Raw genomic sequence first — 217918 nt, 5'->3', positions numbered from 1 at the left:
CTGCCCCCCTGTCGGGGGGGGGGGCGGGGGGGGGGGTGTGGGGGGGGGGGGGCCGGGGGGTGGGGGGGTGGTGCGGGGGGGGGGGGGGGGGGCCCCCCCCCCCCCCCCCCCCCCCACCCCCGCGCAGGTCACGGCCCCCGCACCCACCACCTCCCCCACCCACCGGGACCGGACGGACTCGTCCGGGATGCCAGGTCTGTACCGACATGTGACGCTGAGTTGAACGATTCGGCGGCACGGTACGGGAGGGGGTCACCCGGTGACTCCAGGACCAGGTCCTCGTGCGCGGGCGGTCGCGCTCCAGGTCGGAGCCGCGGCCCTCGGACTCGGCCTCGCGCTGACCGCACCGGTCACCGCGGCCCACGCGGCGGTAGCACCGCCCATCGCCACACCCCCAGCACCCGCCGCCTCCCCCACACTCGGCGGAACCCCCTCCCCCGCACCCACACCAAGCGCCTCCCCCGTACCGGCCGAACCATCGGCACCCACCGCCAGCACCGGCCCCGCCGGCCCTTCCGGCTCCCCCGCCACCCCCACCCCCGCACCACCCCCCTCCACCGGCCTCGCCGGCCGCCCCGCAGGCGAAGGCCGCACGCACCCAGGACGCCCCGCCGCCGCACCCGCCTCCCCCTCTCCGACCGTTCCGGCTCCCGCCGAGAACCCCGCCGAGAACCCGGCCCAGGACCCCGCTCGTACCAAAACGGCAACAGCCCGCACCCCCGTCGCCGAGCCGGACGAGCCCCACGAGGCCGACGGAGTGGTACCCGAGACGGACGGGACGACCGCGCCGCCGACGCCTCCGGAGGTGCCCGCCGCGGCGCCGGGGATCGGCGCGAGGGCGGCGGCGGACCTCTCCGACCGGCGGATTCCCGTGCTGACACTGGGGATCGGGCTCGCGCTCGTCGGCCTCGGCTTCGCGTTCCTCGGGGTCCGGATGCGGCGCCGCTGAGGCTGCCGTCAGCCCTGGTCGAGGGCCCGGGTCCTCCTTGAGACGGACCCGGCAGGTCCCTCTGAGGGCGCTTGTCCGGGCCGACTTACTCGGTATACATACTGAGTATGTCGATCCGCCACGGGCTTCTCGCCCTGCTCGAACGTGGCCCCCGCTACGGCTCGCAGCTCCGCTCGGAGTTCGAGTCGCGCACGGGCTCCACCTGGCCGCTGAACGTGGGCCAGGTGTACACGACCCTCAGTCGTCTCGAACGCGACGGAATGGTCGTCCAGGACGGCGAGGACACCGCCGGCCACGCGCTCTACGCGATCACCGACGACGGTCGCGCCGAGCTGCGCGCCTGGTTCGCGAACCCCGTGGACCGCACCAGCCCGGCCCGTGACGAGCTGGCCATCAAGCTCGCGATGGCCGTGGGCGCGTCCGGGGTCGACATCCGTGACGTCATCCAGTCCCAGCGCCGCCACACGGTGAAGGCCATGCAGGACTACACCCGGCTCAAGGCGCAGGCGATCACCGCCGTCGAGGCGAACGGGGCCAGGGAACGCGACGACGTGGCCTGGCTGCTCGTCCTGGAACAGCTGATCTTCCAGACCGAGGCGGAGGCCCGCTGGCTCGACCACTGCGAGGCCCGGCTGATCCGGCTCTCGGCGGTCTCGGCGGTCTCGGCCGCGGCGGACGCCCAGGACCGGGCGTCGGCACAGGTCACCGAGCCCGCCACCGACCAGCGGCTCCCGGCCCGCTGACACGCCCGCAGGGCCACCGCACCACACACGTCCCACAGACAACACCCAGACCGTACGTCCGGCGCCGCCAACGCGCGTACCGCACGACGCCGTTCGCCGGCGTACACCCGAGGGGGATTCCCATGACCACACAGCAGCAGCCCGTGCTGCGTCTGCAGAACCTGACCCGCGTCCACGGTTCGGGCGCGACGGAGGTGCACGCCCTGCGCGGCATCGACCTCGACGTCCACCCCGGTGAACTCGTCGCCGTCATGGGCCCGTCCGGCTCCGGCAAGTCGACCCTGCTCACCATCGCGGGCGGCCTCGACACCCCGACCTCCGGCCGGGTCATCGTCGAGGACACCGACATCACCACCGCGTCGCCGAAGCAGCTGGCCGCCCTGCGCCGCCGCAGCATCGGCTACGTCTTCCAGGACTACAACCTCATCCCGGCGCTCACCGCCGCGGAGAACGTGGCCCTGCCGCGCGAGCTCGACGGCGTCTCCGCCCGCAAGGGCCGCGTCGAGGCGCTCGCCGCCCTTGAGGAGATGGGCCTCGGGCACCTCGCGGACCGCTTCCCCGACGAGATGTCCGGCGGCCAGCAGCAGCGGGTGGCCATCGCCCGCGCCCTGGTCGGCGACCGCCGCCTGGTCCTCGCCGACGAGCCGACCGGCGCCCTCGACTCCGAGACCGGCGAGTCCGTGCTCGCCCTGCTGCGCACCCGCTGCGACGCGGGCGCCGCCGGTGTCCTGGTCACCCACGAGCCGCGGTTCGCCGCCTGGGCCGACCGGGTCGTGTTCCTCCGGGACGGCGCCGTCGTCGACCAGACCGTACGCAGCGACGCCGAATCGCTCCTGACCGGCCGGGCGGCGCAGCAGTGACGAACTGGCTCCACTCCTGGCGGGCCGCGGTCCGCATCGCCCGCCGCGACGCCTGGCGCGCCAAGGGCCGCAGCTTCCTGGTCCTCGCCATGATCGCGCTGCCGATCCTGGGCGTCAGCGCCCTCGATCTGACCGTCCGCAGCTCCGAGCTGACCGTCGAGCAGACGGTGGCGCGGAAGATCGGCGCCGCCGACGCCCGCCTCATCGACTCGAACGTCGCGGGCGTGCCGGTGCTCCAGGACCCGAAGGCCGAGCAGTCGACCCCGGTCGAGGACTACAGCAAGTCCAACAAGCCCTGGCCCAGCGGTACGACCGACGTCCCGAAGACCGTCCCGGCCGGATCGAAGATCCTCACCGACAGCACCGGCACCGCCAAGCTCACCACCACGCACGGTCTGCTGCAGACCGAGGTGCGCGAGCTGAAGGCCACCGATCCGCTGGCCGACGGCATCATGTGGCTCACCGAGGGCCGCTTCCCGCAGAAGAACGACGAGATCGCCGCCACCACCGGCTTCCTGAAGAGCAGCGGGCTCAAGGTCGGCTCCACCCTCTCGGCCCGTGGCTACGACCGCGAGTACCGCATCACCGGCGCCTACGAGCTGCCGAGCGACCTCAAGGTCGAGCAGGTCAACGCCCTGCCGGGGGCGTTCCTCGCCCCGTACGGCGCGGCCGTCGAGAAGGCCGGCAGCGCGAAGCCCGAGACCCTGACCACCTATCTGGTGGGCAAGTCCGGTGGTTTCACGTGGAACGACGTCCAGGAGATCAACAAGAAGGGCGTGACGGTCTACTCGCGCGCCGTGCAGCTGGACCCGCCGGCCGACTCCGCGGTGCCCCTGTTCCAGCGGGACGGCTGGGGCGCCTACCAGGAGACCACCCGCGCCTCCGAGCTCGCCATCCTGGTCACCGTGGTGGGCCTGGCGATGCTGGAGGTCTGCCTGCTCGCCGGTCCCGCGTTCGCGGTCGGCGCCCGCCGCTCGCGCCGCCAGCTCGGTCTGGTCGGCTCCAACGGCGGCACCCGCGGTCACATCCGGGCCATCGTGCTCAGCGGCGGACTCGTCATCGGCGCGGCCTCGGCCGTCGTCGGTGTCATCCTGGCGATGCTGCTCACCCTGGCGCTCCGCCCGGTCCTCGAGGACTACATGGGCCAGCGGTTCGGCGGCTTCAACGTCCGCCCCCTCGAGCTCCTCGCCATCGCCGCGGTCGCCGTCCTGACCGGTCTGCTCGCCGCGATCGTCCCGGCGATCACGGCCTCCCGGACCACCGTCCTGGCGTCCCTCACCGGCCGCCGCGGTGTCCGCCGCACCAGCCGGGTGCTGCCCGTGCTCGGCCTCGTCGCCCTGCTGCTCGGCGGCGCGATCGCCCTGTACGGCTCCGCGCTCTCCGACCGGGTCATCGTCGTCGCGGGCGGTTCCGCCCTCGCCGAGCTGGGCGTGGTCGCCATGACCCCGGCCCTGGTGGGTCTGTTCGGCCGCACCGGCCGCTGGCTGCCGCTCTCGCCGCGCCTGGCGCTGCGCGACGCGGTGCGCAACCGGGGGCGTACGGCTCCCGCGGTCGCCGCGGTGCTCGCCGCCGTCGCCGGTACGGTCGCCGTCTCCACGTACGCCGCGAGCAGTGAGGCGGAGTCGCGTGCCGGCTACGAGGCGAAGCTGCCGCACGGTGTCGTCGCCGCCTTCGTCACCGAGGAGGGCGGGCGGGACGTGCCCGCCGTCCGCGAGGCCGTGCAGCGCTTCTACCCGGTCGACCAGCGTGCCGACGTGTCCCGGATCAACGTCGGCAAGCCGGGCTGCGACGCCTGGGGCAACACGCCGGGCTGCGGCCGCTTCGAGATCGTGATCCCGCCCGCGAACGAGTGCCCGCTGTGGGTCTCCCTGCCGGACGGGTCGGCGGCGAGCGACAAGTACACCCCGCAGCAGCGGCGCGACCTCCAGCAGAAGGACTGGCGCTGCAAGCCGTCGCACGGCGGCGGGATCTCCGTCCCCAACAGCATGATCGTCGCCGACGCGGCGGTCCTGAAGATCCTCGGCATCACCGACCCCGGTGCCGCCAAGGCCCTGGCCGACGGCAAGATCCTCAGCTTCTCGAAGTCCCAGGTCGACAAGAAGGGCGCCGTCGGGATCCGCGTGATCACCGACACCGCCGCCTACGACCGGGCGGCCGAGCAGCGCAAGCCGCTCCCCGGCACGGTCAAGTCGTTCCCGGCGTACGAGGTGCCGGGCGACGCCCAGGCGTACGGCGTGCAGAGCATCCTCAGCCCCGCCGCCGCCAAGGCCGCCGGACTGAGCACGCTGCCGATGGGCGGCTACTACACGACGGACCGGCTGCCGGACACCGAGCAGCGGCAGAAGCTCGACGGTGAGATCGCCAAGCTGGGCAGCAATGTCGAGCTCACCCTGGAGGAGGGCTACGTCAGCAAGAACAACCTCGTGCAGCTGGCCCTCAGCATCTTCGCCGGTCTGGTCACCATCGGCGCCGCCGGCATCGCGACCGGTCTGGCCCAGGCCGACGCCGAGGCCGACCTGAAGACGCTGGCCGCGGTCGGTGCCCCGGGCAGGGTGCGCCGTACGCTCAGCGGCTTCCAGTGCGGGGTGGTGGCCGCGATGGGTGTGGTCCTCGGCTCGGCGGCGGGCCTGCTGCCCGCGATCGCGCTGCGGCTCACCCAGCAGCGCGAGTCGATGGGCTACTACGAGCAGTCCCTCGCCGAGGGCTGGGGCGCGCTCAAGCCGCCGGAGCTGACGATCGTCGTCCCCTGGGCCACGCTCGCCGGCCTGATCGTGGCCGTGCCGATCGGCGCCGCCGTGCTCGCGGCCCTGGTGACCCGCTCGCGCGGGGCCCTGGCCCGCCGCGCCGCGCACTGACGGAACCCCGGCCGGGTTCGCACGGGCTTTCGTTGCCGGGCTGTGCCCCCGGAGGAGGGTGGATCACCCTCCTCCGGGGGCACAGGTGTGTTGACGCGTGTGTGCGAGAGAATGGCGGCATGGAGATGCCGAGGAATGACAGGTCGCAGGAGAGCCCCCAGGTCCTCATCGTGGGCCAGGACGGGATGGCGCTCGGCGGCACTCAGGGTGGCGACGAGTCCCGCGAGGTTCCGTTGACGGAAATGGTCGAACAGCCTGCGAAGGTCATGCGGATCGGCAGCATGATCAAGCAGCTTCTGGAAGAGGTCAGGGCGGCGCCTCTGGACGAGGCCAGCCGCGTCCGGCTCAAGGAGATCCACGCCAGCTCGGTGAAGGAGCTGGAGGACGGGCTCGCCCCGGAGCTGGTGGAGGAACTGGAGCGGCTCTCGCTGCCGTTCACCGACGAGGCGATCCCCTCCGAGGCGGAACTGCGGATCGCGCAGGCCCAGTTGGTGGGCTGGCTGGAGGGCCTGTTCCACGGCATCCAGACGGCGCTGTTCGCCCAGCAGATGGCGGCCCGCGCCCAGTTGGAGCAGATGCGCCGCGCGCTGCCGCCCGGTGCCTCGCACGACGATGACGACGACCACGGCCCGCAGCACGGGCGCGCGGTCGGCTCGGGCCCGTACCTGTAGGCGGCCCGTCGTTCTCGACGAGAAGGCCCGGCCGGGGCGGTGAGGACCGCTCCGGCCGGGCCTTCTCGCGTGCCGGGTCCGACGCTGTGACCTGGCGGGTCAGGCGCCGGGCGCGACCAGGAGCACCTTGCCGACGTGGCCGCTCGCCTCGACGACCCGGTGGGCCTCGGCGGCGTCCGGCATCGGGACGGCGCGGTCGACGACCGGGGTGACGGTGCCCGCCTCGACCAGCGGCCAGACGTGCTCGCGCACGGCGGCGACGACCGCGGCCTTCTCGCCCAGCGGGCGCGAGCGCAGCGTCGTCGCGAGCACGGCGGCCCGCTTGCCCATCAGCGCGGCCAGGTTCAACTCGCCCTTGACGCCGCCCTGGAGGCCGATGACGACCAGGCGGCCGCTGACCGCGAGGGCCTGGACGTTGCGGTCGAGGTACTTCGCGCCGACGATGTCGAGGATGACGTCCGCCCCGGCCCCGTCGGTGGCCTTGTGCAGTTCGGCGACGAAGTCCTGCTCGCGGTAGTCGATGAGGATGTCCGCGCCGAGTTCGGCGCAGCGGGCCAGCTTCTCGGGGCCGCCGGCGGTCACGGCGACCCGGGCGCCGACCGCCTTGGCCAGCTGGATCGCCATGGTGCCGATGCCGCTGGCCCCGCCGTGCACGAGCAGCGTCTCGCCGGGCCGCAGATGGGCCAGCATGAAGATGTTCGACCAGACGGTGCAGGCGACCTCGGGCAGTGCGGCGGAGGTCACCAGGTCGATGCCCGCGGGCCGGGGCAGCAGCTGCCCGGCCGGGACGGCGACCTTCTGCGCGTAGCCGCCGCCGACGAGCAGGGCGCACACCTCGTCGCCGACGGACCAGCCCGAGACCCCGGGGCCGAGGGCGACGATCCGGCCCGCGCACTCCAGGCCGGGATAGCGGGAGCTGCCGGGCGGCGGGTCGTAGAAGCCCTGCCGCTGCAGCAGATCGGCACGGTTGACGGCGCTCGCCACCACCTCGACGAGCACTTCACCTTCGGCGGGTACGGGATCGGGCACCTCGGCCCAGACCAGCGCCTCGGGCCCACCGGGTTCCGGAATCGTGATCGCATGCATGTCCGCGAGGCTACTCCGGGCCCGGTGGCCCCACCCGGCGGTGCCGCCCGCCGGTCCCGTCCGGCGTGGCCGTCCGGCGTGGCCGCTGCCCGCCCGGCCGGGTCAGTCCTCGGCGGGCGTGGTCAGCGGGGTGACCGGGGCGGCCCGGACGATGGTGATCACCCGGTCGGTGAGCTGCAGCGGGCTGGCCGCGGGATCGTCGTACCCGAGCAGCCGGTGGCCGCGCAGCACGCTCACCACCAGGTCCTCGGTCTCCCGTACGCTGCGGCCCGCCTCGGCCTTGGTGACCGGCCGTTCGACCAGGTCGAGCCCGGAACCCTGCTGGATCAGGTCCTCCATCACGGTGCCCGCGCTGGGGCTGAGCACCGAGAGCCCGAGGAGGCGTCCGGCGGCGCTCGCGCTGGTGATCACGGCGTCGGCGCCGGACTGGCGCAGCAGCGGCGCGTTCTCCTCCTCGCGGACCGCGGCGACGATCTTCGCGCCCCGGTTCAGCTGCCGGGCCGTCAGGGTGACGAGGACCGCGGTGTCGTCGCGCTGGGTGGCGATGACGATCTGACGGGCCTTCTGCACCTCGGCGCGGAGCAGTACGTCGCTGCGGGTGGCGTCGCCGAGGACGCCGACGAAGCCGTCCGTGTTGGCGGCCTCGATGACCTTGGCCGAGGGGTCGACGACGACGATCTGCTCCTTGCGGAGTCCGGTCGCGCAGAGCGTCTGGATGGCGGAACGCCCCTTGGTGCCGAAACCGACGACGACGGTGTGCTCCCGCAAGGCGGACCTCCAGCGGTTCAGCCGGAACTCCTCGCGGGTCCGCTCCGTGAGGACCTCGAGGGTGGTACCGACCAGGATGATCAGAAACAGCACGCGCAGCGGCGTGACCAGCAGGATGTTCGCGAGCCGCGCCGAGTCGCTGTACGGGACGATGTCGCCGTATCCGGTGGTGGAGAGGGTGACGGTCGCGTAGTAGACGGCGTCGAGGAAGTCGACGGTGTCGTTGGCGTTGTCGTGATAGCCGTCGCGGTCGAAATAGACGATGAAGACGGTGATCACGAGCACGCCGAGCGCCATGAGCAGCCGCTTGCCGACCTGCCGCAGCGGCTTCTCGACCACCCGGCGGGGCAGCTTGATCCGGGGTCCCGCGATCCGCTCGTCGGCCTGACGCGCCATCGCGTCACGGCTGGGAAGTTTCACGTGAAACACACCCCTCGGTCGGCGAGCCCGGATCCGGTCCCGGTCCCGGTCCCGGTTCCCGTAGCGGTACCGGCTCCCGAGGGCGGCCAGGGGAGGTCGAGGACGTCGACCGGCGCTCCGGCGGCCGCGCCGCCGGGCGGGACCACGGCCATGCCGTCGGCGGCGGCGACGCCCCGGAGCATCGCGGGCCCGTGGTAGCGCAGCGGCTCGACCCGGCCGCCGCGCCGCAGCACGGGCACCAGCCGGGTGTCGTACGGGTGCCCCTGCACGTCCTCGCCCAGCTCGGTCCGGTACGGGCCGGGGCCCGGCCGTCCGGTCAGCGCGCGCAGCAGTGGCGCGGCGAGGGTGAGCAGCCCGGAGACGGCGGCGAGCGGGTTGCCGGGCAGGCCCACCAGGTGGCGGGCGCCGGGAAGTTCGGCGAGCAGCATGGGGTGTCCCGGGCGGACCTTCACGCCGTCGACGAGCAGGGTGGCCCCGGCCTTGGCGAGCACCGGGTGGACGTGGTCGACGGGACCGGCCGCGGTGCCGCCGGTGGTGACGACCACGTCGGCGGCGGAGCCGGTGACGGCCGCGTGCAGCGCCTCGGCGTCGTCGCCGACCCGGCGGGTGCCGAGCACGTCGGCGCCGAGCGCGGTGAGCCAGGGGCCGAGCAGCGGGCCGAGGGCGTCGCGGATCAGTCCGTCGTGGGGGAGTCCCGCGGTGAGCAGCTCGTCGCCGAGGACGAGCACCTCGACCCGGGGGAGCGGGTGCACGGTCAGTTCGTCGTACCCGGCGGCGGCGGCGAGGCCGAGGACGGCGGGGGTGACGGCGCTCCCGGCGGGCAGCAGCCGGTCGCCGGAGCGGCACTCCTGGCCGCGCGGGCGGATGTCCTGGCCGTGCACGACCTCGCGGCGGGCGTGCAGCTGGCCGGTGGCGTCGGCGCGGGCGTGCTCGCTGCGGACGACGGCGGTGGCCCCGGCCGGCACCCGGGCGCCGGTGGCGATGCGGACGGCGTCGCCGTCGGCGAGTTCGCCGGTCCCGGTGTGGCCCGCGAGCACGGCGCCCTCGGCGTCGATCCGCCAGGGCCCGGGTCCCGCGACGGCCCAGCCGTCCATGGCGGAGGTGTCGAACGAGGGCAGGTCGGTGAGTGCGGGCAGCGGCTCGGCGAGGACCCGCCCGAGTGCCCGGTCGAGCGGTACGGCCTGCGGATCCCGCCCGGCCGCGGCCCGTGCCCCGGCGCGCGCGGCGACCGCCCGGGCCTCGGGCCAGGGGGTGGCGTGGTGCGGTTCGGCGGCGGACGGCGCCCCGGGGCCCGCGCCCGCGTCCGGGGCGGTGGCTGTCGCGTGCCGCCCGACGAGGGCGAGGGCGTCGGCCACCCCGTCGTCGTCGGCGCCGTGGCCTTCGGTGTCGTGGCCTTCGGTGTCGGCCTCGGTGTGGGCACCCTCGGGCTCGGCCCGGTCGGGCGCCCGCTCCTTCATCGTCATCCGGCCTCGTCCTGGTCCTGGCCCTGTTCGGCGGCCCAGCGTTCGGCGAGCGCGGCGGCCTTGGCGGCGGCCTCGGTGACGGCCGCCGGGCCGCCCCCGCCCGCCCCGGCGGCGCTCGCCGCCGCGTAGCCGACCAGGAAGGTGGTCAGCGGCGCGGCGGGGCGTGCCACCCCGTGCGCGGCGTCACGGGCCAGGTCGAGCAGCACGCCCGTGTCGACGTCCAGGTCGATGCCCAGTTCGTCCTTGACTGCGGTGATCCATTCATCCAGCACGCTCCCATGCTCCCTGATCCGCGCCCGGGCCGTGGCGATGTCCTCCCAGGTGTCGCAGTCGAAGGACGCCGCGCCGGTCCCGGTGACCCGGATCAGCCGCAGTTCCCCGGTCACCCGGCGCAGCGGCAGCCCGTCGGGACCGCCGTGCGCGGCGGCGGCGCGGGCCACCGCCCGGCGCAGCGCGTCCGCCCGGTAGACGGCGACCAGCGGCTGCTCCCGCCCTTCGGGGTCCACGGTGACGGCGCCGTCGGCGGCGGGCTCGGCGTCGAGCGCGGCGACCAGACGGCGGGCGGTGTCGGGCGCGAAGAACGGCAGGTCGGCGGAGAGCAGCAGCACCAGGGGCCGGGTGGGGCTCGGTGTCCCGTCGGGCGCGGTGGCGAGCCGGTCGAGCCCGGCGGCGAGGGCGGCGACCGGGCCGCCGCCCGGCGGGTCCTCGCGGGCCCATTCGACGGGGCGGGCGGTGGCACGGGGCGCGGCGACGACGACCGTACGGGCGGCGCCCCGGCAGCCCGCGAGGACCCGGTCGAGCAGCGGTCTGCCGCCGACCCGCACCGCGGGCTTGTCGGCACCGCCGAGGCGGCGGGCGGCGCCTCCGGCGAGCACGAGGGCGTCGTACGCGGTCGTCGTCCAGGTCATGCCAGCAGTATGGTCCGGCGCCCTGGCCCGGCGTCGAGTACCGGCATCGGCCCGGCGGCGGGCTCCGCCGGGTCGCGCCCGCCGGCGACGGGCGCGGCCGGGCCGTGAACGCGTCCGGGACCCGGCGTGGGGTTGGGCCCCGGACGGAACCACCGGGCGCGGCCGGGACCCGGTGCCCCGGCCGCCGCGTGTCCCGGCGGGACTTTCCGGACACGCCCTGGGCGGCCGTGTCCGTGCTCTGTCGTGCGGCGGCGCCGTACGGCCCGCCGCGCGGGTGTCGCGGGTATCGCGGGTGTCAGAGGGTCCTGAGCAGCACCGCCGGGTTCTCGACGCAGTCGGCGACGTACCGCAGGAAGCCTCCGGCGGTCCCACCGTCGCACACCCGGTGGTCGAAGGTGAGCGAGAGCTGCACCACCTGACGTACCGCCAGCTCGCCCTGGTGCACCCATGGCTTGGGCACGATCCGGCCGACGCCGAGCATGGCCGCCTCGGGGTGGTTGATGATCGGCGTGGAGCCGTCGACCCCGAACACCCCGTAGTTGTTGAGGGTGAAGGTGCCGCCGGTGAGGTCGGCCGGGGTGAGCGCGCCCTGCCGGGCGGCCTCGGTGAGCCGGGCGAACTCGGCGGTGAGCGATTCGGCGGTGCGCCCGCCCGCGTTCCGTACCACCGGGACGACCAGGCCGCGCTCGGTCTGGGCGGCGAACCCGAGGTGGATCTCGGGCAGCCGGACGATCTCGCGGGCCGCGAGGTCGACGGTGGAGTTCAGCTCGGGGAAGCGGGTCAGGGCGTGGGCGCAGATCCGGGCGAGCAGCGCGAGCACGGAGATCTTCGGGCCTCCCGCCGCGTTCATGGCCGCCCGGGTGGCCATGAGTTCGGTCGCGTCGGCGTCGACCCAGCAGGTGGCGTCGGGGATCTCGGTACGGCTCCGGGACAGCTTGTCGGCGACGGCGCCGCGCACTCCGCGCAGCGGTACGCGCTCCCCCGTGCGGGCGGGACCGGCGGCCGGGGCCGCGGCTGTCGCGGGCGCGGTGGCGGCCGGGGCGGCGGGCCGGTCGCGGACCGTGTCCCGTACCGCGAGGGCGGTCTCGACGTCGGCCCGCAGGATCAGGCCCTCCGGTCCCGAGCCGGTGATCTCGCGCAGGTCCAGGTCCCGGTCCCGGGCGAGCTTGCGCACCAGCGGCGAGATGACCGGCAGCGGCCCGGCCGGTGCTGCCGGTGCTGCCGCGGGCGCCACCGGGGCGGCGGGCTTGGGCGGGGCGGCGGGCGCGGGCGGGGCGGCCGGGTTCCGGTGCTGGACCCGGCGGCGGCGGACGGCGGGTCCCGTGGTGCCGTAGCCGACGAGCACGTTGCCCGAGTACTCGGAGGAGACGGCCGCCGCGGCGGCCTCGGCGGTGCCGTTCGCCGTCGTGCCGTTCGCCGCCGGGGCGGCGTTCCCGGCGGAGCCCGGATCCGGGTCCGGGTCCGGGCTGCCGCCGACGGCGACCGTGATGAGCGGCGCCCCGACGGGGAGTTCGGTGCCCTCGTCGCCGAACCGGGCGGTGACCACGCCCCCGTACGGGCAGGGCACCTCGACCATGGCCTTGGCCGTCTCGACCTCGACGACCGGCTGGTCGATGGCGACGACGTCGCCGACGTCGACCAGCCAGCGGACGATCTCCGCCTCGGTGAGCCCCTCACCGAGGTCGGGCAGCTTGAATTCGAGCACCTGCGCCATCAGCGGCTCGCCTCCCACTGGAGCCGGGCGACCGCGTCCAGGATCCGGTCGACGCCGGGCAGGTGGTGCCGCTCCAGCATCGGCGGCGGGTAGGGGATGTCGAAGCCCGCGACCCGCAGCACCGGCGCCTCCAGGTGGTGGAAGCAGCGCTCGGTGACCCGGGCGGCGATCTCGCCGCCCGGGCCGCCGAAGCCGGTGGACTCGTGGACGACGACGGCACGGCCGGTGCGCCGCACCGAGGCGCAGACGGTCTCGTCGTCGAACGGCACGAGCGAGCGCAGGTCGACGACCTCCAGGTCCCAGCCCTCGGCCTGGGCGGCCTCGGCGGCCTCCAGGCAGACCGGCAGGGACGGGCCGTAGGTGAGGAGGGTGGCGCTGGTGCCGCGGCGGCGCACCACAGCCCGGCCGATCGGCTCGACGGCCGTCGGCGCCTCGGGCGACCAGTCGGCCTTCGACCAGTAGAGCCGCTTGGGCTCCAGGAACACCACGGGGTCGTCGGAGGCGATGGCGGCGCGCAGCAGGCCGTAGGCGTCGTCGACGGTGGCGGGGGTGACGACGTGGAGGCCGGGCGTCGCCATGTAGTACGCCTCGGAGGAGTCGCTGTGGTGCTCGACGCCGCCGATGCCGCCGCCGTACGGCACGCGGATCACCACGGGCATCGGCATGGCGCCCCTGGTGCGGTTGCGCATCCGGGAGACATGGCTGATGAGCTGCTCGAACGCCGGGTAGGCGAACGCGTCGAACTGCATCTCGACGACCGGGCGCAGCCCGTACATCGCCATGCCGACGGCGGTGCCGAGGATGCCGGCCTCGGCGAGCGGGGTGTCGGTGCAGCGGTCCTCGCCGAATTCCTTGGCGAGTCCGTCGGTGACCCGGAAGACGCCGCCGAGGGTGCCGACGTCCTCGCCCATGACGTGCACGGTGGGGTCCTCGGCCATGGCGTCGCGCATGGCGCGCTGGAGCGCCTGGGCCATGGTGGCGGGCTTGGCCGCGGCCTTGGCGGCGGGGCGGGCGGTGGCGTGCGTGGTCATCCCGCCTCGTTCTCTGCGTCGAGTTCGGCCCGGAGCTGTGCCGCCTGCTCGCGCAGTTGCGAGGTCTTCTCGGCGTACACGTGGGCGAAGAGGTCCATGGGGTCGAGCACCGGGTCGGCGTTCATGCGCTCGCGCAGCCGCGCCGCCATCGTCTCGGCCTCCTCGGCGGCCGCGCGGCGGGCGTCGTCGTCGAGCAGTCCGCGCGCGGTGAGCTCCCGCTCCAGGAGCAGGATCGGGTCGTGCGCCCGCCAGGTCTCGACCTCGCTGTCGCCGCGGTAGCGGGTGGCGTCGTCGGCGTTGGTGTGGGCGTCGATCCGGTAGGTGAGGGCCTCGACGAGGGTGGGGCCGCCGCCGCGGCGGGCGCGGGTCACGGCCTCGGTGAGGACCTGGTGGACGGCGACCGCGTCGTTGCCGTCGACGAGCCGGCCGGGCATCCCGTAGCCGACGGCCTTGTGGGCGAGCGACGGGGCGGCGGTCTGCTTGGCGAGCGGCACGGAGATCGCGAAGCCGTTGTTCTGCACGAGGAAGACGACCGGGGCCTGCCAGACGGCGGCGAAGTTCAGTGCCTCGTGGAAGTCGCCCTCGCTGGTGCCGCCGTCGCCGACCATGGCGAGGGCGACGACGTCGTCGCCCTTGAGCCGGGCGGCGTGGGCGAGGCCCACGGCGTGCGGGAGCTGGGTGGCGAGCGGGGTGCTGAGCGGCGCTATGCGGTGCTCGCGCGGGTCGTAGCCGGTGTGCCAGTCGCCGCGGAGCAGGGTGAGGGCCTGCACCGGGTCGAGGCCGCGGGCGACGGCGGCGAGGGTGTCGCGGTAGGAGGGGAAGAGCCAGTCCCGCTCCTCCAGGGCCAGCGCGGCGGCGACCTCGCTGGCCTCCTGGCCGGTGGTGGAGGGGTAGACGGCGAGCCTGCCCTGCTTGGTGAGGGCGGTCGCCTGCGCGTTGTAGCGGCGGCCGCGGACCAGCTCCCGGTAGAGCCTGCGGAGCAGCTCGGGGTCGGCGTCGGCGACCGCGTCGGTGCCGAGCACGCGCAGCGGCTCGGCGTCCGGCAGCAGCGGGGCGGGGTCGGTGCGGGGGCGCCAGGCCGGCGGCGGGGTGGGCCGGTAGGCGCTGGTGGCACCGCGGGGCTCTTGGACTGTCGAACTGCGCTGTCGCAACGAGTCCACCTCCTCGTGGGAGCGGGCATAACACCCGAAGGCGGGTGGCGCGGAATGTGGCGCGCCTCACCTACCGATTGTTCGGTCGTGGAGGCATTTTGGCTACAGGCACCTTCAGCCTGTGGACAAACGGTTCTCCACAGCTTGGGATGGGTGCAGGGCGTCCACGGGAGAGAGGCGGGGGGACATGGCGGATGAACAAATGGCCGGTGTCGACGTGCGCGCGGCCGGTGAGCCCCTGAATGCGCCCCCGGGCGCCGCCCCGGCGCCCGCACCAGCGCCCGGGCCGGTTCCCGCGCCCGGAGCGCCGCCAGGTCCTGCCATGGTGCCCCCGATGCCGCAGGCCCGCCCGCTGGACGCGGTCGACCGGGACATCCTGCGGCTGCTGCAGGCCGACGGCCGGGCCTCGGTCCGTTCGGTGGCCGAGCGGGTGCACGTGTCCCGGGCCAACGCGTACGCGCGGATCAACCGGCTGATCGACGACGGGGTGATCCGCGGCTTCGGCGCCCGGGTCAACCACGAGCGGGCGGGGCACGGCGCCTCCGCCTACATCACGCTCAAGATCGTCCAGAACTCCTGGCGCACCGTGCGCGAACAGCTCCAGGCGCTGCCGGGCGCCGCGCACATCGCGCTGGTCAGCGGAGATTTCGACGTGCTGCTCCTGGTGCACACGCCGGACAACAGGACGCTGCGGGAGCTGGTGCTGACCCGGCTCCAGTCGATCCCCGAGGTGCTGTCCACCCGCACCCTGCTGGTCTTCGAGGAGACCGACCTGGACCCGGGCACGTTTCCGGTGCCGGACCAGCGGGACCAACGCGACTAAGACGGTCCAGGCGGTCCAGGCGGGCCCCAGAAGGCGCCTGTCGGGGGTCAGGAGGCGGTGCGCAGCCCGTCGAAGGCGAGGTGGACCACGGTGTCCACCAGCTGCGCCCGCTCGGCCGGGGTGTCGTGGTGCGGCCGGTACCACTCCACCAGCGAGTTGATCATGCCGAAGAGCAGCCGGGTGGCGAGCCGGATGTCCAGGTCGGCCCGCAGGTCGCCGTCGGCGGCGGCCGCCTTCAGGAGGTCGGCGACCCGGTGGTCGAACTCGCGCCGCCGCTCCATCGCCCACCGCTCGGTGCCGGTGTTGCCGCGCACCCGCAGCAGCAGCGTCACGTACGGCAGTTCCGCGATCAGCACCTCGACGGTGCGCCGGACCACGTGCTCCACCCGCTCCACGGCCCGGCCGCGCCCGGCGGCCGGTTCGTCGAGGATGCCGAAGAGCCCGTCGAGGGCGCGGCTGACGGCCCGCCGCAGCAGCTCCTCCTTGCCCGCCACGTGGTGGTAGATCGACGACTTGGAGATCCCGGCCGCCTTGGACAGGTGCTCCATGGAGGTGCCGTCGTAGCCGCGCTCGTTGAAGACCCGTACGGCGACCGAGAGCAGCGTCTCGGGGGTGTACGTGTCACGTCGTGCGGTGGTCATCCGGTCTCCTCAGCGGCCTGTTCCCCGGCCTCTTCGTCGTATCCCCGGCGCGCCAGGGCCAGCGAGGGCGCGTAACGGCCGCCGGGGTGGCGTTCGTCCAGGTTCTTCAAAAGGTCCCGCACGCGCGCGTGCCCGATCCGCCCGGCCCACTCCAGGGGCCCCAGCGGGTAGTTGACGCCGAGCCGCATCGCGGTGTCGACGTCCTCGGCGGTCGCGACCCCGCGGTCGACGGCGTCGGCGGCGAGGTCGGCGAGCATCGCCACCGTGCGCGCCACGATCATGCCGGGCACGTCGTCGATCACCGACACCCGCTTGCCGAGCGCCTGGAACAGGCCGACGGCCTCGGCGACGGTCCCCTCGGCCACCCGCCGCCCGGCGGACAGCACGATCCGCTCGGCCGCCGCGTAGTCGAGGGCGAGGTCGAAGTGGAGGACCTCCTCGCCGGTGCACTCGGACGACGTCCAGCCGTCGGCGAGGTACAGCCGCCCGCCGCCGGGCAGCTCCACCAGGCCGTCGCCGGGCAGCCGCCGCACCTCGATCCCGGCCCGCCCGAACAGTTCCACCAGCGGCTCGGCGGGCCCCAGGTCACCGCGGACCAGGATCCGCGCGGGCGCCTCGGCGGCCGGGGCGGTGTGCGGCTCGGGGCGCTCGGCGCCGTCCGCGTACGGGAACCAGCCGTGGCCCGCCTTGCGGCCGAGGCGGCCCGACTCGACGAGCCGCCGCTGGGCGAGCGACGGGGTGAACTTGGGGTCCTGGTGGAAGGACTCCCACACCGAGCGGGTCACCGCCTCGTTGACGTCCTGGCCGATCAGGTCGGTGAGTTCGAAGGGCCCCATCCGGAAGCCGCCGCACTCGCGCAGCGCCGCGTCGATGGTGGCCGGGTCGGCGGCGCCCTGCTCGAAGATCCGCAGCGCCTCGGCGTAGAAGGGGCGGGCGACCCGGTTCACGATGAAGCCGGGGGTGTCGGCGCAGCGCACCGGCGTCTTGCCCCAGCCGAGCGCCGTCTCGTACGCGCGCGTGGCGACGGCCGGGTCGGTGGCGAAGCCGCTGACGACCTCGACCAGCGGCAGCAGCGGCGCCGGGTTGAAGAAGTGCAGCCCGACGAACCGGCCGGGCAGCCGCAGGCGGCCCGCGATCGCGGTGACGGACAGCGACGAGGTGTTGGTGGCGAGCACCGTGTCGTCGCCGACGACCTTCTCCAGGGCGGCGAACAGGCCCTGCTTGACGTCGAGCCGCTCGACGATCGCCTCGACGACCAGGGCGGCGTCGGCGAGCTCGTCGAGGGACTCCGCCGCGTGCAGCCGGGCGACCGCGGCGTCCCGCTCGACGGGCGTCTTCCGGCCCTTCTCGACCAGCCGGTCGAGCCGCCCCGCGACGGCGGCGACCGCCTCGGCGGCCCGGCCCGGCGCGGTGTCGTGGAGCCGCACCGGATGGCCCGCGAGCAGGGCGACCTGGGCGATCCCCTGGCCCATGGTGCCCGCGCCGACGACGGCGACGGAGCGGTCGTGGGCGATGCCGTGGCCGGACGTCTTGGCACTCATAGGAGTGATCCTCCCCGATGGGTTTTCCACAGGATCGTCGGACCCCCTTGTCCCGACCGATCGTTCGGTTACTCTAACTCCGTACGCGTCTTCCTGCCCAGCTCGACGAGGAGTTGGTCCATTCCATGGCCACCGCTCAGCTGACCACCGACCGTCTGGCCGAGAAGCACCGGTCCACGCTCGACCAGGCCCTCACCACCATCCGCACCCGCGCCTACTGGTCCCCCTATCCGGAGCACCCCAAGGCGTACGGGGAGAACGGCTCGCTGGACGCCGCCGCGGGCCTCGCCGCCTACCAGGAGCTGCTCGGCGGACGCTTCGAGCTCGACCAGCCCGGCACCGACGACTGGGCCCCGGGCGAGACCTCGCCGTACGGCCCCGACCTCGGCATCAGCTACCCGCACGCCGACATCGACGTCCTGCTCCCCGCGATGCGCGCGGGCATGGCCGACTGGCGCGCCGCGGGTCCCGAGACCCGCGCCCTGGTCTGCCTGGAGATCCTCGCCCGGATCTCCGCCCGCACCCACGAGTTCGCCCACGCCGTCATGCACACCAGCGGCCAGGCGTTCATGATGGCGTTCCAGGCCGGCGGCCCGCACGCCCAGGACCGCGGCCTCGAAGCCGTGGCCTACGCGTACGAGGAGCAGACCCGTACCCCCGCCGGCCGCGCCGCCTGGTCCAAGCCGCAGGGCAAGCGCGACCCGCTGGAGCTCGCCAAGGAGTTCACCCCGGTCGGCCGCGGCATCGCCCTGGTCATCGGCTGCAACACCTTCCCCACCTGGAACGGCTACCCGGGCCTGTTCGCCTCCCTCGCCACCGGCAACCCGGTCCTGGTCAAGCCGCACCCGCGCGCGGTGCTGCCGCTGGCCCTGACCGTCCGGATCGCCCGCGAGGTCCTCGCCGAGTCCGGCTTCGACCCCAACCTGGTCGCCCTCACCGCCGACCGCCCCGGCGAGGGCAGCGCCAAGACCCTGGCCGTCCGCCCCGAGATCCGGATCATCGACTACACCGGCTCGACCGCCTTCGGCGACTGGCTGGAGACCAACGCCCGCCAGGCGCAGGTCTACACGGAGAAGGCCGGGGTCAACACCGTCGTCGTCGACTCCACCGACGACTACAAGGGGATGCTCTCCAACCTGGCCTTCTCGCTCTCCCTCTACAGCGGCCAGATGTGCACCACCCCGCAGAACCTGCTGATCCCCCGCGATGGCATCACCACCGACCAGGGCCCCAAGACGTACGACGAGGTGGTCGCCGACCTGGCGGCCTCGATCGGCGGCCTGCTCGGCGACGACGCCCGGGCGAACGCGCTGCTCGGCGCCCTGGTCAACCCGGACGTGAAGGCACGGCTCGAAGCCGCGGCGGGCCTCGGCGAGGTCGCCCTCGCCTCCCGCGCCGTGGCGAACCCGGAGTTCCCGGACGCCGTGGTGCGCACCCCGGTGATCGTCAAGCTGGACGGCTCCAAGCCGGACGCGGAGGCGGCGTACTTCTCGGAGTGCTTCGGCCCGGTGTCCTTCGCCGTCTCGGTCGACTCGACCGCCGACGCCCTGGAGCTGCTGCGCCGCACGGTGCGGGAGAAGGGCGCCATGACGGTCGGCGCGTACACGACCTCGGCGGAGACCGAGCGGGCCGTGGAGGAGGTCTGTCTGGAGGAGTCGGCGCAGCTGTCGCTGAACCTGACGAGCGGCGTCTATGTGAACCAGACGGCCGCGTTCTCCGACTTCCACGGCTCCGGCGGCAACCCGGCGGCGAACGCGGCGCTGTGCGACGGCGCCTTCGTCTCCAACCGCTTCCGGGTGGTGGAGGTCCGCCGCCAGGCATGATCCGCCGTGGGCACGCGCGCCCGAGGGAGCGCGTGCCCACCCGGCGGGTCAGCCTTCGTCGATCTCCGCGTAGCGCTGCACCCACGCGTGCATCGCGACGGCCGCCGCGGCGCCCGCGTTGATCGACCGGGTCGAGCCGAACTGGGCGATGGAGCACACCATCGCCGCGTGGGCGCGGGCCTCCTCGGTGAGGCCCGGGCCCTCCTGCCCGAACAGCAGCACACAGCGGCGCGGCAGCACGGTCCGCTCCAGCGGCACCGCGCCCGGCAGGTTGTCGATGCCGATGATCGGCAGGTCCTCGGCCGCCGCCCACGCGGTCAGCGACTCGGTGTCCGGGTGGTGCCGGACATGCTGGTAGCGGTCGGTGACCATGGCCCCGCGCCGGTTCCAGCGCCGCCGCCCGACGATGTGGATCTCCTTCGCCAGGAAGGCGTTGGCCGTCCGCACCACCGAACCGATGTTGAAGTCGTGGCCCCAGTTCTCGACCGCCACATGGAAGTCGTGCCGCCGGGTGTCCAGATCCTCGACGATCGCCTCACGCGTCCAGTAGCGGTAGCGGTCGACGACATTGCGCCGGTCGCCCCCGGCGAGCAGCTCGGGGTCGTACCGCGGACCGCTCGGCCACGGCCGCGGATGCGGCCCGACGCCGATCTCGGGGCCGTACCCCTCGTCGTACTGGACCGGTTCCGTGTCCTGGCCGGACCCGAGGTCCGGAGCGGGCGCGGGCTGTTCTTCGGCGGTGCTCACCCGACGAGGGTACGGGGGCCCGCCTCGTCGTTCGAACGGCTCTGCTGCTCCGGCACCCGGTCCTCGCCCCCGGCTCCGTCCCCGGCCCCGTTCGCGTCCCCGTCGGCGCCCTTCGCGCGCCCGAGCAGCCGGTCCCGGCCGCGTACGGCCCGGGCGCCCAGCCACACCAGGAACGCGGTGGGCAGGAAGACGGCGTCGGCGGCGATCATCGCCAGCGAGAAGAACGGCAGTCCGAGCAGGACGGCGATGCCCGCGTGCTCGAGCATCATCGCCACCAGGAGCACGTTCTTGACCCGCCGGTTGAACAGCGTGAACGGGAACGCCACCTGGACGATCACGGTGCCGTAGGTGAGCAGCAGCACCATCAGGGCGCTCGATCCGAGCAGGTCGGACAGAGCGGGCCAGGGGGAGAAGTAGTCCAGCTTGAGCGGGAAGTAGAGCGCGGTGCCGTCCTGCCAGCGCGAGCCCTGGACCTTGTACCAGCCGGCGGTCGCGTAGATCAGGCACACCTCGACCATGATCACCACGAGGGTGGCGTTGTGGACGAGGTTGGCGACGACGTCGAGCAGGGTGCGCGGCTCGTCCGGCGCGTAGCGGCACACCAGCCACCACAGCCCCTGCCCCAGCCACAGCGCCCACAGGAGCACCACCAGCCACCATTCGCCGGTGACGTCGGAGAACCAGGTGGTGGCCAGGAGCAGACCGCCGAGGACCGTCCAGAGCAGCGGCCCGGCGATACCGCCGTCCCGGCCGCGGGCGGCGCGGCGGGCGTCGAGCGACCAGACCTGGGCGCAGCGGGTGAGGACCAGGTACATCGCCATCAGGTGGACGACGTTGTCGCCGCCGTCGCCCATGAAGATGGACCGGTTCTGCAGCGACAGCACCCCGGCCATGAAGACCACGGAGACGGCCCGGGTGTGCCAGCCGAGCAGCATCAGGACGGCGGAGAGCACGGCGAGCGCGTAGACGATCTCGAACCACAGCGTCCCGTCGGACCACATCAGCACGCTGAAGGAGCGGTTGTCGCCGATCAGCTGCCGCCCCATCTCCCAGGACCAGGGGCCGTCGGGGCCGTACAGCTCGCGCCGGTGGGGCCACTCGCGCAGCAGGAACAGCAGCCAGGTGGCGGAGAAGCCGATCCGGACGACCGCCGTCTGGTACGGGCCGAGGGCCTGCGCGGTGACCTTCTGGACGGCGGCGGCGAGCTTCCGGTCGAAGGGGACGCGGTCGGTGGAGCCACGGTCGGCGGAGTCACGGTCGGCGGGCGCGGGTGTCTGGAGCGGCGGCTGGGACTGCTGGGGCTGCTGGTTCTCGGGCGCCTGCTGGGGCTCGGCGGCCTGCTCGGGGGAGGCGGGGGAGTCGTTCATCGGGCCTGCTCCGTCCGGGCGGTCGGGACGTTCGGGGCAGCGGCCCTGGCCTTGCCGCCGGGCCGGTCGGGGTCGGTGACGCGCCACCACGGGTACTCGCGGTAGGCGGGCCGGGTGTCGGTCTTCTCGGTGCTCCACGGGGGCGCCTCGACGGCGGTGGTGGAGGACCGCAGCTGGATCTTCTGGACCGTGCCGCCGAGCGGGTGCCGGTCGAGCCGCAGCAGCACGATCCTGCGCATGTACTGCTCCGAGAGCTGCCCGCGCAGCCCGTTGGGCCGGTGGTCGTCGGTGTGGGTGTTCAGATAGAAGTCCCAGGCCCGGCGCAGCTCGTTCTGGTCGGTGTGGCTGGGCAGCGGGTTGCCGCGGATGGCGGCGGCGTCCTCGGCCGAGAGGTCGATCCAGTCGGTGGTGGACCGGGTGCCGTCGGTACGGGAGACCTCGGCGCGCGCCTGGACGGCGATGTTCTGCTGGAGCGGGTTGGGCGCGAACAGCTTCCAGTTCTGCTCGAACTCGGGGTAGACCCAGTCGTCGACGGCGGCGCCGTGCTGCTTGGTCAGCGTGTTCGACGGCGCGACGTGCAGGAACACCATCACGAGGTGGACGCAGGCGAAGACGCCGACGAGGGCGAGCGCGACGGCCGCGGCCACCTGGTACGGCATCGAGAGCCCCGCGATCCCGGCCGTGCCGCCGGGCTCCCGCGCCGCGGGTCCGGGGCCCTGCGGCACCTCGGTCACCCGTTCGGGCGAAGCCTCCGGACCGGGTGCGACCACGCCCCCGTCGACGTTCGAGTCCATCGCGCCCCGCTCCCGCTCGGCCTCAGCAGTTATCCACAGGGTTGACACCATACGGGCCACCGCACGACCATTGAAGTCATTCAACCGAACGATCGGTCGGTAGGGGGCCTGATGACCACAGGTACGGCAGAGGCGGCAGCGACGGACGAGGCGGCGACCCAGGCCGCACTCGAAGCGGTGTTCGACGCCGCCGTGGCGGCCGACGAGCGGATCGAGCCCCGCGACTGGATGCCCGACGCCTACCGGGCGGGTCTGGTCCGCCAGATCGCCCAGCACGCCCACTCCGAGATCATCGGCATGCAGCCCGAGGCCAACTGGATCACCCGGGCGCCGTCCCTGCGCCGCAAGGCGATCCTGATGGCCAAGGTGCAGGACGAGGCGGGCCACGGCCTCTATCTGTACAGCGCGGCCGAAACCCTCGGCACCAGCCGCGACGAGCTCCTCGACAAGCTCCACTCCGGCCGCCAGAAGTACTCGTCGATCTTCAACTACCCCACCCTGACCTGGGCCGACGTCGGCGCCATCGGCTGGCTCGTGGACGGCGCCGCGATCACCAACCAGGTCCCGCTCTGCCGCTGCTCCTACGGCCCCTACGCCCGCGCGATGGTCCGCGTCTGCAAGGAGGAGTCCTTCCACCAGCGCCAGGGGTACGAGGCACTGCTCGCGCTCTCCCGCGGCACCGAGGCCCAGCACGCCATGGCCCAGGACGCCGTCGACCGCTGGTGGTGGCCGTCGCTGATGATGTTCGGCCCGCCGGACGACGAGTCGGTGCACTCCGCCCAGGCGATGGCCTGGAAGATCAAGCGGCACTCCAACGACGAGCTGCGCCAGCGGTTCGTCGACATCGCCGCCCCGCAGGCCGAGAGCCTCGGCCTGACCCTCCCCGACCCCGACCTGAAGTGGAACGAAGAGCGCGGGCACCACGACTTCGGCGCCATCGACTGGGCCGAGTTCTGGGACGTCCTCAAGGGCAACGGCCCGTGCAACGAGGAGCGGATCACCAAGCGCCGCCAGGCCCACGAGGACGGCGCCTGGGTCCGGGACGCCGCCGCGGCCCACGCCGCCAAGCACCACCGCCCGGCCCCCACGGGCCCGGCCGCATCGCACACGAACGGGGAGGCAGGCGCATGACCACCGACGGATGGCCGCTGTGGGAGGTGTTCGTGCGCTCGCGCCGCGGACTGTCCCACACCCACGCCGGCAGCCTGCACGCGCCGGACGCCGAGATGGCCCTGCGCAACGCCCGGGACCTCTACACCCGCCGGATGGAAGGCGTGTCGCTCTGGGTGGTGCCGTCGGCCGCGATCACCGCGTCCTCGCCCGACGAGAAGGACCCGTTCTTCGAGCCCGCCGCGGACAAGCCCTACCGGCACCCCACCTTCTACGAGATCCCGGACGGGGTGAAGCACCTGTGAGCACCCTCGGCACCACCCCGACCGGCAGCCCGGCGGGCGCCCCCACGGGCCCTCTCACCGACGAGGTGGCAGCGGCCGCCCTCGCCCTCGGCGACGACGCCCTCGTCCTCGCCCAGCGCCTCGGCGAATGGGCGGGCGGCGCCCCCGTCCTCGAAGAAGAGGTCGCCCTCGCCAACATCGCGCTCGACCTCCTCGGCCAGGCCCGGATCCTGCTCTCCCTCGTCGGCGACGAGGACGAACTCGCCTACCTCCGCGAGGAGCGGGCCTTCCGCAACTGCCAGCTCGTCGAGCAGCCCAACGGCGACTTCGCCCACACCATCGCCCGCCAGCTCTACTTCGCCACCTACCAGCGCCTGCTGTACGGGCAGCTGGCCACCGGCGACAGCCCGCTCGCCGGACTCGCCGCCAAGGCCGTCAAGGAAGTCGCCTACCACCAGGACCACGCCGAGCAGTGGACCCTGCGCCTCGGCGACGGCACCGACGAGAGCCACCGCCGGATGCAGCACGCCTGCGACACCCTGTGGCGCTACACCGGCGAACTGTTCCAGCCGCTCGACGGACTCGCCCTCGACACCGAGGCCATGGAGCGCACCTGGCTCGACTCGGTGACCGCCGTCCTCGGCCGGGCCTGCCTCACCGTCCCCACCGGCCCGCGCACCGGCGCCTGGCGCGCGGGTGCCGGACGCCAGGGCCTGCACACCGAATCCTTCGGCCGGATGCTCGCCGAGATGCAGCACCTGCACCGCAGCCACCCGGGGGCGACATGGTGACCACCGCAGCCACCCCCCTGGAGGCGGAGCTGGCCCGGATCGCGGGCGCCGTCCCCGACCCCGAGCTGCCCGTCCTCACCCTCGCCGAACTCGGCGTGCTCCGCGGCGTCCACGTCCACGGACCCGGCCGCGTCGAGGTCTCCCTCACCCCCACCTACACCGGCTGCCCCGCCGTCGAGGCCATGTCCGCCGACATCGAGGACGCCCTCCACGCCCACGGCGTGCCCGACGTCTCCGTCGTCACCGTCCTCAGCCCCGCCTGGTCGACCGACGACATCACCGACGAAGGACGCCGCAAACTCGCCGAGTTCGGCATCGCCCCGCCCCGCCCCACCGGCCCGGCCGGCGGACCCGTACCGCTCACCCTGGCGATCCGCTGCCCGCACTGCGGCTCCACCGACACCGAACTCCTCAGCCGCTTCTCCTCCACCGCCTGCAAGGCGCTGCGCCGCTGCACCGCCTGCCGCGAACCGTTCGACCACTTCAAGGAGTTGTAGATGCCGTCCTCCGCCGCCGAACGGGCCGGCTTCCACCCGCTCCGCGTGAGCGAGGTCGAGCGGCTCACCGACGACTCCGTGGCCGTCACCTTCGCGGTCCCCGCCGACCTCCACACCGCCTACCGCCACACCCCCGGCCAGCACCTCACGCTGCGCCGCACCGGCCCGGACGGCGAGGAGATCCGCCGCACCTACTCGATCTGCGCCCCGGCCGCCCCCGAAGGGCGGACCCCGGTGCTGCGGGTCGGCATCCGGCTCGTCGACGGCGGCGAGTTCTCCACGTACGCCCTCAAGGAACTCGCGGTCGGCGACACCGTCGACGTCATGCCCCCCATGGGGCGCTTCGTCCTCGACCCGCGCCCGGGACAGTTCGCGGCCGTCGTCGGCGGCAGCGGCATCACCCCGGTGCTGTCCATCGCCGCCACCCTGCTCGCCCGCGAACCCCAGGCCCGGTTCTGCCTGGTCCGCAGCGACCGCACCGAAGCCTCCACGATGTTCCTCGACGAGGTCGCCGACCTCAAGGACCGCTACCCCGACCGCTTCCAGCTGGTCACCGTGCTGTCGCGGGAGGAACAACAGGCGGGCCTCCCCTCCGGACGCCTCGACCAGGACCGGCTCACCGGCCTGCTGCCCGCACTCCTCCCGGTCGGCGCGATCGACGGCTGGTTCCTGTGCGGCCCACTCGGCCTGGTGCAGAACGCCGAAGCCGCCCTGCGCGCCCTCGACGTGCCCCGCGGCCGGATCCACCAGGAGATCTTCCACGTCGACGACGGCTCCGCACCCGCCCCGGCCGCCGCCGCGGACACCCCCGCCCACGCCACGCTCACCGCCACCCTGCACGGACGCTCCGGCAACTGGCCCGTCCAGCGCGGCGAGACGCTGCTGGAGACCGTGCTGCGCGCCCGGGCGGACGCCCCGTACGCGTGCAAGGGCGGAGTGTGCGGCACCTGCCGCGCGTTCCTCGTCTCCGGCGAGGTCCGGATGGACCGCAACTTCGCCCTGGAGCCCGAGGAGACCGACGCCGGGTACGTCCTCGCCTGCCAGTCCCACCCGGCCACCCCGGAGGTCGAGCTCGACTTCGACCGCTGACCCGGCACCGCCGTACGCCCGCCCATTCCCTTCCGGTAGAACCTGTTCTATCTTTGCGCCCGTCTTGACGAAACGTCAGATCCCAGCGCGGGCAACGCCGGAAGGGACACGACCGTGGACTTCACCTTCACCGAAGAACAGCAAGCGGCCCTCGAAACCGCCAAAGCCGTCTTCGCCGACGTCACCCCCGACGCCGTGCCCAGCCCCGCCCTCACCCTGGGCGCCGTCGCCGACGACTACGACCGCCCCCTGTGGGCCCGGCTCGCCGACACCGACCTCCTCGGCCTCGTCCTCGACCCCGCCCACGGCGGCGCCGGACTCGACCCCATCGCGCTCTGCCTCGTCCTGCGCGAATCCGCCCGCGTCCTCGCCCGCGTCCCCCTGCTCGAAACCAGCGCCGTCGCCCTCACCCTGCAACGCCACGCACCCGCCGAGACCAGCACCGCGCTGCTCCCCCGCGTCGCCCGCGGCGAACTCGTCCTCACCGCCGCCGCCCACGGCCGCACCGGCCACGACCCGGCCCCGCTCGCCGTCACCGCCCGACGCGACGAGAACAGGTGGATCCTCGACGGCCACACCAGCGCCGTCCCCTGGGCCCGGCACGCCGACCACATCGCCGTGCCCGCCCACACCCCCGAAGGACACACCGTCCTCGCCCTGCTGCCCCGCGAGCAGCCCGGACTCACCCTCCACGACCAGTACGGCACCCACGGCGAACACCTCGCCGAACTCCACCTCGACGACGTCCGCCTCGACCCCGCCGACGTCATCGACACCGAAGGCGCCTGGGAAACCCTCCACCAGCTGCTCGCCACCGGAACCTGCGCCCTCGCCCTCGGCCTCGGCGAACAGGTCCTCACCATGACCAGCGAATACACCGGCAAGCGCGAACAGTTCGGCCACCCCGTGGCCACCTTCCAAGCGGTCGCCGTCCAGGCCGCCGACCGCTACATCGACCTACGGGCCATGGAAGTCACCCTCTGGCAGGCCGCCTGGCGCATCACCACCGACGCCGGCGGCCCCCTGCCCGCCGCCGGAGACATCGCCATCGCCAAGATCTGGGCCGCCGAAGGCGTCCGCCGCGTCGTCCAGACCGCCCAGCACCTCCACGGCGGCTTCGGCGCCGACACCGACTACCCGCTCCACCGCTACCACGCCTGGGCCAAACACCTCGAACTCGCCCTCGGCCCCGCCGCCCAGCACGAGGAAACCCTCGGCGACCTGCTCGCCACCCACTCCCTCACCTGACCGGCGAGCGCCCGGGGCCCCAGGCGCCCAGTGGCTAGAGAACGAACGCGGGGCTTCCGTCGTCCGTCACCAACGGACGCCCCGCGCCGTCCCACGCCAGCATCCCGCCGTCCACGTTCACCGCGTCCAGCCCCTGCTGCACCAGATACTGCGTGACCTGCGCCGAACGGCCACCCACCCGGCACATCACAAACGCCCGACGCCCGTCCGCCACCGCCTCGGTCACCTCACCGAAACGCGCCACGAAGTCGCTCATCGGCACATGCAGCGCACCCTCGACATGTCCGGCCGCCCACTCGTCCGCCTCACGGACGTCGAGCACCAGGGCATCAGCCGGCACGGAAGCCGCGTCCACCGACGGCAGCGAGGCGAAATTCATGACCCTGGCCTTCTCTCTGACTCCATCGCACGCACCGGACCTCCGGCACGCCTCGTCCGACGAACCTACTGCACAGGCCCCGCCGCGAACCGCTCAGCCCACGAGCGCCGCGAGCGCCGCCTCCCGCTCCGCGACCTGCGCCAGCAACTGCTCGGCGATCTCCTCAAGAAGCCGGTCCGGATCATCCGGCGCCATCCGCAGCATCGCGCCGATCGCGCTCTCCTCCAGATCCCGCGCCACCAGCGACAGCATCTCCTTGCGCTGCGCCAGCCACTCGAGCCGCGCGTACAGCTCCTCGCTCGGAGTCAGCCGCTGCTCCTGCACCGGACCCGCCGCCCACTCCGCCGACAGCTCCCGCAGCAGCGCCTCGTCACCGCGCGCGTAGGCCGCGTTCACCCGCGTGATGAACTCCTCGCGGCGCGCCCGCTCGGCGTCGTCGCGGGCCAGGTCGGGGTGCGCCTGCCGGGCCAGGTCCCGGTACAGCTTGCGCACCTCGTCCGACGGCCGCACCCGCTTCGGCGGCTGCACCGGCCGGTCCGTCAGCATCGCCGCCGCCTCCGCGGACAGCCCGTCGGAGTCGACCCACTCGTGGAACAGCTCGTCCACCCCGGGCATCGGCATGACCGCGGCACGCGCCTCCTGTGCCCGCCGCACATCCTCCGGATCCCCGGTCCGCGCCGCCCGCGCCTCCGCGATCTGCGCGTCGAGCTCGTCGAGCCGCGCGTACATCGGGCCGAGCTTCTGGTGGTGGAGCCGCGAGAAGTTCTCCACCTCGACCCGGAAGGTCTCGACGGCGATCTCGAACTCGATCAACGCCTGCTCGGCGACCCGCACCGCCTGATCCAGCCGCGCCTCGGGCCGCTCGTCGGACCCGCCACTCACGCCCTGGCCCACGTTCCCGTCCACGCCGTCCACGCCCGTCCACGTCCTCGTTCCGGCTCGTCCCACCCAGCCTACGGTCCCACTTCGATGGGTGGGGGGCTCCCCCTCCCTCCCCCCCACCCCCTCCTCCCCTCCCCCCTTGCTCCCCCGCCCCCGTGGTGACGCTCATGGCCGGTCCGGACCGGCCCTCGGGCGTGGTGCCCCGAGGACCTGGCCCGGTGGCCCGTCCGCCGCCCGGGCGGCCGGTCGGCCGCCCCGCGTCAGACTCCGGTCTCGGCCGCTATCCGGCCGCCGCGGATGGCCGTGAGCAGGTCGGCGTGGTCCGCGGTCGTGCGGTCGGCGTAGGTCACGGCGAAGGACGCCATGGCCTCGTCGAGTTCTTCGTTCTTGCCGCAGTAGCCGGCGATCAGGCGCGGGTCCGCGCTGTGGGCGTGGGCGCGGGCCAGCAGGGCGCCGGTCATGCGGCCGTAGTCGTCGAACTGGTCGGCGGTGAGCGCGGCCGGGTCGACGCTGCCCTTGCGGTTGCGGAACTGGCGCACCTGGAAGGGGCGCCCGTCGACGGTGGTCCAGCCGAGCAGGATGTCGCTGACGACTTGCATCCGCTTCTGTCCGAGGACCACGCGGCGTCCTTCGTGTCCGGTGTCGGGCACGGTGATGCCGACGCCGGGCAGGTAGGGCAGCAGGGCCGAGGGGCGGGCCTCCTTGACCTGGAGGACCAGGGGCTCGCCCCGGTGGTCGAGCAGCAGCACCACATAGGAGCGGGTGCCGACGCTGCCGGTGCCGACGACGCGGAAGGCCACGTCGTGCACGGCGTAGCGGGCGAGCAGCGGCAGCCGGTCCTCGGAGACGGTGGCCAGGTAGGGGCCGAGGGCGGCGGTGACGGCGGCGGCCTCGGTGTCTCCGACGCGGCGCAGCACGGGTGGGGCGTCGACGAAGCGTCGGCCGCCGCCTTCCGTTTCGGGCACGCTCTCGGTGGAGCGGGCGGCGAAGCGGGCGCTGGTGTTGTTGCGGGCCTTGGCGGAGACGCGTTCGAGGGTGCCTATGAGGTCGCGGGCGTCGGTGTGGGAGACGAGTTCCTCGTCGGCTATGGCGTTCCAGGCGTCGAGGGCGGGGAGCCGGGCGAGGAGGCGCATGGTGCGCCGGTAGGCGCCGACGGTGTCGAAGGCGGCGGCTCGGCAGGTGTCCTCGTCGGCTCCGGCTTCTCGTCCGGCGAGGACGAGGGAGGTGGCGAGGCGTTTGAGGTCCCATTCCCAGGGGCCGACGACGGTTTCGTCGAAGTCGTTGAGGTCGATGACGAGGCGGCCTCTGGCGTCGCCGTACAGGCCGAAGTTGGCGGCGTGGGCGTCGCCGCAGATCTGGGCGGCGATGCCGGTGACGGGGGAGCCCGCGAGGTCGTGGGCCATGAGTCCGGCGGCGCCGCGCAGGAAGGTGAAGGGGCTCGCCGCCATCCGGCCGACCCGGATCGGGGTCAGTTCGGGGACGCGTCCCCGGTTGGACTCCTCGACCGCGCGGACGGCGTCGGGCCGGTCCGGTGCTGGGGTGAGGGTGGCGTGCGCGGTGCGGGGGAGGTGGTCGCGGAGGTCGCGGCCGCGCTGTTTGGCGGCGGTGGGGGTGCCGTGGGCGGAGCGGCGGGCGAAGCCGGGGACGTGGGGCAGGCGGGGCGGTCCGGGGACGGCCGTGGGGACGGTCGCATCGGCACCGTCGACGACGGTGTCGATGACGGTGTCGGTCCGGTGGTGTGTGGCCGGGCCGGTGTCGGTCCGCTGGTCCGGTACGTCCGGTGTCGCTGTCCTGGTCTCGTCCATCGGACGCCCCCCGCTGTTCGTTCCGCTGGTTCCTCGCCAACATCAACTCTGTCGACTGGGACGACGGTACCGCCGCGTGCCCCACGCCGTCCTCCCCTGTGGACAACGCCCTGTGGATAACTCGGTACCGGCAGGAAACAGCAGGTCAGACGCCGACGGCTTCCTCCATTTCCTCCTCTGTTTCCTGCTTCGATTCCTGCTTCGATTCCTGCTCCGATTCCCGCTTCGGTTCCTGCTCCGTCGGCCGGGCCGGGGCGGCCTGGTGGAGGCGGCGGGCCTCGGTGCGGCCGGCGGCGAGGGTGAGGGCGAGGCCGGCGAGCAGCCAGAGAGTGAGGACGAGGAGGTTCCGGCCGAGGTCGTGGCCGTCGAGGTAGACGTGGCCGCGGACGCCTTCGACGAATCCGGCGCCGTTCCAGAAGCTGTGCAGGGCACCGAAGAAGCCGGGCTGGAGTTCGGGCCGGTAGATGCCGCCGGAGCTGGTGAAGTTCAGCATCACGAACAGCACCATGACGCCGAGGGTGGTCCAGCGCTTGAGGTACGTGTGGAGGCCGACGCCGATCAGCAGGATGCCCGCGCTGTAGAGCCAGGACAGGGCCCAGAGGCCGCCGAGGCCGTGGTCGACGAGGTGGAAGAGGGGTCCGGCGAAGGCGGCGCCGACGAGGCTGACGACGAGGGACATGCCCGCGGCGAGCAGGGCGCGGATCCGCATCGGGAGGACGGCTCCGGCGCCGCCGATGACGGCGACGGAGGCGTAGGAGCCGATGCTGAGGGCGACGAGCAGGAAGAAGACGCCCTGTCCGGTGGGGTCGCCGGCGGCGAGCGGGGCGACGTCGGTGACCTTGAGGGGTTGGCCGTGGGTGGCGGCGGCCTGGGTGAAGACCTTCTCGACGGCCATGGCGCTGGTGTCGGAGGTGGCGGAGGCGACGAGGAGTTCGGGGGTGTGGCCGGGGCCGCCGGGGAGGTAGGCGCCGAAACTGGACCGGTCGCGCAGGGCGGCGGTGGCGGTGTCGCGGTCGGGGACGGTGTGGACGGCGAGTGCTCCGGCGCCCTTGTCCTGGAGGGTCTGGGCGAGGACCTGGGCCTGGGGGCCCGAGCCGACGATGTCGACGCGCAGGTCGTGGGGTTCGGGGGCGTGGAAGGCGCCGAGGTAGGCGAGGCCCATTCCGACGCACATCAGCAGGGGGGTGAGGAGGTGGCCGAGGACGTGGCGCAGCGCTCCCTGGGTGGTGTGTCCTGCGGTCACCGCGAACCTCCACACTTTCATGGTTGGCTTTTACAACTACCTAACCGTTGTACTATACAACTGGAAAGAGGGTCCAATCCGAGGGGCCCACGACAGCAGGGGACGCACCATGGACGACGGCGCGCGGGAGACGTCCCTCGACACCATCCAGCGGGAGCTGACGGCATTCGCCCGTCGGGCGCGGGCGGCGGCGGCGCGGCTCCATCCGGAGCTGCCGCTGGTCTCGTACACGCTCCTCGCGCACATCGACGACCAGCACGGCTGCCGGGCGACCGACCTCGCGGCGCACTATCTGCTGGACAAGTCGACGGTCAGCCGTCAGGTCGCGGCCCTGGAGAAGATGGGCCTGATCGAGCGGCGGCCCGACCCGGACGACCACCGGGTGCAGGTGCTGCACCCCTCAGAGGCCGGGACCCGGCTGCTCTCCTCGACGCAGGCGAGCAGGCTCGCCGCGTACGAGGAGCGGCTCAAGGACTGGTCCGCCGAGGACCTGTCGGCCTTCGCGGGTTATTTGCTGCGCTACAACGCGGCGGGCGACGCCGGACTGCCCGGCACCGGGCTCTCCGACGCCTGAATCCCGGACGCCTCACTCCCGGACGACACCCGGAGCTGCCGGTCCCGGCCCGGCGCCCCCGGGCCGGGGCGCCGCTACAGGCCCGCGTCGCGGGCGAGCAGGGCCGCCTGGACCCGGTTCTCGCAGCCCAGTTTGGCCAGGATCCGGCTCACATAGGTCTTCACCGTGGCCTCGCTCATATGGAGCCGCCGCCCGGCGTCGGCGTTGGACAGGCCCTCGCCGAGCAGCGCGAGCACCTCGCGCTCCCGCTGGCTCAGCGCGGTCAGCCGGGACCGCGCCTCCTCCGCCCGGGCCGCCTCGCGGCCCGAGGCGAGACGCTCGACGACATGCCGGGTGGCCGCGGGCGACAGATAGGCGTCACCCGCCGCGGCGGCCCGCACCGCGCGGATCAGCTCGGCCGGGGCGGTGTCCTTCAGCAGGAAACCCGCGCCGCCGTGCTCCAGGGCCCGCAGCACGTTCTCCCGCTCGCCGAACGTCGTCAGGACGATCACCCGGGTCGACGGCACCGCACGGCGCAGCTCCGGCAGCGCCGACAGCCCGTCGAGCACCGGCATCTGGATGTCGAGGAGCACGACGTCCGCCGCGTGCGCCCGGGCCAGGTCGACGGCCTCGCGGCCGTTCGTCGCCTCGGCGACGACCTCGATCTCCGCGTCCGAGGTGAGGATCATTCTGATCCCCGCCCTGATCAGCGGTTCGTCGTCGGCGATGACGACCCTGATCCGCCGCCCCGCCCCCGCCGCGGCACCGGCCCCAGCGGCCGCTCCTGCCGTCCCTGCCCCACCCACAGCCAACCGCCACTTCCCCAACGGACACCGCGCACCCCGGCCGCTAGCGCACGACCTCGTACGACTTCTTCTCGATCAGCTTGCCGTCCTTGAAGCAGAACCGGTACACCGGCTCCTTGTCGATGTCCTCGCTGACCTCCGAGCTCATCAGGACCAGACAGCTCGAACCCGCGGGCTCCTTGGGGCCCTTGCCGTGCAGACCGGTGGTGGCGATGGTGTCACCCGAAGGAAGACGGTCGCGCACCTCCTTCTCACTGTCGCCGACCTTCACCCCGTCGTACTGCGACGGATTGATCATCCCGTCGGACACCGAGCCCATCAGGAACCAGACCCCGAAGCCCCCCGCGACGACCAGCAGCACCAGGGCGGCGACCGCGATCCCGCAGCCGATCGCTATCCCGCCACCCGTGCTGCCGCCCCTGCCCGCCTTCATCGCCATCGCCAGCTCCCGTTCGGCCACCGTCCAGCCGGCCGGTCCGGCTGCGACCTGACCACGGTGGCGGCGGAAGGGGTTCTTCGACTGCTGCCGGAAGTCGTCGGGCACATCGACGAAAGGTGCGGCGTACGGGTTGGCCTGCGCGCCGGGCACCGGACCAGGGTGGGGGGCGGTGCCCGGGGCGGGGTGGGCCGCGCTGTGCGGATCGGCGAAGGGATCCGCGTACGGGTCCACGTACGGGACCGCCTCCACCGCCCCGTACGGCAGCACCCCGGCGACCCGGAAGCCGCCGCCGTCCGCCGGTCCGGCGTGGACGATGCCGCCGACCAGGCGGGCCCGCTCGTGCAGCCCGGTCAGCCCCTGGCCGCCGCTGACGACGCCCGAAGGGACCTTCACCGCCTCCTCGTTGACGACCTCGACGACGAACGCGTCCGGCTCGTAACGCACTTCGACGTTGATGGTGGCACCCGGCGCGTGCTTGTAGGCGTTGGTCAGGCCCTCCTGCACGATCCGGTACGCGGCATGGTCGACGGCCGGCGCCAGTGCCCGCGTCTCCCCGCGCCGGCTCAGCCCGATCGCCGTCCCGGCGGCCCGCGCCGCGGCGACGAGGCCCTCGATGCCGGCGGTCCCCCGCGCCGCCCGCCCCGTCTCGTCGCCCGGCGGCGCGACCGCACCGCCGGGACCGGTGCCCGGGCCGCCGTCCGGGGCCTCCACGCCGTCCCGCAGGATGCCCACGACCTCCCGCAGCTCGCGCATGGCGTCCATGGAGGCCCCGCGCAGCACGGCCACGACCTCCCGCTGCCGCTCCGTCAGGTTCGGATCGACCTCCAGCGCCCCGGTGTGCACCGAGATCAGCGCCAGCTGATGGCCCAGGCTGTCGTGCATGTCCTGGGCGATCCGCTGCCGCTCCCGCATCCTGGCCTGCCCCACGAGCATCGCCCGCTCCCGCAGCAGCTGCACATTGCGCTCCTGCAGGGCGTGCAGGAGGGTGCGGCGCTGGGTCCAGTAACGGTGCGCGAGGCCGGGCGCGAGCGTCGTCCCCAGGAAGTACAGCGTCGATATGAAGGCGAGGGTCAGCGCCCGGTGCTGGTCCCAGGTCCCGATCAGCGTGCCCGCGATGTACAGCACGTACGACGCGGTGAACGCGGTCAGCGCCCGGCCGACGCCCGAGATGTACCGCCCGGCGGACCAGCCGAGCAGGATCAGCAGCGGGCCGATGCCGGACAGGAACGGGGCGAGCGCCGCGGTGGTGACCAGCACCGTCGCGGGCAGGGCGCGCCGCAGCAGGCTGAGCACGGCCGACACGGCGGCCACCCCGGCGAGTTGCCAGCCGCGCCCGCCCAGCACGTCCTCGGACCCGGCGGCGAGCATCGCCATCAGCGCGGCGAGCACCACCTCGCCCGCCGTCCGCCGCGGCGACCACAGCCCCGGCTCGGCGAACCGGCGCCACCCGGCGCCCGGCCAGGCCGCCGCGGTGCGCACGGCGGACCGGACAGCCGTCCGCACGGCCGGGCCCGCCCCCGCCGTCCGGGCGGTCCCGACGGTTCCGGTCGTCTCGGCGGTCCCGGGGGCCCGGGTCTTCGAAGGAGCTTCCACGCTCGCACGATAGGTGCCCAGGCCCTCCGCCCGCCGTCCTCTTTCGTCGCGCCCCCGACCGACGAACGTCGCACGCGTCGGCGGACGAAGAATCCGACGTGGGCTACCTCACACGCCCCATCAACCGCATCAACACACATCAGGAGACAAAAACAAGACGGTCGGCATCGTGATCACGATGCCGACCGTCTCTCGGTTTCCCGAGCTGTGCGCGAGGGGGGAGTTGAACCCCCACGCCCTTTCGGGCACTGGAACCTGAATCCAGCGCGTCTGCCTATTCCGCCACCCGCGCATTGGGTGGTCTCCCGGCTCCCTCACCTTTCGGTTTGTTTGCCCGGCGACATCTGAAGATTAGCACGTCGCAGGCCCCGGATTCACATCCGTTCTGCCGCCCCGGGGGAAGGAGGGGTGGCGGGGCGTCCGAAGGGACAGAAGGGAGGGGAGGGACGGAGCACGAAGCGGCGCTACGGCGCTACGGCGCTACGGGCGGGGAAGGAAGCGGAAGTGAAGCGTGGCGAATGACCGCACGGACGATGGCGAGGACCGCGACGACAGCTGCGACGACGGCGGCGACGACGGCAGTTCGGACGACAGCGAGGACGGGAGCGAGGACGGGAGCGAGGACGACAGCACGGACGGCAGCACGGCCGCCGGCCGGGGACGCCCGCGCGCCCGGCTCCGGCTCGTGGCCGCCGCCGGGCCGCCCCGCCACCGCCCCACCACCGCCCCGCCCGGGTCTCGCCGCGCGGTCCGCGGGCGGCCCGTGTCGGATAGGCCACTGCGGCTCCGCTCCCCGGTGCGGGACACTGTCCACAGGCCGCCTCTACGATCCCAGGGGGAAGGTCCGCGGAAGGGTCTGTGAGAGGTGACACTCGTCCACAGGGCAGAGAAGGGGAACCAGCCGATTTCCCGACGCGTGGATACGATCAGTAAGCAGTACGAGGGCGACAACGACGGAGGAGGTGCCCCATGGGAGTCATGAAGCGGTTCGAGCAGCGGCTCGAAGGTCTGGTCAACGGCACCTTCGCCAAGGTCTTCAAGTCCGAGGTCCAGCCCGTCGAGATCGCCGGCGCGCTCCAGCGCGAGTGCGACAACAACGCGACGATCTGGAACCGCGAGCGGACGGTCGTCCCCAACGACTTCATCGTGGAGCTCAGCGCGCCCGACTACGAGCGCCTCAGCCCCTACTCGGGCCAGCTCGGCGACGAGCTCGCGGGCCTGGTCCGGGACTACGCCAAGCAGCAGCGGTACACCTTCATGGGGCCGATCAAGGTCCACCTGGAGAAGGCCGAGGACCTCGACACCGGTCTGTACCGGGTGCGCAGCCGCACGCTCGCGTCGAGTACGTCACAGCCGCAGCCGCCCGCGGCCGGTCCCGGGGGCTACCCGCAGGGTGGTCCCGGCGGCCCCGCCGGCCAGAGCCAGGGCCAGGGTCAGCAGCAGGCCCGCGGCGGTGGCTACGGCTACCCGCCGGCCGGTGCTCCCCCGATGCCTCCGTCCCCGCCGCCGGGCGCCCCGCCCGCGCCGGGACACCGTCCCACCGCCGCCCCGGCCCGCCCCGGCGGCCCTTCGGCCACGGCCGGTCCGGGCGGCCAGCCGCGCCGTTGGATCGAGATCAACGGCACCCGGCACCAGATTTCCCGCCCCACCCTCGTTCTCGGCCGCTCCACCGACGCGGACGTGCGGATCGACGATCCCGGCGTCTCCCGCCGGCACTGCGAGATCCGAGTCGGAACGCCCTCGACGGTCGCGGATCTCGGGTCCACCAACGGCATCGTGGTGGACGGGCAGCACACCACCCGCGCTACGCTCCGCGACGGCTCGCGGATCGTCGTGGGCAGCACCACCATCGTTTACCGGCAAGCCGAAGGGTGAAGCGGGGGCAATGTCAGAGCTGACCCTGACGGTCATGCGGTTGGGTTTCCTGGCCGTTCTGTGGCTGTTCGTCATCGTGGCCGTCCAGGTCATCCGTAGTGACCTGTTCGGCACGCGGGTCACCCAGCGCGGTTCACGCCGCCAGGAGGCGCGTCCGCAGGCGAGCGGCGGGCGGCAGGCCGCCCCGCCGCAGCAGCGCGGCGGGCAGCAGCCCGCGCCCGCGGGCCGCCAGCGCCGCGGCGCCCCGACCAAGCTGGTCGTGTCCGAGGGCACCCTCACCGGCACGACGGTCGCCCTTCAGGGGCAGACCGTCACGCTGGGCCGGGCGCACGACTCGACGATCGTCCTGGACGACGACTACGCGTCCAGCCGCCACGCCCGGATCTATCCGGACCGCGACGGCCAGTGGATCGTCGAGGACCTGGGCTCCACCAACGGCACCTATCTCGACCGGACGCGTCTCACCACCGCGACGCCGATCCCGCTGGGCGCGCCGATCCGCATCGGCAAGACCGTCATCGAGCTTCGGAAGTAGTGCTACACCATGAATGAGCGCGAGCGGAGCGAGCACGGGCTCCCGACCGGAGGGTGGGCAGTGTGGCTCGAGACCGACGGCACCCCGAGGCGGCGCCGACAGGGCAGGTGGGCATGAGTCTGTCGCTGCGGTTCGCCGCGGGCTCGCACAAGGGCATGATCCGCGAGGGCAACGAGGACTCCGGCTACGCCGGTCCGCGGCTGCTCGCGATCGCCGACGGCATGGGCGGTCAGGCCGCCGGTGAGGTCGCCTCGTCCGAGGTGATCTCGACGCTGGTCACCCTCGACGACGACGTGCCCAGTTCCGACATCCTCACCTCGCTGGGCACCGCGGTGCAGCGCGCCAACGACCAGCTCCGGCTGATGGTCGAGGAGGACCCGCAGCTGGAGGGCATGGGCACCACGCTCACCGCCCTGCTGTGGACGGGCCAGCGGCTCGGTCTCGTGCACGTCGGCGACTCCCGCGCGTACCTGCTGCGCGACGGGGTGCTGTCGCAGATCACCCAGGACCACACCTGGGTGCAGCGGCTCGTCGACGAGGGCCGGATCACCGAGGAGGAGGCGACCACCCATCCGCAGCGTTCGCTGCTGATGCGGGCGCTGGGCAGCGGCGACCACGTCGAGCCGGACCTGTCGATCCGCGAGGTGCGGGCCGGCGACCGGTATCTGGTGTGTTCCGACGGCCTGTCGGGCGTGGTGTCGCACCAGACCCTCGAGGAGACCCTGGCCAGCTACCAGGGCCCGCAGGAGACCGTGCAGGAGCTGATCCAGCTCGCGCTGCGCGGCGGCGGCCCCGACAACATCACGGTGATCATCGCGGACGTCCTGGACGTCGACGGCGGTGACACCCTCGCCGGTCATCTCAGCGACACCCCGGTCATCGTGGGCGCGGTCGCCGAGAACCAGGTGCAGCCGCACGACGGCGGTGCCATGCACACGCCCGCCGGCCGTGCCTCCGGTCTCGGCCGTCCGGCGCCCCACCAGCAGCAGCCGTCGGGCGGGTTCGGCCCGCCCGGCAGCGGCGACGGGCACGGTTACGGCGGGATGCCGCCGCACGGCTCGTTCGACGCGTACACGGACGACGACTTCGTGAAGCCGCGTTCCGGCCGCCGTTGGCTGAAGCGCTCGTTCTTCCTGGTCCTGGCGCTCGCCGTGGTCGGCGGCGGTCTGTACGGCGGCTACCGCTGGACGCAGACGCAGTACTACGTGGGCGCCAAGGACGAGCACGTGGCGCTGTACCGGGGCATCAGCCAGGACCTGGCCTGGGTGAAGCTGTCGGAGGTCGAGAAGGACCATCCCGAGATCGAACTCAAGTACCTGCCCGCGTACCAGCGCAAGCAGGTCGAGGACACGATCACGGGCGGCAGCCTCGCCAAGGCCCAGACGAAGCTCGACGAGCTCGCGTTGCAGGTGTCGGCGTGCAGGAAGACCGAGGAGCGGCAGAAGGCCGCCGCCGCGGCCGCCGACAAGGCGAGCACTCCGCCGCCCACCGAGGGCGCCGCGTCCCCGAAGCCCAAGCCCGGTACAGCCACGCCGTCGCCCGGACCCACGCTGTCCGCGGAGGAGCAGAAGCTGGCCTCGAACTGCGGCAAGCAGTAAGCAGACCCGTAGGGGGCCTTTCACCACCATGAGCGTTGTCACCAACACGACCACCATCGGCGCCATCGAGGCGCCGAGCCGCCGGAACACCGAGCTCGCGCTGCTCGCGTTCGCCGTGGCCATCCCGGTGTTCGCGTACCTCAACGTCGGTCTCGCGATCGACGGCAAGGTGCCGCCGGGCATGCTCGGGTACGGGGCGGGCCTGGCGCTGCTCGCGGGTGTGGCGCACCTCGTGGTGCGCAAGTGGGCGCCGTACTCGGATCCGCTGCTGCTGCCGCTCGCGACGTTGCTGAACGGTCTGGGCCTGGTGCTGATCTGGCGGCTCGACCAGTCGCCGCGGATCATCGCGCGCTACAAGACGTTCACCCCTGACGCGCCGAACCAGATGATGTACTCGGCGATCGGCATCGCCATGTTCGTCGGTGTGCTGCTGCTCCTGAAGGACCACCGGGTGCTGCAGCGCTACACGTACATCTCGATGGTGGCGGCGCTCGTGCTGCTGCTGCTGCCGCTGGTGCCGGGGCTCGGCGCGGACGTGTTCGGCGCCAAGATCTGGATCAACGTCGGTGGTTTCTCGATCCAGCCCGGTGAGTTCGCCAAGCTGGTCCTGGCGGTGTTCTTCTCCGGCTATCTGATGGTGAAGAGGGACGCGCTGGCGCTGGCCAGCCGCCGCTTCATGGGGCTCTACCTGCCGCGTGGCCGTGACCTCGGGCCGATCCTGACGATCTGGGCGATCAGCCTGCTGATCCTGGTCTTCGAGAACGACCTCGGAACCTCGCTGCTGTTCTTCGGCATGTTCGTGATCATGCTGTACGTGGCGACGGAGCGGACCAGCTGGGTCGTCATGGGTCTGCTGATGTCGACGGCCGGTGCGGTGGTGGTCGGTTCGACCGCGTCCCACGTGCAGTCGCGTGTGGCGGCCTGGCTCGACCCGTTCGAGTGCCTGAAGACGGCCCCCGAGGGCACGAACATGGCGATGGCCTGCGACCAGATGACGCAGGTGCTGATGTCGTTCGGCTCCGGCGGCATCCTCGGCACCGGCCTCGGGCAGGGCAACTCGGACCTGGTCGGCTTCGCCGCGAACTCCGACTTCATCTTCGCCACGGTCGGCGAGGAGCTGGGTCTCGCCGGTGTGATGGTCTTCCTGCTGATCTACGGCCTGATCATCGAGCGCGGTGTGCGCACCGCCCTCGCCGCCCGCGACCCGTTCGGCAAGCTGCTCGCGATGGGCCTGTCCGGCGCCTTCGCGCTCCAGGTGTTCGTCGTCGCCGGTGGCGTGATGGGGCTCATCCCGCTGACCGGTATGACGATGCCGTTCCTCGCGTACGGTGGCTCGTCCGTGATCGCCAACTGGGCGCTGATCGGTGTGCTGATCCGGATCAGTGACACCGCGCGCCGCCCCGCGCCGTCCCCCGCCCCGAACCCCGATGCCGAGATGACGCAGGTGGTCCGTCCGTGAACAAGCCACTGCGCCGCGTCGCGATCTTCTGCGGCCTGCTGATCTTCGCCCTGCTCGTACGGGACAACTGGCTCCAGTACGTGCGTGCCGACGAGCTGAACGCGCACCCGAAGAACAAGCGGGTGACGATCGAGCGGTACTCCAACGAGCGCGGCAACATCATCGTCAGCGGCGGCAAGGAGATCACCGGCTCCGTCGACTCGGGCGACACGTTCTACAAGTACAAGCGGACCTATGTGGACGGCCCCATGTGGGCGCCGGTCACCGGGTACGCGTCGCAGGCGTTCGATGCCAGCCAGATCGAGAAGATCGAGGACGGCATCCTCACCGGCAACGACGACCGGCTGTTCTTCGACCGCACGATGTCGATGTTCACGGGCGACAAGAAGAAGGGTGGCGACGTCGTCACCACCCTGAACGAGGCCGCGCAGAAGGCCGCCTTCAAGGGGCTCGGTTCGAAGACGGGCGCGGTCGTCGCGATCGAGCCGTCGACGGGCAAGATCCTGGCGCTGGCGTCGACGCCGTCGTACGACCCGGCGTCCTTCGCGGGCTACCACAACGCCGACGCCAAGGCGTGGCAGGCGCTGGAGAAGGACAAGGAGAAGCCGAAGCTGAACCGCGCGCTGCGCGAGATCTACCCGCCGGGTTCGGTGTTCAAGGTGGTCACGGCCGCGGCGGCGCTGGAGAACGGCAAGGTCACCGACATCAACGCGGCGACCGACACCCCGGACGGGTGGAAGATTCCGCTCTCCACCAAGGAGATGGTCAACCACGCGACCGGCTGCGCCAACGCGAGCCTGAACCGCGCGCTTGAGATCTCCTGCAACTCGGTCTTCGCGAAGCTCGGTGACGACGTCGGCCGCGACAAGATGGTCGAGATGGCCGAGAAGTTCGGTTTCAACGCCGAGCAGTTCACCCCGGTGCGTGCCGTCGCCTCCGTCTACGACAAGAAGGCCGACCGCGGTGGCAACGCGCTGTCGTCGATCGGCCAGTTCAACACGGCGACGACTCCGCTGCAGATGGCGATGGTGACGGCGGCGATCGCCAATGACGGCAAGCTGATGAAGCCGTACATGGTGGACGAGCTGCGGGCGCCGAACCTCGACATCATCAAGAAGACGGAGCCCGAGGAGCTGAGCCGCCCGGTCTCGCAGGCGACCGCGCAGCAGCTCCAGAAGATGATGGAGAACGTCGTCCAGAACGGCACCGGCGGCAACGCCGACCTGAAGATGGACGGGGTGCGGGTCGGCGGCAAGACGGGTACGGCGCAGCACGGCGAGAAGAACGCGAAGCGCCCGTACGCCTGGTTCATCTCGTACGCGAAGAGCGCGGAGGGTTCGCCGGTCGCGGTCGCCGTGATCGTCGAGGACTCGGCGGGCACCGACCGTGAGGACATCACCGGTGGCGGTCTCGCGGCGCCGATCGCGAAGGCCGTGATGAAGGCGGTCGTGAAGGGCAAGAGCTGATCCTCCGGCCGGGGGACCGCGGTCGGCCGCGGCCGACCGCGACCCCCGTCCCGGCCGCATACCGGTCGGGTATCAGGTGGCGGTCGGCGGACGATCCGCCTCCTCGCGGCCGGTAGCGTATGCGCGAACAGCACACACCGCCGGACCACACACGGGTGCGGTCGGGACAGACGGAGAGGGCTGGAGAAGCTATGGAAGAGCCGCGTCGCCTCGGCGGCCGGTACGAGCTGGGCTCGGTGCTCGGCCGTGGTGGCATGGCCGAGGTGTACCTCGCGCATGACACCCGGCTCGGCCGCACCGTCGCCGTGAAGACGCTGCGGGCGGATCTCGCCCGTGACCCGTCCTTCCAGGCCCGGTTCCGCCGTGAGGCCCAGTCGGCCGCTTCGCTGAACCATCCGGCGATCGTCGCGGTCTACGACACCGGCGAGGACTACGTCGACGGGGTCTCCATCCCGTACATCGTGATGGAGTACGTCGACGGTTCGACCCTGCGTGAGCTGCTGCACTCCGGGCGCAAGCTGCTGCCCGAGCGCACGCTGGAGATGACCGTCGGGATCCTGCAGGCGCTGGAGTACTCGCACCGCGCCGGGATCGTGCACCGTGACATCAAGCCCGCGAACGTGATGCTGACCCGCACCGGTCAGGTCAAGGTCATGGACTTCGGCATCGCGCGCGCCATGGGCGACGCGGGCATGACCATGACGCAGACCTCGGCGGTCATCGGCACCGCGCAGTACCTCTCCCCGGAGCAGGCGAAGGGCGAGCAGGTCGACGCCCGCTCCGACCTGTACTCCACCGGCTGTCTGCTCTACGAGCTGCTGACCGTGCGGCCGCCGTTCATCGGTGACTCGCCGGTGGCCGTCGCGTACCAGCATGTGCGCGAGGAGCCGCAGCCGCCGAGCGTGTACGACCCCGAGATCACCCCCGAGATGGACGCGATCGTCCTCAAGGCGCTGGTCAAGGACCCCGACTACCGCTACCAGTCCGCCGACGAGATGCGCGCGGACATCGAGGCGTGCCTGGACGGGCAGCCGGTGGCGGCGACCGCCGCGATGGGCGCGGTCGGCTACGGCGGCGGTTACGGCGGCTATCCGCCGGACGACCAGCCGACGACGGCGCTGCGGCAGGCCGAGCACCCGGCGGGCCAGACCACGATGCTGCCGCCGGTGAACCCGGACGACGGCGGGTACGGCGGGTACGACGACCGTCCGGGCCGCCGTCGGCAGAAGAAGTCGAACACGTCGACGATCCTGCTGGTGCTGGCCGGTGTGCTGGTGCTGGTCGGCGCGATCCTGATCGGTACGTCGCTGCTCGACGGCAAGGACGAGACGCCGCAGGTGCCGGTGCCGTCGTTCGTCGGCAAGTCGCTGAAGGACGCGGAGGGCCTGGCGGCGAACGCTCAGGTCAAGGTGCAGCAGTCGGGCACCGAGCGCTGTGAGCAGCCGAAGGGCATGATCTGCAGCCAGACGCCCGAGGCGGCGCCGACCGCGAAGATGAACTCCGGTGACACGGTCTCCGTGGTGGTGTCCGAGGGCGCCCCGCAGGTCGAGGTGCCGGATGTCGTCGAGCAGTCGCAGGACCGCGCCGAGGAGACCCTGAAGGGCAAGGGCTTCAAGGTCGTCGTCGAGCAGGAGGAGTCCGACGAGGACCCCGGCAAGGTGCTGAAGCAGAGCCCTGAGGGCAGCACCAAGGCCGAGAAGAACTCGACGGTCACCATCACGGTGTCGAAGCAGGCACAGAAGACGGTGCCGCCGGTCGTCGGCAACCAGCTGTCGTCGGCGGAGCAGCAGCTCAAGCAGCTCGGCTTCTCCGTGGTCACCGAGTATGTGGACTCCGACCAGCCCAAGGACCAGGTCATCGGGCAGAGCCCGGACGGCAACCAGAAGGCGCCGGCGGGTTCGGAGGTGAAGCTGCGGGTCTCGAAGGGGCCTCAGCAGCAGCAGGTCCAGATCCCGACCGACATCCAGGGCAAGAAGTTCAACGAGGTCAAGGCGCAGCTGGAGGCGCTCGGTCTGAACGTGTCGCAGCAGGGCTCCGACAAGGGGAACGCGACGGTCATGGGCTCCAACCCGCCGGCCGGTTCGATGGTGAACGCCGGTGACACGGTCACCGTGTTCACGGTCGGCGGCAACGACGACGGCAACAACGGTGGCGACGGAGGCGGCGGGTTCTTCGGCTGACCCCCCCCCGGCCCTACGACTGGCCTACGACTGGCCTACGACCGAGCCCCCGGCATCCACGATGCCGGGGGCTCGGTCGTAGCGGGCCGGAGGGTCAGCGCAGCTCCGCCGGGGGCGTGCGCCGGGCGTCGACCTTCTCCGTACGGGTCAGCTCGCCCCACACGATGTAGCGGTAGTCCGAGGTGTACATCGGGGTGCAGGTGGTGAGCGTGATGTAGCGGCCGGGCTTGGTCTTCCCGGACTCCTTGGGGACCTGCTGGAGGACGTCCACGTTGTACTTGGTGGTCTCCGGGAGGGTCTTGTAGACCTTGTAGACGTACCAGGTGTCCTTGGACTCGAAGACGATGGCGTCGCCGGTCCTCAGCTTGTGGATGTTGTGGAACTTGGCGCCGTGGCCGTCGCGGTGCGCGGCGAGCGTGAAGTTGCCCTGCTTGTCCTGCGGCAGGGCGGACTTGATCGGGTCGGTGTAGTAGCCGGCGACACCGCCGTTGAGGGTGTCGGTGTCGGTGCCCTTCTTCACGAGCACCTCGCCGCGGCCCATGGCGGGCACGTGGAGGAAGCCGATGCCGTCCTTGGTGTCGAGCGCGCCGGGACCGGTGGCGGCCCAGTGGTCGCGGACCTGGTCGCCCTGCTTGTCGGCGGCCCGGTCGGCGAGCACGTTGGTCCACCACAGCGAGTAGACGACGAAGAGGCCGAGGATGAGGCCCGCGGTGATGAGGAGTTCACCGAAGACGCTGATCATCCCGGCGATCCGGTTGCGCGCTCGTGCCACTAGGTCGTCCCGTCCGAAAGGTGGGTGGTCTCGGTACTGGGGATCAGCCTACGAGCGCCTTGGGCTTCCCCTTGTCGCGCGGCCGTTCGTCGACCAGCTTTCCCCACACGATCATCCGATATGTACTGGTGAATTCGGGCGTGCAGGTGGTGAGCGTCAGATAGCGGCCGGGCCCGGTGAAGCCGGAGCCCTTCGGCACGGGGTCGATGACCGAGACGTTCGACGGCGCGGTCTGCGGCAGGATGCTCGCCATCTCGTACGTGTAGTAGGCGTCGCGGGTCTCGACGACGATCGGGTCGCCGGGCTTCAGCTGGTTGATGTACCGGAACGGCTCGCCGTGGGTGTTGCGGTGTCCGGCGACCGCGAAGTTGCCCTGCTTGTCGGCGGGCATGGCGGTCTTCAGCTTGCCCTCGCCGTAGTGGCCGACCATGCCCTTGTCGAGCACCTTGGTCTTGCTGATGCCCTCGGCGACGGGCACGACGACGTCGAGCTTGGGGATGTACATGATGGCGAAGCCCTTGCCGGGTTCGAACGCGCCCGGTCCCTCGGCCTGGCCGGGGTCCTGCTGCCAGGAGTTCTCGATCTCCTGCTTGGCCTTGTCGGTGGCCTGTCCGGCACGGACGTTGGTCCACCACAGCTGGTAGGTGACGAACAGGAGCATCACCACGCCGAAGCTGATGAAGAGTTCGCCGACGACCCGGCTGAGGACGACACCGAGGCTGTCCTTGGCGGCGCGGGCGGCCCGGCGGGCCTCGACCCGGGTGAGCGGGCGCCCCGGCGGCGTACCGGCGCCCACGCCCCCGCCCGCGCCCACGGCGGCCGTCCCGGCGACGCCTCCGCCGCCCCCGCCGCCCTTGCGCTTCGCGGCGCGGCGCCGCTCGGCCCGCCCGGGGCCGGACGGCGGTACGGGAGCGGGCGCGGGTCCGTCCTCGACGGCGCGCAGCGCCATGGTCGACGGATCGGGGCCGGCCGGCGGCTCGTACGGCGGGTACGACTCGTAGGTCCCGGTCCCGGTCCCGGTCCCTGTCTCGGTCTCGTGCACGGAGGGCTCGTACGGGGCCTGGTAGGGCTCCTGAGGCTGTTGTGGGGCCTCGGGGGCCCCGTACGCCGGTATCGCCTCGATCGCCTCGAAGACGGCCGTCTCGGCCTCGTACGGCGCGGGAGGCGTCACGTACTCCGGCATGGGTCCGGGCAGCGGCCCGGGCAACGGCCCCGGCCCGGGTCCGGGTATCGACCCGGCCGCCGGTCCGGCCATCGGCTCAGGCCCCTGCCCCGACGTGGCTCCCCGCTCCGATTCCCGCCCCGGCTCGTCCGGGGTGTTCGTCGCCCGGAACCACGGCGACCCGGTCGTCACGCGACGGCCTTGCCCACCACCGGCGCGAGGCCCGTCGACCGCGCGACCGCGCCCGTGTCGCCGCACTGCTCCAGCCAGTTGGCGAGCATCAGGTGGCCGTGCTCGGTGAGCACCGACTCGGGGTGGAACTGGACGCCTTCGACCGCGAGTTCCCGGTGGCGCAGGCCCATGATGATGCCGTCCTCGGTGCGCGCCGTGACCTCGAGCTCGTCCGGCAGGGCGGCGGGCTCGGCGGCCAGCGAGTGGTAGCGGGTGGCGGTGAACGGCGAGGGGAGGCCGGCGAAGACGCCCTTGCCGCCGTGGTGCACGGGCGAGGTCTTGCCGTGCAGCAGCTCGGGGGCGCGGTCGACGACGCCGCCGTACGCCACGGCCATCGACTGCATGCCGAGGCAGACGCCGAAGACGGGCACGCCGGTGGCGGCGCAGTGGCGGACCATGTCGATGCAGACACCGGCCTGCTCGGGCGCGCCGGGTCCCGGCGAGAGCAGCACGCCGTCGAAGCCGTCCTGGGCGTGGGCCAGCTCCACCTCGTCGTTGCGGAGCACCTCGCACTCGGCACCGAGCTGGTACAGGTACTGCACGAGGTTGAAGACGAAGCTGTCGTAGTTGTCGACGACGAGAATGCGCGCGCTCACTGCCCGTCCACCGTCACATCGTTGAACGGAAGCAGCGGCTCCGCCCAGGGGAACACGTACTGGAAAAGGGCGTAGACGACCGCGAGGACGAGCACGACCGAGATCAGCGCCTTCACCCAGGCGTTGCCCGGCAGATGCCGCCAGATCCATCCGTACATGACGTCCGCAGCCCCTCTCCGTTCGTTTACGGCACCAGAGTACGGGGCGCGGGGGCGCTCGGGGGTCAGCTGTCCAAAGCCTGTGGACGACCGGCCGAGACGGGCTGGGTGGCGTCGAGGTGCGCCCAGACGATCAGACGGTGGCTGCTGCCCCACTCGGGGTCGCAGGTGGTGAGGGTGAGATAGCGGCCCGGCCCCTTGAAGCCGGACTTGCGCGGCACCGGGTCGATGACGGCGACGTCGGTCGGCACGGTCCGGTAGGGGGCGCGGTCGATCCGGTACGTGTACCAGGTCGTCCCGTCGGTGAGGACGACGGCGTCACCCTTGCGCAGCCGGGGGAAGTCCTTGAACGGGTCTCCGTAGGTGCGGCGGTGACCGGCGACGGAGAAGTTGCCGGTCTGGCCGAGCCGGGCGGTGTTCGCGTAGTGGCCGAGGCCCTTCTTCAGGACGCCGGTCGCGGTCCCCTGAAGGACCGGCCATTCCCAGTCCCGGCCGAGCCGGGGCACGTACATGACGGCGAAGCCCTTGCCCGTCGTGTACGGCCTGGCGGCGGGGGCCGGCCTGCCAGCGGGGTCCGGTCTGCCGGCGGGCGGCGGCGCGGGGGCCTTGGTCACCGTCGCATCCGGTGCGGGTGCGGGCGGGGCCTCGACGGGGCCGTCCACCCACTCCCGCTGGAGCTGGTCGAGCTGGCTCGCGGTGGCGCCGTCGGCCTGGACCCCGGTCCAGTACATGACGTAGACGACGAAGAGGACGATCAGGGCGCCGACCGTGATGCAGAGCTCGCTGAGGCTCCGTACGACCAGCCGGACCGCCACCGCGCCTGTCCCCGCGCCTGTCCCCGTGCCCGTCACGCCACCCGGCTCCTCCCGCCGGTCAGCTCACCGGCTTCGCGTAGTGGAGGTCCACTGTGCCGGAGTAGCCGGGGAGAGTCACCGCCTTGTGCTCGTCGACTTTCCAGCCGAGGCCGTACGCCTTCACGTACAGCTGGTAGTTCTGGATCGCCGGGGAGTCGGAGAGCGCCTTGGTGAGGGTGTCGCGGTCACCGACGGCGGTGATCTTGTAGGGCGGCGAGTAGACGCGGCCCTGGAGGATCAGGGTGTTGCCGACGCAGCGCACGGCGCTGGTGGAGATGAGCCGCTGGTCCATGACCTTGATGCCCTGGGCGCCGCCCTGCCACAGCGCGTTGACGACGGCCTGGAGGTCCTGCTGGTGGATGACCAGGTCGTTGGCCTGCGGCTCGGGGTAGCCGGGGGCGGCCTGGGCGTTCGGCGGGGCGTCGTTGAGGGTGACGGTGACGCCGCTGCCCGAGGTCTCCGTGGTGCCCGCGGCGCCCGCCAGGGCGCGCAGCCGGTCGTCCTGGGCCTTGGTGGAGCCGTCGTCGCGGGCGGCGAGGGCGTCGACCTGCTGCCGGAGTCCGGCGGCGGACTCGTCGAGGGCGGCGTTCTTGTGGCTGCGCTCCTCGATCAGGTCGGAGAGCCTCAGGAGCGACGCGTCGGTGCGGATGTTGGTGCCCTTGGCGGTGTTGAAGCTGGTCACGAAAATCAGTCCGGCGAGGGCGAAAACGGCAGCCGTCAGCACCCGGACCGGGCGCCACCTGAGGCTTCGGCCCGGCCCTGCGGGAGTGTCGGCGGAATTGCTCAACGTACCCTGATCCCCTTCGGTGCCGCGGAAGCACTACGCTAACGGACGCCCGGGGGACGCAGCGGTCCGCTCCGTCGTCCATCGCATCCGTCCGGCCCGGCGCCAGCCACAGTTCCCTGCGCGGTCACGCAGCGCATCGACAGGAGAGTCCCTCGTGCCGAAGTCACGGATCCGCAAGAAGGCCGATTACACGCCTCCCACCGCCACCGGCAGCAAGCAGGCCGCGACCATCAAGCTGACGAATCGCAGCTGGGTGGCGCCGGTGATGCTGGCGCTGTTCGCCATCGGTCTGGTGTGGATCGTGGTCTTCTACGTCACCGACGGCACGCTGCCGCTCAAGTCCATCAACAACTGGAACATCGTGGTGGGCTTCGGCTTCATCGCCGCCGGGTTCGGCGTCTCCACGCAGTGGAAGTAGCGCCGCCACCACAAGCTCTGCCCTGAGTTATCCACAGTGTTGTGCACAGCACTGGATAACTTACGACGATCTGTGGATAACTCACACCGTGTTGACGCCGGTACGACCGGAAGAAGATCCCGGACGGAACGGTTCGCCCCCCAGCCTCGCCAGATAATGCCTGGTCAGAGGTGGGGGGCTTCGTCATGTCCCGATAAGCGTGGCGGACCGGCCACGCACTGTGGATAACTCTGGGGAAAGCTTTCCCCGAAGCTCGTCCACAACCGTCCCCGCTCAGGTGAGCGCGGCGGTCCTGCCCAGGATCAGCGCCAGGTCGAGCAGCACCATCAGCCCGCACACCCCGTACTGCACCAGGTCCCGCCGGGCCCGCGGCGCGTGCACCATCCCGTACGTGATCAGCGCGCCGGCCACCAGACCGCCGATGTGCGCCTCCCAGGAGACCCCGGGCCTGGCGAAGGTGAAGACCAGCGAGATCGCCACGAACAGCATCACCGGACGCATGTCGTAGCGCCGCCGCCTGGCGAGCACCACCCACGAGCCGATCAGGCCGAAGACGATGCCGGAGGCGCCGAGCGACGCCTGGTTCGGGGCGGCGACCAGATAGACCAGGACCGAGCCGGACAGACCGGAGAGCAGACACAGGACCGCGTAGCGGATCCGGCCGAGCTCGGGCTCGACGATCCCGCCGATCACCCACAGACCGATCATGTTGAAGACGAAGTGGGCCACCTCCTGGTGCAGGAAGGTGGAGGTGATCAGCCGGTACCACTCGCCGTCCGCGACCCCCACCACCTCGCCGAGCAGCGGGTTGTAGGCGTAGCCGATCATCACCAGCTCGTCCACGAACCGGTTCCCGCCCAGCTGGGCGGCGATGAACAGGAAGAGGTTGAGCGCGATCAGGACCTTGGTGACCAGCCGCCCGTCACCCGCGATCCGGCCGCCCGCGAGCGTCCGCGGCTGATGGGCGTCGGGCGCGTGCCCGGTGCCCGAGCCGCCGCGCACACAGTCCGGGCACTGGAAGCCGACCGACGCGGAGACCATGCACCGCGGGCAGATCGGCTTCTCGCAGCGGGTGCAGCGGATGCCGGTCTCGACGTCGGGATGGCGGTAGCAGCGCGGCAGACCGGACTGCGGGTCCATGGGAGTCCTTCCGTTGAGCAGGGGGCGGCCGGGGGCCGGGGGCGGGCCAGCAGATCGCCCCGCCCTCCTGACGGACGGGCGGGGCGCGAAGGTTCCCGGGGCGCGGGCGGGCCTGGACCCGCGGACGTACGGGCCTGCGGACGTGCGGACACCTGCGGACGTACGGGCCTGCGGACGTACGGGCCGACGGGCCTGGACCCACGGGCCCGCGACGTCGGCGGGCCTGGACCCACGGGCCCGAGACGTCGGCGGGCCTACGGCGTCGGCGGGCCTGCGGCGTCAGCGGCTCTCGATCACGACGGTCTCGATGACGACGTCCTCGACCGGGCGCTCGGTGCGCGGGTTGACCGGGGTGGTGGCGATCGCGTCGACGACCTTCTTGCCGGCCGCGCCGACGACCTCGCCGAAGATCGTGTGCTTGCGGTTCAGCCAGGTCGTCGCGCCGACCGTGATGAAGAACTGGGAGCCGTTGGTGCCGGGGCCCGCGTTGGCCATCGCCAGCAGGTACGGCTTGTCGAAGAAGAGCTCGGGGTGGAACTCGTCGGCGAACTCGTAGCCCGGGCCGCCGGTGCCGTTCCCCAGCGGGTCGCCGCCCTGGATCATGAAGCCCTCGATGACCCGGTGGAAGACCGTGCCGTCGTACAGCGGGGCGGTCGAACGCTCCCCGGTCGTCGGGTCGGTCCACTCCCGCTCGCCCTTGGCGAGCTCGACGAAGTTCCGCACCGTCTTGGGCGCGTGGAACGGCAGCAGCCGGATCTCGATGTCGCCCAGGCTGGTCTTCAGCGTCGCGTACAGCTGCTCTGCCACGTTCCGTCTTCCTCCGGCTCGTCCTGCTCGTACGGGCGCTCGTACCGCGCTCGTACGGCTCACCCTGCTGTCCTGCGAGTCGCATCCTCGCATGCCCGCATGCCCCGGATGCCCGCCCCGCATGCCGGACCGCGGTCGGACAGGCATGATTCCGAAAAGGATGGAAAGGTGAAAAACCGACATCGCCACCGAGGAGGAGGAATCCCGTGACCCGCATGGACAGCGTGCGCGCCGCCACAGGTTCGGCGAAGGAGAGCGTCCTGCACGCCGCGGAAGTGGTGGCGCCGTACGCAGGCACGGCCCGTGACCAGGCCGTTCATTACGCGCACGAAGCGCGCGTCAAATTCGCCCCGAAGGTATCCAGGGCCGCGTGTCAGGCACGCGATCAGGCACGGCTGCGGTACGCCAGCCATGTGGCGCCGCACGTGCCGCCCGGGGTCGACGAAGCCGCGCATCGAGCGGCGGCCGTGACCCGCAAGGCCGCCCGGCAGGCGACCGACTACACCGTCCCGCGGGTCGAGCACGCGGTCGCCGCGACCGGTCCGGTCCTCGACGAGGCCGGGTCGCGTTCCACCGCCGCCTGGGCCGCGCTGCGCGGTCAGGTGACACCGAGGGACGTACAGAAGATCATGAAGCGGCATGAGCGCCGAGCACGGGCCGGACGCGTCGCCAAGGGGGTCGTGCTCCTCGGCGTGCTGGCCGGCGGCGCGTTCGCCGCGTGGATGTGGTGGGACAAGCAGGCCAACCCCGACTGGCTGGTCGAGCCGCCCGCTCCCACCGAGGTGGACGAGGAGACCGGTCTGTCGTCCGTCGACGACGATACCGCGTCACTCGATCCCGAGGTGGTGGCCAAGGAGGCCGCCGCGGAGGCTGCGGAGGCTGCGGAGGCCACGGACCGCGACGACAGTCGCTAGTCACTGGTCCCCGGTCGCTGTTCGCTGGGGTTCGCTTCGTACTGCTGGTCGTACGGGTCGTGCGGGTCGTGCTTGGCAATGCGGATCGTGCGTTTCCTGCGTTTCCTGCGGGGTCGTACGTTTCCTGCGGTTCGTTCAGTGGTGCGATTCGCACTTCTCGTTCCGCTGGTACCGCTCGTACGGCGCATGGGGCCCGTACAGGTCGTTCATCGCCCGTCAGGGGCGAGCGTGAGGGCGTGGCGGAGGAAGGATCCCGCCGCGCCCTACGCGACGCGGTCGGCGCCGGTCAGCGCGGCGTCGGCGAGCTCACCCGCGCCCGCGAGGGCGTCGTCCGCGTCGAGGCCGTCCAGGGCGTCGTCGCGCAGGTGGCGGACCGACGGGGACGAGCCGTGCGCCTCGGCGCCGATGCGCTGCTTGATGGTGGGCGGCAGGGCCCGGCCGCGCGCGGTGTGCCAGGTGGGATGCGCTGTCCGCTGGGCGGGCAGCGACACCTCCGGGCGCTCGGCGCGGGCGGCGGCGCGCGGCTCGTCGCCCTGGGCGAGGGCGGGCTGAGCGGCGGCGGTGGCGGCCGGGGCGGCCAGGCCGAGGGCGGCGAACAGGGCGAAGAAGACGGAGACGAAGGCGGTCCAGAACTGCTTGACCTTGGCGGTTGCCATGATGACCCCTCACTTTCGTGGTGCCGGGTTGTGCCGGGATGTGCCGTGATCCGGGAAGGGCGACCGCGCCGGGTGCCCGTTCTCAGATGGTTCATTTCTGATTGCGCGCTTTTCGTACGGTCTTCATCATGGGGACGCGCCACCGGAAAATCCGCAGGCACGCAGCCGCCGTGCAGTTCTTCCGATGAACACCACTCGTACGGATCAATCCGGCTGGACAGGGGTCGGGGGGCCCGGCCGCCGGGGCGCAGTGGCCCACCCTGCCCGGCCCATTCCTCCCAGGCACCACTGGGCCACTGGGGATCCCCCGGGCCCGTCGAACGCGAAAAGCCCCTCCGGTCTGCGTTTCCGCAGCTCGGAGGGGCTTCTCTGTCCGGTGGAGCCTAGGGGAGTCGAACCCGAGATCGTTGTCTTCCCGACCTGTGGTTTCAAGGAAGAACAGGGCAACTGCCCCTGTTCTCATGCCTCTGAATCCTGTTTCGGCCCTTCTCCGCCGAGGACCCGTGCTGACACATCAGCACACGTACCTGAGCCGTTGCGAGAGTGACCCGGGTAGTTCACGAGCTTGCCTATCGGTTCACTGAGGTGACAGCGAACTTCGTCCCGGCAAGCAACTCACCGACCTGAGTCTCAGCCCACCCGACGAGGATTCCAGGCTCTGTCGCAAGCCGGGAGAGCAGATCAGCGACATCATCGGGACTCGGCGCGGTGGGGAGCATGCAGTGGAGGACAGATGCTCCGGTGGCGCTGCTGTACTCGTCTTCCCCCTCCTCGTCCGGGTTGTCAGGCTCCCAACGGCAGATCTCGACGTCCCATGCGCTGCCGTCCGCCTCACCGGGATCCGGAGTGCGGACAGTCAAAAAGAGGTGGTCCTCGTCGAACGGCTCAGCGAAGATCTCGGGGTACTCGACCGAGAAGATCCCGGAATCGGCCTCCACGGCCGAACTCCGCTCGAAGGCAGTGACCAGCAGCCGCAGGTTCGCCACAGCGGCCGCGCGCTGTTCATCGGTGAGACCTTCCTCCTGACGGTCCAACCGCCTTCGTGACCTGTTGGTCAGCAACAGAGAACCGCCGCCGTAGGGCACGAAGGGCTGCTCGTGATCCCAGCTACGACTGTTCCCTTCCGGTACGGGCACTGCCTCCGTGTAGTCGCCAAGTGCGTCGCGTAGCTCGCGTTCTTCCGTCTCGAGCTCCTTCTCGACGGCGAGCCGGACCGGCTGCGGGACGGCGGCAAGAGCGTCGTCCAAAGTGGTCAGCGCCTGATGGAGCTCCAGGCAGACCGACTCGTACCACAGGCTGTGCACGCCGGTGAGAAGATCGACACGCGCTGCTCGATCAGTGAGCGCTGCCAAGTGGTTCACGGGATAGCTGGCTACCTGGCCTTCGCGTTGATCGAAGATGCTGACCGGAACGGTGGCGAGAGCCGAGATGCGGTTGAGCGCATCGACGACCGGAGCTGCGAGATCCGGGCTCTCAAGGCTTGTCACGGTCGACGACACGACATCGTCCCCGCTCCGATGCACAGCCAGGATCTGCGTCTTACCACGGTTGGCATGCTGACAGTAGATGGTCACAGAGGCACCTTTCGGCTATCAGGACGCAAGTGCCCCGCAGCCAAGGACTTGGGCGTGGGAGGCGGTGGCGAAGGTCCGTTCCGACGCTCCGTGCCCCGAAGAGATCAGCGGTGGCTCAGGTCCCGTCCCGAGCTCCATGCCTGCTCTCACGCTAGCCAAGGTCCCTGGACATCGACAACCTGAAACATCGACGACGCACTACAACGTCGTCTCCCCGTAAGGGATTTCCCCCACGGAGCGACGGCCTTCACCGTCTCGCGCGAGCATCACACTGTGACGAGCCGGACCCGTTCGCCACAGAGTTTGGCCATGTCGTCGACATCAGACGTCAGCATGACCACTGGTCGCTGCTGTCGCAGTGCGGCCTCGGCCACGGCCGCGTCGATGGCGTACTTGTGTCCGTGTAAGCCCGCGTTCATCAACAACGCCGAGGCCGCCTTCGCCTCCTCATCGCCCACTGGAATCACGCGAAGTCCGGACAGCAGCCAGCCCAGCCGGTTCTTGTTCGTCCGGGCGTGCACGGCCTCGATGATGGTGAGCGCACAGATCACCACCTCCATGCCGCGCGAGCGCGCCTCCGCGACCAGAGCCACTACCCTCTCGTCATCGACGAGCAGCTTGGAGAGGCCCTCGCTGTCCAGGACCAGCGTTCCCTCGTGGCTCAGCTTGCGGCGGGCCACTGGTCTTCCTCGGCGAACACCTCGTCGAACACCTGCCGCGCCTGGTGCCGCGCTTGCTCGGACACCGGCCCTTTGCGGTTCTCGTAGTCGGCCAGGTACTCATCCAGCACCTGTCCCCTCAGCTCCCGCTCGACCGCTGCGGCGATGAACGCGGAGAACTCCCGCTTCCCCACCCGCGCGCGGATCGCCTCCGCAGTCCCCTCGGGCAGAGACAGGCTGACCCGGGTCGCCGGCCCCTCGCCGATGCTGTACGTCGCCTCAGACATGGACCCATTGTGTCAAACGAGTAGGAAACTGGAAAGCCGATGCGCCCTCCAGGGGATCAAACGGGGGAGCGAAAACCGGCTCAAGCCCCGCACCCAACTGGTCACCGCAGGCCTACGTCAGCGTCACAGTGCTGACACGTCAGCACGTCAAATAAGGACAAAAAGACCCCCCTGACTGCGTTTCCGCAGGTCAGAGGGGTCTGTTCACGTGGAGCCTAGGGGAGTCGAACCCCTGACATCTGCCATGCAAAGACAGCGCTCTACCAACTGAGCTAAGGCCCCGGAACGACAACAGAGTACCGGGTCACCCCCTGTATCCCGCAAAAGGATTGGGACTCCCCGTGGGCGACCACGCTCCGTAAGATGCTGATCGGGGTTCGCAGTGGTGAACCCAAGGGATGGGGAGAAGCAGTAATGGATACAGCGCAGCAGGAAGCCACGGCGAGAGCCCGCGAGCTTCAGCGGAGTTGGTACGGAGAGCCGTTGGGGGCGCTCTTCCGTCGTCTGATCGACGATCTCGGGCTGAATCAGGCCAGGCTGGCGGCCGTGCTCGGGCTCTCCGCGCCCATGCTGTCCCAGCTGATGAGCGGCCAGCGGGCCAAGATCGGCAACCCCGCGGTCGTCCAGCGCGTGCAGGCGCTCCAGGAGCTGGCCGGGCAGGTCGCCGACGGCAGCGTCAGCGCCGCCGAGGCCACCGACCGGATGGACGAGATCAAGAAGTCGCAGGGCGGCTCGGTGCTGACCGCGGGCAGCCAGACCACCACCAGCGGTGGCGCCCCGACCGTGCGCCGGGTGGTCCGCGAGATCCAGTCGCTGCTGCGGTCCGTGGCCGCCGCCGGCGACATCATCGAGGCCGCCGACTCCCTCGCGCCCGCCCACCCCGAGCTGGCAGAGTTCCTCCGGGTGTACGGCGCCGGGCGCACCGCCGACGCGGTCGCGCACTACGAGTCGCACCAGAACTGACGCCGGTCGCGGCGCCGTACGGGTGCCGCGACCGTCCGGAGCACCTCCAGGGCAACTCCGAAGCACGGCAGCCAGGGTCCGAGACGGTACGGGGAGCGGGCGCAGCGCGATGGGTGAGATCTTCGCTGGTCGGTACGAGCTGATCGATCCGATCGGCCGGGGCGGCATCGGCGCTGTCTGGCGCGCCTGGGACCACCGCCGCCGCCGTTATGTGGCGGCGAAGGTGCTCCAGCAGAGCGACGCCCACGCCCTGCTCCGTTTCGTCCGTGAGCAGGCGTTGCGGATCGACCACCCGCACGTCCTGGCCCCGGCGAGCTGGGCCGCCGACGACGACCAGGTCCTGTTCACCATGGACCTGGTGGCGGGCGGCTCGCTGGCCCATGTGATCGGGGACTACGGCGCGCTGCCGCCCCGGTTCGTGTGCGTCCTGCTCGACCAGCTGCTCGCCGGGCTCGCCGCGGTGCACGCGGAAGGCGTCGTGCACCGCGACATCAAGCCCGCGAACATCCTGCTCGAAGCGACCGGCACCGGGCGGCCGCATCTGCGGCTCTCCGACTTCGGCATCTCGATGCGCAAGGGCGAGCCCCGCCTGACCGAGACCAACTATGTGGTGGGGACGCCCGGTTACTTCGCGCCCGAACAGCTGATGGGTGCCGAGCCCGACTTCACGGCCGATCTGTTCGCGGTCGGCCTGGTCGCGCTCTACCTCCTCCAGGGCCGCAAGCCGGACTCCCAGGCCCTGGTGCGGTACTTCCGCGAGCACGGCACCCCGGGCGCGCCGCTGGGCATCCCCGAGCCGCTCTGGCAGGTCCTCGCCGGACTGCTCCAGCCCGACCCGGAGGCCCGGTTCAGGACGGCCACCGGGGCCCGGAAGGCGCTGCACACGGCCGTCGAGCTGCTCCCCGAGCCGGTGGCCGGTGAGGAGCCGGTCGAGGTCTTCGACCAGATCGGCCCGCTGCCGCCGGGCTTCGCCCCGGAGGGCCCCCGGGCGCCCCGGGCCCCCGAGTCCCCCGCGCCCGCCCCGCCGGTGGCCGCCCCGCCGCCCGCCGGGCCCGCCACCCCGGCCCCCGCGCCCGTACCGGCGCAGCCCGTACCGCAGGACGTACGACAGCCCGTACCGCATCCTGTCCCGCAGCCTGTCCCACAGCCCGGCCCGCATTCCGCCCCGCACGCGCACGCGCACGCGTACCCGTCCCCGCCGCTGCCCGGTGCCTCCGAGACGGGCAGCTTCCCTCTGCCGCCCCCGCCGCCCCCGGCCCACGCGCCGCCCGCCTACACGCCGACGGCCCACATCCCGGCCCCGGCCCCGGCCCCGGCGCCCGTCACGGCCGCCACGGTCCCCGCACCGGCGGCCGGACGGCCGGTCGCGCGCCGTCCCGGGCCGTCCGCGAAGATCGCCGTCCCGGTGCTGCTCACGGCGCTGCTCTGCTACGCCGTGGGCATCTGGGCCCTCATGCAGTCGTAGTTCCGGTCCTGGCCCCGGTCCCGGTCCCCGGGCCGGTGGCCGCGGCCGTCCGCCGGGCCAGCAGCCACCACACGGCGAGGCCGAGCAGCAGCACCGTGCCCGCGCCGATCCCGGCCAGGCCGACGACGCGATAGGTGGCGCCGCGCGCCTCCTGGGGCTCGCTGGTGCCGCTGGCCGCCGCGTCGCGGTCGTCGTCGGTGACCGTGAAGACCCCGGCAGCGCCGTCGTACGCCGGTCCCGGCGCGGCCTGTCCGGTGATGTTCACCCGCAGGGTCAGCGGCAGCGGCTGGTCGCCGTAGTGCTTGGCGACGGCGGGGCTGAGGGTCGCCGACAGGTAGTACCAGCCCGCGAACCGCATGGCGCCCGTGCTGTAGCTGCCGGAGAAGCGGTTCTCGAAGGCCACCGGGCGCTGCGCGTCGAGCGCCATCGTCGCCGGATCGCCGTCGTACGTCACGGTGTTCTGGTCGACGTGGCCGTACGCCGGGTTGTCCAGGGACAGCACGAAGGCGTTGCCGAGGTACTCGTCGGACGCCGGGTTGTTGCCCAGCTGGGCGGTGGCGAACAGCTGTTGGCCCCAGTCGACCGGCACCCGGTAGAAGAGCGTCTGGCCGGGGCGGATGTCGGTGCGCCACTCGCCCTGGGTGAGCGCGATGGCGTCGTGGAAGCCGCTGCCGCCGTCCCGCCGCCGGGGGCCGCCGGTGGGCGGCTGCGGGGTGCCGGAGGGCCACTCGGAGGGCAGCGCGGTGGGTCCGGCCTTCTTGACGCCCGGCTCCGTGACGAAACGGATCTCCAGCTCCCAGTCGCCCTGGTCCGACTCCTTCGCCGACTCCCGCTCCACGAGCACGTAGTAGGCGCCCGCCTGGCGGCAGGTGGTGGAACCCGGCTCCAGGGTGCGGTCGGCGTAGGCGGCGATCGGCCGGCCGAACTCGGCCGACCCGAACGAGCGTTCCTGGTACCCGCACTGGGAGTTGGCGCCGTCCTGGAGGCTCACCTTGATGCCGTCGCCGTATCCGGTACGGGCGCCCGGCCGGGGCACGGCGACGGCGGAGACGTACGCGTTCCGCTTGTCGTCGAGGTCGACCCGGTAGTAGAGCTTGCCGTCCTTCTTGAGGGTGTCGCGGTACGTGGTGTGCTCGGCGAGCCGCTCGGCGTCGAGGTTCGACACGGCGCCCTTCACCCGCCGCGCGCCCGCATCGAAGCCGTACGCGCCCCCGGTCCCGGGCGTGCTCCCGGCGGCGGTCCCCGCGGCGGTCCCGGCGGCCACGGCCGTTGCGCCGCCCGGCAGCAGCGCGAGGGTGCTCCCGAGCGCCACGCCCAGCACGCCCACCACGGCGGCCCGTACCCGACCCGTACCCCCGGCTCCCCGTCGCCTGTTCACGCCCGCATCCCCTCGCCGTGTCCTGCCGCCGCCGCGCCCGTACCCGCGCGGCCCGTGCCGCCGGCCCATCCTGCCCGGCCGCGCGCCCGACACCCTAGGAATTCGCGAGAGCAACCGATTTCCCGGGATTTCTTCACGACCGCGAACAGAGCGAGGCCCCGGCCGCTCACAGCGGCCGGGGCCTCACCCGGAGAACTTCAGACGATCTTGCGTCTCACACACCCGAACCTGCGGGCACGGAGTCGGTCGCCTCCGTCCACAGATCCTGCTCGGCGCGATCCGCCTGGATCTGGCGGTACACGAGGAGCCCGCCGATGGCGGCCAGTGCGACCAGGAGAAGCTTCTTCACCGCGCGACCTCGTCTTTCGTTGACGTAGGAGACATCTGACGCCCACTCTACACACCGGCCGATACCGATCAGTGACCTAGGCCGACAACGCGTCCACAAAACCAATCGGCCCGGACGGGTGAACCGTCCGGGCCGATCGTCGATGTGGGGCTAACAGGATTTGAACCTGTGGCCTCATCCTTATCAGGGATGCGCTCTAACCAACTGAGCTATAGCCCCGCCGCGCCTTGCGGTGTATGTCCCGCGCGCTGACTCCTGAAGATTAGCGCACGTGGGGGCCAGTCCCAAAATCCGTATCCGGCACCGGCCCCTCGGGCGTCACTCCTGAGCCATCCCCGGGTCACCCGCCCCCGGGGAGCCGGGTCACTCGTCCTCGGCGAGGGTCAGCTCGACGCCGCCCACGAAACCGGCCGACAGGTTGTAGATGAACGCGCCCAGGGTCGCCAGGGCGGTCATCAGGACCACGTCGATCACGGCGATGACCGAGGTGAACATCAGGACCCTCGGCAGCGACAGGAAGGACTGCAGATCGAAGCCGTTCGACTCGTTGGAGCCGGTGGCCTCGCTGATCGTGCCGCCGACGGTCGAGAAGACGCCCATGGCGTCCATGACCATCCACAGCACGGCCGCCGCCACGATGGTGCAGATGCCCAGCGCGATGGAGAGCAGGAAGCTCACCTTCATCACCGACCACGGGTCGGCCTTGGCCACCCGGAGCCGCGCCTTGCGGGTGCGCGGCGTGGTGCGGGCGCCCGTGCGGGGCTTGCGCGTCGCCGCGCTCTGCCCGCCGAGCGTGCCGCCCTGCGCCGGACCGCCGTGCGTGGGCGTGCCCTGCGCGGGAGTGCCGTACGCCTGCGGCGGCTGGTAGGGCCCCTGCTGCTGGGCGCCGGGGCGCTCACCGGGCAGCGGCCCGTTGTAGGTCTCGTACGGGGGACGCTGCCCCCGGGTGTCCGTCACCGTAATCCCCCTGCCTTCGGCGGGGGTGCCCCCACCTTGGGAGTCCGTGGCGGAGCCACGGGCACCGCTCGATCCTGCGGACCGGCCGTCGGCCGAACCGGCGCCCGTGGCTCCACTCACGCTCTACTCCTCGTGCTGTCCGGCCGCGGGCTCCGTGCCCTCGGCCGCCTCACCGGTCTCGGCCGTGTCGGCCGCTCCGTCCACACCCTCGACACCCTCGGCACCGTCGACGCCGTCCGCGCCCTCGATGCCGTCGATGCCGTCGATCCCCTCGACGTCCTCGTCGTCCTCGCCGCCCGCTTCCGCGTTGCGGGCGATGCCGACGACGGCGTCACGCTTGCCCAGGTTGATCAGCTGGACGCCCATGGTGTCACGGCCGGTCTCCCTGACTTCGTTGACTCGCGTGCGAATCACACCGCCGGACAGCGTGATGGCGAGGATCTCGTCGGTCTCCTCCACCACCAGCGCGCCCACGAGCGAACCGCGGTCCTCCACGATCTTGGCGGCCTTGATGCCGAGGCCGCCGCGGCCCTGGACGCGGTACTCGTCGACCGGGGTGCGCTTGGCGTAGCCACCGTCGGTCGCGGTGAAGACGAACGTACCGGGCCGGACGACATTCATCGAGAGCAGCTGGTCGTCCGCGCGGAAACTCATGCCCTTGACGCCGGAGGTGGCCCGGCCCATCGGGCGCAGCGCGTCGTCCGTCGCGGTGAACCGGATCGACTGCGCCTTCCTGCTGACGAGCAGCAGGTCGTCCTCGGCGGAGACCAGCTCGGCGCCGATCAGCTCGTCGTCGCTGCCGTCCTCGCGCTCGCGCAGGTTGATCGCGATGACACCGCCCGAACGGGGGGAGTCGTAGTCCTTCAGAGCGGTCTTCTTGACCAGGCCGGCCTTGGTGGCGAGCACCAGGTAGGGCGCGGCGTCGTAGTCGCGGATCGCGAGGATCTGGGCGATCTGCTCGTCCGGCTGGAAGGCGAGGAGGTTGGCCACGTGCTGGCCGCGGGCGTCGCGGCCGGCGTCGGGGAGCTCGTACGCCTTGGCGCGGTAGACCCGGCCCTTGTTGGTGAAGAACAGCAGCCAGTGGTGGGTGGTGGAGACGAAGAAGTGGTCGACGATGTCGTCCTGCTTCAGCTTCGTCCCGCGCACGCCCTTGCCGCCGCGCTTCTGCGACCGGTAGTCCTCGGTCTTGGTGCGCTTCACATAGCCGCCACGCGTGATGGTGACGACGATGTCCTCCTCGGCGATGAGGTCCTCGATGGACATGTCACCGTCGAACGGCACCAGCTTGGAGCGGCGGTCGTCGCCGAACTTCTCGACGAGGGCCGCGAGCTCCTCGCTGACGATCGTGCGCTGGCGCTCGGGGGAGGCCAGGATCGCGTTGTACTCGTCGATCTTGGCCTGGAGCTCGTCGTGCTCGGCGAGGATCTTCTGGCGCTCCAGGGCGGCGAGGCGGCGGAGCTGCATCTCCAGGATGGCATTGGCCTGGATCTCGTCGATCGAGAGCAGCCCCATGAGGCCCGTACGTGCCACCTCGACGGTGTCGCTGCGCCGGATGAGGGCGATGACCTCGTCGATGGCGTCGAGGGCCTTGAGCAGGCCGCGCAGGATGTGGGCGCGCTCCTCGGCCTTGCGCAGGCGGAACTTCGTCCGGCGGACGATGACCTCGATCTGGTGCGTCACCCAGTGGCGGATGAACGCGTCGAGGGAGAGCGTGCGCGGCACACCGTCGACGAGCGCCAGCATGTTGGCGCCGAAGTTCGACTGGAGGTCGGTGTGCTTGTAGAGGTTGTTCAGGACGACCTTGGCGACGGCGTCGCGCTTGAGCACGATGACGAGGCGCTGGCCGGTGCGGGACGAGGTCTCGTCGCGGACATCGGCGATGCCGCCGATCTTGCCGTCCTTGACGAGGTCGGCGATCTTCTGCGCGAGGTTGTCCGGGTTGGTCTGGTACGGAAGCTCCGTGACCACCAGGCACTGGCGGTTCTGGATCTCCTCGACCTCGACGACCGCGCGCATGGTGATGGAGCCGCGCCCGGTGCGGTACGCCTCCTCGATGCCCTTGCGGCCGACGACGAGGGCGCCGGTCGGGAAGTCGGGGCCCTTGATGCGCTCGATGAGCGCGTCGAGCAGCTCCTCGTGGCTGGCCTCGGGGTGGGCGAGGTACCACTGCGCGCCCTCCGCGACCTCGCGGAGGTTGTGCGGCGGGATGTTGGTGGCCATGCCGACGGCGATGCCGGCGGAGCCGTTGATCAGCAGGTTCGGGAACCGGGCCGGAAGGACCGTCGGCTCCTGGTTGCGGCCGTCGTAGTTGTCCTGGAAGTCGACGGTCTCCTCGTCGATGTCCCGGAGCATCTCCATCGACAGCGTCATGAGCTTGCACTCGGTGTACCGCATGGCGGCGGCCGGGTCGTTGCCCGGGGAGCCGAAGTTGCCGTTGGAGTCGACGAGGGGCATGCGCATCGACCAGGGCTGGGCGAGCCGGACGAGCGCGTCGTAGATCGAGGAGTCGCCGTGCGGGTGGTACGTACCCATGACGTCGCCGACGACGCGGGCGCACTTGTAGAAACCCTTCTCGGGCCGGTACCCGCCGTCGTACATCGCGTAGAGCACGCGGCGGTGGACCGGCTTGAGACCGTCACGGACGTCGGGCAGCGCACGGGACACGATGACGGACATCGCGTAGTCGAGGTACGAGCGCTGCATCTCGGTCTCGAGCCCGACCGGCTCGATCCGCAGCTGCGGCTCCTCGTCGTCGGTGGTCACAGGAGTGTTTTCGTCGGCCATTGCTGGTCGTCAGTCCTTTCGTACGGTCAGCTGAGACCGACTCAGATGTCGAGGAAGCGAACGTCCTTGGCGTTGCGCTGGATGAACGAGCGCCGAGCCTCGACGTCCTCGCCCATCAGCACCGAGAACAGGTCGTCGGCCTGGGCGGCGTCGTCCAGGGTGACCTGGCCGAGCACGCGGTGCTCGACGTCCATGGTGGTGACGCGCAGCTCCTCGGCGTTCATCTCGCCGAGACCCTTGAAGCGCTGGATCGAGTCTTCCTTGATCCGCTTGCCGTTCTGCTTGCCCAGCTCGACCAGGGCGTCGCGCTCGCGGTCCGAGTACGCGTACTCGAAGTCGTCGCGGCCCCACTTGATCTTGTAGAGCGGCGGGCGGGACAGGTACACGTGTCCGGCCTCGACCAGCGGGCGCATGAAGCGGAAGAGGAAGGTCAGCAGCAGGGTGTTGATGTGCTGACCGTCGACGTCGGCGTCCGCCATCAGGATGATCTTGTGATAGCGGAGCTTCTCGATGTCGAAGTCCTCGTGCACACCGGTGCCGAAGGCGGAGATCAGCGCCTGGACCTCGGTGTTCTGCAGGATCTTGTCGATCCGGGCCTTCTCGACGTTCAGGATCTTGCCGCGGATCGGCAGGATGGCCTGGTACATCGGGTTGCGGCCGGACTTCGCCGAACCACCGGCGGAGTCACCCTCGACGATGAAGATCTCGCACTTGGTGGGGTCGTTCGACTGGCAGTCGGACAGCTTGCCCGGCAGCGACGCCGACTCCAGGAGACCCTTGCGGCGGGTGAGGTCGCGGGCCTTGCGGGCGGCCACGCGCGCGGTGGCGGCGGTGATGCCCTTGCGGATGATGTCCGCGGCCTCGTTGGGGTTGCGGTCGAACCAGTCGGTGAGGTGCTCGTGGACCACCTTCTGGACGAAGGTCTTGGCCTCCGTGTTGCCCAGCTTGGTCTTGGTCTGGCCCTCGAACTGGGGCTCGCCCAGCTTGACCGAGATGATCGCGGTGAGACCCTCGCGGATGTCGTCGCCCGTGAGGTTGTCGTCCTTCTCGCGGAGCAGCTTCTTGTCGCGCGCGTACTTGTTGACGAGCGTCGTCAGCGCGGCGCGGAAGCCCTCCTCGTGGGTGCCGCCCTCGTGGGTGTGGATGGTGTTGGCGAAGGAGTACACCCCCTCGCTGTACGAGGAGTTCCACTGCATCGCGAGCTCGACCGAGAGCAGGCGCTCCTTGTCCTCGGCCTCGACGTCGATGACGGTGGGGTGGACCAGCTCGCCCTTGCGCGAGTTGAGGTACTTCACGAAGTCGACGATGCCGCCCTCGTAGTGGTACTTCACGGTGCGCGCGGTGGGCTCGGCGGCGGCCTCGGCGTCCGGGTCGTCGGCGCCGACGGTGGCCTTCGCGGACTCGCGCTCGTCGGTCAGGGCGATGGTGAGGCCCTTGTTGAGGAACGCCATCTCCTGGAAGCGGCGCGAGAGCGTCTCGAAGGAGTACTCGGTCGTCTCGAAGATGTCCGGGTCGGACCAGAACGTGACCGAGGTGCCGGTCTCGTCGGTCGCCTCGTGCTGGGCGAGGGGCGCGGTCGGCACGCCCATCTTGTAGTCCTGCGTCCAGCGGTGGCCGTCGGTCTTGATCTCCACCGAGACCTTGGTGGAGAGGGCGTTGACGACCGAGACGCCGACGCCGTGCAGACCGCCGGAGACCGCGTAGCCGCCGCCGCCGAACTTTCCGCCCGCGTGGAGGACGGTCAGGACGACCTCGACGGCCGGCTTGCCCTCGGACTCGACGATGCCGACGGGGATGCCGCGGCCGTTGTCGACGACGCGGACGCCGCCGTCGGGCAGGATCGTCACGTCGATGGTGTCCGCGTGGCCGGCCAGGGCCTCGTCGACCGAGTTGTCGACGACCTCCTGCACCATGTGGTGCAGGCCGCGCTCACCGGTCGAGCCGATGTACATGCCAGGGCGCTTGCGCACGGCATCCAGGCCCTCGAGGACCTGGATGTTGCTGGCGGTGTACTGGTTGTTCTCGTTGGGGTTGCCGGAATCGGCCACGAAGCGCCCTTTCTGGCACAGCACAGGCCGTTCTCCGGGCATACGGGAGCGGCTGCGTCGTTCGACTTGTTCCGCAGGGTGGCGGGATTGTCTTCCAGTCTACCGGTACCACTGACACTCATGGGGGTTTGCCGGTACCTGAAAGCTCATGTGCCGCCCTCGGCGGGCGCAAGACGACTCCCCATATCTGGAGAGGCCCCTCAGGGGCCTCTGACCGCCACCCAGCGCTTCGGGCGGTGACCCCTAGTGGGGACCGGGGTCCCGGGGGGTGCGGGCGGACTCGTCCGGCCCTTGGTCCGGGGGCTCTTGGGCCCGCCTCCCGCCCGGTGCCCGGCCCGCTCAGGGGCCGCTCAGGGCCGGTTCGGGGGCTGTTCTCCGGCCGCTGACCGGGGCGTTCTCCGCCCGGACGCCGGGTCCCCTCGTTCCGTACGGGACGGGCCCGCGACCCTTGGATCTCCCGGGTGGCTACCCGTAGGTGTCCCCGGGACCGGTGGACCCGGGGGCGCGCAGCGGCCCGTAGCCGCGCCGGGGCCCGCCAGGACCCAGAACCTTGATCATCCGTACGGTGCCGTGGCCCAGGTCCTCGTTCAGCCGGGCCACCAGCCGGGGCGCGAGGAGCCTCAGCTGGGTCGCCCAGGCCGTCGAGTCGCACTGCACGGTGAGCACCCGCTCCTCGGGGTCCTCGTCGTACTTGAGCGGCACGCAGTGCTTCGCCAGGTCCTCGCCCACGATCTGCGGCCAGCGGCCCATCACGCCGCCCACCGCCGCCGGGGTCTCCCAGCCGCGCTCGGTGATCAGCCGGTTGATCGCGGAGCCGAGCGCCATCGGGTCGCGCCCGTCGGCGCGCGCGCCGGAGCGCAGCCCGCCGCCGCGCTTCGCCTGCTTCTTCTGCGCCGCCGCCGCGCCCCGCGCCCGCGCCTGCTCCTTGGCGGCGCGCAGCGCGACCCGCGCGAGGTCGACGCCGGACGGCTCGGGGGCCGCCGGGGCCGCCGCCTTGTCCACAGGCTGTGGGGAAGATCCGCCGACCGGACCGCCGCTGTTGTCTTCGCTCATCCCTGCACCACCTTGTCGACCGCGCCCCCGGCCACCGCGTACCGCACCCCCGCGAGCACCCCGGGCACGTCGTCGTCGACGGCCGCCGTGACAAGGACCTGCTCACCGGGCGCCACCAGCTCCGCGAGCCGTTCACGGCGGCGCGCGTCCAGCTCGGCGAAGACGTCGTCGAGGACCAGGACCGGCTCGTTGCCCTCGGCGCGCAGCAGGTCGTACGAGGCGAGGCGCAGCGCCAGCGCGTACGACCAGGACTCGCCGTGGCTCGCGTACCCCTTCGCGGGCAGGTCGCCGAGCTTGAGCAGCAGGTCGTCGCGGTGCGGGCCGACCAGCGTGACCCCGCGCTCGATCTCCTGCTTGCGCACGTCGGCGAGGGCGGCGATCAGCTGCCCGTACAGCTCCTCGCGGGTGTGTCCCGCGCCGGGCGCGGACGGCTTGTACTCCAGCTGCACCGGTCCGCCGCCGGGCGCCAGCTGCTCGTACGCCTTGTCGGCCAGCGGCCGCAGGATCCCGATCAGGTCGAGCCGCTGCGCGAGCAGCTCGGCCCCGGCGCGGGCCAGGTGCTGGTCCCAGACGTCGAGGGTGGACATGTCCATGGAGCGCCCGCCGTGCCGCCGGGCCATCGCGGCGGACTTCAGGAGCGTGTTGCGCTGCTTGAGCACCCGCTCGTAGTCGGAGCGCACGCCCGCCATGCGCGGCGCGCGCGCCGTGATCAGCTCGTCGAGGAAGCGCCGGCGCTCGCCGGGGTCGCCCTTGATCAGCGCCAGGTCCTCGGGCGCGAACAGCACGGTCCTGACGATCCCCAGCACGTCACGCGGGCGGACCTGCGAGGACCTGTTGATCCGGGCCCGGTTGGCCCGGCCCGGGTTGAGTTCGAGCTCGACCAGCTGGGAGCGCTCGCCCTGGGTGACGGCGGCCCTGATCACCGCCCGCTCGGCACCCATCCGCACCAGGGGGGCGTCGGAGGCGACGCGGTGGCTGCCGAGGGTGGCGAGATAGCCGACGGCCTCGACGAGATTGGTCTTGCCCTGGCCGTTCGCCCCCACGAAAGCGGTGACGCCCGGATCGAGCGGAACCTCGACCCGGGCGTACGAGCGGAAGTCGGCCAGCGACAGATGCGTGACATGCATGGTGGGCGCCGACCTTCCCCCGGCTGCTGTGCACCGCGGGGTGCACAGCCTGTGGACTACTTCTTGGTCTCGACCGCGTGGCCGCCGAACTGGTTGCGCAGCGCGGCGATCATCTTCATCTGCGGCGAGTCGTCCTGACGTGACGCGAACCGGGCGAACAGCGACGCGGTGATCGCGGGCAGCGGCACGGCGTTGTCGATGGCGGCCTCGACCGTCCAGCGGCCCTCGCCGGAGTCCGACGCGTAGCCGCGCAGCTGGTCGAGGTGCTCGTCCTCGTCGAGGGCGTTGACCGCGAGGTCGAGCAGCCACGAGCGGATGACGGTGCCCTCCTGCCAGGAGCGGAAGACCTCGCGGACGTCGGTGACGGAGTCGACCTTCTCCAGGAGCTCCCAGCCCTCGGCGTACGCCTGCATCATGGCGTACTCGATGCCGTTGTGGACCATCTTCGCGAAGTGACCCGCGCCGACCTTGCCGGCGTGCACGGAGCCGTAGGGGCCTTCCGGCTTCAGCGCGTCGAAGACCGGCTGGACCCGGGCCACGTGCTCGGCGTCGCCGCCGTACATCAGCGCGTAGCCGTTCTCCAGGCCCCAGACGCCGCCGGAGACGCCGCAGTCGACGAAGCCGATGCCCTTGGCCGCCAGCTCCTCGGCGTGCTTCTCGTCGTCCGTCCAGCGGGAGTTGCCGCCGTCGACGACGATGTCACCGGGGGACAGCAGCTCGGCCAGCTCGTCGATGGTCGACTGGGTCGCGGCGCCCGCGGGGACCATGACCCACACGACGCGCGGACCCTTGAGCTTGCCCACAAGTTCTTCGAGGCTGTGGACATCGGCGAGGTCCGGGTTGCGGTCGTATCCGATGACGGTGTGGCCGGCGCGGCGAATGCGCTCGCGCATGTTGCCGCCCATCTTGCCGAGACCGACGAGACCGAGCTCCATCAGATGATTCCTTAAGCGTCGTGTGCGGTTCGTACCCGCGTCCGAGCCTACGCCCGGACGCGGGTGCACACCTGTGGGGTCAGCCGCTCAGGCGTACCGGCATGATCAGGTACTTGTAGGCGTCGTCCGCCTCCGCGTCCAGACCGGGCTTGCCGCTCAGCAGGGCGGGCTTGGTGGACGTCGTGAAGGACAGCTGGGCGACCGGCGAGTCGATCGCGCTGAGGCCGTCCAGGAGGAAGGTCGGGTTGAAGGCGATCGAGATGTCGTCGCCGTCGAGCTTCGCGTCGACCCGCTCCACAGCCTGTGCGTCGTCGCTGGAACCGGCTTCCAGGATGAGCACGCCCTGCTCGAAGCTGAGCCGCACCGGGGTGTTGCGCTCGGCCACCAGGGCCACGCGCTTGACGGCCTCGACGAAGGGCGCGGTCTCGATCACGGCGACCGAGTTGAACTCGGTGGGGAAGAGCGTCCGGTACTTCGGCAGGTCGCCCTCGAGCAGCCGGGTGGTGGTGCGGCGGCCCGCGCCCTCGAAGCCGATCAGGCCCTCGCCCTTGCCGGAGCCGGAGAGCGCCAGGATGACCGAGTCGCCGCTGGTGAGCGCCTTGGCGGTGTCAAGGAGGGTCTTCGCGGGCACCAGGGCGACCGCGGAGGTGTCCGGGGCTTCCGGCTTCCACAGGAACTCGCGGACCGCGAAGCGGTAGCGGTCGGTGGAGGCGAGGGTGACGGTGTCGCCCTCGATCTCGATGCGCACACCGGTGAGGACGGGCAGCGTGTCGTCACGGCCCGCGGCGATGGCGACCTGGGCGGCGGCGGCCGCGAAGACCTCGCCAGGGACGGTGCCGGTCGCGGTGGGCATCTCCGGCAGCGCCGGGTACTCCTCCACGGGCAGGGTGTGGAGGGTGAAGCGGGAGGAGCCGCAGACCACGGTGGCCCGGACGCCGTCGGTGGAGATCTCCACCGGGCGGTTGGGCAGGGCGCGGCAGATGTCGGCGAGCAGCCGGCCGGAGACCAGGACGGTGCCGTCCTCCTCGACCTCGGCCTCGACGGAGACCCGGGCCGAGACCTCGTAGTCGAAGCTGGAGAAGCTCAGCGCGCCGTCCTCGGCCTTCAGCAGAAGGCCCGCGAGCACCGGCGCCGGCGGACGGGCCGGAAGGCTGCGGGCCACCCACGCCACCGCCTCGGCAAGTACGTCGCGCTCCACCCGGATCTTCACCGGAACCGCCTCCTGCTTGTTGCTGGCTCTTCGTCGACTGCGGGAACCAGTCTGACGTACGCCACCGACACTCGGTGCGGCTCGGGGTCAAGTCGCGACAACGGGTCGCCGGAGCTCCGGTCCCGAGTTGTGCACAGGCCCCGCTTCAAAGCGGATTCCGAGCTAACTATGAGTGGGAGTAGTAGTAGGGCCTGTGGAAACCGTGGATAACGTCGTATGCGCAGGTCAACGCCGGTTTTTTGTCCACTGACCCTGTGGGTGGAGCCGGTGGACAACCCACTGTTTCTGTGGACACCGGAAAGTTCTGCACACCCGATACACAGGCCATGGGGAGTTCTCCCCAGTGCTGTCCCCAGCTTTCCCCAGGTTCCCCACAGCCCAAACGTCTCCCTTGGTGTGACGCCTTTCACTCGGCCCGGTGATGTCGGGCGTTTCGTTGCCGAACAGTGGACAGCGGTGTGGAGAAGCGGGGGGAAGCTGTGGGCAACCGGGCCCGGCCTGTGGGTTGCCGGTGGACAACTTCGCGGGCCCCCTGTGGACGGATTTTTTGTCCACAGGCTGTGGAGATCGTTTGCGCACAAATCCACACCCCCGTGACCAGGCATGATGGTCTGTCACCAGGCGGGCCTGTGGATGCGATCCGGATAACTTCGCAGTCCCCACCCTGTGGACGGGAGATCATCCCGCAATCTGTGGAGAACCCGCCACCATCAGGCATTAATCGAACAGAGACGACGCCCGGGCGACGCCCAGGGGACGGGGCGACGACGCTTCGCGGACGTTCCGACGACCCTCCGAGGGGTCTTCAGGACCCTTTCCGGCGCCTTCGGGGACCTTCCCGGGCGCCGTGGGGACGGCGCGGGACGGGCCGGAGAACGCCCGGAGAACGCCGAAGGGCGCCCCGGGGATCTCCCCAGGGCGCCCTCAGCCTGTGGACACGGCGGCGCTGCCGCCGGGCCCTCCTCAGCCGTTCTTGATGCGGTTGGTCAGCTCCGTGACCTGGTTGTAGATCGAGCGCCGCTCCGCCATCAGGGCGCGGATCTTGCGGTCCGCGTGCATCACGGTGGTGTGGTCGCGCCCGCCGAACTGCGCGCCGATCTTCGGCAGCGACAGATCGGTGAGCTCCCGGCACAGGTACATGGCGATCTGACGGGCCGTGACGAGCACCCGGCTGCGGGAGGATCCGCAGAGGTCCTCCACGGTCAGCCCGAAGTAGTCCGCCGTCGCCGCCATGATGGCGCTCGCGGTGATCTCCGGCGCCGAGTCCTCGCCGCCCGGGATCAGGTCCTTGAGGACGATCTCGGTGAGCCCGAGGTCCACCGGCTGCCGGTTGAGGCTCGCGAACGCCGTGACGCGGATCAGCGCGCCCTCCAGCTCACGGATGTTCCGCGAGATCCGGGAGGCGATGAACTCCAGCACCTCCGGCGGGGCGTTCAGCTGCTCCTGGACCGCCTTCTTGCGCAGGATCGCGATCCTGGTCTCCAGCTCCGGCGGCTGCACATCGGTGGTGAGGCCCCACTCGAAGCGGTTGCGCAGCCGGTCCTCCAGGGTCATCAGCTGCTTCGGCGGCCGGTCCGAGGAGAGCACGATCTGCTTGTTGGCGTTGTGCAGGGTGTTGAAGGTGTGGAAGAACTCCTCCTGCGTCGACTCCTTGCTCGCGAGGAACTGGATGTCGTCGACCAGCAGGATGTCCACATCGCGGTAGCGCTTGCGGAACGCGTCGCCCTTGCCGTCCCGGATCGAGTTGATGAACTCGTTGGTGAACTCCTCGGAGCTCACGTACCGCACCCGGGTGCCCGGGTAGAGGCTGCGCGCGTAGTGCCCGATGGCGTGCAGCAGGTGGGTCTTGCCGAGGCCCGACTCGCCGTAGATGAAGAGCGGGTTGTACGCCTTCGCGGGCGCCTCGGCGACGGCGACCGCGGCCGCGTGCGCGAAGCGGTTCGACGAACCGATGACGAAGGTGTCGAAGAGGTACTTGGGGTTCAGGCGCGCGTGCTGCTCGCCGGGCGCGCCGGAGCCGCCGCCCTGGCCGGACGACGAGCCGCCCATGCCGCCGCCGCCCATGCCGGTGGGCCCGGGGCGCGGACCCTGCCCGTGGCCGCCGGGACCGGGACCGGGACCGGGACCGGGACCGGGACCGGGACCGGGACCGCGCCCGCCGGGGCCCTCGGCGCCGTCGGAGGCGCGCGGCTCGCCGCGGTCGGGCCGCTGCGGACCCTGCTCGTACGGGGACCGCTCGTCGTACCGCGACGGCCGGTCCTGCTGCGGGCGCGGGTTCGCGTACGGGTCGCGCTCCTGGAAACCGCCGAGCCGCTGCTGCTGCCAGCCGACGTCCTCGGAGGAACGCGGCCAGACTCCCGGGTCGGGGCGGTGCTGCTGGTACTCGGGGTAGGCGGGCCGGGCCGTCGGCAGACCGTCGTCCGGCATCGGGCGGTGCTGCCCGTAGTCGTCGTACTTCTCGTAGGCGTCGTACGAGTCGAAGCCGCCGCCGTACGGGGAGGGCGCCGGCCGGGCGGGCGGCGCGGGCGGCGGCGGCTCGCCCACCGAGTCGTCGACGGTGATCGCGATCCGGATCGGCCGGCCGCAGGCGCGGCTCAGGGCCTCGCTGATGAGCGGCGCGAGCCGGCCCTCCAGGACCTGCTTGCCGTACTCGTTGGGCACGGCGAGCAGCGCGGTGTCGGCGACCAGCGCGAGCGGCTGGCACCGCTCGATCCACTGCTTGTCCTTGGACTCGATGCCCTGGCCTTCGCCGAGAAGTTGCTCGAGCACGCGCGGCCACACTGCGGCAAGATCGGCAGGTACGTCAGCCACAGGGCACGCTTCCTCATTGGTCCCACGGGTCCCACGGACGTGTGGTTCTCGGGACGGTCGGTCGAAGTCCTCAAGGACAGGTAAGGACAGATCGGAAAAGATTGCGGAGTCCAACCACGGTAGTCGGGGCGGCTGACGTGGTTCAAGTTGTTGTCCACAGGCTGTGCACAGAGCACCCCGCTGACCGGCCGGTTTGACCGGATGGCGTAGCCGCGCGTACCGTAACCAGGTCGAGTTGTCGATGGCTGCTGCCGCCTGCCTCCGATGGGCGAAGATCACCCTATGTGATCGCGAAGCGGTGCACTCGAGCGAATACGAGCTTCTCGTGGGCGCACGGTGACAGCCAGGCGATGTCCCGCCACCACACGAATTACTGGAGCCCCCGAGTGAGCAAGCGCACCTTCCAGCCGAACAACCGTCGTCGTGCGAAGACCCACGGTTTCCGCCTGCGCATGCGTACCCGTGCCGGCCGCGCCATCCTGGCGACCCGCCGCAGCAAGGGTCGCGCCCGCCTGTCCGCCTGATCCGCGCACAGGTCATGACGTGCTGCCTACCGAGAATCGGCTGAGGCGGCGCGAGGACTTCGCGACCGCGGTACGACGAGGACGTCGAGCAGGACGTCCGCTACTCGTCATCCATCTACGCAGCGGTGCAACGGACCCGCACGCGCCTGGGGAGAGCGCTCCCCCGACGCGTGCGGGTTTCGTCGTGAGCAAGGCAGTAGGCGGCGCGGTCGTCCGCAACCAGGTGAAGCGTCGTCTCCGCCACCTCGTCCGGGATCGGCTCTCCGAGCTTCCCCCCGGTAGCCTGGTGGTCGTACGGGCGTTGCCCGGAGCCGGTGACGCCGACCACGCGCAACTGGCCCGAGACCTGGACGCCGCTCTCCAGCGACTGCTGGGAGGGGGCACGCGATGAAGTACCCGCTGCTGGCTCTCATCAAGCTGTACCAGTGGACGATCAGCCCGCTCCTGGGCCCCGTCTGCCGGTACTACCCGTCGTGTTCCCGCTATGGGTTCGCGGCGATCGACCGGCATGGTGCGATCAAGGGCACTGCCCTGACCGCCTGGCGCATCCTGCGGTGCAATCCGTGGTCGCCCGGCGGCGTGGACCATGTTCCCCCGCGGAAGCGTCCGCGCTGGCACGAGATGCTGCGCAACGCGCTGCGCGGAGACAAGGGCGGGTTCTCCGCCGAGACGAGCCCGGCCGCAGAGACCTCGCCCAATGCTCAAGGAGCTTGATTAGTGGACACGATTGCCAGTCTGTTCAGCTTCATCACCACACCTGTCTCATGGGTGATCGTCCAGTTCCACAAGATGTACGGGGCGATCTTCGGTCCTGACACGGGTTGGGCCTGGGGCCTGTCCATCGTGTCCCTGGTGGTGCTGATCCGTATCTGCCTGATCCCGCTCTTCGTGAAGCAGATCAAGTCGACGCGGAACATGCAGGCGCTCCAGCCGAAGATGAAGGCGATCCAGGAGCGCTACAAGAGCGACAAGCAGCGTCAGTCCGAAGAGATGATGAAGCTGTACAAGGAGACGGGCACCAACCCGCTCTCCTCGTGCCTTCCCATCCTTGCGCAGTCGCCGTTCTTCTTCGCGCTCTACCACGTGCTCGCGGCCATCGCCAACGGCAAGACCATCGGCGTCATCGACCAGCCGCTCCTCGAGAGCGCCCGGCAGGCCCACATCTTCGGTGCCCCGCTGGCCGCCAAGTTCACGGACAGCGCCGAGAAGGTCGCGGCCCTCAACGCCTCGCTGACCGATGTGCGCGTCGTCACCGCGATCATGATCGTGATGATGTCGGCCTCGCAGTTCTTCACCCAGCGCCAGCTGATGATGAAGAACGTCGACCTGTCCGTGAAGACCCCGTACATGCAGCAGCAGAAGATGCTCATGTACATCTTCCCGGTCATCTTCGCCGTCATGGGCATCAACTTCCCCGTCGGTGTCCTCGTCTACTGGCTCACCACCAACGTGTGGACCATGGGTCAGCAGATGTACGTGATCAGCCAGAACCCGACCCCGGGCAGCAAGGCCCAGGACGCCTACCTGCAGCGCCTGCTCAAGAGCGTCGGTGCCCACGGTGAGGTCCGCGGCCGCCGCCGCAAGAACATCGTCAAGGCCATCGTCGCCAAGGGCTCGGACCGCAACGAGAACGAGCGCCGCTTCTTCGCGGGCCTCGCCAAGGCCGGCTTCGCCGCCCAGGCCGACGGCACGGTCCTCAAGGGCGACACCGTGACGGCCGAGGCCGAGGGCGCCGCCGCCACCCGGCGTCAGCAGCCCAAGCGCCAGACCAAGGCCCAGCGCGCCGCCCAGCAGGGCGCGAAGGAGGCGGAGGAGTCGAAGGAGTCGGAGTCGACCGAGGCCGCCGACGAGGCCGAGGTCAAGACCACCGGTGACGCTCCCTCGCTCGAGAAGAAGCCGCAGGCATCGGCCAAGGGCGCCAAGGCCGGCACCCAGGGCTCGGGCGACACTCCGGCCAGGCCGAGCCGCGCCAACTCCGGCGGCTCCCGCCAGGGCCAGGGCAAGTCCGGCCAGCGCAAGGGCCAGCAGCGGCCCAAGCACCCGTCCTCCAACAAGAAGTAAGCCTCCACGAAGCAAGAAGGAGTCCATCCGTGACGGAAGGCACCACCTCCGCCGCCGAGGGTGTCGACACCCTGACCCGCCTGGAGCAGGAGGGTGAGATCGCGGCCGACTACCTCGAGGGCCTGCTCGACATCGCCGATCTCGACGGCGACATCGACATGGACGTCGAGGCGGACCGGGCTTCGGTCTCCATCGTCAGCGACTCCAGCCGCGATCTGCAGAAGCTGGTCGGCCGCGACGGAGAGGTGCTGGAGGCCCTTCAGGAGCTCACCCGGCTCGCCGTGCACCGGGAGACCGGTGACCGCAGCCGTCTGATGCTGGACATCGGCGGCTTCCGGGCCAAGAAGCGGTCCGAGCTCGCCGAGCTGGGCGCCAAGGCCGCCGCCGACGTCAAGGCGTCCGGCGAGCCCGTGAAGCTGGACCCGATGACCCCGTTCGAGCGCAAGGTCGTGCACGACGCGGTCGCCGCCGCCGGTCTGCGCAGCGAGTCCGAGGGCGAGGAGCCGCAGCGCTTCGTCGTCGTGCTCCCTGCCTGAACCGTCCCGTAGTGTCGGCCCCGTCTGTTCGCAGGCGGGGCCGAATTTTGTCAGCCTGATAGTCAGCCACACAGCGTTCGCGCGGCAGGCGCGGTACGGAAGGACGGTTCCCCGTGACGGAGGCAGCGGAGCTTCCCCAGGCGCCGGAGCAGGCGCGGACGGTCTTCGGCGAGTACTTCCCGGAGGCGGTCCGGTACGCGGAGCTCCTCGCGGACGCCGGTGTGAAGCGGGGCCTGATCGGCCCCCGCGAGGTGCCCCGGCTGTGGGAGCGCCATCTGCTCAACTGCGCCGTGCTCTCCGAGGTCGTCCCCGAGGGCGTCACGGTGTGCGACGTCGGCTCGGGCGCCGGTCTGCCGGGCATCCCGCTGGCCCTGGTCCGGCCCGACCTGAAGATCACGCTCCTGGAGCCGCTGCTGCGCCGCACCACCTTCCTCCAGGAGGTCGTCGAGCTGCTGGGCCTCGACCATGTGACCGTGGTGCGCGGCCGTGCCGAGGAGATGCTGGGCAAGGTGCAGCCCGTGCACGTGGTGACCGCCCGTGCCGTGGCCCCGCTCGACCGGCTGGCCGGCTGGGGCGTTCCGCTGCTGCGCCCCTACGGCGAGATGCTCGCGCTGAAGGGCGACACGGCGGAGGAGGAGATCGACGGCGCCCGTGCCGCGCTGTCGAGGCTCGGCGCGGTCGAGGCATCCGTGCTGCATGTCGGTGAGGGCATCGTGGACCCCCTGACGACGGTGGTCCGGGTCGAGGTGGGCGAGAGCCCGGGCGGTGTGCGGTTCGCCGCGAAGCGGGCCAAGGCGGCCCGTCCCTCGCGGACACGCCGCCGCCGCTGATCCGTACAAGCTCCGATACGTACAGATTTCGGAGTGTCGAGCCGTCCCGGCCCGGCGACGCGTGCATCGTGTTTCACGTGAAACGTCGCTCACTGCTGCAGGGGATCATCAGCCGCGGTCGCGCGGCCGGCACGCCCTGGGACCGCAAGACTCCGGTGAAACCCCCCGTGAGGGTCAAAGGGTTGTCCACAGAGGTGGATTCATCCACAGAACCACGGGCCTCGCTGGTTCACGACCCCGAAAGCATGACAGGCTCTGCTCATCGCGAGTCTGAAGCCGAGGAGAGTGAATCCTTGCGGTCCGACGCCAACATCGCGGGACCGATGACCGATCCGGTCCCCGGTCCCCGTACCGAATCGGTGATGGATGTTTCACGTGAAACACCGCCTCCGATGGACGACACCCCGATCGGTCGTGCCGCCCAGCTTGCCGTAGAGGCGCTGGGACGGGCCGGTGAGGGGCTGCCTCGCCCTGCCCAGACCCGCGTGATGGTGGTGGCCAACCAGAAGGGCGGCGTGGGCAAGACGACCACGACGGTCAACCTCGCCGCCTCGCTCGCCCTGCACGGCGCCCGTGTGCTGGTCATCGACCTCGATCCGCAGGGCAACGCCTCCACGGCGCTTGGCATCGACCATCACGCCGAGGTCCCCTCGATCTACGACGTCCTCGTGGAGAGCAGGCCGCTCTCCGAGGTCGTCCAGCCCGTGCGGGATGTCGAGGGCCTGTTCTGCGCCCCCGCCACCATCGATCTGGCCGGTGCCGAGATCGAGCTGGTGTCGCTGGTGGCCCGCGAGAGCCGGCTCCAGCGGGCGATCCAGGCGTACGAGCAGCCGCTCGACTACATCCTGATCGACTGCCCGCCCTCGCTCGGCCTGCTCACGGTGAACGCCATGGTCGCCGGTGCCGAGGTGCTGATCCCGATCCAGTGCGAGTACTACGCGCTGGAGGGTCTGGGGCAGCTGCTGCGGAACGTCGACCTGGTGCGGGGCCATCTGAACCCGAACCTGCACGTCTCGACCATCCTCCTCACCATGTACGACGGCCGTACGAGGCTCGCCTCGCAGGTCGCCGACGAGGTGCGCAGCCACTTCGGCGAGGAGGTGCTGCGGACCAGCATTCCGCGGTCCGTACGTATCTCGGAGGCTCCGAGCTACGGGCAGACCGTGCTCACCTACGACCCGGGCTCCAGCGGTGCCCTGTCGTATCTCGAAGCGGCGCGGGAGATCGCGCTGCGGGGTGTCGACGTCGGTTACGACGCCACCCAGGCCCACGGCGGGGGACCGTCCCCGATGGGTCACCAGAACAGCCAGCGAATGTCGGAGGGGATGCAGTGAGCGAGCGACGTAGGGGGTTGGGGCGTGGGCTCGGTGCACTGATCCCCGCTGCTCCCCAGGAACGACAGGCGACGCCCGTCGGGGTGGGTTCGGTTTCGGCCGCCACCTCTCCCGGTGCCATTCCGGCGCTCGGTTCGGAGCGTGGGGTGGCCGCGGCGAAGCTGGCGACGCTGCCGGCCAGCCCGCAGTCGCCGGACTCCGTGGTGCCGGTGGCCGAGCCCGAGCCGCTGCCGGAGTCCCCCGCCGGGGCGCACTTCGCGGAGCTGCCGCTGGACGCCATCACCCCGAACCCGCGCCAGCCGCGTGAGGTCTTCGACGAGGACGCGCTGGCCGAGCTGGTCACCTCCATCAAGGAGGTCGGTCTGCTCCAGCCGGTCGTGGTGCGTCAGCTCGCCCCCGAGCGCTATGAGCTCATCATGGGTGAGCGCCGCTGGCGGGCCTGCCGGGAGGCCGGTCTGGAGCGGATCCCCGCGATCGTCCGGGCCACCGACGACGAGAAGCTGCTCCTGGACGCCCTCCTGGAGAACCTGCACCGGGCTCAGCTGAACCCGCTGGAGGAGGCGGCCGCCTACGACCAGCTCCTCAAGGACTTCAACTGCACCCATGACCAGCTGGCGGACCGGATCGGGCGCTCGCGCCCGCAGGTCTCCAACACGCTGCGGCTGCTGCGGCTCTCGCCGCCGGTGCAGCGGCGCGTCGCCGCCGGGGTGCTGTCCGCCGGGCACGCCCGGGCCCTGCTGTCGGTGGACGATCCGGAGGCCCAGGACAAGCTGGCGTACCGGATCGTGGCCGAGGGTCTTTCGGTGCGGGCCGTCGAGGAGATCGTCACGCTGATGGGCTCGGAGCCCTCCTCTCCGGTCAAGCCCAAGAGCCCGCGGGCGGGCAGCCGGGTCTCCCCGGCGCTGCACGAGCTGGCGTCCCGGCTCTCCGACCGCTTCGAGACCCGGGTGAAGGTCGACCTGGGTCAGAAGAAGGGCAAGATCGTCGTCGAGTTCGCCTCGGTGGAGGATCTGGACCGCATTCTGGCGACGCTCGCTCCGGGCGAGGGGCGTGTGATGGACCAGAGCGCGGCGCAGGACGCCGAGGACGAGCAGGACGAGAACGAGTAGGGCTCGTCCGGCAGGCCCTGAGGGCGGAGCGGTGTCCGGCATTCGCCGAACCCGCTCCGCCCTTTGCCTGTCCGCGGTACCGCCGTGATCGACGCCTCGTTACGATTCCGAGAGGCGTTATTCGTACAGCGAAGGCTGAGGGAAGCGAGGAGCAGCCGTGGGGCGTCGGCTCGTACCGCTCACGCTGGACAACCTTCCGGATCTTCCCCAGCGTTGCCGTTCCTGTGTGTTCTGGGAGCTGGACCCGGTGCGCGGCGAGGCCGCGGTGAAGGCCGGGCGCTCGGAGCAGGAGAAGGAGTCCTGGATCTCGGCGGTGCTCCTGGAGTGGGGCTCCTGCGGCCGGGTCGTCTATGTCGACGATGTGCCGGTCGGGTTCGTGCTCTACGCGCCGCCGGCGTATGTGCCCCGCTCGACGGCCTTTCCCACCAGCCCGGTCGCCGCGGACGCGGTCCAGTTGATGACGTCCTGGATCATGCCCGGCTATCAGGGGCAGGGGCTTGGCCGGACCATGGTGCAGACGGTGGCCAAGGACCTGCTGCGGCGGGGCTTCCGGGCGATCGAGGCGTTCGGGGACGCCCGCTGGCGCGAGCCGGCCTGTGTGCTGCCGGCCGATCATCTGCTGGCCGTGGGCTTCAAGACGGTGCGGCCGCATCCGAGCTATCCCCGGCTGCGGCTGGAGCTGAGGACGACGCTCTCCTGGAAGGAGGACGTCGAGCTGGCCCTCGACCGTCTTCTCGGAGCCGTACAGAAGGAACCCGTGCTGCGACCGCTGTGAACGACATCGGCCCGCCCCCTCGGAAGGGGGCGGGCCGATGTTTCACGTGAAACGGCGGCTGCGGCTGCCGTTCGGGCGAGGTGTCACTTCGCCTCGACGAACTCCTCCAGGTCGCGCAGGAGCGCGGCCTTCGGCTTGGCGCCGACGATGGTCTTCACGACCTCGCCGCCCTGGTAGACGTTCAGGGTCGGGATCGACATGACGCCGTACTTGGCGGCCGTGCCCGGGTTCTCGTCGATGTTGAGCTTCACGATGGTGATCTCGGGGTGCTCGGAGGCGATGGCCTCGAGCGACGGGGCGATCTGGCGGCACGGGCCGCACCACTCGGCCCAGAAGTCCACCAGAACGGGCTTCTCGCTCTTGAGGACCTTCTCCTCGAAGTCAGCGTCGGTAGCAGTAACAGTGGCGCCGGCCACGGCGGCCTCCTTCATACGTGGGGTGTGAGGTGGAGAGAGTTCGGGTCAGACCGCGGGGGTCTCGGCCAGCTTCTCGCTGTCGGCGAGGGCGGCCAGGAAGCGCTCGGCGTCGAGGGCGGAGGAGCAGCCCGTACCGGCGGCGGTGATCGCCTGGCGGTAGGTGTGGTCGACGACGTCACCGGCGCCGAAGACGCCCGCGAGGTTGGTGCGGGTCGACGGGGCGTCGACCTTCAGGTAGCCCTCGGCGTCCAGGTCGAGCTGGCCCTTGAAGAGCTCGGTGCGCGGGTCGTGGCCGACGGCGATGAAGAGGCCGGTGACCGGGAGCTCGCTGGTCTCGCCCGTCTTGGTGTTGCGCAGGGTGAGGCCGGTCAGCTTCTGCTCGCCGTGGATCTCGGCAACCTCGCTGTCCCAGGCGAACTTGATCTTCGGGTCGGCGAAGGCACGCTCCTGCATCGCCTTGGAGGCGCGCAGCGAGTCACGGCGGTGGACGATCGTGACCGACTTGGCGAAGCGCGAGAGGAAGGTGGCCTCCTCCATCGCGGTGTCGCCGCCGCCGACCACGGCGATGTCCTGGTCGCGGAAGAAGAACCCGTCGCAGGTGGCGCACCAGGAGACACCGCGGCCGGAGAGAGCGTCCTCGTTGGGCAGGCCGAGCTTGCGGTGCTGCGAGCCGGTGGTGACGATGACGGCCTTGGCGCGGTGCACGGTGCCGGCGGTGTCCGTGACGGTCTTGATCTCACCGGTGAGGTCCACGGCGACGACGTCGTCCGGCACCAGCTCGGCGCCGAAGCGCTCCGCCTGGGCGCGCATGTTGTCCATCAGGTCAGGACCCATGATGCCGTCGCGGAAGCCGGGGAAGTTCTCCACATCGGTCGTGTTCATCAGGGCGCCACCGGCGGTGACGGCTCCCTCGAAGACGAGCGGCTTCAGCGACGCACGGGCGGTGTAGAGCGCAGCGGTGTAACCCGCGGGCCCGGAGCCAATGATGATCACGTTACGGACGTCGCTCACGGGGTGTCTTCCTCGTCTCTGCAGACTGCCTACTGCCTACGGGGGCGGCCGGTTCGGTCTCTCTCACCCCACCCAACCGATCCTACGGGCCAACCATTCCCGACACGGCCCCCTGGCACGGCGCAGAGATTACGAACGCGGGACGGTCTCCCTGAGCAGCACGTCGCCGGGGTTCTTCCCGCCGTCGGAGGCGCACGAGGCGTCCACCACATAGGCGTCGACGCGGGTGGCGTCGGCGGGGGCGGGGAGGACGACGAGATAGGCGCTGCGGCCCTGGTAGTCGCCCTGCCGGAAGGCGAGGACGGGCTCGGTGCGCTGGGTGGCGGCCGTGACGCAGGCGGGCGGCGCGGCGGTCAGGGACCGCTTTCCCGGGGCGGTGCCACCCTCGGCCGAGAGCGACTCGGGGGCGCGGGTGTCCTTGGGGGCCCGGAAGGTGGAGTTCTGCTGGAGGAGCGTCCGCACGCTGTTCGCGACGGGAGCGCCGTCGAACTCGCCCCCTGTACCGGCCGCCGTCACCCCGGAGTCCGCGAGCCTGTCGGCGTGGGACTCGGCGGCGCCCGTGGTCAGCGGGCTGGCGGGGAGCAGCAGCAGGGTCAGTCCGAGGGCGGCTGCGCCGAGGACGGCGCCGAGGGCCGCGACCCGGCGCCGCCGGGTACGGCGGGGGCGCCCGGGGCCGGTGGCCGCGGTGGACCCGCCGAGGGGCCGGTCGCCAGGCCGGTCGGTGGGGCGCCCGGCACCGGAAGTGCGGGCGGTGACGGTGGCGGGGCGGACGCGCGGTGTTTCACGTGAAACATGGGCGTCCGTGGCGGGCGCGCTGGGCGCGGTGGCGCTCAGCAGCGCCTCGGCGGCGAGGGCGGCGTCGATGCGTCCGGCGATCTCAGCGGGCATCCGGGGCGGCCCGGGCAGGGTGCCGAGGAGCCCGCGGATCTCTTCCAGGGAGGTCCGTACATCCGCGCACAGCGGGCAGCCGTCGAGATGCCGCCGTACGGCCGCGCTCCGAGAAGGCGCGAGCAGCCCCTCGGTGAGGTCGGAGATCTCCGAGACGTCCGGATGCTGGGTCGTGTCGGCCGTGGAAGTCACGCGCGCCCACCTCCGCCCTTCACAGCAGCTGGATTGCTCGGTCCGGTGTCCGTCGGTCCCGGCACCGGTGGGACGGATGCCCCCGGCGTCCGGTTCCTTCCCCGGTCCGGCCCTTCGTTACCCACCGTGTCCCCGCGCAGATGAGTGAGCAGGGGGAGCAGTCTGGCCCGCCCCCGTGCGCAGCGGCTCTTCACGGTTCCGGTGGGGACATCGAGGATACGAGCGGCTTCGGCCACCGGGTATCCCTGCATGTCGACGAGGACGAGCGCGGCGCGCTGTTCCGCCGGGAGGGTCGCGAGCGCGGCGAGGAGCTCCCGGTGGAGGTCCTGGCGCTCGGCGGGGGCTTCCGCGGACTCCTGGGGCTCCAGGAGCTGCTCGAAGCGCTCGGTGTCGTCCATCGGCGAGGTACGCCGGGAGGCGGCCTTGCGGGCCCGGTCCAGACAGGCGTTCACGGTGATCCGGTGCAGCCAGGTCGTGACGGCCGACCGGCCCGCGAACGTGTGGGCGGCCCGGAAGGCCGACACCAGGGCGTCCTGGACGGCGTCGGCGGCCTCCTCGCGGTCGCCCAGGGTCCGCAGGGCGACCGCCCAGAGCCGGTCCCGGTGGCGCCGCACGAGCTCACCGAAGGCGTCCGGGTCCCCGGCCACATGGCAGTCCAGGAGTTCCTGGTCGCTGCGTGTGTCGCGGTCGGCTTCGTCCAACGGTGAGCCCCTCCCCCCGGTGCGGTCAGCTGGTGATCTTGATCTCTGAGATCTCGCCCCGGTAGCCGCCGTCGCCGGCGGCCGGCAGATCGGTGAGCCAGACCAGAACGTAGCGCGTCTTCACCGGCTTGGTGGGCGTCAGCGCGACCTGGCTCCCGGTGCCGTTCGCCCGCGTGGTGAAGGCGTTCAGCTGGGTCGGCCGGGACGAGGTGTTCTCGGCGGCCGTGCGCAGCTCGACGGAGGTGCTGCCCGCGAAGGTCACCTCGACCTTGGCGATCTGCTGCTCCTTGCCGAGGTCCAGGATGATGCCGACGCCGTCCTTCAGGTTCCCGAACTTCGAGTAGCCCTGGTAGGTGCTGGTCTTCCAGGAGGTGCCGGGGTTGCCGTCGAAGGCGTTCTTTATGTCCCGGGCGTTCTCCTGGCCGTCGCCCTGCGGGTCGAAGTCCTGGCCGCCGACGATCGGGACCGGCTTGCCGTCGGCCGCCGGTTCCTTCTCGTCGCCGCCGTTCTGCGGCTGGCTGTTCCGCGGGGTCTCCGCGGTCTTGTCCCGGTCGAGCAGCCGGTCCGCGATCTGCCAGCTGCCCAGGCCGAGGGCGGCGATCAGCAGCGCGGAGACGGTCCACTTCAGTACCCGCCCGGTACGGCTCTGCAGCGGCGGAGGCGGGGTCGGGAGGGGCTGGGTGACCACCGGACGCGGCTGGGGGCGCCCGTAGGTGCCCTGCTGGTACGTGGTGCGCTGGTACTCCGGCGGGGCGGGCAGCGGGAACTCCGGCTCCGGCGGGCGGATCCGGGGCATCGCCGCGACGGCCTTGGCGAGTTCGTCCGGGGTGGTGCAGGGCGGCTCCTGGCGCGAGGCGGTCGCCCCGTCGTTCGCCAGGGCCCGCATGGCGATCTCCGAGAGGCCCCGGTGGACGCCCGCGCGGACCTGGTCGGGCGGGAGCAGCCCGACGGCCTTGGGCAGGCCGGAGAGGCCGTACGCGTCGTTCTCGTACGGCCAGCGCTGGGTGAGCGCCGCGTACAGCAGGGCGCCGATCGCCTCGGTGTCGGTGCGCTGCGGGCGTTCGGCGCTGATGCCGCGCAGGGCGGCGTTCACGGCGAGGCCGCGGATCCGGTACTGGCCGGTGGAGCTGCGCAGCACGGCGCTCGGGGTGAGCCGGAGGTGGGAGAGCCCCTCGCGGTGGGCGGCGGCCATGGCCTGGGAGACCTGGCTGACGAGCTGGTAGGCGTCGTGCGGCTCCATCGGCCCGGCCGCGAGCAGCGCGGTCAGTTCGGTGGAGTCGGGCAGCCATTCGTGGACCACGTAGACGAGGTCGTTCTCCTCGACGGCGTCGAGGACCTGCACGAAACGGGGGTCGCCGAGCAGCGCGGCGGAACGCGCCGCCGCGAGCACGGAACGGGCCCGTGCGTGGTCGGCGGGCAGGATGTGCACGCCGACGGCCCGGCGCAGTTTCTCGTCCACCGCACGCCAGCTGCTGAAGCCGTCCAGTCGGGTGACGCACTCCTCCAGCCGGTACCGTCTCGCCAGCTTGTGGCCGCTGTGCAGTTCCGGTGCCGTGATGGACGGCTGTTCGCCGTTCTTTCGATCGCCCGCCTTGCTCTCCGTCGCTTCGGCGGGCGTGCCCGCCTTCTTCTGCGCTTCCGCCACCCCGTCGGTCGCGGCCTTCTCCGCCTTGGCGGCCAGCGGGTCGTCACCGCTGTTGTCGGCCACGTCGACGGCAGCCGTGCTACGTTCCGCCACCGTCGTTCCTGCCTCCCCATCCGTTGCGCCACATCCAACAGCCATGCCAATTGTGCCCACAGTCCGGCGCTATGCACGACACGCGTCGGCTGCCGATGGTTGTGCGAACCCCGCGCGCGGTGTTCCGGTCAGCGTCCGAGACGCCCGCGGACCATGCCGACCATGGAGTTGAGCTCCGCGATCCGCAGCCGCTTGGCGGCGACGAAGAAGACGCCGAGCAGGACCAGACCGCCCACGACGAGGGCGACGAGGGAGCCGAGGGCGCCCTCACCGAGCACCTTCAGCAGGCCGAACCCGGCCGCACCGGCGACGATCGCCGCGGGGAGCGAGGCCAGGCAGAGCCGGGCGTAGGTGCGCAGGACGTGGGTGCCGTCCAGATCGCCGCCGAGGCGCTTGCTGAGGCGGCGCCAGGCGACCCCGACGCCGACCGCGTAGGCCAGGCCGTAGGAGGCGGCCATGCCGACGACGGCCCACTGGGCGGGCAGCACCACGTAACAGGCCGCCGAGGCCGCCGCGTTGACCGCGGCGACGATGACGGTGTTGTAGAACGGCGTGCGGGTGTCCTCGTAGGCGTAGAAGCCGCGGAGCACGACGTACTGGACGGAGTAGGGGATCAGGCCGAGGCCGAAGGCCATCAGGATGAAGCCCATGCCCTGGGCGGCCTGGATGCCGCTGGAGGCGTAGAGCAGGGTGCACATCGGGACGCCGAGGGCCAGGAAGGCGAAGGACACCGGGACGATCGCGACGGCCGAGTTGCGCAGGCCCTGCGAGATGTCGTCGCGGACGGCGCCGGGGTCGTTGTCGGAGGCGGCGCGGGAGATCCGCGGCAGCAGCGCGGCCATCACCGAGACGGTGATGATGGCTTGCGGCATGCCCCAGATCAGCTGGGCGTTGGAGTAGGCGAGGAAGCCGGCGCCGTTCTTGCCGGACTCCTCACCGGCGGCGGTGGCGAGCTGGGTGACCACCAGGACACCGGCCTGGTTGGCGAGGACGAACAGCACGGTCCACTTGGCGAGCTTGACCGTCTTGCCGAGGCCGTGGCCCTTCCAGTCGAAACGGGGCCGGAAGCGGAAGCCGGTCTCGCGCAGGTACGGGATCATCGCCAGGGCCTGCACGACCAGGCCGAGCAGGGTGCCGATGCCGAGCAGCCGGATGCCGTCGTCGGGGATGGTCTGGACGCCCATGTGGGACTCGGCGGAGGTGCCGTACACCCAGATGAACAGGCCGAACGTGGCGATCATGACGATGTTGTTGAGGACCGGGGTCCACATCATCGCGCCGAACTTGCCGCGGGCGTTGAGGATCTGACCCATCACCACGTGCACACCCATGAAGAAGATGGTGGGCAGGCAGTAGCGGGCGAAGGTGACGGCGACGCTGTTGGCCGCGGCGTCGTCGGCGATGGTGCTCGACATCAGCCGGATCAGCACCGGGGCGGCGAACACGGCGAGCGCCACGATCGCGCCGAGCGCCACCATCACGAGGGTGAGCAGGCGGTTGGCGTACGCCTCGCCGCCGTCCTCGTCGTTCTTCATCGAGCGGACCAGCTGCGGCACGAAGACCGAGTTGAGGCCGCCGCCGACGGTGAGGATGTAGATCATCGTCGGCAGGGTGTAGGCGACGGTGAACGTGTCACCGAGCAGTGCGGCGCCGAGGGCGCCGGTGATGACGAGGCTGCGGACGAAACCGGTGAGCCGGGAGACCAGGGTGCCGGCCGCCATCACGGCGCTCGACTTCAGCAGCCCGGAGGCGCGACCGGCCTTCTTCGGGGCGGGCGCGGGCATGGGGTTCGGCTCCGGGGCGGGCGGCGGCACCTGGCCGGGGGCCTGCTGGTCCCGGTAGAGGTGGGCGAACGCGTCGGGCTCGGGCCGGTCCTCCCCCGCCCGGGTCACCAGGTCGTCGACGCCGGTGAACTGGACGGTGCGGGCGTCGTCGCCGTACGGCAGGTGCCGGGACGGGCCGTCGGGCTCGGGGGCCGGGGTCTGCGCCCACACCCGGGGGTCGGGGGCGTGCTGGGGCGAGGCCGGCTGCTGGTAGAGCGGCTGCGGCTCGGCGTAGGTGCCCGGCGGGGGCGGCGGGTGCGCGGCGCGGTCGTACAGCGCCTCGGTCACCGGGTCCTGGGCGGACAGGTCCCGCGCCTGGTAGGGGTCGTGGGCGTAGGCGTCCTGGACGTACGGATCCTGGGTGTACGGATTCTGGTCCGGCGGATACGGGTGCGGGGCGCCCTGCGGCGGCGGCACCGGCGCGGTGCCGGGGGCCGGGTTCGGGGGCGTGCCACCGGACGGCGCGGTGCCACCCGCGCCCTGCCCGCGGTCACCGTCGTACGGCGCGTTCATGGTTACCCCACCTCATCGTCCCCGGCCGACCGGCCACGACATCGCTCAACGGTCCACTTTCTCACTCGGGCCCGACGGGTCGCCGCTTTCCGGCCCGGTGTCCGGTGTCGGGTCACTCGGCTGCCCGGGATCGGCCGGGTCCTGGGGCTCCTGGGTGCCCTCGGGGGCGTCCGCGTCGGCCTCGGCGGCCTCCGGGGCGTCCTCGGCGTCGGCCTCGGCCGCCTCGGCTTCCGCCTCGGCCGCGGCCTCCGCGGTGCGGGCGGCGGCGCGCTTGCGCTGGGAGTACATCCGGACCCCGGCGAGGACGAGCAGCAGCACTCCGCCCGCGATCACGAGCATGACCGTGGGCGTGACCTCGGAGACCTTCACCGTGAACTCCATGGGGGCGCCGTAAGGCGTGCCGTCCGCGGTGTAGAGCTGGGCCGTCATGGTCACGGGGCCGTTGGCGTTGGCGGAGGCGTCGAACTTCACCGCCCGGCTGTGCCCGCCGTCGATCTTCACCGGACGGTCGGCCTCGCCCTCGCCGTCCAGCTTCAGACGGGCCTTGTTGCTGGACTTCAGCCGCAGGACGAGGTCGTCGACGCCCTGGAGGAGCCGGTTCTGCACGGTCACCGGGATGGTGGCACTGCGACCCGAGAGAGTGAGGTCCGACTTCTCGATCAGCTGCACCTCCTGGGTGAGGCTGCGCAGATAGTCCTGGACCTCCTTGCGGTAGAGCGCCGCGGACGGCGCCTCACCGCGCCACGAGGTGGACATCTCGCGGCTGATGGCGTTGGTGAAGGTCGGCACCACGCGTTCCGGTGAGGTCAGGATCACCTGGAAGTCGTCGAGCCGGTCGCGGGTGTCCTTCATCTCGCGGAACGCCTCGACGGGCAGCTCCTGCTTGCGCAGCGCCTTGGAGTAGGAGCCGCTGCCGGGCACGCGCTTCGAGGCGTCGGGGTCGGAGTGGGTGGCGGCGGCGATCAGGTCGAGCGGCTCGGTCCAGCGCTTCGCCTGGAGGGCCTGCAGCGCCTTCGCCATGGTCTGCGCCTGCGCGGTGCTGGGCATGCGCTGCGGGGCGACGACCACGCTGCGCTGGTCCTCGGGCCGCTCCAGGGTGACGGCGAGCGACTGGGCGAGGAAGTCCTGGATCGCGAGGGTGGCGTTCTCGGCCCGGATCATGTCGCCCTGGAAGGCGGTCGACAGGGTGGCGTCGGAGACGACCGCGGTGGTCCCGCCGCCGATCGGCCGGGCCGAGGTCGGCGTGTAGGAGAGGTCGTCACGGAAGCTGTCGCTGCGGGCGATCACGTTGTGCGCGCCCGCCGAGGTGGCGACCGACATGATCGACGGATCCACGGCGCCGTCCACGGGCCAGCTGAAGTCGGTGGACGGCTTCACATGGAGGATCGTCTCGACGGTGGACGAGGCGAGCGCGGTGGACTGCTGGAGGTGGCTGAGGGAGCCGGGCACGTCCTTGCCGTGGTGGGCGAGGGAGGCCAGGTCGGGGTCGGCGAACGGCAGCGCCACGACCTTGTGGGCCTGGACGGCCTTCTCCAGGTCGTTCAGCCAGCGCTCGGCGACCGCCTGGTTCTTGCCGACGGTCTCGGTCGCCCCGTTCTTCACCATGTACGGGCCGGTCATCGCGTCCACGCTGGCCAGCAGGTCCGGATCGATCATCCAGGTGACGGGGAGGTCCTTGCCGAGCGAGACCAGTTCGTGGAGCCGCCCGCCGGGCGCGATCTCGGCGGCGAGGTCGTCGTTCTCGAAGACCGGGGTCTGCTGCTGGTCGGCGCCGGTCTCGGCGGAGACGTGCGCCGAGGAGATCAGCGGCCAGAGGTAGGTCAGCTGGGTCTTCTTCTCGGTGGCTTCGGGCTGGTACGGCAGCAGGGTCCGCTCGATGCCGAGCACCCGCCGGTAGGACTGGCCCGAGGTCTGGCCGGTGAGGGAGACGCCGAGCTGGTAGACGCCGGCGTCGTCGAGTTCCAGCTTGGACACCGGCACGGAGAGCGTGAAGTCCTTGCTCAGCCCGGCACCGAGCGTGGGGATCTTGAACGTGTACGGGGTGCCGAGCGGGTACGGGTCCCGTCCGTCCCGGTAGGCGCGGCTGCCGGAGACCTCGTCGATCTCGCTGCGGCTGGTCATCTGGGGGCCCACGCGCAGATCGACGGTGGCGTCCGTCACCGCCGACTTGCTCTCGTTGGTGACGGTGCCCGTGATCGTGAGGGTGTCGTTCTCCGTCGGGGCGCTGGGCGTCAGCGTGTCGACGGACACATCGACCGTGCCGGAGCCGTTCCCGCTCTCGGCGGCGTGGGCGGCGGGCTGCTGGGCGCCCTGGAGCAGACCGGCGAGCAGCGGGGCCGCCACGGCGAGCGAGGCCGTGCGCCGCAGCCAGCGGCGGGCAGGTGTCGGAGCGGTCCCCTGGATAGCTGCCGCCTCGGCCACGCGTCGCCCGTCCTCGTCGTTGTCTGTGGTTTCAGTGGTGCGGGTGGTTCCCGGTTGCTCTGTCCAGGCATGGTAACGAGGCACGCGGTGGCCAAGTGCCGGGGACTGCTCCAGCCGATGCGGCCGGAGGGTAGCGGGGCCCGGTGTCCGCCAGGAAAACGGGGACGATCCGGTGAGCCGGGGCACGTACCCTTTTCTGTTGTGCCGAACGCCAACGAAGACACCCCGACCGCACTGAGCCAGGTGCAACGCCGCGCAGTCAGTGAACTACTGCGCGTGTCCCCGGTCGCCGACGACCTCGCCCGCCGCTTCCAGGAGGCCGGCTTCAGCCTCGCGCTGGTCGGCGGCTCGGTGCGGGACGCCCTCCTCGGCCGGCTCGGCAACGACCTGGACTTCACCACGGACGCGCGCCCGGAGGACGTTCTGAAGATCGTCCGGCCGTGGGCCGACGCGGTCTGGGAGGTCGGGATCGCCTTCGGCACCGTCGGCTGCCAGAAGGCCGGGTACCTGGTGGAGATCACCACGTACCGCTCCGAGGCGTACGACCGGACCTCCCGCAAGCCGGAGGTGTCCTACGGCGACTCCATCGAGGAGGACCTGGTCCGGCGTGACTTCACGGTCAACGCGATGGCCGTCGCATTGCCCGAGAAGGAGTTCATCGACCCGCACGGCGGCCTCGAGGATCTGGCCGAGCGGGTGCTGCGCACCCCCGGCACGCCCGAGGAGTCGTTCTCGGACGACCCGCTGCGGATGATGCGCGCCGCGCGGTTCGCCGCGCAGCTGGACTTCGAGGTGGCCCCCGAGGTCGTCACGGCGATGACCGAGATGGCCGACCGGCTGGAGATCGTCTCGGCCGAGCGGGTCCGGGAGGAGTTCAACAAGCTCCTTCTCTCGGCCCACCCGCGCAAGGGCCTCGGCCTGCTCGTCGACACCGGTCTGGCCGTCCATGTGCTGCCGGAGCTTCCGTCGCTGCGTCTGGAGAGCGACGAGCACCACCGGCACAAGGACGTCTACGAGCACTCCCTGACCGTCCTCGACCAGGCGATCGACCTGGAGGAGGACGGGCCCGACCTGGTGCTGCGGCTCGCGGCGCTGCTGCACGACATCGGCAAGCCGCGTACCCGCCGCTTCGAGAGCGACGGCCGGGTCTCGTTCCACCACCACGAGGTGGTCGGCGCGAAGATGACGAAGAAGCGCATGACCGCGCTGAAGTACTCCAACGAGATGATCAAGGACGTCTCGCGTCTGGTGGAGCTGCACCTGCGGTTCCACGGCTACGGCACCGGCGAGTGGACCGACTCCGCCGTCCGTCGCTATGTGCGCGACGCGGGCCCGCTGCTCTCCCGGCTGCACAAGCTCACCCGCTCCGACTGCACCACGCGCAACAAGCGCAAGGCGATGGCGCTCTCGCGCGCCTACGACGGTCTGGAGGACCGGATCGCCCAGCTCCAGGAGCAGGAGGAGCTGGACGCGATCCGCCCGGATCTGGACGGGAACCAGATCCAGGAGATCCTCGGCATCCGCCCGGGTCCGGCGGTCGGCAACGCCTACAAGTTCCTGCTGGAGCTTCGCCTGGAGAACGGCCCGATGAGTCATGACGACGCCGTCGCCGCGCTCAAGGAGTGGTGGGCGACTCAGGAGGGCTGAGCCGGGGCCGCTGTTTCACGTGAAACATCGCGTGGGGCGGCCGATGGAACGGTGACGCGGCGCGTCGGGCAGGGGTGATGTTTCACGTGAAACATCACCCCTCGCTGTTGGCGGGGTCGGTCCGGCCGCTCCGGTCGGCCCGGACGATCCGGGCGAGGCCGATCGTCACCGCGGCGTAGATCAAGGTCACCAGCACGACGATGGCGGTGGACCGGCCGTCCGGCGGCAGCATCGCGGCGGCGACGGCGGCCGCGCCGACGAAGGCGACGTTGAACAGCACGTCGTACAGCGAGAAGACCCGCCCGCGGTAGGCGTCGTCCACCGAGGTCTGGACGACGGTGTCGGTGGCGATCTTGGCGCCCTGGGTGACCATGCCGAGGACGAAGGCCGCCACCAGGAAGGGCGTCCGGGCGAAGGTCAGCCCGAGGGCGGGGGTCAGCACGGCGGCGGCAGCGGTGCAGCAGGCCATCCAGCCGAAGGGGCCGAGCCGCCCGACGGCCCAGGGCGAGAGCACCGCGGCGGCGAAGAAGCCCGCGCCGGAGGTGGCGACCGCCAGTCCCAGCACGGCGAGCCCTGCGGACTCCGTGGTGCTCCAGGCGTACCGGGACAGCATGAGCACGGTCACGAAGAGCGCGCCGTAGCAGAACCGCATCAGGGTGACCGCGGCGAGCGCCCGGGCGGCGGGGCGCCGCTCGGCGAGGTGCCGCAGGCCGCCCATGAGGCCCCGGGCCGTGGAGCCGAGCGCGGCGCCGAGCCGGGGCTGGACCCGGTCCGGGTCGGGTCCGAGGAGTGCGCGGGAGATCCGCAGCGAGGCGAGCGCGGAGCAGAGGTAGAGCGCGGCGCCGAGCAGCACGACGGCGGCGTCGGAGTCGTCCGCGACCAGCCGCATCCCGAAGGCGAGTCCGCCGCCCAGGGTCGCCGCGAGGGTGCCCGCGGTCGGTGACAGCGAGTTGGCGATCACCAGCCGCTCCTCATCGACCACCCGGGGCAGCGCGGCGGAGAGGCCCGCGAGCACGAACCGGTTGACGGCCGTGACGGAGAGGGCGGAGGCGTAGAAGAGCCAGTCGGGCACGGCGGCCACCATCAGCACGGCGGTACCGGCGGCGAGGAGCGCCCGCAGCAGGTTCCCGTAGAGGAAGACCTGGCGGCGCGGCCAGCGGTCGAGCAGCACCCCGGCGAAGGGGCCCACGAGGGAGTACGGGAGCAGCAGCACGGCCATGGCGGAGGCGATGGCGGCGGCGCTGGTCTCCTTCTCGGGGGAGAAGACGACGTACGTGGCCAGGGCGACCTGGTAGACGCCGTCGGCGCACTGCGAGAGCAGCCGGACGGTGAGCAGGCGGCGGAAGTCGCGCAGGGTGAGGAGGACGCGCAGATCACGCACGACGGACATGGGAGCAAGACTCACATACGACGAGGGCCCCCGGGCAGTGCCACGGGGACCCTCGTCAGCGAGCCGCGGGACGGTCGTGGACCGTCCGGGGACCGTCAGGTCAGCGCTCGACCTCGCCCTTGATGAACTTCTCGACGTTGGCCAGGGCCTCGTCGTCGAAGTACTGCACCGGCGGGGACTTCATGAAGTACGACGACGCCGAGAGGATGGGGCCACCGATGCCCCGGTCCTTGGCGATCTTCGCGGCGCGCAGGGCGTCGATGATGACACCCGCGGAGTTCGGGGAGTCCCAGACCTCGAGCTTGTACTCCAGGTTCAGCGGGACGTCGCCGAAGGCGCGGCCCTCAAGGCGGACATAGGCCCACTTGCGGTCGTCCAGCCAGGCCACGTAGTCCGACGGGCCGATGTGGACGTTCTTCTCGCCGAGCTCCCGGTCGGGGATCTGCGAGGTGACGGCCTGCGTCTTGGAGATCTTCTTGGACTCGAGGCGGTCGCGCTCGAGCATGTTCTTGAAGTCCATGTTGCCGCCGACGTTGAGCTGCATCGTGCGCTCGAGGCGGACACCGCGGTCCTCGAAGAGCTTCGCCATCACGCGGTGCGTGATGGTGGCGCCCACCTGGGACTTGATGTCGTCACCGACGATCGGGACACCGGCCTCGGTGAACTTGTCCGCCCACTCCTTGGTGCCGGCGATGAAGACCGGGAGGGCGTTGACGAAGGCGACCTTGGCGTCGATGGCGCACTGGGCGTAGAACTTCGCCGCGTCCTCGGAGCCGACCGGCAGGTAGCAGACGAGGACGTCGACCTGACGGTCCTTGAGGATCTGGACCACGTCGACCGGGGCCTCGGCGGACTCCTCGATGGTCATGCGGTAGTACTTGCCGAGCCCGTCGAGGGTGTGACCACGCTGGACCGTGACACCCGCGTTGGGGACGTCGCAGATCTTGATGGTGTTGTTCTCGCTGGCGCCGATGGCGTCGGAGAGGTCGAGGCCGACCTTCTTCGCGTCCACGTCGAACGCGGCCACGAACTCCACGTCACCGACGTGGTAGTCGCCGAACTGGACGTGCATGAGGCCGGGGACCTTGGTCGCCGGGTCGGCGTCCTTGTAGTACTCGACGCCCTGCACCAGCGAGGCGGCGCAGTTGCCCACGCCGACGATGGCTACGCGAACCGAACCCATTCCGGTTGCTCCCTGTGTGATCGTGGAAGCCCTGCTGACGCAGGGTTTCACTTGGCGGTGTCGTCGGACGGATCCGGCCGGGTACTGCCCCCGTGCCGGGGCAGGCCGCCCGTTTCTCCAGAATCTGTGTCCTGCTGAGCGGCGCCCTCGGGGGCGTCGGGTCCGGATCGCTGATCCCGGCCCGCCCGCTCGCTCTCGATGAGCTCGTTCAGCCAGCGCACTTCGCGCTCCACGGACTCCATTCCGTGGCGCTGCAGCTCAAGCGTGTAGTCGTCGAGGCGCTCGCGCGTCCGGGACAGCGAGGCGCGCATCTTCTCCAGGCGCTCCTCCAGCCGGCTGCGACGGCCCTCGAGCACCCGCATCCGCACCTCGCGTTCGGTCTGACCGAAGAAGGCGAAGCGGGCGGCGAAGTGTTCGTCCTCCCAGGCGTCCGGGCCGGTGTGCGAGAGCAGCTCCTCGAAGTGCTCTTTCCCCTCGGCCGTCAACCGGTAGACGATCTTGGCGCGGCGTCCTGCGAGTGAAGCCGCGAGGGCCTCCTCGGGGGCGCTGCCCGGTTCCTCGATCAACCAGCCGTTGGCGACCAGCGTCTTGAGGCAGGGGTAGAGGGTCCCGTAGCTGAAGGCCCGGAAGATACCCAGCGAGGTGTTGAGCCGCTTGCGCAGCTCGTACCCGTGCATGGGGGCCTCGCGGAGCAGACCGAGAACGGCGAACTCGAGAATCCCTGAGCGCCTGCTCATCCGTCGCCTCCTCCGCTTGCCGGGTGTCGTCCCTCGGACCGTGCTGAAAACCTCGTATGCCGAGTCGATGTGCCGCACTGATGTATCGACTCGATACATCCCGACGATAGAACGAGCCCTTGCCCTCGACAAGTGGGGCTCGGGTGACCGGCGTCACATCGTCAATTCACAGCGAGCGACTTGCCTGATTTGGGGTGAACTCTGCCGCTAGGAAGGTTTTGGCCGTGCGTAGTCTGTGCGGCATGCAGACCACCGGGAACCAGGCGACGCCGCGAGGCGTCAGTGAAGCGGGTGACCGGCTGCGGCACGGTGGGGTCTTTTCCGAGGTCCCGCCGTGTGCATCGCGGGGGGACCGGAACTCAACTGCCGCTTCCAGGCGCACCGCGCCTGCCCGAGGAGTAGTCGTTCGATGAGCGAGCACCGTCGCAAACAGCCGCAGCAGCAGCCGCCGCAAGGCGGCCGTGCCGCGGCCCGACGCGCCGCCCAGCAGCCGACGGGCCGCCGGGCGGCCCAGAGCCGTGACACCGACACAGGGTCACCATCGGCCTCGTACGGGCCGCCCTCCTCCTACGGTGAGGAGCAGCGGCCCTACGGAGGCCGCGCCGAGGCACGCCGCGCCGCCCAGCGGGGCGGCCGCAGGCGCGCGCCCGAAGGCGGCGGCGGCCCCGGTGGTCCCGGTGGCCGGCGCGGCGGCGGGGGCGGTGGCCGTGGGGACGGTCCCGGGCGCGGTCGTGGCAACGGGCGGCCGCCCGGCAAGAAGCGGATCATCGACTACCCGCGCTACGGCAAGTACGGCTGGCGGCGCTGGGTGCCCTCGTGGAAGCTCACGACGGGCCTGTTCCTGACGTTCGTCGGCTGCATGATGGGCGCGGTCACCGCCGCGTACAGCATGGTGGAGATCCCCAACGAGGCGCTCAGCGCCAAGCAGCAGAACAACGTCTTCTACTGGTCGGACAAGACGGTGATGGCCGCCACCGGCGGCGAGGTCAACCGGCAGATCATCAATTACGAGCAGATCCCGAAGGCCATGCAGGACGCGGTGGTCTCCGCCGAGAACAAGACCTTCTGGAAAGACTCCGGTGTCGACCCCATGGGCATCGGCCGCGCCGTGTGGAACATGGCGAAGGGCGGTCAGACCCAGGGCGGCTCGACCATCACCCAGCAGTACGTGAAGAACAACATCCTCGACGACCAGTCGCAGACGCTGACCCGTAAGGTCAAGGAACTCTTCATCTCGGTTCGCGTCGGCAACGACCTCGAGAAGTCCGACATCATGGCGGGCTACCTCAACACCGCGTACTACGGCCGCGGCGCCTACGGTCTCCAGGCCGCGGCCCGTACGTACTTCGGCAAGGACGCGAGCAAGCTCAACCCCAGCGAGTGCGCCTTCCTGGCCTCGCTGCTCAAGGGCGCGACCTACTACGACCCGGCCGGCAGCACGGACGTCGACCCGCAGGCCACGGCCGTGGCGAACACCAAGCGCGCCCAGGAACGCTGGAACTGGATCCTCGGCGAGATGGTCAAGGACGGCAGCCTTCCCGCCACCGAGCGCGCGAAGTACCCGGCCTTCCCGAAGGTCAAGGAGCGCAAGCAGGGCGCTCAGCTCGGCGGCCAGGTCGGCTACCTGGTGCGCACCGCCCAGTCCAGCGTCATCAACAACCCCGAGCTGGGCATCAGCGAGAAGGACCTGGCGCGCGGCGGCTACGAGATCTACACGACCTTCGACAAGAAGAAGGTCAAGTCGCTCGAGACGGCCATCAAGAACGTCTACAAAGAGCACATCGACCCGGAGAAGCGCCCGAAGACGGACACCCACGTCCAGTTCGGCGGCGCCTCGGTCAACCCGGAGACGGGCGCGATCGTCGCCCTCTACGGCGGCACCGACGCGACGAAGCACTTCACGAACAACGCCGATGAGACCGGTGCCCAGGTCGGTTCGACGTTCAAGCCCTTCGTGCTCGCCGCCGCGATGCGGGACGGCGTCCGCGACCCCAAGGGGAGCAAGTCGCAGGACGCCTCCACGCGCCGGATCGTCGACCCGGACAAGAGCTTCTACAACGGCCAGAACAAGCTGAAGATCAAGAACTACGACGGTTCGGTCTGGCACGACGAGGGCGGCAACGAGTGGCTCCAGGTCAACGACGACGACGCCAGCTACAAGAAGCTGTCGCTGCGTGAGGCCATGGAGAAGTCCGCGAACTCGCCGTACGTGCAGCTCGGCATGGACGTCGGCATCGACAAGGTGCGGCAGGCGGCCATAGACGCGGGTCTGCGCGAGGGTTCGCTGGTCAAGGCCGACGTGCCGTCGTTCTCGCTGGGCATCTCCGACCCGAGCGCGATCCGGATGGCCGGTGCCTACTCCACCTTCGCCAACAACGGTGAGCGCAACGACGTCTACTCGGTCGAGAAGGTCCTCAAGCAGGGCCAGGTGAAGTACCAGCACGAGAACAAGCCCAAGCGGGTGTTCTCCACGGCGGTCGCCAGCAACGTCACCGACGTCCTGAAGGACGTCGTGAAGAAGGGCACCGGCCGCAAGGCCGCGCTCGACGACCGGGAGAGCGCCGGCAAGACCGGTACCACCGACGGCAACAACTCGGCCTGGTTCGTGGGCTACACCCCGCAGCTGTCGACGGCGATCGACATGTACCGGTTCTCCGACGACGAGACGCAGAAGGGCCGCAAGTTCGAGTCGATGTTCGGCACGGGTGCGCAGCCGAAGATCCACGGTTCGTCGTTCCCGTCGCAGATCTGGCACGACTACATGACCGACGCGCTCACCGGCACCGACCCGAAGGACTTCCCGAACCCCGAGGAGCTCGACGGCGAGGCGGTGTTCGGCGGTGGCGCGGTCAGCCCGACGCCGACGCCGACGGCGACCACGGAGTCCCCGACGCCCACGCCGACGGCGACCACCAAGGAGCCGAGCCGCGAGCCGTCCCACACCCCCGACCCGGGCAACACGTGCAGCGTCTGGGACTGGCCGTGCAAGGACCCCAACGGCGGCACCAGCAACGGCAACGACAACGGCGGCACCGACGGCGGGCCCACCGGCACCCCGACGACACCGACCGGGACGCCCACGACCGACGATCCCACCGGCAGTCCGGGCGGGGGTGCCGGCGGTGGCGGAGGCAAGCCGGGCGGCCTCACCAGAGGCGCCCAGGGCGAATGACCCGCGGCCGGTGAGCCAAGGGCGCTGAGACCCCGAGGGCCGCCGTGTCCGGTCCGTACTCGCGTACGGCACCGGGCGCGGCGGCCCTCACCGTTTTCCCAGGGGCGTACGGCAGGATGTGCACCATGCCGAGCCTCCAGAAGACGAGCCCCGCACAGGACCCCCCGGTGGTCCGCCCGACCCGACGGGACGAGGTCGCCGCCGCGGGCAGCGAGCTGATCGGCGGTCCGGTCGGACGCCGGGCGCTGCTCGGGGCCGGACAGCTCACCCCGGTGCGGGTGGTGGCGCTGGTGACGATCGGGATGTTCGCCCTCGGCATGGTGCAGAAACTGCCCTGCTACAACTGGGCCTGGTTCCGCGGTTCCACCTCGCAGTACACCCACGCCTGCTACTCCGACATCCCGCACCTGTTCTCCGGGCGCGGCTTCGCCGACGGCCTGGTCCCGTACTTCGACCGGCTGACCGGCGACATACCGTTCCTGGAGTACCCGGTCCTGACCGGGCTGTTCATGCAGCTCGCGGCCTGGCTGACGCCCGGCGGGAACGATCTGACCGGGCGCGAGCAGGCGTACTGGATGGTCAACGCGGGCCTGCTGATGATCTGCGCGGCCGTGCTCGCCGTCTGCGTCGCCAGGACCCACCGCAACCGGCCCTGGGACGCCCTCCTGGTGGCCCTGGCGCCCGCGCTCGCGCTGACCGCCACCATCAACTGGGACCTGCTGGCGGTGGCCCTGACCGCCGCCGCGATGCTGATGTGGTCGCGCCGGCACCCGCTCGCGTCCGGTGTGCTCCTCGGCCTGGCGACGGCGGCCAAGTTCTACCCGGCGCTGCTGCTGCTTCCCGTGCTGCTGCTGTGCTGGCGGGCCGGGAAGTGGCGCGAGTTCGGCACGGCGGTGTCGGGCGCGGTCGGTGCCTGGCTGGTGGTGAACCTGCCGGTGCTGGTCCTCGCGCCCGAGGGCTGGAAGCAGTTCTACGTGTTCAGCACCGAGCGGAACGTCGACTTCGGCTCCGTGTGGCTGCTGATCAGCCAGATCACCGGGGACCAGATCCGCCCCGAGACCGCGAACTACTGGGCGCTGTTCCTGATGCTGCTGGCGGCCGCGGGCCTCGCCCATCTGGCGTTCACCGCCCCGCGCAGGCCGCGCCTCGCGCAGCTGGCGTTCCTCGTGGTGGCGGCGTTCGTGCTGACCAACAAGGTCTACTCGCCGCAGTACGTGCTCTGGCTGATCCCGCTCGCCGCGCTCGCCCGGCCGCGCTGGCGGGACTTCCTGGTCTGGCAGGCGTGCGAGGTCATGTACTTCCTCGGCATCTGGTTCTACCTGGCCTACACGTCCAGCGGGAACAAGCAGGGCCTGCCGACCGACGGCTACCAGTTCGCGATCGTGCTGCACCTCCTCGGCACGCTCTACCTGTGCGCCCTGGTCGTCCGGGACATCCTGGCGCCCGACCGGGACCCGGTGCGGCGCGAGGGCGCGGACGACCCCTCGGGCGGCGTCCTGGACGGCGCCGACGACGTCTTCGTGCTGGGCAGGGCCGCGCACCCCGCGCGGCACGCGGCACCCGCTCAGGAGGGGCCCAGGGTGGAGTGGGGCGCGCCCCACGACCCGCGGTCCTGACCCACGGACGCGGAAACGGACACGGGAACGGCCCCCGGGGGATTCCCCGGGGGCCGTTCCCGTGCTTGCGTGCTCCGTGTGCGCGGTGGGCCGCTCAGCGCTCGACGAGGCGGTCGTACTGCGTCGTGGTGTGCCGCAGGTGCGCCACCAGCTCGTCACCGACCTTCGGCTCCTCGGCGTCGGCCGGCACGAACAGGATCGACACCTGCATGTGCGGCGGCTCGGCGAACCAGCGCTGCTTGCCCGCCCACACGAACGGCGACAGATTGCGGTTCACGGTGGCGAGCCCGGCACGGGCGACGCCCTTGGCGCGCGGCATCACACCGTGCATCGCCTTCGGGGCCTCCAGGCCCACTCCGTGCGAGGTGCCGCCCGCGACCACCACGAGCCAGCCGTCCGACGCGGCCTTCTGCTGGCGGTAGCCGAAGCGGTCGCCCTTGGCGACCCGGGTGACGTCCAGGACCGAGCCCCGGTACGAGGTGGCCTCGTGGTCGCCCAGCCACAGCCGGGTGCCGATACGGGCGCGGAACCGGGTCTGCGGGAACTGCTGCTGGAGCCGGGCCTGCTCCTCGGCGCGCAGATGGCTGACGAACATGGTGTGCAGCGGCAGCCGGGCGGCCCGCAGCCGGTCCATCCAGCCGATGACCTCCTCGACGGCGTCCGTGCCGTCGGTGCGGTCCAGCGGCAGGTGCAGGGCGAAGCCCTCAAGCCGGACGTCCTCGATGGCCGCGTGCAGCCTCGGCAGGTCCTCCTCGTGGATGCCGTGGCGCTTCATCGAGCTCATGCACTCGATGACCACCCGGGCGCCCACCAGCGCGTGCACACCGTCCACCGAGGACACCGAGCGGATCACCCGGTCCGGCAGCGGCACCGGCTCCTCGCCGCGCCGGAACGGCGTCAGGACGAGCAGGTCACCGCCGAACCAGTCCTTGATCTTCGCGGCCTCGTACGTGGTGCCCACGGCGAGCATGTCGGCACCGAACCGGGCCGCCTCGTCGGAGAGGCGCTCGTGCCCGAAGCCGTAGCCGTTCCCCTTGCAGACCGGGATGATGCCGGGGAACTGGTCGATGACGGTCTTCTGGTGCGCCCGCCAGCGCGCGGTGTCGACGTAGAGGGAGAGCGCCATGGGCCGGCCCCGAACCTTTCTGGTGGCTGCGGTGTCTGCGATGTGTCAGATGTGTGTGCGAGGACGGGTACGAGAGTACGCAAGCCCTCGCCGTGCCGTCAGCGACGCGACATGTAGATGTCCAGGGCCTTGTGCAGCAGCTTGTTGAGCGGGAAGTCCCACTCGCCCACGTACTCCACGGCCTCGCCGCCGGTACCGACCTTGAACTGGATGAGGCCGAAGAGGTGGTCGGTCTCGTCCAGCGAGTCGGAGATGCCCCGCAGGTCGTAGACGGTGGCGCCCATCGCGTACGCGTCGCGCAGCATCCGCCACTGCATCGCGTTCGAGGGCCGGACCTCACGGCCGATGTTGTCGGAGGCGCCGTACGAGTACCAGACGTGGCCGCCGACGACGAGCATCGTCGCGGCGGACAGGTTCACCCCGTTGTGGCGGGCGAAGTAGAGCCGCATCCGGTTGGGGTCCTCGTTGTTGAGGACGGTCCACATGCGCTGGAAGTACGAGAGCGGGCGCGGCCGGAACTTGTCGCGGACGGCCGTGATCTCGTACAGCCGCTGCCACTCGGCCAGGTCCTCGTAACCGCCCTGGACGACCTCGACACCGGCCTTCTCGGCCTTCTTGATGTTGCGGCGCCACAGCTGGTTGAAGCCCTTGAGGACGTCGTCGAGCGAACGCCCGGCGAGCGGCACCTGGAAGACGTAGCGCGGCTGCACGTCGCCGAAGCCGGCGCCGCCGTCCTCGCCCTGCTGCCAGCCCATCTTCCGCAGCCGGTCGGCGACCTCGAAGGCGCGCGGCTCGACCTCGGTGGCCTGCACGTCCCGCAGCCGCTTGACGTCCGGGTCCTGGATGCCGGACTTGATCGCGGCGGAGTCCCAGCGGCGGATGACCACCGGCGGGCCCATCTTCACCGAGAAGGCGCCCTGCTGCTTCAGGTGCGCGAGCATCGGCTGCAGCCAGTCGTCGAGGTTCGGCGCGTACCAGTTGATGACCGGGCCCTCGGGCAGGTAGGCCAGGTAGCGCTTGATCTTCGGCAGCTGGCGGTAGAGCACCAGGCCGACGCCGACGAGCTCCTCGGACCTGTCGAACCAGCCGAGGCTCTCGGAGCGCCACTCGGTCTTCACGTCCGCCCACGCCGGGACCTGGCAGTGGCTCGCCGCGGGCTGGCTCTGGATGAATGCCAGATGCTGCTCACGGCTGATGGTCCTCAGGGTCAGGCTCATGCGGGGCGCTCCTCGGCAGGTGTGTCCCCAACGGTCGCGGGGCTCCGGCTCTCGCGCCGAAGCCTACTGCGAGCGGGGGGCGCCCCGAATGGGCGTGTGGGCCGGGCCCGCCGCCAGGAGCCCTGGTGGCGGGCGTGCGGGCGCGTCCGGGGCCTGCCGGGAGCCGGGTCAGCCGATCACGCCGCCGAAGAGGCCGCCGTGGGCCATGCCCAGGAAGAACCCGACCGCGGACAGGCCGAGACCGACGATCAGCGCGAAGCGCTCACGGGTCGTGGCGGAGATGAACTGTCCGTAGGCCCCGGTGAGGATCCCGATCAGCCCGGACCAGGAACTCAGCAGGTGCAGGTTGTGGAACTGGGCGGTGACGAAGGACAGGACACCGAGCACCAGCGTGACGGCGACCAGGGTGTCCTGGACGGGGTGGGGCTTGCCGTCGGTGGCGAAGAGGGAGTGTCCGGGGTCGGGTCGCATTGCCTGTGCCATGAGGCACCTCCTGGCGTGCCAGCCGGACGGCGGCGCCGGTGACGCCGCCGACATCCGTTGTGTACAGATTGCGTCCCCTCACCACCGGATTTCAACCGCAGGGGGATGAACAGGTACTCTGTACGGTCTGCACCGGTGTCTGCCCTGGCCCTGCCAGTGAGTCGGCACCGATGCGTACGCATCACGACCCTCCTGCCACGGAACGACCGTGGCCGCTGAGTCCAAAGGAGGTGGGTTCCACATGCGTCACTACGAGGTGATGGTCATCCTCGACCCCGATCTCGAGGAGCGCGCTGTCTCCCCGCTGATCGAGAACTTCCTTTCCGTCGTCCGTGAGGGCAACGGAAAGGTCGAGAAGGTCGACACCTGGGGCCGTCGTCGTCTCGCCTACGAGATCAAGAAGAAGCCCGAGGGCATCTACTCGGTCATCGACCTGCAGGCCGAGCCTGCGGTCGTCAAGGAGCTCGACCGCCAGATGAACCTGAACGAGTCGGTCCTCCGGACCAAGGTCCTCCGTCCCGAGACCCACTGAGCTCTTAGCTCACAGGTACTCGGGTCCGAGTAGCAGTCAGCAGCCAGAAGCAATCCCGCCGAGAGGTTCACCCATGGCAGGCGAGACCGTCATCACGGTCGTCGGCAATCTTGTCGAAGACCCCGAGCTGCGCTTCACCCCCTCCGGTGCGGCGGTCGCGAAGTTCCGTGTCGCGTCCACTCCCCGCACCTTCGACCGCCAGACGAACGAGTGGAAGGACGGCGAGAGCCTGTTCCTGACCTGCTCGGTCTGGCGTCAGGCGGCGGAGAACGTCGCGGAGTCGCTGCAGAAGGGCATGCGCGTCGTCGTGCAGGGCCGTCTGAAGCAGCGGTCCTACGAGGACCGCGAGGGCGTCAAGCGCACGGTCTACGAGCTGGACGTCGAGGAAGTCGGCCCCAGCCTGAAGAACGCCACGGCCAAGGTCACCCGTACCACCGGTCGCGGTGGTCAGGGCGGCTACGGCGGCGGTGGCGGCCAGCAGGGTGGCGGCGGCGGCGGCTGGGGCGGCGGCCAGCAGGGCGGCGGCGGAGCTCCCTCCGACGACCCCTGGGCCTCCAGCGCCCCGGCCGGCGGCCAGCCGGCCGGCGGTAATGGCGGCGGCGGTGGCGGCTGGGGTGGCAACTCCGGCGGCGGCTACTCGGACGAGCCCCCCTTCTAGGGCCCGCGCCCTGGGAGCAGCTCGCACCCACATTCTTGATCACACAGGAGAAACACCATGGCGAAGCCGCCTGTGCGCAAGCCTAAGAAGAAGGTCTGCGCTTTCTGCAAGGACAAGGTCACGTACGTCGACTACAAGGACACGAACATGCTGCGGAAGTTCATTTCCGACCGCGGCAAGATCCGTGCCCGTCGTGTGACCGGCAACTGCACGCAGCACCAGCGTGACGTCGCCACGGCCGTGAAGAACAGCCGTGAGATGGCGCTGCTGCCCTACACGTCCACCGCGCGCTAAGGGAAGGGTGACCGAAAAATGAAGATCATCCTCACCCACGAGGTGTCCGGCCTCGGTGCCGCCGGCGACGTCGTCGACGTCAAGGACGGCTACGCTCGCAACTACCTGGTCCCGCGTGGTTTCGCGATCCGCTGGACCAAGGGTGGCGAGAAGGACGTGGCGCAGATCCGCCGCGCCCGCAAGATCCACGAGATCGCGACCATCGAGCAGGCCAACGAGATCAAGGCCCAGCTCGAGGGCGTCAAGGTCAAGCTGGCCGTTCGCTCCGGCGACGCCGGCCGCCTGTTCGGCTCCGTGACCCAGGCTGACATCGCTTCGGCGATCAAGTCCGCCGGTGGCCCGGACGTCGACAAGCGTCGCGTCGAGGTCGGCTCGCCGATCAAGACCGTCGGCTCGCACCAGGTCTCCGTGCGTCTGCACGCCGACGTGGTCGCGAAGCTCGGCGTCGAGGTCGTCGCCGCCTGACGCTGCCCCCGGGCAGACGTTCAGTCGCAGCAGTGGGAAGGGCCGCACCCCTCGGGGTGCGGCCCTTCCGCATGTTTCACGTGAAACACGCTGTTTCACGTGAAACATGGACGGCTCGGACGGCTCGGACGGCCCGGACCGCCGGTCGGGGTCAGCGGGTCAGCGGGTGGCGCCGGTGACCACCCAGCGGCCCGAGCGGGCGCGGAACCACAGGGTCGCCATCCGGACGGTCATCATCAGGGTCATCGCTCCCCACAGGGCGGTCAGGCCGCCCCCGAGGGTCGGTACGAGCAGCGCGACCGGGGCGAAGACGGCCAGCGTCAGCAGCATGGCCCCGGCGAGGTAGCGGCCGTCCCCGGCGCCCATGAGGACCCCGTCGAGCACGAAGACCACGCCCGAGATCGGCTGGGAGAGCGCCACCACGAGCAGGGCGGGGAGCAGGGCGTCCTGGACCGCGGGGTCGCCGGTGAACAGCGGGACGAACAGCGGGCGGGCGAGGACCAGGAGCGCGCCGAGCACCACCCCGGAGACCACGCCCCACTGGACCATGCGGCGGCAGACCTGACGGGCGCCGTCCGCGTCGTCGGCGCCGAGGTACCGGCCGATGATGGCCTGACCGGCGATGGCGATGGAGTCGAGCGCGAACGCCAGCAGGCTCCACAGGGACAGGATGACCTGGTGGGCGGCCACATCGGCGTCGCCGAGCCGGGCGGCCACCGCGGTGGCGATCATCAGCACGGCGCGCAGCGAGAGGGTACGGACGAGCAGCGGTGCGCCTGCCTGGGCGCAGGCCCGGATCCCGGCGGCGTCGGGGCGCAGCGAAGCGCCGTGGCGGCGGGCGCCGCGGACGACGACGTAGAGATAGGCGGCGGCCATGCCGAACTGGGCGATGACGGTGCCCCAGGCGGAGCCCGCGATGCCGAGCCCGGCGCCGTAGACCAGGCCGAGGTTGAGGACGAGATTGGCGGTGAAGCCGCCGATGGCGACGTAGAGCGGGGTGCGGGTGTCCTGGAGGCCGCGCAGGACGCCGGTGGCGGCCAGGACCATGAGCATGGCCGGGATGCCGAGGCTGGAGACGCGCAGATACGTCACGGCGTACGGCGCCGCCGTGTCCGAGGCTCCGAAGATTCCGACGAGCCAGGGGGCGGCGGGCAGGGCGAGGGCGACCACCGCTGCGCCGAGCAGCAGGGCGAGCCAGATGCCGTCGATGCCCTGCTGGATGGCGGACCTCAGGTCGCCCGCGCCGACCCGGCGGGCGACGGCGGCGGTGGTGGCGTAGGCGAGGAACACGAAGACGCTGACGGCGGTGGCGAGCAGGGTCGAGGCGATGGCGAGACCGGCCAGCTGGGGGGTGCCGAGGTGGCCCACGATGGCGCTGTCGGCCATGAGGAACAGGGGCTCGGCGACGAGCGCGCCGAAGGCCGGGACGGCGAGCGAGACGATCTCACGGTCGTGTTGCCGTCGGACGGCCTTGGGGGTCGCGGGAGCCTGATGCATGGGCCCAATCTAATCTTCCACAGGTAAGCGATGCAATCCAGTCGAGACCCTTACTTGGACTCCGACTCGGCCTTCGGGTGTGCGCCGTTTGTTCTGATCTTGGTCCAGCCGGAAAAGTTTTTCTCCCCCACAGTCGGTGGATGGAAAAACCGCAGGTCAGAACCGTTTGGATGGACTGGTTATGAGTTTGTCCACATGGCTGTCCCCCGGTCCGTGCACAGGATCCGGGGGGTTCTCCACAGCATCTGGCCCTTCACCCACAGGCCCTGTGGATAACCAGATTGGCTGACGGTGCCCGCGGGCCTACCGTGGTCCGGCGCGCGACGCGCCAGTAGCGGAGTCAAAGCCTCTTTTTTGTCCGAGCCGTGGCGTAAGAAAGAGTGCACGGCGAGGTCCGCGGAGCGGACGGGAGGAGGTGGCTTGGTGAGTATCCCTGAGCCCATGGACGACCCCTGGGCCGACGCCGGGCCCGGTGATCGGCTTCCCACCCGTACCCGGGAGCCGCGCGGCCGTGGCCGCGGCCGTGAGGACCAGCACGAGCGCGGCAGTGAGGGCGGCTGGGACAGCGGAATCTCCGGGTTCGAGCGGGTGCCCCCGCAGGACCTGGACGCCGAGCAGTCCGTGCTCGGCGGCATGCTGCTCTCCAAGGACGCGATCGCCGACGTCGTCGAGATCATCAAGGGCCACGACTTCTACAAGCCGGCCCACGAGACGATCTACGCGGCCGTCCTCGACCTCTACGCGAAGGGCGAGCCCGCCGACCCCATCACGGTCGGCGCCGAGCTCACCAAGCGCGGCGAGATCACCCGGGTGGGCGGCGCGTCCTACCTGCACACGCTGGTGCAGTCGGTGCCGACCGCGGCGAACGCCTCGTACTACGCGGAGATCGTCCACGAGCGGGCGGTGCTGCGGCGCCTCGTGGAGGCGGGCACCAAGATCACCCAGATGGGATACGCGGCCGACGGGGACGTCGACGAGATCGTGAACCGCGCCCAGGCGGAGATCTACCAGGTCACCGAGCAGCGCACCACCGAGGACTACCTGCCGCTCGGCGACATCATGGAGGGCGCGCTCGACGAGATCGAGGCGATCGGCTCCCGCAGCGGCGAGATGACCGGTGTGCCGACCGGCTTCACCGACCTCGACGCGCTCACCAACGGTCTGCACCCCGGCCAGATGATCATCATCGCGGCCCGGCCCGCCATGGGTAAGTCCACGCTCGCCCTGGACTTCGCCCGGGCCGCGTCCATCAAGAACAACCTGCCGAGCGTCATCTTCTCGCTCGAAATGGGCCGCAACGAGATCGCCATGCGTCTGCTCTCGGCGGAGGCCCGGGTGGCGCTGCACCACATGCGCTCCGGCACCATGACCGACGAGGACTGGACCCGCCTGGCCCGCCGGATGCCGGACGTCTCCCAGGCGCCGCTCTACATCGACGACTCACCGAACCTGTCGATGATGGAGATCCGCGCCAAGTGCCGCCGCCTGAAGCAGCGCAACGGCCTCAAGCTCGTCGTCATCGACTACCTCCAGCTGATGCAGTCCGGCGGCTCCAAGCGCCAGGAAAGCCGCCAGCAGGAGGTCTCCGACATGTCGCGAAACCTCAAGCTCCTCGCCAAGGAGCTGGAGCTCCCGGTGATCGCGCTCTCCCAGCTGAACCGTGGCCCCGAGCAGCGCACCGACAAGAAGCCGATGGTCTCCGACCTCCGGGAGTCCGGCTCCATCGAGCAGGACGCGGACATGGTCATCCTGCTCCACCGCGAGGACGCCTACGAGAAGGAGTCCCCCCGCGCGGGCGAGGCGGACATCATCGTCGGCAAGCACCGAAACGGCCCGACGGCCACGATCACGGTGGCCTTCCAGGGCCACTACTCGCGCTTCGTGGACATGGCACAGACGTAGTCCCGCACCTTGTAGGTTCTCAAATCCCGTGTCATTTTCTCAGTCTCCATGTCATCAGGCTGGCCAATCTGACATGGGATTGAGAATCGCTGATCACTGCCGTCACTCGTTCGGGTGACCTTGCTTTGGGCCCGGTGCGGGAGTCTCACTCGAATGCGAACGTAGCGCTCGCGAGGGAGGCTGCCGACGATCCGGGGGTGACTCATGGCGGCAGGGCTGAGCGCGGCATCGATCACCGTGAGCATTAGGGGAGCGAACGGCAGCCTGATCGAGAACCGGGAGTGGACCGGGACCTCGATCGACCAGCTTGCGGCGGCGGCACCCTGGCGGACCTTCCGCTGGTACAGGGGCCAACGGCACTACTCGGGTACCTACTGGTCCGCCACAATGCGCGATCACGTCATCTACGAGTCGCGCCTCGAACTTGCGCGGCTCCTCTTCGCTGATTTCGATCCGTCCGTACGGCGTGTCGTGGCCCAGCCATTTCTGCTCAAGGCCGAGGTGGACGGGGCTGTGCGCAAGCACATCCCGGACTATCTCCTCGTCACCGACGAGGGGCCCGTGGTCGTGGATGTGAAGCCACTGCACCGGCTGTCGAAGCCGGAGGTGGCCTTCACTTTCGGCTGGACCCGTGAGGCGGTGGAGGCCCGCGGGTGGAAGTACGAGGTCTGGAGCGAGCCACCCACGGCTGAGCTGGAGAACGTCCGCTTCTTGTCGGGCTACCGCAGAGACTGGCTGTTTGACCGTGGGCTCGTCGACGAGCTCCGTGGTGCTGATCTCAACGGAGTCTCTCTGCGGCGTGCGGCGGCCAGCTTGCCCGGTCGGCCGGAGGAGCAAGTCCGAGCTGCGGTCTATCACTTGCTGTGGATGCACGAGTTCACGGTGGACCTCGACCGGCCGTTCAGCCCGGCGCACTTGCTCAGGAGGACGGCGTGACTAGGGCCGGAGCGCGGGTCGGCGTCGGTACACACTTCCGCTACGACGGGGAGACCGTCGAGGTGGTCGAGATGGCCGCCACCACGGCCGGCAACGAGGTCGTCCTCAAGGACCGCCACGGCAGGCTCCTGCGTCTGTCCTTGCGGGAACTGCTCTTCTCCGACCGGGCCACTCTTATCCCCGAGGGGCCTGGACCGTCCTCGGACGACGCCGAGGAGATTGCCTCGGTGGTACTGGCGCAGTTGGACGAGAAGGACAGACAGCAAATCCTGGAGCGGGCCGAGCACATTCGGGAACTCCTCACGGGATATCGGTCCGGCAGCACCGAACTTGCGCGTGAAGGCGAACCGCGAGCTCCGTACGCGCCGACGCTGTCGCTGGACGCCCGCTATGCGGCGAAAGCTGCGGAACTCGGAGTCACTGATCGCACTATTCGACGGTGGGTCGCCGACTACCGCCGACACGGTGAGGCCGGCCTGGTCCAGCGGACAAGTCCCCAGGCACGGCCCTTCGGCAGGGCCGACGACCGATGGGTGGAGACCGCGCTGGAAGTCATGGTCGAGCACACCGGAGAGTCGAAGCCATCACGCAAGATGGTCATAGATCGGACTCAGGCCCGGGTGATCGCGCGGTTCGGTCCTGAAGTCGTACCCCAGCCCAGCCAAGCCACGGCCTACCGGGTGCTCACAGAGCTGGAGCGGCGACACCCGCTGTTCCGGCTGAGTACGAAGCGCAACCGGGATATCGCCGATCGGCCGGAAGGTCCGTACGGCAAGCTGCGGCCGACGCGGCCGGGCGAGTACCTGCTGATGGATTCCACCCGCCTGGACGTCTTCGCGTTCGACCCGCTGACCCTGAAGTGGGTGCAGGCCGAGCTGAGTGTCGGGATGGACTGGTACACCCGCTGCATCACGGGAATCCGGCTCACGCCGGTCTCGACGAAGGCAGTGGATGTCAGCGCGGTGCTGTTCCAGTCGTTTCGGCCGAGGCCGGCGGGGCGGGACTGGCCGCGGCACGCGGTCTGGCCCGAGCACGGCATCCCTCGCACCGTCCTGGTCGATGTCGAAGGTGCCACCGGGCCGGGCCTGGCCTCGCCGCCTCTGGTTCCCGAGACGCTGGTCGTCGACCACGGAAAGGTCTACGTCTCGGAGCATCTGACCAGCGTCTGCCGACGGATGGGCATCTCCATCCAGCCGGCCCGGCTGCGGACGGGCCGCGACAAGGGGCCGGTCGAGCGCTACTTCCGGACCCTTCGGGAAGGGCTGCTGCAGGTGCTGCCCGGCTACAAGGGGCCCGATATCCACTCGCGGGGCGAGAGCCCGGAGGACGACGCGTTCTTCTTCCTCGACGAGCTTGAGGCGATCATCCGGGAGTGGACCGCGGCGGTCTATCACTGCCGGCCGCATTCCAGTCTGATCGATCCGGGTCTGCCGGGTCTGTGGATGTCCCCGGCGAAGATGTTCGAGCACGGCATGGCGCGGGCGGGTTACATCGAAGCGCCCCGCGACCGGGACCTGGCTTACGAGTTCCTGCAGACGAAGTGGCGCACGGTCCAGCACTACGGGGTCGAGATCGGCCGGCGCCGTTACAGCGGCCCCGGCCTGCCCGAGCCGGGAGTCCGTAGCCCCTACGACAGTCCGGTCAAGAACGGCTGGCCTTTCCAGGTGGACCCCGACGACATCACCCGGATCTACTTCCGCGATCCGGCTACTCGGGCCTGGCGCACGCTGGTCTGGGAGCACGCGCCGTCGGCTGAGATGCCGCTGAGCGAGGATGCGTTGACGTTCGCCCGGCAGCTGGCGGCCTCGAAGTATCGCTTTCCCGACGACCGGCTTGCCGTCGCTGATTTGTTGGAGCGGTGGAATCTCGGGCTGGGCACCACGATCGCCGAGCGGCGCATGGCCCTGCGGCTCTCGCGCGAGCAGGCCGCCATCGAGCTTCCGGAGAGTGAGGCGGAGACGGTCGTCTCGCTTCCGTCCGTACGCAAGGCCCTCGGCCAGGACGAGCAGACCGCGGAACTGCGGGAGCCCGACGTGGTGACGGAGACCGGGGATGACGACGAGGCTGATCTGGAGGACCTCGCCGGGGAGGACGACTTCTACGCCGATGCCCTGGAGGACGTGTGAACGACGGCAGCGTTCCGCAGCCGGGCAGTCTTGCCTTGTCGCGGAAGGAGGACTTCAAGGCGTTCGCAGAGAGCCCTCGCCGCAGCCGGCCCGACCTGCTGAGCCGAAAACAGCTGAAGTCCCTTCCCACACAGGCGCGAGCAGACTACGACCGTCAGCGGCGGCAGTGGCACGCGAACATCGGCCCGGTCAAGACGCCGCAACTGACAGAGCTCCATGAAGACCTGTGGGACATCGTCGACAGCAACGAGCAGGACGGCGACAAGGCCAAAGGGGCAGTGGCCGTCGACGCGTTCCCGGGGCTGGGCAAGACGACCTCGGTGCTGGCCTTCGCCCGCGACTTCCACCAGCGGGAGATCGAGGAGTCTGGAGCGTTCACCAGCCAGGGGCACGAGCGGATCCCCGTCTGCCGGGTCGGGCTGACCGGGAACACTGGAATGAAGGATCTCAACCGGGCCATGCTGGAGTTCTTCGGCCACCCCGGACAGACGCGGGGGACCACCGCCCAGTTCGGACGGCGGGTGCTGGACTGCGTGCTGTCCTGTGATGTCCGCCTGGTGGTTCTGGACGATCTGCACTTTTTGAAATGGGGACAGAAGAGCGGCATCGAGGTGAGCAACCACCTGAAGTGGATCGCCAACGAGTTTCCGGTGACGTTGCTGATGGTGGGGGTCGAGCTCGCGAAGAAGGGCCTGTTCGGCGAGGGAACGAACGGGCGCGACACCGCTCTGGCCCAGACCGGCCGCCGCACCACCCGCCTCGGGCTGCGGCCGTTCACCATCGATACGGAGGCCGGGCGCCGGGAATGGCGGCAGATGCTGCTGGCCCTCGAACAGCGCGTCGTCCTCACCGACAAGCACCCCGGCATGCTCGCGGACGACCTGTCGGACTACCTCTTCGCCCGCAGCACCGGACACATCGGCTCGCTGATGACGCTGATCAACCGCAGCTGCCAGCGGGCGGTCCGCACCGGCGCCGAACGCCTTGACCAGGAGCTCATGGACCGAGTGAAGAACGACGAGGCATCCGAGGCTGCCCGCCTCGAACTGCAGGCTGCCCTGGAGAAAAAACGGCTGACCAGCCGTCCGCGGGCCCGGAGCCGACGACCCGCATGACAACGCCGGCCCGCACCCTGCCGATCCGGCTGCCTCCACTGCCCGGCGAGGCCCTGGACTCATGGCTGGAGGCGACGGCCAGACGGATGGACACCGCACTCGGTGATGTCCTGCTGCACTTCGGCTTCCCGGTCCGACACCGAGCAGGAAACCAGTTCAGGGGCATCCCGGCAGACTGGACGATCGTCCTCGACGAACAGCAGACCAATGCTGTCGCGCACGCCACCGGGACGTCCCCGGAGACAGTCGCTGCCCTGACCCTGGCGCACTACGACGGACGGGCCCTCCACATGAGTGCTGGAGGCCGGGCCGTGTCACGGCACGTCCTTTGGGGCCGCGGAGGGGGATCCCGGTTCTGCCCGGAGTGCCTTCTTGCCAGTGATGGGCGATGGCAATTGTCCTGGAGGCTCGGTTTCTCCTTCGCCTGCACCCAGCACCGCAGACTGCTGGCGGACTGCTGCCCGCACTGCGGGAGGGTGCCGCGGCAGCGGCCCCGTTCCGGCCGGTCCGTCCCCCGGCCTGAACTCTGTGGCAATCCACCGACCCGCCCCACCCGCCCGTTTTCGGCTGGCTGCGGCACCGATCTGACCCGCGCTTCGACGCTTCTCCTGCCTCCTGGCCATCCGGTTCTCATGGCTCAGGACCGAATGATGGAGATCATCGACGGGGCAACAACAGCTTTCGGCCCCTACTGGACCTCTCCCCAGCCGGCATCGGCGGTGCTGGCGGACATCCGTGCCCTGGGCATACGCGTCCTGAGCGACCTGCCCGCAGCTGTCCTACGGGAACAGATCCCGGCTGACATCGCAGAAGCTCACCTCAGCACCGATGCGGTCTCCCCGCACACCGGAAAGGCCATGGAACGTCCGGGGTTCATGGCCCCGCCCCGAGCCGCGGACACGGCCGTCGCGGTCACCATGGCCCTGAGCATCCTGGAGCAACCAGGAATCCACCCGGCCGGCGAGGCCCTGCGGAGCCTGCTGGAAGCAGTACGCGAGGAACTCACGCAGATCTCGGCGACCAGCATCGACAGCTGGGGCAGGGGCATCAGCCCGGTGCTGCAGTCCGTGCACCTGGCGGCCCTCGCCCCTTCCCTCCGCCCCAGCGAATACGTCCGCTACCGCATCATGACCGAGACCCCCCGCCGACCGACCCGGACCACTCGGGACATCGAGCAGCGAGCCAGGAAGATCCCCACGATGTTCTGGCCGCCCTGGACGATCCGCCTCGCACCACCTGAAGGAATCCATGCGCGGGCTCTGGCTCCCGTTCTCGCCGCCCTGCTACTGATTCCCGACAGCCGCACATCCCTGGACCAAGCAGCCGGGCTGATCGGTGACGCCATCGACGGCACGGAGGTCTCACGCCTCCTCCAGGAAGTCGACGACCTTCCGCAATGGCCGGACATCGCCACTGCTCTGGACCGGCTCGCGGACTACCTCGATGCCAACAGCACCCCCATCGACTACGGCCGACGCCGACTCCTCGACTACACCGGCCTGCTTCCTCATGACCGCTGGCTGGAGATCTGCCGCCACACCGGAACACCACCGGGAACCGGACGGCGCGAACGCATCGCACGCAGCCAGCTCTTCCAACGTCTCAGCGGCCTGCCCGCCGAGTCTGCCCCCGACGACCTGGGCGGTCCCGACAGCGCAGAGTTCCGGGCGACGTCCCTGCGGTTCACTGCGCTTCAGACCCCTGAACTCGCGCACGCCCTCCAGCAGGAAGCCCTCAACTTCCTGGCCTCACATCACATCCACGACGAGCCCATGACCTGGCAGCCGCCCGCCACCCTGCTGGCAGGGCTCTCCCTTCCCGGCCCCGATCCGGCACACGTCGACCTACCCCGCCTGCACCAGCTTGTCCGCGAACGCCAGCACCCTGTTCAGCACGCCGCCCAGGTTCTGGGCACGACCGTCGAAGCCATCCGACATGTCCTCGACGAATATCCAGCCCCTGCACCCCCGCTGACGAAGAGCACCGCCAGGGCCGCCGGCCGCATCCGGCAGCAGGCCCGGCAAGCCATTCCGGCAGAGCGCTTCACCCGGCTCTACCTTGACGAACACCGGTCCCTCCAGCAGATCGCCACCCTCACCGGCTTCTCCCGCAGAGTGCTGACCGACCCTGCCAAGGAGTACGGCATCCCGCTCCGCGAGGGCCCCAAGGACTACAAGCGCCGCGGCACCGTCGAACGGGCCTGGCTCATCGAGCAGTACGTCCACCGCCGCCGGACCCTGCCGGACCTCGCCCGAGAAGCTGGCATGAGCACCGCGAACATGGCCCGCTGGGCCAAGACCCACAACGTTCCGCTGCGACCACGCGGAGGATCCAGTCACAGCCAGGTACTTCGGGCAATCGACCAGGCCAGCCGAGCACCAAGCATCCTCCGGCCGGCACTCGGCGGCCAGGGGGCCAGCGAACGGTTGAGCCGATTCGCGGCTGCATCTGACTACCCCAGCCTCGGTGCCGCAGCGAGCGGCCTCGGCCTCAACACGTTCACCCTCGTCGCACAGATCAACCGGATCGAACGAGAACTCGGTGGACCACTCCTGGTCCGGGCGGAACGCGGTAGGCCCATGACGCTCACTCCCCTGGGGAAGAAGGTGCTCAAGGCCATTCGAAAGATGCAGGACAACACGATGCCCTGAGACGTGGCATGATCATTCCGGGTCGGCAATGCGCCGAAACACCCCGTCGAACTCGCCTGATGCCACCAGCCCGGCAATCACGCGCACCATGCTGCCGATGCCGTTCACTCGTTGGGGGACTCCGTTGCCAGCGGGATACCGCACCGCCAGCAGTCGTTCGCGTGGTCGTCCTGGCAGACGTAGCCGATGGCACCATCCACGCACCATTCGGCGGCCTCCTCGGAAAGCAGGTCGGGCCCGGCAAGGAGCAGCCGACGAAATTCCGTGGTGTCCGCAATGTCGGCCGGCCGGTTGGTGAACCACTCGTCGAACCAAGCCTCGTCCCGGCGCATGCGCCAGTGCGCATTCTCCCGGTCGTCGACAGCCGTAAGGAACCGATCGACGATGCGCCCCCAACTCGGTGCTCCGAACCAGCCATTGTCGGACGCACAGAAGGATTCGATCAGGGTTCGCAGGCCGAACTCCTTCTCGTGAAGGCAGTGCCTTCGCCCCCATGAGATCGCGACCTGCGCCATCTCCGCGAGTTCTTCTCGCGGATCAACCTCGTGCGCCGGGTCGTCAGGGTTGTGGCAGGCCAGCCCGAGCTCGAGTACGGACTGCCCTGTCGGTAGAACCCGGGACGGGTTGACGATCGCGAGACCGAGACCGATCCAGTCGACATGGTCGAACGACAGCATCGAGCGCACGAGTCGGGTGGTTGCCGTGTTGATCCGCATCATTGTGCCGTCGTGGAGCGGACTCTTCCCGGCATGCCAGTTCTCGACGGGTGTGTTGCGCCACACGGCGAGCGTGATGCGGGTGGCAGCGAGCCACAGCAGGGCGTCGTCGTCGAGGTGCCCGAACCGCTTGGCACACTCCTGGGCGCCGTAGGTGATCAACTCTTCCGGTTTCGGCCACCTGTGGCTGTCGGGCCCTTCAGGCCCTTCAGGCGCGTACTCATAGTCGTCGGCGTACTCGTCGAGGATCGCACTCAACTCGGTTGCGCTGTAAGCCTCGCTGTACACGGAACTGTCTGGCTCCTCGACGGTGTACATGTCGTGGTCCCAGGAGACGTACACGTCGCCCCAGAGCACGACGTCGTCGCACTCGCTGGCGTTGTCCGTCACAACCGGCCTGATGGTGATCGGGGCAGTACGCCCGTCGGTTCGCTCACCGTCCTTCTCGGCGGCCCATGCGGTGATGATCTCGAGTGGCTTCGGAAGGAGAGAGCCGACCTCGGTGATGCTGAAGGGTTCGTCGTCGTCATCGGTGTCGAACCGGCTGTTGACGAACGCGACCGCCTCGGAGGGCGTGCTGACGATGGACTGGGTACCGCTCTCGTTGTCAACCACTCGCCATAGCGGGCTGTTCTTCACGGTGCTCTCCGATCGCGGTGAGTGCACCCGGGGTGGGTGCGATGCGCCGGGTCGCTCGGCACTGACACCAACTTATGGGCTGATCAACCCATCCGTAGCCCGAAGGTGCTTGTCGGCGATAACGTTCGGTACGTTCGCGTACAACCTGCTTTTCGCGACCGCGGCGACACATCAGATTCCAACGGCGCAGGAGGCGAAGATGGCGCTGAACAAGAAGGGTTCCCGGCGCATAACCGTTGACGGGATCGAGTACCGCTGGCGGATCCGCAGGAAGCCCTCCTACATGCAGGGACTCTGCTGGACACCGATGACCTATGCAGTTGAAGCGGCCAGCGGCAGCCAGTCGGGCGCGACCTTGATCGTCACCAGCGGCCAGGCCCATCCCAGCAACTGGGTGGGTGCCGAGGCAGTGCCCATCCGCCCAGCCCACGTTGCTGCCAGCATCCGAGAAGCACGGGACCGAGGCTGGGAACCAACCAAGGCCGGATCTCCCTTCCAGCTCGACCGATCCGCAGGGTTCATCGCCCAGCCATGAGGCAAAGCGAAGAAAAGCAGCCCATATCGGTCGAACTGCCGGAGAGGCTCCAGGCCTGGTTCGCCGAGCATGAGGAACGCCTGCAATCCTGCGGAATCACGGGTGCGGTCCAGCAGTCGCCCGAAGACGGCCGAACCAAGAACAGCACCTGGATGACGCTCGAAAACGATGACTTCGTCGGCGTGCTCATCGTCTGGAGCAGCGGGGAAGCCGAGCTTGAGTACGGGGACATGGCAACAGGCCAGGTCCGACAACAGCACCGGGATCTCTGCACCTTCCAGGACCTTCTCGACGCCATCGAGACCATCCACGAATGGATCCGCATAAACGGCGAACCGTCCGTGGAAGGGTGACCTCCGGCGAGTTCGACAAAGCCTGGGCCGAGTTCCTTGACAGATTGCAACCCGACCCCGCCGACCTCTCGGTGTTCCGAGGGCTTCTTGGCATCATCGCGACATGACCCCGACCCTTCCCCGCACCGTCCGGGCCGTCGACACCGCTCAGCTCCTGGACCTGGCCCAAGAGGCCGCCACGCACAGCTTCAGCCAGCGTCTCCCGGTCGACTGGCTCCAAGAGCACCTTGCCGCAGAGGCGACGCACTACCTGTTCCCGACACTCGTGCAGCGGCTCACGCACCGTCCCGAGACGCCGCTGCAGTGGAGGTGCCAGCAACTGCTGACCGTCAGCACCGGCGAACAGATCTGGGGTCTGATCGATGTCCTTCCCGACACCTTCGACAAGATCCCGGAGAGCTTGGATACGGCGTCCAAGAAGGACATCGTCAACCGCATCGAGCAAGCAGTGAAGGTGCGGGAGTGGATGGAACGGACGGCCGCCGATGCAGGTTCATGAGGTCCGGCGCAGCCGGCTGGGCAGTCTGAGGAAATGACATCGATCTGAGACAGCCGCCTGCCGACACGTCGTGAGACTGGAGGGGAACCTCCAGGTCATAGCGTCGGCGCATGACACCGAAAGTGAGAACCTACACACCTCACATCGGACCGAAGGCGGGAAAGATGACCGCAGCACAGCACCCCGTGGACCACGAGCTCATCGACGCCGCCGCCCACGTCGCGCGGACCCGGTGCCAGGGCGACAACCACACCATGGCGGCCGCCGGGCGGGCGCGGGACGGGCGGATCGTCACCGCGGTGAACGCCTATCATTTCACCGGCGGGCCCTGCGCGGAGCTGGTGCTCATCGGTGCGGCCGCCGCGCAGGGGGCGTATCCGCTGGACACGGTCGTCGCCGTCGGGGACCGGGACCGGGGAATCGTGCCGCCGTGCGGGCGGTGCCGACAGGTGATGCTCGACTATTTCCCGGCGCTCACCGTCATCGTGGGCTCAGGGGGAGACGTCCGGGCGGTGCCGGTGGCCGAGTTGCTGCCGGAGAGCTATGTCTGGGCCGATCACCAGCTCGACGCCGAGTAAGCCGGGGGCGCGGCGGTAAAGCGATCGAACGGGGCTGCCGACGTCGGCATGATGGGGGGCATGAGTCCTTTGTCTGCAGCACTGTTGCCCGGCACCGAGCGTGCTCTGCTTCACCGGATCGCCGTCGCCCAGGCCGAGGGGCGGGCCCCGTCCCTGGTCGGTGGAGTGGTGCGGGAGGGGGAGCCGGTCTGGGTCGGGGCGCGGACCTGTGTCGACGGGCACGCGGCCGACGGCCTCACCCAGTACCGGATCGGGTCGATCACCAAGGTGTTCACCGCGGTGCTCGTGATGCGGCTGCGCGATGAAGGGCTCATCGGGCTCGACGACCCGCTGGAGAAGCACCTTCCGGGCACCGGGGTGGGCGAGGTGACGATCGCTCAGCTGCTCGGCCACAGCGCCGGGCTCGCCGCCGAGACGCCCGCGCCGTGGTGGGAGCGGACGCCGGGCACCGACCGCCCGGAACTGGCCGATGTGCTGGGGGAGCGGCCGCTGGTGCACCCGACCGGCCGGCTGCACCACTACTCCAACCCCGGCTACACCCTGCTCGGTTCGCTGATCGAGGCGGTGCGCGGAGTCTCCTGGGCGCAGGCGCTGCGCACCGAGATCCTGGAGCCGCTGGGGCTCGACCGTACGACCACCGAGCCGGTCGCTCCCGCCGCCGGTGGCTGGGCCGTGCATCCCTGGGCCGATGTGATGCTGCCCGAACCCGCCCAGGATCTGGGCCTGATGACCGCCGCCGGACAGCTCTGGTCGACCGTCGCCGATCTCCAGCGGTTCGCCGTGTTCCTCGCCGAGGGCGACGACCGGGTGCTGCGGCACTCCTCCGTCGAGGAGATGCGGGTGCCCTCCGTGCCCCCGGCGGCCGGTGACCCGGCGGGCGGCTACGGCCTCGGCCTCCAGCTGCTCCGCAAGGACGGCCGGACCTTCTTCGGGCACACCGGCTCGCTGCCGGGCTTCGTCGCCTGCCTCTGGGTGAGCGCCGAGGACGGACTCGCCGCCGTGTGTCTCGCCAATGCCACGTCAGGGCCGCTCGTCGGCGCTGTGGCGGCCGATCTTCTCCAGATCGTGGCGGAGGCCGAACCCCGGATTCCGGAGCCCTGGAAGCCCCTTCCCGCGGCCGAGGTCGACCAGGAACTCCTCGCGCTCACCGGCCCCTGGTACTGGGGCACCTACCCGTACGGCCTGCGGATCGGCGCCGACCGGTCGGTGAGCCTGGAGCCGCTGAAGGGCGCCGGGCGGCGGGCCTCCTTCCGGGCGCTGCCCGACGGTGGCTGGATCGGCCTCGACGGCTACTACCAGGGCGAGACCCTGCGGGTGGTGCGGCGGCCGGACGGCTCGGTGAGCCATCTCGACCTCGGCTCGTTCGTCTTCACCCGGGAGCCGTACGAGCAGGGTGACGCCGTGCCCGGCGGCGTCGACCAGGCGGGCTGGCGCGGTCTCTGACCGGCGGGAACGGCAAAGGGCGCTGTTTCACGTGAAACAGCGCCCACCGGCCCGCTCGGAAAGCCGGAAGCTCAGAGATTCATCTTGAAGCCCAGGTGCGAGCGCTCGAAGCCCATCCGCTCGTAGAAGCGGTGCGCGTCGACGCGGCTCGCGTCCGAGGTCAGCTGCACCAGTCCGCAGCCCCGGTCGCGGGACTCCTCTATCGCCCACTCCATGAACCGGGTGCCGAGACCGCTGCCCCGCTCGTCGGCGTGGATGCGTACCGCCTCGACGATCGAACGGGTCATGCCCTTCCGGGAGAGCCCCGGCACCAGGGTCAGCTGGAGCGTGCCGACCACCCGGCCCGCGCGCTCGGCGACGACCAGGAGCTGGTTCGGGTCCTCGGACAGCCGGTCGAAGGCGGTGAGGTACGGGGTGAGGTCGTCGGGCGACTCGCGCTGCGCCCCCAGGGGGTCGTCCGCGAGCATGGCGACGATGGCGGGCAGGTCCTCCCGCCGCGCGGGCCTGATGTCGAGATCGCTCATGGTGGGCAGGCTACGGCCCGTCGTCACGCGGGTCTCAGGCAGGGACGGCGGGGCCTTCGAGGACCCGCACGAACGGTGCGAGCTCGGGGTTCAGGGCGGCCTCGTCGAGCGCCTCGCGCAGCGCCGTGTCATTGGTGGGGCGGGCCTCGTCCAGGAGTCGCAGGCCGGCCTCGGTGACATCGGTGTAGATGCCGCGCCGGTCGGTGGCGCACAGATACCGGGTGAGCAGCCCGCGGTCCTCGAGCCGGGTCACCAGCCGGGTGGTGGCGCTCTGGCTGAGCACCACGGCGTCGGCGACCTGCTTCATCTGGAGATGGCCGCCGGGGCCGTCGTGCTGGCGGCTGAGCACGTCCAGGAGCGAGAACTCACGGACGCTGAGACGGTGCCCGGACTCCAGGGCGCGCTCGATGTGCGCCTCGATCCTGCCGTGCAGCAGGGACAGGGCGCACCAGCCCTGGGAGAGCGCCGTCAGGGCGGGGTCCGTCGCGGTCATCTCGCTCCTCGCTTCCTCACCGGTCCTGGCCCGGAGGGGCCGTTTTCAGGGTAGTCGATGAGGCGCAAAAGTCCGCGTGTGCAATTAATTGCGCTCGGGCTCCGCGCCCCGGTCAGCCCGCGGCGACCGTCAGCGGGGCGAAGCGCCGCCCGCCGTCGCCCGGCAGCTCCGGAAGCCCACGGGCCATGACCGCGTTGGTGGCGATCTGCTCCAGGCCGTTCGCCTTCAGCCAGGTCACCAGTGCGGTGTGGGTCCGGTCGACGTCGGTGCGCAGCGGCCGGTCCGACGCGGCGGCCAGGGAGGCCACCAGGGCCTGTGCGGTGGCCGGGTCGCGGGCGATCAGGGGGCCGATGACATGGGTGTCCATGTTGGGCCAGAGCGCGCCGAAGCCGCTGATCTCGCCGTGCTCCTCGGCGACCCGCAGATGGTCGGCGAAGGCGGGCAGCCGGGTGATCATGTGGGTGCGGTCGGCGCCGAAGATCTCGTGGTCCAGGCGCAGCACCTGCTGCAGGTCCTCGGCGGTGGCGGGCCGGACGGTGCGCTCGGGCGCGGGTTCGGCGGCGGTGAACCGTCCCTTCAGCATCTCCGCCCGCCCGATCTCCGTGAAGCCCAGCTCCTCGTAGAGCGGCTGGCCGTTGCGGGTGGCATGGAGGCTGAGCGGGGTGTCCCCGGCCTCCGCGAGGACGTGGCGCATCAGCCGTCGCCCGACGCCCCGGCGGGCGTACCGCTCGGCGACCAGGACCATGCCGATCGCGGCGAAGCCGGGACCCGCGGGCCCGGGGCCGTACGAGGTGACCACGCAGGCGGTGACCAGGCCCTTCCCGGCCGGGTCGTCGATGCCGTACCCCACTCCGGCGGCGAGCAGCAGCCGCCATTTGTGCTCCTCCCGGAGCCAGCCCCGGTCCTCGGAGAGATCGGCGCACGCGAGGAGGTCGTCGAAGGTGAGGCGGCGGATCGGGAGCTGGTCGAGCGAGGGGTGCGTGAGGGGCATGGTGATCAGGCTGTCCGACCCGATGGGCCCCGTCCAGCTCTTTACGAGAACTGGTCCTGACGCTCGGACGGGGTTCCCGGCGCGGGCCCGGCCGGCTTGCGGGAGGCGGATCGCCGCAGGTGACGGCCGCGCGCGGTGAGCCCCCAGGGCTTGAGCACCGAGAGCGCGGTCATGAAGAGATAGGCGGTGGTGGACACCACGGGTGCGGCGACCAGGCTGCTGTCCGGGACTCCGGCCGCCGCCGCGTGGGAGATCTCCGGGCGCAGCGCGAAGATCGTCGCCGTGGCGGTGGCCAGGGTCAGCCAGAACTTGATCCAGACCCAGCGGTGCCGGGCGAGCCCCCAGGGCGTGCCCAGCGAGAGCACCAGACCGCTGCCGAAGGTCACCAGGGCGACCGGGGCGAGCAGCCAGTCGGCGAACACCTTCATGGCGCGGTAGGACGCCTGGGTGAGGGAGAGGTCCTGGGTGGTGTAGGCGGTGATCCCGAGAGTGAGCAGCCCCAGACTGAGGCCGAGCCACGCCACCGAGACCGCCACATGGACGACGAGGAGCGCCCGCCGTACGGGCCGCTGGAGATGTTTCACGTGAAACACGGTGCCGAACGGCACCCGTCCCCCGCGTCTGCTCGCGGGAGTAAGCCCGCGTACTAGCCTCGGCGTACATGACGACTCTGAGCGCAGGACGGCGGCTGCATCTCTTCGATCTCGACGGCACGCTGATCCGTGGTTCGGCGGCGGCGGTGGAGATCTCCCGGCAGCTCGGGCTGAGCGAGGAGATCGCGCGCCTCGAGCGGGACTTCCTGGGGCGCGGGCTGCGCCCGGACGAGTTCGCCGTACGGGCCCACGCGCTCTGGGCCGAGCTCACGCCGGAGCAGGTCACGGCCGCGTTCGAGCAGGCACCGTGGCTGACCGGGATCCGTGAGGTGTGGGCGGACATTCACGCCGAGGGCGGGCGCTGCGCGGTCATCTCGCTGTCCCCGGACTTCTTCGTCGAGCGCCTCCTCGACTGGGGCGTCGACGCGGCGCACGGCTCCCGCTGGCCCGCCGTGCCGTTCACCGCGCCGATCCACCGGCCCGGCATCCTCGACGCGGCGGCGAAGGTGCGGATCGCGGCGGAACTCTGCCGGCGCTTCGGGATCGATCCGGCCGACTGCGTCGCGTACGGCGACTCGATGTCCGACGCCGAACTGTTCGCGATCGTGCCGGAGACCGTGGCCGTGAATGCCGACCACCATCTCGCGGGCCTGGCCCGGCACAGCTACACGGGCGGCGATCTGCGCGAGGCGTACGCGATGGTCCGAAAGGGCGCAGCCTAGCCGCCCGGAGCGGGCGAATCACCGGGAATCCCACTTTCTGCCCGTGCCCACCACCGGACTGCCATTCTGCGCATACGGAGGCCGACTGCGGGGAGGCAAGGAACATGACGGATGCTCCGGCTGCGGCCATGGATGCGCCGCCCCGAATACCGGCCGCTCTTCCGGCCGTCCCGGGGCCGATGCCAGAGCCCGCCGACGCGGGTGCGGCCGAGTCAGGTGCGGCCGAGTCAGGTGCGGCCGAGTCAGGTGAGGGCCCGGCGCCCTCCCGTGACGCGGTTCTGATCAGACGGACGCTCGACGAGATCGGGCCGACGGCGGAGCGGGTGACCTCGTACTTCTACGCGCTGCTGTTCACCCGGTACCCCGATCTGCGCGCGATGTTCCCGGCCGCCATGGACACCCAGCGCGACCGGCTGCTCAAGGCGCTGCTCACGGCGGCCGAGCACCTGGACAACACCGAGGTGCTGACCGACTACCTGCGCAACCTCGGGCGCGGGCACCGGAAGTACGGCACCCGCTCCGAGCACTACCCGGCCGTCGGCGAGGCCCTGCTCGGCGCCCTGGAGAGGTATGCCGAGCAGGTCTGGGACCCGGAGACCGAGGCGGCCTGGGTGCGGACGTACACGACGATCTCGCAGATCATGATCGACGCGGCGGCCGAGAACGAGCAGCACGCGCCCGCCTGGTGGCAGGCCGAGGTGGTCAGCCACGATCTGCGCACTCCTGACGTCGCCGTGATCACGCTGCGCCCCGACCAGCCGTACCCGTTCCTGGCCGGGCAGTACACGACGCTCGAAACTCCGTGGTGGCCGCGGATATGGCGGCACTACTCCTTCGCCTCGGCGCCCCGGGCGGACGGGCTGCTCTCGCTGCACGTCAAGGCGGTGCCGGCGGGCTGGGTGTCCAACGCCCTGGTGCACCGGGCCCGGCCGGGCGACGTGCTGCGGCTCGGACCGCCGGCCGGGTCGATGACGGTCGACCACTCCACCGACAACGGGCTGCTCTGTCTCGGCGGCGGCACCGGGATCGCGCCGATCAAGGCCCTGGTCGAGGACGTGGCCGAACACGGCGACCGGCGTCCGGTGGAGGTGTTCTACGGGGCCCGCAGCGGCCACGACCTGTACGACATCGACACGATGATGCGGCTCCAGCAGACCTTCCCGTGGCTGGCGGTCCGGCCGGTCACCGAGGACGAGGGGCGGCTGCCGGACGCCGTGCGCCGCTACGGGCCGTGGGCCGAGTACGACGCCTATCTGTCCGGGCCGCTCGGCATGATCCGCAGCGGGGTCGACGCCCTGAAGGGCGTCGGCATCCCCACCGACCGGATCCGGCACGACTACCTCGGCGAACTCGCACCGGCCTCATGACGACAGGCCCGGCCCCGTCGTCGGGGCCGGGCGGGCGGTCCTGGGCGGCCCGGGCCGGGTGCGGTCGGACTGCGGTCGGGCTGCGGTTCCAGGTGGGTCAGCCCAGGTCGGGCGCGTGCATGGCGCGGACGCCCTCGATGTTGCCGTCCAGGTAGTGGCGCAGCGACAGCGGGACGAGGTGCACGGCGGCGATCCCGACGCGGCTGAAGGGCACCCGGACGATCTCGTACTCGCCGACCGGCTCGTCCATCTCGGGGCCGTGCCGCTGCGCGAAGTCCATCGACTCCAGCCGGCAGACGAAGAAGTGCTGGACCTTCACCCCGGAGACGCCGCCGTCCACGAGGTGTTCGACGGTGTCGACGAAGCAGGGCACCACGTCCACGATCTTGGCGCCGAGTTCCTCGTGGACCTCGCGGTGCAGGGCGTCGACGACGGTCGCGTCGGAGGACTCGACCCCGCCGCCTGGAGTCACCCAGTACGGATCGATACCGGGCTTGGTGCGCTTGATGAGGATCAGGTCGTCCCCGTCGAGCAGGATGGCGCGTGCGGTGCGCTTGACCACGGGTCGTTCGGTCATGGAAGGAAAATGGCCCGTCCCCGCCGTCCTGAAACGCCCGGACGCCCGGAACTCGCGCGACGCGCCGGTATGCCCGGAACTCACCAGTCCCCCGCGGCCCGCAGCAGCCGCTCGTGGGCGCGCAGGATGTGCGGCAGGGCGAGCGTGCCGGTGCGGACCACCAGGAAGTAGGTGCGCAGCGGCGGCACCGGCGGGTCGAGCAGGGCGACCAGCCGGCCGGCCGCCAGATCGGCCTCGCAGAGGTAGCGCGGGAGCACCGCGAGCCCGGCGCCGGAAGCGGCGCACTCCAGGACGGCCCGCAGGTCGGGGGCGATCACGGTGGCGGCGGCGGCCGGTTTCGACTCGAAGACGGCCGTCCAGTAGCGGGTGACGAACGGCAGCGACTCGTGCACCTCGACGACCGGGAGCTGTTCCAGGACGACGGCGCCCTTGTTCAGGAGCACGTCGGGGGAGAGCCGGGCGGCCCAGCGGGGGGCGGCGACCAGGACGTGCTCCTCGTCGCAGAGCGGGGTGGCGGCGAACAGCCCGCCGCGCGGCCGGGCGGTGGCGACGGCCAGGTCGTGGTGGCCCGCGGCGAGCCCGTCGAGGGTCTCCGTCGGGTCGCAGAGCAGCGAGGCGCGGACCGCGAAGCCCTGCGCGACCAGCGGGGTCAGCGCCGGCAGCACCCGGGCGGACACGAACTCGGGCGGCCCGGCGACGTGCAGGGTGCGGATGCCGTCGCGCTCGTCGAGACCGCGCTCGGTGATCTCGACCAGGGCGTCCAGGTGCGGGGCGGCCCGCTGGGCCAGCTCGTCGCCGACGGTGGTGGGGGTGACGCCGCGGGCCTGTCTGAGGAACAGCGGGCGGCCCAGCTGGCGTTCCAGGGTGCGGATCTGGCTGGTGACCGCGGGCTGGGAGAGACCGAGGAGCGCGGCGGCCCGGGTGAAGGAACCGGCCCGGTGCACCATCACGAACGTGCGCAGCAGGGTCAGATCCATCTCCGCCCCCTCCCGGCCGGTGCGGCCGTGCGACTCGGGCGGAGCCGGGGATACCGGACTCGGCGCCTCAGGACGGTCCAACTATAAATAAGTCGATAGCTTCCTGCCGCTACCGTGATTGGACACTGACGCACAGTCAACTAGCCTTGTTCAGGCGGTTGTCCGCCAGGAACCGCGGGGGAGGACGGAGGCGTTCCGAGCCACGAGGGGGGAGGCTCGGAACGCCCCCGCCCGGGGGTGTGCGGGGCCGGGACCGGTCAGCCGACGGCCTTGTCGAGCGCCCTCAGGACGTCCGCGATCAGATCCTCGGGATCCTCCGCGCCGACCGAGAAGCGCACGAAGCCCTCCGGCACCGCGTCGCCGCCCCAGCGGCCGCGCCGCTCGGCCGTGGACCGCACCCCGCCGAAGCTGGTCGCGTCGTCGACCAGGCGCAGCGCGTCCAGGAAGCGGTCGGCCCGCTCCCGGTCGGGCAGCACGAAGGAGACGACGGAGCCGAAGCGCCGCATCTGCCGGGCGGCCACCTCGTGCGAGGGGTCGCCGGGCAGGCCCGGGTAGCGCAGTCCGGTCACCGCCCGGTGGCCGGACAGCGCCTCGGCGAGCGCGAGCGCGGTGCCGCACTGCCGGTCGACGCGCAGCTGGAGGGTGGCGAGCGAGCGGTGCGCCAGCCATGCCTCCATCGGTCCCGGGACGGCGCCGACGATCTTGCGCCAGCGGCGCACCTCGGCGGCCCGCTCCGGGGCCCGGCAGCTGACATGGCCGAGCAGGACGTCGCCGTGTCCGGTCATGCCCTTGGTGTCGCTGGCCACCGAGAAGTCCGCGCCGAGCTGGAGCGGGCGCTGCCCGAGCGGGGTGGCCAGGGTGTTGTCGACGGCGACCAGGGCCCCCGCCGCGTGCGCGGCCGCGACCGCCCGGCGCAGGTCGCACACGTCGAGCCCCGGATTGGACGGGGTCTCCAGCCACAGCAGCTTCGCCCCGTCGAGGACGGCGAGCTGGGCGTCGCCGCCGGTCGGGGCGGTGCGGACCTCGATCCCGTACGCGCGCAGCTGCTCGTGCACCAGCGGCAGGGCCTGGTAGCCGTCGGAGGGCAGGACGACGGCGTCACCGGCGCGCAGCTGGGAGAACAGCACGGCGGAGATGGCGGCCATCCCGGAGGCGAACACCAGCGTCTCGACGCCGCTCTCCCCCGGTGCCTCCAACTCGCCGATGGCGCGTTCCAGATGGGTCCAGGTGGGGTTCTCGTCGCGGCCGTAGGTGTACGGGCCGGTCGGCTCGCCGGGGAGGTGGAAATGGGCGGCGAACACCGGTCCCGGCAGCGTGGGCTCGTACTTCACGGGCTCGGGGAGCCCGGCCCGGACCGCGCGGGTGCCCTCGCCGGTGCCGAGGTGGGGCACGGGCCCGTGCGGACCGGAGTCGTGGGGCGTGGCGTCGTGGGGTGTGGGGGCGCTCATGCGGGCCGCCTTTCGACGGGGTCGGCGACCGCGTCCCGTACGGCCGCGAGCAGGCCCTCGCTCGCCGCCTCCACCAGCTCCAGGCACTCCTCGAAACCGGCGCGGTCGCCGTAGTACGGGTCGGGCACGTCGAGGTCGGCGCCCGCGGCGGGGTCGTACCCGCGCAGCAGCCGTACCTTCGCGGCGTCCTCGGGGGTGGGGGCGAGCCGGCGCAGGTCCCGGAGATGGCCCTCGTCGAGGGCGACGACCAGGTCGAGCGCGGGGAACCAGGAGGCGCGGAACCGCCGGGCGGAGTGCGCGGAACCGTAGCCGTGCGCGTCGAGGACGGCGACCGTACGCGGGTCGGCGCCGTCCCCCTCGTGCCAGCCGCCGGTGCCCGCGCTGTCCACCGTCACCGCGTCGGCGAGCCCGGCCTCCGCCACGCGCGCGCGGAAGACGTGCTCGGCCATCGGCGAGCGGCAGATGTTGCCCGTGCAGACGAAACAGACGCGGTAGGTCATGGAGCGGCCGGCCTCAGTCGCCGTCGGGCAGGACGACGTTCAGCGCCCAGGAGACGACGGAGATGATCAGGCCGCCGAGCACGGCGGTCCAGAAGCCGTCCACGTGGAAGCTCAGGTCGAGCTTGTCGGCCAGCCAGGACGTCAGGAGCAGCATCAGCGCGTTGACGACCAGGGTGATCAGACCGAGGGTCAGGATGAAGAGCGGGAACGTGAGCAGCTTCACGACCGGCTTCACCAGGAAGTTCACCAGGCCGAAGACGAGGGCGACGAGGATGAGGGTCCACGCCTTCTTGCCGGTGCTGGTCCCGGTCAGGGTGATCTTGTCCACCAGCCAGATGGCGACAGCGAGGGCGCCCGCGTTCGCGAGCGTCTTGACGACGAAATTCTTCATGTGTCAGATCGTGGCAGACAGGATCTGGCCAAGGGCAGGGGCGAACGGACATGAAGGCATTCCGACTGGATGAACTCGAGGCGGAGCGCGCCGCCAACGACGGCGCCTACCTCCAGTTCCTGCGGGAGCGGAGCATGTCCGTCGGCCTGTACGCGCTGGACGCCGGGCAGCTCGACCCGCAGGCGCCGCACGGCCAGGACGAGGTGTACTTCGTGGTGAGCGGCCGGGCCGCGATCACCGTGGGGACCGAGACGACGCAGGTGGCCCGGGGCAGCGTGGTCTTCGTGCCGGCCGGGGAGCCGCACCGCTTCCACCACATCACCGAGGACCTGCGGGTCATGGTGGTGTTCTCGCCGCCGGAGGGATGAGGGCACCCGTTCCGCGGCCGGGCGTCCCGGAGGCGGGAGGCACCGGAGGGCCCGCATCCCCTAGGGGGCGGATCAGGGGAGAGCAGGGGCTGCGAGGCCCCCGTTCGCTTGGTCGGCGCGCCTAGCATCGAGGTGTCGGACGCGAAGGGCGCCGACGGATCGGACGGCGGAGCCTGATCGGCCCGCTCTCTTCGGAGATGAGGTAAGCGCAATGGCGGTGAAGGAGATTCTCGCGGGGATGCCGTGGTGGGTGAAGTGGATCGCCATACCCGTCATCGCACTGGTCGTCTTCGGCGGCCTGATCACCAGCATCCTGAGCTTCGTGGTCGGCGTGCTGTTCAAGCTGCTGCTCTTCGTGGCCCTGGTCGGCGGACTGATCTTCGTGGTCCGGAAGTTCACCTCCTCGTCCTCGGGTTCGCGCGAGGACTGGTGACCTCCCGCTCGGCGGGCCTCCCCGGCTCTGGCTGAGCGACCCGAGGTGTGGAGCGGGGCGTCCGTCGGACGCCCCGCCGCTCGTATCACGAGTTACCCGCTGGTATGAACCAGTGGCTCCGGATTAGCCCGGGCGAGGGAACCCGCAGGTCGAAACCGAGTACGCCCGTTGGGCCTGCCATTAGAGTGGAAATCCTCTGCCGCCCCGGGAACCACAGGCGTAATCCCCTGTACCAATGAGCGTGACCGCGTCTGTTCCCGGACGGGTCCGCCACCGGACCCCGTACCGGTCCCACGGGCGCGGCGGGCGCGCGGGGGCGGCCCCTGCGGGCGGATGCGACGGCATCCGTCGACACGCCTGGGGGTGACCTTTGGCCACTGCTTCGCAGCCCGCTGCGCCTACCCTGATCGGTTCGGTGCAACGGGCGCTGAGACTGCTGGAGGCCGTGGGCTCCCACGAGGACGGGGCCCCCGCCAAACAGCTGGCGCGCGAGGCGGGTCTGCCGCTTCCCACCGCGTACCACCTGCTCCGCACCCTGACGCACGAGGGCTATCTGCGCCGTGAGAAGGGTGTGTTCGTGTTCGGCGACGCCGCGAGCCGTCTGATCGGCGGCGGAGATCTGCAGAATCGTCGCACCAAGATCGAAGACTCGCTCGCCCACTGGCGGGACTCCATCGGGGTGCCCGTCTACTTCGCCATCTACCGCGAGGGCGAGATCGAGCTCGTCGCCGTCGCCGACACCCCCGCGGCCCCCGCCGTCGAGGAGTGGGCGGACTTCCGGGAGACCGGCCACGCGCACGCGATCGGCCAGTGTCTGCTGAGTCAACTGGATCTGAAGAGTCGTCAAGACCACCTCGACCGCCATCCGGTGGAAGCCATCACGCCGTATACGGTGCGTAACCGGCGGTCCCTTTTAGACCGTTTGGGTGCTATGGGGCGAATGGAGCCCCTGGTGGAGCGCCAGGAATATGCGCTCGGCACAGTCTGTGCCGCCATCCCCATCACGGCGGGCAGTACGGCCGCCGCGATGGCGATTTCCCTCCCCCTTCACCAGGAAGAACGGTTGCTGCCCGCTATCGAGCGGCTACAGAACGAGATCGGAAAGCTCTTCAGCTCCCTCGCGTTCTCTATCAGTATCTGAAAAATCACTCCTTGTGATCTGCTAGCGCTTACAGCACGATTGCGTCAAGAGGGCCATGGGGGATCATTCCTGGCCGTTTCGACCACAGCTTTCAGCAGCGTGTTTACACAACTGCTTCATCTACTGCGGGGTGCATGATGCGAGAGACGGTTCAGGCCGAGGTCCTGATGAGCTTCCTCGTCTCGGAGGAGCTCTCCTTCAGGATCCCGGTGGAACTGCGATACGAGACCCGTGATCCCTATGCGGTGCGGATGACGTTCCACCTGCCCGGAGACGCGCCGGTGACCTGGGCGTTCGGCCGCGAGCTGCTGCTCGACGGGATCAACGGGCCGAGCGGGGACGGCGATGTGCACATCGCGCCGACCGATCCCGAGGGCCTCTCCGACGTGATGATCCGGCTCCAGGTCGGTGCCGACCGCGCGCTGTTCCGGGCGAGCGCGCCGCCGCTGGTCGCGTTCCTCGATCGCACGGACAAGCTCGTACCGCTGGGCCAGGAACGGACGTTGGGCGACTTCGAGGACAACCTCGAGGCTGCGCTCGGCCGGATCCTGGCCGAGGAGAACGCGGGCTGAGGAGCACGCGGATCGAGGAGCACGAGGGTTGAGGAGAACGCCGGCTGAGAGCGCCGGACCGGCCGGTCGTACGAACCGGCCGGCCGGACGGCTCACTTGGCGCGGCGTCGCCGCCCGCCCCGGCTCCGACCGGTCGTTCCGGCCGGGGCCGACGGTCCGCCGGCCGGCCGGTCCGCCGACACCACCAGGGCCGCCAGAGCGGTGGTGACCGGCACGGAGGCGACGAGTCCGATCGACCCGACCAGGGTCCGCACGATCTCCTCCGCCACCAGCTCGCTGTTGGCCACCGTCCCCACGCTGCTCTGCGCGATCGAGAACAGCAGCAGCAGGGGCAGCGCCGCACCGGCGTAGGCGAGCACCAGGGTGTTGACCACCGAGGCGATGTGGTCGCGGCCGATCCGGATCCCGGCCCGGTACAGCGCGCGCGGCCCCATCTTCGGGTCGGCCTGGTGGAGTTCCCAGACCGCCGAGGTCTGGGTGACCGTCACGTCGTCGAGGACGCCGAGCGAACCGATGATGACCCCGGCGAGCAGCAGGCCCGACATGTCGATGTTCGGGTAGAGACCGTGGATCAGGCCGGTGTTGTCGTCGGTGTTGCCGCTCAGCGAGGCCCAGCCGATGAACAGCGAGCCGAGCAGCCCGATCAGCAGCAGCGACACCAGGGTGCCGAGCACCGCCACCGAGGTGCGGGCGGACAGTCCGTGGCACATGTAGAGCGCGGCCAGCATGATCGCGCTGGCCCCGACGATGGCCACCACCAGCGGATTCGAGCCCTGCAGGATCGCGGGCAGGATGAACAGGGTCAGCACCAGGAAGCTCACCGCGAGCGCGATCAGCGCCATGAGCCCGCGCATCCGGCCCACCAGGATCACGGCCAGCGCGAAGATCCCCGCGAGCAGCGCGATCGGCACCTTCCGGTTCACATCGGTGACCGAGTACTGCAGGTCGCGCGGCGCGTCGGGGGCGTACGCGACCACCACGCCCTGGCCCTCGTGGAGTTGCCGGGGCGCGTCCGGCTGCACGATCTCGGTGAACCGACGGCCCTTCTCCGGACCGGTGGTGACCTCGACCGTCGCCTTCTCGCACTGCCCCTGCTGGGCGTTGACCGCCTCGCGCCCCTCCGGCGTGGAGGTGTCGCCGGTCGGCGGCACCTGCGCGGCGTTCACGTCCTTGCAGTCCACGTGCGCGACGGCGACGACCTTCCCCTGCTCGGTCTGCCGGTCGAAGCCGACCCCGGTGCGCTGATGGGCCGGGGTGCCGCCGGGCCACAGCACCACGAGGCCGACGACCACGGCGGTCGCGAAGGGGATCAGGACGGCGGCGATGACCTTGCGCAGATGGCGTGAGACGGGCGCGGCGGGGCCGTGGCTGTGCGCGTGCGCGTGCCCATGGCCTTCGGGCCCGCCGCCGTGGCCCCCGTGTCCGGTGCCGCTCCCGCCCCCCTGTCCGCCGCCCCGCCCGGCGCCGGGTCCGGCACTCCGGGCTGCGTCGTGCTCGTCGTCGTGCCCGTGCGGTTCGGGGGTCTGCTGCGTCGAAGTCACCGACCGATCATCGCAAGAACAGCGGGGGCCCACTGTTCAGCACGCCCGGGATGACGCTAGCGTGGTGGCACCTTTGCACACGCGGGAGCTCGGAGCACCGGGCTGAGAGGGCGCTGATCACCGTACGGGCGTACACGACGTCGTACGTACGGGAGGAGGCTGCGCCGACCGCCGAACCTGTTACCGGGTAATGCCGGCGTAGGGAGATCGGTCTCATGACCATTCAGGATGCACGCACGCCTGCCTCCGACCAGACGGACGACCAGACGGACGTCCGGACGGTCGTCCGGACGGACGACGAGACGACCGGCTCGGGCGAGCGCACGCCGGGCTGGCACAAGGGGTACGTCGAGGGTTCCCGCCCCGACCTCCGGGTGCCGGTCCGCCAGGTGCACCTCACCAACGGGAAGGACGTGACCCTTTACGACACGTCCGGCCCGTACACCGACCCGACCGTGGACACCGACGTACGGCGCGGCCTGGCGCCGCTGCGCGAGAACTGGATCATCGCGCGCGGCGACACCGAGGAGTACCCGGGCCGGCCGGTCCGGCCCGAGGACGACGGCATCAAGCACACCTCGCCGCGCGGCGGCGGGCTCAAGAACCTCGACGCGGTCTTCCCCGGCCGCCCCCGGCTGCCCCGCCGCGGGCGCGACGGGCAGGCGGTGACCCAGCTCGCGTACGCCCGCAGGGGCGAGATCACGCCCGAGATGGAGTTCGTGGCGATCCGCGAGAACGTCACGCCCGAGGTCGTCCGGGAGGAGATCGCGGCGGGCCGCGCGGTGCTGCCAGCCAACGTCAACCACCCGGAGATCGAGCCGATGATCATCGGCAAGCGGTTCCTGGTGAAGGTCAACGCCAACATCGGCAACTCGGCCGTCACCTCCTCCATCGAGGAGGAGGTGGAGAAGATGACCTGGGCGACCAAGTGGGGCGCCGACACGGTCATGGACCTGTCCACCGGCCGCAACATCCACACCACCCGCGAGTGGGTGCTGCGCAACTCCCCCGTGCCGATCGGCACCGTGCCGCTCTACCAGGCCCTGGAGAAGGTCGACGGCAAGGCCGAGGAGCTGACCTGGGAGATCTACAAGGACACGGTCATCGAGCAGGCCGAGCAGGGCGTCGACTACATGACCGTCCACGCGGGCGTGCTGCTGCCGTACGTGCCGCTGACCGCGCGCCGCAAGACCGGCATCGTCTCGCGCGGCGGCTCGATCATGGCGGCCTGGTGTCTCGCGCACCACCGGGAGAACTTCCTCTACACGAACTTCGAGGAGCTCTGCGAGATCCTCGCCGCGTACGACGTCACCTACTCGCTCGGCGACGGTCTGCGGCCCGGCTCGATCGCCGACGCCAACGACGCGGCGCAGTTCGCGGAGCTGAAGACGCTCGGCGAGCTCAACACGATCGCCAAGCGCCACAACGTGCAGACGATGATCGAGGGCCCGGGCCATGTCCCGATGCACAAGATCAAGGAGAACATCGACCTCCAGCAGGAGATCTGCGAGGAGGCGCCGTTCTACACGCTCGGCCCGCTGACCACGGACGTCGCTCCGGCGTACGACCACATCACGTCGGGCATCGGCGCGGCGATGATCGCCTGGTGGGGCACCGCGATGCTCTGCTACGTCACGCCCAAGGAGCACCTGGGCCTGCCCAACCGCGACGACGTGAAGACCGGCGTCATCACCTACAAGATCGCGGCGCACGCGGCGGACCTGGCCAAGGGCCACCCGGGCGCGCAGGAGTGGGACGACGCGCTGTCCGACGCGCGCTTCGAGTTCCGCTGGGAGGACCAGTTCAACCTGGCACTCGACCCGGTCACGGCCCGGGAGTTCCACGACGAGACGCTGCCGGCGGAGCCCGCGAAGACGGCGCACTTCTGCTCGATGTGCGGGCCGAAGTTCTGCTCGATGAAGATCTCCCAGGACATCCGCAGGGAGCACGGCGGGGATCTGAAGGCGGACGAGATCGAGGCCGGGATGGCGGAGAAGTCGGCCGAGTTCGCGGCGGCGGGGAACCGGGTGTACCTGCCGATGGCGGACTGACGCCGAGTCCTTCGGGTGCGCTGTTCCGGGCCGGTCCCGGCCGGTCCGGGACGCGGAGGGGACGTTCCGGACCGGCCCGCGTCCCCGTTCCCCGGCACCGCTCCCGGCCGCGGGTCCGGCCGCGGGTCCGGGCTACTGCTCCGGGGTCGGGTAGCCCGTCTTCGGGATGCGGTGGTCCGGGGGTGTGAGGCGGTGCGGGCCCGGGGTGGGGGGCGTGGCCGTGAGGGCGTCGCTGAGGAACGGGACGATGCCCCGGTCGACCAGGGCGCGGTGCCAGGCAGCGCGGGCCCGGGCGAGTTCGTCGTCGGGGCCCGGCGCCGGCACCTCGGTGGCGCTGTTGCGCCGGGCGGTGATCAGGAGTCCGGCACCCGCGCAGAGCAGGCCCGCGGCGGTCAGGGTGCCGAACACCAGGCCCGCGGTGAGCAGGGTGTCGGCGAAGGCCGGGGCCGGGTCCAGCATCTTCAGGACGGCGCCGACCAGGAGCAGGACGACCGACGACGTGCCCGCGAGCAGCGGGGCGAGGACGGTCAGGACGGCGACCAGACCGGCCCCGGCGATGCCGCCGATGACCTCGCCCGCCTCGGCGGGGGCACTGGTCGCGGTGGCCCGCACCTGCTCCCGCACCTTCACGAAATGGTCGTACTCGGGCGCGGCCGCGGTGGTGATGAGGGTGGTCGCGTTCAGCGCCATGGCGCGCAGTTGCGCGGTGGAGAGCCGGGTCCCGGCCTCGGCGAGGCCGGGATGCGCGGGTGCGTCGCGCAGTGCGTCGTCGACGACCCGCTCGAACTCGGCGCGGTCCTCGGTCAGCAGGTGCGGAGCCACGTTCATGTGCATCCCCCGATGCTCCGTAGGGCCGGAACCGGCCGTCGCGGACGACGGGTTCGGGCGGAAACGGAGGAGAGCCTGCTACGGATGAGCCGATGGTAGGGCGGGTACGGCACGCGGTGACAGGGTGTTCCCGGAAATCGACTTCCCCGGATGCGTAGGGTTATGCGTCAGGCGGGCAGCGGGAGTTGGACCACCAGGAGCTTTCCGGCCATGGTCACGCCACCGTCCATGGCGATCGCGAGGCCGTCCGCGTACACGTGCGGACCGTCGACCACCGGGCGGTTGTCCCCCTCGCCGTCCTCCGAGCCGACCTGGCCGGTGAGGTACGGGATGGGGCTGTGCCCGTGCACGACCCGGCTGCCGCCGTAGGTGTCGAGCAGCTCCCGCACGGCCTGCGGCCCGGCCGCCTCGTCACGGAACGCGAAGCGCTTGGTGAACTTCCGGAACAGGTCCCAGACCTCGTCCGCGTCGTTACGGGTCAGCGCCGCGTGCACGTTGTCGTTGACGTCCTCGATGGTCTCGCCGTATTCGAGGTACGCGGTGGTGTCCGAATGCAGCAGGAGGTGACCGTCCTCCGCCACGACCGCGTCGAGCCGGGACATCCACTGCAGATGGACGTCCTGGAGCCGGTCCATGTCGTGCTTCTGGCCGCCGTTGAGCAGCCAGGCCGCCTGGAAGGTGGCGGTGCCGGCGCCGGAGTTGACCGGGGTGTCGCCGAACCGCTTGGCGCCGATCAGGAGCAGTTCGTGATTGCCCATCAGGGCCTTGCAGTAGCCGCCCGCGGCGGCGGCCTCGGCGGAGAGCCGCATCACGAGGTCGATCACCCCGATGCCGTCCGGGCCGCGGTCGGTGAAGTCGCCGAGGAACCACAGGCGCGCGTTGCCCGCGGCCCAGCCGCCGTTGTCGTCGATGAGGCCCTGCGCGCGCAGCGCCTGGACCAGCTCGTCGAGGTAGCCGTGGACGTCGCCGACGACGAACAGCGGGCCGGGGCCCTCGCCGCCGCCGACGGGGGCGGGCTGCTCGGCGGGGGCCACCGGCACCTGGACGGTGTCGCCGCGGTTGATGACGGGCAGGTCGCGCTCGGTCGGCGTGTAGCCGTCCGGTCCCTCGTACGCGGGTACGGCGTTGCCGGGGTGGCCCGCTTCGTCGGGCACCGGGGCGGACGCCTGCGCGGGGAACGGGGCCGGGGCCGGGGCTTGGGTCTGCGCCTGAGCCTGCGCCTCGTAGGCGGGCGGGGGGTTGGTGACGTACGGCTGCTGGTCGGGGCGCGGCGCCTCGAACGGCGGCCGCTCCAGCTGCGCCTGGTCCAACGGGTGGCCCGGGGGCAGGGTGCCGAGCCGCAGGGTGGGATCGGCGGTGGCCACCGGGGCGGCCGGGGCCACCGGGATCTCGGCCGGGGCCTCAGTGGGGAAGGGCTCCACGGGGTGTCCCTGGACGGGCACCCGGGCGTACGGAGGCACGCGGAAGTCACGCAACGTCGCCGTGCGCACCGCGGGTTCCTTTTCGGCCCCCTGTGTCATCGACCCCTCCACCACCGTCGCGATGCCCTGCACATCGCGGACCGGCCTGGTCGTCGTGGTCCGCGGTGTCGTCCGCCCATCATAGGAATGAGCGTCCTCCTGTGTGACGCACCAGGGGTGGTGAATCCGGGTCCACTCCGGGTTCACCGGTTGTTTCGCCCGAATTGGGAAGGTCTAGGGGGTGGAACGGGGCCGGTCGGAGGTTTCACTCCGTCGGCCGCAGAAGCGGCCGTTCCCGGCCGGGGCCGAGGAGAGGGCGAAGCGGGGGTCGAAGCATGGGCTGAGGCGGGGGCCGACGCGCTTCGTACGGGCGGGGGCCGACGGGCTTCGTACGGGCGGGGAGCGGCGCGCTTCGGAGGCGCGGCCTCCCGTTCCGCGCCTCCTCGCTCCGCTCCGCCCCGCTCCCCGACCGCCCCCGGACCCCCCCTCGGGCTCAGCCCTCGGGCTCAGTCCTGCGACGGCGACCGCGGCGGACTGACCGTCGTCCGCGGCGAGCGGCGCTGCGACGACGTGCGGACGATCAGTTCGGTCGGTATCACCCGCTCGACCGGGCCGTCCGTGTCGATGCCCTCGATGGCGTCGATGAGCAGCTGGACCACCGCGGTGCCGATCCTGCGCGGCTTGAGCGAGAGCGTCGTGATGGGCGGTTCGGTGGTGGCGTACACCGTCGACTCGCTGCAGCAGACCAGCAGCAGGTCGTCGGGGACCCGCAGCCCGTAACGGCGGGCGGCGGCGAGCAGATCGGTGCCGTTGGGGTCGAAGAGCCCGTAGACGGCGTCGGGGCGGTCGGGGCGGGCGAGCAGCCGGTCGGCGGCGACGGCGCCCGCGCAGGGGTCGTGTGCGGGGTACGCCTCGTAGACCGGGTCCTGGCCCACGCGTTCGCACCAGTTGAGGTACGCGGTGGTGGAGAGTCGAGTGTAGGTGTCGGTGGTGGTGCCGGTGAGCAGGCCGATCCGGCGGGCGCCGGCCGCGGCCAGGTGGTCGAGCAGGTCGAGGACGGCGGCCTCGTGGTCGTTGTCGACCCAGGCGGTGACCGGCAGGGTGCCGGCCGGGCGTCCGTCGGAGACGACGGGGAGCCCTTGGCGGACGAGTTCGGTGACCACGGGGTCGTGGTCGGAGGGGTCGATGACGACGGTCCCGTCGAGGGCGACGTTGGACCAGACGTCGTGGCGTGAGGTCGCGGGCAGGATCACCAGGGCGTAGCCCCGGGCCAGCGCGGCCGATGTGGCGGCCCTCGCCATCTCCGCGAAGTACGCGAATTCGGTGAAGGTGAAAGGTTCATCCCCGTACGTGGTCACGGTCAGGCCGATGAGGCCCGACTTGCCGGTTCGGAGCGTGCGAGCCGCTGCCGACGGGCGATAGCCCAGTCGGTCGGCGACCTCTCGGACGTGACGGCGGGTGGCGTCCGGGAGCCGGCCCTTGCCGTTGAGCGCGTCGGAGACAGTCGTGATGGAGACCCCGGCGGCGGCGGCCACGTCCCGGATGCCCGCTCGTCCCTGCCGGCTTCCCCGGGTCTGTGCCCGGCTCACCTGGTGCTTCCCTGCTGCTGTCATGGCGAGCCGATAGTAGGGCGAGGGGAGCCGGTTGAGCCGGTCGCATATGCAGGCGTTGACAGGCACGTTTCTGCATGATCAAAAACCATCAACCACCTGGGAAACAGCGAAAGTTCAGGTCAGTGCCATGACACCTAGGGCCCCTGGTGGTCATGCGCCTGCCGAGGGGGCGAGGTCTCGAAGAGGTCTCAACTCACCTTTACGGGCGACGCGCGCCACGGCGCTCGCCACCGGCGCGCGCCACCCCTGGGCGCGCTCCCCCCGGCCCGGAGCCGCCCCCGCTGGTCCCCCGCGGTCCCCCCCGTTGGTCCCCCCCGTTGGTCCCCCCCGTTGGTCCCCCGATGGTCCTCCGGCCGTCCCGATCAGGTCCCTCCGTCCGGTCCCTCCGTCCGTGCTCCCCGTCCGCGCTCTCCGGCCGATTCCGCGGGGTGCGGCGGAGCATTTGTCCACAGGCCATTCGCAGGGGAGCGGAATCCTTTTAAGGTGAGGAGTATTGGTCGTACGGACGGTCGAGGAGGACCCAGTGAGCGAGACCAGCGGGACCAGCGGCACCAGCGGCACCAGCCCGACGGACGGTGCCCAGGGCGCCGGTGGCGCCGGTGGCGTGCGCGGGTCGGGCCCCCGGCTGCGCGCCGTGCTCGACGGCATTCCCACGTACAAGCCGGGGAAGCCCGCCGCCTCGGGCGGTCCGGCCGCCTTCAAGCTGTCCTCCAACGAGAACCCGTACCCGCCGCTGCCCGGCGTGATGGAGAGCGCGCTGGCCGCCGCCGCGGACTTCAACCGCTACCCGGACATGGCCTGCACCGGTCTGATGGAGGAGCTCGCCGACCGCTTCGGTGTGCCCGTCTCGCACCTGGCCACCGGCACCGGCTCGGTCGGCGTGGCCCAGCAGCTGCTGCAGGCCACGGCGGGCCCGGGCGACGAGGTGATCTACGCCTGGCGCTCCTTCGAGGCGTACCCGATCATCACGCAGATCAGCGGGGCCACCTCGGTGCGGGTGCCGCTGACCGACGGCGAGGTGCACGATCTCGACGCGATGTTCGACGCGATCACCGAGCGGACCCGGCTGATCTTCGTCTGCAACCCCAACAACCCCACCGGCACCGCGGTGCGCAGGGCGGAGCTGGAGCGCTTCCTGGACCGGGTGCCCTCCGACATCCTCATCGTGATCGACGAGGCGTACAAGGAGTTCGTCCGCGACCCGGAGATCCCGGACGGCATCGAGCTCTACCGCGACCGGCCGAACGTGGCGGTGCTGCGGACCTTCTCGAAGGCGTACGGGCTCGCCGGGCTCCGCCTTGGCTTCGCCGTCGCCCATGAGCCGGTGGCGGCGGCGCTGCGCAAGACGGCGGTGCCGTTCGGCGTCAGCCAGCTGGCGCAGGACGCGGCGGTGGCCTCGCTGCGCGCGGAGGACGAACTGCTCGGCCGGGTCGGCTCGCTGGTGTCGGAGCGGGCCCGGGTGCACGCGGGGCTCGTGGCCCAGGGCTGGACCGTGCCGGACTCCCAGGCGAACTTCGTCTGGCTGCGGCTCGGCGAGCGGACCATGGACTTCGCGGCGGAGTGCGAGCGGCACGGTGTCGTGGTGCGGCCGTTCGCGGGGGAGGGCGTCCGGGTCACCATCGGTGAGGCCGAGGCGAACGACCTGTTCCTGAAGACGGCGGAGGGCTTCCGCAAGGACGGCGTCGCGGGCGCCTGACGCCCACCGTCTCGACGCCCGCCCGCCCTCCCCGCTCGCCCTCCCCGCCCGCCGTCAGTCGACCGGTTCCACCCGGATCGGGTCGCCGTCCCTGACGGTGGCCAGAATCCGCGGGTCCCCGTCGAGCGCCCCGAGCACATTGCACGGGCTGGCCAGCTTCGGTTCGTCGCCGCTGGAGATGGGGGTCGGGCCGTAGGGGAGGGCGAGCGCGTCGCCCTCGGTCCAGAAGGCCACCGTGCCCGGCGGGACGACCTGGCGGGCGCCGGGCTCGACGGGGACGGAGACCGGAGTGTCGAAGTAGACCTCCTCGCCCCAGGTCCGGGCGGTGGAGGAGATCGGGAGAGCCCCCACGAGCGCCGTGCTCGTGGGGGTTTCGTCGAGGGTGGCCGTGGTGTGTCCGGCCGGCCAGGAGAGGCGTATCCGAAGGCTCATGGCCCGGATTCAACAAGATGTTGAAGTCCCTGGGAAGAGTCGTCTCAGAGGGTGACCTCGGGTAGGGGTACCCCACTCGAACGTACGAATTTCGTATGAGCCATAATGCTTGTGAATGTGAACGCGTTCACAAGCGTGTCCCTGTTCCTCCCGTATTTGGTGGGATTAAAGGGGCAAACTGCCGATGTGACCACGGCGATGTAAGGAGAAGACGACGTGGACCTTGCTTTGGCGCCTGAGACCCTGGCGCGCTGGCAGTTCGGCATCACCACCGTCTACCACTTTCTCTTCGTTCCGCTGACGATCTCCCTCGCAGCACTTACCGCCGGACTCCAGACGGCCTGGGTGCGCACCGAGAAGGAGAAGTACCTCAAGGCGACGAAGTTCTGGGGCAAGCTCTTCCTGATCAACATCGCGATGGGTGTAGTCACCGGCATCGTGCAGGAGTTCCAGTTCGGTATGAACTGGTCCGACTACTCGCGATTCGTCGGCGACATCTTCGGCGCCCCCCTCGCATTCGAGGCGCTGATCGCGTTCTTCTTCGAGTCCACCTTCATCGGCCTGTGGATCTTCGGCTGGGACAAGCTGCCGAAGAAGATCCATCTCGCCTGCATCTGGATGGTGTCGATCGGCACGATCCTGTCGGCGTACTTCATCCTGGCGGCCAACTCCTGGATGCAGCACCCGGTCGGCTACCGCATCAACGCCGAGCGCGGGCGGGCCGAGCTCACCGACTTCTGGGCGGTGCTCAGCCAGAACACCACGCTCACCCAGGTCTTCCACACCATGACGGCGGCCTTCCTGACCGGTGGCGCCTTCATGGTCGGCATCGCCGCGTACCACCTGGCCCGCAAGCGCCACATCCCGGTGATGAAGACCTCGCTGCGGCTCGGTCTGATCACCGTGGTCGTGGCCGGTCTGCTCACCGCCGTCAGCGGTGACTTCCTCGGCAAGGTCATGTTCAAGCAGCAGCCGATGAAGATGGCCGCGGCCGAGGCGCTGTGGGACGGCCAGAACTCGGCACCGTTCTCGATCTTCGCGTACGGCGATGTGGACAAGGGCCACAACACCGTCGCCATCGAGGTCCCCGGGATACTGTCCTTCCTCGCCAACGACGACTTCGACTCGTACGTCCCCGGCATCAACGACGTCAACAAGTCCGAGCAGGAGAAGTACGGGCCCGGCGACTACCGGCCCAACATCCCGGTCGCCTACTGGGGCTTCCGCTGGATGATCGGCTTCGGCATGGCGTCCTTCGCCATCGGACTGCTCGGACTCTGGCTGACCCGTAAGAAGTTCATGCTGGCCCCGGCGCTGCGGGTGGGGGAGGACGAGGCGCCGCACCTGGTGCTCTTCAAGAGCAAGGCGCTCAGCCCGAAGCTCACCCACGGGTACTGGCTGCTCGCCCTGTGGACGCTGGGGTTCCCGCTGATCGCCAACTCCTGGGGCTGGATCTTCACCGAGATGGGCCGTCAGCCCTGGGTCGTCTACGGCGTGCTGCGCACCCGGGACGCCGTCTCGCCCGGGGTCTCCCAGGGCGAGGTGCTGACCTCGATGATCGTCTTCACCCTGCTCTACGCCGTCCTCGCCGTCATCGAGGTGAAGCTGCTCCTCAAGTACGTGAAGGCCGGCCCGCCCGAGCTCACCGAGGACGACCTCAACCCGCCCACCCGGATCGGCGGGGACCGCGACGCCGACCGCCCCATGGCCTTCTCGTACTGAGGCTCAGGAGATCGAGGCATGGAACTCCACGACGTCTGGTTCGTACTCATCGCCGTCCTCTGGATCGGCTACTTCTTCCTGGAGGGCTTCGACTTCGGGGTCGGTGTCCTCACCAAGCTCCTCGCCCGGAACCGGACCGAGAAGCGCGTCCTCATCAACACCATCGGCCCGGTCTGGGACGGCAACGAGGTGTGGCTGCTCACCGCGGGCGGCGCGACCTTCGCGGCCTTCCCGGAGTGGTACGCCACGCTGTTCTCCGGCTTCTACCTGCCGCTGCTGATCATCCTGGTCTGTCTGATCGTGCGTGGGGTGGCCTTCGAGTACCGGGCCAAGCGACCCGAGGAAAACTGGCAGCGCAACTGGGAGGAGGCCATCTTCTGGTCCTCCCTCATCCCCGCGTTCCTGTGGGGCGTGGCCTTCGGCAACATCGTGCGCGGCGTGAAGATCGACGCCGACATGGAGTACGTGGGCAACTTCTGGAACCTGCTCAACGTGTACTCGATCCTCGGCGGACTCGTCACGCTGACCCTCTTCACCTTCCACGGCACGGTGTTCACCGCGCTGAAGACGGTGGGGGACATCCGCACCCGGGCCCGTGACCTCGCGGTCAAGCTGGGTCTGGGGACGGCGCTGCTCGCGCTCGCCTTCCTCATCTGGACCCAGGTGGACAAGGGCGACGGCTGGAGCCTGGTCGCGATGCTGATCGCGGCGGTGGCGCTGGTCGGAGCGATCGGGGCGATCCGGATCGGGCGCGAGGGCTGGTCGTTCGCGCTCTCGGGCGTCGCGATCGCCGCGGCGGTGGCCATGCTGTTCCTGACGCTCTTCCCGAACGTCATGCCGTCGTCGCTCGACCCGGCGTGGAACCTCACCGTCACCAACGCCTCGTCGAGCCCGTACACGCTCAAGATCATGACCTGGTGCGCGGCGATCGCGACCCCGCTGGTGCTGCTCTACCAGAGCTGGACCTACTGGGTCTTCCGCAAGCGGATCGGCACCCAGCACATCGCGGACGCCGCCCACTAGGACGCGCAGGACCGGGACCGGCCTCGCCGGTCCCGCATCTCAGGGGAGATGTTTCACGTGAAACCGATCGATCCGCGCCTGCTGCGGTACGCGAAGGCCACCCGCTTCTTCCTGCTGGCGGTGGTCGGTCTCGGCCTCGTCGGGGCGGGCCTGATCGTCGCCCAGGCGATGCTCATCGCCGAGGTGGTGGTGGGGGCCTTCCAGAAGGATCTGTCGGTTTCCGGGCTCACCCAGCCCCTGGTCCTGCTCGCCGTGGTGGCGGCGGGACGGGGGCTGGTCTCCTGGCTGACCGAGCTCGCCGCCCACCGGGCGAGCGCGGCGGTCAAGTCCGAGCTGCGCGAACGGCTGCTCCAGCGGGCCGCGCGGCTCGGCCCGGGGTGGCTCAGCGGGCAGAAGGCCGGTTCGCTGGCCGCGCTCGCGACCCGGGGCGTGGACGCCCTGGACGACTACTTCGCCCGCTATCTGCCCCAGCTGGGGCTCGCGGTCGTGGTCCCGGTGGCGGTGCTCGCCCGGATCGTCACCGAGGACTGGATCTCGGCGGCCGTCATCGTGGGCACGCTGCCGCTGATCCCGCTCTTCATGATCCTGATCGGCTGGTACACCCAGGCCCGGATGGACCGGCAGTGGAAGCTGCTGTCCCGGCTCTCCGGGCACTTCCTCGACGTGGTGGCCGGACTGCCCACGCTCAAGGTGTTCGGCCGGGCGAAGGCCCAGGCCGAGAACATCCGCACCATCACCTCGGACTACCGCAGGGCGACCATGCGGACCCTGCGGATCGCGTTCCTCTCCTCCTTCGCCCTGGAACTGCTCTCGACCCTGTCGGTGGCCCTGGTCGCGGTCGGCATCGGTATGCGCCTGGTGCACGGCGGCCTCGACCTCTACACCGGCCTGGTCATCCTGGTCCTGGCCCCCGAGGCGTATCTGCCGCTGCGGCAGGTCGGCACCCAGTTCCACGCGGCGGCGGAGGGCCTGGCTGCCGCCGAGGAGATCTTCGACGTCCTTCAGACCCCGCTGCCGGACGCCGGTACGGGGCCGGTGCCCGGCTCCGTACGGCTGGAGCTCGACCGGGTGACGGTGCGTCATCCGGGCCGGTCCGAAGCCTCCCTGGACGCCGCTTCGCTCACCGTCGAACCGGGCGAGACGGTCGCCCTGGTCGGCCCCAGCGGCGTCGGCAAGTCCACCCTGCTCGACGTGGTGCTCGGCTTCGCCACCCCGGAGGCCGACGGCGGCACGGTCCGGGTCGGCGGCGCCGACCTGGCCACCCTCGACCTCGACGCCTGGCGCTCCCGGATCGCCTGGGTGCCCCAGCGGCCCTACCTGTTCGTCGGGACGATCGCCGAGAACGTCCGCCTCGCCCGGCCCGACGCCACCGACGCCGAGGTCCGGCGGGCGCTGCGGGACGCGGGCGCGGACGGCTTCGTCGGTGAACTGGCCGACGGCACGGCCACCGTCCTCGGCGAGGACGGCGCCGGGCTCTCCGCGGGCCAGCGCCAGCGCCTCGCGCTCGCCCGGGCGTTCCTCGCCGACCGCCCGCTGCTGCTGCTCGACGAGCCGACCGCCGCGCTCGACGGCGAGACCGAGGCGGGCGTCGTCGACGCCGTCCGCCGCCTCGCCGCGGGCCGTACGGTGCTGCTCGTCGTCCACCGGCCCGCGCTGCTCGCCGTGGCGGACCGGGTGGTCCGCCTCGACCCGGCCGCCCCGGCCCGCGCGGCGGCCGAGCCGCTGCCCGCCGTCGGCGCCCCGGGACCTCGGGTCGCCGGCCTGATCGCGGACGGTTCCCCGGCACCCGCGGAAGCGGCGCAGACTTCGGAAGACAGCGGTACGGGCCTGACGGCCGGGGAGACGGGCACCGCCGCCGGCACCGGCACCACCGGGACCGGCCCCGACCGCCCCGAGACCGTCCCCACGGCCGACGTGAACGGGACCGGCCGGTCCGTGTTCCGGCGGGTCAGGGACATGGCCGGGCGGCTGCGCGGCCGGATGGCGCTCGCCCTGCTGCTGGCGAGCCTGGCGCTCGGCTCGGCCGTCGGCCTGATGGCCGTGTCCGGCTGGCTGATCTCGCGGGCCTCCGAACAGCCGCCGGTGCTCTATCTGATGGTCGCGGTCACCGCGACCCGCGCCTTCGGCATCGGCCGGGCCGTCTTCCGCTACGCCGAACGGCTCGTCTCGCACGACGCCGTGCTGCGGATGCTCGCCGACCTGCGGGTCGCCGTCTACCAGCGGCTCGAACGCATCGCCCCGGCCGGACTGCGCCGCACCCGGCGCGGCGATCTGCTGACCCGGCTGGTCCAGGACGTCGACGCGCTCCAGGACTACTGGCTGCGCTGGCTGCTGCCCGCGGGCGCCGCGCTCGTGGTCGGTGTCGGGGCGGTCGGCTTCACCGGCTGGCTGCTGCCCGAGGCCGGTGCGGTGCTCGCCGTCGGTCTGCTGGTGGCCGGGGTGCTCGTGCCGCTCGCGGGCGGCGCCCTCGCCCGCCGGGCCGAGCGGCAGCTGGCCCCGGCCCGCGCCACCCTCACCACCGCCGTGGTCGACCTGCTGCGCGGCTGCGCCGAACTCACCGTGGCCGGAGCCCTGAACAAGCGCGTTGAGCGGACCGGGGCCGCCGACCGCACCCTCACCACGATCGCCTCCCGGCAGTCCGCCGCCACCGCGCTCAGTGCCGGGCTCTCCGCCCTGGTCTGCGGCCTGACGGTGGCCGCGGCCGCGGTCGTCGGCGTGCAGGGCGTCCGCGACGGGCGGCTCGACGGGGTCGCGCTCGCCGTCGTCGTGCTCACCCCGCTGGCCGCCTTCGAGGCCGTCAACGGGCTGCCGCTCGCCGTCCAGTACCGGCAGCGGGTGCGGCGCAGCGCCGAACGGGTCCTCGACGTGCTCGACGCGCCGGTGCCGGTGCGTGAGCCGGCCCTGCCCGCCGCTCCCCCGGCGAGCCCGTTCCCGCTGGAGCTGGCCGGGCTCACGGCCCGGTACGCCGGACAGGACCGGCCGGCCCTGGCGGACTTCGGGCTCACCCTTCAGGCCGGGCGCCGGGTCGCCGTGGTCGGCGCCTCGGGCTCCGGCAAGACCACCCTCGCCCAGGTGCTGCTGCGGTTCCTGGACGCCGAGTCCGGCACGTACCGGATCGGCGGAACGGCCGCGCCCGAGCTCGACGGCGACGCGGTGCGCCGCCTCGTCGGCCTCTGCGCCCAGGACGCGCACCTCTTCGACAGCAGCCTGCGGGAGAACCTGCGGCTGGCCAGGACCGGCGCGAGCGACGCCGAACTGCGCGAGGTGCTGCGCAGGGCCCGGCTGCTCGACTGGGTGGACGGGCTGCCGGCCGGTCTCGACACCCTGGTGGGCGAGCACGGCTCGCAGCTCTCCGGCGGCCAGCGGCAGCGGCTTGCCCTGGCCCGCGCGCTGCTCGCCGACTTCCCGGTCCTGGTCCTCGACGAGCCCGCCGAGCACCTGGACCTGGCGACGGCCGACGCGCTCACCGACGACCTGCTGCGGGTTACCGAGGGCCGCACCACCGTCCTCATCACCCATCGGCTGCGCGGTCTGGACGCGGTCGACGAGGTGGTGGTCCTGGACCATGGGCGCACCGTGCAGCGCGGCCCGTACGCGGAGCTCGCGGCGGTCGAAGGGCCGCTGCGGCGGATGCTGGCGCAGGAGCGGGAGAGCGATCGGCTGCTCACCCCGGCGGATCGGACGGGGGGCCTGGAGTGTGTCCGGTGACCCGGTCGGCGGGCTCCCCCGCCGTCCCGTCGCCGACCACCCGACTTTTCTCGCCAAAAGGGACTAACTAGGCTCACCCCATGACCGCTGCCGTGCCCGACGCCCCGGACCCGCTCGAAGCCGCGACCCAGGCCACGCGCAGCCTGCACGGCCTCTCCACCGAACTCACCGCGCGGGTGCCCCAGCTCCTGGAAGCGATGCGCTCCGTCGGCACCGGCCTGGAGCTGCACTCCACGCTCGACCGCATCTGCGAGACCGCCGCCGAGCTGGCCGACGCCCGCTACGCCGCCATCGGCGTGGTCGACGACGAGGGCGAAGGGCTCTCGGACTTCGTCACCTACGGGGTGAGCGACGCCACCGCCCGCCGCATCGGGCACCGCCCGGACGGGCACGCCGGGCTGCTCGGGGCGCTGATCAGGGATCCGCAGACGATCCGGCTCGCCGATCTGTCGGCCGATCCGCGCGCGGCCGGTTTCCCGCCCGGCCATCCTCCGATGAAGACCTTCCTCGGCGTCCCGATCAAGGTCCAGGGCGAGATCTTCGGCAATCTCTACCTCGCCGAGAAGAACGGCGGCGGCGAGTTCAACGACTACGACGTCCACATGGTCCGGGTGCTCGCCACCGAGGCGGGCATCGCCATCGGCAACGCCCGGCTCTACGAGGCCGCCCGGCAGCGCGAGCGGTGGATCGACGGCTCGGTCGCCGTCACCACCGCGCTGCTCTCCGGCGGCGACGCCGACGACGCCCTGTCGGTCGTCGCCGAGCAGGCCAGACGGCTCGCGGATGCCGCCGCCGGGATCGTGCTGCTGCCCGCGGAGGACGGCGGTCTGGAGATCGTCGCGGTGTCCTCGGCGCGGCCCACCAAGTCGCTCGGGGTGGTGATCCCGCCGGAGAGCCCGGTGGTGGACCTGCTCCTGGAGGGCGAGTCGGTGTTCCTCGCGGACGCCTCCACCGACCCCCGGATGATCCACAAGCTGTCCGCCCAGTACGGGCCCGCGATGCTGCTGCCGCTGCAGAGCGGCGGCCGGGTGCTCGGCGCCCTCGCCACCCCGAGGGCGCGCGGCGAGCGGCAGTTCACCGAGGCCGAGCGGACCCTGGCGACCCAGTTCGCCTCGCAGGCGGCGCTCGCCCTGATGATGGCCGAGGCACAGCGCGACCGGGAGCGCCTCGCGGTCTTCGAGGACCGCGACCGGATCGCCCGTGACCTGCACGATCTGGTCATCCAGCGGCTGTTCGCCACCGGGATGATGCTGGAGAGCGCCCAGCGGAGGTCGATCGTCCCGGCGGTGCGGGAGGGCGTCGGCAAGGCGGTCGACGAACTCGACGTGACCATCCAGGAGATCCGTACGGCGATCTTCGCCCTCCAGCAGGGGCCCGCCGAGGCGCCCTCGGGGCTGCGCACCCGGGTGCTGCGGGAGATCAACATGGCGGCGGTGCCGCTGGGCTTCAAGCCCGCGCACCGCTTCCTCGGCGCGATCGACGCGACGGTCGGCGATCTGGCGGGCAAGAACCTGATCGCCGCGCTGCGCGAGGCGCTGTCGAACGCCTTCCGGCACGCCGGGGCGAGCCGGATCGAGGTGGTCGTGGACGCGACCGTGGCGCTGCCGGACGGCACCCAGGGCGTCCGGCTGACGGTCGCGGACGACGGTGTCGGCATCCCGGAAGGCGGCCGCCGCAGCGGGCTGCGCAATCTGGCCCGGCGCGCCGAGTCCCTGGGCGGCGCCAGCTGGTGCGACCCGGGGATCGGCGAGGACGGCGGCGGTACGACGGTGGTGTGGGAGGCCCCGCTGTAGCGGCGGCGTGGACGGGGCTGCGGCGCGGGCCGGGCGGTCAGGCGTTGCGTACGGCCTGGGCCTCGGCGATCAGCTGCTCCACGACCACGGCCACGCCGTCCTCGTTGTTCTCGGTGGTGCGGCCGGTGGCGGCGGCGATCACGTCCGGGTGGGCGTTGCCCATCGCGTAGGAGCGGCCCGCCCAGCTGAGCATCTCGATGTCGTTGGGCATGTCGCCGAAGGCGGCGACCTCGGCGGCCGTGATGCCGCGCTCGGCGCAGCACAGTTCCAGGGTGGACGCCTTGGAGACGCCGAGGCCGCTGATCTCCAGGAGCGCGGTGGGGCTGGAGCGGGTGAAGGAGGCGAGGTGTCCGGCGGCCTCGCGGGCGGTGGCGAGGAAGGCGTCCGGGTCGAGCTCGGGGTGCTGGGCGAGCAGCTTGATGACCGGCGCGGCGGCGCCCGGGGCCTCCTCGAAGAGCAGCTTCTCGGCGGTGGCGATGCTGGCGCCCGGGTCCAGGAAGAACGGCGGGTAATGCGGCTCGTAGTGGATGCCGGTGGTGAGCTCGACGGCGAAGCTGGTGCCGGGGGCGGCGGCGCGCAGCGCCTCGACGACGGCCAGCGCGGCGGGCCGCTCCAGCGGGCGGACCATCAGGAACTCGCCGTCCGCGTGCAGGTCGACGACGGCGGCGCCGTTGGCGCAGATGGCCATGCCGTGGCCGTGGACGTGGTCGCTGACGACGTCCATCCAGCGGGCCGGGCGCCCGGTGACGAAGAAGACCTCGATCCCGGCCCGCTCGGCGGCGGCGAGCGCGGCGACGGTGCGCTCGGAGAGCGACTTGTCGTCCCGCAGCAGGGTGCCGTCGAGGTCGGTGGCGATCAGCCGGATGGCCGGGGCTTCGGGGCGCGCGGAGTGGGATGAGGTCACCACCTCATTCTTCCGCACGATCTGCACGGTCGTGCGAGGGGGCGCACATGTGAGTGGCCGCACGGCCCGGCGGTGCGGCGGTGCGGCGGTGCTCCGCCGGTACGGGGCGGGGTGCCAGGACCCGTACCGGCGGGCCCGGTCAGAGCTGGGCCAGGGCCTCGGTGGCGATGCGCTCGAAGACGGCCTGGTCGGCGGCGAACTCGGAGTCCGGGATCGGGGAGTGGATCACGATCTCGGTGAAGCCGAGCTCCTTGTGGTGGCCGGCGAAGTCGACGAAGGCGTCGAAGGAGTCGAGGACGCCGTTGGCCTCCGGGGTGAAGCCGGTGAGCAGCACCTTGTCGAGCTCGGCGATGTCCCGGCCGATCTCCGCGCATGCCTTGCCGAGCTTGTCGAGCTGGCCGGCGAGGGCCTGGCGGGACTCCTCGGGGGTGCCGTTCTCGAACAGCTTCGGGTCGCCGGTGGTCACCCACGCCTGCCCGTGGCGGGCGGCGAGCCGCAGGCCGCGCGGGCCGGTGGCGGCGACGGCGAAGGGCAGCCGGGGGCGCTGGAGGCAGCCGGGGATGTTGCGGGACTCGACGGCCGAGTAGAAGGTGCCCTGGTGGTTCACCGACTCCTCGGTGAGCAGCCGGTCGAGCAGCGGCACGAACTCGGCGAAGCGGTCGGCCCGCTCCTTCGGCGTCCAGGCGTCCTGGCCGAGCGCGGTGGCGTCGAAGCCGTTGCCGCCCGCGCCGATGCCGAGGGTGACCCGGCCGCCGGAGATGTCGTCGAGCGACATCAGTTCCTTGGCGAGGGTGACCGGCTGGCGGAAGTTCGGCGAGGTCACCAGGGTGCCCAGGCGCAGCCGCTCGGTGGCGGTCGCGGCGGCGGTGAGGGTCGGCAGCGCGCCGAACCAGGTGCGGTCGCGGAACGCGCGCCAGGTCAGGTGGTCATAGGTGTAGCCGGTGTGGAAGCCCAGCTGCTCGGCCCGCTGCCAGGCGGCTCGCCCGCCCTCGTGCCAGCGGTCGACGGGAAGGATCACGGTGCTCAGGCGCAAGGTCATGCCGCCGAGCCTACGTCCGTGTCCCGGGCGGCGGCGTCCGCCGGCCGTCCCTCGTCGCGTCAGCCGTCGGGTCAGCGGACCTTGCCGGAGAGCCAGGGGGTCAGGGTGTTGTGGAGGATCAGTTCCTTGTACGTCTCGTCGCCGGGGAGCGACACGATCAGCCACCAGCCGGGCGGGAAGAACCGGCCCTTCACATGGGCGAGGCCGCCGTGCACGGCGCGGACGAAGGGCGGGACGGCGTCACGCGGGACGTCGTCGAAGACCACGCCCTCGACGGTGATGCGGGCGTCGTCGTCGGGGTAGAGCTGCACGCTGACGACGGGGGAGCCGCCGAGCTCGACGTATGCCTCGTGGGGGAGCGAGCCGTCCGGGTCGAGGACGGTGAAGGCGCCCGCGGAGGTGCGGCGGGAGGTCTGGTCGGCGCCGATGTCGTCGGTGACCACCATCTCCACGTTGAATTCCCTGGCGACGTCACGGAGCGCCCTGACGGCCGATTCGGTGGTGGGCAGGTGCGGATGGAGGTGTCGTCCCATGTGATCGATGATGCCAGGGGGACGTGTGGTTCTGCCGTAGCAAACGGTGGTGCTGCTCAGCCGGGGAGGCGGAGGAAGCGCGGCGGGACGGCGGCGGTGAGCCAGACGCCGTTGGCGCTGACGTGGAAGACGTGCCCGGCGTGGTGCATCGCGCCGGAGTCGACGCTCAGGACGATCGGGCGGCCGCGGCGGGCGCCGACCCGGGTGGCGGTCTCGCGGTCGGGCGAGAGGTGCACATGGTGGCGGGCCATGGGGCGCAGGCCCTCGGCCCGGATGGCGGGGAGCCGGTCGGCGACCGTACCGTGGTAGAGGTACGCGGGCGGCTCGGCGGGCGGCAGGCCGAGGTCGACCGGCACGGTGTGGCCCTGGCTGGCGCGGATCCGGGTGCCGTCGATCGCGAAGCGCTTCTTGTCGTTGACGGCGACGACGTGGTCGAGTTCGGCGCGGGTGATCGGGAAGCCGTGCGCGGCGGCGGCGTCCAGGAGGGCGTCGATCTCGGTCCAGCCGTGCGGGTCGAGGGTGAGTCCGATGCGCTCGGGCTGATGACGCAGATGCTTCGAGAGGTACTTCGACACCTTCACGGTGCGTTTCTCGTCATTCATGAAATCTATTGAAGCCGCAGGTTTGTTCCACAGCCAAGTGCATTTATCCACAGGCTCGTTGGCGATTCTGTGGACAACGGCTGCCCGAATTCAACTCACTTAATCAATTTGACTGTCATGTGCGGCATTTGAGGTGAGCGCGTCCAATGTGCGCTTCTGTACCTCTCGTTCGGCCGCCGCGGCGATGAACGCCGCCGCGTTCTCCTCGCCAACGAGCCGCTGCACGGCCCGGATCGTGTCCGGCGGAAGCGCCACCGAACGGGGCTCGCCACCGGTCGGCGCCGGGGTGTCCGGGGAGAGATGGTGCTGAAGGTGCCGGTTGGCGAAGATCCGCATGGCCCGGGCCAGTTCGGCGTCGACCGTCTGCTGGGCGAGCGGGCGGAGCCGCCGCACCAGGGCCGTCGCCTCGACCGCGTCGGCGTCGGTCGGCGGCCGGTGCTCCAGATAGCGGGCGAAGACGTGCTCGCTGGTGAACTCCAGGAAACGGGCGGCGATGTGCTCGACCTGGCCGCGAAGTTCCCGCAGATGACCGGTGATCGCGGCGAGCGGCACGCCCGCCGCGTACAACTCGGCGGCCACCGCCAGCTCCTGGGGGCTCGGCACGAGGTATTCCTCGTCCGCGCGGTCCGGGATCCGTTCGAGCACCCCGAGCGCGATCGCCTCGCGGACCGCCGCCTCGTCGGGGGTGCCGCCGAAGCGGGCGTCCAGCTCGGCGCGGGATATCCGGTCCGCCTCCTCGTCCGTCCACGGGCCGTCGACCTCGGCGACCAGACCGAGCACACCGCCCAGCCCGCGCCCGGCGTCCCACGCCTCCAGGAGCTCCTTGATGGAGGCCAGGGTGTAGCCCCGGTCGAGCAGATCGGCGATCTGCCGCAGCCGGGCCAGATGGGTGTCCCCGTACACGTTCGACCGGCCGCGCCGCTCGGGGCGGGGCAGCAGACCGCGGTCCTGGTAGGCGCGGATGGTGCGGACCGTGGCCCCGCTGTGATGCGCGAGGTCCTCGATCCGGTACTCCGGCTGGGCCGGCTGCGCTGACTGCTCGGACAAGACCGCTCCCACCGACCGCTCCCTCCCACCCCGCCACCGGCGGGGTCCCTCCTGCCACGGGATGGTACGGCCGACCCGCGCCGGACCACCCCTCGGCGACGGCCGGACCACCCCTCGGCGACGGCCGGACCGCCGCTCGGCTACGCCGGGGGCCGCACCCGCGCGAGCCTGCGCAGCACGCCCGGCGCGAACCGGGACAGGGCGTGCGCGCCCCGCGCCTCCGGGGTCACCGGGACCACCGCGCGGTCGTCGAGCACCGCACGCAGGATCGCGTCCGCGACCTTCTCCGGCGGGTAGTTGCGCAGCCCGTACAGCCGCGACACCTTCCGCTGGCGGCGCCGCTCCTCGGCCTCGTCGGTCACCCCGGCGAACCGGGTGGTCGCCGTGATGTTGGTGTTCACGATGCCCGGGCAGATCGCCGAGACCCCGATGCCGCGCTCCGCGAGCTCGGCCCGCAGGCACTCGCTCAGCATCAGCACCGCCGCCTTCGAGGTGCTGTAGGCGGGCAGCGCGCGGGACGGCTGGAACGCCGCCGCCGAGGCCGTGTTGACGATGTGACCGCCCTGGCCGCGCTCGGCCATCTGACCGCCGAAGATCCGGCAGCCGTGGATCACGCCCCACAGATTGACGTCGAGGACCCGCTTCCACTCCTCGCTGGTGGTCTCGAAGAACGAACCGGTCAGCCCGATGCCCGCGTTGTTGACCAGGACGTCCACCACGCCGTGCTCGGCGGCGACCTTCGCGGCCAGCTTCTCCATCGCCTGCTCGTCGGTGACGTCGACGGCCTCGCCCCAGGCCCCTGGCGCGCCGATGAGCCGGCACATCTCGGCCGTGCGGACGGCTCCTTCGGCGTCCCGGTCGACGGCGACCACCCGGGCCCCGGCCTCCGCGAACGCGAACGAGGTGGCCCGGCCGATGCCGCTGGCGGCGCCGGTGACCAGGACCAGCTGGCCGCCGAACCGCTCCGCGTACGCGGGCCTGGTGTCCTTGCGGGCCACCGGGCGGTGCGCCTTGGCGGCCGGGTCCTCGTGCGCCTCGACGAACGAGGTGATCCAGGCGGCCAGTTGGTCCGGGCGGGTGCGCGGCGCCCAGTGCTTGGTCGGCAGGGTGCGCCGGGTCAGGTCCGGCACCCAGTCGCCCAGGTCGTCGTAGAGCCGCTGGGACAGATAGGCGTCCCCGGTCGGCGTGATCAGCTGCACGGGCGCGTGCGCGAAGGCGTCCGCGCGGGGGCGGGCGAACCGGGCGCGCACGTTGTCCCGGTAGAGCCAGGCGCCGTGCGCCGCGTCGTTCGGCAGCGAGGCGGTCGGGTAGTCGCCGGCCGGGAGCCCTTCGAGCCGCTCCAGGATCTTCGGCCAGCGCTTGGCGAGCGGGCCGCGCCAGGCGAGCTCGGGCAGCACGGGGGTGTGCAGCATGTACACGTACCAGGACTTGGCGCCCTGGCCGAGGAGCTGGCCGACCCGGCGCGGGGTGGGCCGGGTCATCCGCTTCTTGATCCAGTGCCCGAAGTGGTCGAGCGAGGGCCCGGACATCGAGGTGAAGGTGGCGATCCGGCCCTCGGTGCGGGCGACCGTCACGAACTCCCAGGACTGCACCGAGCCCCAGTCGTGGCCGACCAGGTGCACCGGGCGGTCCGGGCTGACCGCGTCCGCGACCGCCAGGAAGTCGTCGGTCAGCTTCTCCAGGGTGAAGCCGCCGCGCAGCGGGGCCGGTGCGGTGGACCGGCCGTGGCCCCGGACGTCGTACAGGACGACGTGGAAGCGCTCGGCGAGCCGGGGCGCGACCTCGGACCAGACCTCCTTGGAGTCCGGATACCCGTGCACCAGGAGGACCGTGGGGCGGCCCGGGTCGCCCAGCTCGGCCACGCACAGCTCGATCCCGCCCGTGCGGACCCGGCGCTCCCGCGCCCCGTCGAGACCGGTGGTTCCCGCCATCAGCCCTGCTCCTTCGTCCGTCGCCCGACCCTGGTCGGCTGCTCGTCCCCCGCCGGTCCTTGTGCCCGGTCCGCGGCCCGTCATGACGCCCCGCCCCAGCGCCGTACGTGCGGCAGGTCGTCGTCCAGCCAGAAGGCGCTCTCCTCGGGGTCCGCGGAGTCGGTGACGACCAGGATCTCCTCGAACTTCGCGCCCGTGCCCCGGAACCCGAGGTGCGGCTCGACCGCCCACAGGCCCGGCCTTGGCGGATGGTCGGAGAACCGGTACGGCGACCAGAGCGGCGACCAGCCGTCCCGGTGGCCGTGCAGGGCGTCGCTCGCCAGGCCCTTCAGGGACTGGGTGCCGAACCCGAACAGGGTCGGCGACCAGCGGCGCTCCTTCACCCGGTCGATCTTGTGGGCGATCACCCCGAAGGGGTAGGCCCGGTGCCGGTTCGCGTACCCCTGGCGGACCATGAGGGCGTCCACGTCCTGGTAGATCTCGCGCAGCGTGCGGCGCTCGCGGACCTCGCGCAGGATCAGCTCCCGGTGGTCCTTCAGGTCGGCGAGCAGCTTGTCGTGCAGCGGATTCAGGCCGAGGCAGCCCGAGTAGCCGATGTCCGCCGTGTAGCCCTTGTACACCGGGGCCATGTCGAGGACGAACGGCATCCCGGGTTCGAGCCGGCGGCCGGTCGGGAAGAACTGGAGCGGGATCTTGAAGTCGACGAAGGCGGTCCGGTCGCCGAACCAGGCGAACGGCCGGTGGAACCAGTCGCGCACCCCCCGCTCGTACAGCCACTCGCGCTGCATCCGGGCCGCGTCCCGCTCGGTCACCCCGGGCCGCAGCTGGGCCGCGACGGCCTCCGCGCACGCGTAGGAAAGCCGCTGCACCTCCTGGAACCCGCGCAGCTCCGCCGTGAGTTCGCGCGTCACCGCCGTGCCTGCCGCCGCCATGGTCACCCCGCCCGTCCCGTGCGAGCGCGGACCGGCCGGAGATCCCGGACCGTCGCGCTACGCGTCCGTAACTTGACATCGATGAATGTGACAATGCCCGGCGGCTGCGTCAAGGGGTGCGACGCAAGGCTGTGGAAAACCCGCGAATCGCGCCGCCCGAGCGACTTTGGTCTCGATTCCCCTACGGGCCCGTACACCTGCAGTCGGACAGCGAAGTATCCCCAGGGCTGACGACGGCTGTGGCGCACACCACTACCGTCGATGACGTGACTGTGATCGCGACCGAAAGCCTCAGCAAGCGGTTCCCCCGGGTGACCGCTCTCGACCGGCTCTCCCTGGACATCGGGCCCGGTGTGACCGGACTTGTGGGTGCCAACGGAGCCGGCAAGTCGACCATGATCAAGATTCTTCTTGGTCTGGCCCCCGCCACGGAGGGCCGCGCCCATGTGCTCGGCCTCGACGTGGCGACCCAAGGCGCCCAGATCCGCGAGCGCGTCGGCTACATGCCGGAGCACGACTGCCTGCCGCCCGACGTCTCGGCCACCGAGTTCGTCGTGCACATGGCGCGCATGTCGGGCCTCCCGGCCACCGCCGCCCGCGAGCGGACCGCCGACACCCTGCGCCACGTCGGGCTCTACGAGGAGCGCTACCGCCCGATGGGCGGCTACTCGACCGGCATGAAGCAGCGCGTGAAGCTGGCCCAGGCGCTGGTCCACGACCCGCAGCTGGTGCTGCTCGACGAGCCGACCAACGGGCTCGACCCGGTCGGCCGCGACGACATGCTCGGCCTGATCCGCCGGGTGTGGACGGACTTCGGCATCTCGGTCCTGGTCACCTCGCACCTGCTCGGCGAGCTGGAGCGCACCTGCGACCACGTCGTCGTCATCGACGGCGGGCAGCTGCTGCGGTCCAGCTCCACCAGCGACTTCACCCGGACCACCACGACCCTCGCGGTCGAGGTCACCGACACCGACCGGCACCCCGACGGCACCGAGGCGCTGCGCGCCGCCCTCACCGCGGCCGGAGTCACCCTCCACGCGGGCGTGGAGGACGGTCTGCCGGGCGCCGGACACATCCTGCTCCTGGAGGCGGCGGGCGAGGACACCTACGACCTCGTCCGGGACACCGTCGCCGGTCTCGGCCTCGGCCTGGTGCGCATGGAGCAGCGCCGCCACCACATCGCCGAGGTCTTCAAGTCGCCGCAGCAGCAGGAGGAGGTGCCCACGCGATGAGCGCCCAGGCCCCCGGGCCCGCCCAGGCCCGTGACACCAGCCAGATCCACAACATCGGCTACCGCAACTACGACGGACCGCGGCTCGGCCGCGCCTCCGCGCGCCAGGCACTGTTCTCGCAGTCCCTGCGCGGTGCGTACGGACTCGGCCGCAGCGCCAAGTCCAAGGTGCTGCCGATGCTGCTGTTCGCCGTGATGTGCGCCCCCGCGCTGATCATCGTGGCGGTCGCCGTGGTCACCAAGCAGTCCAAGCTGTCGATCGAGTACACCCAGTACGCGATCTTCCTCCAGATGGTCATCGCCATCTTCGTGGCCTCCCAGGCCCCCCAGTCGGTCTCCCGCGACCTCAGGTTCCGCACCGTGCCGCTCTACTTCGCCCGCCCGATCGAGCGCTTCGACTACGTCGTCGCCAAGTTCGGCGCGATGGCCTCGGCGCTCTTCGTGCTGACCGCCGCCCCGCTGCTGATCATGTGGATCGGCGCGCTGCTCGCCAAGATGGACTTCGCCGAGCAGACCAAGATGTTCGGCCAGGGGCTCGTCTCCGTCGCGCTGCTCTCGCTGCTCTTCGGCGGCCTCGGCCTGGTCATGGCGGCCCTCACCCCGCGGCGCGGCTTCGGCGTCGCCGCCGTGATCGCCGTCCTGGTCATCTCCTACGGAGCGGTCTCCACCCTCCAGGGCATCTCCTACGGCACGGACAACATCGGCGCCGTGAAGTGGATCGGCCTGTTCTCGCCGATCACCCTCATCGGAGGAGTGCAGGACGCCTTCCTCGGCGCGCCCACCGCCGCCCCCGGCGGCGAGGCCGCCGCACCCGGCATGGGCGTCGGCGTGGTCTACGTGCTGGTCGTCCTCGCGCTGATCGCCGGTTCGTACGGCGTGCTGATGCGCCGCTACCGAAAGGTCGGGCTGTGACCACCCTGAACATCGACCACGTCTCGCGCTGGTTCGGCAACGTCGTGGCCGTCAACGACATCACGATGACGATCGGCCCGGGCGTCACCGGACTGCTCGGCCCCAACGGCGCCGGGAAGTCCACCCTCATCAACATGATGGGCGGCTTCCTCCCGCCCTCCACCGGCACCGTCACCCTCGACGGGGCGACGATCTGGCGCAACGAGTCGGTCTACAAGGAGATCGGCGTCGTCCCCGAGCGGGAGGCGATGTACGACTTCCTCACCGGCCGCGAGTTCGTCGTCGCCAACGCCGAGCTCCACGGCCTCGGCGACGAGGAGGCCCGGCGGGCCCTCGCCACCGTCGAGATGGAGTACGCGCAGGACCGCAAGATCTCCACGTACAGCAAGGGCATGCGGCAGCGCGTGAAGATGGCCTCGGCCCTCGTCCACGAGCCGTCCGTGCTGCTGCTCGACGAGCCGTTCAACGGCATGGACCCGCGCCAGCGCATGCAACTCATGGACCTGCTGCGCCGGATGGGCGCCGACGGCCGCACGGTGCTGTTCTCCTCGCACATCCTGGAGGAGGTCGAGCAGCTCGCCTCGCACATCGAGGTGATCGTGGCCGGACGGCACGCCGCCTCCGGCGACTTCCGCCGCATCCGCCGCCTGATGACCGACCGGCCGCACCGCTACCTGGTGCGCTCCAGCGACGACCGGGCCCTCGCGGCGGCGCTGATCGCCGACCCGTCGACGGCCGGCATCGAGGTCGACCACAGCGCCGAGGGCGGACTGCGCATCCAGGCCGTCGACTTCGGCCGCTTCACCGAGCTGCTGCCGAAGGTCGCCCGGAGCCAGGGCATCCGGCTGCTCACGGTCTCGCCCTCGGACGAGTCCCTCGAATCCGTCTTCTCGTATCTCGTCACGGCCTGAAAGGAGCCCGACCGATGTACAACCCCACCGTCGCCCGGCTCACCTACCGGGCCCTCCTCGGCCGTCGCCGGGCCCTGATCCTGTTCGCGCTGCCCGCGCTGCTGATCGTGATCGCCTGCGCGGTCCGGCTGCTCAACGGCGCCGACGACCAGGTCGCCGCCGACTTCCTGGGCGGCTTCGCCCTCGCCACCATGGTCCCGCTGATCGGCGTCATCGCCGGTACCGGCGCGATCGGCCCGGAGATCGACGACGGCTCGATCGTCTATCTGCTCTCCAAGCCGGTGAAGCGGTCCACGATCATCTTCACCAAGCTGATCGTCGCCGTCGCGGTCACGATGGTCTTCTCCGCCGTGCCCACCCTGATCTCCGGCTACATCCTCAACGGCAACGGCCAGCAGATCGCCGTCGCCTACACGGTGGCCGCCCTGGTGGCCTCCATCGCCTACAGCGCGCTGTTCCTGCTGCTCGGCACGGTCAGCCGGCACGCCGTCGTCATCGGCCTGGTCTACGCGCTGGTCTGGGAGGCCCTGTTCGGCTCCCTGATCTCCGGCGCCAAGACCCTCAGCGTCCAGCAGTGGGCGCTGGCTCTGGCGGAGAAGGTCACCGGCGACAGCCTGATCAGCTCCGACGTGGCGCTGCCGACCGCGGTCGTGCTGCTCACCGTGGTGACGGTCGCCGCCACCTGGTTCGCGGGCCGCAAGCTGCGCACGCTGACCCTGGCGGGCGAGGAGTAGCCCCCGGCCCCCGGTGCCCGGCCCCCTCGCGGGGCCACGCGGCCCGGAGCCGTACGGCCCGGAGCACGGGAGCTTCCCGAGTGGCTCAGACCGTACGGTTCCGGGCCGCGAGCAGTCCCACGCCCAGGGCCGCCGCGCAGACGCCGAGCACGGCCACGATCGGCGGCGTCCAGGAACCGGTCGACTGGTGCAGGGCGCCGGCCGCCAACGGGCCCACCGCGGCGAGCAGATAGCCGATGGTCTGCGCCATCCCGGACAGCCGGGCGGCGGTCGGCGCGTCGCCCGCGCGCAGCACGATCAGGGTGAGCGCGAGGCCCACCGCCCCGCCCTGGCCCACCCCGAGCACCGCGGACCACAGCCAGGCGCCCTGCACCGGGGCCACCATCAGACCCGTGTACCCGGCCGCGACCATCGTCGTGACCAGCACGATCAGCGGCCGCTGACCGCGCATCCGGCCCGCGAGCAGCGGCACCGCGAAGGCGCCCGCGACCTGGATCAGGTTGTTGAAGGCGAAGACCACACCGGCGGTGGAGCGGCTCATCCCGTGGTCGGTGAAGATCGTCGGCATCCAGGCGATCAGCACGTACGACCACAGCGACTGCAGCCCCATGAACAGGGTCACCTGCCAGGCGAGCGCCGACCGCCACACCGAGCGGCCGGGCCCCGCCGGACCGGCGACCGGCCCGCCCCGGCCGGTCGCCAGCCCGTGCCCCGTCCGGCCGCGGGCGATCAGCACCTGCGGCAGCCAGGCCACGGCGGCCACCACCGCGAGCAGCGACCACACGGCGAGCGAGCCCTGCCAGCCGCCGAGCGTCCGCTCCAGCGGCACCGAGGAGGCCGCGACGACCGTGGCACCGGCGATCATCGCCCCGGTGTAGACCGAGGTCATCGACGCGGCCCGGTCCGGGAAGTCCCGCTTGATGAGCCCCGGCATCAGCACGTTGAGCAGCGCGATCGCGGTGCCCACCAGCACCCCGCCCGCGTACAGCGCCGCCGCCGACGGCAGCACCCGCACCACGATCCCGGCGGCGAGCAGCAGCAGCGCCGCGAACAGCACCCGCTCCGCCCCGAACCGCCGCCCCAGCCACGGGGCCACCAGCGCGCCGACCCCGAGGAACAGCACCGGCACCGAGGTCACCAGCGAACTCGCCGCCGACGACAGCCCGTACGTCTCCGCCAGCTCCCCCACCAGCGGCGACACGCTCGCCAGCGCGGCCCGCATGTTCAGCGAGGCCAGCACGATGCCGACGAGCAGCAGCGCCGGATGCGCGAGCAGCGCCCGCCGGGCCGCCGCCCCGGCCGCCGACGGCCGTACGCCCGCCTCGGCGTCGACGAGCAGCCGCGCCTCGGCCTCGGCGGGGGTGGTCCTCGTGTCGGAGCCGCTCATCGCCCGGCCCCCGCGCCCGCGCCCGTACCGGAGGAATCGTCCGCACCGGAGGACCCGCCCGCCGCGAGCGCCGACACCACCTCAAGGGGCACCCGCAGCAGCTCCCGCGCCGCCGCCTCGGCGGCCTCCGCGTCCGCCGCCTCGATCGCCGCGACCAGCGCCTCATGGGCGTCGATGTCGACCGGCGGCATGCTCCGGTCGCCGAGCGCCGTCACCAGGACCTCGTGCACCTGGGCCGAGAAGAAGCGGTAGACCTCGCGGAAGGCGGTGTTGTGGGCGGCCTCGACGACCGCGAAGTGGAAGGCGAGGTCGGCGTCGGCCGCCCGGTCGCCCTCCTCGCGCAGGGTGGCGAGCGCGGCCCGCAGCCGCAGCAGGTCGTGGGTGTCCCGGCGGACCGCAGCGAGCCGCGCGGCCTCCGCCTCCAGGGCGGCGCGCAGCTCCAGGACGTCCCGGGCGCCCGCGTGCCGCACGCCCTGGAGCACGGCGGCCGGGTCGGCGGTGGAGCGGACGAAGGTGCCGTTGCCCTGCCGGGACTCCAGGAGCCCGGAGTGCACGAGCACCCGGACCGCCTCGCGGACGGTGTTGCGGCCGACGCCGAGCTGCTGCGCGAGTTCGTGCTCGGTGGGGATGCGGTCGCCGACCGCCCACTCGCCGTCCGCCAGCTGGGCCCGCAGCTGCTCGACCACGGAGTCCACCAGCGAGGTCCGGCCCGCCGCCCTCAGTGTCATGCGCCCTCATCCATCCGATCGATCATCCGGTTGCCCAGTCATCCTACAACTGCCCCCTGGTGTCCGCCGGTGATCCCCCGGTCCCCCGGCCCGGCCGCGACGACCGGACTACTGTGGGCTCGTACGTGGCCCGCACGCGGTCCGCGTCCGGCCTGTACGCGCGGACCGCACACCCTCACCCTCTCGGGAGTCAGTCATGTCAGACCGCTTCGACGTCGTCGTACTCGGAGCTGGCCCCGGCGGCTACGTCGCCGCCATCCGCGCCGCCCAGCTGGGCAAGCGGGTCGCGGTCGTCGAAGAGAAGTACTGGGGCGGTGTCTGCCTGAACGTCGGCTGCATCCCCACCAAGGCGCTGCTGCGCAACGCCGAGCTCGCGCACATCTTCACCCACGAGGCCAAGACCTTCGGCATCAAGGTCGACGGCACGGTCAGCTTCGACTACAACGAGGCGTTCAGCCGCAGCCGCACGGTCGCGGACGGCCGGGTCAAGGGCGTCCACTTCCTGATGAAGAAGAACGGCATCACGGAGTTCGACGGCCGCGGCACCTTCGTCGACGCGCACACCCTCCAGGTCGCGAAGTCGGACGGCACCACGCAGACGATCACCTTCGACGACTGCATCATCGCCACCGGCGCCACCCCGCGCCTGCTGCCCGGCACCGCGCTGAGCGACCGCGTGGTCTCGTACGAGCAGCAGATCCTCGCCGAGGACGCCCCGAAGTCGATCGTCATCGCGGGCGCCGGCGCGATCGGCATCGAGTTCGCCTACGTCCTGAGCAACTACGGCACCAAGGTCACCATCGTCGAGTTCCTCGACCGGATGGCCCCGCTGGAGGACGAGGAGGTGTCGAAGGAGCTGGCCAAGCAGTACCGCAAGCTCGGCATCGACGTCCTCACCTCCACCCGCGTCGAGGCCATCGACGAGTCGGGCCCGCAGGTCCGCGTCACGGTCACCGGCAAGGACGGCGCCCAGAAGGTCCTGGAGGCCGACAAGGTCCTGCAGGCCATCGGCTTCGCCCCGAACGTCACCGGCTACGGCCTGGAGAACACCGGGGTCGCCCTCACCGAGCGCGGCGCCATCGACGTCGACGGCCGCTGCCGCACCTCGGTGCCGAACATCTACGCCATCGGCGACGTCACCGCGAAGCTGATGCTCGCGCACACCGCCGAGGCGATGGGCGTGATCGCCGCCGAGACCCTCGCGGGCGCCGAGACGATGGAGCTCGACTACGCGATGATCCCGCGCGCGACCTACTGCCAGCCGCAGATCGCGAGCTTCGGCTACACCGAGGCGCAGGCCCGTGAGAAGGGCTACGACGTCAAGGTCGCCAAGTTCCCGTTCATGGCGAACGGCAAGGCCCACGGCCTCGGCGACACCACCGGTTTCGTGAAGATCGTCGCCGACGCGAAGTACGGCGAGATCGTCGGCGCCCACCTGATCGGCCCGGACGTCACCGAGCTGCTGCCCGAGCTGACCCTGGCCCAGCAGTGGGACCTCACGGTGCACGAGGTCGCCCGCAACGTCCACGCCCACCCGACCCTGGGCGAGGCCGTCAAGGAAGCGATCCACGGCATCGCGGGCCACATGATCAACTTCTGACCGGCTGATCCCTCGCTCAGTCGCTCAGTCGCTCAGTCGCTCAGTCGCTCCGCCGCTCAGCGGCGAATCACCGGGTCGGGGTCGGGTTTTCTCATAAATCACCCAGCTCGGGGTGATAGGCACGGATATGTGCCTCGTGAAACGCCCCGTGGAATGCCCCGCGACACCCCGTCCCCGGCGCCCGCGCGCCAGCCGGGCGGCGAGCCGTCCCGACCGATCAGGTCGTGGGTGGCCTCGTCGCCCGGCACGCACGTCTGGCTCGCGGTCATCGCGATCACCAGCCTGGTGATCGCGCTCTCCCCCGACGGCCTCGAGCACTATCTGCTGCACCGCAACAGCAGCAATCTCTTCGAGCTCTCCCGGCATCCGATGCGGGCCCTGCTCGGCAGCGCCTTCTGGATCGAGAACCCGGAGAGCCTGGTCCTCTACGCGGTGCTCTTCGAGGTGTTCCACGCGCCGGTGGAGCGCTGGCTCGGCACTCTGAAGTGGCTGGTGGTGGTCGCCACCGCGCACGTCGCCGCCACCCTGATCAGCCAGAAGGTGGTCCTGGAGGCGATCCAGGACCATGACGTGCCGCGCAGCATGGCGCACGTCGTGGACATCGGGGTGAGTTACGGGCTCGCCGCCTCGGTCGGCATCCTCACCTACCGGATCCCCCGGCCCTGGCGCTGGTGCTACCTGGTGGGCGTGGTGACCTTCTTCGCCGTACCGATGGTCAGCAATCACACGTACACGGATCTCGGGCACGCGATCTCGCTGGTCATCGGGCTCGCGTTCTGGCCGCTGACCCGGTCGGGACCGTGGGGAAAACCGTTGGTGGGACCGGGACACCCCGGCGCAGACTAGAGACGCCTCAGCACGACGAGGGGGTACGGGACGGGGTGGCCGCTTCGAGCGCGCGGTGGCGAACCGCGCGGGCCGCCCCGCTCCCACCGAACCGCGATGCGACCGCCACCGCGACCTGCCGACCGGACCGCCGGACGGGCGGTCCAGTCGGTCCAGTCGGTCCAGTCGGTCCAGTCGGGCCGGGCGGTCCAGTCGGGTCAGCCCTGCAGCAGGCGCTCCAGGACGACGGCGATGCCGTCCTCCTCGTTCGACCCGGTCACCTCGTCGGCGACCGCCTTCAGCTCCGCGTGCGCGTTGGCCATGGCCACGCCGTGCGCCGCCCAGCCGAACATCGGGATGTCGTTGGGCATGTCGCCGAAGGCGATGGTGTCGGCGGCCTTGACCCCGAGCCGGCGCGCGGCGAGCGAGAGCCCGGTCGCCTTGCTCAGGCCGAGCGGCAGGATCTCCACGATGCCCGCGCCCGCCATCACGATGTCGACCAGGCTGCCGACGGTGGCCCGGGCCGCGGCGACCAGCGCGTCGTCGCTCAGCCCGGGGTGCTGGATGTAGAGCTTGGTGAGCGGCGCCGCCCACAGCTCCGCCGGGTCCTCGTACGGCACGTACGGCAGCGGGCCGCCCTGCACCTGGTAGCCGGGGCCGATCAGGACCGCGCCGTCCAGGCCGTCGCGGCTCGCGGCCACGGCGAGCGGGCCGACCTCGGCCTCGATCTTGGACAGCGCGAGCCCGGCGAGCTGCCGGTCCAGGGTCACCGAGGTGAGCAGCCGGTGCTCGCCCGCGTGGTAGACCTGCGCGCCCTGGCCGCAGACCGCCAGGCCCTGATAGCCGAGGTCGTCCAGGATGTGCGTGGTCCACGCGACCGAGCGGCCGGTCACCACGATGTGCGCGGCCCCGGCCGCCGTGGCGGCGGCGAGGGCGTCACGCGTCCGCGGCGACACGGACTCGTCGGCGCGCAGCAGCGTGCCGTCGAGGTCCGTGGCGACGAGCCGGTACGGGAAGGATCCCGCCGGGGTCGGTGCAGGGGTGGTGCCGGTGCTCACTTGGCGATCGGCTCCAGGACCTCGCGGCCGCCGAGGTACGGGCGGAGCACCTCGGGCACCCGTACCGAGCCGTCGGGCAGCTGGTGGTTCTCCAGGATCGCCACGATGGTGCGCGGGACGGCGCACAGCGTGCCGTTCAGGGTGGCGAGCGGCTGCACGGTCTTCTTGCCGTCCTTCTCCTCGCGCATGCGCACGGAGAGCCGGCGGGCCTGGAAGCCGTCGCAGTTGGAGGCGGAGGTCAGCTCGCGGTACTTGCCCTGGGTCGGGATCCACGCCTCGCAGTCGAACTTGCGGGAGGCGGAGGAGCCGAGGTCGCCGGTGGCCACGTCGATCACCTGGAAGGGCAGCTCAAGAGCGGTGAGCCACTGCTTCTCCCAGTCCAGGAGGCGCTGGTGCTCGGCCTCGGCGTCCTCCGGAGCGACGTACGAGAACATCTCGACCTTGTCGAACTGGTGGACGCGGAAGATGCCGCGGGTGTCCTTGCCGTACGTGCCGGCCTCGCGGCGGAAGCACGGGGAGAAGCCCGCGTAGCGCAGCGGCAGCTTGTCGGCGTCGATGATCTCGTCCATGTGGTACGCGGCGAGCGGTACCTCGGAGGTGCCGACCAGGTAGTAGTCGTCCTTCTCCAGGTGGTACACGTTCTCCGCGGCCTGGCCGAGGAAGCCGGTGCCCTCCATGGCGCGCGGGCGGACCAGCGCGGGGGTGAGCATCGGGATGAAGCCGGCCTCGGTGGCCTGCGCGATCGCCGCGTTGACCAGGGCGAGCTCCAGGAGCGCGCCGACGCCGGTCAGGTAGTAGAAGCGGGAGCCGGAGACCTTCGCGCCGCGCTCGACGTCGATGGCGCCCAGCAGCTCGCCGAGCTCCAGGTGGTCCTTGGGCTCGAAGCCCTCGGCGGCGAAGTCGCGGATGGTGCCGTGCGTCTCGAGGACGACGAAGTCCTCCTCGCCGCCGACCGGCACGTCGGAGTGGACGATGTTGCCGAGCTGGAGCAGCAGCGCCTTGGCCGTCTCGTCGGCCTCGTTCTGCTCGGCCTCGGCGGCCTTGACGTCGCTCTTCAGCTGCTCCGCCTTCTGGAGCAGAGCGGCGCGCTCCTCGGGGGATGCCTTGGGGATCAGCTTGCCGAGCGACTTCTGCTCGGAGCGGAGTTCGTCGAAGCGGACGCCGGACGACCTGCGCCGCTCATCGGCGGAGAGCAGGGCGTCGACGAGGGCGACGTCCTCTCCACGGGCGCGCTGGGAGGCGCGAACACGGTCGGGGTCCTCACGGAGCAGGCGAAGGTCAATCACCCCACCAGGCTACCGGTGCGACAGCCGCGGCCCCAGTCCGTTATTGCTTTGCGTGTCGCTTTGCCCGAATTGCTTTATTTTTCGGTGATTTCCGTATTCTGGGGTTCTCCCCGGTGTCGTACCCCGCCCCAGAGTTATCCACAGGCTGTGCGAAAGATCTGTGGACGAGGGGGAATCGGGGAAGATCGACGATCTTCGCGATCATTTTCGCACCCGTTCCCACTCGTTCGAGTGGGAATAGCTCGCCCCGAAGAGTGGGGTCCTGGAGCAGGGGTGACGACGATTTGTCGACTCGATCCAGCGTTGCGGTGGAGTGAATGCGTGAGCTTGTCGACTTGTCCCCAGGGCGGGAGGCAAGCCTGTGGATAACCGTGTGGGAAAACGAAAAATATGCAGGTAGGACTTGCTGTTCGTACCTGTGGACGAACAGCGTCCAGGACCCAACGTCCAGGGCCCAACTGGGCTCAGGCCCGGCCGTCCTGCGCGCGGGTCAGCCAGTCGGACGCCTCGGTGAACTCCAGGTCCGACGTGCCGCGGCGCAGCGGCCGTACGTCCTCACGGGACGCGCCCGCCCGCGGATAGGAACCGAGAAAACGGACATTCGGGCAGATCCGCTTCAGACCCATCAGCGCCTCGCCGACCCGCCGGTCCGCGATATGGCCCTCGGCGTCGACCGCGAAACAGTAGTTGCCGATTCCGGCTCCGGTGGGCCGGGACTGGATCAGCATCAGGTTCACGCCACGGACGGCGAATTCCTGGAGGAGTTCGAGCAGCGCGCCGGGGTGGTCGTCGCCCAGCCACAGCACCACCGAGGTCTTGTCCGCGCCGGTCGGCGCCGCGGGCCGGGCGGGCCGGCCCACGAGCACGAAACGCGTCTCCGCGTTCTCGGCGTCGTGGATCTGCGTGACCAGCGGCTCCAGGCCGTACGTCGCCGCCGCGAACTCACCCGCGAAGGCCGCGTCGAACCGGCCCTCCTGGACCAGCCGGGCGCCGTCCGCGTTCGAGGCGGCCGACTCCCACACCGCCTCGGGCAGATGCGACCGCAGCCAGTTCCGCACCTGCGGCTGCGCGACCGGGTGGCCGGTCACCGTCTTGATCTCCGAGAGCTGGGTGCCGGGCCGCACGAGCAGCGCGAAGGTGATCGGCAGCAGCACCTCGCGGTAGATCATCAGCGGCTCGCCGGAGGCCAGCTCGTCCAGGGTCGCGGTGACCCCGCCCTCGACCGAGTTCTCGATCGGCACCAGCGCGGCCGCCGCTTCGCCGTTGCGCACCGCGTCCAGGGCGGCCGGGACCGAGACCATCGGCACCAGTTCCCGCGTCGCGGCCTCGGGCAGCGTACGCAGCGCGGCCTCCGTGAAGGTGCCCTCAGGACCGAGATACGTGTACCGGGTGGCTGACATGCGATCACCCTAACGTCAGCCGCCCCGGCGGGGCCCCGGCCTTCGAAACCGTCTCAGGACTCGGAACCCGGGGCTCAGGACTCAAGCAGCCGCTGGCCCACGTACTCGCCCTCGGCGGGGCCGCCCGGCACCGCGAACAGGCCGCTGGCCTCGTGCCGCAGGAACGGGGACAGCGCGTCGCCGCGGTCCAGCTTCCGCTGCACCGGCACGAAACCGCGCAGCGGATCGGCCTGCCAGCAGACGAAGAGCAGCCCGGCGTCCGGGGTGCCGTCCGCCGCGATCCCGTCGTGGAAGGAGAACGGCCGCCGCAGCATCGCCGCGCCGCCGTTCTGTTCGGGGGCGGAGATCCGGGCATGGGCGTTGTCCGGGATCACGGTCCGGCCGTCCGGGCCCCGCTTGTTCAGGTCCAGCGGGGTGGTCTCGGTGCCGCCGGTCAGCGGGGCGCCGTCCGACTTCCGCCGCCCGATCACCTTCTCCTGCGCGCCCTGCGCCAGCCGCTCCCAGTCGTCGAGCAGCATCCGGATCCGCCGCACCACCGCGTACGAGCCGCCCGCCATCCAGTCCTGCGCGCCGCTCGCGCCCTGCGGCACGAAGATCCGGCGGTCGAAGTCGGGGTCCGCGGGCTTGGGGTTGTTGGTGCCGTCGACCTGTCCCATCAGATTGCGGGCCGTCATCGGGCGGGCGGTGGCACCGGCCGACCGGTTGAAACCGTTCATCTGCCAGCGCACCCGGGCCGCGGACCCCGCGTCCTTCTGCAGCGCGCGCAGCGCGTGGAAGGCGACCAGGGAGTCGTCGGAGCCGATCTGCACCCACAGATCGCCCTCGGAGCGCTTCGGGTCGAGCGCGTCGGAGGAGAACGCGGGCAGCGGGTCGAGCTGCTCCGGGCGGCGGGCGGCGAGCCCGGTGCGGTCGAAGAAGCTCCGGCCGAAGCCGAACGTCACCGTCAGCGAGGAGGGCCCGGCGTCGAGCGCGACCCCGGTGTCGGCACCGGCCGTCACCGGGCGGCCCGCCATCAGCGCCTTCGCGATGGCCGACCAGCGGCGCAGCAGCGCGGCGGCCTCCTTGCGGCCCGCGCCGGGGGCGAGGTCGAAGGCGACCAGGTGCCCCCGGGACTGAAGCGGAGTGGTGATCCCCGCTTGATGTTTCCCGTGAAACATCACCTGGGTGGCGCCGACCGAGCTCAGCGACCCGGCGGCCCCGCCGGTGGACCCACCGGCCCCGTCGGCGCCGCTGTCCGACACCGCCGCCGCGATCCCGGCCCCGGCGCCGCCGCCGATCAGCAGCCCGGCGGCCCCGGCCGCGCCGACGGTGCCGAGGACCCGCCGTCGCGAGAACTCGACGACGTCCTCGGAACCGCCGCCGTTGCTGTCGCTGTTGCTGTCGCTGGTGCTGGTGTCGCTCACGTTCAGCCGATCTTCACGGTCTTCTCGATGGTGGTCTGGTCGATGTCCGAGGTACGGATCGTCACCTGCATCAGCCATTCGCCGGGCATCGGCAGCTGCACGCCGCTCGCGCTCCAGTGTCCGGTCTGGATGCGGTCGGGCAGCACCGGCAGCGGGCCGATGTCCTTCGCCTTGAGCGTGAACGCGACCTTCACCTCCGGCACGTCGAGGCCGCGGCCGTTGGGCCGGGTGACATAGATGTGCAGCGCGTTCGCCCCCGTACGGCCGGGGTCGAGGGTGAGCTGCACGGTGCCCTTGCCGTCGGTGCCGCCGGTGTCGAACGGCAGCCGGACGTCGACCTGACGGTTCGGCACCGCCCCGGCGCCCGCGGTGGTCCGGCCCTGGCCGGCCTCCTCCTCGGTGCGGCCCGGCTCGGTGGAGGTGAGCACGGTGGTGACGGCGAGCAGCACGACGGCGACCGCCGCCTCGGTGAGCACCGAGCGGCGCAGCCCGGCCCGCTCGGGGTCGGCGTCCCGCTCCTTCTTGCGGCGGGCGGTGGCGACGGCGGCCCGCTGGCGGGCGAGCTGCGCGGCGCGCTCACCGTCCCCCTCGCCCCCGGCCTCGTCGGCCGTACGGTCCAGCTCGACGTCGGTCTCGACGTCGGTCTCGGCGTCGACGTCCGTGTCCGTGTCCGTACGAGCGTCCGTGTCCGTGCCCGCCGGTTCGGCGATCCGCCGCACCCAGCGCCGCGACACCCAGCCGATCCCGACGAGCACGGCCACCAGGCCGATCTTCACCAGGAGCAGCTGTCCGTACCGCGTGTCCGTCAGCGCCGACCAGCTGCCGACCTGCCGCCAGGACTGGTAGACACCGGTGACGGCCAGGACCACGACCGAGCCGAACGCCACCTTCGAGTAGCGCTCGACCGCCGACCGGTCGACCCGCGGACCCCACTGGAGCGCCACGAGCAGCGCGGTGAGCCCGCCCAGCCAGGCGGCCACGGCCAGCAGGTGCAGGATGTCGACCGGCATCGCGATGCCCGGCTGGAGTCCGGTCGAGGCGTGCTCGGCCAGCGCCCAGGTGCCGGCGATGCCGGCCGCGACGACGGTGCCGCCGATGGCGAGGCCGAAGGTGAGGTCCTTGTGCTCCTTCTCGTCCGTCCGCCGCGCGTAGGCGCCGAACAGGACGGCCACGAAGAGCGCCGCCGCGCCGAGCAGCAGCAGCCGGGACGAGAGCGCGGCCCCGGTCTTCGTCTCCAGGACGGCGCGCAGCCCGTCGAGGTCGAAGACGTCGGCCAGCTTCCCGGTCCTGGTGTACGGGTGGCGCAGCAGCAGCAGCGCCAGGGTGGCCCCGGTCAGGGCGAGCCAGCCGCGTACGACGAGCCGCTGCACCGGACGCACGGCGGCCCCGCGCGGCCAGCAGACCAGGACGAACGCGCCGCCGCCGACGAGGACGACGAATCCGGCGTACGCGAGGTAGCGGGCGATCCCGTAGAGCGCGCCGACCAGGCCGCCGCCCACCGCGGTGGCGGTGTCGTCGGCCGTGACGGCGGTCTTGGAGGGGGCGCCGATGGAGAAGGTGAACGCGCCGGCCACCGGGTGGCTGTCGGCGGAGACGGTCTGCCAGGCCACCGTGTAGGTGCCGTCGGGCAGTCCGGGCAGCAGCTCGACGCCGTAGCGGACGATCGAGCCGCTGCACAGGTCGCGTATCTCCCCGGTGTCGACCCGCTTCCCCGCCGGGTCGAGGACCCGGATGGAGTCGCCGCTCATGGCGACCTGCTCGGAGAAGGTGAGGTTGACGTCCTTGGGGGCGGTGGCGACCACCGCCCCGTCCTGCGGGTCGCTGCCGGTCAGGGCCGCGTGCGCGGACGCGGGGCTCGCGGTGGCGAGCAGGGCGCCCAGGAGCGCGGCGGCGACGAGCAGCAGCCGGGCGAGGGCCGGTCCGAGGCGCGGGGCGGTGGTCGTCATCATGTGGGTGTCAGTCCCTCAAAGAGCTCAGTGCTGCTTGGGGTTTCAGTGCTGCTTGGGGTTGTGGTTGGGCGCCTCGACGGGAACCTCGACCTTGATGGGGCCGGACTTCTCGAAGTGGAGCTCGATGCCGACCTTCTCGCCCTGCTTCGGCTTCTTCTTCAGCTCCATGAACATGATGTGGTTGCCACCGCGTTCGAGCTTGAGTTCACCGTTGGCCGGGATGTCGAAGGACTTCACCTCCTGCATCTTCTGGTTCTTCGTCTCGTGGATCGTGACGTCGTCCGAGATGTCGCTGGTGACGGAGGTGAGCTTGTCGGCGCTCTTGCCGCTGTTGGTGATGGTGAGGAAGCCGCCGGCCATGTCCATCACCGGCTGCGGCATGAACGCGCCGCTCACCTTCAGGGCCGGTCCCTGCTCCGCGCCGGACCCGGCGGCGTCGGAGTCGGCGGAGGAGCACCCGGTCAGCGCGAGCGCGGCGGCGAGCGCCACGGCGGCGGACAGGGTGGTGGTGCGGCGGTTCACGGGTTCTCCCCCTTGATGAGCTTCGGCAGGTCCTTGGCGTAGTCGTCGGCGGTGGTGTCCTCGCCGTACAGCACATAGCCCTGGTCGGTGGTCGGCGAGAACGCGATCACCTGGGCGCCGTGCATGGAGACGACGTTGCCGTCCTTGTCCTTCGTGGCCGGGTCGATGCCGATGCCGATGGAGCGGGCACCGGCCTGGATGGCCTTGAAGTCGCCGGTCAGACCGGTGAAGGACGGGTCACCGGCGGCGGGCAGCCACTTGCCGAGCTCGGCGGCGGTGTCCCGCTCCGGGTCGGTGGTGACGAAGACGACCTGGAGCTTGTCCTGGTCGGCCTTGGGGAGCTGCTTGCGGGCGATGGCGATGTTGCTCATCGTCAGCGGGCAGACGTCCGGGCAGTGGGTGTAGCCGAAGTAGAGCAGGGTCGGCTTGCCCTTGGTGCGCTCGCGCAGCGAGTACTCCTCGCCCTTCGCGTCGGTGAGGACGAGGTCGGGCTTGGTGAAGGGCCGGTCGAGGACGGTGGCGGCCTTGGTGTTGTCGCTGCCGCCGGAGACCTCGGCCACCGCGCTGCCGGTGCCGTTCGCGGGCTTCTTGTCGTCGCCGCCGAGGCCGACCGCGGCGGTGACGCCGATGGCCGCGACGATCGCGAGGGTGGCGATCACCAGCGGGGTGCGGCGGCCCGGACGGTTCGGGCCGCCGGCGGCGGACGTCTTCGCTCCCGAGGCCGTGGACGGGGACGCCTTGGGGTCGGGCGTCGCGTCGGATGTCTTGTCGGACATGGTGATTTCTTTCGGTGGAGAGGGGGACGGCCGTCAGGCCGAGCGGCGGCGCCCGGCCAGGACACCGAAGGCGATTCCGGCGACACCGACCAGGATGCCGATCACGCCGAGCACCCGGGCGGCGTTGTCGGTCGAGCCGGCCGCCTCGGCGTGGCCCTTGTCGTCCTTGCCGTGCTCGGAGCCCTTGGCATCCTTGTCGGCCTTGTCGTCCGCGGCGGGCGTGGCGCCGCCGCCGTGGTGGTCGTCGGACGCGGCGGACAGCTTCAGGACGGGCGCCGGGCTCTCGGGCTCGGCGGCACCCTCCTTGGACTCCTCGATCCAGCGGACGACCTCGTTGTTGTCGTAGGTCTGGATCGCCTTGAGGACCAGCTGGTCGGTGTCCTCGGGCAGCTGGCCGAGGGAGAGCGGGAACTGCTGGAACTGGCCGGGGCCGATCTTCGATCCGTCGGCGGTCCAGGTGACCTTGGCGACGGCCTCGTTGATCTTCTTGCCGTGCAGCTCCAGCGGCTTCGCCAGCTTCGCCTTGGTGACCTCGACCTTCCAGCCGGGGACCGGCTGCGGCATCACGGAGGCCAGCGGGTGGTCGGTCGGGAAGTTGACCTCGACCTTGACGGTGGAGGCGTTGTCGCGCTCGTTCGGCACCTTCACATTGACGGTGGCGTAGCCGCCCTTGGCGGCCTGGCCCTGCGGCTGCACGCTGACGTGCGCGAACGCGGGGCCGGAGAGCAGCAGCACGGAGGAGGCGGCGACACCGCCGGCGACGGCGGCGCGGGAGAGGAAGGTACGGGAAACGCTCATGGCAGAAACACTCCAGCTCGAAAGGGCAGTGCTCGGGACGAGCACTGGAAGGGCTCGAAACGGGACTGACGGGAACGGTGCTGACGGTCCGCGTGCGGGCGCGGACGGCCGCGGACCCGGCTCGGGACCCGGAGGACCCGCGACCTGGCCGCCGGTCACGACATGCGCGTACGACGCATGCGCGTACGACCGGAGGGGTCGGGAGGTCCGGGTGAGCGGTCCGCGTCAGGCTGCGAGGACGCAGTCGGCGGCGGCCGGTGGGCCGCGTCTGATCACCGTGTGCTGAAGTGCCCGCGCCACCAGCGGCGGCACGGTGTCGCGAGCGGGCCTGGCGGGATCGCCGGGACCGGTGGCCGGGGCCGCCGGAAGACCGGCGAGCAGGGCCCGTACGAGGGAGAGCGCGGCCCGCAGCGACCGGACGAGCGCGCACTCGGCGAGCTCGACGGCGCCCTGCGCGGACAGCGTGGTCAGCCGCCCGAGGGCGAGGTCGCCCCGGCGCAGCAGCCAGCCGGTCGCGAGCGCGGCCAGCAGATGGCCGAGCAGCATCGGCAGGCTCGGCACGAGCTCGCCGAGGCCGGAGGCCGCACCGGCGCCCGCCGCCCCCGCCATGTGGTGGTGCGCCCCGCCCATGGCGCCCAGCGCGCCGCCGCCCATCGGCCCGCCGGGCGCGGGCGCGAGCCCGGCGTCGCGGACGATCCTGGCGGCGTCGGCCGGGCTCATCGCGGCGGCTCCGCCCCCGCAGACCAGCTTGGCGGCGAGCCGTACGAGGGTGTCGTCGGCCTGCGGTCCGAGGGCGACCCGGCGCTGGCCGAGGCCGAACAGGGCGTGCAGGCCGAGCTGTCCGAAGGCCAGCCCGCCGACGATCGCGGAGAGCGAGCGGCGGCGGTCGGCGAACAGCACGGTGACCCCGAAGATGCCGAGGAACCCGGCGACGAGGGACCACAGGGCGATGCCCGCGCAGGCGGCGAGCGCGTGCCCGAGCCCGGACAGCACGACGCAGACCGCGGTGAACACCGCGGCCCTCAGCAGACGTGGCGCGAGCGCGGGGGCAGTCATGGCGGGCCCATCATCGCACCAGGCCCACCCCTCCCATACGGCAGGTCCGTAAGGTCACCCTTGCGGGTCTTGGGGAGGAGATCACCCCTGGTCCGGGCAGTTGTCCGGCCCCCGCCCGGCACCGGCATACACCGGCGTGCGCGGTGCGCGCGTCCGCCGAACGGGGGCTCTTCGTCCGCTCAGGGGCTTATGGACCATCCCGTCCGGCAATACGTATCGGTATGTCGTGCCGCAGCATGTCGAGCCGCAGCCTGGAGGCTGGAGCATGAGCATCTGGTGGTCCCTGCATCTGCGGCGCGAGGCCGCGAGCGTTCCGCTCGCCCGGCGGCTGTTGCTCGGCACGATGGAGACGGCGGGGGTCGATCCGGACGTCTCGTACGACCTGTCGGTGGCGCTCACCGAAGCCTGTGCGAACGCCGTGGAGCACGGCGGCGCCGCCGGACCGCCGGGTCGCGGCCCGGCCTCGGAGGCGTACCGGGTGACCGCCTATCTCGACGGCGAGACCTGCCGGATCGAGGTCGCCGACGCGGGCCCGGGCTTCGGCGGCGGGACCCCGCCGCCGCCCGCAGCCGACGCGGAGTGCGGGCGCGGCCTTCGGCTGATCGAGGAGCTGGCCGACCACGTCCACTTCGGGCGGACCGGGCGCGGCGGTGCGCTGGTCTCCTTCGACAAGATCATCAAATGGCGCCCGGACGCGCCCCTCGCCCTCACCTAGGGCCGGCCGGGAGTCCTGGACACGACGGAGCCCCCGCGGGACCGACCGGTCCCGCGGGGGCTCCTTCCGTACGCGTCCTTCGTCCTGCCGGGCGGGCTCAGCCCTTCAGGCCGGCCATCCACGCCTCGACCTCGGCGGAGCGGCGCGGCAGCTGGTCCGACAGGTTCCGGTTGCCCTCGGCCGTCACCAGGATGTCGTCCTCGATCCGGACGCCGATGCCCCGGTACTCCTCGGGCACGGTCAGGTCGTCGGCCTGGAAGTACAGACCCGGTTCGACCGTCAGGCACATGCCCGGCTCCAGGGTCGTGTCGACGTACGACTCGGTGCGCGCGGCGGCGCAGTCGTGGACGTCCATGCCGAGCATGTGACCGGTGCCGTGCAGGGTCCAGCGGCGCTGCAGACCGAGCTCCAGGACGCGCTCCGCCGGGCCCTCGACCAGGCCCCACTCGACGAGCTTCTCGGCGAGCACGCGCTGCGCGGCGTCGTGGAAGTCGCGGTAGGCGGCGCCGGGCTTCACCGCGGCGATGCCCGCCTCCTGCGCCTCGTACACGGCGTCGTAGATCTTGCGCTGGACGTCGGTGAACCGGCCGTTGACCGGCAGGGTGCGGGTGACGTCGGCGGTGTAGAGCTCGGTGGTCTCCACACCGGCGTCGAGCAGCAGCAGGTCGCCGGAGCGGACCGGGCCGTCGTTGCGGACCCAGTGCAGGGTGCAGGCGTGCGGTCCGGCGGCGGCGATGGTGCCGTAGCCGACGTCGTTGCCCTCGACCCGGGCGCGCAGGAAGAAGGTGCCCTCGATGTAGCGCTCGCTGGTGGCCTCGGCCCTGTCGAGCACCTTGACGACGTCCTCGAAGCCGCGCGCGGTGGACGCGCACGCCTTGGACAGCTCGGCGATCTCGAAGTCGTCCTTCACCAGGCGGGCCTCGGAGAGGTAGACCCGCAGCTCCTCGTCGCGCTCGGCGGTGACCTTGTCGGTCAGCGCGGACTCGATGCCGGCGTCGTGGCCGCGGACGTTGCGGACCGGGCCGGTGGCCTCCTTGAGCGACTCGGCCAGCTCGCGGACGTCCTTCGCCGGGATGCCGAGCAGCTGCTCCGCCTCGGCGAGGGAGTGGCGGCGGCCGACCCACAGCTCGCCCATGCCGTCCAGCCAGAACTCGCCGTTCTCGCGGTCGGAGCGGGGCAGCAGGTAGATCGTGGCGCGGTGGCCGCCGGTGACCGGCTCCAGGACGAGGACGCCGTCGTGGGTCTGGTCGCCGGTGAGGTACGCGTACTCGGTGGAGGCGCGGAAGGCGTACTCGGTGTCGTTCGACCGGGTCTTCAGGTTCCCGGCGGGGATCACCAGACGCTCGCCCGGGAAGCGGGCGGAGAGCGCGGCCCGGCGGGCGGCGGTCTGCGCGGCCTGGGCGATCGGCGTGAGGCCGTGCAGCTCGGTGTCGGCCCAGCCGGACTTCATGTTCTCGGCGAGCTCGTCGGAAACGCCCTGGTACAGGCCGTTCTTGCGCTGCTTGATCGCCTGCTCCTCGGACTCCTCCGGGGTCTCCGGGTACTCCGCGGTGAGCTCCTCGGCCACGGGTCTGCCTCCTTGTGGGTACGACGCTGGAACCTTCCCCATCGTACGGTCGTGCGGAAGCGACCCGGAGGCGGAAGCCCTCGCTCCGGTTCAGCTCACTCGAATTCGGCCCACTCGAGTTCAGCTCACGCGAAATCGGATCACTCGAAGCGGGCGGCGAGCAGGACCACGTCCTCACCGCCCGCGTCCATGCCGTCACGGCCGTCCCGTCCATCACGGCCGTCCCAGCCGCCGCGGCCGTCCAGGCCCTCCGGCAGCAGGGTCCGCAGCACATGGTCGGCGACCGCGCCCGGATCGGCCCGGTCCGCCTTCGGCACCCCGGCGGCCGCCGCGTGCAGCCGGGCGAAGGCCCGGTCCATGGCGTCGCCGGTCCGGCGCAGCAGCCCGTCGGTGTAGAGCAGCACCGTTTCTCCGGGCGCGGGCGACAGCTCGACGCTGGGCGCCTCCCAGCAGGACAGCATCCCGAGCGGCGCGGACAGCGAGGTCTCGACGTACTCGGTGCGGTCCGGGCCGACGACCAGCGGCGGGGTGTGCCCGGCCCCGGCGAGCACGATCCGGCGGCTCGGCGGCTCGCAGTAGGCGAACAGGGCGGTCGCGGAGCGGGCGGGCTCGGTCAGCCGCAGCAGCAGTTCCAGGTCGGACAGGACGGCGACCGGGTCCTCGCCCTCCATCACGGCGTACGCGCGCAGCGAGGCGCGCAGCCGTCCCATGGCGGCCAGGGCACTCGGCCCGTTGCCGGAGACCGAGCCGACGGCGAGCCCGAGCGCGCCCTCGGGCAGCGGCAGCGCGTCGTACCAGTCGCCGCCGCCGCGCGGTCCGGTGAGGTGCCGGGCGGCGAGCTGCACGCCGGGGACCCGGGGGAGGCGGCTGGGCAGCAGTTCCTCGGCGACGGTGTCGATCCGGACCCGGGCCCGCCGGACCTCCAGGAGCCGGGCGAGGTGCTCGGCGGCGAACCGGCCGTAGAGGCCGACCAGGTGCCGCTGGCGCTCGGCGGGCTCGGCCGGTTCGTCGTACAGCCAGACCAGGGCGCCGAGCCCGCCCGCCCGCTCGGTGGCGAGCGGCAGCGCGAAGCTGGCGGCGTAGCCGAGCCGGGCGGCGACCTCGCGGTGGCGCGGGTCGAGGTCCGCGTCCCCGCGCAGGTCGGGGACGGCGATGGGGCGGGGCAGCGCGCCCTCGGTGAGCGGGTCGAGACCGTCGAGGATCCGGCCGTACGAGGTGGCCCCGCGCGGCACGGTCTCGATGGTGCCGAGTTCGGCGTGGGCGAGCCCCAGGCCGACGGTGAGGGCGGGGCCGAGACCGTCGGCGGGTTCCAGGACGGCCATCCCGCGGCGGGCGCCGACCAGGGCGGCTCCGGCGCGCAGCACCTCGTGCAGGGCGTCGTCGAGCGAGCCGGTGCGGATCAGTGACTCGGTGAGTTCATGGAGCAGGGTGAGATCGGAGACCCAGCCCGCGAGGCGGTCCTGGAGCGGGCCGCCGGGGTCGAGCTCACCGCTCGGCAGCGGGGGTGTGAGGGGCGCGGCCGGGGCCGCAGTGTGGGGTGGAGAAGGAACAGTGGAATCGATTCCGGCCACTTTCGGCGCGCGCTGTGTACTCATCGCACTCGGCTTTCCGACCTGCGCGTTTCATGCAATAGCATCGCAAACCCCCAAGTCATTCTGCGCCGCTACCCATCGATCCACATCTACACGCAGATGTGGAGTGATGTCCAGCATTGTCACGACGGGACTTCTGGTGTCCGTGGGATCTGACGAGAGGGTTGAACAGTAGGGGAAGTTGGCCGAAAATTGACCCCTGTGTGCACCATTCGCGGTCGACTGGCGTCGTTTCAAAGCGCGTCATTTAGAGCGTGACGGGTACGTAATCGGTGACGGGCAGGGGCAGTTGGAGCCGCCCCTGAATACGGACGCGGAACCCGAGCGTCCTCATCACCGCAGGCAGCACCCCTACCCCGAGTGGCGGGGAACGTGTTCCGGCAGCACCGGCCATCAGGGCCGCGGACCCGGAACGCCCGCCGAGAGCGCCCGCAGAGTCCGGGCGCCGCTCGTATGCGCAGGACGCGCAGTGAGCAGTGACACGCACGGTGAAGACAGGTGCACGTAGTGTGAGCCACCCGCGTGAGCAAGGCGTGCGCGGATATGTGGCGATGTACGGCGATATGCATGGTGTGATGTGGATTCGGCGTTCAACGGAAAGGAACGAGCGCTCATGCGCGAGATCCTCGGAAGGCGACGCGGGCTCCGGTTCGGGCGCGGTAGGCGCGAGGCGGGCACGGAGGGCGTACGGGGCCGGGGCCCCGCGGCGGACGGACGTGCGGTGGACGGACGCGGTGTGGACGGGCGGGGTGTGGACGGGCGGGGTGTGGACGGGCGGGGCGTGGACGGGCGGGGCGTGGACGGACGAGGGGGACGGGGGCCTGTGGTCGGGCGGACGGCGGTCGACGAGGCGCTGCGGTACGGCTCCGAGTGGGGCTGGCCGGTGCTGCCGGGGGTCGGGCTCAAGGTGCGCGGGGGCGATGCCGGGCAGGCCGTACGGACCGGCGGCCGGCGGCCCGCGCGCTGGTGGACGGCCCTGACCGCACGGCGGACGTCCGACCCGGGCACCGCCCTCGCCGCCGCGGGCGGCGACGGGCTGCCGGGAGTCGTGGCGTGTGCCTGCCCCGACCCCGAGTGCGTGGTGCCGGGTGCCCACCCGCTCGACCCGGGGCTGCTCGCGGCCACCACGGACGCCCGCATGATCGGCTGGTGGTGGGGCCGGCGCCCCGACGCCCCGGTGCTGCTCGCCACCGGCGGCCGCGCCCCGTGCGCGGTCAGCCTCCCGGCCGTCGCGGGCGGCCCCGCCCTGGACGCGCTCGACGCGCTCGGGATGCGGCTCGGCCCGGTGGTGGCCACGCCGACCCGCTGGGCCATCCTGGTCGCCCCGTACGGACTCGAACGGCTCGGCGATCTGCTCTACGCCAAGGACAGCGTGCCCAGTTCGCTGCGCTTCCACAGCGAGGGCGGCTATCTGCCGCTGCCGCCCTCGACCACCGGGACCGGCCGGGTCCGCTGGGAGCGGGCGCCGCTGGAGGGCTCGGCGCGGCCCTGGCTGCCGGACGTCGAGGCGGTCGTGGACGCGCTCGTCGAGGCGAGCACGAGCGCGCCGGGCGGCGGCAGCAGACTCGCGTACTGAGGGCGGGCACCGGCGTTCACCCGTTGGGGTGCGGAAATCCCGGTCATCCAGGGGAAACGGGCGCGGGCCCGGCCGTCGCCCGCCCGGGCGCGGTTATCTTCGCCGCGAGGATCCGTTTCGCCGCGAGGGTCCGTGCCCGTTCCCCGGGACGCCGGGACGTACGAGAAGCAGGTGGGCCGAGGTATGGGGCGCTTGAGTCCGGCGCAGCTCCGTGGTCTGGGGCTGGGCGCCGCCGTGCTGATCGCCGTGCTCGTGCCGATCGCCGCGACGGCGGGACCGGCGGGCCGGGCCGGGGACGCGTCCGCCGGGGACGACGCCAAGGCGAACGGGCCCAAGGGGCCCAAGGGGCCGAACGGGCCGACGGGGTCGGGGTCCGGGGCGGCGGGCGGGCTGCTGCCGGGGCTCGGCCCGGTGCTCGGCGCCCGGCCCGCCGGTGACGCCTCCCGCGCGCGGGACGCCGGGGCCGGTACGGCCGCCGAGCGGCCGCCGCTCGCGACCCGCTGCGGGCCCGAACTCGCCTCCCCCGACGGGGTCGAGGCGCAGACCTGCGTGGTGACCGAGGGCGCCGCCACCTGGGCGCGCACCTACTACCGCAACGCGACGGGCCAGGAACTGGACGCCGTGCTCACCCTGATGGCGCCCGGCGGCCGGACCGTACAGGTGCGCTGCCGGGTCGAGGCGCGGGACGAGCCGGGGACCTGCGAGACGCCGAAGGAGCCGAGCCGTGGCGCGGCCGACGGCTCCACGGCGGTGGCGGAGTTCGCCGGGGCGGGGGAGGGCGGCAACGCGCCGCTGCTGCTGCGTGCGGGGAGCAACGCGCCGGAGCCTGCGGGGAGTTGAGTCGTGGTGCGCGCGATCACGCGCGCCGTCATGGCATCGGACGGTCGGCGTGACGGCGATCGGTCACGGGTCCGGACATGAGGACGCCCGATCGCTGGCGACGGGGGATGCACCAGCGACCGGGCTTCCAGAACGGTAACAAGAGATCTGCCGTTCGCAAATTCGATCTCGGTTATTCGGACAGGGATTTAGCCCCCCGATGGAGGGGTTGTGGCGGACATCACCGACTGACCGGTTGGTCAGTCACCGATACCGCCCCGGGTATCAGCTGAGCGTCACCTGACGGTTGATGAGAGCGCCGCGCGCCTTGCGCTCCTCCAGGGTGAGCGGGGTGTCCACGGCGAGCGCGGCGGTCAGCCGCTCGGCGAACTCGGCCGCGGGCTTCTCGCAGTCCTCCGCCGTCATCGAGGTGGGCAGGTCCCACACCGGCACCATGAGTCCGTGGGCCCGGAAGGAGCCGACGAGCCGGGTGTCGGGGCCGATCGCGGTGGTCCCGGCCGCCTGCAGCCGGGCCAGCGCGTCGAGCAGCTTCTCCTCCGGGTACGGCATGACCCAGCGCAGGTGGTTCTTGTCCGGGGTCTCGCACCAGTACGCGGAGTCGACGCCGGTCAGCTTCACGGTGGGGATGGCGGCGGCGTTGGCGCGCTCCAGGGAGGCGGTGACCTCGGGGTTGGAATTGTCCGAGCTCTCCGGAATCCAGAATTCGAATCCGGTGTGCACGACCGGCGAAAAATCGCTGTCCGTGTCGAGCAGGTCCTGCAGGCGCGGGCCCTCCGCCGGCACCCGGCGGGCGGCGACCGGCGTGCCGGGCTCGGCGACCAGGGCGCGCTCCAGGGTGTCGGCGAGGTCGCGGGCCAGGTCGCCGGAGGAGGTGTCGTTCTGCAGGGCGAGCAGCACGGAGCCGTCGTCGCGGCGCAGCGCGGGCCAGGCCATCGGAAGCACGGTCGCGAGGGTCACGGACGGTACGCCCTCGGGCAGCCCGGCCTTGAGGGTGAGCGGCACGGTCGCGGCGGGCACCAGCTCGCGCAGCGCGACCCAGTCGCATTCGCCCGGCAGGCCCTCGAACGGCCGGTGCACCAGCTCGGTGACGGCGTGCGCGGCGGCGCGCCCGTGGCATGCCTTGTAGCGGCGCCCGGAGCCGCACGGACACGGCTCGCGCGCGCCGACGACCGGGATCTCCCCGTTCGTGACCTGTGCCTGGCCGGTGCTGCCGGCCTTGCCGGGCTTCGTCTGGGGGCGCTTCTTGGCCATGGTGTGGCTATCTCCCGATCGCGGCGGTGCTGTCTCGGGCGCGAGCCTAGCCGCCCGGGGACCCGCGCGCGGGGAGGGTGGTGAGGGTTCGCCCGGCAGGGCCGTACGGGAGTGGTCGTACGGCCGTCGTACGAGGTCGTACGACGGTTGTCCGACGGCTGTACGGGCGCGGCCCGGGCGCCCGGCCCGCACCGCGCCCCACTCCGGTCCGTGGCCCTGGTCCGTGGCCCCGGCCGATCGCGCTCCGGTCCGTCACGCCGGCCGCACCGGCCCAGCCACACCAGCTCTGTTACGCCAGCTCTGTCGCGCCAGCTCTGTCACGCCGGTCCTGCCCCGTCACTCCAGTTCGTCGTACGCGTCCAGGAAGTCGAGTCCGGTGCCGCGGCCGACCCGGGCCGCGAAGTCCTCGCGGTGGTGTCCGCCGGTGACCTGCACCCAGACCGTGACCTCGCCGCTCGCGCTGTCCCTGACGCCCCAGTCCTGGGCGAGCGCGCTGATGATGTTCAGCCCGCGGCCGCCGCGCGCGGTGACCGACGGGGTGGACGGGACGGGACGGGTGGGCCCGCCGCCGTCCGTGACCTCCACCGTCAGCCCGCCCGCGCGGTCGATGCTCCAGGCCGCTCGGACATCGCCGTCGCCGCGGTCGGCCTGGCCGAGCGGTCTGCCGTGCCGACAGGCATTGCTCAGCAATTCGGAAAGGATCAGTACCGCGTCGTCGACGACCGATTCGGCCATGCCGTTGCGGTGCAACTGCTCCCGCATCCGGTGCCGTGCCTCACCCACGCCCGCAGGGCCATGGGGTACGGCCATGCTCGACGACGTGGGCACCTCCTGTGCCACCACCAACGCCACCCCCGAGACCTCCTTTGCCCCACGCCACCTCGTGAATGCCCCAATGGCCTGGACCGGAAACCGGCCAGTACGCCTCCGGTGACGCACTCGTGACGATCGCGTACGTTCCGAACGCGCCGGGGCACACCCCGAACCCCTGTGGCGGGTGGGGCACATGGGGTTAAAGGCGGCCCAACTGGGACAGCACGCGCTTCGGGCGGTTGGTGATGATCGCGTCCACCCCGAGCCGTACGCACAGCTCGACGTCCTCCGGGTCGTCCACCGTCCAGACGTGGACCTGGTGACCGGCCTTCTGCAGCCGCAGGATCACGGCGGGGTGGTGGCGCACGATCCGGACCGAGGGACCGGCGATCCGGGCCCCGGCGGGCAGCCGGCCGTCGCGCAGCCGCGGGGAGACGAACTGGGAGAGGGAGACCGTCGGCAGGGTCGGCGCGGCCTTGGCGATCCGGTGCAGCGAGCGCGCCGAGAAGCTCATCACGCGCACCGGGGACTCCTCGGGCGCGGCGGGCGCGGCGAGCCCGAACCGGTCGAGCAGCTTGACCAGCTTGTCCTCCACCTGTCCGGCCCAGCGGGTGGGGTGCTTGGTCTCGATGGCGAGGTCGATGCGGCGGCCCGCGTCGGAGACGAGCTCCAGGAGGCGTTCCAGGGTGAGGACCGAGGTGGCGCCGGGGTCGCCCAGGTCCGGGCTCTCGCCCGCCTCGTCGCGGCCCTTCCAGGTGCCGAAGTCGAGTGCGGCGAGATCGGCGAGCTCCAGGGCGGAGACGGCGCCGCGGCCGTTGGAGGTGCGGTCGACGCGGCGGTCGTGGACGCAGACCAGGTGGCCGTCGGCGGTGAGCCGGACGTCGCACTCGAGGGCGTCGGCGCCGTCCTCGATGGCCTTCACATAGGCGGCCAGGGTGTGTTCGGGGGCGTCCTCGGACGCGCCGCGGTGGGCGACCACCTGAACGGGGTGGCGGGGGCCGGGCGGCTGCGGTGCGTGGGTCACCGTGCAAGGGTACGGGTGTCCGTTATCGCCCCATGTAAGGAATCGGGTGCGGACGCACAGCTCCGGCTTACAGTGGCCTGACGCGCTGTGGGAAAAGCTGACCGCAGCACCATGAACCCCCAGTGTCGGCCGCGACGACCGTGCAGTGAACGAGGAGAGAGCTGTGAGCACCGAGAACGAGGGCACGGCGGATCCGTCGGACCAGGCTGCCCCGTCCCCGCACACCCCGTCCCCGCACACCCAGGCGGCGCCTCCCGCGCCCCCGGCCGCGCCTCCCGCCGCGCCTCCGGTCACTCCGCCCGCGCCGCCGGTGGCGCCGCCGGCCCCTGAGCCGGTGACGGAGCCCGTGACGGCGGTGCAGGAACCGGTGACGGCCGTACAGGAACCGGTCCACGCGGCTGCTTCCGCTGCCCCCGCCCCCGCCCCCGCCCCCGCCCCGGCGTCGGACGCGGCGGGCGGCTGGCCGCCCGCGCCACCGGTGACCCCGGCGTGGGGTGCGCCGGTGCCCCCGGCGCCCGAGGCGCCGCGCAAGCGGACCGGTGGCCTGGTGGCGGCGGTCCTGGTGGCCGCGCTGGTCGCGGGCGGGGTCGGCGGCGGCATCGGCTACTGGGCGGCGACCCAGCGCGACGGCGACTCGAACGGCTCGACGACGGTGTCCTCGGGCGAGGCGCCGTCCTCCTTCAAGCGTGACCCGGGCACGGTGGCGGCGGTGGCGGCGAAGGCGCTGCCGAGCGTGGTCACCATCCAGGCGAAGTCCGGCGGGACGGACGGCGAGGGCGGTACGGGCACCGGCTTCGTCTACGACAGGGAGGGCCACATCGTCACCAACAACCACGTGGTGGCGTCGGCGGCCCAGGGCGGCACGCTGAAGGCGACCTTCTCGAACGGCAAGACGTACGACGCGGAGGTCGTCGGCCGGGCCGAGGGCTACGACGTGGCGGTCATCAAGCTGAAGAACGCGCCGTCCGACCTGACCCCGCTGCCGCTGGGCAACTCCGAGAAGGTGGCGGTCGGCGACTCGACGATCGCGATCGGCGCGCCGTTCGGCCTGTCGAACACGGTCACCACGGGCATCATCAGCGCCAAGAACCGCCCGGTCGCCTCGGGCGACGGCGGTGGCGGCAAGAGCTCGTACATGAGCGCGCTGCAGACGGACGCGTCGATCAACCCGGGCAACTCCGGCGGTCCGCTGCTCGACGCGAGCGGCGCGGTGATCGGCATCAACTCGGCGATCCAGTCGGCGGGCAGCGGGTACGGGCAGTCCCAGGCGGGCTCGATCGGCCTCGGGTTCGCGATCCCGGTGAACCAGGCGAAGAACGTCGCCGAGCAGCTGATCAAGACCGGCAAGCCGGTCTACCCGGTGATCGGCGCGACGGTGAACATGCAGGACCGCGGCGAGGGCGCCGTCATCGCCGACCAGGGCACCGGCGGCACCGCCGCGATCACCCCGAACGGCCCGGCCGCGAAGGCCGGTCTGAAGCCGGGCGACGTGATCACCGCCTTCGACGACCGCCAGATCGACAGCGGCCCGACCCTGATCAGCGAGATCTGGACCCACAAGCCGGGCGACGCGGTCAAGATCGCCTATCAGCGCGGCGGCAAGACCCAGACGACCACGGTCACCCTCGGCGAACGCACCGGCGACAGCTGATCCCCGTTCCTCTCCCCCGCCCCTCGGGCCCCTCCCGGAACACCGAACGGCCCGCCGCCGCGAGCCGGTAGGCTGTAGCCGCTCCGCCGCAGGTGACGCGGGGCGTGGGTGGGTTGCCCGAGCGGCCTAAGGGAACGGTCTTGAAAACCGTCGAGGCAGCGATGTCTCCGTGGGTTCAAATCCCACACCCACCGCAGCAGGACAGCGAAACAGCACGTCAACAGCACGTCAGAGGGCGGGCCCCGGATTTTCGGGGTCCGCCCTTCGTGTGGGGCCGGGTCAGGGGCGTGGGGTGGTGCGGGAGGTGATCGTCGCCGCTGAGGTCAGGGTCGCGTGGATCTCCTGGTGGGTCAGGCCGGTGGCCAGGGCCGCTCGGGTCAGGGCGGTGAGGAGCGCGGGGTCCGGAGCCGCTTCGTACGCCCGGCAAGCGGCCCAGAAGAGTCGGGTGTTGCGCTGGCCGGGTGGGGACGCGGCGACGAAGCGGAGCAGGGCGTCCGCGTTCGGGGGAGCGGGAGGGGTGGGGGAAGGGCCGGAGGGAGGACCGGGGGGAAGGGCGGGGGCCGCGGTACGAGGGGTCGGCGGGCGGGGCGGCGTCAGCAGGGCCAGCAGCGTGGGCGGGCAGGGCGCGGGGGGCAGGGCTGCTGTTTCCGGGGCGAGCCGGTAGGTGCCGTGGGTCGCCGTCGAGCCCGGGCCGACCAGATAGCCCCCGGCGCCCCGGACGTCCACGCCCGGTGCCAGACGGCTCGCCGAGTTCGGGATCACCGTGTCCGGCGGGCCGGTCAGCCAGAGGTGCCGGCCGCCGCCCGGGGTGAGCACCGTGACCGTGGCCGGGACCTCGAAGCCGTGCCGCCGGGCCAGCGCCGCGAACGCGGCCACCCCGTCCGGCCCGCCCTCCCGCACGTCCAGATCCACCCCGATCAGCCGGTACGGCGGGCGCCCGCAGGCGATCCCGTACCCGGTGGCCCAGGGCGCGCCCGCGAACAGCGCCCGCACCCCGGCCGGATCGGCCGTCGCGTCGTACACCCCGTGCCCCGGCCTGCCGCACTCGCCGTGGCACGGCACCGGCCGGTGTTCGCCCCGGTGGGGTGAGCGGAGGGCGGGGAGCTTGGCGCGGGACAGCGGAAGCACGGGCAGTCCGCGCTCCGCGGCGGTCAGCGCGTGCGCGAGGGCGAGTGCGTGGGCCTGTGCGGTGGTCTGCCGAACCCGAGCGGCCATGGCTTTATTTTCGTACGCAAGTTCGAAAAAAGGAAGGGTTCGGCGGCAGACCTGAGGAACGAAAAGCCGAGGGACGGATTGGCTGAAAAGCTGCTGAAACGCTTCCTCCCTTGCCCTGCCCCGCCGCCTCCGTACCGCTCTGTCGTGATCCGTCCGAGCTGGGCATTTGGCCTGGCCTAGGTGGTTTATCGACTTGTCCTCACGCTTGCGGGGGAAATGGCCCCTGGGGGGTGGTTCGCCGGGGATTCGGTGGGCAATTCTGATCTCGCGACGTCGAGCACAGAGATCGGAAAGACCGGGGCGGTCGGCCAACTGCCTTGGAGATACGCCTAGTTCGTAGCCCGTAGTTCAGAGTCGAAGAGCCGCAGTGCTCAACAAAGCTTCAGTTCCTGGAGGAACAGACATGGCAAGCATCCGTACCGCCCGCGTCCTCGCCGCTGCCGCCGCCCTCCCCCTCGCCGCCGCGCTCTTCACCGGGGTGGCCCAGGCCGACAACGGTGGGTTCGCGAACGACGGATCGAATGCGAGCGTCGCCACGATCATCGGCAGTGGAGTCGGTGGCCACAACAGCGGCAACTCCACCACCACGCAGCAGGTGGCGACCGGTTCCGGCGCCTCCAACCAGAACAACACCGCGAGCGTGAACGGCTCGGCGTTCACCCAGATCGACCAGACCAACGCGGTGGTCAACTTCTTCCCCTGGTGGTAGCCCGCCCACCCGGAGCTGCCGGCCTGCCCGGCTCGACGGGGGAATGGACCACGAGGTGAACCACGGCCCGTGCGGCGGTACTTCGGTACCGACCGTGCGGGCCGTCGCCGTGCCCGCGCCATGTCGGCACCGGGCCGCCGCCGCGTCGGCGTCGGCGGTGACCGTGGCCGCGCGCGTGCGATCGATTCCCTTGACAGTGAGTGGCGATCTGACGGACAGTCAGAAACCCTTGGGCGCAAGTCTGTCCTCGTCCTCCCGCCCTCACGAGAGGCCCGTCGCCGTGCACCTCGCCCCCACCGACCGCCAGCTGCGGCTGCGCGCCGAACTCCGCGCGTACTTCCGCACCGTGATGCCCGACGGCCCGCCGCCCCCGACTGACGGCCCCGCCCAGCGCGCGCTGCTGCGCCGCATCGGCGCCGACGGGATGCTGGGGCTCGGCTGGCCCGAGGCGTACGGCGGCCAGGGCCGCGGCCCCGACGAGCAGTTCGTCTTCTTCGACGAGGCGTACCGGGCGGGCGCCCCGGTCTCCATGGTCACCCTCAACACCGTCGGCCCGACCCTGATGAAGTACGGCACCGACGAGCAGAAGGCGTACTTCCTCCCCCGCATCCTCAGCGGCGACCTCGTCTTCGCCATCGGCTACAGCGAGCCCGAGGCCGGCACCGACCTCGCCTCGCTCCGCACCCGGGCCCGCCGGGACGGCGCGGACTGGCTGATCGACGGGCAGAAGATCTTCACCTCCAACGCCCAGAACGCCGACTGGATCTGGCTCGCCTGCCGCTCCGACGAACGTCCCGAGACCCCCCGCCACCGCGGCATCTCGATCGTCCTGGTGCCCACCGCCGCGCCCGGCTTCTCCTGGACCCCGATCCACACCGTCGGCGGTCTCACCACCACCGCCACCTACTACGACTCCGTCCGCGTCCCGGCCGGGAACCTCGTCGGCCCCGAGCACGGCGGCTGGGGCCTGATCACCAACCAGCTCAACCACGAACGCGTCGCCCTCGCCGCCATCGGCATGCAGGCCGAGGACTTCTACGCTGCCGCGCTCGGTGCCGCCCGCACCCCCGACCCCGACACCGGCGACCGCCGGATCGACCGCCCGTGGGTCCGGCTCCGCGCCGCCGAGGCGCACGCCCGGCTCGCCGCCACCCGGCTGCTCAACTGGCGGCTCGTCGGCGACGTCGGCGCGGACCGGCTGGCCCCCGGCGACGCCAGCGGCGTGAAGTTCGCCGGTACGGAGTCGGCCGTCGAGGTCTACCGGATGTGCCAGGAGATCGCGGGCGAGGCCGCCCTGGTCCGGGCCGGGTCGCCGGGCGCGTTCGGCGACGGCGAGCTGGAGCGGATGAACCGGGCCGCCCAGATCAACACCTTCGGGGGCGGGGTCAGCGAGGTGCAGCGCGAGATCGTCGCCATGATGCGGCTCGGCATGAAGGGGAGGGGACGCCGATGAGCACCGGGAGAGAGAAGGCCGCCGAGGTCGGCGGGGGCGGGACCGACGTACGCGATGCGCTGTACGAGCGGCTGACGGCCTACGAAGGGCGGTCCGCGTCCCACGCCGCCGTCGGCAAGGACCCCGTCAACGAGCCCATGATCCGCCACTGGTGCGAGGCCATGGGCGACGACAACCCCGCCTACCGCGGCCCCGGCGCCATCGCCCCGCCCACCATGCTCCAGGCGTGGACGCTCGGCGGGCTCTCCGGGCACCCCGACCGCTCGGGGGCGTACGAGGAGCTGTCCACGCTCCTCGACGAGGCCGGGTACACCTCCATCGTCGCCACCGACTGCGAGCAGGAGTACCTGCGGCCGCTGCGGCCCGGCGACGAGGTCGGCTTCGGCAACGTCATCGAGTCCGTCTCGCCGCGCAAGACCACCAAGCTCGGCACCGGGTACTTCATCACCACCCGGATGGACATCAGGGTCGGCGACGAACTCGTCGGCACCCACCGCTTCCGCGTCCTCAAGTACACCCCCGCCCCCCGTCCGGCGAAAGCCGCACCCGCCTCCGCACCCGCCGCCACGGCGCCGAAGGACGCCCGCCGCCCCCGGCCCGTGATCAACCGCGACAACGCCGGGTTCTGGGCCGGGGTCGCCGAGCACAAGCTGCTGATCCAGCGGTGCGCCGACTGCGCGGTCCTCCGCCACCCCTGGCTGCCCGGCTGCAACGCCTGCGGATCGCTCGGCTGGGACACCGTCGAGGCGAGCGGCGCCGGGACCGTCTTCTCGTACGTCGTGATGCACCACCCGCCGTTCCCCGCCTTCGACCCGCCGTACGCGGTCGGGCTCGTCGAACTCGACGAGGGCGTACGGATCATCAGCAACGTCGTCGGTGTCCCGTACGACAAGGTGCGCATCGGCATGCCCGTCCAGGTCGAGTTCCTGCGGGTGGACGACGAGCTCGAACTCCCGGTGTTCCGGGCCCGGTCGGAGGGATGAGGAGAGATGGACTTCACGCCCACCGAGGAGCAGGAGGCGGCCCGCGAGCTGGCCGCGCGGATCTTCGGCGACCTCGCCACCCCCGAGCGGCTCGCCGCCACCGGGACCGGCACGGACGCCGAGCTGTGGAAGGCGCTGTGCGCGGCGGGCCTGCCCGAGTCCGTCGAGGAGACCGGACTGCTCGGTCTCGTCCTGCTCGCCGAGGAGCAGGGCAGGACCACCGCCCAGGTGCCGTTCACCGCGAGCTGCGTGTACGGGCTGCTCGCCGTCGCCCGGCACGGCACCGCCGAGCAGCGCGCCCGGCTGCTCCCCGGACTCCGGGCCGGGACCACCGTCGTGACCGCCGCCTTCCCGGCCCCTGCGGGGGTCGGGGTACGGGCGGAGCCCGCCGGGGACGGTTCCGGCGTACGGCTGACCGGCACCGTCCCCTGGGTGCCCTGGCTCCGTGACGCCACCCATGTCCTCGTACCGGACGGCCGCCGTGCGCTCTGGCTCGCCCGGGTGCCCGCCGAGGTGGCGGCGGTCGAGCTGACCGCGCCCTGGTCGGCCGGACGGCTGGTCCTCGACGGAGCCCCGGCCGAGCGGCTCGGGCCGGTCGCAGAGGCACCCGGGTCCGGGGCCGGGTCCACGTACGAGGACGTGCTCGCCGCCGCCCGGATCGCCTTCGCCGGGCTCCAGGCGGGCGTCTGCGCCGGTTCGCTCGCCCGGGCCGTCGCGTACACCTCCGTACGCGAACAGTTCGGGCGCCCGCTGTCCTCCCACCAAGGCGTCCAACTCCGGGCCGCCGACGCCCACATGGACACCGAATCGATCCGGGTCACCGCCTACGAGGCCGCTTGGCGCCACGACCGCGGCCTGCCGGCCGCCGCGCACACGCTCACCGCCGCCTGGTGGGCGTCCGAGGCGGGCAAGCGGGTCGTCCACGCGGGGCAGCACCTGCACGGCGGCATGGGCGCCGACCTGGACCACCCGGTGCACCGGCACTTCCTGTGGGGGCGGCAGCTCGACGCGTACCTGGGCGGCGGCACCGAACTCCTCGCCGAACTCGGCGATCTGCTCGCGAACGACGGAGGCGAGGACGCATGACGTACGACGAGGCAACGGATCCGGCCCGCGCCGGGGCCCCCGGCCCGACCCCTGACCCGGCCCCCGGCCCTGACCCGGCCCCCGGCCCGACCCCTGACCCGGCGCCCGCCGTCCGGGTCGGCGACGAGCTGACACCGCTCGCGATCCCGATCACCCGCACCCTGATCGTCGCCGGAGCGGTCGCCTCCCGCGACTACCAGGACGTGCACCACGACGCCGAACTGGCCCGCGCGAAGGGCTCCCCCGACATCTTCATGAACATCCTCACCACCAACGGCCTGGTCGGCCGCTACCTCACCGACCACTTCGGGCCCACCGCAGTGCTCCGCAAGGTCGCCATCCGGCTCGGCGCGCCCAACTACCCCGGGGACACCATGACGTTGACCGGCTCCGTCACCGCGGTCGACGACAACGGCAACGGCAACGGCAACGGCAACGGGAGCCTGGTGCGGGTGCGGGTGGTCGGCGCCAACGGCATCGGCCACCACGTCACCGGCACCGCGACCCTCGAACTCCCCCGGTCCGGCGAGGTGACGGGCCGATGAGCGTGCACACGCGCGACACGCTCGGCGGGCGGGCCGCGATCGCCGGGATCGGGGCCACCGAGTTCTCCAAGAACTCCGGCCGCAGCGAGCTCACCCTCGCCGTGGAGGCGGTGCGGGCGGCGCTCGACGACGCCGGGCTGGTCCCCGCCGACGTCGACGGCCTGGTCACCTTCAGCATGGACACCAGCCCCGAGATCACCGTCGCCCAGGCGGTCGGCATCGGCGAGCTATCCTTCTTCTCGCGGATCCACTACGGCGGCGGCGCCGCCTGCGCCACCGTCCAGCAGGCCGCCCTCGCCGTCGCCACCGGGGTCGCCGAAGTCGTCGTCTGCTACCGGGCGTTCAACGAACGCTCCGGCCGCCGCTTCGGCTCCGGCGTGCAGCACCGCGAACCGTCCGCCGAGGGCGCGGCACTCGGCTGGCAGCTGCCGTTCGGGCTGCTCACCCCCGCCTCCTGGGTCGCCATGGCCGCCCAGCGCTATCTGCACGCGTACGGGCTGACGCCGGAGGCGTTCGGGCACGTGGCGGTGACCGATCGCCGGTACGCGGCGACGAACCCGGCCGCCTGGTTCCACGGCAAGCCGATCACCCTGGCCGACCACGCCGCCTCCCGCTGGATCGCCGATCCGCTGCGGCTGCTCGACTGCTGCCAGGAGACCGACGGCGGCCAGGCGATCGTCGTCACCTCCGTCGAACGCGCCCGCGACCTGCGCCGGACGCCCGCCGTGATCGTGGCCGCCGCACAGGGCGCCGGGCGCAACCAGGAGGCCATGACCAGCTTCTACCGGGACGGTCTGACCGGGCTGCCCGAGATGGGCGTGGTCGCCCGGCAGCTCTGGCGGACCTCGGGGATGACGGCGGGCGACATCGACGTCGGCATCGTCTACGACCACTTCACCCCCTTCGTGCTCATGCAGCTGGAGGAGTTCGGCTTCTGCGGTCCCGGCGAGGCGGCCGACTTCGTCGCGGCCGACGCGCTGCCCCTGAACACCCACGGCGGGCAGCTCGGCGAGGCGTATCTGCACGGCATGAACGGCATCGCGGAGGCGGTCCGGCAGGTCCGCGGCACCGCCGTCAACCAGGTGCCGGGGGCGGCCACGACCCTCGTGACGGCGGGCACCGGGGTTCCCACGTCCGGGTTGATCCTGGGCTCGGACGGCTGAGGGCACGGCCGTTGCGGTGGCCGCGCGGGGCGGGCGGCCTTTCACTCACGCCATGACGACCACTCACATCATGGCGAAGGACGACCCCGCCCCGCCGCAGGCCCCACCCCGGCCCGCACCCCGCCCGCGCCGCCGCGGCCCGGTCCGCCGTTCCCGGATGCGGGCCCCGGTCGCGGGCGCGCTCGCGGTGGTCACCGCCGCCGCCGCGCTCCTCGCCGCGCCCGCCCCGGCCCCGGCCGCCCCACCGGCCTCAGCCGCCCCGGCCCCGCCCGCCCCGGCAGGCATCGCAGGCACCGCCCCCGCCCCCCGCTACTTCGCCGGGCGCGCCTTCGACACCTGCGACGCGCCGCCGCTGCGCACCATGACGGCCTGGCGGACGTCCCCGTACCGCGCCGTCGGCATCTACTTCGGCGGGCGCGGGCGCGGCTGCCGCCAGCAGCGCCGGCTGACCGCGGACTGGGTCTCGACCGTGCACGAGCAGGGCTGGCGGCTGCTGCCGCTGTTCGTCGGCTCGCAGCCGCCGTGCGTGCTGGCCAAGGCGAAGCGGAAGTACGCGATCGGGAAGACGCCCTGGACCCAGGGCACCCGGGAGGGCGGCGACGCGGTGCGGGCCGCCCGGGGGCTGCGGATCGCGCCCGGGAGTCCGCTGTACCTGGACATCGAGGCGTACCGGACGGGCGACGCCCGCTGCACCGCCACCACCGTCCTGTTCATGCGGGCCTGGAACCGCGAGGTGCGCCGCCTCGGCTATCTGCCGGGGTTCTACAGCAGCGCGGAGACGGGGGTGCGGCAGCTGGAGCGGGAGCGCCGGGCGGGCACCGGCGACCTGCCGGTGGCGGTGTGGTTCGCGCGCTGGCGGGTGCCGCCCGCGCTCGACACCGAACGGACCCTGCACCCGGACGCGTGGCGCCCGCACGGGCGGATCCACCAGTACGCGGGCGAGGTCACCGAGACGCACGGCGGGCAGCGGCTGGTGATCGACCGCAGCCAGGTCGACGCGCCGGTGGCGTGGGTGGCGGCGGGGGAGTGAACGGCGGACCCGTCCCCTCCGCCCATGCCCCGAGCCGCCGTCGACCACCGCTCGACCACCGCTCGACCACCGCTCGACCAGACCTCGACCGGACCTCGACCGGCTCCCCCTCACCCTTCGACCCTGACTCCACCACCCCCCGACCCTGACTCAGGGTCGAGAAGGGCTCCACCCAGAGGAGGTCCAGCTGTCCCCACCCCTACAACCTGAGAGGGATCGTGGTTCGCGACCTGGGACCGATCCACGGGGGGAGGGTCCGCTCATAGCGTGGAACCATGACTCCGCCGCCTCTTGGCCCCGTCTGCACCGGCGCCTCCACGGTCGCCACCGGCCCCGCGCCGTACGCCGCGTACCCGACGTTCAGCTCGTACGTCCGGGCCCGCGGCCCCGTCCTGCTGCGCACCGCGCGCTCGCTGACCGCCAACCCTTCGGACGCCGAGGACCTGCTCCAGACGGCCCTCACCAAGACCTTCGTGGCCTGGGAGCGCATCGAGGACCACCGTGCCCTGGACGGCTATGTCCGCCGGGCGCTGCTCAACACCAGGACCTCGCAGTGGCGCAAGCGCAAGGTCGACGAGTTCGCGTGCGAGGAACTGCCCGAGCCCACCGGGGTGCCCGCGCCGGACCCGGCGGAGCGGCAGGTGCTGCACGACGCGATGTGGCGCGCCGTGATGAAGCTCCCCGACCGCCAGCGGGCGATGGTCGTCCTCAGGTATTACGAGGACCTGAGCGAGGCGCAGACCGCCGAGGTGCTCGGTGTCTCGATCGGTACGGTCAAGAGCGCGGTCTCGCGGGCGCTCGGCAAGCTCCGCGAGGACCCGGAGCTGGCCCCCGCCTGCTGAGCCACCCGGCCACCTCCCGTTCTTTCCGGGGGTCCCGGAGGTCGTTCCGCGTCCCGCCAGTGTTCACTGGCGATTTGGGTACTCCCGGGTAGTGACATACCGCGTGGTACGTGAGCAGAATCGGGCCATCCCTACTGCCACGTAGCGCCCACCGGGAGGACGCCGTGCTGAGCACGATGCAGGACGTACCGCTGACCGTGACCCGCATCCTCGAACACGGGGCCCGGATCCACGGGAAGTCCGTCATCACCACCTGGACCGGTGAGGCCGAGCCGCAGCGCCGCACCTTCGCGGAGACCGGTGCCCGGGCCGCCCAGCTGGCGGGTGCCCTGCGCGACGAGCTCGGGGTGACGCCGGGGGAGCGGGTCGCGACCCTGATGTGGAACAACGCCGAGCACGTCGAGGCGTACTTCGCGATCCCCTCGATGGGCGCCGTCGTCCACACCCTCAACCTGCGGCTCCCGCCCGAGCAGCTGATCTGGATCGTCCGCCACGCCGCCGACCGCGTGGTCCTCGTCAACGGCTCGCTGCTGCCGCTGCTCGCCCCGCTCCTGCCGCACCTGCCGACGATCGAGCACATCGTGGTCAGCGGCGCGGGCGACCGTGGGCTGCTCGACGGCGCGAACGCCCGGGTGCACGAGTACGAGGAGCTGATCGCCGGCCGGCCCACCACGTACGCCTGGCCCGAGCTGGACGAGCGCGCCGCCGCCGCCATGTGCTACACCTCCGGCACCACCGGTGACCCCAAGGGCGTCGTCTACTCGCACCGCTCGATCTATCTGCACTCCATGCAGGTCAACATGACCGAGTCGATGGGTCTGACCGACGCCGACACGACCCTCGTGGTGGTCCCGCAGTTCCACGTGCTCGCCTGGGGGCTGCCGCACGCCACCTTCATGACCGGCATCAACATGCTGATGCCGGACCGCTTCCTGCAGCCCGCGCCGCTCGCCGACATGATCGAGCGGGAGCGGCCGACGCACGCCGCCGCCGTGCCCACCATCTGGCAGGGCCTGCTCGCCGAGGTCACCGCCCGGCCGCGCGACCTCACCTCGATGGCCCAGGTGACGATCGGCGGCGCGGCCTGTCCGCCCGCGCTGATGGAGGCGTACGACCGGCTCGGCGTCCGGCTCTGCCACGCCTGGGGCATGACGGAGACCTCCCCGCTCGGCACCATGGCGCACCCGCCGGCCGGGCTGTCGGCCGAGGAGCAGTGGCCTTACCGGATCACCCAGGGGCGGTTCCCGGCGGGCGTCGAGGCGCGGCTCGTCGGTCCCGGCGGCGAGTTCCTGCCCTGGGACGGCGAGTCGGCGGGCGAGCTGGAGGTGCGCGGCAACTGGATCGCGGGCGCGTACTACGGCGGCGCCGACGGCGAACCGTTCCGCCCCGAGGACAAGTTCAGCTCGGACGGCTGGCTGAAGACCGGTGACGTCGGGGTCATCAGCACCGACGGCTATCTCACCCTCACCGACCGGGCCAAGGACGTCATCAAGTCCGGCGGCGAGTGGATCTCCTCGGTCGACCTGGAGAACGCCCTGATGGGCCACCCGGCGGTGGCGGAGGCGGCCGTCGTCGCCGTCCCCGACGAGAAGTGGGGCGAGCGCCCGCTGGCCACCGTCGTCCTCAAGGAGGGCGCCACCGCCGACTACGAGGAGCTGCGCGCCTTCCTCGCGGCCGAGGGCGGCATCGCGAAGTGGCAGCTGCCGGAGCGCTGGGCGATCGTCCCGGCCGTCCCGAAGACGAGCGTCGGGAAGTTCGACAAGAAGGTGATCCGCAAGCAGTACGCGGCGGGCGAGCTGGACGTCACCGAGCTCTGACGGCCGCCGCGAAGACCGGCGCCGACCGGCCCTTCCAGAAGGTCAGTTGGTGCCGATCTTCGCGAGCAGGTCGACGATCCTGGCCTGCACCTCGGCGCTCGTGGAGCGCTCCGCGAGGAACAGCACCGTCTCCCCCGAGGCCAGGCCCGGGAGTTCGGCCCCGTCAAGCCCGGCGGAGGTGTAGACGACCAGCGGCGTACGGTTCAACTGGCCGTTGGCGCGCAGCCAGTCGATGATCCCGGCCCGGCGGCGGCGCACCTGCATGAGGTCCATCACCACCAGGTTCGGCCGGATCTGCTGGGCGAGCGCCACCGCCTCGGTGTCGGTCGCCGCCCGCGCCACCTGCATCCCGCGCCGCTCCAGGGTGGCCGCGAGGGCCAGCGCGATGTCGTCGTGCTCCTCGATCAGCAGGACCCGGGACGGGTGCTGCTCGCTGTCCCGGGGGGCCAGCGCCTTGAGCAGGACGGCCGGGTCGGCGCCGTACGCGGCCTCCCGGGTCGCCTGCCCGAGTCCCGCCGCGAGCAGCACCGGCACCTCGGCGGCGACGGCCGCCTGGCGCAGCGACTGGAGCGCGGTGCGGGTGATCGGGCCGGTCAGCGGGTCGACGAAGAGCGCGGCCGGGAAGGCGGCGATCTGCGCGTCGACCTCCTCGCGGGAGTGCACGATCACCGGCCGGTAGCCGCGGTCGCTGAGCGCCTGCTGGGTGGAGACGTCGGGCGCGGGCCACACGAGCAGCCGGCGCGGGTTGTCCAACGGCTCCGGCGGCAGTTCGTCGTCGACGGGCTGCGGCGCGGGCCGGTTCGCCACCTCGACCGCACCCCCGGGTCCGTCCAGCGGCTCCGGACCCTCGGCCGAGCCCTCGGCGGGCGCTCCTATGGCGTACGCGCGCCCCTCGGGCGCGTGCGGCGCGGCGGGCGCCATCACGGGCACGGGCACGGGAACCGCCATGGGCATGGGCATGGGCGTGGGCACGGGCACGGGCATGGGCATGGGCGTGGGCACGGGCATGGGGGCCTCGGCCGGGGGGTGCGCCTTCGCGGACTCCTGGGCGGCGGTCGGCGCGGCGGCCGGTGCCGGGACCTGCGCCGCGGGGGCCTTCACCGGCTCCTGGGCGACGGCCTGGCGGCCCTCCTCGGCCGGGTTGCCGAGCTTGCGGCGGCGGCCGGGGGCGGGGGCCTGGGCGGCGGCGGGGGCCGGGGTTCCGGCGGCGGGCGTCGCCGTGCCGGTCCTGGCGAACGGCACGCCCTGGCCGAGCGTCCGCACGCTGAACGCCCGTCCCTGGGTGCCGGAGCCCGCGCCGCCGTCGGCGGGGGCGGGGGCGGTGGCCTCGGGCGGCAGCGGTACGGAGCCGGTGCCCGTGGCGGTGGGCAGCGGAGGCAGCGGGGGCAGGGGCGGGAACGCCGAGGACGTCGGTACGGGGGTGGGCGCGGACGCGGGCAGCGGGTGCGGCTGCGGCGGCGTGTGGTCCTCGTCCGGGATCCCTCGTACCGCCCCATGGACACCACGAGAGTCACGAGAGTCACGAGACTCATGGGTCTCGGGGACCGCGGGGGTCACCGGGCTCTCGGGGGTCTCATCCGTCTCGGGGCGGTCGGCGTCGGCGGGGCCCAGCGCGAACGGCGTGCGCGGTCCGGCCTCGGCGGCCGCGGCCCGCTCCTGGGCGGCGGCGAGCGCCCGCCGCCTGCGCCCCGTCGGCCGCTGGCCCTGCTCCTCGCCCTCCGGGGCTTCGGGGCCCTCGGAGGCCACGGCGGGCAGCGCGAGCGCGCCGCCGGGACGCCCGGGGGCGTCGGCGGAGACGCCCTGCGGCGGCACGGTGTCCCCGAGCCCCGCGCCGAGCGCCGGGCGGCTCTGCGCGCCCTCGGCGGCGGTGACGACGGCACCCTCGGCGGGACGGCCACGACGGCGGCCGGTGCCGCCGGACGAGCCGGAGGCGGCGGGAGCGGCTTCGGCGACCGGCCCGGCGTTCTGGGCGGGGATCAGCTCGGCCGGGGTACCGGCGGGCGGGGTGTCGTCCATCCGGCCGCGACGGCGCCCGGTGGGCACGGGCACGGGCACAGGTACGGGCACCGGACCGGGACCGGACTCGGGGGAGTCCGCGGTCTCCTCGGCCTCGGGGGCCAGCGGGCTCGCCAGGAACGCGTCCGTGGACGCCCGGCGGGCCCGGCGACGGCCGCCGCCGCCCTGGGGACCGTCGGCGGCGGGGGCGGACGCCTGGGCGGGCAGCGCGGGCACGGCGGGCAGCGCGAGGCGCGAGGCATCCGGCGCGTCCGGGCCCGCGTCCTTGGGTGCGGCGGGCAGGGCCGGGGTGAGGCCGGCGGGCTGGGGCGGCGCGGCGACGGTGCCGCGGCCGGTGCCGAGCGGCAGCTCGACGACGTACGCGCCGCCGGTCGTGCCCGGCACCTCGTGGGTCTGCACGACTCCGCCGTGCGCGGCGACGATCCCGCGCACGATGGGCTGGTGGACGGGGTCGCCGCCCGGGTAGGGGCCGCGGACCTCGATCCGTACGACATCACCGCGCTGCGCGGCGGCCACGACGATGGTCGAGTCGACGTATCCGCCGCCGGCGGTGGCGTGGGTGGTCTTGCCGGTGGCGTCGACCCCGGCGACGTCGGCGACGAGGTGGGCGAGGGCGGTGACGAGCCGGGGGGCGTCGACCTCGGCCTCGATCGGCGGCGCGTGCACGGCGAACTGGGCGCGGCCGGGCCCGATCAGCTCCACGGCGCCGTCGATGCCGCCGGTGACGACGGCGTCGAGCAGGGCGGGGCCCTTGGCGAGCTTCTCGGTGCCCGCGTCGAGCCGCTGGTAGCCGAGGACGTTGTCGACGAGGGTGGTCATCCGGGCGTACCCGGCGGACAGGTGGTGGAGCACCTGGTTGGCCTCGGGCCAGAGCTGTCCGGCGTCGTCGGCGGCGAGCGCGCCGAGCTGGGCGCGGAGTTCCTGGAGCGGTCCGCGCAGCGACTCGCCGAGGACGGCGGTCAGCTGCTCCTGGCGGGCGGTGAGGGCGGCGATCCGCTCCCGCTGCTCGGCCAGCTCGGTCGCGTACCGCTCCTGCCGCCGGGCGAGCTCGGCCTCGTGCCGTTCGCGCAGCTCGGCGAGTTCGGCGGCGTGGGCCTCGCGCAGGGCGGTGAGCTCGGCGGTGTGGCCCTCGGTCAGCTCCTCGTACGGGCGCCGGTCGGTGAAGGTCATGACGGCGCCGACGAGCTGGTCGCCGTCGCGCACGGGCGCGGTGGTGAGGTCGACGGGCACCCGGTCGCCGCTCTTGGACCACAGGACCTGGCCGCGGACCCGGTGCTTGCGGCCGGACTTGAGGGTGTCGGCGAGCGGGGACTCCTCGTACGGGAAGGGCTCGCCGTCCGGGCGCTTGGGGAGGATCAGCGGGTGCAGCTCGGCGCCGCCGAGTTCACCGGCGCGGTAGCCGAGGATCTGCGCGAAGGCGGGGTTCACGAGGACGACCCGGCCCTCGGTGTCGGTGCCGACGACGCCCTCGGCGGCGGCGCGCAGGATCATCTCGGTCTGGCGCTGGGAGCGGGCGAGTTCGGCCTCGGTGTCGACGGTGCCGGTGAGGTCGCGGACGACGAGCATGAGCAGCTCGTCGCCGGTGTAGCCGCTGTACGAGTCGTACGCCTCGCGGCCGTCCTCCAGGCTGGCGCTGGTGACCTCGACGGGGAACTCGCTGCCGTCGGTGCGGCGGGCGGTCATCCGGGCGGGCCGGGTGCGGCCGCGTTCGTCGGTGCCCTCGGGGCGGCGCATCGAGCCGGGGATGAGGCGCGAGTCGAACTGCGGCAGCAGATCGAGCAGCCCGCGCCCGACGAGCGCGGTGCCGGGGGTCTCGAACATGCCGAGGGCGATGGTGTTGGCGTTGACGACCGTGCCGTTGCAGTTGACGAGCACGAGGCCGTCGGGCAGGGCGTCGAGTATGGCTGCGAGGCGAGCAGCGCCTCGGGATGGCCTGCTGCTCACGAGACGCTTCCTCCCTGAACCCACTGCAACTGCACTTGCCCGCAGCCCTTGCCTGGTGCCTGGTGCCTGGTGACCGGGCCCCATCTTGCCCCTCGGGCCCCGGCCTGTCACGGAGGGAGTCTAAGGGAGGGGCGGGCTCCGCCTCGGGAGACGGGGTGGAGCTTTGGTGTCGACGGGGCTGGCGGGCCAGATGGGGCCGGTGTGGCCCCTGGTCTCCGGGTCAGTTGGTGACGCGGGGGAGCACGGGGCGGAGGTTCTCCCAGCGGTCGATCTCGCAGCCGTTGGCGCGGGAGAACCGGGAGTCGATGGTGCGGCCCTGGAAGCTGCCGGTGATGTGGGCGGTGGCGGGGCCGCCGTACTGCTCGGTGCACATCTGGTCGGCGGGCACGGGGGCGAACGGGTTTCCGCCGGCCTTCGCGAGCTGTTCGAGCCGCTTGCAGGCGTTGTCGGCGGCGGGGTGGGTGCCGGCGGCCTCGCCGCCGCATTCGAGCTTGAAGGTGCCGTCGGCCTCCTTGAAGCCGCTCTTGGCGACGGTCACGGTGAGGGTGTCCGGCTCGGAGAGCAGCGGCAGCGGGGGCAGCGGGCCGATCCCGAAGACCGTGGTGGCGAGGGGCGCGAGGGTGGCGGCGGTCGCGAGGAGGAGGGGGCGCAGCATGTCGGACTCCGGGCGGGTGGGGGCTGGGGTGCGGTGAGGCGTCGTTCCCTCACTCCTCACTAACGCTCCGGGCTGCGCCGCGTTGCGCAACCGGGATGCGCCGGGCGGGGGCGGCCGGGGGCGCGAAGGGGTGAGGGCTTTGCCCTGGCCCCCTGGTGCCTAGTACGGTGAAAGCGATTGGTGGCACCCGGCTGGTCTGTGTCATCATCTGCACGCACCTTCCGCGCACGCGCGGAGTGCATGGAGGCGTCGCCTAGTCCGGTCTATGGCGCCGCACTGCTAATGCGGTTTGGGTCTTAAAGCCCATCGAGGGTTCAAATCCCTCCGCCTCCGCCCCACCGAAGCCCCGGTCCCCAGGACCGGGGCTTCGATCATTCCCGGGGCCACGGCCATGGCCGGGCCCCCGTTCCGGGCGGGATGTGACCCCGGTCTCTTTCCCCTGTTTTCGAACGCCGGAGCGGGTGCGAGGGGCGGGTCGGGGCCGCTGGGGCGACGGCGCGTCGGGGGACGTTTCCGCAGGTCGCAAGGGGTGTGGCCAATGGATTTCACATGGCGGCGGCAGTCATGTAATGTTCTTCCTGTCGCCGCGAGCGGGCCGAAAGGCCGGGGAGCGAAGACAGAAAAACAAAAGACAAGCACTCGTAGCTTAACGGATAGAGCATCTGACTACGGATCAGAAGGTTGCAGGTTCGAATCCTGCCGAGTGCACACAGGTGAGAGGCCCCGGACGAGAGTCCGGGGCCTCTTGCGTATCCGGGGCGAGGGTGGCCCCCTGCCGCGCGGGGTGGATCAGGAGTCGTCGCAGGTGTGGGCGCGGAAGTTCTCGAGCGAGGTGGTCGTCGGGCCCTCGGCGCCTTCCCGGAGGACCTGGCCGGGCTTCAGTTTCTTGAGGTCGGCGAGGGTGAAGCTCACGCCCACGGCGGACCATGAGTTGTCCTCGGTCGCGCCGTAGAGGTGGTAGCTCCGCTTCGGGTCCAGCTTCGCCAGGCGCGTGTCGACGGTCCAGCCGTCGGCGGGGGCGGTGGTGGGGGCCGTCAGGGGCCAGGTGGAGAAGCCCGTGAGCGGGTCTGCCCGTCCCCATTCGCCGACGTACTCGACCGCCTCCGGGTCCGGGTCGTCCAGGGCGAGGAGTGCGACGTCGATGTGGTCGTGGCACATCACGATCACGCCGAGCGGTCGGCCGTCCTCCGTCACCGAGATGCCGGTCACCCCGGCGATGGGCACGGTGCACCCCGCGAGCGCGGGCAGCGCGGTGAGCGCGCCGACGAGCGCGGCGGCGACGGCGAAAGGGCGGCGGGGGCGGGTCGGCATGGGTTCATCCTGCGGGCCGCCTCCGCGCCGGGGGGCGTGTCATCGAGGTGTGATCGAGGGCAGGCCGGGCCGTGACGTGGACCGGTGAATTCCGGTGCGGGGGTGTGGCGGTGGGGTGTTGAGGGTGTCAGCGGGGGCGGGTTGGGGGCGTGCGGCTCTCGGACCCGGGCGCTACGAGACGCTGCTGTGCGCCGGGGAACGGGACGGCGCGCCGTTGCTCACCTTCACCGCGCCCTGGCGGCTCGGCGAGGTGGCACCGCTCCCGTCCTCGGAGCCGGCCTGCGCGAGGCCGGGACCTGTCCGACGAGGAGGTCGTCGCCTGTCTGCTCGGCTGTCCGGGGGTCGCCCGGGGCTGGTCCCCGGACCGGGTACGGGATCTCGTCGCCGACCCGGACAGCGCCCCGCTCCCCTCCTCCGACCCCGGCGACACGCCGCGCCGACCCACACCTTCGGGTGAACCGAGCTGATTTCCATGTCAGTTGAATATGCCCTCGGCCTAGCGTGCAGGTGGAGGTGACGCCCATGAGCGCCAGTGAGTCCCATGCGGCCAGCGACGCCATCGACATCGACGACTTCGTGCACGCCGCCCTCGGCAGGCGGCTGCCCCGGCTCACATTGCCCGACGGGACCCACTGGTTCCCCGCCGTCGAGGCGGCCCGCGCGCTCGGCCACGCCAGTGCCCGCCAGGCGCTCCGCGCCCATGTCGCGGACGCCCTGCACACCACCGTCGCCGAGCTGCCCCTCGAACTCCACGGCCCCGGCGCCGCCCTCCGCAACGGCATGCGCGCCGCCACCCGCGTCGTCTGCCTCGAAGGGCTCGTCCAGCTCGTCAACGCCTCCGCCCGCGCCGAGACCGCGCCGTTTCGCGAGTGGGCCGCCGAGGTCGTCGCCGGGGTGCAGCGCGACGGCTCGTACGGACTCGAACTCTCCCCCGTCACCTCGGGCTTCGTCCTCCCGCAGCGCCTCCTCGACGTCCTCGTACGGCTTGAGGAGAGCGCACTGCGGCTCGACGCCGACCCGGCCGCCGAGTGCGGCGCGCTGCTCCGCGAGGCCGGGCGGGACCTGCACCGGATCGCCGACTCGCTCGAATCCCTCGAACGCCTCGCCGTCCCCGCCCAGCGCGCCCTCCCGCCCGAGCCGGGCGCGGACCACCCCCTGCCCGTCCCCGCCGCCCGCACCCCGCAGGAGCTCCTCGCCTCCTGGTGCGCCCGTGACGCCGTCGTCGGCGCCGACGTCCACGCCGTCGCCGCCTATCTCGCCCCGGCCCTCGTCCGTGGCGGGGTCCGCTACCGCCTGGAGGAGGTCGCCGACCGCACCGGCCTCACCACCGACCGGGTCCGCGACTGCGTACGGACCCTGGTCGAGCGCGGCTGCATGCGCCACGCGGGCGGCGCGGGCACCGACGGCGGGCTCCTCTACGTCCTCCCCTGAGGGGAGAACGGAAAGCTTTACTCCGACGCCGACGAAAGCGACGGCCAGGGGACGGCCGTGAGCACCGGCGGCGCGTAGTCCACGCCCGCCACGCCCCACCCGTACAGCTCCCGCACCTGGCCCATGAACCAGTCCGCGCCGCCCCGCGCCTCGCGCAGGCCCGCCTCCGGGTCCGCCCACAGCGCCCGCACCCGGTCCTGCACCGCCGGGTCCAGCTCCCAGCCGTCGAGGCGGATCCGGCCCGCGTCGTCCAGGACCAGCGGGCTGCGGCCGGTCAGCTGGTCCCACAGGTCGACGGCCTGGTCGGCCGGGGAGCGGAAGCCCTCGGGGCCGAGGACCGTGCGGAGGAAGGCCGTGTAGAGGGCGATCGACGGGATCGCGCTTGACGCCTGGGTCACCGCGGCGCCCGCCACCACCGTGAACGCCCGGCCGCCGACCGCCGTCAGCGCGGGCGAGTCCGCGAGGGTACGGGCGGTCCGCTCCAGGTGCTCCTTGGCGGCGCCGATGGTGCCCTGCCGGTAGACGGGGGCCGTGACCTCCGAGCCGACATAGGTCAGCGCCACCGTGGTGAACCCGGCGGCGAGCAGGCCGCGTTCGGCCAGCGCCGCCGTCCACAGCCGCCAGTCCGCGCCGCCCATCACCGCGACGGTGGCCGCCGTCTCCTCCTCCGTGCCCGGTTCGAGGCGGATCCGGGACACCTCGGGCGCCGGGCCCGAGAAGTCGAGCGCGGGCGCCTCGTACGGCCCGCCCAGCGGCTTGATCACCGAGTGGTGCACGGTGCCGGTGGCCGGGTCGGTGCGGCGCGGGGCGGCCAGGCTGTAGATCAGGTGGTCGACCGGCCCGTAGCGCTCCTCGACCAGGTCGAGGACCTGCTTCTTGCCCGCGTCGGAGAAGGCGTCGGCGTTGACGAAGACGAAGTCGCCGTCCGTCTCGCGGACCAGCTCGGCGGCGGCCGCCGTCCGGTACCAGCCGGCCGTCGCCGTCCGCCGCCCGTTGTCCGCGCCCTCGAAGGCGACGCCGACACCCCGGATGCCGTGCCGCCGCAGGCCCGCGAGGAGCGTGGCGAGGCCGTACCCGGCCGAGTGGCCGAGGACCAGCACGACCGGCCCGCTCCCCCCGCTCCCCCGGAGTTCGGTGTTCGCGTCGGCTTCGGTGTTCGCGTCGGCCGCCGGGATCTCGGCCCAGGCGCGGCGCACGGTCGCCGCCGCCCCCTCCGGGTGGGAGTTCACGATGAGGAATCCGCGCTGCTTCGGTTCGACGAGGCGGGGTTCCGCCGCGGGGGTGTCCGTCTGGGGCGTGCTCATGGCGTGCGTGGTTCCGTTCGGATCGGTACGGCTGGGTACGCGCCGGAGGGCGGCGTACGAGGGCGGCGTACGAGGGCTCGTACGAGGTCGTCGACCGGGGTCCGATCCGCACGGCTCCGGGCCCTCAGGCCCCCGGTCCCGGCCCCCCGGCCTCGTCGCGTCAGCGTATCCACCGCCCCGTGGGCGGTCTCCGACAACCCCGCACGGAGATCCACTTCCGTCGTTGTCCACTCCGTCCTTGACACCGCACACTGGACGCCATGGAGTGGCGGAGCGCCGGGATCACCTGGCGGGACGGGACCCCCGCACTGCGCTGGGCGGGTGCGGGCGGGCGGGTCAGCCCGCTCGCGTACGGGCAGCCGCTCGCCTTCCGCGCCGTCGGCGGTGCCCGCCGCTGCTCCGGCGCCCGCGGCAACCCCTGCCCCCTCGCCGCCACCGTGCCGGGCCGCGGCACCGGCGGCCGGTGCGCCGAGTGCGCGCGCCTGGACCGGGCCCACTCGGTCGCCGCCGACACGATGGCCGACGACCCCCGCCCGTACCGCGTCTATCTCGCCTGGTTCGGGCCAGGACTCGTCAAGGTCGGCATCACGGGCGAGGAGCGCGGCCCGGCGCGGCTGCTCGAACAGGGCGCGGTCGCGTTCAGCTGGCTCGGCCGCGGGCCGCTGATGGCCGCCCGCAGGACCGAGGAGGTGCTGCGGGCCGCGCTCGCCGTGCCCGACCGGATCCCGTACGCGCGGAAGCGGGCCGTACGGTACGGGCTGCCGCCCGCTCCCGAGCGGGCCCGCGAGGTCGCGGAGCTCCACGCGCGGGCCGCCGCCGTGCCCGCCTGGTCGGAGACGCTCGAACCGCTGCCGTGCCGGGTCACGGACCACGCCGGTCCCTTCGGGCTCGCGGGCCTTGAGGAGCGGGGGACCGGGCCCGTCGCCGTCGTCACCGAACTCGTCGACGACGGGGTGGTCGCCGGGCGGCTGCTCGCCGCCGCCGGGCCCGACCTGCACCTCGCCGGGCCCGCCGCCGACGGCGGCACCCTCGTCCTCGACACCCGGCTGCTCACCGGCTGGGGGCTCGTCGCGGGACCCGAGGACCCGCACGTCTCCGTGCCCCTGGCCGTATCCCCGGCCCGGTCAGATGCCCGGTCAGCGGCCCTGGCCGAGGACAGTCAGGACGCCCTTTTCTGAGCGGGGGCGCGGGGCGGAAGGGGTGAACGGCAAAGACTTGGATCCCTTTTGGATCCCCTTCGGTAGTCGCCATGGACACCCGCCCCCGCCGCCCCGCAGGGTTGATCACATGACCCCGCGCCCCGTGGGCGGCTTCGAACCGCCCTACTACACCGCCGTGTTCACCTCGGTCCGGCCCGACGCCCCCGAGGGGTACGCCGAGACCGTCGACCATCTCAAGGACCTCGTCCAGGACATGCCCGGGTTCCTCGGCTACGAGTCCGCCCGCACCCCCGGCGGCCTCGGCATCACCGTCGCCTACTTCCGCGACCTCGCCGGGCTCGACGCCTGGCGGGACCACCCGGAGCACCAGGCCGCGAAGCGGCACGGCCGCGCGCACTGGTACGACAGCTACCGCGTCCACATCGGCCGGGTCGAGCGGAGCTACGGCCATGACGGGGACTGACGCCGGAACCGGCGCCACCACGGAGGCCGCAGCCGGAGCCGAAGCCGGAACCGGCGCCACCACGGAGGCCGAAGCCGGAGCCGAAGCCGCCGACGTACGGCGCTTCGCGCGCCGCCTCGGCCTCCCCGGTCTCATCGACGTCCACACCCACTTCATGCCCCGCGGCGTCCTCGACAAGGTCTGGGCCTACTTCGACTCCGCGGGCCCGCTCACCGGCCGCCCCTGGCCCATCCGCTACCGCGCCGAGGAGGACCGCCGGGTCGAGCTGCTGCGCGCCTTCGGGGTGCGCCGCTTCACCGCGATGCTCTACCCGCACAAGCCCGACATGGCCGGCTGGCTCAACGACTGGGCCGCCGACTTCGCCGCCCGGGTGCCCGACTGCCTGCACACCGCGACCTTCTTCCCCGAGCCCGGCGCGCCCGACCTCGTGGGCCGCGCCCTGGCCCGTGGCGCCCGGGTCTTCAAGGCGCACGTCCAGGTCGGCGGCTACGACCCGAACGACCCGCTGCTCGACCAGGTCTGGGGCACGCTCGCGGAGGCGGGCGTCCCGGTCGTCGTGCACTGCGGCTCGGGCCCGGCCCCCGGCCCGTACACCGGTCCCGGCCCGATCGCCCGGCTGCTCGCCCGGCACCCCCGGCTGCCGCTCGTCGTGGCGCACATGGGGATGCCGGAGTACGGGGAGTTCCTCGACCTCGCCGAGCGGTACGAGCGCGTCCACCTCGACACCACCATGGCCTTCACCGACTTCAGCGAGGAGCTCGCGCCGTTCCCGGCGGACGGCCCGAAGCGGCTCGACGCGCTGCGCGAGCGGGTGCTGCTCGGCTCCGACTTCCCGAACATCCCCTATCCGTACGTCCACCAGCTGCACGCCCTCGAACGGCTCGGGCTCGGCGACGACTGGCTCCGCGCGGTCTGCCACGACAACGCGGCCCGGCTGTTCGGACCCCTCGGGCCGCCAGGGCCACTTCCTGAGCCGGCTCTCTGACGTTTCTCAGGGAACCTGACGTTTCTCAGGGAATTCACAGGAAAGCGAAAGGGGCGTCTCACCCGCCGCCGCGAGCGTGGTCCCCATGACTGCGACCACCCCACGCTCGCGTACCGATCTGCTCCGGCCCGACGGCACCGCCGTCCGCGTCCTCGTCGTCGACGACGAGGCATCGCTCGCCGAGCTGCTGTCGATGGCCCTGCGCTACGAGGGCTGGCAGGTGCACAGCGCCGGTGACGGGGCCGGGGCGCTGCGGATCGCGCGGGAGTTCCGGCCCGACGTCGTGCTGCTGGACATGATGCTGCCCGACATGGACGGGCTCGCCGTCCTCGGGCGGCTTCGGCGCGAGCTGCCGGAGGTGCCGGTCCTGTTCCTCACCGCGAAGGACGCGCTGGAGGACCGGATCGCCGGGCTCACGGCGGGCGGCGACGACTACGTCACCAAGCCGTTCAGCCTGGAGGAGGTCGTGGCCCGGCTGCGCGGGCTCATCCGGCGTTCGGGCGCCGCCCAGGCGCGCGCCGAGTCGGTGCTCACGGTCGGCGACCTCACCCTCGACGAGGACAGCCACGAGGTGTCCAGGGGCGGCGACTCCATCCATCTCACCGCGACCGAGTTCGAGCTGCTGCGCTTCCTGATGCGCAACCCGCGCCGGGTGCTGTCGAAGGCGCAGATCCTGGACCGGGTGTGGTCGTACGACTTCGGCGGCCAGGCCAACGTCGTCGAGCTCTACATCTCCTATCTGCGGCGGAAGCTCGACGCCGGGCGCAGCCCGATGATCCACACCCGGCGCGGTGCCGGATATCTGATCAAGCCGGGGGAGTAGGCGGGCGTGTCCGTCGCCGTACGCGTGCCCGCACCGGGAGAGGACGGGGGAGCGGACCGGGGCGATTACCGGAGCAAGGGCCGGAGCAAGGACCGGGGCGAGGCCCGGGGCGAGGAGCAGGCGGCCCGGCCGCCCCGGCTCCGGTTCCGCGCGCTCCGGTTCCGCGCGCTCCGGTTCCGCGGGCCGCTCCGGCGGCTCCGTTCCCCCTGGTCGCTGCGCACCCGGCTCGTCGTCTCCGCCGTCGCCCTCATCGCCGTTGTCTGCGCGGTGATCGGCACGGTGACGACGATCGCGTTCCGCTCGTACCTGTACGACCAGGTCGACACCCAGCTCCAGAACGTCGTCAACCGGGCCGCCGGGCCGCCGGTGCCCGCGCCACTCGCGCTGCCGCGCGGCGATCTGCCGCGCGATCCGGGGGAGTTCGTGACCGGACCCGGCGCGCCGCTCGGGACGGTCGGCGCGGTCGTCGAGGACGGGCGGGTGGTGTCCGGCGAGCGGTCGGTGTCGTCGCCGGAGGGGCCGTACGGGCCGCGGCCCAGCCATGAGGAGCTGGACCCGGCGCAGCTCGCCGCGCTCGGCTCCGTACCGAAGGACGGCACCCCGCACACGGTGGCGCTGCCGGGCGGGCTCGGGGACTACCGGGCGCAGTACGCGCACGGCAAGTACGGGACCTTCGTGGTGGCCGTGCCGCTGGCCGGTCTGCAGGACTCGCTGTCGACGCTGATCGTGGTCGAGCTGAGCGTGACCGGCGCCGGTCTGGTCGCGGCCTCGCTGGCCGGGACGGTGCTCGTACGGGTCGCCCTGCGGCCGCTGCGACGGGTCACCGTGACGGCGGCGCAGGTGGCGCGGCTGCCGCTGCACAGCGGCGAGGTGGCGCTCGACCACCGGGTGCCGGAGGCGCAGGCCGATCCGCGCACCGAGGTGGGGCAGGTCGGCGCGGCCATCAACCGGATGCTGGACCATGTGCATTCGGCGCTGGACGCGCGCCAGCAGAGCGAGACGCGGGTGCGGCAGTTCGTCGCGGACGCCAGTCATGAGCTGCGCACGCCGCTGGCCTCGATCCGGGGTTACGCGGAGCTGACCCGGCGCGGCCGTGGCCGGGAGGACTGCGGTCCCGACACCCGGCACGCGCTCGGGCGGATCGAGTCCGAGGCGACCCGGATGACGGGGCTGGTGGAGGACCTGTTGCTGCTCGCGCGGCTCGACGCGGGACGCCCGCTCTCGTACGAGAGCAGTGATCTCTCCCTCCTCGTGGTGGACGCGGTCTCGGACGCCCGGGTGGCCGGGCCCGACCACCACTGGCGGATCGAACTCCCGCCGGGCGACGCCCCGGTGAAGGTGGCGGCCGACGCCGCCCGGCTGCACCAGGTCCTGGTGAACCTGCTCGCGAACGCCCGTACCCACACCCCGCCCGGCACCACCGTCACCGCCCGGCTGCGCGAGGCCGCCCGCCCCGCCACCGACGGGGTCGCCGCTGCCGGAGCGGTCGTGGAGATCGAGGACGACGGGCCCGGCATCCCGGCCGCCCTGCTCCCCTCCGTCTTCGAACGCTTCGCGCGCGGCGACGCCTCCCGGGCCAGGACCACCGGCAGCACCGGTCTCGGCCTGGCCATCGTCCGGGCCGTCGTCCAGGCGCACGGCGGCGAGGTGACCGTGACCAGCGCGCCGGGCCGGACGGTGTTCGCCGTACGCCTGCCGAAGTCGGGCCCGGGCCACGGCGCGTAGCCGCCCGCGCCCCCGCCCCGTACAGCCCCCCGGCCCCCGGGCCGAGGCACATGAGTACGGCGGCGACTCACAGGCCCGCCACAGCCTCGCCACACAGCCGTGACAGCGCGCCCGGCGACCGTCGGACCATGCGAACGTCACCGAGCGCCGAAACGCTCCCCGCCCGGGAGCACCTGCCCGTGGGCGCGGCCGGCCGGCCCGTCCTCGACGTGGTGGTCCCCGTCTTCAACGAGGAGCAGGACCTGGAGCCGTGCGTGCTGCGGCTGCACGAGCACCTGTCCAGGACCTTCCCGTACGCCTTCCGCGTCACCGTCGCCGACAACGCCTCCACCGACTCGACCCCGCTGATCGCCGCCGGGCTCGCCGCCCGGCTGCCCGAGGTGCGCAGTGTGCGCCTCGAACAGAAGGGCCGGGGGCGGGCGTTGCGGACGGTGTGGTCGGCGTCGGACGCGCCGGTCCTCGCCTACATGGACGTGGATCTGTCCACCGACCTGAACGCGCTGCTCCCGCTGGTCGCCCCGCTGATCTCGGGCCACTCCGACCTGGCGATCGGCTCGCGGCTCAGCCGCTCCTCGCGCGTGGTGCGCGGGCCGAAGCGGGAGTTCATCTCGCGCGCCTACAACCTGATCCTGCGCGGCTCGCTCGCCGCCCGCTTCTCGGACGCCCAGTGCGGCTTCAAGGCGATCCGGCGGGAGGTGGCCGAGCGGCTGCTGCCGATGGTCGAGGACACCGGCTGGTTCTTCGACACCGAGATGCTGGTGCTCGCCGAACGGGCCGGGCTGCGCATCCACGAGGTGCCGGTGGACTGGGTCGACGACCCGCGTTCGACCGTGCACCTCGTCCGGACCGCCACCGACGACCTCAAGGGCGTGCTGCGGGTGGGGCGGGCGCTCGCGACCGGTTCGCTGCCGCTCGACCGGCTGGCCCGCCCGTTCGGCGACGACCCGCGCGACCGCGAACTGTCCGGCGTGCCGGGCGGGCTCGCCCGCCAGCTGGTCGGCTTCTGCGTGGTCGGGGTCCTGTCGACGCTCTGCTACCTGGCGCTGTACTCCCTCTTCCGGTACGGCGTCGGCGCCCAGCTCGCGAACGCCGCCGCCCTGCTGATCTCCGCCGTCGCCAACACCGCCGCGAACCGGCGGCTCACCTTCGGCGTGCGGGGCCGGGCCCTGGCCGCCCGCCACCAGGCGCAGGGGCTCGTGGTGTTCGGCATCGGTCTCGCTCTGACCAGCGGCTCGCTGGCCGCGCTCGGGGCGGCGACCGGCGATCCGGCGCATTCGACCGAGCTCGCGGTGCTGATCGTCGCCAATCTCGCGGCGACGGTCGTGCGCTTCCTGCTCTTCCGGCTCTGGGTGTTCCCGGAGCGTTCCCTCACCAGGACCTGACGAGGACGACCAGCTGATGAACTCCCTGACCACCGGGGTCCGGAGCACCGGATCCCTGACCCCCCGGGCCCTGGCCGACCGAGCCCGGCGCGCCTGGCGCGGCCGGCCCGAGGACGCGCCCTGGGCCCGCCCGGCGCTCTACGGCCTGCTGCTGCTCACCGCCGCCCTCTACCTGTGGAACCTCGGCTCCAGCGGCTACGCCAACTCCTTCTACTCGGCCGCCGTCCAGGCGGGCGGCGAGAGCTGGAAGGCGTTCTTCTTCGGCTCGCTCGACTCCGCGAACGCCATCACCGTCGACAAGCCCCCGGCCGCGCTCTGGCCGATGGCCCTGTCCGTCCGTCTCTTCGGCCTCGGTTCCTGGCAGATCCTGGTGCCCGAGGTGCTGATGGGCGTGGCGACCGTCGGTGTCCTGTACGCGGCGGTACGGCGCCGGTTCGGCGCGGGCGCGGGCCTGATCGCGGGCGCGGTGCTGGCACTGACCCCGGTCGCCGCGCTGATGTTCCGGTTCAACAACCCGGACGCCCTGCTCGCCCTGCTGATGACGGTCGCCGTGTACTGCGTGCTGCGCGCCCTGGAGCTGGACCGGGGCGCGGCGCGGTGGCTGGTGTGGGCGGGGGTGGCGATCGGCTTCGCGTTCCTCGCGAAGACCCTTCAGGCGTTCCTGATCCTGCCGGTCCTGGCGCTCGTGTACGTGGTCTGCGCGCCGGGCGGTCTCGGTCGCCGGCTCGGCCGGCTGGCGCTCGGCGGGCTCGCGCTCGTGGTGTCGGCGGGCTGGTGGGTGGCCCTGGTCGAGCTGTGGCCGAAGTCCTCGCGGCCGTATGTCGGCGGCTCGCAGAACAACAGTTTCCTGGAGCTGACCTTCGGCTACAACGGCCTCGGGCGGCTCAACGGCGACGAGGTCGGGAGCGTGGGCGGCGGCGCCCGTGGCGGTGCCGGGGGCGGTGCGGGCGGCTTCGAGCTGCCGGGTGGCGCCGAGTTCGCGGGCGGCGGCGCGGGGATGCCGGGCGCGCCGGGCGGCGGGCGCGGTGGCGGCGGTGGTGGCGGCTGGGGCGAGACGGGTCTCGGCCGGATGTTCAACGAGCAGATCGGCGGCCAGATCTCCTGGCTGCTGCCCGCCGCGCTGTTCCTGCTGGTGGCCGGGCTGGTGGTGACCTGGCGTGCCTCGCGCACGGACACGGCCCGGGCCGCGTTCCTGGTGTGGGGCGGCGCGCTGCTGATGACGACCGGTGTCTTCAGCTTCATGGCCGGGATCTTCCACGAGTACTACACGGTGGCCATGGCCCCGTACCTCGCCGCCCTGATCGGCATGGGCGTGGCGGTGCTGTGGGAGGAGCGGGCCCAGTGGGCGGCCTCGGCGGCGCTGGCGGTGGCGGCCGCGGGCACGGCGGTGTGGGGCTGGGTGCTGCTCGGCCGGACGCAGGACTGGCTGCCGTGGTTGCGCTGGGCGGTCCTGGTGGCCGGGTGCGCGGCGGCGCTCGGGCTGCTGTGCACGGGCCTGTTCGCGGGCCGTCTCGACCGGGCTCTCGGGCGGGTTCTCGGGCGGAGGTTCGGCCTGGGGCTCGCGGGCCTCGGCCTGGCGGCGGGCCTCGCGGGGCCCTTCGCGTACACCCTTGCGACGCTCGGCCAGGGCCACCAGGGGTCGATCGTGACGGCGGGCCCGGCGGGCGGTCTTGGTGGTGGTCCTGGCGGTGGTCCTGGCGGGCGGCCGGGCGGCCGGATGGCTTTCCCGGGCGGGGGTCAGGGCGGCGGTCCGGGCGGGGGCATGGCGATGCCCGGTGGTACGGGTGCGGGCCAGGGCCAGCAGCCGCCGGGGCAGGGCCAGTTCCCGGGGGCGCCGGGGATGCCGGGCATGCCGGGCACCTCCGACGGTACCGACGGTGACGGCAATCGTGGTGCGAACCGCGAAGGCAACCGCGGCGGTGGCATGGGCGGCCTCCTCGGCGGCGCCCAGGTCGGGGCCGAGGCCAAGGCGAAGCTGCTCGACGGCGCGAGCTCGTACACCTGGGTCGCGGCGGCCGTCGGCGCCCAGAACGCGGCGAGCTACCAACTCGCCACCGAGAAGCCGGTGATGGCGATCGGCGGCTTCAACGGCAGCGACCCGTCCCCGACGCTCGCGCAGTTCAAGCGGTACGTGGCGGAGGGCCGGATCCACTACCTCATCGGCGGCGGGGGCATGGGCGGCGGGTCCGGGACCAGCGGCGCCATCACCTCCTGGGTCGAGTCGACCTTCACCAAGGTCACGGTCGGCGACGCCACCTTCTACGACCTGACGAGGCCCACGGCCTGAACCCCGGCCACGTCCTGACCGACCCGCTCACCTAAATCCCTATACAGCGTACGAGAGCCCTTGTACGGTGTACGAGCAACCTGCCTCGTGCACCGTATAAGGAGCTCTCATGACGGCGCCGACCGCCGAGACCCCACCCACCGCGGCACCCGCCGTGCCCGCCGCTTCCGGCGGTCACCCACAGCGCTGGCTGATCCTCGGCGTCATCTGCCTCGCCCAGCTCACCGTGCTGCTCGACAACACCATCCTCGGTGTCGCCATCCCCTCCCTCACCAGCGAACTCCACGCGTCCACCAGCGACATCCAGTGGATGATCAACGCCTACTCGCTGGTCCAGTCGGGCCTGCTGCTCACCGCGGGCAACGCCGCCGACCGCTACGGCCGCAAGAAGCTGCTCGCCGCCGGACTCGCGCTCTTCGGGCTCGGCTCGCTCGCCGCCGGACTCGCCGACTCCTCCACGCAGTTGATCGCCGCCCGGGCGGGCATGGGCATCGGCGGCGCGCTGCTGATGACCACCACGCTCGCCGTCGTCATGCAGATCTTCGACGACTCGGAGCGGGTCAAGGCCATCGCGCTGTGGGCGACGGTCGGTTCGCTCGGCTTCGCCGCCGGGCCGCTGATCGGCGGCGCCATCCTCAACCACTTCTGGTGGGGGATGATCTTCCTCATCAACATCCCGGTGGCCGTGCTCGGCCTGGTCGCCGTCCTCAAGCTGGTCCCCGAGTCCAAGAACCCGCAGGGCGAACGCCCCGACCTGGTCGGCGCGCTGCTCTCCACCATCGGCATGACCGCCGCCGTGTACGCGATCATCACCGGCCCCGAGCACGGCTGGACCTCCACCGAGGTGCTGGTCCCGGCCGCGATCGGCGTCGTCGTGCTCGGCGCGTTCGCGCTGTGGGAGCTGCGCGTCCCGTATCCGATGCTCGACATGCACTTCTTCCGCAACCAGAAGTTCGTGGGCGCGGTCGCGGGCGCGATCCTGGTGATGTTCGGGATGGGCGGGTCGCTGTTCCTGCTCACCCAGCACCTGCAGTTCGTGCTCGGGTACGAGCCGCTGGAGGCGGGCCTGCGGATGGCGCCGCTGGCGCTGACCGTCGTCGCGCTCAACCTGACCGGCGTCGGCCCGCGGATCGTGCTGAAGCTCGGCACCCCGCTCACCGTGGCGGTCGGCATGACGCTGGTCGCGGGCGGGCTCACCTCGATCGCGGTGATCGGCGGCGGCACCGAGGGCACCTACTGGGGGATGCTGCTCGGCCTGGTTCTGATGGGCGTCGGCCTCGCCGTCTCCAACCCGGCCATGGCCAACGCCATCATGAGCGCCATCCCGCCGGAGAAGGCCGGTGTCGGCGCGGGCGTCAACGGCACCCTCGCCGAGTTCGGCAACGGTCTCGGCGTCGCCGTCCTGGGCGCCGTCCTCAACGCCCGCTTCGCCGCGCTCGTCACCGTCACCGCCACGTCCCTCCCGGCGGCCCTCGCGGCGGCCGGCGGCGACGCGGAGCGGCGGGCGATCTCCGACGCCTTCGCCTCGGGCCTCCAGACCAGCCAGCTGGTCGGCGCGGTCGCGGTCTTCGCGGGCGGCCTGCTCGCGGCGGCGCTGCTGCGCCGCGCCGAGCGCACGGAGGCACGGAGCGCGGCTGCATAAGCTGGGCGCGGACGACCGGAACGACGGAGGAACGCGATGGTCAAGGCAGCGGACAGGGCCAAGAACCCGGCGCGTTCCAGCGTCTGGCTGGAGAACCGGGACGTCCCCGCACGCGGCGGGGGCGGCCCGGCCGGGCTCGACCGCGACCGGATCGTCGCCGCGTCCGTCCGGATGCTCGACGAGGAGGGCCTGACCAAGCTCTCCATGCGCAAGCTGGCGACCGAGCTGAACGTCACCGCGATGTCCCTGTACTGGTACGTGGACACCAAGGACGACATCATCGAGTACGCGATCGACACCTGTTATGCCGAGGTCGACGTGGCCGCCGTCGACGCGGCCGGAGGCTGGCAGGAGCGGGTCCGGGTGCTCGCCCTCGAATACCGGCGGATGCTGGTCAGGCACCCCTGGCTGTCGGCGTGCTCGGGCCAGTACCTCAACATCGGGCCGCACTCCGTCGCCGTCGGCGGCAAGATCCAGTCGGCGATCCGGGACACCGGACTGCCGATCTCCCGCCAGCCGAGCGCGACCACGGCCGTCTTCCAGTTCGTGTACGGCTACGGCACGCTGGAGGGCCAGTTCCAGGGGGCCGCGCGGCAGGCGGGGATGTCGCAGGACGAGTACTACACGGACGCGATCGAGGCGTTCCGCGAGGACGAGCGGTTCCTGGCGTCCATGGACGAGATGACGGAGGTCCTCGACGAGCGCCGCTCGCACGGCACCCTCGACGAGATCTGGGACCGCGACTTCGACTACGCGCTCGACGTGCTGGTCGCTGGCATCGAGGTGATGGTGGCGCGCAGCGCCGCGGAGGAGACCTCGCAGGGGACCGCGCAGGAGAAATGACGGAGCGGCGGGCCGTCCCCTGCCCGCCGCTCCGTACCGCACCCGGCCGTGCCTCCGCTCGAAGCACGGTCGGGAGTTCTTGTGTGTCAGGCCGTGGCTTCGGCCTTCTCGGACCCGGTCTTCTCGGAGACCTCGGCCTGGTCGCCCGCCTCGGGCTTGACCGTGTTGCTCTTCAGCGCGACCTCCTTGATGAACAGCGTCACCACGAAGGCCAGCAGCGCGAAGGGCGCCGAGTAGAGGAAGACGTCGCCGACGCCGTGGCCGTACGCGCTCTCCATGACCGTACGGATCGGGGCGGGCAGCTTGTCCATGTCGGGGATGCCGCCGCCGCCCTGGCCCATGGCCGCAGCGGCCTTCGGGCCGAGCTCGGTCAGACCGTCCTTGACGTAGTCGGTGACCCGGTGGGCCATGACCGCGCCGAGCGCCGAGACACCGACCGCACCGCCGAGGGAGCGGAAGAAGGTGACGACGGAGGAGGCGGCGCCGAGGTCGGAGGGGGCGACCTGGTTCTGCGTGCAGAGGACCAGGTTCTGCATCATCATGCCCAGGCCGAGGCCGAGGACCGCCATGAAGATGGCGATGTGCCAGTACTCCGTGTCGTAACGGATCGTGCCGAGCAGCCCGAGGCCGCCCGCGGCGAGGGCGCCGCCGGCGACCAGCCACGCCTTCCAGCGGCCGGTCTTGGTGATGATCATGCCGGAGACCGTCGAGGAGACGAACAGACCGCCGATCATCGGGATGGTGAGGACGCCGGACATCGTCGGCGACTCGTTGCGAGCCAGCTGGAAGTACTGGGAGAAGAAGACCGTGCCGGCGAACATCGCGACACCCACGAAGAGCGAGGCCAGCGAGGCCAGCGTGATCGTGCGGTTGCGGAACAGGCGCAGCGGGATGATCGGCTCGGACGCCTTGGACTCGACGAGCAGGAAGATCGCGCCGAGCAGGACCGAACCGCCGACCATGGCGGCCGTCTGCCAGGACATCCAGTCGTACTTGTCGCCCGCGAAGGTGACCCAGACCAGGAGCAGCGAGACGGCGGCGCTGATGAAGAAGGCGCCCGCCCAGTCGACCTTGACCTGGCGCTTCACGACGGGGAGCTTCAGGGTCTTCTGCAGCACGATCAGCGCGATGAGCGCGAAGGGCACGCCGACGTAGAAGCACCAGCGCCAGCCGAGCCACTCGGTGTCGGTGATGACGCCGCCGAGCAGCGGGCCGCCGACGGTGGCGACGGCGAAGGTGGCGCCGAGGTAGCCGCTGTACCGGCCGCGCTCACGCGGGGCGATCATGGCGGCCAGGATGATCTGGGAGAGGGCGGTCAGACCGCCCACGCCGATGCCCTGGACCACGCGGCAGGCGATCAGCATGCCGGTGTTCTGGGAGAGACCGGCGACGACCGAGCCGGTGACGTAGATGACCAGGGCTATCTGGACCAGCAGCTTCTTGGAGAAGAGGTCCGCGAGCTTGCCCCAGAGCGGGGTGGTCGCCGTCATCGAGAGGAGGGCGGCGGTGACGACCCAGGTGTAGGCGGACTGGCCGCCGCCGAGGTCGGTGATGATCTGGGGGAGGGCGTTCGAGACGATCGTCGAGGACAGGATGGCGACGAACATGCCGAGCAGAAGCCCGGACAGCGCCTCCATGATCTGCCGGTGCGTCATCGGGGCACCGGTGGAGTCGGTCCGGCCTTCCCGTACACCCGTGGCAGGTGCGGTGGTAGCCATGAGTTTCCTTTGCGTGAAGTCTGCGGTGGAGCGGGTGGAGTGGCGCGAGCGTGACGGTCGCGGTCGCGGGCCGGTGGCGGGGGTCAGCCCTGCTGGGCCCGGCAGTCCCCGAAGGAGTCGCGGAGCCGGGCGAGCAGGGTGGTGAGCAGGACGACGTCTTCGTCGGACCACTCCGTGAGGTGGCGGGCGAAGGCGTCGGCGACGCGTCGGTCGAGATCGCCGAGCATCGCGTGGCCTTCGTCGGTGAGCCGCAGGATCCGGGAGCGCTTGTCGTCGGGGTCGGGCATCCGCTCGACCCAGCCGTGTTCCACGGTGTGCGCCACATGACGGCTGCAGACGGACATGTCGACGGCCATGACCTCGGCCAGCCGGCTCATCCGCATGTCGCCGTGGTGGTTGATGAGGGCGAGCACCGCCGCCGCGCCGCCCTGGCAGTGGGCGGGCAGGACGCGGGCGATGCCGCGCTTCACGGCGCCGATGGCGCTCACCGCGCGGGCGAGCTCCTCGTAGCGGCTCAGCGTCTCCATCGGATGTCCCCTGGTCCCCTGTTCCCTGGTGTCTGGTCCCCTGATCTTGTTGCTTAGAGCAACCATAGAGATGGATGGTTGCTTCAGGCAAACTAAATCGGTCAAAGCGCGCTAAAGAATCGGCAAAGCGCGTGGAGGGTGGGTCGAGGGCGGGTCGAAGGCGGGGTGAGCGGCCTGCGGCGGGCCCGTGACGGGCCCGTGACGGGGGTGGGGCGCGGGTGGGGCGCGGGTTCGGTGGGGATTCAGGGGCCGGGGCTTGGGTCCGGAACGCCACCTTCGCTAGGGTCCGGGCCATGGCACACAACCCCCAAGCACCGTACGGCCAGGGCGGCCAGGGCTCTGATGGCTCCTACGACCCCGCCGGCAGCACCCAGATGTTCCGCGCCTTCGTCGACGAGGGCACCCCGCAGCGCCAGCAGCACCAGCCCGCCCCGGCGCAGTCCTCCGGCCCGCGCGTGGGCCTGATCGTCGGCGTGGTCGTGGCGATCGCCGTCCTGGCGGGGGTGGCCTGGCTGGCCCTCGGCTGATCCGACCCTCGGTACCGCGGAGGCGGTCGCGGGGGGGGGGGGGGCGCCGCCCGGCCCCCCCCCCCCCCCCCCCCCCCCCCCCCCCCCCCCCCCCCCCCCCCCCCCCCCCCC

The 217918-nt window shown here is 71.7% G+C and carries 191 protein-coding genes, 6 tRNA genes, 1 pseudogene and 1 riboswitch; of the genes and pseudogenes, 96 read left to right on the top strand and 102 right to left on the bottom strand.

Annotated elements, in window-relative coordinates; genetic code table 11:
* Positions 1-757: 757 nt before the first annotated feature.
* From ACIPXM_RS27170 to ACIPXM_RS27150, 5 genes are all read left to right on the top strand, one after another.
* On the top strand, positions 758-949 hold the full coding sequence (locus ACIPXM_RS27170; RefSeq protein ID WP_401660364.1) for a hypothetical protein: 192 nt from the start codon (positions 758-760) through the stop codon (positions 947-949).
* A gap of 107 nt (positions 950-1056) precedes the next feature.
* Positions 1057-1692 (top strand): PadR family transcriptional regulator, encoded by a 636-nt coding sequence (locus tag ACIPXM_RS27165; RefSeq protein ID WP_401660361.1) that lies wholly within the window; start codon positions 1057-1059, stop codon positions 1690-1692.
* 122 nt (positions 1693-1814) lie between these two features.
* On the top strand, positions 1815-2552 hold the full coding sequence (locus tag ACIPXM_RS27160; protein ID WP_401660358.1) for an ABC transporter ATP-binding protein: 738 nt from the start codon (positions 1815-1817) through the stop codon (positions 2550-2552).
* On the top strand, positions 2549-5407 hold the full coding sequence (locus tag ACIPXM_RS27155) for an FtsX-like permease family protein (protein WP_401660355.1): 2859 nt from the start codon (positions 2549-2551) through the stop codon (positions 5405-5407). The genes ACIPXM_RS27160 and ACIPXM_RS27155 overlap by 4 nt, the downstream gene beginning before the upstream one ends.
* Before the next feature lie 119 nt (positions 5408-5526).
* Complete coding sequence (locus tag ACIPXM_RS27150; RefSeq protein WP_401660352.1) at positions 5527-6078, top strand: bacterial proteasome activator family protein; 552 nt, start codon at positions 5527-5529, stop codon at positions 6076-6078.
* Positions 6079-6177: 99 nt separating this feature from the next.
* On the opposite strand, the gene ACIPXM_RS27145 is transcribed toward ACIPXM_RS27150, so the two are convergent.
* The 7 genes from ACIPXM_RS27145 to pdhA all read right to left on the bottom strand — a co-directional run bounded on the left by ACIPXM_RS27145 (position 6178) and on the right by pdhA (position 14628).
* On the bottom strand, positions 6178-7164 hold the full coding sequence (locus tag ACIPXM_RS27145; RefSeq protein ID WP_401660349.1) for an NAD(P)H-quinone oxidoreductase: 987 nt from the start codon (positions 7162-7164) through the stop codon (positions 6178-6180).
* A 102-nt stretch (positions 7165-7266) separates the two neighbouring features.
* Positions 7267-8352, bottom strand: coding sequence for a potassium channel family protein (locus ACIPXM_RS27140; protein WP_401660346.1), 1086 nt, complete (start codon positions 8350-8352; stop codon positions 7267-7269).
* Positions 8349-9815 (bottom strand): molybdopterin molybdotransferase MoeA, encoded by a 1467-nt coding sequence (locus tag ACIPXM_RS27135; protein ID WP_401660343.1) that lies wholly within the window; start codon positions 9813-9815, stop codon positions 8349-8351. Before ACIPXM_RS27135 ends, ACIPXM_RS27140 begins: the two co-directional genes overlap by 4 nt.
* Entirely contained in the window at positions 9812-10723 is a 912-nt protein-coding gene (locus tag ACIPXM_RS27130) for an NTP transferase domain-containing protein (RefSeq protein WP_401660341.1), read from the bottom strand. The genes ACIPXM_RS27135 and ACIPXM_RS27130 overlap by 4 nt, the downstream gene beginning before the upstream one ends.
* A gap of 295 nt (positions 10724-11018) precedes the next feature.
* Positions 11019-12437 carry a dihydrolipoamide acetyltransferase family protein gene (locus ACIPXM_RS27125; RefSeq protein WP_401660338.1) on the bottom strand — a complete coding sequence of 473 codons (1419 nt, stop codon included), beginning with the start codon at positions 12435-12437 and terminating at the stop codon, positions 11019-11021.
* Complete coding sequence (locus tag ACIPXM_RS27120; protein WP_401660335.1) at positions 12437-13468, bottom strand: alpha-ketoacid dehydrogenase subunit beta; 1032 nt, start codon at positions 13466-13468, stop codon at positions 12437-12439. Before ACIPXM_RS27120 ends, ACIPXM_RS27125 begins: the two co-directional genes overlap by 1 nt.
* Positions 13465-14628 carry a pyruvate dehydrogenase (acetyl-transferring) E1 component subunit alpha gene (pdhA, locus tag ACIPXM_RS27115; protein WP_401660332.1) on the bottom strand — a complete coding sequence of 388 codons (1164 nt, stop codon included), beginning with the start codon at positions 14626-14628 and terminating at the stop codon, positions 13465-13467. The genes ACIPXM_RS27120 and pdhA overlap by 4 nt, the downstream gene beginning before the upstream one ends.
* 178 nt (positions 14629-14806) lie before the next feature.
* Here pdhA and ACIPXM_RS27110 point away from each other — a divergent pair, with 178 nt between their 5' ends.
* On the top strand, positions 14807-15442 hold the full coding sequence (locus tag ACIPXM_RS27110) for an Lrp/AsnC family transcriptional regulator (RefSeq protein ID WP_401660329.1): 636 nt from the start codon (positions 14807-14809) through the stop codon (positions 15440-15442).
* 47 nt (positions 15443-15489) lie between these two features.
* Here ACIPXM_RS27110 and ACIPXM_RS27105 read toward each other — a convergent pair whose 3' ends face one another.
* Both ACIPXM_RS27105 and ACIPXM_RS27100 read right to left on the bottom strand, forming a co-directional pair.
* Positions 15490-16083 (bottom strand): TetR/AcrR family transcriptional regulator, encoded by a 594-nt coding sequence (locus ACIPXM_RS27105; RefSeq protein WP_401660326.1) that lies wholly within the window; start codon positions 16081-16083, stop codon positions 15490-15492.
* Positions 16080-17624, bottom strand: a complete 1545-nt coding sequence (locus ACIPXM_RS27100) for a 3-hydroxyacyl-CoA dehydrogenase (protein ID WP_401660323.1) — start codon at positions 17622-17624, stop codon at positions 16080-16082. The genes ACIPXM_RS27105 and ACIPXM_RS27100 overlap by 4 nt, the downstream gene beginning before the upstream one ends.
* A gap of 125 nt (positions 17625-17749) precedes the next feature.
* Between ACIPXM_RS27100 and paaN the strand changes: the two genes are divergently transcribed.
* A complete protein-coding gene (paaN, locus tag ACIPXM_RS27095) occupies positions 17750-19447 on the top strand; it encodes a phenylacetic acid degradation protein PaaN (protein WP_401660320.1) in 1698 nt (565 codons plus the stop codon).
* A gap of 48 nt (positions 19448-19495) precedes the next feature.
* Here the strand turns inward: paaN and ACIPXM_RS27090 are convergent, their stop codons facing one another.
* Genes ACIPXM_RS27090 through ACIPXM_RS27080 form a run of 3 tightly spaced genes read right to left on the bottom strand, consistent with a single transcriptional unit; the run spans position 19496 to position 22406 of the window.
* Complete coding sequence (locus ACIPXM_RS27090; RefSeq protein ID WP_401660317.1) at positions 19496-20194, bottom strand: TrmH family RNA methyltransferase; 699 nt, start codon at positions 20192-20194, stop codon at positions 19496-19498.
* On the bottom strand, positions 20191-21561 hold the full coding sequence (locus ACIPXM_RS27085; RefSeq protein WP_401660314.1) for an HTTM domain-containing protein: 1371 nt from the start codon (positions 21559-21561) through the stop codon (positions 20191-20193). The genes ACIPXM_RS27090 and ACIPXM_RS27085 overlap by 4 nt, the downstream gene beginning before the upstream one ends.
* Complete coding sequence (locus tag ACIPXM_RS27080) at positions 21558-22406, bottom strand: DUF5819 family protein (protein WP_401660311.1); 849 nt, start codon at positions 22404-22406, stop codon at positions 21558-21560. The genes ACIPXM_RS27085 and ACIPXM_RS27080 overlap by 4 nt, the downstream gene beginning before the upstream one ends.
* Positions 22407-22466: 60 nt before the next feature.
* On the opposite strand from ACIPXM_RS27080, the gene paaA reads away from it, so the two are divergent.
* From paaA to ACIPXM_RS27050, 6 genes are all read left to right on the top strand, one after another.
* Positions 22467-23486 carry a 1,2-phenylacetyl-CoA epoxidase subunit PaaA gene (gene paaA / locus ACIPXM_RS27075; protein WP_401660308.1) on the top strand — a complete coding sequence of 340 codons (1020 nt, stop codon included), beginning with the start codon at positions 22467-22469 and terminating at the stop codon, positions 23484-23486.
* A complete protein-coding gene (gene paaB, locus ACIPXM_RS27070) occupies positions 23483-23770 on the top strand; it encodes a 1,2-phenylacetyl-CoA epoxidase subunit PaaB (RefSeq protein ID WP_401660305.1) in 288 nt (95 codons plus the stop codon). Before paaA ends, paaB begins: the two co-directional genes overlap by 4 nt.
* Positions 23771-23835: 65 nt before the next feature.
* Entirely contained in the window at positions 23836-24540 is a 705-nt protein-coding gene (gene paaC, locus ACIPXM_RS27065; protein WP_401660410.1) for a 1,2-phenylacetyl-CoA epoxidase subunit PaaC, read from the top strand.
* A complete protein-coding gene (paaD, locus tag ACIPXM_RS27060; RefSeq protein ID WP_401660302.1) occupies positions 24534-25037 on the top strand; it encodes a 1,2-phenylacetyl-CoA epoxidase subunit PaaD in 504 nt (167 codons plus the stop codon). Before paaC ends, paaD begins: the two co-directional genes overlap by 7 nt.
* Positions 25038-26126, top strand: coding sequence for a 2Fe-2S iron-sulfur cluster-binding protein (locus ACIPXM_RS27055; protein WP_401660299.1), 1089 nt, complete (start codon positions 25038-25040; stop codon positions 26124-26126).
* Between the two features lie 114 nt (positions 26127-26240).
* Entirely contained in the window at positions 26241-27374 is a 1134-nt protein-coding gene (locus tag ACIPXM_RS27050) for an acyl-CoA dehydrogenase family protein (RefSeq protein WP_401660296.1), read from the top strand.
* A gap of 34 nt (positions 27375-27408) precedes the next feature.
* On the opposite strand, the gene ACIPXM_RS27045 is transcribed toward ACIPXM_RS27050, so the two are convergent.
* The 4 genes from ACIPXM_RS27045 to ACIPXM_RS27030 form a co-directional block, all read right to left on the bottom strand.
* On the bottom strand, positions 27409-27753 hold the full coding sequence (locus ACIPXM_RS27045; protein WP_401660293.1) for a rhodanese-like domain-containing protein: 345 nt from the start codon (positions 27751-27753) through the stop codon (positions 27409-27411).
* 93 nt (positions 27754-27846) lie between these two features.
* Positions 27847-28668 carry a hypothetical protein gene (locus tag ACIPXM_RS27040; RefSeq protein ID WP_401660291.1) on the bottom strand — a complete coding sequence of 274 codons (822 nt, stop codon included), beginning with the start codon at positions 28666-28668 and terminating at the stop codon, positions 27847-27849.
* Positions 28669-28895: 227 nt separating this feature from the next.
* On the bottom strand, positions 28896-30440 hold the full coding sequence (locus ACIPXM_RS27035; protein ID WP_401660289.1) for a DUF2252 domain-containing protein: 1545 nt from the start codon (positions 30438-30440) through the stop codon (positions 28896-28898).
* A gap of 145 nt (positions 30441-30585) precedes the next feature.
* Positions 30586-31704: a hypothetical protein gene (locus tag ACIPXM_RS27030; RefSeq protein ID WP_401660286.1), complete on the bottom strand. Its 1119-nt coding sequence runs from the start codon at positions 31702-31704 to the stop codon at positions 30586-30588.
* 88 nt (positions 31705-31792) lie between these two features.
* Between ACIPXM_RS27030 and ACIPXM_RS27025 the strand changes: the two genes are divergently transcribed.
* Complete coding sequence (locus ACIPXM_RS27025; RefSeq protein WP_401660283.1) at positions 31793-32257, top strand: MarR family winged helix-turn-helix transcriptional regulator; 465 nt, start codon at positions 31793-31795, stop codon at positions 32255-32257.
* A 74-nt stretch (positions 32258-32331) separates the two neighbouring features.
* Here ACIPXM_RS27025 and ACIPXM_RS27020 read toward each other — a convergent pair whose 3' ends face one another.
* From ACIPXM_RS27020 to ACIPXM_RS27010, 3 genes are all read right to left on the bottom strand, one after another.
* Positions 32332-32976, bottom strand: coding sequence for a response regulator (locus tag ACIPXM_RS27020; protein WP_401660407.1), 645 nt, complete (start codon positions 32974-32976; stop codon positions 32332-32334).
* Between the two features lie 109 nt (positions 32977-33085).
* Positions 33086-34855 carry a sensor histidine kinase gene (locus ACIPXM_RS27015; RefSeq protein WP_401660405.1) on the bottom strand — a complete coding sequence of 590 codons (1770 nt, stop codon included), beginning with the start codon at positions 34853-34855 and terminating at the stop codon, positions 33086-33088.
* Positions 34856-35282: 427 nt separating this feature from the next.
* Positions 35283-35366, bottom strand: a tRNA-Leu gene (locus ACIPXM_RS27010).
* A gap of 677 nt (positions 35367-36043) precedes the next feature.
* Between ACIPXM_RS27010 and ACIPXM_RS27005 the strand changes: the two genes are divergently transcribed.
* The 6 genes from ACIPXM_RS27005 (at position 36044) to pknB (ending at position 44187) form a co-directional block, all read left to right on the top strand.
* A complete protein-coding gene (locus tag ACIPXM_RS27005) occupies positions 36044-36949 on the top strand; it encodes an FhaA domain-containing protein (RefSeq protein WP_401660280.1) in 906 nt (301 codons plus the stop codon).
* 10 nt (positions 36950-36959) lie between these two features.
* Complete coding sequence (locus ACIPXM_RS27000; protein ID WP_401660277.1) at positions 36960-37484, top strand: FHA domain-containing protein; 525 nt, start codon at positions 36960-36962, stop codon at positions 37482-37484.
* 113 nt (positions 37485-37597) lie between these two features.
* Positions 37598-39082 carry a Stp1/IreP family PP2C-type Ser/Thr phosphatase gene (locus ACIPXM_RS26995; RefSeq protein ID WP_401660274.1) on the top strand — a complete coding sequence of 495 codons (1485 nt, stop codon included), beginning with the start codon at positions 37598-37600 and terminating at the stop codon, positions 39080-39082.
* A 28-nt stretch (positions 39083-39110) separates the two neighbouring features.
* Positions 39111-40541 (top strand): FtsW/RodA/SpoVE family cell cycle protein, encoded by a 1431-nt coding sequence (locus ACIPXM_RS26990; protein ID WP_401660271.1) that lies wholly within the window; start codon positions 39111-39113, stop codon positions 40539-40541.
* The gene (locus ACIPXM_RS26985; protein ID WP_401660269.1) at positions 40538-42007 is read left to right on the top strand and encodes a peptidoglycan D,D-transpeptidase FtsI family protein; all 1470 of its coding nucleotides are present in this window, start codon (positions 40538-40540) and stop codon (positions 42005-42007) included. Before ACIPXM_RS26990 ends, ACIPXM_RS26985 begins: the two co-directional genes overlap by 4 nt.
* Positions 42008-42198: 191 nt before the next feature.
* Positions 42199-44187 (top strand): Stk1 family PASTA domain-containing Ser/Thr kinase, encoded by a 1989-nt coding sequence (gene pknB, locus ACIPXM_RS26980; RefSeq protein WP_401660266.1) that lies wholly within the window; start codon positions 42199-42201, stop codon positions 44185-44187.
* A 94-nt stretch (positions 44188-44281) separates the two neighbouring features.
* Here the strand turns inward: pknB and ACIPXM_RS26975 are convergent, their stop codons facing one another.
* The 6 genes from ACIPXM_RS26975 to ACIPXM_RS26950 form a co-directional block, all read right to left on the bottom strand.
* Positions 44282-44959 carry a class E sortase gene (locus ACIPXM_RS26975; RefSeq protein WP_401660264.1) on the bottom strand — a complete coding sequence of 226 codons (678 nt, stop codon included), beginning with the start codon at positions 44957-44959 and terminating at the stop codon, positions 44282-44284.
* Between the two features lie 43 nt (positions 44960-45002).
* Entirely contained in the window at positions 45003-46313 is a 1311-nt protein-coding gene (locus ACIPXM_RS26970) for a class E sortase (protein ID WP_401660261.1), read from the bottom strand.
* The gene (locus tag ACIPXM_RS26965) at positions 46310-46948 is read right to left on the bottom strand and encodes an aminodeoxychorismate/anthranilate synthase component II (protein WP_401660259.1); all 639 of its coding nucleotides are present in this window, start codon (positions 46946-46948) and stop codon (positions 46310-46312) included. Before ACIPXM_RS26965 ends, ACIPXM_RS26970 begins: the two co-directional genes overlap by 4 nt.
* A complete protein-coding gene (locus tag ACIPXM_RS26960; protein ID WP_169092881.1) occupies positions 46945-47106 on the bottom strand; it encodes a hypothetical protein in 162 nt (53 codons plus the stop codon). The genes ACIPXM_RS26965 and ACIPXM_RS26960 overlap by 4 nt, the downstream gene beginning before the upstream one ends.
* Before the next feature lie 65 nt (positions 47107-47171).
* Positions 47172-47921: a class E sortase gene (locus ACIPXM_RS26955; protein WP_401660402.1), complete on the bottom strand. Its 750-nt coding sequence runs from the start codon at positions 47919-47921 to the stop codon at positions 47172-47174.
* Positions 47922-47979: 58 nt separating this feature from the next.
* A complete protein-coding gene (locus tag ACIPXM_RS26950) occupies positions 47980-48747 on the bottom strand; it encodes a DUF881 domain-containing protein (protein ID WP_401660256.1) in 768 nt (255 codons plus the stop codon).
* A 154-nt stretch (positions 48748-48901) separates the two neighbouring features.
* Between ACIPXM_RS26950 and crgA the strand changes: the two genes are divergently transcribed.
* The gene (gene crgA / locus ACIPXM_RS26945; protein ID WP_401660253.1) at positions 48902-49165 is read left to right on the top strand and encodes a cell division protein CrgA; all 264 of its coding nucleotides are present in this window, start codon (positions 48902-48904) and stop codon (positions 49163-49165) included.
* A 273-nt stretch (positions 49166-49438) separates the two neighbouring features.
* Here the strand turns inward: crgA and ACIPXM_RS26940 are convergent, their stop codons facing one another.
* Positions 49439-50305 carry a rhomboid family intramembrane serine protease gene (locus tag ACIPXM_RS26940; RefSeq protein ID WP_401660250.1) on the bottom strand — a complete coding sequence of 289 codons (867 nt, stop codon included), beginning with the start codon at positions 50303-50305 and terminating at the stop codon, positions 49439-49441.
* A gap of 279 nt (positions 50306-50584) precedes the next feature.
* Positions 50585-51112 carry a peptidylprolyl isomerase gene (locus tag ACIPXM_RS26935; RefSeq protein ID WP_401660248.1) on the bottom strand — a complete coding sequence of 176 codons (528 nt, stop codon included), beginning with the start codon at positions 51110-51112 and terminating at the stop codon, positions 50585-50587.
* Between the two features lie 206 nt (positions 51113-51318).
* Between ACIPXM_RS26935 and ACIPXM_RS26930 the strand changes: the two genes are divergently transcribed.
* Entirely contained in the window at positions 51319-52026 is a 708-nt protein-coding gene (locus ACIPXM_RS26930) for a DUF5324 family protein (RefSeq protein ID WP_401660245.1), read from the top strand.
* A 263-nt stretch (positions 52027-52289) separates the two neighbouring features.
* Here the strand turns inward: ACIPXM_RS26930 and ACIPXM_RS26925 are convergent, their stop codons facing one another.
* The 5 genes from ACIPXM_RS26925 to ACIPXM_RS26905 form a co-directional block, all read right to left on the bottom strand.
* A complete protein-coding gene (locus ACIPXM_RS26925; RefSeq protein ID WP_401660242.1) occupies positions 52290-52682 on the bottom strand; it encodes a DUF6344 domain-containing protein in 393 nt (130 codons plus the stop codon).
* A gap of 569 nt (positions 52683-53251) precedes the next feature.
* Positions 53252-54256: a hypothetical protein gene (locus ACIPXM_RS26920; protein WP_401660240.1), complete on the bottom strand. Its 1005-nt coding sequence runs from the start codon at positions 54254-54256 to the stop codon at positions 53252-53254.
* A 266-nt stretch (positions 54257-54522) separates the two neighbouring features.
* Positions 54523-54936 (bottom strand): DNA-binding protein, encoded by a 414-nt coding sequence (locus ACIPXM_RS26915; protein ID WP_401660237.1) that lies wholly within the window; start codon positions 54934-54936, stop codon positions 54523-54525.
* Positions 54918-55202 (bottom strand): hypothetical protein, encoded by a 285-nt coding sequence (locus ACIPXM_RS26910; RefSeq protein WP_401660234.1) that lies wholly within the window; start codon positions 55200-55202, stop codon positions 54918-54920. Before ACIPXM_RS26910 ends, ACIPXM_RS26915 begins: the two co-directional genes overlap by 19 nt.
* A 209-nt stretch (positions 55203-55411) precedes the next feature.
* Positions 55412-55484: transfer RNA gene (locus tag ACIPXM_RS26905), tRNA-Ala, on the bottom strand.
* 132 nt (positions 55485-55616) lie between these two features.
* Here ACIPXM_RS26905 and ACIPXM_RS26900 point away from each other — a divergent pair.
* Positions 55617-56165, top strand: a complete 549-nt coding sequence (locus tag ACIPXM_RS26900; protein ID WP_401660232.1) for a helix-turn-helix domain-containing protein — start codon at positions 55617-55619, stop codon at positions 56163-56165.
* Between the two features lie 109 nt (positions 56166-56274).
* Positions 56275-57630, top strand: coding sequence for a serine/threonine-protein kinase (locus ACIPXM_RS26895; RefSeq protein ID WP_401660229.1), 1356 nt, complete (start codon positions 56275-56277; stop codon positions 57628-57630).
* Here the strand turns inward: ACIPXM_RS26895 and ACIPXM_RS26890 are convergent.
* The 11 genes from ACIPXM_RS26890 to dnaA form a co-directional block, all read right to left on the bottom strand.
* Complete coding sequence (locus ACIPXM_RS26890; protein ID WP_401660226.1) at positions 57617-59008, bottom strand: hypothetical protein; 1392 nt, start codon at positions 59006-59008, stop codon at positions 57617-57619. The genes ACIPXM_RS26895 and ACIPXM_RS26890 overlap by 14 nt on opposite strands.
* Before the next feature lie 214 nt (positions 59009-59222).
* Positions 59223-59357 carry a DLW-39 family protein gene (locus ACIPXM_RS26885; RefSeq protein WP_003958712.1) on the bottom strand — a complete coding sequence of 45 codons (135 nt, stop codon included), beginning with the start codon at positions 59355-59357 and terminating at the stop codon, positions 59223-59225.
* Between the two features lie 145 nt (positions 59358-59502).
* Positions 59503-59576 (bottom strand) — tRNA-Ile (locus ACIPXM_RS26880).
* A gap of 144 nt (positions 59577-59720) precedes the next feature.
* The gene (locus ACIPXM_RS26875; RefSeq protein ID WP_401660223.1) at positions 59721-60314 is read right to left on the bottom strand and encodes a DUF3566 domain-containing protein; all 594 of its coding nucleotides are present in this window, start codon (positions 60312-60314) and stop codon (positions 59721-59723) included.
* 123 nt (positions 60315-60437) lie between these two features.
* Positions 60438-63098 (bottom strand): DNA gyrase subunit A, encoded by a 2661-nt coding sequence (gyrA, locus tag ACIPXM_RS26870; RefSeq protein ID WP_401660220.1) that lies wholly within the window; start codon positions 63096-63098, stop codon positions 60438-60440.
* A gap of 41 nt (positions 63099-63139) precedes the next feature.
* Entirely contained in the window at positions 63140-65170 is a 2031-nt protein-coding gene (gene gyrB, locus ACIPXM_RS26865) for a DNA topoisomerase (ATP-hydrolyzing) subunit B (RefSeq protein ID WP_401660218.1), read from the bottom strand.
* Between the two features lie 441 nt (positions 65171-65611).
* Entirely contained in the window at positions 65612-66199 is a 588-nt protein-coding gene (locus tag ACIPXM_RS26860) for a DUF721 domain-containing protein (protein ID WP_401660215.1), read from the bottom strand.
* On the bottom strand, positions 66196-67326 hold the full coding sequence (recF, locus tag ACIPXM_RS26855) for a DNA replication/repair protein RecF (protein WP_401660212.1): 1131 nt from the start codon (positions 67324-67326) through the stop codon (positions 66196-66198). Before recF ends, ACIPXM_RS26860 begins: the two co-directional genes overlap by 4 nt.
* A 56-nt stretch (positions 67327-67382) precedes the next feature.
* Complete coding sequence (gene gnd, locus ACIPXM_RS26850; RefSeq protein WP_401660209.1) at positions 67383-68261, bottom strand: phosphogluconate dehydrogenase (NAD(+)-dependent, decarboxylating); 879 nt, start codon at positions 68259-68261, stop codon at positions 67383-67385.
* Between the two features lie 79 nt (positions 68262-68340).
* Entirely contained in the window at positions 68341-69471 is a 1131-nt protein-coding gene (gene dnaN, locus ACIPXM_RS26845; protein ID WP_401660206.1) for a DNA polymerase III subunit beta, read from the bottom strand.
* A 963-nt stretch (positions 69472-70434) separates the two neighbouring features.
* Entirely contained in the window at positions 70435-72282 is a 1848-nt protein-coding gene (dnaA, locus tag ACIPXM_RS26840) for a chromosomal replication initiator protein DnaA (protein WP_401660204.1), read from the bottom strand.
* A gap of 386 nt (positions 72283-72668) precedes the next feature.
* Here dnaA and rpmH point away from each other — a divergent pair, with 386 nt between their 5' ends.
* From rpmH to ACIPXM_RS26795, 9 genes are all read left to right on the top strand, one after another.
* Positions 72669-72806 (top strand): 50S ribosomal protein L34, encoded by a 138-nt coding sequence (gene rpmH / locus ACIPXM_RS26835; protein ID WP_003975051.1) that lies wholly within the window; start codon positions 72669-72671, stop codon positions 72804-72806.
* Positions 72807-72825: 19 nt separating this feature from the next.
* On the top strand, positions 72826-73197 hold the full coding sequence (gene rnpA / locus ACIPXM_RS26830) for a ribonuclease P protein component (protein WP_401660201.1): 372 nt from the start codon (positions 72826-72828) through the stop codon (positions 73195-73197).
* The gene (yidD, locus tag ACIPXM_RS26825) at positions 73194-73520 is read left to right on the top strand and encodes a membrane protein insertion efficiency factor YidD (RefSeq protein ID WP_401660198.1); all 327 of its coding nucleotides are present in this window, start codon (positions 73194-73196) and stop codon (positions 73518-73520) included. The genes rnpA and yidD overlap by 4 nt, the downstream gene beginning before the upstream one ends.
* 3 nt (positions 73521-73523) lie before the next feature.
* The gene (yidC, locus tag ACIPXM_RS26820) at positions 73524-74867 is read left to right on the top strand and encodes a membrane protein insertase YidC (protein WP_401660195.1); all 1344 of its coding nucleotides are present in this window, start codon (positions 73524-73526) and stop codon (positions 74865-74867) included.
* Positions 74868-74896: 29 nt separating this feature from the next.
* On the top strand, positions 74897-75403 hold the full coding sequence (locus ACIPXM_RS26815) for a protein jag (RefSeq protein WP_401660193.1): 507 nt from the start codon (positions 74897-74899) through the stop codon (positions 75401-75403).
* Positions 75404-75516: 113 nt separating this feature from the next.
* Entirely contained in the window at positions 75517-76233 is a 717-nt protein-coding gene (gene rsmG, locus ACIPXM_RS26810) for a 16S rRNA (guanine(527)-N(7))-methyltransferase RsmG (RefSeq protein ID WP_401660190.1), read from the top strand.
* 245 nt (positions 76234-76478) lie between these two features.
* A complete protein-coding gene (locus ACIPXM_RS26805; RefSeq protein ID WP_401660187.1) occupies positions 76479-77567 on the top strand; it encodes a ParA family protein in 1089 nt (362 codons plus the stop codon).
* Positions 77564-78676 carry a ParB/RepB/Spo0J family partition protein gene (locus ACIPXM_RS26800; protein ID WP_401660184.1) on the top strand — a complete coding sequence of 371 codons (1113 nt, stop codon included), beginning with the start codon at positions 77564-77566 and terminating at the stop codon, positions 78674-78676. The genes ACIPXM_RS26805 and ACIPXM_RS26800 overlap by 4 nt, the downstream gene beginning before the upstream one ends.
* 157 nt (positions 78677-78833) lie before the next feature.
* Positions 78834-79451 carry a GNAT family N-acetyltransferase gene (locus ACIPXM_RS26795; RefSeq protein WP_401660181.1) on the top strand — a complete coding sequence of 206 codons (618 nt, stop codon included), beginning with the start codon at positions 78834-78836 and terminating at the stop codon, positions 79449-79451.
* Between the two features lie 83 nt (positions 79452-79534).
* Here the strand turns inward: ACIPXM_RS26795 and trxA are convergent, their stop codons facing one another.
* The 7 genes from trxA to ACIPXM_RS26760 form a co-directional block, all read right to left on the bottom strand.
* A complete protein-coding gene (gene trxA, locus ACIPXM_RS26790) occupies positions 79535-79867 on the bottom strand; it encodes a thioredoxin (protein ID WP_401660399.1) in 333 nt (110 codons plus the stop codon).
* A gap of 45 nt (positions 79868-79912) precedes the next feature.
* Complete coding sequence (trxB, locus tag ACIPXM_RS26785) at positions 79913-80878, bottom strand: thioredoxin-disulfide reductase (protein WP_401660178.1); 966 nt, start codon at positions 80876-80878, stop codon at positions 79913-79915.
* A gap of 129 nt (positions 80879-81007) precedes the next feature.
* On the bottom strand, positions 81008-81958 hold the full coding sequence (locus ACIPXM_RS26780; protein ID WP_401660176.1) for a zf-HC2 domain-containing protein: 951 nt from the start codon (positions 81956-81958) through the stop codon (positions 81008-81010).
* Complete coding sequence (sigM, locus tag ACIPXM_RS26775) at positions 81955-82659, bottom strand: RNA polymerase sigma factor SigM (protein WP_401660173.1); 705 nt, start codon at positions 82657-82659, stop codon at positions 81955-81957. The genes ACIPXM_RS26780 and sigM overlap by 4 nt, the downstream gene beginning before the upstream one ends.
* Before the next feature lie 25 nt (positions 82660-82684).
* On the bottom strand, positions 82685-84397 hold the full coding sequence (locus ACIPXM_RS26770) for a protein kinase family protein (protein WP_401660171.1): 1713 nt from the start codon (positions 84395-84397) through the stop codon (positions 82685-82687).
* A 128-nt stretch (positions 84398-84525) separates the two neighbouring features.
* Positions 84526-86733: a murein biosynthesis integral membrane protein MurJ gene (gene murJ / locus ACIPXM_RS26765; protein WP_401660168.1), complete on the bottom strand. Its 2208-nt coding sequence runs from the start codon at positions 86731-86733 to the stop codon at positions 84526-84528.
* Between the two features lie 45 nt (positions 86734-86778).
* Positions 86779-89154: a DUF6049 family protein gene (locus tag ACIPXM_RS26760; protein ID WP_401660165.1), complete on the bottom strand. Its 2376-nt coding sequence runs from the start codon at positions 89152-89154 to the stop codon at positions 86779-86781.
* Positions 89155-89355: 201 nt separating this feature from the next.
* Here ACIPXM_RS26760 and ACIPXM_RS26755 point away from each other — a divergent pair, with 201 nt between their 5' ends.
* A complete protein-coding gene (locus ACIPXM_RS26755; protein ID WP_401660162.1) occupies positions 89356-90801 on the top strand; it encodes a CCA tRNA nucleotidyltransferase in 1446 nt (481 codons plus the stop codon).
* Positions 90802-90895: 94 nt separating this feature from the next.
* On the opposite strand, the gene ACIPXM_RS26750 is transcribed toward ACIPXM_RS26755, so the two are convergent.
* The 3 genes from ACIPXM_RS26750 to ACIPXM_RS26740 form a co-directional block, all read right to left on the bottom strand.
* Entirely contained in the window at positions 90896-92191 is a 1296-nt protein-coding gene (locus ACIPXM_RS26750) for an MFS transporter (protein ID WP_401660160.1), read from the bottom strand.
* A 100-nt stretch (positions 92192-92291) separates the two neighbouring features.
* Positions 92292-93374, bottom strand: coding sequence for an inositol-3-phosphate synthase (locus ACIPXM_RS26745; RefSeq protein ID WP_401660157.1), 1083 nt, complete (start codon positions 93372-93374; stop codon positions 92292-92294).
* Between the two features lie 47 nt (positions 93375-93421).
* On the bottom strand, positions 93422-94111 hold the full coding sequence (locus ACIPXM_RS26740; protein ID WP_401660154.1) for a helix-turn-helix transcriptional regulator: 690 nt from the start codon (positions 94109-94111) through the stop codon (positions 93422-93424).
* A 409-nt stretch (positions 94112-94520) separates the two neighbouring features.
* Between ACIPXM_RS26740 and ACIPXM_RS26735 the strand changes: the two genes are divergently transcribed.
* Together ACIPXM_RS26735 and ACIPXM_RS26730 are read left to right on the top strand one after the other, a co-directional pair.
* Complete coding sequence (locus ACIPXM_RS26735) at positions 94521-97283, top strand: transglycosylase domain-containing protein (RefSeq protein WP_401660151.1); 2763 nt, start codon at positions 94521-94523, stop codon at positions 97281-97283.
* A 125-nt stretch (positions 97284-97408) separates the two neighbouring features.
* Entirely contained in the window at positions 97409-98899 is a 1491-nt protein-coding gene (locus ACIPXM_RS26730) for a glycosyltransferase family 87 protein (protein ID WP_401660148.1), read from the top strand.
* Between the two features lie 94 nt (positions 98900-98993).
* Here ACIPXM_RS26730 and ACIPXM_RS26725 read toward each other — a convergent pair whose 3' ends face one another.
* From ACIPXM_RS26725 to ACIPXM_RS26715, 3 genes are all read right to left on the bottom strand, one after another.
* Complete coding sequence (locus ACIPXM_RS26725) at positions 98994-100025, bottom strand: alanine racemase (RefSeq protein WP_401660146.1); 1032 nt, start codon at positions 100023-100025, stop codon at positions 98994-98996.
* A gap of 98 nt (positions 100026-100123) precedes the next feature.
* A complete protein-coding gene (locus ACIPXM_RS26720; protein WP_401660143.1) occupies positions 100124-101242 on the bottom strand; it encodes a lipid II:glycine glycyltransferase FemX in 1119 nt (372 codons plus the stop codon).
* Between the two features lie 168 nt (positions 101243-101410).
* Positions 101411-101725, bottom strand: coding sequence for a hypothetical protein (locus tag ACIPXM_RS26715; RefSeq protein WP_401660141.1), 315 nt, complete (start codon positions 101723-101725; stop codon positions 101411-101413).
* A 241-nt stretch (positions 101726-101966) separates the two neighbouring features.
* Here ACIPXM_RS26715 and rpsF point away from each other — a divergent pair, with 241 nt between their 5' ends.
* From rpsF to rplI, 4 genes are all read left to right on the top strand, one after another.
* On the top strand, positions 101967-102257 hold the full coding sequence (rpsF, locus tag ACIPXM_RS26710) for a 30S ribosomal protein S6 (protein WP_004950685.1): 291 nt from the start codon (positions 101967-101969) through the stop codon (positions 102255-102257).
* 73 nt (positions 102258-102330) lie between these two features.
* Positions 102331-102915, top strand: coding sequence for a single-stranded DNA-binding protein (locus tag ACIPXM_RS26705; protein WP_401660138.1), 585 nt, complete (start codon positions 102331-102333; stop codon positions 102913-102915).
* Positions 102916-102972: 57 nt separating this feature from the next.
* Positions 102973-103209 carry a 30S ribosomal protein S18 gene (gene rpsR / locus ACIPXM_RS26700; protein ID WP_003949403.1) on the top strand — a complete coding sequence of 79 codons (237 nt, stop codon included), beginning with the start codon at positions 102973-102975 and terminating at the stop codon, positions 103207-103209.
* An 18-nt stretch (positions 103210-103227) separates the two neighbouring features.
* Entirely contained in the window at positions 103228-103674 is a 447-nt protein-coding gene (rplI, locus tag ACIPXM_RS26695; RefSeq protein ID WP_401660135.1) for a 50S ribosomal protein L9, read from the top strand.
* Positions 103675-103833: 159 nt separating this feature from the next.
* On the opposite strand, the gene ACIPXM_RS26690 is transcribed toward rplI, so the two are convergent.
* Positions 103834-105171 carry an MATE family efflux transporter gene (locus tag ACIPXM_RS26690; protein WP_401660132.1) on the bottom strand — a complete coding sequence of 446 codons (1338 nt, stop codon included), beginning with the start codon at positions 105169-105171 and terminating at the stop codon, positions 103834-103836.
* Positions 105172-105612: 441 nt separating this feature from the next.
* Here ACIPXM_RS26690 and dnaB point away from each other — a divergent pair, with 441 nt between their 5' ends.
* The 6 genes and pseudogenes from dnaB to ACIPXM_RS26660 all read left to right on the top strand — a co-directional run bounded on the left by dnaB (position 105613) and on the right by ACIPXM_RS26660 (position 113901).
* The gene (gene dnaB, locus ACIPXM_RS26685; RefSeq protein WP_401660396.1) at positions 105613-107073 is read left to right on the top strand and encodes a replicative DNA helicase; all 1461 of its coding nucleotides are present in this window, start codon (positions 105613-105615) and stop codon (positions 107071-107073) included.
* Between the two features lie 204 nt (positions 107074-107277).
* A complete protein-coding gene (locus ACIPXM_RS26680) occupies positions 107278-108009 on the top strand; it encodes a TnsA-like heteromeric transposase endonuclease subunit (protein ID WP_401660129.1) in 732 nt (243 codons plus the stop codon).
* Positions 108006-110135: a helix-turn-helix domain-containing protein gene (locus ACIPXM_RS26675; protein ID WP_401660125.1), complete on the top strand. Its 2130-nt coding sequence runs from the start codon at positions 108006-108008 to the stop codon at positions 110133-110135. Before ACIPXM_RS26680 ends, ACIPXM_RS26675 begins: the two co-directional genes overlap by 4 nt.
* Positions 110132-111250 (top strand): AAA family ATPase, encoded by a 1119-nt coding sequence (locus ACIPXM_RS26670; protein ID WP_356887296.1) that lies wholly within the window; start codon positions 110132-110134, stop codon positions 111248-111250. The genes ACIPXM_RS26675 and ACIPXM_RS26670 overlap by 4 nt, the downstream gene beginning before the upstream one ends.
* Positions 111247-111639, top strand: a pseudogene (locus ACIPXM_RS26665) (TniQ family protein); the annotation flags it as partial. The gene ACIPXM_RS26670 and the pseudogene ACIPXM_RS26665, both read left to right, overlap by 4 nt.
* 261 nt (positions 111640-111900) lie before the next feature.
* Entirely contained in the window at positions 111901-113901 is a 2001-nt protein-coding gene (locus ACIPXM_RS26660; RefSeq protein WP_401660394.1) for a LysR family transcriptional regulator, read from the top strand.
* 104 nt (positions 113902-114005) lie between these two features.
* Here the strand turns inward: ACIPXM_RS26660 and ACIPXM_RS26655 are convergent, their stop codons facing one another.
* Positions 114006-115256: a hypothetical protein gene (locus tag ACIPXM_RS26655; protein WP_356887300.1), complete on the bottom strand. Its 1251-nt coding sequence runs from the start codon at positions 115254-115256 to the stop codon at positions 114006-114008.
* A 199-nt stretch (positions 115257-115455) separates the two neighbouring features.
* On the opposite strand from ACIPXM_RS26655, the gene ACIPXM_RS26650 reads away from it, so the two are divergent.
* The 5 genes from ACIPXM_RS26650 (at position 115456) to ACIPXM_RS26630 (ending at position 118664) form a co-directional block, all read left to right on the top strand.
* Entirely contained in the window at positions 115456-115791 is a 336-nt protein-coding gene (locus ACIPXM_RS26650; RefSeq protein ID WP_362033347.1) for a hypothetical protein, read from the top strand.
* Entirely contained in the window at positions 115788-116144 is a 357-nt protein-coding gene (locus ACIPXM_RS26645) for a hypothetical protein (RefSeq protein WP_356887304.1), read from the top strand. Before ACIPXM_RS26650 ends, ACIPXM_RS26645 begins: the two co-directional genes overlap by 4 nt.
* Positions 116145-116247: 103 nt before the next feature.
* A complete protein-coding gene (locus ACIPXM_RS26640) occupies positions 116248-116643 on the top strand; it encodes a hypothetical protein (protein ID WP_401660120.1) in 396 nt (131 codons plus the stop codon).
* Between the two features lie 164 nt (positions 116644-116807).
* Positions 116808-117221 carry a cytidine deaminase family protein gene (locus ACIPXM_RS26635; RefSeq protein WP_401660117.1) on the top strand — a complete coding sequence of 138 codons (414 nt, stop codon included), beginning with the start codon at positions 116808-116810 and terminating at the stop codon, positions 117219-117221.
* 51 nt (positions 117222-117272) lie between these two features.
* Complete coding sequence (locus tag ACIPXM_RS26630) at positions 117273-118664, top strand: serine hydrolase domain-containing protein (protein ID WP_401660391.1); 1392 nt, start codon at positions 117273-117275, stop codon at positions 118662-118664.
* 71 nt (positions 118665-118735) lie between these two features.
* Here the strand turns inward: ACIPXM_RS26630 and ACIPXM_RS26625 are convergent, their stop codons facing one another.
* The 4 genes from ACIPXM_RS26625 to ACIPXM_RS26610 all read right to left on the bottom strand — a co-directional run bounded on the left by ACIPXM_RS26625 (position 118736) and on the right by ACIPXM_RS26610 (position 121256).
* Positions 118736-119188, bottom strand: coding sequence for a GNAT family N-acetyltransferase (locus ACIPXM_RS26625; protein WP_401660115.1), 453 nt, complete (start codon positions 119186-119188; stop codon positions 118736-118738).
* A 34-nt stretch (positions 119189-119222) separates the two neighbouring features.
* Positions 119223-119681 carry a MarR family winged helix-turn-helix transcriptional regulator gene (locus tag ACIPXM_RS26620; protein ID WP_401660112.1) on the bottom strand — a complete coding sequence of 153 codons (459 nt, stop codon included), beginning with the start codon at positions 119679-119681 and terminating at the stop codon, positions 119223-119225.
* Positions 119682-119793: 112 nt separating this feature from the next.
* Complete coding sequence (locus ACIPXM_RS26615) at positions 119794-120672, bottom strand: GNAT family N-acetyltransferase (RefSeq protein ID WP_401660109.1); 879 nt, start codon at positions 120670-120672, stop codon at positions 119794-119796.
* A gap of 41 nt (positions 120673-120713) precedes the next feature.
* The gene (locus ACIPXM_RS26610; protein ID WP_401660106.1) at positions 120714-121256 is read right to left on the bottom strand and encodes a DUF2269 domain-containing protein; all 543 of its coding nucleotides are present in this window, start codon (positions 121254-121256) and stop codon (positions 120714-120716) included.
* Positions 121257-121333: 77 nt separating this feature from the next.
* Between ACIPXM_RS26610 and ACIPXM_RS26605 the strand changes: the two genes are divergently transcribed.
* Entirely contained in the window at positions 121334-121987 is a 654-nt protein-coding gene (locus ACIPXM_RS26605) for an HAD family hydrolase (protein ID WP_401660104.1), read from the top strand.
* A 17-nt stretch (positions 121988-122004) separates the two neighbouring features.
* Entirely contained in the window at positions 122005-123354 is a 1350-nt protein-coding gene (locus ACIPXM_RS26600; protein ID WP_401660388.1) for a globin domain-containing protein, read from the top strand.
* 97 nt (positions 123355-123451) lie between these two features.
* On the opposite strand, the gene ACIPXM_RS26595 is transcribed toward ACIPXM_RS26600, so the two are convergent.
* The 5 genes from ACIPXM_RS26595 to ACIPXM_RS26575 all read right to left on the bottom strand — a co-directional run bounded on the left by ACIPXM_RS26595 (position 123452) and on the right by ACIPXM_RS26575 (position 127247).
* The gene (locus ACIPXM_RS26595; RefSeq protein WP_401660102.1) at positions 123452-123931 is read right to left on the bottom strand and encodes an NUDIX domain-containing protein; all 480 of its coding nucleotides are present in this window, start codon (positions 123929-123931) and stop codon (positions 123452-123454) included.
* An 80-nt stretch (positions 123932-124011) separates the two neighbouring features.
* Positions 124012-124908 (bottom strand): LysR family transcriptional regulator, encoded by an 897-nt coding sequence (locus ACIPXM_RS26590; RefSeq protein ID WP_401660099.1) that lies wholly within the window; start codon positions 124906-124908, stop codon positions 124012-124014.
* A 257-nt stretch (positions 124909-125165) separates the two neighbouring features.
* On the bottom strand, positions 125166-126356 hold the full coding sequence (locus tag ACIPXM_RS26585; protein ID WP_401660096.1) for a cystathionine gamma-lyase: 1191 nt from the start codon (positions 126354-126356) through the stop codon (positions 125166-125168).
* Positions 126353-126856, bottom strand: coding sequence for a low molecular weight protein-tyrosine-phosphatase (locus ACIPXM_RS26580; RefSeq protein WP_401660093.1), 504 nt, complete (start codon positions 126854-126856; stop codon positions 126353-126355). The genes ACIPXM_RS26585 and ACIPXM_RS26580 overlap by 4 nt, the downstream gene beginning before the upstream one ends.
* Before the next feature lie 13 nt (positions 126857-126869).
* Positions 126870-127247 carry a phage holin family protein gene (locus tag ACIPXM_RS26575; protein ID WP_401660091.1) on the bottom strand — a complete coding sequence of 126 codons (378 nt, stop codon included), beginning with the start codon at positions 127245-127247 and terminating at the stop codon, positions 126870-126872.
* A gap of 50 nt (positions 127248-127297) precedes the next feature.
* Between ACIPXM_RS26575 and ACIPXM_RS26570 the strand changes: the two genes are divergently transcribed.
* The 4 genes from ACIPXM_RS26570 (at position 127298) to ACIPXM_RS26555 (ending at position 129761) form a co-directional block, all read left to right on the top strand.
* Positions 127298-127615: a cupin domain-containing protein gene (locus tag ACIPXM_RS26570; protein WP_401660088.1), complete on the top strand. Its 318-nt coding sequence runs from the start codon at positions 127298-127300 to the stop codon at positions 127613-127615.
* 211 nt (positions 127616-127826) lie between these two features.
* On the top strand, positions 127827-128048 hold the full coding sequence (locus ACIPXM_RS26565; protein ID WP_401660086.1) for a DUF5326 family protein: 222 nt from the start codon (positions 127827-127829) through the stop codon (positions 128046-128048).
* A gap of 403 nt (positions 128049-128451) precedes the next feature.
* Positions 128452-129189 (top strand): IclR family transcriptional regulator, encoded by a 738-nt coding sequence (locus ACIPXM_RS26560; protein WP_401660385.1) that lies wholly within the window; start codon positions 128452-128454, stop codon positions 129187-129189.
* A gap of 137 nt (positions 129190-129326) precedes the next feature.
* Positions 129327-129761 (top strand): SsgA family sporulation/cell division regulator, encoded by a 435-nt coding sequence (locus tag ACIPXM_RS26555; protein ID WP_401660084.1) that lies wholly within the window; start codon positions 129327-129329, stop codon positions 129759-129761.
* Between the two features lie 92 nt (positions 129762-129853).
* Here the strand turns inward: ACIPXM_RS26555 and ACIPXM_RS26550 are convergent, their stop codons facing one another.
* Positions 129854-131302 carry a YibE/F family protein gene (locus ACIPXM_RS26550; protein ID WP_401660081.1) on the bottom strand — a complete coding sequence of 483 codons (1449 nt, stop codon included), beginning with the start codon at positions 131300-131302 and terminating at the stop codon, positions 129854-129856.
* A 71-nt stretch (positions 131303-131373) separates the two neighbouring features.
* Positions 131374-131524, top strand: a riboswitch (TPP riboswitch).
* Between ACIPXM_RS26550 and thiC the strand changes: the two genes are divergently transcribed.
* Positions 131518-133353, top strand: coding sequence for a phosphomethylpyrimidine synthase ThiC (thiC, locus tag ACIPXM_RS26545; RefSeq protein WP_401660079.1), 1836 nt, complete (start codon positions 131518-131520; stop codon positions 133351-133353). It overlaps the preceding riboswitch by 7 nt.
* Positions 133354-133485: 132 nt before the next feature.
* Here thiC and ACIPXM_RS26540 read toward each other — a convergent pair whose 3' ends face one another.
* The 3 genes from ACIPXM_RS26540 to ACIPXM_RS26530 form a co-directional block, all read right to left on the bottom strand.
* Complete coding sequence (locus ACIPXM_RS26540; RefSeq protein ID WP_401660076.1) at positions 133486-134187, bottom strand: hypothetical protein; 702 nt, start codon at positions 134185-134187, stop codon at positions 133486-133488.
* 161 nt (positions 134188-134348) lie between these two features.
* Positions 134349-135701, bottom strand: a complete 1353-nt coding sequence (locus ACIPXM_RS26535; protein ID WP_401660074.1) for a metallophosphoesterase — start codon at positions 135699-135701, stop codon at positions 134349-134351.
* A gap of 446 nt (positions 135702-136147) precedes the next feature.
* On the bottom strand, positions 136148-137254 hold the full coding sequence (locus tag ACIPXM_RS26530) for a LacI family DNA-binding transcriptional regulator (RefSeq protein ID WP_401660071.1): 1107 nt from the start codon (positions 137252-137254) through the stop codon (positions 136148-136150).
* A 604-nt stretch (positions 137255-137858) separates the two neighbouring features.
* Here ACIPXM_RS26530 and hisC point away from each other — a divergent pair.
* On the top strand, positions 137859-138950 hold the full coding sequence (gene hisC, locus ACIPXM_RS26525; RefSeq protein ID WP_401660382.1) for a histidinol-phosphate transaminase: 1092 nt from the start codon (positions 137859-137861) through the stop codon (positions 138948-138950).
* A gap of 54 nt (positions 138951-139004) precedes the next feature.
* On the opposite strand, the gene ACIPXM_RS26520 is transcribed toward hisC, so the two are convergent.
* Positions 139005-139382, bottom strand: a complete 378-nt coding sequence (locus ACIPXM_RS26520; protein ID WP_401660068.1) for a cyclophilin-like fold protein — start codon at positions 139380-139382, stop codon at positions 139005-139007.
* A 216-nt stretch (positions 139383-139598) separates the two neighbouring features.
* On the opposite strand from ACIPXM_RS26520, the gene ACIPXM_RS26515 reads away from it, so the two are divergent.
* The 4 genes from ACIPXM_RS26515 to ACIPXM_RS26500 all read left to right on the top strand — a co-directional run bounded on the left by ACIPXM_RS26515 (position 139599) and on the right by ACIPXM_RS26500 (position 147628).
* Positions 139599-141104 carry a cytochrome ubiquinol oxidase subunit I gene (locus tag ACIPXM_RS26515; RefSeq protein ID WP_401660066.1) on the top strand — a complete coding sequence of 502 codons (1506 nt, stop codon included), beginning with the start codon at positions 139599-139601 and terminating at the stop codon, positions 141102-141104.
* An 18-nt stretch (positions 141105-141122) separates the two neighbouring features.
* Positions 141123-142127, top strand: coding sequence for a cytochrome d ubiquinol oxidase subunit II (cydB, locus tag ACIPXM_RS26510; protein ID WP_401660063.1), 1005 nt, complete (start codon positions 141123-141125; stop codon positions 142125-142127).
* A 48-nt stretch (positions 142128-142175) separates the two neighbouring features.
* A complete protein-coding gene (gene cydD / locus ACIPXM_RS26505) occupies positions 142176-145835 on the top strand; it encodes a thiol reductant ABC exporter subunit CydD (protein ID WP_401660061.1) in 3660 nt (1219 codons plus the stop codon).
* A gap of 80 nt (positions 145836-145915) precedes the next feature.
* Positions 145916-147628 carry a GAF domain-containing sensor histidine kinase gene (locus tag ACIPXM_RS26500; RefSeq protein WP_401660059.1) on the top strand — a complete coding sequence of 571 codons (1713 nt, stop codon included), beginning with the start codon at positions 145916-145918 and terminating at the stop codon, positions 147626-147628.
* A gap of 37 nt (positions 147629-147665) precedes the next feature.
* On the opposite strand, the gene ACIPXM_RS26495 is transcribed toward ACIPXM_RS26500, so the two are convergent.
* The 7 genes from ACIPXM_RS26495 to ACIPXM_RS26465 all read right to left on the bottom strand — a co-directional run bounded on the left by ACIPXM_RS26495 (position 147666) and on the right by ACIPXM_RS26465 (position 154616).
* The gene (locus tag ACIPXM_RS26495) at positions 147666-148550 is read right to left on the bottom strand and encodes an HAD family hydrolase (protein WP_401660057.1); all 885 of its coding nucleotides are present in this window, start codon (positions 148548-148550) and stop codon (positions 147666-147668) included.
* A 121-nt stretch (positions 148551-148671) separates the two neighbouring features.
* Positions 148672-149571, bottom strand: a complete 900-nt coding sequence (locus tag ACIPXM_RS26490) for an LLM class flavin-dependent oxidoreductase (protein ID WP_401660055.1) — start codon at positions 149569-149571, stop codon at positions 148672-148674.
* Positions 149572-149642: 71 nt separating this feature from the next.
* Positions 149643-150104 (bottom strand): hypothetical protein, encoded by a 462-nt coding sequence (locus tag ACIPXM_RS26485; RefSeq protein ID WP_401660053.1) that lies wholly within the window; start codon positions 150102-150104, stop codon positions 149643-149645.
* Between the two features lie 56 nt (positions 150105-150160).
* Positions 150161-150706, bottom strand: coding sequence for an RNA 2'-phosphotransferase (locus tag ACIPXM_RS26480; RefSeq protein ID WP_401660050.1), 546 nt, complete (start codon positions 150704-150706; stop codon positions 150161-150163).
* 99 nt (positions 150707-150805) lie between these two features.
* Positions 150806-151753, bottom strand: a complete 948-nt coding sequence (locus ACIPXM_RS26475) for a MerR family transcriptional regulator (protein WP_401660047.1) — start codon at positions 151751-151753, stop codon at positions 150806-150808.
* 140 nt (positions 151754-151893) lie between these two features.
* Complete coding sequence (locus tag ACIPXM_RS26470; RefSeq protein ID WP_401660045.1) at positions 151894-153684, bottom strand: SDR family oxidoreductase; 1791 nt, start codon at positions 153682-153684, stop codon at positions 151894-151896.
* 80 nt (positions 153685-153764) lie between these two features.
* Positions 153765-154616, bottom strand: a complete 852-nt coding sequence (locus tag ACIPXM_RS26465; protein ID WP_401660043.1) for a M24 family metallopeptidase — start codon at positions 154614-154616, stop codon at positions 153765-153767.
* A gap of 272 nt (positions 154617-154888) precedes the next feature.
* On the opposite strand from ACIPXM_RS26465, the gene ACIPXM_RS26460 reads away from it, so the two are divergent.
* The 4 genes from ACIPXM_RS26460 to ACIPXM_RS26445 are packed head-to-tail and all read left to right on the top strand — an operon-like array spanning position 154889 to position 158404.
* Positions 154889-155848, top strand: coding sequence for an ABC transporter ATP-binding protein (locus ACIPXM_RS26460; protein WP_401660379.1), 960 nt, complete (start codon positions 154889-154891; stop codon positions 155846-155848).
* Positions 155845-156759 (top strand): ABC transporter permease, encoded by a 915-nt coding sequence (locus ACIPXM_RS26455; protein ID WP_401660040.1) that lies wholly within the window; start codon positions 155845-155847, stop codon positions 156757-156759. The genes ACIPXM_RS26460 and ACIPXM_RS26455 overlap by 4 nt, the downstream gene beginning before the upstream one ends.
* Entirely contained in the window at positions 156756-157670 is a 915-nt protein-coding gene (locus tag ACIPXM_RS26450) for an ABC transporter ATP-binding protein (protein ID WP_401660038.1), read from the top strand. Before ACIPXM_RS26455 ends, ACIPXM_RS26450 begins: the two co-directional genes overlap by 4 nt.
* Before the next feature lie 14 nt (positions 157671-157684).
* Positions 157685-158404, top strand: coding sequence for an ABC transporter permease (locus tag ACIPXM_RS26445; protein ID WP_401660035.1), 720 nt, complete (start codon positions 157685-157687; stop codon positions 158402-158404).
* Between the two features lie 85 nt (positions 158405-158489).
* Here the strand turns inward: ACIPXM_RS26445 and ACIPXM_RS26440 are convergent, their stop codons facing one another.
* Positions 158490-159791 carry a CynX/NimT family MFS transporter gene (locus ACIPXM_RS26440; protein ID WP_401660032.1) on the bottom strand — a complete coding sequence of 434 codons (1302 nt, stop codon included), beginning with the start codon at positions 159789-159791 and terminating at the stop codon, positions 158490-158492.
* Positions 159788-160519, bottom strand: a complete 732-nt coding sequence (locus ACIPXM_RS26435; protein WP_401660029.1) for a FadR/GntR family transcriptional regulator — start codon at positions 160517-160519, stop codon at positions 159788-159790. The genes ACIPXM_RS26440 and ACIPXM_RS26435 overlap by 4 nt, the downstream gene beginning before the upstream one ends.
* Before the next feature lie 196 nt (positions 160520-160715).
* Here ACIPXM_RS26435 and lpdA point away from each other — a divergent pair, with 196 nt between their 5' ends.
* Together lpdA and ACIPXM_RS26425 are read left to right on the top strand one after the other, a co-directional pair.
* Positions 160716-162119, top strand: coding sequence for a dihydrolipoyl dehydrogenase (gene lpdA, locus ACIPXM_RS26430; RefSeq protein ID WP_401660026.1), 1404 nt, complete (start codon positions 160716-160718; stop codon positions 162117-162119).
* Positions 162120-162347: 228 nt separating this feature from the next.
* A complete protein-coding gene (locus ACIPXM_RS26425) occupies positions 162348-162965 on the top strand; it encodes a rhomboid-like protein (protein ID WP_401660023.1) in 618 nt (205 codons plus the stop codon).
* A 197-nt stretch (positions 162966-163162) separates the two neighbouring features.
* On the opposite strand, the gene ACIPXM_RS26420 is transcribed toward ACIPXM_RS26425, so the two are convergent.
* From ACIPXM_RS26420 to ACIPXM_RS26380, 9 genes are all read right to left on the bottom strand, one after another.
* Entirely contained in the window at positions 163163-164002 is an 840-nt protein-coding gene (locus tag ACIPXM_RS26420; protein WP_401660021.1) for an HAD family hydrolase, read from the bottom strand.
* Positions 163999-165288: a serine--tRNA ligase gene (gene serS / locus ACIPXM_RS26415; protein ID WP_401660018.1), complete on the bottom strand. Its 1290-nt coding sequence runs from the start codon at positions 165286-165288 to the stop codon at positions 163999-164001. Before serS ends, ACIPXM_RS26420 begins: the two co-directional genes overlap by 4 nt.
* A gap of 464 nt (positions 165289-165752) precedes the next feature.
* A complete protein-coding gene (gene pheA, locus ACIPXM_RS26410) occupies positions 165753-166688 on the bottom strand; it encodes a prephenate dehydratase (protein WP_401660015.1) in 936 nt (311 codons plus the stop codon).
* A gap of 74 nt (positions 166689-166762) precedes the next feature.
* Positions 166763-168091 (bottom strand): iron uptake transporter deferrochelatase/peroxidase subunit, encoded by a 1329-nt coding sequence (gene efeB, locus ACIPXM_RS26405; protein ID WP_401660013.1) that lies wholly within the window; start codon positions 168089-168091, stop codon positions 166763-166765.
* Between the two features lie 2 nt (positions 168092-168093).
* On the bottom strand, positions 168094-170037 hold the full coding sequence (locus tag ACIPXM_RS26400) for a copper resistance CopC/CopD family protein (RefSeq protein ID WP_401660376.1): 1944 nt from the start codon (positions 170035-170037) through the stop codon (positions 168094-168096).
* A gap of 45 nt (positions 170038-170082) precedes the next feature.
* Positions 170083-170562, bottom strand: a complete 480-nt coding sequence (locus ACIPXM_RS26395) for a copper chaperone PCu(A)C (RefSeq protein WP_401660010.1) — start codon at positions 170560-170562, stop codon at positions 170083-170085.
* Positions 170559-171338 (bottom strand): SCO family protein, encoded by a 780-nt coding sequence (locus ACIPXM_RS26390; protein WP_401660008.1) that lies wholly within the window; start codon positions 171336-171338, stop codon positions 170559-170561. The genes ACIPXM_RS26395 and ACIPXM_RS26390 overlap by 4 nt, the downstream gene beginning before the upstream one ends.
* A gap of 33 nt (positions 171339-171371) precedes the next feature.
* A complete protein-coding gene (locus ACIPXM_RS26385) occupies positions 171372-172136 on the bottom strand; it encodes a YcnI family protein (RefSeq protein ID WP_401660005.1) in 765 nt (254 codons plus the stop codon).
* A 225-nt stretch (positions 172137-172361) separates the two neighbouring features.
* Positions 172362-173192, bottom strand: a complete 831-nt coding sequence (locus ACIPXM_RS26380; protein ID WP_401660003.1) for a hypothetical protein — start codon at positions 173190-173192, stop codon at positions 172362-172364.
* 265 nt (positions 173193-173457) lie between these two features.
* Between ACIPXM_RS26380 and ACIPXM_RS26375 the strand changes: the two genes are divergently transcribed.
* Positions 173458-173907, top strand: coding sequence for an ATP-binding protein (locus ACIPXM_RS26375; protein ID WP_401660000.1), 450 nt, complete (start codon positions 173458-173460; stop codon positions 173905-173907).
* 97 nt (positions 173908-174004) lie between these two features.
* Here ACIPXM_RS26375 and ACIPXM_RS26370 read toward each other — a convergent pair whose 3' ends face one another.
* Both ACIPXM_RS26370 and ACIPXM_RS26365 read right to left on the bottom strand, forming a co-directional pair.
* A complete protein-coding gene (locus ACIPXM_RS26370; protein ID WP_401659998.1) occupies positions 174005-175474 on the bottom strand; it encodes an aminopeptidase P family protein in 1470 nt (489 codons plus the stop codon).
* Between the two features lie 140 nt (positions 175475-175614).
* The gene (locus tag ACIPXM_RS26365) at positions 175615-177069 is read right to left on the bottom strand and encodes a PP2C family protein-serine/threonine phosphatase (RefSeq protein WP_401659995.1); all 1455 of its coding nucleotides are present in this window, start codon (positions 177067-177069) and stop codon (positions 175615-175617) included.
* 820 nt (positions 177070-177889) lie between these two features.
* Between ACIPXM_RS26365 and ACIPXM_RS26360 the strand changes: the two genes are divergently transcribed.
* Positions 177890-178642, top strand: a complete 753-nt coding sequence (locus ACIPXM_RS26360; RefSeq protein ID WP_401659993.1) for a bifunctional DNA primase/polymerase — start codon at positions 177890-177892, stop codon at positions 178640-178642.
* A gap of 183 nt (positions 178643-178825) precedes the next feature.
* Positions 178826-179482, top strand: a complete 657-nt coding sequence (locus tag ACIPXM_RS26355; RefSeq protein WP_401659991.1) for a hypothetical protein — start codon at positions 178826-178828, stop codon at positions 179480-179482.
* Positions 179483-179746: 264 nt separating this feature from the next.
* On the opposite strand, the gene ACIPXM_RS26350 is transcribed toward ACIPXM_RS26355, so the two are convergent.
* The 3 genes from ACIPXM_RS26350 to ACIPXM_RS26340 all read right to left on the bottom strand — a co-directional run bounded on the left by ACIPXM_RS26350 (position 179747) and on the right by ACIPXM_RS26340 (position 182570).
* Positions 179747-180733, bottom strand: a complete 987-nt coding sequence (locus tag ACIPXM_RS26350) for a DUF5926 family protein (protein ID WP_401659988.1) — start codon at positions 180731-180733, stop codon at positions 179747-179749.
* A 336-nt stretch (positions 180734-181069) separates the two neighbouring features.
* Positions 181070-181672, bottom strand: a complete 603-nt coding sequence (locus tag ACIPXM_RS26345) for an ATP-binding protein (RefSeq protein WP_401659986.1) — start codon at positions 181670-181672, stop codon at positions 181070-181072.
* A gap of 73 nt (positions 181673-181745) precedes the next feature.
* Positions 181746-182570 (bottom strand): glycerophosphodiester phosphodiesterase, encoded by an 825-nt coding sequence (locus ACIPXM_RS26340; RefSeq protein ID WP_401659983.1) that lies wholly within the window; start codon positions 182568-182570, stop codon positions 181746-181748.
* A 163-nt stretch (positions 182571-182733) separates the two neighbouring features.
* Here ACIPXM_RS26340 and ACIPXM_RS26335 point away from each other — a divergent pair, with 163 nt between their 5' ends.
* Both ACIPXM_RS26335 and ACIPXM_RS26330 read left to right on the top strand, forming a co-directional pair.
* Positions 182734-184221 carry a S1C family serine protease gene (locus tag ACIPXM_RS26335; protein ID WP_401659980.1) on the top strand — a complete coding sequence of 496 codons (1488 nt, stop codon included), beginning with the start codon at positions 182734-182736 and terminating at the stop codon, positions 184219-184221.
* A 107-nt stretch (positions 184222-184328) separates the two neighbouring features.
* Positions 184329-184415: transfer RNA gene (locus ACIPXM_RS26330), tRNA-Ser, on the top strand.
* Positions 184416-184500: 85 nt separating this feature from the next.
* On the opposite strand, the gene ACIPXM_RS26325 is transcribed toward ACIPXM_RS26330, so the two are convergent.
* A complete protein-coding gene (locus tag ACIPXM_RS26325; RefSeq protein WP_401659978.1) occupies positions 184501-185436 on the bottom strand; it encodes a bifunctional DNA primase/polymerase in 936 nt (311 codons plus the stop codon).
* Positions 185437-185839: 403 nt separating this feature from the next.
* Between ACIPXM_RS26325 and ACIPXM_RS26320 the strand changes: the two genes are divergently transcribed.
* The 9 genes from ACIPXM_RS26320 (at position 185840) to ACIPXM_RS26280 (ending at position 195064) form a co-directional block, all read left to right on the top strand.
* Entirely contained in the window at positions 185840-186145 is a 306-nt protein-coding gene (locus ACIPXM_RS26320; protein ID WP_401659975.1) for a hypothetical protein, read from the top strand.
* Positions 186146-186425: 280 nt separating this feature from the next.
* Positions 186426-187598: an acyl-CoA dehydrogenase family protein gene (locus ACIPXM_RS26315; protein WP_401659973.1), complete on the top strand. Its 1173-nt coding sequence runs from the start codon at positions 186426-186428 to the stop codon at positions 187596-187598.
* Positions 187595-188581 carry a bifunctional MaoC family dehydratase N-terminal/OB-fold nucleic acid binding domain-containing protein gene (locus tag ACIPXM_RS26310; protein ID WP_401659970.1) on the top strand — a complete coding sequence of 329 codons (987 nt, stop codon included), beginning with the start codon at positions 187595-187597 and terminating at the stop codon, positions 188579-188581. Before ACIPXM_RS26315 ends, ACIPXM_RS26310 begins: the two co-directional genes overlap by 4 nt.
* 6 nt (positions 188582-188587) lie before the next feature.
* On the top strand, positions 188588-189667 hold the full coding sequence (locus ACIPXM_RS26305) for an acyl-CoA dehydrogenase family protein (protein WP_401659967.1): 1080 nt from the start codon (positions 188588-188590) through the stop codon (positions 189665-189667).
* Complete coding sequence (locus ACIPXM_RS26300) at positions 189664-190212, top strand: MaoC family dehydratase (RefSeq protein ID WP_401659964.1); 549 nt, start codon at positions 189664-189666, stop codon at positions 190210-190212. Before ACIPXM_RS26305 ends, ACIPXM_RS26300 begins: the two co-directional genes overlap by 4 nt.
* Positions 190209-191375: a lipid-transfer protein gene (locus tag ACIPXM_RS26295; RefSeq protein WP_401659961.1), complete on the top strand. Its 1167-nt coding sequence runs from the start codon at positions 190209-190211 to the stop codon at positions 191373-191375. The genes ACIPXM_RS26300 and ACIPXM_RS26295 overlap by 4 nt, the downstream gene beginning before the upstream one ends.
* A gap of 157 nt (positions 191376-191532) precedes the next feature.
* Complete coding sequence (locus ACIPXM_RS26290) at positions 191533-192405, top strand: DUF1906 domain-containing protein (protein ID WP_401660373.1); 873 nt, start codon at positions 191533-191535, stop codon at positions 192403-192405.
* 275 nt (positions 192406-192680) lie between these two features.
* Positions 192681-193247, top strand: a complete 567-nt coding sequence (locus ACIPXM_RS26285) for a SigE family RNA polymerase sigma factor (RefSeq protein WP_401659958.1) — start codon at positions 192681-192683, stop codon at positions 193245-193247.
* Between the two features lie 164 nt (positions 193248-193411).
* The gene (locus tag ACIPXM_RS26280; RefSeq protein WP_401659955.1) at positions 193412-195064 is read left to right on the top strand and encodes a long-chain fatty acid--CoA ligase; all 1653 of its coding nucleotides are present in this window, start codon (positions 193412-193414) and stop codon (positions 195062-195064) included.
* 42 nt (positions 195065-195106) lie between these two features.
* Here the strand turns inward: ACIPXM_RS26280 and ACIPXM_RS26275 are convergent, their stop codons facing one another.
* Positions 195107-199024 (bottom strand): PAS domain-containing protein, encoded by a 3918-nt coding sequence (locus ACIPXM_RS26275; protein ID WP_401659953.1) that lies wholly within the window; start codon positions 199022-199024, stop codon positions 195107-195109.
* A 220-nt stretch (positions 199025-199244) separates the two neighbouring features.
* Positions 199245-199679 carry an SSI family serine proteinase inhibitor gene (locus tag ACIPXM_RS26270; RefSeq protein ID WP_401659950.1) on the bottom strand — a complete coding sequence of 145 codons (435 nt, stop codon included), beginning with the start codon at positions 199677-199679 and terminating at the stop codon, positions 199245-199247.
* Between the two features lie 242 nt (positions 199680-199921).
* Between ACIPXM_RS26270 and ACIPXM_RS26265 the strand changes: the two genes are divergently transcribed.
* Positions 199922-200012, top strand: a tRNA-Ser gene (locus ACIPXM_RS26265).
* Between the two features lie 302 nt (positions 200013-200314).
* Positions 200315-200387: transfer RNA gene (locus tag ACIPXM_RS26260), tRNA-Arg, on the top strand.
* Positions 200388-200468: 81 nt separating this feature from the next.
* Here ACIPXM_RS26260 and ACIPXM_RS26255 read toward each other — a convergent pair.
* Positions 200469-200990: a hypothetical protein gene (locus tag ACIPXM_RS26255; RefSeq protein ID WP_401659948.1), complete on the bottom strand. Its 522-nt coding sequence runs from the start codon at positions 200988-200990 to the stop codon at positions 200469-200471.
* 522 nt (positions 200991-201512) lie between these two features.
* Here ACIPXM_RS26255 and ACIPXM_RS26250 point away from each other — a divergent pair.
* The gene (locus tag ACIPXM_RS26250) at positions 201513-202421 is read left to right on the top strand and encodes a BRO family protein (protein ID WP_401659946.1); all 909 of its coding nucleotides are present in this window, start codon (positions 201513-201515) and stop codon (positions 202419-202421) included.
* 17 nt (positions 202422-202438) lie between these two features.
* Here ACIPXM_RS26250 and ACIPXM_RS26245 read toward each other — a convergent pair whose 3' ends face one another.
* Entirely contained in the window at positions 202439-203725 is a 1287-nt protein-coding gene (locus tag ACIPXM_RS26245; protein ID WP_401659943.1) for an enoyl-[acyl-carrier-protein] reductase FabV, read from the bottom strand.
* Positions 203726-203985: 260 nt separating this feature from the next.
* Between ACIPXM_RS26245 and ACIPXM_RS26240 the strand changes: the two genes are divergently transcribed.
* From ACIPXM_RS26240 to ACIPXM_RS26200, 9 genes are all read left to right on the top strand, one after another.
* The gene (locus ACIPXM_RS26240) at positions 203986-204903 is read left to right on the top strand and encodes a DUF2797 domain-containing protein (RefSeq protein ID WP_401659940.1); all 918 of its coding nucleotides are present in this window, start codon (positions 203986-203988) and stop codon (positions 204901-204903) included.
* A gap of 109 nt (positions 204904-205012) precedes the next feature.
* Entirely contained in the window at positions 205013-205348 is a 336-nt protein-coding gene (locus ACIPXM_RS26235) for an antibiotic biosynthesis monooxygenase family protein (protein ID WP_401659937.1), read from the top strand.
* Positions 205335-206333, top strand: a complete 999-nt coding sequence (locus ACIPXM_RS26230; RefSeq protein ID WP_401659934.1) for an amidohydrolase family protein — start codon at positions 205335-205337, stop codon at positions 206331-206333. The genes ACIPXM_RS26235 and ACIPXM_RS26230 overlap by 14 nt, the downstream gene beginning before the upstream one ends.
* 85 nt (positions 206334-206418) lie before the next feature.
* On the top strand, positions 206419-207156 hold the full coding sequence (locus ACIPXM_RS26225; RefSeq protein WP_401659931.1) for a response regulator transcription factor: 738 nt from the start codon (positions 206419-206421) through the stop codon (positions 207154-207156).
* Between the two features lie 213 nt (positions 207157-207369).
* Entirely contained in the window at positions 207370-208881 is a 1512-nt protein-coding gene (locus ACIPXM_RS26220; protein WP_401660370.1) for a sensor histidine kinase, read from the top strand.
* Between the two features lie 128 nt (positions 208882-209009).
* Entirely contained in the window at positions 209010-210263 is a 1254-nt protein-coding gene (locus tag ACIPXM_RS26215) for a glycosyltransferase (RefSeq protein ID WP_401659928.1), read from the top strand.
* A gap of 16 nt (positions 210264-210279) precedes the next feature.
* Positions 210280-212550, top strand: coding sequence for an ArnT family glycosyltransferase (locus ACIPXM_RS26210; RefSeq protein ID WP_401659926.1), 2271 nt, complete (start codon positions 210280-210282; stop codon positions 212548-212550).
* Positions 212551-212659: 109 nt separating this feature from the next.
* On the top strand, positions 212660-214192 hold the full coding sequence (locus tag ACIPXM_RS26205) for an MFS transporter (protein WP_401659923.1): 1533 nt from the start codon (positions 212660-212662) through the stop codon (positions 214190-214192).
* A gap of 36 nt (positions 214193-214228) precedes the next feature.
* Positions 214229-215035, top strand: a complete 807-nt coding sequence (locus tag ACIPXM_RS26200; protein ID WP_401659920.1) for a TetR/AcrR family transcriptional regulator — start codon at positions 214229-214231, stop codon at positions 215033-215035.
* A gap of 86 nt (positions 215036-215121) precedes the next feature.
* On the opposite strand, the gene ACIPXM_RS26195 is transcribed toward ACIPXM_RS26200, so the two are convergent.
* Together ACIPXM_RS26195 and ACIPXM_RS26190 are read right to left on the bottom strand one after the other, a co-directional pair.
* Entirely contained in the window at positions 215122-216753 is a 1632-nt protein-coding gene (locus tag ACIPXM_RS26195) for an MDR family MFS transporter (RefSeq protein ID WP_401659917.1), read from the bottom strand.
* A gap of 83 nt (positions 216754-216836) precedes the next feature.
* On the bottom strand, positions 216837-217280 hold the full coding sequence (locus ACIPXM_RS26190; RefSeq protein WP_401659914.1) for a MarR family winged helix-turn-helix transcriptional regulator: 444 nt from the start codon (positions 217278-217280) through the stop codon (positions 216837-216839).
* A gap of 293 nt (positions 217281-217573) precedes the next feature.
* Between ACIPXM_RS26190 and ACIPXM_RS26185 the strand changes: the two genes are divergently transcribed.
* Positions 217574-217807 carry a hypothetical protein gene (locus ACIPXM_RS26185; RefSeq protein WP_401659911.1) on the top strand — a complete coding sequence of 78 codons (234 nt, stop codon included), beginning with the start codon at positions 217574-217576 and terminating at the stop codon, positions 217805-217807.
* Positions 217808-217918 lie beyond the last annotated feature (111 nt).

This window comes from Streptomyces sp. NPDC090025 (assembly GCF_044748125.1).
GTDB lineage: Bacteria > Actinomycetota > Actinomycetes > Streptomycetales > Streptomycetaceae > Streptomyces.
This window is presented reverse-complemented; position numbering and strand designations above follow the sequence as displayed.

Coding starts and splice junctions, on each gene's coding strand:
- ACIPXM_RS27165 (WP_401660361.1), top strand. CDS start 1,057: ATGTCGATCCGCCACGGGCTTCTCGCCCTGCTCGAACGTGGCCCCCGC.
- ACIPXM_RS27160 (WP_401660358.1), top strand. CDS start 1,815: ATGACCACACAGCAGCAGCCCGTGCTGCGTCTGCAGAACCTGACCCGC.
- ACIPXM_RS27150 (WP_401660352.1), top strand. CDS start 5,527: ATGGAGATGCCGAGGAATGACAGGTCGCAGGAGAGCCCCCAGGTCCTC.
- ACIPXM_RS27145 (WP_401660349.1), bottom strand. CDS start 7,164: ATGCATGCGATCACGATTCCGGAACCCGGTGGGCCCGAGGCGCTGGTC.
- ACIPXM_RS27135 (WP_401660343.1), bottom strand. CDS start 9,815: ATGACGATGAAGGAGCGGGCGCCCGACCGGGCCGAGCCCGAGGGTGCC.
- ACIPXM_RS27130 (WP_401660341.1), bottom strand. CDS start 10,723: ATGACCTGGACGACGACCGCGTACGACGCCCTCGTGCTCGCCGGAGGC.
- ACIPXM_RS27125 (WP_401660338.1), bottom strand. CDS start 12,437: ATGGCGCAGGTGCTCGAATTCAAGCTGCCCGACCTCGGTGAGGGGCTC.
- ACIPXM_RS27120 (WP_401660335.1), bottom strand. CDS start 13,468: ATGACCACGCACGCCACCGCCCGCCCCGCCGCCAAGGCCGCGGCCAAG.
- ACIPXM_RS27110 (WP_401660329.1), top strand. CDS start 14,807: ATGGCGGATGAACAAATGGCCGGTGTCGACGTGCGCGCGGCCGGTGAG.
- ACIPXM_RS27105 (WP_401660326.1), bottom strand. CDS start 16,083: ATGACCACCGCACGACGTGACACGTACACCCCCGAGACGCTGCTCTCG.
- ACIPXM_RS27100 (WP_401660323.1), bottom strand. CDS start 17,624: ATGAGTGCCAAGACGTCCGGCCACGGCATCGCCCACGACCGCTCCGTC.
- paaN (WP_401660320.1), top strand. CDS start 17,750: ATGGCCACCGCTCAGCTGACCACCGACCGTCTGGCCGAGAAGCACCGG.
- ACIPXM_RS27085 (WP_401660314.1), bottom strand. CDS start 21,561: ATGAACGACTCCCCCGCCTCCCCCGAGCAGGCCGCCGAGCCCCAGCAG.
- ACIPXM_RS27080 (WP_401660311.1), bottom strand. CDS start 22,406: ATGGTGTCAACCCTGTGGATAACTGCTGAGGCCGAGCGGGAGCGGGGC.
- paaA (WP_401660308.1), top strand. CDS start 22,467: ATGACCACAGGTACGGCAGAGGCGGCAGCGACGGACGAGGCGGCGACC.
- paaB (WP_401660305.1), top strand. CDS start 23,483: ATGACCACCGACGGATGGCCGCTGTGGGAGGTGTTCGTGCGCTCGCGC.
- paaD (WP_401660302.1), top strand. CDS start 24,534: ATGGTGACCACCGCAGCCACCCCCCTGGAGGCGGAGCTGGCCCGGATC.
- ACIPXM_RS27055 (WP_401660299.1), top strand. CDS start 25,038: ATGCCGTCCTCCGCCGCCGAACGGGCCGGCTTCCACCCGCTCCGCGTG.
- ACIPXM_RS27045 (WP_401660293.1), bottom strand. CDS start 27,753: ATGAATTTCGCCTCGCTGCCGTCGGTGGACGCGGCTTCCGTGCCGGCT.
- ACIPXM_RS27035 (WP_401660289.1), bottom strand. CDS start 30,440: ATGGACGAGACCAGGACAGCGACACCGGACGTACCGGACCAGCGGACC.
- ACIPXM_RS27030 (WP_401660286.1), bottom strand. CDS start 31,704: ATGAAAGTGTGGAGGTTCGCGGTGACCGCAGGACACACCACCCAGGGA.
- ACIPXM_RS27025 (WP_401660283.1), top strand. CDS start 31,793: ATGGACGACGGCGCGCGGGAGACGTCCCTCGACACCATCCAGCGGGAG.
- ACIPXM_RS27015 (WP_401660405.1), bottom strand. CDS start 34,855: ATGGCGATGCTCGCCGCCGGGTCCGAGGACGTGCTGGGCGGGCGCGGC.
- ACIPXM_RS27005 (WP_401660280.1), top strand. CDS start 36,044: ATGGGAGTCATGAAGCGGTTCGAGCAGCGGCTCGAAGGTCTGGTCAAC.
- ACIPXM_RS27000 (WP_401660277.1), top strand. CDS start 36,960: ATGTCAGAGCTGACCCTGACGGTCATGCGGTTGGGTTTCCTGGCCGTT.
- ACIPXM_RS26995 (WP_401660274.1), top strand. CDS start 37,598: ATGAGTCTGTCGCTGCGGTTCGCCGCGGGCTCGCACAAGGGCATGATC.
- ACIPXM_RS26990 (WP_401660271.1), top strand. CDS start 39,111: ATGAGCGTTGTCACCAACACGACCACCATCGGCGCCATCGAGGCGCCG.
- pknB (WP_401660266.1), top strand. CDS start 42,199: ATGGAAGAGCCGCGTCGCCTCGGCGGCCGGTACGAGCTGGGCTCGGTG.
- ACIPXM_RS26960 (WP_169092881.1), bottom strand. CDS start 47,106: ATGTACGGATGGATCTGGCGGCATCTGCCGGGCAACGCCTGGGTGAAG.
- ACIPXM_RS26940 (WP_401660250.1), bottom strand. CDS start 50,305: ATGGACCCGCAGTCCGGTCTGCCGCGCTGCTACCGCCATCCCGACGTC.
- ACIPXM_RS26925 (WP_401660242.1), bottom strand. CDS start 52,682: ATGGCAACCGCCAAGGTCAAGCAGTTCTGGACCGCCTTCGTCTCCGTC.
- ACIPXM_RS26910 (WP_401660234.1), bottom strand. CDS start 55,202: ATGTCTGAGGCGACGTACAGCATCGGCGAGGGGCCGGCGACCCGGGTC.
- ACIPXM_RS26900 (WP_401660232.1), top strand. CDS start 55,617: ATGGATACAGCGCAGCAGGAAGCCACGGCGAGAGCCCGCGAGCTTCAG.
- ACIPXM_RS26895 (WP_401660229.1), top strand. CDS start 56,275: ATGGGTGAGATCTTCGCTGGTCGGTACGAGCTGATCGATCCGATCGGC.
- gyrA (WP_401660220.1), bottom strand. CDS start 63,098: ATGGCCGACGAAAACACTCCTGTGACCACCGACGACGAGGAGCCGCAG.
- ACIPXM_RS26860 (WP_401660215.1), bottom strand. CDS start 66,199: ATGAGCGAAGACAACAGCGGCGGTCCGGTCGGCGGATCTTCCCCACAG.
- recF (WP_401660212.1), bottom strand. CDS start 67,326: ATGCATGTCACGCATCTGTCGCTGGCCGACTTCCGCTCGTACGCCCGG.
- gnd (WP_401660209.1), bottom strand. CDS start 68,261: ATGGAGCTCGGTCTCGTCGGTCTCGGCAAGATGGGCGGCAACATGCGC.
- yidD (WP_401660198.1), top strand. CDS start 73,194: ATGAAGTACCCGCTGCTGGCTCTCATCAAGCTGTACCAGTGGACGATC.
- ACIPXM_RS26805 (WP_401660187.1), top strand. CDS start 76,479: ATGACAGGCTCTGCTCATCGCGAGTCTGAAGCCGAGGAGAGTGAATCC.
- murJ (WP_401660168.1), bottom strand. CDS start 86,733: ATGAACGCGCCGTACGACGGTGACCGCGGGCAGGGCGCGGGTGGCACC.
- ACIPXM_RS26750 (WP_401660160.1), bottom strand. CDS start 92,191: ATGTCCGTCGTGCGTGATCTGCGCGTCCTCCTCACCCTGCGCGACTTC.
- ACIPXM_RS26745 (WP_401660157.1), bottom strand. CDS start 93,374: ATGGGTTCGGTTCGCGTAGCCATCGTCGGCGTGGGCAACTGCGCCGCC.
- ACIPXM_RS26740 (WP_401660154.1), bottom strand. CDS start 94,111: ATGAGCAGGCGCTCAGGGATTCTCGAGTTCGCCGTTCTCGGTCTGCTC.
- ACIPXM_RS26735 (WP_401660151.1), top strand. CDS start 94,521: ATGAGCGAGCACCGTCGCAAACAGCCGCAGCAGCAGCCGCCGCAAGGC.
- ACIPXM_RS26730 (WP_401660148.1), top strand. CDS start 97,409: ATGCCGAGCCTCCAGAAGACGAGCCCCGCACAGGACCCCCCGGTGGTC.
- ACIPXM_RS26725 (WP_401660146.1), bottom strand. CDS start 100,025: ATGGCGCTCTCCCTCTACGTCGACACCGCGCGCTGGCGGGCGCACCAG.
- ACIPXM_RS26720 (WP_401660143.1), bottom strand. CDS start 101,242: ATGAGCCTGACCCTGAGGACCATCAGCCGTGAGCAGCATCTGGCATTC.
- ACIPXM_RS26715 (WP_401660141.1), bottom strand. CDS start 101,725: ATGGCACAGGCAATGCGACCCGACCCCGGACACTCCCTCTTCGCCACC.
- rpsF (WP_004950685.1), top strand. CDS start 101,967: ATGCGTCACTACGAGGTGATGGTCATCCTCGACCCCGATCTCGAGGAG.
- ACIPXM_RS26705 (WP_401660138.1), top strand. CDS start 102,331: ATGGCAGGCGAGACCGTCATCACGGTCGTCGGCAATCTTGTCGAAGAC.
- rpsR (WP_003949403.1), top strand. CDS start 102,973: ATGGCGAAGCCGCCTGTGCGCAAGCCTAAGAAGAAGGTCTGCGCTTTC.
- rplI (WP_401660135.1), top strand. CDS start 103,228: ATGAAGATCATCCTCACCCACGAGGTGTCCGGCCTCGGTGCCGCCGGC.
- ACIPXM_RS26690 (WP_401660132.1), bottom strand. CDS start 105,171: ATGCATCAGGCTCCCGCGACCCCCAAGGCCGTCCGACGGCAACACGAC.
- dnaB (WP_401660396.1), top strand. CDS start 105,613: ATGGACGACCCCTGGGCCGACGCCGGGCCCGGTGATCGGCTTCCCACC.
- ACIPXM_RS26680 (WP_401660129.1), top strand. CDS start 107,278: ATGGCGGCAGGGCTGAGCGCGGCATCGATCACCGTGAGCATTAGGGGA.
- ACIPXM_RS26660 (WP_401660394.1), top strand. CDS start 111,901: ATGGAGATCATCGACGGGGCAACAACAGCTTTCGGCCCCTACTGGACC.
- ACIPXM_RS26650 (WP_362033347.1), top strand. CDS start 115,456: ATGGCGCTGAACAAGAAGGGTTCCCGGCGCATAACCGTTGACGGGATC.
- ACIPXM_RS26645 (WP_356887304.1), top strand. CDS start 115,788: ATGAGGCAAAGCGAAGAAAAGCAGCCCATATCGGTCGAACTGCCGGAG.
- ACIPXM_RS26640 (WP_401660120.1), top strand. CDS start 116,248: ATGACCCCGACCCTTCCCCGCACCGTCCGGGCCGTCGACACCGCTCAG.
- ACIPXM_RS26635 (WP_401660117.1), top strand. CDS start 116,808: ATGACCGCAGCACAGCACCCCGTGGACCACGAGCTCATCGACGCCGCC.
- ACIPXM_RS26630 (WP_401660391.1), top strand. CDS start 117,273: ATGGGGGGCATGAGTCCTTTGTCTGCAGCACTGTTGCCCGGCACCGAG.
- ACIPXM_RS26625 (WP_401660115.1), bottom strand. CDS start 119,188: ATGAGCGATCTCGACATCAGGCCCGCGCGGCGGGAGGACCTGCCCGCC.
- ACIPXM_RS26620 (WP_401660112.1), bottom strand. CDS start 119,681: ATGACCGCGACGGACCCCGCCCTGACGGCGCTCTCCCAGGGCTGGTGC.
- ACIPXM_RS26615 (WP_401660109.1), bottom strand. CDS start 120,672: ATGCCCCTCACGCACCCCTCGCTCGACCAGCTCCCGATCCGCCGCCTC.
- ACIPXM_RS26605 (WP_401660104.1), top strand. CDS start 121,334: ATGACGACTCTGAGCGCAGGACGGCGGCTGCATCTCTTCGATCTCGAC.
- ACIPXM_RS26595 (WP_401660102.1), bottom strand. CDS start 123,931: ATGACCGAACGACCCGTGGTCAAGCGCACCGCACGCGCCATCCTGCTC.
- ACIPXM_RS26590 (WP_401660099.1), bottom strand. CDS start 124,908: ATGGATCTGACCCTGCTGCGCACGTTCGTGATGGTGCACCGGGCCGGT.
- ACIPXM_RS26585 (WP_401660096.1), bottom strand. CDS start 126,356: ATGAGCGCCCCCACACCCCACGACGCCACGCCCCACGACTCCGGTCCG.
- ACIPXM_RS26580 (WP_401660093.1), bottom strand. CDS start 126,856: ATGACCTACCGCGTCTGTTTCGTCTGCACGGGCAACATCTGCCGCTCG.
- ACIPXM_RS26575 (WP_401660091.1), bottom strand. CDS start 127,247: ATGAAGAATTTCGTCGTCAAGACGCTCGCGAACGCGGGCGCCCTCGCT.
- ACIPXM_RS26570 (WP_401660088.1), top strand. CDS start 127,298: ATGAAGGCATTCCGACTGGATGAACTCGAGGCGGAGCGCGCCGCCAAC.
- ACIPXM_RS26565 (WP_401660086.1), top strand. CDS start 127,827: ATGGCGGTGAAGGAGATTCTCGCGGGGATGCCGTGGTGGGTGAAGTGG.
- ACIPXM_RS26555 (WP_401660084.1), top strand. CDS start 129,327: ATGCGAGAGACGGTTCAGGCCGAGGTCCTGATGAGCTTCCTCGTCTCG.
- thiC (WP_401660079.1), top strand. CDS start 131,518: ATGACCATTCAGGATGCACGCACGCCTGCCTCCGACCAGACGGACGAC.
- ACIPXM_RS26540 (WP_401660076.1), bottom strand. CDS start 134,187: ATGCACATGAACGTGGCTCCGCACCTGCTGACCGAGGACCGCGCCGAG.
- ACIPXM_RS26535 (WP_401660074.1), bottom strand. CDS start 135,701: ATGACACAGGGGGCCGAAAAGGAACCCGCGGTGCGCACGGCGACGTTG.
- ACIPXM_RS26530 (WP_401660071.1), bottom strand. CDS start 137,254: ATGACAGCAGCAGGGAAGCACCAGGTGAGCCGGGCACAGACCCGGGGA.
- ACIPXM_RS26520 (WP_401660068.1), bottom strand. CDS start 139,382: ATGAGCCTTCGGATACGCCTCTCCTGGCCGGCCGGACACACCACGGCC.
- cydB (WP_401660063.1), top strand. CDS start 141,123: ATGGAACTCCACGACGTCTGGTTCGTACTCATCGCCGTCCTCTGGATC.
- cydD (WP_401660061.1), top strand. CDS start 142,176: ATGTTTCACGTGAAACCGATCGATCCGCGCCTGCTGCGGTACGCGAAG.
- ACIPXM_RS26500 (WP_401660059.1), top strand. CDS start 145,916: ATGACCGCTGCCGTGCCCGACGCCCCGGACCCGCTCGAAGCCGCGACC.
- ACIPXM_RS26490 (WP_401660055.1), bottom strand. CDS start 149,571: ATGACCTTGCGCCTGAGCACCGTGATCCTTCCCGTCGACCGCTGGCAC.
- ACIPXM_RS26485 (WP_401660053.1), bottom strand. CDS start 150,104: ATGGGACGACACCTCCATCCGCACCTGCCCACCACCGAATCGGCCGTC.
- ACIPXM_RS26480 (WP_401660050.1), bottom strand. CDS start 150,706: ATGAATGACGAGAAACGCACCGTGAAGGTGTCGAAGTACCTCTCGAAG.
- ACIPXM_RS26470 (WP_401660045.1), bottom strand. CDS start 153,684: ATGGCGGGAACCACCGGTCTCGACGGGGCGCGGGAGCGCCGGGTCCGC.
- ACIPXM_RS26465 (WP_401660043.1), bottom strand. CDS start 154,616: ATGGCGGCGGCAGGCACGGCGGTGACGCGCGAACTCACGGCGGAGCTG.
- ACIPXM_RS26455 (WP_401660040.1), top strand. CDS start 155,845: ATGAGCGCCCAGGCCCCCGGGCCCGCCCAGGCCCGTGACACCAGCCAG.
- ACIPXM_RS26445 (WP_401660035.1), top strand. CDS start 157,685: ATGTACAACCCCACCGTCGCCCGGCTCACCTACCGGGCCCTCCTCGGC.
- ACIPXM_RS26440 (WP_401660032.1), bottom strand. CDS start 159,791: ATGAGCGGCTCCGACACGAGGACCACCCCCGCCGAGGCCGAGGCGCGG.
- ACIPXM_RS26435 (WP_401660029.1), bottom strand. CDS start 160,519: ATGACACTGAGGGCGGCGGGCCGGACCTCGCTGGTGGACTCCGTGGTC.
- lpdA (WP_401660026.1), top strand. CDS start 160,716: ATGTCAGACCGCTTCGACGTCGTCGTACTCGGAGCTGGCCCCGGCGGC.
- pheA (WP_401660015.1), bottom strand. CDS start 166,688: ATGTCAGCCACCCGGTACACGTATCTCGGTCCTGAGGGCACCTTCACG.
- ACIPXM_RS26400 (WP_401660376.1), bottom strand. CDS start 170,037: ATGACGACCACCGCCCCGCGCCTCGGACCGGCCCTCGCCCGGCTGCTG.
- ACIPXM_RS26390 (WP_401660008.1), bottom strand. CDS start 171,338: ATGTCCGACAAGACATCCGACGCGACGCCCGACCCCAAGGCGTCCCCG.
- ACIPXM_RS26385 (WP_401660005.1), bottom strand. CDS start 172,136: ATGAGCGTTTCCCGTACCTTCCTCTCCCGCGCCGCCGTCGCCGGCGGT.
- ACIPXM_RS26380 (WP_401660003.1), bottom strand. CDS start 173,192: ATGACTGCCCCCGCGCTCGCGCCACGTCTGCTGAGGGCCGCGGTGTTC.
- ACIPXM_RS26375 (WP_401660000.1), top strand. CDS start 173,458: ATGAGCATCTGGTGGTCCCTGCATCTGCGGCGCGAGGCCGCGAGCGTT.
- ACIPXM_RS26365 (WP_401659995.1), bottom strand. CDS start 177,069: ATGAGTACACAGCGCGCGCCGAAAGTGGCCGGAATCGATTCCACTGTT.
- ACIPXM_RS26355 (WP_401659991.1), top strand. CDS start 178,826: ATGGGGCGCTTGAGTCCGGCGCAGCTCCGTGGTCTGGGGCTGGGCGCC.
- ACIPXM_RS26350 (WP_401659988.1), bottom strand. CDS start 180,733: ATGGCCAAGAAGCGCCCCCAGACGAAGCCCGGCAAGGCCGGCAGCACC.
- ACIPXM_RS26325 (WP_401659978.1), bottom strand. CDS start 185,436: ATGGCCGCTCGGGTTCGGCAGACCACCGCACAGGCCCACGCACTCGCC.
- ACIPXM_RS26320 (WP_401659975.1), top strand. CDS start 185,840: ATGGCAAGCATCCGTACCGCCCGCGTCCTCGCCGCTGCCGCCGCCCTC.
- ACIPXM_RS26310 (WP_401659970.1), top strand. CDS start 187,595: ATGAGCACCGGGAGAGAGAAGGCCGCCGAGGTCGGCGGGGGCGGGACC.
- ACIPXM_RS26305 (WP_401659967.1), top strand. CDS start 188,588: ATGGACTTCACGCCCACCGAGGAGCAGGAGGCGGCCCGCGAGCTGGCC.
- ACIPXM_RS26300 (WP_401659964.1), top strand. CDS start 189,664: ATGACGTACGACGAGGCAACGGATCCGGCCCGCGCCGGGGCCCCCGGC.
- ACIPXM_RS26295 (WP_401659961.1), top strand. CDS start 190,209: ATGAGCGTGCACACGCGCGACACGCTCGGCGGGCGGGCCGCGATCGCC.
- ACIPXM_RS26290 (WP_401660373.1), top strand. CDS start 191,533: ATGCGGGCCCCGGTCGCGGGCGCGCTCGCGGTGGTCACCGCCGCCGCC.
- ACIPXM_RS26285 (WP_401659958.1), top strand. CDS start 192,681: ATGACTCCGCCGCCTCTTGGCCCCGTCTGCACCGGCGCCTCCACGGTC.
- ACIPXM_RS26270 (WP_401659950.1), bottom strand. CDS start 199,679: ATGCTGCGCCCCCTCCTCCTCGCGACCGCCGCCACCCTCGCGCCCCTC.
- ACIPXM_RS26255 (WP_401659948.1), bottom strand. CDS start 200,990: ATGCCGACCCGCCCCCGCCGCCCTTTCGCCGTCGCCGCCGCGCTCGTC.
- ACIPXM_RS26250 (WP_401659946.1), top strand. CDS start 201,513: ATGAGCGCCAGTGAGTCCCATGCGGCCAGCGACGCCATCGACATCGAC.
- ACIPXM_RS26245 (WP_401659943.1), bottom strand. CDS start 203,725: ATGAGCACGCCCCAGACGGACACCCCCGCGGCGGAACCCCGCCTCGTC.
- ACIPXM_RS26240 (WP_401659940.1), top strand. CDS start 203,986: ATGGAGTGGCGGAGCGCCGGGATCACCTGGCGGGACGGGACCCCCGCA.
- ACIPXM_RS26235 (WP_401659937.1), top strand. CDS start 205,013: ATGACCCCGCGCCCCGTGGGCGGCTTCGAACCGCCCTACTACACCGCC.
- ACIPXM_RS26230 (WP_401659934.1), top strand. CDS start 205,335: ATGACGGGGACTGACGCCGGAACCGGCGCCACCACGGAGGCCGCAGCC.
- ACIPXM_RS26225 (WP_401659931.1), top strand. CDS start 206,419: ATGACTGCGACCACCCCACGCTCGCGTACCGATCTGCTCCGGCCCGAC.
- ACIPXM_RS26215 (WP_401659928.1), top strand. CDS start 209,010: ATGCGAACGTCACCGAGCGCCGAAACGCTCCCCGCCCGGGAGCACCTG.
- ACIPXM_RS26210 (WP_401659926.1), top strand. CDS start 210,280: ATGAACTCCCTGACCACCGGGGTCCGGAGCACCGGATCCCTGACCCCC.
- ACIPXM_RS26205 (WP_401659923.1), top strand. CDS start 212,660: ATGACGGCGCCGACCGCCGAGACCCCACCCACCGCGGCACCCGCCGTG.
- ACIPXM_RS26200 (WP_401659920.1), top strand. CDS start 214,229: ATGGTCAAGGCAGCGGACAGGGCCAAGAACCCGGCGCGTTCCAGCGTC.
- ACIPXM_RS26195 (WP_401659917.1), bottom strand. CDS start 216,753: ATGGCTACCACCGCACCTGCCACGGGTGTACGGGAAGGCCGGACCGAC.
- ACIPXM_RS26190 (WP_401659914.1), bottom strand. CDS start 217,280: ATGGAGACGCTGAGCCGCTACGAGGAGCTCGCCCGCGCGGTGAGCGCC.
- ACIPXM_RS26185 (WP_401659911.1), top strand. CDS start 217,574: ATGGCACACAACCCCCAAGCACCGTACGGCCAGGGCGGCCAGGGCTCT.